Source organism: Burkholderia sp. Bp9015, from assembly GCF_003853505.1.
Taxonomy (GTDB): Bacteria; Pseudomonadota; Gammaproteobacteria; order Burkholderiales; family Burkholderiaceae; genus Burkholderia.
The window spans coordinates 1-212,195 of the sequence record NZ_QTPZ01000009.1 but is presented as its reverse complement, the minus strand read 5'-3'; the positions used below and the strand labels follow the sequence as shown (position 1 = coordinate 212,195).

Here is a 212,195-nt window from a genome sequence, read left to right as displayed (position 1 = left end):
CCGGATACGTTCAAGATGTACGAGGAAGAGGCGTACAAGATGGGCTTCACGCACGCGGCCGTCGGCGCGATGGTGCGGTCGAGCTATCACGCGGATCTGCAGGCGCATGGGGCCGGCGTTGCGTGAGGGGCGAAACCGGTGCGCGTGATAATGCGCGGTTATCGAAAAACATCGTCAACGGCAATTGGACCCGATCAATTTGGCGGCCGACGATGACCGGGATACGAACCGGACTGAGTACCGCACCGGCCCGAAACCGATGAAGGGTGCCCGGACACATGAACGATCGCGGCGCGATGCAGCGATCGTTCGATCATGCTGACGATATGTTGGAGGCGTAAGGAGATGGAAATGGAGATGGAGATGAAACTGAATGTGGAAGACGTGCAGATAGAAGCGTCTCCGCAGAAGAAACTGTCGGGCAGCATGGGGGCCGTCGGTCTGGCGCTTACCGTGCTTGCGTTCTCGGCCCCGTTGACGACCGTGTCGGGTTACATCCCGTTCGCGCTGATGTTCGGCGGAGTCGGCAGCCCCGTGATATTCGTACTGACGACGCTGGTATTGCTGCTGTTTTCCGTCGGCTATGTGACGCTCAACAATATCGTGAAGCGCCCGGGCGACTTCTATGCGTTCATCAGCTATGGCATCGGAAAGTCGACCGGACTCGGCTCCGGCATACTCGCGGCGGTTTCGTACTTCCTGCTCCTCGCCGGCGTCACGTCGTTCTTCGGCGTCTCGTGCTCGGATCTCGTGCACGACATGACCGGCCTGGCGATTCCGTGGTACTGGCCGACGCTCGCGTGCTGGCTGGTGGTCTCGATGCTGGGATATCTTCATGTCGAGCTGTCCGCGAAGGTGCTGACGTGGGTGATGATTCTCGAGATCGTCGTCTGTCTGGTATTTTCATTCGGTGTGCTGTCAAAAGGCGGCGTGCCGGGTGTTTCCGCATCCGCTCCGTTCATGCCGAGCCAACTGGCGAACAGTACCAACGTGCCGTTCTGCATGCTGTTCACCGTGTCGTTCTTCATGGGGTTCGAGGCGACCGCCTTGTTTCGCGACGAGGTGAAGATGCCGGATCGGACGATTCCGCGTGCGACGTATGGTGCCGTCATCTTCATCGGCGTGATCTACACGCTGTGTGCGTATGCGATGATCATGGCTTACGGGCCGCAGGTTCAGTCGATCGCGGCCAAGACGCCCGCGGCGATGTTCCCTGACGCCTTCGCGAAATTCGTGAGCCCTGGCCTGCACCTGATCGTTTCGGTGCTGGTGATGACGTCGGCGTTCGCGGCAAGCCTGTCCACGCAGAACGTGCTTTCGCGCTATATGCACAACCTGGGCACGGACGGCGCGCTGCCCCGCTTCCTCGGAAAGGTGCACGCGAAGCACGAGTCTCCGTATCTTGCCTCGATGACCGTCTCGGTCATGGTGCTGTGCGTGCTGCTGCCTTTCATTCTGATGGGCGCCAAGCCCGATCTGCTTTACGGGCAGCTCTCCGGCGTCGGAACGTCGGGCATCATCATTCTGATGACCATCGTCAACATCTCGTCGCTGGTCTGGTACGTTCGTCGAGGCAGGCAACAGGGCGTGAGTTTCGCCAAGTCGTTTCTGGCACCGGCGATTTCGTCAGTATTCTTCATCGCGCTGGTTTATCTCGTGGCCGCACATTTCGACGTGCTTGCGGGCGGTGACCCCGGGCAGTACGTGTGGATGTTCTACTGCCTGATCGGTGTGCAGGTCGCGGGCATGGCACTTGCCCAATACTTCAAGCACCGGCGCCCCGAAGTCTTCGAATGCCTGGGGCGCAGCCAGAACGGTTGACGATGACGACAAGCCAGGACTCGCCGAGTCCTGGCTTTTTTGCGCTTGCGCCAAGCAAGCGCGGCGTGGCGCCTAGCGCCCTTCGTAATGCGCGGCGACGTTTTGCGCGAGCCCGGCAACGATCGCACTCAGCGGCATGTCGACGCGGCGAACGAAACTGGCGGTGAACGGCATCACCGGCATCTCGTGGCCGGTGTTGATCCGGCGCAGCCGGCCGCTCGCCAGATGCTCGGCCACGACGTGGTGTGGAATCGCCGCGATGCCGATGCCGTCGAGCGTCATCCGGACGATCGACGACAGCGACGAGTTGCCGAAGATTCTCACGTGATGCAGATGCGACCGATCGAACATCTCCTTCAGCTGCATGTACGGACGTGTCGATCTGGAGAACGTGATGATCGGATGCCGCGCAAGATCGCTCAGCGTGAGGTGGGTCGTGTCGCATTCAAAATCCGACGAGACGATCCAGCTGATCGGATAGCTGCACAACGGCAGATTCTCCGCGTTGCTCGCGTTCACGGGGCCCATCAGGAGCGCGACGTCGATCGTGCCGTCGGCGAGCCCCGCGGTCAGGTTCGGCGTGGCGTCGACATTGACCTCGAGCGTGATCTCCGGGTATTCGATGCTGAGCCGCTTGAGCAGCGCGGACAGCCATGTGTGCACGATCGTGTCGGACGCGCCGAGCTGAACCGTCCCGCTCAGGGCCGTCCGGCCAGCGACGGCCTCGACCATTTCGGCGCTCAGCGAAATCATTTGTTCCGCGTAGACGAGCAGCTGCCTGCCCTTGATGGTCAGGAAGCAACCCCGCTTGTCTCGCTCGAACAGGCGTCCCTTCAGTTGCTGTTCGAGTTGCGCGATGCGCGCGGATACAGCGGGCTGTGTCGTGTGCAACCTTTCCGCGGCACGGTGAAATCCCCCCAGCTGGGCGACGGCGTAAAAGGTCTCCAGGTTTCGAAGATCGATCATGTGGCGAACTCCACCCGCATGGGGAAAAGCGATTCGATCGCGCATATCCGAATGTCGATCGACGATCGGGCGAGGCGACGCATATCCCCGGTGCGGGGAAGGTTCGATCGATCATAGCGACGAAGGTCGGGGTGCTCAACATGGAACACCCGATTCCGGGGAAAGCGGCCGCGCTGCGATTTCTTTCTCCACCTTTAGGTGGACGAACCTCATCAGGCGCATCACTAGAATTTCAACAACGCTGAAACGAACAGTGCATTCGTGGCGGTTGAAGCGAGCAGTCGATGATCGATCGCGATCGCACGGTTCGAGTGTCGACGTGAATTCATGATCGGGATGCGGACTGGCGCTCACGCACTGATAAGAATCGGTGATCGCGCGAAATCGCCAATCACAATTGGACCGGACGAAATTGAACGGTGACGATTGAAATGGCATGTCGGCACTGCTGTCGCGATATTCGTGGGGCGAGCCGGATTTGCAACACGGTCGAGTGTGTCTCGTCGAAGCGCACAGCCACGCACACCATTTAAATTAAGGAGATTGGAATGTCCGCCTTGAAGTTTCCCAGTGAGCGGCTCGTGGACGCTTATCGCGCCATGCGAACGATTCGCCGCTTCGAGGAGCGCGTGATGGACGAGATGGCGACCGGCGACATTCCGGGCAATACCCATCTTTGTGCCGGGCAGGAAGCGAGCGCCGTCGGCGTGTGCCTGCACCTGACGGACAAGGACTACATTTCGTCGACCCATCGCGGGCATGGTCACAGCATTGCCAAGGGATGCGATATCGGCGCAATGATGGCCGAGCTGTTCGGGCGTGCGACGGGAACCTGCGGCGGCAAAGGCGGCTCGCAGCACATCGCCGATCTGCGCAAGGGGATGCTGGGCGCGAACGGCATCGTGGCCGGCGGTGCGCCGATCACGTGCGGCGCCGCACTCACGGCGAAGTTGCTCGGCACCGGTGGCGTGGCGGTTGCGTTCGCGGGTGACGGTGCGATGAACGAAGGCGTGATGTCGGAGAGCTTCAACCTCGCGAAGATCTGGATGCTTCCGATCGTCTTCGTGATCGAGGACAACGGCTTCGGCGAAGCGACGGCGAACTCGTTCGTCTCGGCCGGCAGTTTCACGCGGCGCGCGCAGAGCTACGACATTCCCGCTGCGGAAGTCGATGGCACCGACTTGTTCGCGGTCTACGAGGCCGCCGGCCAGGCGATCGATCGTGCCCGCAATGGCGGCGGCCCGAGCCTGCTGCAGATTCACGTGCCGCGCTACTACGGTCACTACAGCGGAGACCCCGACAACTATCGCACGCCGGAAGAAAAGAAGGCCATGCGCCAGGAGCGCGATTGCGTCGCCAATTTCCGCAGGCAGGTGCAGGAAGGATCGCAAGTGGCCAGCGGCGAGCTGGACGCGGTCGATGCGCAGATCGAGACCGAGATCGACGCCGCCGTGAGTGCTGCGCGCGCAGCCCCGTTCCCGCCGCTTTCGGCACTGACCGCCGACGTTTACGTGAAGTATCTGTAAGGACCCACAGCAATGGCAAAGAAATCGTTCCGTCAAGCGCTGAATGACGCGCTGCACTCGGAGATGGCGCGTGATCCGCGCGTGATCATGATGGGTGAGGATTTGACCGGCGGCGCGGGCGCCAACGGCGTCAAGGATGCGTGGGGCGGTGCTTTCGGCGTGACGCGCGGGCTGCTCGACGCCTACGGCCCCGAGCGCATTCGCGATACGCCGATCAGCGAGGCCGCATTCGTCGGCGCGGCCGCCGGGGCGGCCCTCACGGGTTTGCGTCCGATCGCCGAACTGATGTTCGTCGACTTCGCCGGCGTGTGTCTCGACCAGATCATGAATCAGATCGCGAAGTTCCGGTACATGTTCGGCGGCCGTGCCAAGACGCCGCTCGTGATTCGCGCGACGTACGGTGCCGGCACGCGCTCAGCCGCGCAGCACACGCAGGCGTTCTATCCGATCTTCACGCACATTCCCGGCCTCAAGGTCGTGATCCCGTCGAATCCGTACGACGCGAAAGGCCTGCTGCTCCAGGCGATCCGCGACGACGATCCGGTGATCTTCCTCGAAAACAAGATGCTGTACGACACCGTGGGCGAAGTGCCCGACGGCGCATACACGATTCCGTTCGGCGAGGCGCGGGTGGTGCGGGACGGGAAAGACGTGCTGATCGTTGCGCTCGGCCGCATGGTCGGCGTGGCGGAGACGGCCGCTCGCCTCCTCGCGGCAGACGGCGTGTCGGCATGCATCATCGATCCGCGCACGACGTCGCCGCTCGACGAGGACACGCTGCTCGAATACACCGAGGACATCGGACGAGTCGTGATCGTCGATGAGGCGAATCCACGCTGCAGCGTCGCGACGGACATCTCCGCGCTGCTGGCCGACAAGTGCTTCGACTCGCTGAAGGGGCCGATCCGGCTCGTGACGGCGCCGCACACGCCGGTGCCGTATGCACCGAACCTGGAAGACGCGTACGTGCCGTCGCCGGAAGCCGTCGTGAATGCCGTCAAGTCGATTCTGAAGGGGTAATCAATCATGTCGTTCATTGAAGCCGTCACCATCCCCAAGTGGGGGATGACGATGACCGAAGGCACCGTGCTCGAATGGCACGCGAAGGAGGGAGACAAGGTCGAACGCGGCCAGGAACTCCTCGAGGTCGAATCCACGAAGGTCAACAACGTGGTGGAGGCGACCGTGTCCGGGATCCTGCGGCGCATCGTCATCGACGAGGGCGAAATCGCGCCGGTCGGCGCGCTGATCGGCGTCATCGCCGATGAAGCGGCGACCGAGGAGGAAATCGACGCGCTTGTCGCAAGCTACGCGCATCGCCTGAATGCGGACGACGGCGAGGCGGGCGGTGTGGTCGCACCGAAGGCGGTCGCCGTGTCAGGCGGCAGCGTGAACGTGCTGGAGCTCGGCCCCGAAAGCAACGAAACCGTGTTGTTCATTCACGGCTTCGGCGGTGACCTGTCGACCTGGCTGTTCAACCAGGGCACGCTCGCCGAGCAGTTCCGGACGATCGCGGTGGACCTTCCCGGGCACGGCGCGTCGACGCCGATTACCGGTGGCGGCGTGATCAAAAAGATCACTGTGGCGGTCGAGGAAGCGGCGAGCGCGATCACGTCCGGGAAACTGCACCTGGTCGGTCACTCGTTCGGTGGCGCGATCGCCGCGGCCTTCGCGGCCGCCAACCCGTCGCGTGTCGCATCGGTGACGCTCATCGCGCCGATCGGCCTGGGCAAGGAGATCAACCGCTCTTTCGTGACCGAATTCGTTGCCGCGGAGCGCCGCCGTCCGCTTCAGGCCGCGCTGGAGAAGCTGTTTGCCGATCCGTCGAAGATCACGAGCGAAATGGTCGAGGGCACGCTTCAGTTCAAGCGGCTGGAAGGCGTCCAGGAGGCGCTGTCTGCCATCGCCGACACCATCGCCGACGAAAACGGCCAGGTTCAGACGATCGGTGCGACGCTGGCGGGACTCACCTGCCCCGTGATGCTGCTCTGGGGCGAGCGCGACGCCATCATTCCGGTCCCGCAGGCCGACGGTCTGCCGTCCACGGTGCAGCTGCGCGTGATTCCGGATGTCGGCCACATGCCGCAAATGGAGGCAGCGTCGGTCGTGAACGACGCGCTGCTGGAGAACATTCGTCGCGCCCGATAACCGCTCGTGCCGGGCGGCGGGACGCCGATTCGGCGGTGTGGAGCGGTTATCGGCGCAGTGATCTTGAGGAAACAGTCATGTCAGGACGTTTGACAGGCAAGCGGGTACTTCTGACCGGCGGCGTTGCCAATATCGGTCTCGCCATTCTGGAGTCGTTCGTTGCCGAAGGTGCGACCGTGTCGGTCGTCGATATCGATGAGGTCAAGGGCCGCGCGCTCGAATCCCGGTTCGGCGACAAGGTGCGTTTTTTTCGAACCGACATCTCGAGCGAAGACGAGATCAAGGCCGTCATCGAGAAGTCGTCGGAATGGATGCGCGGCATCGACACGGTGTGTCTGAATGCCGGCGTCCAGCTCTCCGGGCGGATCGAGCAGTTCAGCACCGAGAGCTGGGACAAGGTCTTCGGGATCAACGTGCGCGCCAACTTCATTTTCGCGCGCGAGTCGCTCCGTCACCTGAGAGCCGCGAAGAAGTCGTCGATCGTGATGATGTCGTCGCTCGCGGGCAAGCGCGGCGGCACCGGCCTCGCATGCTACTCGGCGTCCAAGGCGGCCATCATCGGTCTGACGACCACGCTTGCAATCGAGCTCGCGCCGGACGGCGTGCGTGTCAATGCCGTGTGTCCCGGCTGGATCGATACGCCGTTCAATCAACCGGTGATCGATTTCATGGGTGGCCGCGACAAGCAGGAGTCGGTGGTTCGGACGGCTATCCCCCTCGGCCGACAGGCGACGCCGGACGAGGTCGCGCCGCTGTTTGTCTACCTCGCATCGGACGAGTCGTCTTACGTCACCGCGCAGGCAATCAATGTCGATGGCGGCGCGTACAACTGACTGCCGGACAGAATCGGGAAGAAACCAATGAGCAAGCAGATCACATATGAAGCCGCACGGCGGGCGATCGAAGCGGGCGTCGCGAAGGCGAACGAACTGGCGCAGCGCTCGTCGTTGTCGATCGTGGATGCGGGCGGCCACCTTGTTGCGTTCACACGCGTGAACGACGCGGCGTTCGGCACGATCGAAATTGCGCACAACAAGGCGTATACCGCTGCAGCACTGCGGTTCCCTACCGATTACTGGATGAAACTCGTCCAGCCCGGAGCCGCGCTCTACGGGCTCGAGCGCGCGGCGTCCCGCCCGCTGGTCGTGTTCGGCGGCGGCCTGCCGGTGAAGCACGGCGACGAGGTCATTGGTGGGGTCGGCGTGTCGGGTGGTCCGGAGGAAGCGGACGTGGCGATTGCGCGTGCGATGGTTGCTGCGCTCGGCGACAACTGAACATCTTCCTGCAAGGGTGCTTTCAATGGAATCGACTGCAGGTACGCGGGCGATGTCGGCCGACCAGGTTCGGCTGCTGATTCGCGACGGCAAGCTGCGTGCGCCGACGACGGGATACGCCGACGGCTTCATGCAGGCAAATCTGGCAATTCTGCCGAAGACGTACGCGGATGATTTTCGCGAGTTTTGCCGAATCAACCCCAAGAGCTGTCCGCTGGTGGGAGTCGGGCAGCCCGGCAACCCGGGGCTGGACGGACTGGGCGCGATCGATATTCGGACCGACGTGCCCCGCTACCGCGTGTACCGGAACGGGGTTCACACCGATACGGTCGACGATCTGGTCGATCTGTGGCGTGACGATCTCGTGACGTTTGCGCTCGGTTGCTCGTTCTCGTTCGAGAGCGCGATTCTGCAGGCGGGAATCGACATTCGCCACATCAGTGCGAACCGGAACGTGCCAATGTACGTGACGAATATCCAGACGACGGCCGCGGGGCCGTTTCGCGGCCCGATGGTCGTGTCGATGCGTGCGTTCAAGCCCGCCGATGCGATCCAGGCGATCGTGCTGTCGGAACGGTTTCCGCTCGCGCACGGCGCACCGGTGCATATCGGCGACCCGACGACCATCGGGATTCGCGACGTCACCCGGCCGGAGTTCGGCGATCCGCCAGTGATCGAGGCCGGTGACATCCTCGGTTTCTGGGCCTGTGGGGTCACGCCGCAGATGGCACTTCAGGCGGCGAAGCCGGATTTTGCGATCACGCATGAACCGGGGTACATGCTCGTCACGGATTTGCCGGCTAACGCGGCGGCCGTGTGAGCCAGGAGTCGTTGCAATGTTCGATGCAGAAATCGCCGCGAAGCTGCTCAATCGCGGCACATCGCAGGCGTCGGACGAATGTGGCAGGCAATACCTTGACGTGTTGCGCGAGGGACAGCTCGATTTTTCTCATCGGATCGAGCGTCTGGACGTAGAGGGCGCCGGTTCCGAGGTTCCTCGCGAAATCGAATGGCTGACATTCGGCGACGGCTCTCGCGCGTTGCGCATTCGTGCCGACGATGCGCAAACGGGCTGGAGCGAATGGGTTTCGATTGTGAAACCCGGCGGCGTCGAATCGATAAATAGTGCGAACAAATATATTGCGGCGCAATGATACGGCGAGACTGTCTCAGCCTGCCCGCAATGGAAATTGACCGATTGGCGGGGAAGCTCGCCGGGAGACACCGATGTCCGAGCATGGCGTCCGACTGGAATGGACGATCGAGCAGCACCACGAGAGGGAAGGGACCTATAGCCGGGACCACCGGGCGATCATCAGCCCGACGGTGACGATCCCTGTATCCGCGGCTCCCGACTATCTCGGGAACGAACGTCTGGCCGATCCGGAGCAGTTGCTCGTCAACGCGCTCGCGAGTTGCCACATGCTGTACTTCCTCGCGCTCTGCGAAGGAAGCGGGTATGCGGTCGCATCGTACTCCGACGATGCAGTCGGGAAAGTCGAGAAAAGCGCGGACGGGTTTCACTGGGTATCCGAAATCGTGCTCAGGCCCCGCGTGACCTTCACGTCCGAAAAGCAGCCGAACCAGGCGCAACTCGAGCGGCTGCATCACCGAGCCCACAAAGGGTGCTTCATCGCCAATTCGATCAAGTCGAAAGTGGAAATCGATCTCGGCTGAGTTTTGACCGGGATCGGTTGCCAGCCGATCAACAAACGTAGTGAGGAAAGTGAGATGAAGAAGGAAGGTCTGGTCGTGGTTGCAACCGTCGTTGCCCGATCCGGCAGCGAAGACGTGCTGCGCGAAGCGTTGAAGGAGCTGGTGCCGTACGCAAGGACGGAGCCGGGGTTCATTCAATACGATCTCCACGAATCCGCCGACACGCCGGGGCAGTTCGTCTTCTACGAAATCTGGGAAGACGAAGCAGCCCTCGAGACCCATTCGAATACCGAGTTCGCAAAGGCGTTCGGCGCACGGGCGGGACAATGGATCGAATCCGTCTCGCTTAGCAAGTTCCGGAAAATCGCGTGAACCGCGCACGAACGCCCGAGCGGCATCGCGTGTTCGTGCACTGAAGAAATCCTGTGGGCAGCGTCATGGTAAGCATTGATTTGAACTGCGATCTCGGTGAGAGCTTCGGCGCCTGGCGGATGGGCGACGATGCGGCGATGCTCGACATCGTGACGAGCGCGAATGTTGCCTGCGGTTTTCATGCCGGCGATCCGGCGGGGATCTATACCGTGCTGCATGAAGCGGCACGGCGCGGTGTCGCCGTCGGCGCGCACGTCGGCTATCGCGATCTGGTGGGCTTCGGACGTCGCAACATGCAGCCATCCCATGCAGAACTGACGGGCGACGTGATCTACCAGATCGGTGCCCTGCAGGGGCTTGCAAAGGCCGCGGGCACGTCGATTCGCTACGTGAAGCCTCACGGCGCGCTGTACAACACGATCGCGCACGATACCTACCAGGCGGCGGCCGTCATCGACGCGATTCTGGCGATCGATCCGACGCTCGTGCTGATGGTGCTCGCCGGCGCACCTGTTGCGGATCAGGCGCGTGAAGCCGGCCTTGCCGTCGTCGGCGAGGCATTTGCCGACCGCGCGTACAACGTGGATGGAAGCCTCGTGAATCGCCGCGCGGAAGGGGCGGTCATTCACGATCCAGACACTGTTGCGCGTCGCATGCTGCGGTTCGTGCAGGAGGGTGTCGTGACCGCGATCGACGGCACGGACATCACGATCGACGCACAGTCGATCTGCATCCACGGAGACAACCCGTCGGCCGTTGCAACTGCTCGCTTGCTGCAAACGCAACTCGCCGCGCGCGGCGTCGCGCTTCGGCCATTTGCCGGGGCGTGCAGGGGAGAGAACCGTGTCTGAGCAGATGCGCATCCTTTCGGCCGGCTCTGCCGGCATGCTGGTCGAGCTCGAGAGTCTCGAAACGACGCTGGCGCTTCTCGACCGGCTGCTCGCGAGCGAAGTGGACGGCGTCGACGAAGTCGTTCCGGGCGCGCGCACCGTGCTGGTTCGCTTCGACCCGGCTGTCATCGATCGTGCGGCGCTGATCGAGCGGCTCGGGCAGCTGGACGTGTCCGTTCGCCGGGAGCGCGGCGGGAGCATGTTCGATATCCCTATTTCCTACGTCGGAGAGGATCTGGGCGAGGTTGCCGAACTGCTGGGATGGTCCGTGGCCGAGCTCGTCCAGCGACATCTGGATGCGGTCCACTCGGTCGCGTTTACCGGATTTGCACCGGGGTTCGCGTATATGACCACCGACGATCCGGGATTCGACGTTCCCCGACGCAAGACGCCTCGAGTGCGCATCCCGGCGGGCTCGGTCGCGATCGCGGGCAAATTCAGCGGGATCTATCCCTCGGATAGCCCCGGAGGGTGGCAGCTTCTCGGCACGACGCAGGTGCCTATGTGGGACGCGACGCGTCCGCGTGCGGCTTTGCTTGCACCCGGCGATCGGGTTCGTTTCCGCGATGCGAGCAAAGGTTCGGCCGTTCCGGTATCGGGGTGGCCGGCGCCGGCGCCGACGCCGGTGCGCCAGGTTTCGGGCACCGGCATTCTGGTGACGCGTGCGGATCGCCCGGTGCTGTATCAGGACCTCGGGCGGCCCCGACAGGCTGACCAGGGTGTCTCCGTGTGCGGTGCCGTCGACAGCGCCGCGCTGCGGCTCGCGAACGCCTGTGTCGGCAATCCGGGCAGTCGCGTCGCGCTCGAAGTGATGTTCGGCGGCCTTTCGCTGGTGCCCGATCGCCCGGTGACCCTCGCAGTGACGGGGGCGCCGTGCCCGATTTCGATTCGCGACGCGAATGGCCGCGTGACGGTGATCCCGCACTCTCGTCCTTTTGCCGTCGATGCGGGCGATGAAGTCACGCTCGATATGCCCGGCCGCGGCATGCGGAGCTACGTCGCACTGCGTGGCGGGTTCGTCGTCGAGCGCACGCTGGGGTCTGCGTCGACCGATACGCTTTCGAGGATCGGCCCGGCGCCGATCGTTCGAGGCGATGTCCTGGTCCCGGCCGACGAGGCCGTTACGTTCGTCGAGCCGGAGCTGCCGGCCGCGCGGACACTTCCGCGCGCAGGCGACGTAGTCGATGTCGACGTCGTCCCGGGGCCGCGCACCGACTGGTTCACCGACGAAGGCGTTGCACGGTTTTTGTCGCAGGAATGGCGCGTCACGCCCGAGTCGAGTCGCGTCGGCATGCGACTGTCGGGCGACCTGGCGCTGGCGCGGCGCGACGACGCGGAGCTACCGTCGGAAGGCACGTTGTTCGGATCGATTCAGGTGCCGCACAGCGGCCAGCCGGTGGTGTTCCTGACCGATCACCCCGTCACCGGCGGGTACCCGGTGATTGCCGTCGTCGCGGCCCATCATCTCGGCATGCTCGGGCAGATTCCGATCGGCGCCCGCATCCGCTTCAACCCGATATCCGCATTCGATCAGCAAGTGAAGGAACTCGTTCGATGAAGAAGCTGCTCATCGCCAATCGCGGCGAAATCGCCATTCGCGTCATTCGCGCCGCGCGCGACTACAACGTGACATCGGTCGCAATCTACTCGGACGCGGACGCCGGTTCGCTGCATGCCGAACTGGCCGACGAAGCGTACGGGCTGGGTGCTGGCCGCCCGGCGGAGACCTATCTCGACATCTCGAAGATTCTGGCGATCGCCCGTCGCGCCGGTGCCGATGCGGTCCACCCGGGCTACGGCTTCCTGTCCGAGCGCGCGGAGTTCGCCCAGGCGGTCATCGATGCCGGACTGATCTGGGTCGGCCCGTCGCCGGAGGTCATCACCGCGCTCGGCGACAAGGTGCAGGCCCGGCGTATCGCATCGAAGGTCGGCGCGCCGCTGGTCAGGGGATCCGACGGGCCGTTGAACAGTGCGTCGGACGCGGTGGCCTTCGCGCGGGAAGTGGGCTTGCCGCTGGCGATCAAGGCCGCGTTCGGGGGCGGCGGGCGCGGCATGAAGATCGTCCGACGTATCGAAGACGTCGCGGAGATGTTCGATTCGGCCGTCCGTGAGGCGACGGAGGCGTTCGGCCGGGGCGACTGCTACGCCGAGCAGTTTCTCGACCGTCCGCGCCATATCGAGGCGCAGATCATGGCCGACCATCACGGCAACACCGTCGTGCTCGGCACGCGCGACTGTTCGCTGCAGCGCCGAAACCAGAAGCTCGTGGAAGAGGCTCCCGCGCCTTTCATCACCGACGAACAGCGCGCGCGCATTCACGACGCCGCGCGCAGGATATGCGCAGAGGCCGGCTATACGGGGGCGGGCACGGTCGAGTTTCTGCTTTCTCAAGACGGTGTCATCTCGTTTCTCGAGGTGAACACGCGGTTGCAGGTTGAGCATCCGGTGACGGAGGAAACCACCGGTGTCGACATCGTGATCGAACAACTGCGCATCGCGGACGGCCTTCCTGTCTCGCTGACGGCGACGCCGGAGCCCCGCGGTCACGCGATCGAATTCCGTATCAACGCGGAGGATCCGGGCCGAGGCTTCCTGCCGACACCAGGCGCGATCACGCGCTTTCGTCCGCCCGCGGGGCCCGGGGTGCGGCTCGACTCCGGTGTCGAATCCGGCTCGCAGATTCCAGGGCTGTACGACTCGCTGATGGCCAAACTGATCATTGCCGGCGATACGCGCCAACAAGCACTCGCGCGCGCCCGTCGCGCGCTCGCCGAATTCGATATCGAAGGCGTGGCGTCGGTGTTGCCTTTCCATCGGGCGGTGCTCGAGGACAAGCGCTTCACCGGCGACGATGGTTTCAAGGTTCATACCAACTGGATCGAAACGGAGTTCGGCGGGGTCGAGCCTTCCGGACGCGTCGCGCCCGTTGACGGAGGCCTGCTGCAGAGCTTCATCGAAATCGACGGAAAGCGTCACACGGTCGGTTTGCCCGCGTCGCTGTTTGCGAACGTCGGTGCCCCACGCGCATTCGATGACACGGTGAAGGCGGAAACGGGTGCCGACATCGTGACCGCACCGGTTCCCGGCACGCTGCAGAAATGGCTGGTGGAAGAAGGGGCGACCGTAGCGGAGGGCGATGCCGTCGCCATCATGGAAGCGATGAAGATGGAGATGCGTGTCGTCGCGCCGAAAGGCGGGCGAATCCGGATCCAGGGGGCAGCCGGACGTCCGGTGGCGGCGGGCGAAAAGATCGCGGTTATCGATTAAGGAGCGAAAGCGACATTGAATCGAGCGTGAACTGTCGAGATGTAAAATATGCATGCCACATCATTCGGAATCCTGAGTGACTGGCGAGAAACCCAATTGATGCCGGAAGCGTCAAGGAATCGGCTGAGTGCGTCACGAGTACGACAGCCTTATTGGAGGAAAACCGTGAAAAAACTGAATGTCGCTCTGGTGGGCACTGGCTTCATGGGCAAGGCCCACTCCATCGCAACTGCCGTGGTGCCGATCCTGTTCGGCTCGCCGGTGGAAATCGAACGCAAGGTCGTGGTCGACATCGACGACGAACTCGCACGCAATGCCGCTGCGCAATACGGGTTCGCCGAGCATGCGACGGACTGGCGCGAAGTCGTGTCGCGCCCGGATATCGACATCGTCGACATCTGTACGCCGAACGACACGCACGCGGCGATCGCGATCGCCGCCGCGAAGGCAGGCAAGCACGTGATGTGCGAGAAGCCGATGGCCATGACGGTAGCCGACGCGGAAGCCATGCATGCGGCCGCGAAGGAAACGGGCGTGGTCACGATGATCTCGTACAACTATCGCCACACGCCGGCGCTGCAGATGGCCAAGCGGTTGATCGACGAAGGGCGTATCGGCGAGATCCTGACGTTCCGCGGCTACTACCTGCAGGACTGGGGCGCGGATCCGAGCACGCCGCTGTCGTGGCGCTTCAACAAGGAGAAGGCAGGCTCGGGCACGCTCGGCGATATCGGCACGCACGTCATCGATGCGGCGCGCCTGCTCGTCGGCGAGTTCGAATCGGTGAACTCGATCGTCAAGACCTTCATCGCCGAGCGGCCGCTGCCGGCGGGCCGTTTCTTCGGCCCGGCAGGTCAGGCATCGTCGGAAAAGGGCAAGGTCGACGTCGACGATATGGCCATGACGATGATCAAGTTCAGCAACGGCGTGTGCGGAACGATCGAAGTGACGCGCAATGCGTGGGGCCACCACAACCAGCTCGGCTTCGAAATCCACGGCACCCGTGGCTCGATTGCGTTCGACTATCAGCGCCTGAACGAACTGCGTGTGGCGTTCGCGGACGATCCGTCGGACGCGTTCGGCTTCCGCACGATCTACTCCGGCCCGCATCAACCGTTCGGCGACAAGCTGTGGCCGGTTGCCGGGATGGGGCAGGGCTACATCGATATCAAGTCGATCGAGTGGTACAACTTCCTGCAGGCCATCGCCGGGAACCAGCCTGCCGCGCCGAACTTCGAGGACGGCGTCCAGATCGAGCGCATCGCGGATGCGATCCTCGTGTCGGGGCAAAGCGGCGTGTGGGAACACATCCAGCAGCCGGCTCGCGGATAACACGGCCGCCGCCTGAAGTCGTGCGAAGGCGGTGAGCTCCTCGGTGAGTGGCGAATCGGTAACGCGGCTCGTCGGTAATGGATCCGGCGAGCGCCTCCTCATCTGCGGCCAACGTCGAAGCATCACCGTCGGGGCGGCGAACTGCGATAGATCCGGATGCGGCCTCCACTACGGCCGCGTTCGAACGATAGCGTGTCAATAGATCGGAGGCAGGGGATGACCTTGGCAATTGGGGTGATCGGTGTCGGCGTAATGGGATCGGAGCACGCGCGCATTCTGCGTGAAGAGACGTCGGGTGCGGAGTTGGTCGCGGTCTGCGATGCCGATGAAGGGCGCGCGCGGACCGTGGCGGGCGGCGCGAGAGTCTATACGGACCCGCGGGAGCTGATTCGCTCCGAGCATGTCGACGCCGTTCTCGTTGCCGCACCGGACACGCTGCACGGCGACCTCGTACTGCAGTGCATCGAGGCCGACAAGCCGGTTCTGTGCGAGAAGCCGCTGGCCGGTACGGCGGCCGAGGCACTCAAGGTCGTCGACGCGGAAATTGCGAAGGGCCGAAGGCTGGTCCAGGTCGGTTATATGCGTCGTTTCGACCAACCGTACATCGAGATGAAGCGTGCTGTCCGGGAGGGCGACATCGGCGCACCGGTTGTCGTGCACAACGTCCACCGAAATCCCATCGCGCCGGACTGGTTCAACGGCCCGATGTCCATCACCAATGCGTTCGTTCATGAAATCGATGCAAGCCGATGGTTGCTCGATTCCGAACCTGTTGGCGCACGTGTCTACAGTGCTGGAAACGGCGATCCGCTGGTCGTCGTGATGGAAATGACCGGCGGCGTAATCGTGTCGTCGGAGGTGTTCATGAATTGCCAGTATGGCTATCACGTGCACGTACAGGTCGTCGGGCGAAACGGAACGATCGAGACTGCTCCGCCCGGATGTGTTGGCAGGAATGCCGGCGGCTACGGCATGACGGCCTATGCAGGTAACTGGATCGACCGATTCAGGTCGGCCTATGTGAAGCAACTCAATGAGTGGGTCCGCTCGATCGGCGCCGGTACGTCAAGCGGTGGCGCGAATGCTTGGGACGGCTATGTCACGACGTCAGTCGCAGAGCAGATCGTCGCTGAGATGGGGCGCGGAACATCAGTGACGTTCGCGGCCGAGCGTTACCGTCCGACGATGTACGCGTAGTCATGCCAATCCACGGAAATGCAGAGGTTTGTGCCACTCAGGAGGAAAAATGATCAGAATCGGAATTCTCGGATGTGGGCGCATTGGTCAAGTTCATGCACTCGGTATCAAGCAGATTCCGTCGGCAACGCTGGTCGCGGTTGCAGACGTCAACGAAAGCGCCGCGGAAGCCTGCGCTGACCGATTTGGGGTTGACGCACGCAATGCATCGGAAATTCTCGAAGGGAAGGACATCGATGCGGTCGTGATTGCGACACCGTCATCGACGCATTTCGATCTCGTTCACGCGGCGGTGGTCGCGCGAAAGGCCATTTTTTGCGAGAAGCCGATCGACCTGTCGTCGGCCCGGGTAAAGGCATGCATGGAGGCCGTCGAGAATGTGGGGGTGCCCTTCATGACGGCGTTCAACCAGCGGTTCGACCCGCACTTCGGCGAGTTGGCGCGCCGCGTACGCGAGGGCGAGATCGGCGACGTCGAGACCGTCACGATCACATCGCGCGATCCGGCACCGCCGCCGCTGTCGTATCTGGAGACGTCCGGTGGCCTCTTTCGCGACATGATGATTCACGATTTCGACCTCGCGCGATTCCTGTTGCGCGAAGATCCGGTGCGTGTGTTCGCCGCCGGATCGGTGCTGGTCGAGCCGTCCATTGCGGAAGTGGGCGACGTGGACACGGCGGCAGTGATCCTGACGACGAAGTCGGGGCGCATCTGCCAGATCTCGAATTCGCGCCGCTCGACCTACGGCTATGACCAGCGAATCGAGGTCCACGGATCGCGCGGCATGCTGCGTGTCAAGAACGTTCACGAGTCTCAGGTGGAGCGTGCCACGGAAGTCGGGTTCGCCATGCCGGTCGCGCAGCCGTTCTTTCTCGAGCGCTTCGGCGCCGCCTATCTCGCCGAAATGCGCTACTTCATCGACACCCTGTCGGCGGGAAAAATGCCGCTGCCGGATGCCGGCGATGGCTTGAAGGCCCAGTTGATCGCCGACGCCGCCACGCTTTCGTGGCAGCGCGGGCAGCCGGTGGACATCGCCGGCTGATCGACATGACCGGCATGAGCAGGCCAGCCGGTCGCCATTTCTCACATATCGGGTGCGCTCATGAAGATCGGTATCGCCGGCCTCGGCAACGTAGCAGAGCTGCACGTGACGGCTCTCGCCGAATTGGATCCGCAGTTGTTTTGCGGCGGCTGGAGCCGGACTTACAGGAAGGCGCAAGAATTCGTCGACAGGTTCGGTGGACGTGCGTACGAAACTGTCGACGAACTGCTGGGCGACAAAGCGGTCGACGCGGTTGTCGTGTGCACGAATACTGCGTCGCACTTCGACATGGCCAGGCGTGCGCTACTGGCAGGCAAGCACGTATTGCTCGAGAAACCGTTGTGCGAGCAGGCGACGCAGATTCGCGAGCTTGCGGAGATTGCACGTTCGCAATCGAGGATCTGCATGCCTTCCCACAATTATGTCTATGCAGAGAGCATGCGGCGACTGCATGCGCATGTTGCTTCCGGGAAACTGGGCAGGATTGTCAATTTCTGGGCGATCTACAACAAGCGACATGACGCTTCGATCGGTGCGCCGGATATGACGATGCGCGAACTGATGGTGCATCACGCGTACTGCATGCTGTACTTCGTCGGCCGCCCGTCGTCGGTGTTCGCGACCGGTTCCAACGTGCACTTCGACGATCCGCATGCCGACGATCAACTGATGATCACCGCGGAATATCCGAACGGCAGGATTGCGAATCTGTGGGGAAGCTTTTCCGCCGACGATCGCAGTCGGGACCCATGGTCCGTCTATTTCAAGATCATCGGCTCCGACGGAAGCGGCGTGATCCCTTGGGATATCACGAAGTTTGGCGACGCGAGACTTCCGTTCTGGGATGACGCGACCTACTGGGACAGCTTTCTTCAGGTCGAAAGCTTCTTCGTGAACGAATGCGTCGCGAAAGGTACGACCCCGTTGTCGACGCTCGACGACGCATATGACGCAGCCGTCGTGCTGGATGCGGCGCGTCGGTCTCTGTGCGAGCGGAGCGCTGTGCCGGTCGTCTACGGTTCCTGAGCAACGCATAGAGGCAAACATGATCAGATACGCTGTTGTAGGTGCTGGATGGATATCGCAAGAGGCGTTCATACCGGCTGTTGCCCAGACAGGAAATTCGGTGATCGGCGCGTTGGTTTCCGGAAATCCTGACGGCGCGCGGAAGCTCGCGAGATTCCACGGCGTCGATACGATCGTCGGGTACGACGACTACGACCGGATGTTGAACAGCGATGTCGTCGACGCGGTCTATATCGCGGTACCCAACCCGCTCCACGCCGACTATGCGATTCGCGCAGCGCGAGCCGGAAAGCACGTATTGGTCGAGAAACCGATGGCGACCAACGTCGCGGATGCCGAGGCGATGATTGGGGCGGCAGCCGAGGCCGGCGTGTTGTTGAGCACCTGTTACCGCTTGCATCACGAGGCAGGGACGATCGCGGCACTGGAAGCGATCCGGGAAGGCCGCATCGGTGATCCGAAGTACTTCAGCGGGATGTTCGGATTTCAGTCCGCGACGGGCAACCACCGGCTGGACGGCAAGAACTGGGGCGGCCCGCTTCAAGACATCGGGATTTACTGCGTCAACGCGGCGCGGCATGTCTTCTCCGACGAACCCGTTGATGCGTCGGCGATCACGACGCGCCGGCCCGGAGATCCCCGCTTCTCGGACATCGACGACGCCATTGCGGTCACGTTGCGCTTCCCTCGCGATCGAATCGCGCAGTTCTATTGCAGTTTTGGCACGGCGTCGATCGATATGTACAGGGTGCTGGGAACCGAAGGGGACCTGACCATGGAACCTGGTTTCAGGTTCGAAACGCCGACCCGAATGGTACTGAACACGAAGGATGCTTCGGAGACGATGCATTTCCGGCACTGCGATCACTTCGGCGGGTTGATTCAGCAGTTTTCCGAATGCATTCAGAAACGCAGCAAGCCTGCGTCGAGTGTCGAAGAGGGCCTGGCTGACCTGAGGGCCTTGTTGGCGATCGAGGCGTCTGCTCGCACGGGAACGGTGGTATCCGTCGAACCGACGCGTTTTAGCCGCCGGAACCTGACGCTCGATGATGTGCGCGCCGTACCGAGAACGGAGAAGCGGCTGCTGCTGTAGGCGTTCAAGTCGGGAGAACTTGCGCGACATACTGCCCGAGGCTCGCTCGGCGAGCCTCGAATTCCTGTCGCGGATGTAGATCCGTGGCGCGAGACTTAGTTGTAGCCGAGGATCGATACCGACCGGAGATCGGGCCGATCGGGAACATTCGCCGCGATGGAAGACATCGGTTCACGCAGAAGGGCGGTGTACGGAGAGACGTTTCGCTGGTCCGTGGCGGATACGTTTCGCTGGTTCGTACGGGTTATCGGGGCAGCGTTGTGAAGGGCGGTGCCGAGAACTTTCCGTGGCGTCATGGGGCGAGGGTCCAGATATATCCGTCGTTTCGAGATTCGCGGTTTGCCGAATGGCTTTCGCACTCTACGTCGTAAAGAAGGAATGCGAATAAATAATAGGATCGGAAATGATCTTGAGCCAACGAGAAATTCCGCACACGGCTGTCAACATTTTCCTGACAAGCAGAGACGAACGTAGCGATGTTCGACGCCAATGCGCTGTCTTCGCCGTGTTGACTCGAGAAGATCGACGGGCGCAGGCAGGTGTTCTGTGGCGTATGACGGGACGGAAACCTGCATCCTCGATGGTGAGGCAATGAATACACGCTTCCTGGAGACGTTCGTGACGCTCGCGCAACAAGGCAGCTTCCGGGCTACGGCGCGTCTTCTTCATACTTCGCCCGCGACGATATCGACACGTATCAAGGCTTTGGAAGACGAGTTGAGGACCGAGCTCGTCGATCGAACGGCGGCGGATTTTCGTCTCACCCTGTCTGGGCAGAGCTTGTTGACGCTGGCGATGAACGTGGTAGACGCGACCCTTGCGCTCAAGAAGGCAGCCGGTCTCGATCTCGCGTTACGCGGACCGATACGTTTCGGCGTGATAGACACGATCGTTCACAGCTGGCTTTCCTTGTATGTGACGCAGTTGAGGGAGCGCATCCCGGGCTTGGTGGTCGAGCTGACCGTAGATTCGAGCCCGGCGCTGAACAAGAAAATCTTGCAGGGCGAGCTCGACATGGCTGTCTGCGCAGAGGTTGTTGATAGCGACAAAGTCACGTCGAGCAGGATTGCAAGCTATCCGGTTCGATGGATTGTCAGCCGGGAGCTGCTTTCCGGTTCGGACGTGGATCCGGTTCGCCTCGCCCTGGCGCGGCCGATACTGACATTCGGAAGGGGCACGACGTCGCACCTGGCGGTGGAAAGCATCGTCCGAACACTGGCCGGTGGAGCCGGCATCCCGGACGAGGCGATACGCATAACCTGTGCCTCTTCGGTCGCTGCGATCGTGCAATTGGTGCGTGATGGATACGGTGTCGGGGCAGTCCCGCACCTGTTCGTGCATGACGAACTGGAGAACGGGCGAATCGCCGAGCTCGCGCTGGAGCCGCGGCCGCCGTCGATCGACGTGTCGTTGTGCATGCCGGTCAATGCATCACCGGCCGTCGTAGCGGCAGCCGACGCGGCCCGGGACGTGTGCGCCACATACTGCCGAGGAAAACCGGAGACGCTGATCCGGGCCGCGTGACCGATCATCCCGATTACGGTCGTTCGGGCAGTGGGGGTGTAACCGATTGACTTTCGGAATATGGTCGCCGGCGGGTATATGACTTCCCTAATATGATCCGGCGGCGCGTTACGGTAGCCTGTCGCATTAGGTATCAGATGTTAGTCCGGTGCGAATTTCATGCTCTCCGCTCGTGAGGCTTGCGGTTTCGGTGCTGGCGCACCTGTCGGGCCGCTGATTTCGGGCGATCAGCGCTCGCGCTCATCCCTACCGGCAAAGAGAATTGGCGATGTTAGTCGAAGTCAGCAAATTCAGAGAATCCCAGGAGTTCGCTCTTCAGACCGTTAACTTTGCACGGTCGATGCTCAATTGTTCGGCAGCCGTGTTCACATGGCTCGATTCGCACGACCAGCTATTGCCGCACACCCAAATGGGATGGCCCGAAGAGACCATCAAGGACTATTACACGGTATTCGCCTCGGCCGATCCGCTGAACGTCTATCGTCTGATCAAACAGCGTGCGACCGTAGTGACCCTCAAAGGGGCAAAGCGCGACGACCAGCACTCCAGTTGGTCGGATTACCAGCGGAAGTACGGGCTCGTGGACGAAGTCGGATTCCTGTTCTGGGCGGGAGATACGCCACTAGCGTGCCTCTCCGTCATCAAGAAGCAAGGCGATAGTCCGTTCTCGACTCCCGAACCTTTCGGGCAGATGTACGACTATATGCAGCACAGCTTCTCGATGCTTGCATCCGTCAAGAAGGTCCAGGCAGACCACGCGCTGAGAAACGAGTATTTCCTGACGGAGCGGGAGCTTGCAGTCGCGTCCCTGATGACCGCCGGCCTGTCCAACAAGGATATCGCCGAGACACTGGGCATCGAGCTTGCCACGGTCAAGTCACATGTCATTCGAATCCTGAGCAAGCTGGGAATCGAGAGCCGAACCCAGCTTGCGGCATTCTCCGCCGACCTGGGCACACCGACAACGAAATAGCCTGAGTGCACCGGGGCGGGGCGTTCGTCCTCGCCGCCGGTTGCATAAATGGAAATTTTTCTCATCCTTTGGATGGACGAACGGCGTCTTGGCCATACATACAATGGTTTCAAGGCCGCCGGACATCATCCAGACGGTCGTAACGCTCGCAATGGTTCACGCCTGTTGCGGTGCCTGACAGCTCACTTCATCGATCACGATCTTCAACCTTGAGGATGGTGTGCGTTACACATGGCTTGAGCGGCGTCCGGCTGTTAATTCGCATAACGAAGTAACTTACGACGCGTGACGGATGTTTGCCGAGTGCCGGTTGATTGTGGACCGTATTCGGTCCAGTTCGCCGAATTGATAGAAATTCGTGATCTGCATGCATCGAGAATCACAATTGGACCTCGTCTAATTGGCGCAAGACGATGCATGCAAGCGAATCCTGTAAACAGAAAGCGCACGATTCGCCGGCTCAGTGAGCAGCGCACGTGCTGGTCAAAGTGAAGTCAAGGAGACGTTTCAGTGAATGATTATTCCGGGCGCGTGGTTGTCGTAACCGGTGCTGGTTCCGGCATGGGGCGAGCAATGGTTCGCGAGTTCGTTTCGAGAGGGGCGAACGTAGCCGCACTCGACATCAATCTCAAGAATGCCGTTGCCACTGTCGAAGCGTTGGCGAATCCGTCGATGGCGTACGCACATCAAGTGGACGTCAGCGACCCGCGTAGCGTCGAGGCCGCTGTCAAGGCGGTGATCGAGCGTTGGGGGCACATCGAGCTTCTGTGCAATAACGCCGGCATACTGGATGGACACGCGACGGCTCACGAGGTGAGCGTCGAAGAGTGGGACCGCGTCATCGCCGTTAACCTCACGGGACCGTTCCTGATGGCCCGAGCGGTCATTCCGCAGATGTTGAAGCAAGGCAAAGGGGCGATCGTGAACACGTCGTCCACCTCGGGCTTCAGTGCTGCGGGCGGCGGGACTGCCTACACGGCGTCCAAACACGGTGTAATCGGTCTGACTCGACAACTCACGTTCGAATACGGAGCGCGTGGCATTCGCGTCAATACGATTTGCCCGGGCGCAACCGCAACCCCGCTGGCGATGTCGGAGCACACGACGGCGAATTCGCCTGATATGGAGGCGGCCCTTCAGAAATTCCCGGCCCGCCGCTGGTGTCAGCCGGAAGAAATTGCCAAGCTCGCCGCGTATCTGGGCGGCGACGATGCCGACTTCGTGCATGGCAGCGAGTACGTGATGGACGGCGGCTGGCTTGCTGCTGCCCGGGATCCCTTCTGAGCGGGCGTTTGGCTACACGCGTGGCGCGGCGCAGGTACCCGCGCCTGCACATGTCGGTGGAACAACAGGAGCTTGTGAATGTTTTCGAATCGTGAATGGCCGGAGACCGGCATCGAAGGTTTCAAGCGAGGCTTTCAGACGGTTGATGGCGTGCGGATGCATTATGTGAGCGGCGGCAAGGCGGACGGCGACGTGCTGGTTCTGATTTGCGGTTTCCCTCAAAGCTGGTATGCATGGCGCAAGGTTTTGCCTCTGCTTGGGCATCGGTACCGTGTTATTGCCCCGGATCTTCCCGGGCAAGGTGACTCGGATCGTCCCGCGGGTACGCTCGACACGGCTAAGGCCGCCAGGCTCCTTCGTGGCCTGGTCGAGAAACTCGGTGTCGATCGACATGCACTTGTCGTACACGACATCGGTGGATGGGTCGGTTATCCCTATGCGGCGATGAATGGCGACAAGGTCACGGCCCTCGCGATCCTCGACACGGGTATCCCGGGCATCAGTCTTCCGGATACGCTGCCGTGGGCTTCCGACGTTGCGTGGCGGACGTGGCACGTCGCATTCCACAACATCCCGGATCTTCCCGAAGCGCTCTTGGCCGGCCGCGAACACATCTATCTCGAGTGGTATTTGCAACGGAAGGCGGCAAACCCGCAGGTGTTCTCCCAAGCGGACTTCGAGGAATACCATCGCGTGTTCCTGACGAATGGCCTGAAAGGCGGTCTCGCTTACTACCGTGCTATCTCGGTGTCTGCGGAGCAGAATCGCGAATTGAGCGCGAAGGGCAAGCTCAAGATGCCAGTTCTTGCGGTCCGTGCAGATCAGGGATCAATGCCCGACCTGGTTCCGCAGCTGCAGCAGGTCGCGGCGGACGTTCGCGGCACGATGGTCTTTTCCGGACACTATATCCCGGAAGAGGCGCCCGAGGCGCTTGCAAAGGAACTCGAGAGTTTCTTCGGCTAGTACGAGCGGACAAGCCGGCGCCGCTTCTGACGATCTGGCCAGCGTCTGGAGAAATCCGGCGCCCAGTTCGAACGGGTATGGAGCGCGCGCCGCATGCTGCCGAGCGATGTCAGTGCGTCGCGGGCGCTGCACTCTGCCCGATGAGAGATTGTCGATCTTGAGATGGAAACGGAAGGCATCGAAGAAATTCGATGGTTCGTTTAATCAGTATTCCTAGTGAAATTAACTTTGGTGATTTTGGGGGGGGAAATGAACAAGAAAATCATTGCAGTCGCCGCACTGAGCATCGTAGCTTACTCGCAAGCAAAGGCTCAAAGTTCCGTAACGCTCTATGGGATCGTCGACACGGGTGTGGGCTATGTACACAACAGCGGCGGGCAGAGTTCGCAAGTGAGGATGTTGCCCAGCAATCTTTCGGCTTCCCTGTGGGGATTGAAGGGAACGGAGGATCTGGGTGGCGGGCTCTCGGCCATCTTTACAGTAGAGAGCGGCTTTGACGGCACGAACGGCGCGCTTGCGACACCGGGAAAGTTGTTCAGCCGACAAGCGTTCGTGGGCATTTCGAGCCAGTACGGCACCCTGACGCTCGGTCGTCAGTACGATCCGCTGACCGATCTCGAACAGCAGTTGACCGCTGATGTCTACAGCGGCTGGTTCGCTACGCCGGGTGACGTCGACAATTACGACTCGAGTGCTCGATTCAACAACGCCGTGAAATGGGTGAGTCCGTCGTGGGGCGGCGTTTCGGCCGAGGTCATGTATGCGCTCGGCGGCGTCGCTGGATCCACGGGGTCGGGGCAGACGTGGAGCGCAGCAGTTGGCTATCAAAGCACGTCGTTCAGCGTCGGCGGCGGCGTTCTCCACATCGACAACGGCAACGCGACGTTGGGCAATCGCGGCACTTCCTCGTCCGACTCGCTGTTTAATTCGCCGGTGAATGCGGCTTATGCGTCAGCCCGGTCGATCAATATCGCCCGGATCGGTGCCAATTACGTTGCGGGCCCGTTCACGGTGGGCGCGGCGTATGGCTATGCCCAGTATTCGGCCGATTCGGCATCGACGTTCACGGGGTCGGAGAAGTATCACAACGGTTCGGTCTTTGCCCAGTATCAGGTGACGCCTGCGTTCCTGCTCATCGCCGGCTACAACTACACGCGCGCACTGGGGGATTCGTCTGCCAAGTACCACCAGGTGAATATCGGGGCCGACTACAGCTTGAGCAAGCGCACCGACGTCTATGCGCTCGCAGGGTATCAGCATGCAAGCGGGCAGAACGGGCAAGGCGCCGCCGAGGCTTCCATCGGGTCGTACGGAATTGCGGCGGGCAAAGGTACTCAGGAAGTTGTAGCCGTCGGCCTGCGGCACAAGTTCTGAAGCAATCTGTATGAGGCGCCGCGGACCGATACGAGGGTGATTCCTTCGTGAGTTCCGCGGCGCCGCGTTGCGCATTTTCCTGACACGAAGGTATTGGGATTTCTGTATGCCGGCATCAACTCACTCCGATGATGATTACGCGTCCAGTCCGGTTCCTGAAGATGCAAGGACCGGTTGGAAGGGCATATTCTTCGCTACGTTAGGTATTGCGACCGCGCTTTTCTTTGCTCAGATTGCGTCGATCATTACTGTGAGGTTTGGCGTAGCAGCAGCGCTGATCGGACTGGCCTACGGATACTGCGTTTCGACATTCGTCGGTGTGCTGCTCGTTCGTCGATCCATCCAGACAGGGTTTGGCATCAATATCTGGGCCAGAACCGTGCTCGGGTATCGTGGAGCGGGATTATTCAGCCTGGTCTACGGAGTGGCCTGCCTCACTTACTTCGTCGCAGAAGCCAGCATCATGGGGGCTTCGCTGCAGGCTCTCTTTCCGCAAGCTCCTCATGCGTTGATATACATCTGCCTTGTCTTCGTCATGTTGCCGCTCGTGTGGTCGGGCATGAAGGTCCTTGCAAGATTCCAGACGATGAGTCTGGTGCTGTTCGTTGTGTTTGTTGTGTGGGCGATAAGAAACGCGCTTGATGTTCCCGTGGCTGGCGCTCCGCTCCCGGAGATTCGGCTTGCGGCAGCCCCCTTCACCAGCCTGCTTGAAGTATTGGGCATCGTTAACGGTCTCGCTTTCATCATTGGTCTCGTGACGGCCGACTATGCACGATTTGTGCGCAAACGAGAGCTCCGAGCAGGGACGGTCTTTGTCGGCGCGTTGTTTCCAGCGTTCTGTTATGGGATCACCGGGATCTTGGGGATCTGGTTCGCCGTCCGGATGCGGGAAAGCAATCCTGGCGTCTATTTCGTTTCGTTGCTGGGTGCGGGGGGGATCATTTTCGCCTGTACGACGCAGCTCAGAATCAATCTCGGGAACATCTACTCGGGCACTGTTGCCTTCGTCAACGCACTCGAGCATCTATTTGGCGTTTCCGTCGGCAGACGAGTCGTCATCGTTGCGTTCTGCGCGGTTGCAGCCACTGTGCTGATTTCAGATGGTACGCACTTGCTCGCGAGTGCCCTGAACTATATCGGTATGTCCATGGCTTGCTTCGTCACGTTGCTTCTCGTCGATCAGTTCTGGGTTGGACGATCTCGAGATGTGCCCGATGTCATGCCTCAAGTGACCAAGAACTGGCGATGGACGGGATTGAGCTCATGCCTGATCGCAACCCTATGTGGAGTGTGCATCGGTAACGCGTCGCTCTTCCCGTCGTTGTACCAGTGGGCGACACCGGTGTCGGTGCTTGTCCAGGTGATCCTCTTTGTTGGTATCGAATCGTACTGCAATCGACGAAGGGAACTGTCGTCACATGCTGCCTCGAGTTAGAGGGACCATGTGAGAAACGACCTGTTCTCTGGAGCGCTAGGCTACCTGACGCCAGCAAAGGTCACTTTCGAGGAAGGTTTGAGAATGCGGAAGCGCTTTACGGACGAGCAGATCATCGGCTTCTTGAGAGAGGCCGAAGCTGGCGAGGCGGTCCAGTATCTGTGCAGGACGTACGGTTTCAGCGATACCTCCTTCTACTCTTGGCGGGCGAAGTTTGGTGGCAACGACGGCGTTGAATCGCAAAGGTTGAAATACCTTGAGGGCGAGAATGATCGACTAAGGAAGCTATTGGCGGAAGCCTTGGCCAAGCAAGGGGCATCGGGTATCGCTAGAGACGATGTGTAGATCGTCCACGTCGCCTGGGTCGTCGTCGTTCCGATGTCGTTGTGATTGGCGTCGAGCGATCCGGTGTTCGACTTGAACAGATCATGATGCTTCACGCTTTGTCGATTGTAACCACCTCTGCGCTTCAACGTCGGGTTGGCGCACAGACCTCAGTAGTGGACTCAACAGGGAACCGAGTCATGCGAAAGATATTCCTGCGATCGCTGCATAGCCGTCATCCGATTGACTCAGCGGAGGTCTCTGCTTGTCAGACGGATTCCGATGCTGGAATCCGTAACATTGAGTCAGACCGAAACAGCTTGGTTACGTACTACAGCCTCGGACAAGTGGTTGCGCACCTGCGTTTCGACGTGCGGAATGGAGAGCAGAGTCCGGCCGAGCGTAGCCGAAAGTAAAAAAAACGGTCCAACTTCAGATCACGGCATGGAAGCGGCCACCGCGAGAGTACGCGGTGGAAACGCCACTGAACATGCCAATTCGGCCCCGATCTCTCGTCTGTACCTTTGACGAAGCTGTCGAAACCGTGGCGTGTCAAGCTGATGGTATTGCGAAAGCTTGCAGGCTCAGCGGGCCGCGTGCGTTCGTATGGTGCCTGGAGCGGGGCGCAAGTCGTTTCGACGGCCTGGTTGAGGGCGGCGTCGGTTCGCCCCGCCTGCAACTGAACTGCAATGGACCGCACGCATCAGACTTCGCTGAGGCGGAACTGCAACGGTCAATCCGCGGTTATCGAGTGCAGAAATGACGCGACTTGTGACCGTGTATTCAATCCGAGCTTTGCCAGAACCCTTCCCACGTGCGTTTTGACCGTCACCAGCTCGATCTGGCATTCGTGGCAAATCTCCTTGTTGGAAAGTCCACTCGCAATCAAGTTGGCGATCGCTAGCTCGCGGGCTGTCAATAGATGGTGCTCGGTGAGTTTCCGATTGAGTCGATGGGTTTTTATTGAATTCAATCCGAGCAGGTTGTACTGGATATAGCTATGCATTTCCTGGAGTACGGATTCATTGTCTAGCGTTTTGTCGTGTCTGCCTTTTAGAACATTGAGAAAAGCGATGGCTCGGTTGTCCTGCCAAAAGACAAAGGCGGCCTCGTCCACGAACCCGTGCCGCGCCATAAACTGTGCGTATGGGATGTGGCAATCTCTAAATCTATTGTCTGCGATCTTTCTTAGAGTAACGACCGAAGATCTGTTTGATAAAAGGAAGTCGGGGGAGATCGGATCGAACTCTCTGAAGTCTCGGTAATAGTCGCGAATCATCACGTCGCCGAGGCCGTGTTCCGTGCACGGTGGGATCTTCTGGGTAGCGTCAAACCAGGTAAAGATTGCGGCAGACGATTCCAGAAGGGTTTGGGAAAACGCAATGGTCCGCTTGGCGAAGTCCTTGCAATCGTCGTTCAGATGATATCGCATGGTTTATCCAAGTGGAATAGACAAAGGATCCTTTTCCGAACCTGTCTGACGGAGGCTGGAACGCTGGCGGCCTACGCGAAAAGGCTGCTAGCGCGATGTTCAACGATTGGACGCAAGAACCGAGCCAAGGCGACTGGCGGGTCACACGCTCCCGTATATGGCGACGGTGGCGACGAATCCGGCCAAGTGCCAGGGTGCCGTAGAGGTAGACGCACGATCTGGAAGCGCGTCATTGCACGTTGGTCGTGCATGGCGCACCACGCGCGATCGGCGCTCCATCTTGAAGCGACGCATAGATACTTTCGGAGGATGTTGGCCAGAAATTCGCTGAATATAGTTCGGCTACCAAGTCAACGGGTTCTGCGGTACGCGCATCACAGTGCGATACCGAGAGAGCCGCGCACAGAAAAGAGGTGGCTCGAATGAAGACAAGCGGTTACAGGGCGATTGCTGAGAAGGGAAATAAACTTACCGGGAATATGGGCGCCTTTGGTCTTGCGCTGAGTGTTCTGGCTTTTTCGGCCCCTCTCACGACCGTATCGGGATATGTGCCGGTCGCGTTGATGTATGGCGGTGCAGCCAGCCCTACCATCTTCATCGCGACGATGGTTCTGCTGATGCTGTTCTCGCTGGGATATCTGACACTCAACCATGCTGCGAAGCGACCAGGCGACTTCTACGCATTCATCACGCATGGATTGGGCAAGAGTGCCGGGCTTGGAGCCGGAATGCTCGCCACGATTACGTACTTCATCATCCTTGCCGGTGTTCCGGCGTATTTTGGCGTTGCGTCCGCTGATCTGCAGCGGACGCTCACGGGATGGGCATTCCCCTGGCACTACTTTACGCTCGCATGCTGGCTTGCCATCGCGATTTTCGGATATCTGCACATCGAAGTATCCGCGAAGTTCCTGACTTGGGTAATGGTCGCCGAAGTCATCGTTTGCATCGCGTTCTGCACAGGAGTTATTGGCAGCAATCCCCCGAGCGACTTGCCGCCGAACGCCATTTTTTCCCCATCCGGATTGTTCAACGCGAACAGCCCGTTTGCCATGCTGTTTGCCGTCTCTTTCTTTATGGGGTTCGAGGCGACAGCATTGTTCCGTGATGAGGTGCGCGACCCGGATAGAACCATTCCGCGAGCAACTTATGGTGCGGTTATCTTCATCGGTCTGTTGTATACGTTCTGCGCATATGCACTGATTCGCGTGTATGGACAAGACGTGATCTCCGTCGCAACGCAATCGCCCGCCACCATGTTTCAGAATGCCTTCGACAAGTTCGTCAGTGCGCGGATGCGCACGCCGGTCGCGATCCTGGTTTTGACCTCGGCGTTTGCGTCCAGCTTGTCCATTCATAACGTGCTGACGCGTTATCTTCACAACCTCGGCATCGACGGCGCATTTCCGCAGTACCTGAGTGCGATCCATCCGAAGCATTTGTCACCGTACCGCTCGTCCGTTACGGTTTCGACGCTGACGCTGCTTGTTCTTCTGCCGTTCATCGTGACCGGGGCCCAACCGGAATTGCTTTACGGTCGACTGTCTGGCGTCGGTACCGCAGGAGGACTGATCCTTATGACCGTCGTGAATGTTTCATGTCTCGTCTGGTATTTCCGCGAGGGGCGGTTCATCGGTGCAGGCGTTTTCAAAGCGTGTGTTGCGCCCGGCATCTCCGCAGTCCTGTTTGTTGCGCTCGTCGTCCTCGTTGGCAAGCACTTCGAGCTTCTCGTTGGCGGCGAACCGGGCCAAAGCACGTGGATGCTCTATAGCCTGTGCGCAGTGCAGATTTTCGGGATGGCATTGGCCGTTTATTTCAGGAAGGCCAAGCCGGAAGTGTTCCGGCGGTTGGGGCGCAATCCTGACGTAGAGCCGCGAGATGGCGGCACGGACGACGAGACCGTTCTCGCCGTCACCCAATGACATATCCATGCTTCGGATGTGAATCTCGATAGCTTCGGCTTCAGCCGCGAAGCAACTCGGCATCCGATTCATCTCGGTTTCAAGAGACCAGTCCAGGTACGTTCATGCGCATCATTAATCCATCCATTGCCGTCGTGGGAAGCGGGCCGTCGGGGTGCTACCTGGCTCAGTCGTTGATAAAGGTTTGGCCGGATTCCGCAGTGTCGGTGTTTGAATCGGAGCCGGTACCATTCGGTCTGTTGCGTTACGGCATCGCGGCCGATCATCAGGGTTCGAAATCCGTGGCGATGCAGTTCGATCGATTGTTTAGACGCGATGGGGTCAATTTTTTCGGGAATGTAACAATCGGAAAAGACCTGTCGTTTGAGCGATTGACAGAGAGTTTCGACATTGTGGCGCTCGCGACGGGTTTGGCAACGGATTCGGTTCTTCCGATTCCACAACACCCGAAAGCAAACGTCGTTGGGGCGGGCGAAATACTGCGGGCGCTGAACGGCTATCCCGAGCCTCGGTTGCCCCATGAAAGAGGGCGATTTTGCTCCTTGGGTGAATCGTTGGCGATCGTCGGGCACGGGAACGTCGCCATAGACGTTGCCCGGTTGCTGGCCAAACGCATCGAGCAATTCGATAACTCCGATATCGACGACGAGCGGCTATCGATGCTTCGCTCGAATCGTCTCGAGCGGATTCACCTCGTCGGAAGATCCAGCGCAGGCGACGCGAAATTTGACCTTGCCATGCTGCGTGAACTCTGTGATCTGGGTCATGTAAAGGTATCTGCTTCGGGTCTTTCGAACGACGATCAGAGCGAAAAGGCACAAGTGCTGCGGAATGCCGCGAGACGCATCGTATCTGCCAAACCGCTGGTGGAAATTGTTTTCCACTTCGAATGTACGCCGGTGCAGGTCGATGCACGGCTGACGAAAAGTGTTTTGCGCGGACACTCGAAAGCGGAAGGTATCGTGAGCTTTCACGTTGACACGATCGTTACTGCCATTGGTTTTACGAACGAGGTCGGCGATATCGGCGCTCGATGCGGGCCGTGGCGTGCGTTTAATGTATTCGATGTCGGTTGGGCGAAGAACGGCGGAAAGGGCGGGGTTGCCGCGAATCGCAGAGACGCACAAGCCGTGGCCGCGCAGATTGTTGCGATGGTGCAAGACGGAGCGCTGCCGATCGGCCGACCTGGACTGGCCGCGCTCGGAGACCAGTTTCCAGCCGATTTCGTGAATTACGCCGGCTGGCTGGAGGTGGACCGGTATGAACGGGATGCGGCGGGGCCGAACAGACTCCGCAAGAAAATTGCAGATCGCAGGCGCCTGCTGGAAGTTGCAAGGCAGGTCGTGAGCGTGGGGTAATCGTCTAAATATGAGCAAAAGAAATGAATGCATCAATTCTGATTCTGTTTGGCACGGAGAGCGGTAACGCAGAGATGGTTGCCGACGATATTGCGATGTGCTTCGCCGAGAAGGATATGCCGAGCGTCGTCAAATCGATGGCGGATCAAGCAGTGGACGAACTAGAGGCGGTCAGATTCGCGATCTTTGTTACTTCTACGTACGGTGAGGGCGATATGCCGGAGACGACCGAGCCGTTCTATCGCGCGCTCGTCGCGAAGCGTCCCGATCTGGCTTCGATGAGATTTGCCGCGTTTGGGCTCGGGGATTCCAGCTACGAGAATTACAACCGTGCAATCGATCTATTGACTGAGATGCTCGCTTCGTGCGGCGCCACGCAAATTGGCGAAACGGGACGACACAATGCATCGAAGGGCATGCCTGCAAACCAGGTGGCGGTGGCATGGTCCCAAGGCATCCTTTCGATTTTGGGCAAATAAGGTGGTTTCGATGAAAAATAAAACGGACGATTTCATGAGCGGTCCTTACCTTCCGTGGGCGGGCCTCGCATTTCGCGACAACCCGTATCCGTGGTATGAGCGATTGCAACGCGAGGCACCGGTGTATCGGATTAGCGAACGTGAGTTCGTCGTCTCGAAGTATTCCGACTATGTGGAGTTTGCCAAGCATCCGGCGATGAGCATGGAGGAGCCGAACTGGGTGAAACCCCATCCGTGGCACGTGTTCAAGGAAAGTGTGCTGTTCTACGATCCGCCACGGCAGACGCTATTGCGGCGGCACTTCAACAAGTGGTTCACGCCGAAGATGGTCGCGGAGTGGGCGAAGCATACAAAGGCGCTTGTGAGCGACGCGCTGGACAATATCGCGCAAGATGGCATTGTCGAGGCGCATCACACTATTTGTGTCGTACCCACGCACGTCACGATGTGCCGCATCTTCGACATACCGGAAGACGACATCGAAGGTGTGATAGAGAACGGATTGCGTATTGTCATGGCTCAGTCTCCGGCTTCAACGAAGGCGCAGCTGGACGATGCGGTAGAGGGCTTCGAGTATCTGTTCGACCGGTGCAACGCGTTTGTTGCCGAGAAGCGCCGAAATCCTGGAAACGGTCTTGCGGACGCGCTAATCGAGGCACAAGCGCGAGGCGAACTATCCGAGGCTGAAGTCGTCCAGGCCATGGTCAATTTTTTCTTCTCCGGTGCACCTAATCCGGCTTACGTGCTCGCGTCGACGTTGGAGCATTTCACGCGCGAGCCTGAACTCTTCGACCTCTACAAAGCCGATCGCGAAAGCCGCCAGGCGATGATCAACGAATTCTTGCGTCTGTATCCGCCAGAGATGTCCTTCACTCGGTACAACAAAGCCGCAGTTACGATCAGAGGCACGGTGATCCCGGAAAATAGCGTCATTCGCTTCATGACTGCGGCGGTCAATCGGGATCCTGATGTGTTCGAGGATCCGAACACATTCGACCATACTCGTTCGATGCGTGAAAGCCAGATGCTGTCGTTCGGCATCGGAACACACAGCTGCGCGGGGCAATTGATCAGCCGTGTCGAGATCGAGGTGATCTTGTCAGCCATAGCGGAACGCTATTCACGCGTGGAGCTCGCCGGCTCTCCCGCGGTTCAGCACGACGATCGCATTCGCAACTATTTGACTTTGCCGTTGCGCTTTTCCTGAAGCGACCGAGGACGGGAAACGGGGGATGCGCGCTGATCGAGGGTATTCCGGATTAGCGCTCAAGGAGCGTCTCGCGAGCAACAACTGCTCGGGGCGCTCCCTTCATTCCGCTATCGGTGACCCGCCCGGTGTCGTCAGGCGCACGCTGTCGACCGTATCGTCCGTTGCTTCCATCATTCCTCATCTGCGCTCCGATAGCATGCCTTCCAATAGCCGCTCGTCCGGAAAGTTTCCCGGCGATGTCCCAACCTCACGACATCAATGGTTCGCCGTATTTGCCGTCGCGGTCAGCGCATTTGCGTTCGTCACTTGCGAATTTCTACCGGTCGGCCTTCTGGCGCACATCGCTCTGGATCTGCATGTCACGTCCGGGACGGCAGGCTTGATGATGACCTTGCCCGGTGTGATGGCTGCCTTGGCCGCGCCGACCTCGGTGGTTGTTGCTGGAAAATGGGATCGCAGGTACATACTTTTGATATTAACCGGATTGCTGACGTGCTCAAGCTTCGTCAGTGCGTACTCGACGAACTTCACGACGATGCTTGCCGGCAGGGCACTGTTGGGGATCGCATTGGGAGGGTTCTGGACGCTCGCGACCGCGGCGGCGGGGCGCATGGTGCAAGCCCGGGATACGGCGCGTGCGATCGCATGCATCCTGGGCGGGGTTGCATCGGCTACTGTCATTGGTGTGCCGCTCGGGACCCTGATCGCTACGCTCGCGTCCTGGCGGGAATCGTTCGTTGCGACCGGTGTCCTCGCAACGGTAGCGCTTTTTGCGCAGGTCGCCTTCGTGCCGAAGCTGACAGCTGAAACCACCGTGGGCGTTCAGGACTTCATTTCGCTGCTGCGCCGGCCGCACGTGCGTCTGAGCCTGATGATGGTGGCGTTCGTATTCGGCGCGCATTTTTCCACCTATACGTACCTGGAACCTCGTCTCGGAGAGGACTTTTCGGTATCGGAGATTTCAAGCCTGCTGATGGTGTTTGGTATTGTCGGCTTCATGTCGAACGTGACGCTTTCGGCGGTGATGGATGGCCACGTGAAAGTCGCCACCGCGATCGCGACGGCTCTGCTGTTCTTCGCATTGTTGCTGATGGTGGTACTGGATCATGCGCGAATCGGCGAGGCCGCAGCATTGTCGCTCTGGGGCGTAGCGTTCGGTGCAATCCCGTTGTGCTTCAGCATCTGGACTCAGCACGATGCCGCTGACTGCCCCGAAGTCGGTTCGGCGCTCTTCATTTGCGTTGTTCAAGTCGCCATCGCGATTGGGTCCGCCGTGGGAGGGCTGATCGTCGATCATATGGGCATACGAGCAGATTATTCTATCGGGTGTATTTCCTCCGTGCTCGGGTTGGTGACCCTATGCACACTGAAGGCCCCATCGTGCGGGCAGCGGGCGTTTTTGCCTGCTACGGGTAGAACCGCAGTCGGCCAATATCCTGGCTCGTCACGCCGAGATAGCCCGCCAGTCTCTGAATAATCGCCATCCAATCCAACGATTCGCCTAACCATTTCCCGCTTCAGATCGCGGTCTGGAGTTGATGGGGTCGTGCGACATGGTGTCCCCACCGCAACCGTGAGGACGTACTTGCCGCGATCGGGGAATACGAACTCGCCGCCATCGTGACCGTTATGAAAGTGCAGCGTTGAAAGACCATCACGGTTCGAAGCGAAGCCTCGCTTCTCGGCCTGCGCCCCCCGGATGCTGATCGCCAGCCCTTTGCAACGTCATTGACGTGCCACGTAGCGACCGCCGCAGCGCGTGGAGTTGCTGCAGCTTCGACGTCGGCATGCGTCTTCATGCTGCAGCGCACTCACGCGTAAACACGGAGTTTTGCGTCTTGCAAAGCCGTGTAGAGTGTGCGCAAAGAATATAAATATGCACAAAAAATTATCTTAGGCATTTCTTGTGCACATTGGCGACTTCGTAAACGATATGGAGGAGACGACGGTGAAAAGGTGGGTCATTACGTCAATTGCCTGCGCGACAGCGGGTCTGGGCCCGGTATCGTGTGCCTATGGGCAAAGCAGCGTGACGCTCTGGGGCTTGCTCGATGCAGGTGTGTCATACATCAGCAATACGTCGGGCCACCCGGCATGGCGGCTCGACGACGGCATCGCGTTGCCCAACCTGCTGGGATTTCGCGGGACCGAGGATCTCGGTGGCGGCACCCGCGCGGTGTTCCAGCTGGTGACGCAGTTCACGCTGCAGGGCAATCTCGTCGCTCAGAAGAGCAACGGGAGCGGTACCGGAACCGGGCTTTTCGCGCGCAATGCATGGGTCGGCCTCGACAACGCGCGCTTCGGCAAGCTCACGCTCGGACGCCAGTACGACTTCATGGTCGACACGCTGTTCGCCGATGTCGGGGCCGATATGGCGATGTATGGCGGCGGATTCTACGGCTTCCGGGATGGTCCGTTTGCGAAGCTCGGCGTTCCTGATTCTCCGCCGAACGAGGCGTTCGACTTCGACCGCATGAACGGCGACACGCCTCTTGGCAACGCGGTCAAGTACACGAGTCCGTTGCTGGGAGGATTCCGGTTCGGCGGAATGTACGCATTCGGCGGCGTGGCCGGGGATTTCCGCCAAAACAGCGCGGAAAGCTTCGGTGCCAGCTACGGTGCCGGCGCGTTTGCATTCGGCGCGGCCTATACCGACGTGCGTTATGCGTCATTGCTCGGCGACAGCATCAGGAACTACGGGCTCGGCGCGAAATATCGCGGCGACAAGCTGCTGCTGACGGCGCTGTTCACTGACACGCGCAATACCCACAACGGCGCGGTTGTCAACGCAGCGGAGGTCGGCGCACTGTATCAGTTCACGCCGGCGTTCTCGACGAGCCTCGCCTACACCTACATGTGGGGGAACGAGGTTGTCGACCGCAATCACGCCCATCAATGGGGGGCCGTTGCGAAGTACCATCTGTCGAAGCGGACGGCCGTCTATCTGCAATCGGTGTATCAGCTGACGAACGGGGGGGCGAATGCGGCGATCAACGGGACGTTCGGCCCGTCGAGCAGTCGCTCGCAGTTCATCGGCCGGATCGGCATGCAAACGATGTTCTGATTGATGCGTGCGACGGCGGCGGGAGTCGTCGTCGCAATGGGGTGCATTCGCAGACGCAGTATCGGGGCACTGCGCGCGACTTACTGCACCGATGCCAATTGCCGTTCCAGTGCGGCGGCAACACGAGTCAACGTTCCTTCTATATGCTTGCGCAGCAATTTCGCTGCCTTGTCTTTTTCCCGTCCGATCGCCGCTTTCATCAGCGCTTCGTGTTCCGCGCCCTTGTGGCGTTCCTCCGTCCGATGGAGTGCCGAGTAGCGCCGATAGCGTTCGGCGCGGTCGAACAGCGATCCGACCATGTTCAGCAGCAGCGGGCTCGGCGTCGCGGACAGCAACGCCATATGATAGGCGCGATGGCGCTCCGACCAGTCGTCGTCGAGGGCCACAGGGCCGGTACCCATCCGTTTTTCGGCGAGGCTCAGCCGATGGAACGCCGTCAGCACGGCAACTTCCCAGTCGTCGTCGCCATGCTCGATGGAATCCATCAGCGCTTCGTGTTCAAGCAGGATGCGCAGGCGCGTGATGTCCTTGAAGTCGTCGATACTGATCGGTGCGACCCAGAAGCCGCGATTCTCGGTCGCCTGCACGATTCCGTCCTGCGCGAGGCGGTTCAGTGCTTCGCGAATCGGTGAACTGCTAAGACCGTAGGTCTTCGACAGACTCTCGACTTTCAGGCGCGTGCCTGGCTCCAGTTCACACCGGATGATCGAGGTTTTCATCCGTGCGAAAGCAACATCGATGAGCGGGGCACCATTGGAGGCAGGTGTCGAATCCATGGCGTGGCATTCCGGATTGTCAATGCGGTAATTTTATGCGCAAAGCTCGCTTCTATGCAAGATTGACTCGAAAGGCTCGTCGAACAAAAAAAGCGCTCGGGCAAAGCACCGAGCGCTGAAGGCTGTTACATGATGCGCGTTCCGGATCAAAGGCTCGTTGCCGGCGCCTCAAGTGCTTGCGAGCCGTTGGTGGCCAGCGCGCCCACGAGCTCGTCGAGCAGCGCAAGCGCCTCATGCGGCTCGCGGCAACCACCGTACACATAGTGATCGGGGCGGGCGAGAACCACACGGCAATCGTGTTGAGCCATCCAGCCGGTCAGCACGCCACTGACGTCCTGATACGTATCCGGCGAGGCATCGGGCGCGAGCGCGTCGGGCCCGATCGAGACGAACCGGATCGCCGGATACTGCAGGCGATCGCATGCCTGCCGAAGTTGCGCGACGGTCGCGACATCAGTACGTGCGTCCACCGCGAGCCGGAAGGTCGCGCCGGTCACGTCGTCGAGCAGGCGCTCGTCGCCGGTGGACGTCCGCACGCGTGGTTGCGGAAACAGCAGCCCGCGTGGCCCGTCGCTCGAAGCGGACAGAAAGCCGTCGCTCAACCCCGGGATCAACGATTGCCGGACCATTCCCCGCGGATTGGCGGCCATCTCCGCATGCAAGCGCTCGTCGCGCGCGCTGGCCGCGACCGGATCGCGTTCACAGATCAGCTTGCCCAGTTCCTTCGTCACGAGTGTCGTGCGCTTGACGTGCGGCAACCGTTCAGCCTGGTAGCTGTCGAGCAGTGCCGTACCGGCCTTGCCGCGCGAAACCATCGCGATCTTCCAGACGAGATTGGACGCATCCCGGATGCCTTGACACATTCCCTGCGCGAGGAACGGCGGCGTCATGTGCGCCGCGTCACCGAGGAAGAATATCCGTCCGGCTTGCCAGCGGCGCAGCACGAGCGCGTGAAACCGGTAGGCGGATGCACGCCAGATTTCGTATTCGTCGTCGGCGAGCCAGCGCGAAATCAGCTTTTTCACGAATTCGGGCCGGCAGGCCTCGTCAGGCGTCTCGTCCGCGTTGATCATGAACTCCCAACGGCGGCAGCGGCCGGGTCCGACGACGAACGTCGAAGGGCGCGCGACCTCGCAATACTGCACGTTGGTTGCCGGCAGGCTCTCGCCGGCACCGTCTTTGAGCATCACATCGACGACGAGCCATGGCTCGTCGAAGTCGAGATCCTCCATGTCCAAGCCGAGCCGCGTACGGATCGGGCTCGTTCCTCCATCGCAGGCCAGCACATGGCCCGCGGTGAACGTGCGTTGCTCGCCCGACGCCAGCGAGATCGTCACGGATGCGGCATCGTCGTGCGATTCGGCCGCGGTCGCTTCCGCACCGAGCTCGACCCTGACCGACGGGTAGCCGGCGAGATTGTCGCGCAGGATTCCTTCGATTTGCGGCTGCATGAACACGTAGTTCGGTGCCCAGCCGAGCTGGTACGGCGGGGCTGCCGCGTCGATGCGGCGGATCACCCGCGTGTCGGTCGTCCGGTATTCGGACGGGCGGTACGGCATCACGTATTGCGCGATCCTGTCTGCGATCCCGAGGTTGGCCAGGATTCGCATGATTTCCTGGTCGAATCCCATTGCCCGTGGCTTGTCGTAGACAGTAGGCGACTTGTCGACGACCAGCGTGCGCAGGCCGGCCTGACCGGCCAGGTTGGCGGCGACTGCACCGACCGGGCCGAGACCGACAATGATCAAATCGAAGTCCACATCTCCTCCATGTTCATATTCGTTCCGCCAGAGCCGACCACGTTCGCCCGGCGGTGCGGGCGGGTCCACCGGACCGTCGCCCGACTGATCTCAGTATGCCTTCGTGTAGGCGGTCTTGACGGTCGTGAAGAATTCGGCGGCGTATCGGCCTTGCTCGCGCGGGCCGTAGCTCGACGACTTCGTGCCACCGAACGGCACGTGATAGTCGACCCCCGCGGTGGGCACGTTGACCATCACCATCCCGCTGCGCATGTGTTGCCTGAAATGCGCCGCATATTTCAGGGACGTCGTACAGATGCCGGCTGACAACCCGAACTCGCTGTCGTTCGCGATCTCCAGCGCCTCGTCGTAGTCCTTCGCCGGAATAGCGCACGCGATCGGGCCGAAGATCTCCTCGCGCGCGATGCGCATCTTCGGCGCCGCGTCGGAGAACAGCGCCGGCGTCAGAAAATGGCCTCGTGTGCTGCGGGAGACGGTCGTACCGCCGCAGATCAGCGTCGCCCCTTCATTCCTGCCGATTTCCACGTACGCCTCATCCAGTCGCAGTTGCTCGCTGTCGACAACGGGCCCGATTTGCGTGTCGACGTCGAGCGCATGCCCGACGCGGAGCTGCTCGAGCGCTTCCGCGACACGGGCGATGAAGCGCGGATAGATGCCTTTCTGCACGATGAAACGGGATGACGCGGTGCAGCGCTGCCCGGTCGAGTAATAGGCGCCCTGTATCGCACAGTCGACGGCGACGTCGAGGTCCGCGTCGTCGAGGACGACGAGCGGATTCTTGCCGCCCATCTCGAGCTGCATCCGCTTGAACTGGCGCGCGCCCTGCAGCAGCAGGTTCCGTCCGGTATCGACGGATCCGGTGAACGAGATCGCGTGGATTTTCGGCGAGGCGACCATCGCGTTGCCGACGACACTTCCGCGCCCCATCACGAGATTGAATGTGCCGGGCGGAATGCCGCTGCGGTGGATGATGTCCGCGAGCGCCCACGCGGATCCCGGGACGAGGTCCGCCGGCTTGAAGACGACGCTGTTGCCGTGCGCCAGTGCCGGCGCGATCTTCCAGGCCGGAATGGCCATCGGGAAGTTCCACGGCGTGATGATGCCGACGACACCGACCGGCTCGCGCGTGATACTGACGTCGACGATCGGCCTGACCGACGACAGGTATTCGCCGCCCGAGCGTACCGCTTCGGCGGCGTGGAACTTGAATATCTGCCCGGCACGCGCGACTTCGGCAATGCCCTCGGCAAGCGTCTTGCCTTCTTCACGCGACAGCAGCGTACCGAGTTCCGTCTGTCGCGAGAGCAATTCGCTGCCGATCGCGTCGAGTGCATTCGCTCTGGCCTGGATGCCGCTGTCCCGCCAGCCGCGTTGAGCGTCGCTAGCGGCGTCGATTGCCTCGTGTGCCTGCTCGACATCCGCGTGCGCATAGTCGCCGATCGCGTCGTCGAGATCGGACGGATTGATGTTGCGGCGTGAAGTGGCGCCGGTGCGCCACGACCCGCCAATCAGATTGCACTTCATGACCAGTGATCTCCCCCATTTTTGCAGGGTGGCGTCCGCCTGCCGTCGAATGCGGCGGACGCTACGGATTGGTATGTCTATTCGTCGAACGCGGTGCGCTGGGCGGCGATGCGTTCGCGCATTGCCGCGATCCATGCGTCGCGCGTCAGGAAGCCCGGGCGGCGCTGGCACATCGCTTCCGTCCGTCTCAGGACTTCAGCGCTCGGGAGATCGAGATCGAGCGGCTCGCGACAAGGCTGCGCGGTGAAGAACGGGCTGTCGACGTAGAGTTCGATCGGATTGCCTTCAGGATCCTTGAAATAGATCGACCACGCGTTGCCGTGATCGACCTGCTCGATAGCGGCGACGCCCGCGCGTTTCGCGCGTTGGTAATACGTGCGCAGATCGTCCAGCGAATCGAGCAGGAAGGAAAGCTGGTTGACCGGGTTGAAGGGGAGGTCGGTGGGCTTTCCATCGAACAACACGAGCTGGTGATGGATTTCCGGATCCTGCGTCATGAAGTACAGATTGTGTCCGGTCGACGCGACACCCTTGTCGCTGATCACGAACCCGAGTGCCTTGCGGTAATAGTCGACCATCCGGTCGAGGTCGCTGCAGAAGATGCCGCAGTGAGTGAACTGAATTTTCGGCAGTGCCGCCATAATCGTCTCCTGATTGTTCGAGTATCGCTCACGCTTCGTCGGCCACCGGGTTCGACAGCGTGCCGATTCCCGGAATCACCACGTCGAAGGTGTCACCGGGCTTCAGGAATACCGGCGGCTGGCGCTTGAAGCCGATCCCGCTCGGGGTGCCGGTCGCGAGGATGTCGCCCGGCTGCCAGTCGAGCGCCTGCGATACGTATGCGATCAGGGCCGGAATGTCGAAGGCGAGGTCGGACAGCTTGCCGATCTGCATCTGTTCGCCATTCAACAGGCCGTGTACCGAGAGTTCGCGGTAGTCCGGAATTTCGTCGGCCGTGACGAGCCACGGGCCGAGCGCGCCGGTGTCGCGGAAATTCTTGCCCATCCCGTACTGGTGCGTATGGAATTGCCAATCACGCACGCTGGCGTCGTTGAAGCACGTATAGCCGGCAACGTGGCTCATCGCGTCTTCCGGTGCGATATGCGAACCGCCGCGGCCGATCACGACCGCGAGTTCGGCCTCGAAATCGAAATTGTCTGAAATGGTCGGACGAATCAGCGGCGCACCGTGCGGCAACAGGGTTTCCGCGTACCGATGGAAGATGACGGGGTACTTGCCGACCGTGCGCCCGGCTTCCGCTGCGTGCGCGACATAGTTGATGCCGACGCAGATGATCTTGTTCGGGCGTGGAATGACCGGCTCGAGCTCGACATCGGCCAACGGGAAATCCGCGGTCGCGGCCGCGGCGACGAGCCGGCGTGCTTCGTCCAGTGCCGCGTCATCCGCGAGCAGTGAAGCGAGATCGGCCAGCGCCGGCATGCGCGACGCGAGATCGACGATCCCTTGTTCCTTGATTGCACCGAAAGCGGCCTTGCCGGCCCGGCGATACGACACGAGTTTCATTGCTCCTCCGTTTGGGCATAAAACATGTTTTTATGCATATTACATCGGAATGGATATAATGCAAGCACGGGAGTACAAACTGGCTCCCGGCGATCCGAACAATTTTCGTGGAGCAGAAAGATGCCGCTGGTCAATGTCAGAAAGATCAAGCTCGATGTGGAGGAGGTCTGGCACGAAGGGGGAGAGCGCGTGCGCGAGCCGCTGCGGGTTGCGGTCGCGACTGCCGTCGTCGCGAATCCGTATGCGGGGCGGTACGAGCCCGACCTGCTGCCGTTCATGCAGGCGCTGCGCGAACTCGGGCATGACCTCTCGTCACGCCTCGTGGCGCTGCTCGGCGGCGCGGAGAACGTCCAGGCGTACGGAAAGGGCGCGATCGTCGGCGAGGATGGCGAACTCGAGCATGGTGCCGTATGGCACGAAGCCGGCGGCTGGGCGATGCGGGAATCGCTGGGCCAGCCGAAAGCAATGGTGCCGTCGGCCAAGACGATCGGCGGCGTTGGTGCGCGCCTGATGGTGCCGCTGGGCCATATTCAGGCGTCTTATGTCCGCAGTCACTATGGCACGTGCGAGGTGACCGTCTGGGATGGCCCGCGCCGCAACGAGATCGCGTTCGCACTCGCGATGGCGACGGGCGGGCGCGTGCATGCGCGACTGGGCGGCCTCGCGGCGTCGGACGTCAAGGGTCTCGACGGCCTGCGATGAAGTTCAGGCGGAATCTGAGTTTTTATGCATAAAAATTGATATCATGCATTTAGCTTGGCTTGAGTCGCAGACAGATGACCGGGCCAGTGAATGTGTGTTGCGAATACACGAAGAGTGACAGACAGGAGACAGACATGACGAAGATGATGCGAGCAGCACGGATGCACGATGTCGGCGCACCGATGGTGGTGGAGGACATCCCGGTGCCGTCGCCGCGGCCGACCGACGTGCTGGTGAGAGTCAAGGCATGCGGGATCGTGCCCAACCTCGGCAACGTGCTGAGCAACTGGCAGAAATGGTTTCCCCACCTGCCGCTGCCCCGACTGCCGGCGATTTTCGGTCTCGACGCGACGGGCGTGATCGAGGAGGTTGGCAGTCAGGTCCATGCGTTCAACGTGGGGGACCGCGTCTATGTGAATCCGGCGCGCTATTGCGGCGGTTGCCGCGCGTGCCGCTCGGGTGATACCACGGCCTGTCCGTACTACACATTCAACGGCTATTTCGGGTTCAGCCAGCGATCGCAGGCCATCTTCGACGACTATCCGTACGGCGGGCTGTGCGAGTTCATGACCGCGCCGCAATACAGCCTGGTCAAGATACCCGACAACCTGAGCCATGAGACCGCGGCGCGGTTCGGCTATCTCGGCACCGCCTATCGTGCGCTGAAGAAGGCGGAAGTCGGGCCGAGCAGCACGATCCTGGTCAACGGCATCAGCGGGACGCTCGGCATCGGGGTTGCACTGTTCGGGCTCGCAATGGGGGCGCGGAAGATTCTCGGCACCGCACGCAACAAGGAATTGCTGCAGCGCGTGAAGGCGATTGCGCCGGATCGCATCGAGGTCCTGGCGCTCGATGACGAGCCGGTCGACGCATGGGCGGCGCGCATCACGCGCGGGGAAGGCGTCGATGCGGTGATCGATGCGCTCGGGCCGGGCGCACCGCATACGACGCTGCAGGAGTCGCTGAAGACGCTGCGACGTGGCGGTCATCTCGTCAATGTCGGCGCGGTCGCCGGCGACGTGCCGGTCAATCTTCACTACATGATGGACAACGACCAGCGCCTGAGCGGCTCCGCGTGGTTCACGGCTGGGCAAGGACAGGAAATGGCGGACATGGTCGAATCCGGCGTCGTCGACCTGTCGGTCTTCGAACACTGCACGTTCAAGCTGGAGGACATCAATGTCGCGCTGGGCGGGATCGAGAATCGCAATGGCGGCTTCAGCAACTACGTGATCTGTCCGTAAAGCACATCGGCGACACTTCCGCGTCACATCGGCGCCGGGGTGTCGTCGGCCGAAAGCGTTTCCTTACAGCGAGGCAACTCATGCACATTCGACGCGTGGTGACCGGCCGTGATCCGCACGGCCGGTCCGTCGTGATTTCCGATGGCCCGACACCCCGAACTGTCCTGTTCGGCACCATTCCCGGACATGCATTCGCACAGGTGTGGACGACCGCGGCATCTCCGTCGATGGCGACGACGGCCGATCCGACGGTCGGAAAAGACACCCTGATTCCGCCGGCCGGCGCGACCAGTCTCCTGGTCGTCACCTTTCCGCCGGATCAGGTCATGGCGGCTCCGCAGTTCGATCCGGCAGCGGCGGCAAACGAATGTGCCGCGCGCATGCCGGATCTCGCGGCGACGTTCGAGCCCGACCATCCAGGCATGCATGCGACCGAAACGGTCGACTATGCGATCGTGCTGTCGGGCGAGATCTGGCTGGAACTCGATGACGGGCAGGCGACGCGGCTCGGGCCGATGGATGTCGTCGTACAGAATGGCACGCGTCATGCATGGCGCAACTACGGGAACAGCCCGGCGACCGTGGCGTTCTTCATGGTCGGTGCGACGCGCACGTGATGCGCGCGCATGGCCTTTCGATGGTCGATCTGGAGGAAAACGGTATGAACGAGCCGCTCGATACCCGCGCGCGCCAGCAGTTATTTACCGACGCACGCAGCCAGAACGCGTGGCTGGACCAGGCGGTGCCCGATGCGGTGCTGCGTGACCTGTACGAACTGACCCGGTGGGGTCCGACGAGCATGAACTGCTCGCCGATGCGCGTCGTGTTCGTGCGGTCGCCGCCGGCGCGCGAAAGGCTGTTGTCGGCGGTTTCTCCGGGGAACGTCGAGAAAGTGCGTACCGCGCCGGTCGTTGCGATCATTGCGCAGGATGTGGCGTTCTACACGCAGCTCGACAAGCTGTTTCCGCATCGGCCGGGCGCAGCGAAGATATTCATCGAGCAACCGGAGCTGGCACGCGACACATGCTTTCGCAACAGCTCGCTGCAGGGTGGCTATTTCATCATGGCGGCGCGCACGCTCGGTCTCGACTGCGGGCCGCTGTCGGGATTCGACGCGGCCAGAGTCGATCAGCTGTTCTTCGAAGGCACGGCACTGCGCGTGAACTTTCTTTGCTGCCTCGGGTATGGCGATTCGGGCGGACTTTTTCCCCGCAGCCCGCGGCTCGATTTCGACGAGGCGTGCGAGATTCTATAGGTAGTCGGCGCGGCGACCGGTTATCCGGCGCCGCGTTTGCTCATGCGATCGACACCATCGCGGTAGTAGCGTGCAGCGCATATCGTGCCGGGCGCGGCGGCGAGGCCGGTCAGTCACCCATGCGCTTCAGTTGACGCGCACACTCGCGAAACGCCGTTTCGATCAGATGCAGTCACGGTGCGGGCCGGTGATGTCGCGCGCCGCGTGATTGAGCCATGTGCGCAATGTTCTCGTTGTATCGTCGCGCTTCGCCGCACAGCCATTCCCGAAACGCCGACAGCGTCGAGCTTTCCGCCTTGGCTTCCGGGTAGATCAGGAAGTACGCATTCCCGGTCGGATGTTCGTAGCGACCGACCTGAACCAGCGTCCCGCGCGATAGTTCGTCCTCGACGAGCAGGCGAGGAATCAATGCGATTCCGATTCCGCTCGACGCCGCTTCGGCCAGCATCGAGAACAGTTCATAACGCGGTCCGGACAGGTCGCCTTCCATTTCGAGTCCTTGCGCCGCGAACCATTCGCGCCATGCGTACGGTCGCGTACTTTGCTGCAGCAACCGATAGCGCCGCCAGTCCGCCCGAGTCGGCTGGATGCGCGACGCGACCAGCTTCGGGCTGGCGACCGCGATCACGCTTTCCTGCATCAGCAAATCGCCGGCCGTACCGGGCCACGGCGCGGGGCCTGCGTGGAGCGACGCGTCGAACCCTGTCGCATCGAACATGAACGGACGCGGCATGGCGGTCAGATTGACGGTGATGTCCGGATGCGTATCGATGAACGCCGGCATGCGCGGCAGCAGCCAACGGGTTGCGAAGGTCGGCACGGCCGCGAGCTCCAGGGTACCGCCTTTGCCGCCCGTCGCCATCATCTCCAGCGCGTCGTATTCGATCTGATCGAGTCTCGATGCCACACGGCGGCTATACGCCGCACCGGCTTCGGTCAGTGTCACGCCGCGTCGGGTGCGCCGAAACAGCTTCACGCCAAGAAATTCCTCGAGCACACCGATCTGACGACAGATCGCACTTTGCGTGACGGCGAGCTCGTCCGCCGCTTTCGTGAAGCTCTGGTGGCGAGCGGCGGACTCGAATGCGGACAAAGCCGTTGTGGAGGGGATCGTGCGGCGCATGATGCGTGTCCAGGTGAGTAATGAAATTAACGAGTGAGATTTTTGCACATGTCGGTGCAAACAAATCGTTTGTTTTGACGATACATGGCGAATAAAGTTGGCGTAACACCTTCACGCGGGCGATCAACAAATGACCAATGCACACAAATCGAATTCGTTTCAATGGGACGACCCGCTGCTGATGGACCAGCAGCTTGGCGAGGAGGAGCGCATGGTGCGCGATTCCGCGCACGCGTACTGTCAGGAGCGGCTGGCGCCGCGCGTTCTGGATGCGTTTCGTCGCGAGCAGACCGATCGGGCGATCTTTCGCGAATTGGGCGAGCTGGGCCTGCTCGGCATCACGATTCCGGACACCTATGGCGGCGCGGGGAGCAACTACGTCAGCTATGGCCTCGTCGCGCGCGAGGTCGAACGTGTGGATTCCGGCTATCGCTCGATGATGAGCGTGCAATCGTCCCTCGTGATGGTGCCGATCCATGCATTCGGCAACGAAGCGACTCGCCAGAAATACTTGCCCAAGCTGGCATCGGGGGAACTGGTCGGCTGCTTCGGCCTGACCGAGCCGAATCACGGTTCCGATCCGGGCGGCATGGCGGCGCGCGCGCGGAAGGTCGACGGCGGCTATCGCCTGACGGGCAGCAAGATGTGGATCACGAACAGCCCGATCGCGGACGTCTTCGTCGTCTGGGCGAAGGACGACGAGGGCGCGATTCGTGGCTTCGTGCTGGAGAAGGGCTGGAAGGGTTTGTCGGCGCCGGCGATTCACGGCAAGGTCGGGCTGCGTGCGTCGATCACCGGCGAGATCGTGATGGACGATGTGTTCTGTCCGGAGGAGAACGCGTTTCCGGACGTCCGCGGCCTTAAGGGGCCGTTCACCTGCCTGAACAGCGCGCGCTACGGTATCGCGTGGGGTGCGCTCGGCGCTGCCGAGGATTGCTGGCATCGCGCTCGGCAGTACGTGCTCGATCGCAAACAGTTCGGCCGGCCGCTTGCCGCGAATCAACTGATCCAGAAGAAGCTTGCCGACATGCAGACCGAGATCGCGCTCGGTCTGCAAGGTTGCCTGAGGCTCGGCCGGATGAAGGACGAAGGCACGGCGGCCGTCGAGATCACGTCGATCATGAAGCGCAACTCATGCGGCAAGGCGCTCGACATTGCGCGGGTCGCGCGGGACATGTTGGGCGGAAACGGGATCAGCGACGAATTCGGCATCGCACGGCACCTCGTGAATCTTGAAGTCGTGAACACGTATGAGGGTACGCACGACATCCATGCGCTGATTCTCGGCCGGGCGATTACCGGCATTGCCGCATTCTGAGCCGCCATGGAAACGATCCCACAGCAAGGCGCATTGGCCGGCCTCCGCGTACTCGATCTGTCGCGGGTGCTGGCCGGACCGTGGGCCGGCCAGCTTCTCGCCGATCTCGGCGCCGATGTCGTCAAGGTCGAGCGGCCGCGGACGGGCGACGACACGCGGGCGTGGGGCCCGCCGTGGCTGCTCGACGCGGACGGGCAGTCGACGGGCGAATCGGCATACTACTTGAGCGCCAATCGCAACAAACGCTCGATCGCGGTCGATCTGAGCCGGCCGGACGGCCAGTCGCTAGTTCGGCAACTCGCGCAGCAGGCCGATATCGTGCTCGAGAATTTCAAGGCCGGTGGCCTTGCGCAGTACGGGCTGGATTACGCGACGCTCAGCGCCGAGAACCCGCGCCTGATCTACTGCTCGATTACCGGGTTCGGGCAGACGGGTCCGTATGCGTCACGTGCTGGCTACGACTTCCTGATACAAGGGATGGGCGGCCTGATGAGCGTGACGGGGCGCGCAGACGGCACGGAAGGTGCCGGTCCGGTGAAGGTCGGCGTCGCGCTGACCGACGTGATGACGGGGCTGTATGCGACGGTTGCCGTGCTGGCCGCCGTTGCCCATCGTGAGCGCACGGGGCGTGGACAACATATCGACCTGGCGCTGCTCGACGTGCAGATCGCCGCGCTCGCGAACCAGGCGGCCAATTACCTGGTCGGTGGCATCGTGCCGCACCGGATGGGGAACGCGCATCCGAACATCGTGCCCTACCAGGATTTTCCGACGGCCGATGGTCATATGATCATCGCGGTCGGCAACGACCGCCAGTTCACCAGCCTGTGTGCGGTGCTCGGTCAGCCGCAATGGGCGAGCGATGCACGTTTCGCGACGAATCCTTTACGCGTACAGCATCGCGACGAACTGGTCGCGCTGATTGGCGCAGTGACCACGTGCCGGTCGACCGACGAGTGGGTCATCGCGATGGAGGAGGCGGGCGTGCCCTGCGGGCCGATCAATGGGCTCGACCGGGTATTTGCGGACGAACAGGTCAAGGCGCGCGGCATTCGTATCGAGATGCCGCATGCATCGGCCGGCAGCGTGCCGCTCGTGGCGAATCCGATCCGAATGTCCGATTCGCCAGTCCAGTATCTCCGCCCGCCGCCGCGGCTCGGCGAACAGACCGACGAGATCCTGGGCGCATGGCTGGGACTGAGTCACGACGAGATCGACGCATTGCACGAGCGAAAAATCATCTGACATCATGATTTCGATATGCGATCCTTCACTGGGCTGGGAGGCAATCTGCGAGGCACGGATGGTTGCCGCTGCTACCGCGAACGCGGACGATGCTTCGGTATGGAGATGGTTTGCGGCGATGCTCGAAGAACGGCGGATCCGCTGGCGCTTCATGTTCAACGCGTGGGTTGTTCATGTCGACCGGAAGGAAGTCGCGATCGAATCGAGCTTCTATGAGGCGATCCGATCCGCCAAGTATGAATCGGAAGAGCTTGGCCTTGGCGCACTTTAGTATGAGTTGGATTGCCGCCGCGCCGAATATGGGTAGGATCGTGGGTAGGAAGCCATTTGCGATCGCGGGAGTCTTACCTGCCGGGCCTATGCAAGGGATGGTTGGAATCGGCTGCCTTCCGCCCGGAGCTTCCGAGGCGTTCCTTGGATGGCCTGCAACTTCCGCAAGTTATTGATTCGTCATGTTTCTTGACGCCGACGTCTCTTCGCGTTTCAGCTATTCACATATGGTTTCTGCGTGAATTCGTGGGTAGAGGAATGGGTAGGGCTGCTCCGGGAGCGCAGCGGCACACTGGATACGCTACAGGACAAGGAAAAGCACGATCTCTCTTCGCGGTTTCGAGTTCCGCGAAGGAAGTCGAAGCAGGGTGTGCTCAAATGGCCGAGCACGCTGATGGTCCTGCCGGATGCGTTGTCGAACGGAAAACTGGAACCGACGCGGACGCTGGCGGCGTCGATCGCACTGGGTTGCTGTCGGTTCTGTATGAGTCCGTGGATCATCTGCGTATTCGACGACGATGCAGGCAATCGCTTCGTCTCGTAGTTGGCCGCAGCATTGGCCAGGCAGACGCCGCATCGGATGCTGACGGGCAGGTTTTCGCCTGCATACGACGCTAGCATCGTACGTCTTGCGGGTCATCCGGACACGTTATCGTTGATCTCGCAGCCGTCGACCGGAGCGGGCTCCGCGCCGCGGCTCTTCGAGGTTCGCGCCGACGCGTTCATCGGCAATTCGGCTTTGCATGAAGAGGTATTCGGCCCAGCAGCCGTCGTCGTGCGGGTTCAGTCGATCGCGCAGGTGGCGGTCGTGCAGGGCACCTGACGGTCACGCTGTGGGGCGCGGCCGCGGACACGCCGGACAATCGCGCGCTGTACGCGCAGCCGAGCGGATCGGTGGGCGAATCCTTTTCGCCGGTGTGCCGATCGGAGTGGTCGTCGCGCACGCTCAGCGTCACGGTGGTCCGTGGCCGACATCGGCCTGCCCGCGGACGACCTCGGTTGGTTATGCGGCGTGAATGCTTCTTGCGGCCGGTCACCCCTGCCTAGGTGATTGGAGCGCTATCTGCCACATCCGTCGCACGTGTCGCTGATTCAGGCGCTCAAGACCTACTTCGAATGGGTCGCTTGCGACTACACGTTCGAGCACGGCTGGCGGTATCGACGCAGCGTGACTCGGCGGAAACGCCGTCCCCACAGAGCTCCAGCCACTCGATTGACAATCGAGCGGGTATTGGGCGGCGCGAGCACACTTGCTTCACGACTGCTTATCTCCTTGTGCAGGGATACTTCCGACTGTCGGTCGTCTGTTGTGTAAGCGCGACACAAGGTGCTAAAAGCTGACGATGTGAGTCGGCGTAGGTTTTGGCGTAAGTCAGTCGATAGAAGTATTGTTAGATAAGGCCGATGCATTACTTCGAAGAGAACGAGTAATCGCGTTCGACGCGTGGGCGCCCGATCGGGCGTCGCGCTCATTCCGTGAACGCCGGACGGGACGATGCGTCCCGCTGCATTCGATTCCCGTCGCCGGTTCTCGCGACTGTCGCCGCTGGTTGCCGGCGCAGCTGACGAGCGCGATTGCTTCGTCCCTCCGCTTCGCCTTCGAGCTCGCTCCTGCGTTACGAGAACGGTGTACGCGGCCCGACGCACCCCATGCCTTCTGCACCTCCCGATCACGGTTGATCCGCCATTGAAGATAGAAACCGAACGTTTGACGTTGCGTCGCTGGCGGCCGGGCGATGCCGGTGCGCTGGTTGCGATGCACGCGGATCCCGATGTGACCGCGTGGCTGGCGCGTGGCCCGATGTCCTTCGATGAGGCGGAGGCCGTCATCGCACGCTTCGAAGCGCATTTCGACGCGCACGGTTTCGGTGTGTGGGCGATCGAGCGCCGTGCGGATGGCGCGCTGATCGGGCTCTGCGGGTTGTCGCGTGAAGTTCGTGACGAGCATCCGATGGCGCCGTGCGTCGAGATCATGTGGCGCCAGGCCCGCACATCGTGGGGGCATGGCCATGTCGCGGAAGCGGCCGCTGCGGTATTGGTCGACGGGTTCGGCCGCGTGGGGCTCGGCGAGATCTTTGCATGGACGGCTGCTGCCAACCAGCGATCGCAGCGTGTTGCGCAGCAACTCGGGATGGCGCGGCAACCGATGCGCGATTTCGAGCATCCTGCGTTGCCGCCGGGGCATGCGCTGCGACCGCATGTGGTGTTTGTCGCGCACGCAACTCCCGTTCGTCCGGATGACTACGTCGGCGCGTAACGCGCCCCGGGCACGCGGCCGTTAATGCCGCCTCGCGTTCTGCAGCACGATGCGGTAGCCGTCGGCGTCCTCGAACGTCTGTCCTGACGCATTCCAATATGGATTGAACGATGTCGCCCGCATGAAGCCGTGCGCGACTGCGCGTGCGTACGCGGCTTCCCATGCCGGGCGGTCGGGAAGATAGAAGACGATCAGGTCTTCGGGGCGGCGACGGGGCGACCGGATGCGCCGGACAGTGCGTGAATTCAAAGTGGTAATCGAGTCCTTCGCGTCCCAGTATCACGCCGGAGAAACCGTCGTGATCGTCGAAGCGCGCGAGCACTGCTGGCTCGAATGCGTCGCGGTACATGTGCTCGGTTCTGGCGAGGTCGGCGACGGGGCGCGCGATGCGCAGGTGGGCGTGCATGACGATGTCGGCTAGGGGGGGCGATTTGTCGATGCCGCCGGGCAGGCGCGGGCGCGCTGCTGGCAGGGGGGGGGGGCTTTGATGTGTCCCTGATAAATTATCGCAGACAAGAAAAAGCCCGCTACTGGAGCGGGCTGAATCCATGTTTGGAGACATGGAGGAGACGGATGTAACTTTAAGGGAAAACCCGAGGGATGGCAAGCCCTAGTTGCAATTGTGCAACGCAGCGCCGCCGGCTTTTCTGACCAGGCTGGTGCTGCACGCCATCCAGCTGTCGCGGGCGTTCCACCGTGTCGTGCCGAACAGCCGCCGCACCGTCGCGTATCCGCGGAGTCGCCGCCGGTCCTACATTGAGCCTGCCCGCGCGTGCGCGGCAAACGCGCCGAACCGCTCCTGCGCAACCGGCACCGCGTACTTGTTGCGCATTTCCGTCTCGATCCACGCGCAGGCCTCGCGCGCGCAGTCGGTCAGCGCATGCCGCGTCGCGTGTCCGTCGATGTCGTAGACGAAGCGCACGCCCACCTCGTCGTCGGCGACTTGCCGTTGCAGCTGATTGAGCTGCAGTTGCGGCCCGTGACGCTGCGACAGCGCGCGCAGCTCGTCGAAGTGATATTCGAGCCAGTCGGCAAAGAATAGCGCGTCGCTATGGCAGCGCAGACGGAACGCCGCACTACGCGACGGACGCTGCGCGCCGCCGCCGGCGGCCTGCGGCTCGCCGTTCGGCGCGATGGTCGCATCGACGGGCGCAAGCGGCTGCCCGGTCTGCCGGTACGGTTTGCGGTCGCGCAGTGCGTGCCACAGCAGTTCGTCGCCGGCGGCACCGGACGGCTGCATCGTCAGGTCGCGCCGGCCCTCGCCGACAGCGGCGACGTCGCGGATCACGAGGCGCAGCGAGCAGAGCGGCTCGTCCGCTACCAGCAGCGTCGCCGTGCGCGGGAGCCCGCACACGAGCGGCGCGGCGCCGGCGGCCCGGAACACGAGCCCGCGGCGATCGAGCCGCACGAGCGGCAGCGGCCGCGCAAACGTCGGGTAGGCGACTGCGACGCGGGCGCCGCCGGCGCCCGTCAACCCGGGCATCATCGCGCGAAAGACCTGAGACTGGTCCACGGTGGTTCTCCTTCGTTACGATGCCGCCCGGCCGGACTACGCGCGTTCCGGCTCAGGCGGCGATGGCTTGCCGGGCAGCCCGTCCCGGCTCGATTCCTAGTGCGGCAAACGTTTGCGGATCGATGTCGATCCAGCACGCGACAACCAGACGACCGTCCACCTGTTTCGGGGGACCTGCCCGGTGCGCGTGCACGCCGATCCGGCGGAACAGCCGCTCCATGCTCGCGAACGTCACGCCGATCAGCTGCCGCGCGCCCCGTTGCGCCGCGCATTCGACGACCGCGGCGAGCATCGGGCGGACGGCCCACTCGGCATTGCCGGGACCGCCTTCGTCGTCGCCGGTCGCCGCGAACCGCGACAGCTCCCAGACGGCAGCCGATTGCGGCAGTGCGACGTCCGCGGCGATCAGGTCGGCGAACAACGACTTCAGCAGATACGGGCGGGTGGTCGGCAACAGGCGCGCACATCCGCACACTTCGCCGCCGGCGTTTCTCGCGAACACGTAGACGGTATCGTCGCGATCGAACTGGTCGCGCTCGAAACATTCGTTCGCCGACGGGAGCGCCCAACCGAGCTGTTCGACGAACACATGGCGCCGATAGCGCCCGAGATCCGCTGCAAGTTCGTGTGGTAACCGCCCTTCATCGTGAACGAAGGTCCGCATGGTGTCCTCGGATCGGTACTTTGGTATGCCCGCATTACATCGCGCGTCCCGAGGAGGCGGTAACTGGTAACTCTTACAGGGTGAGGCCGCGCCGACACCATTCGACCGGTGGTAACGGTTTCTTGATCGGCGGGATTGAAATACCGGCGGCTTTTGCTTATAAAGAGCGCCAGTCTTGCGGAAATGTCAGACGAAAGTGCGGCCGGTTGTCACTGGAGCACGGGACCGGCATGATAGACGTCGTTGCGACCGAGCAATGCCGACGCAACCGCGGCCGGCCAATCGATGTGTGCGAGCCGCGCGGCCAGCACGGCGGCGGTGCGGAACATGCCGAGGTCGGCGCCGGTGGCGTCGACGGCCATGATGTTGCTGCGGACGTCGCCGCCCGCGATCGCGAACGTGCCCGTCGCGCGCTCGAGATACCAGTCCCAGCCGACCGTCAGGTACGCGAGGCCGGCACTGGCCGGGCGGTGCCATTCGGTGTAGCCGGCCAGACGCGCGTCGACGGCGCTGTCGCGCAGCTCCGCGAGCAGCGATGCATCGAGGCCGCTCGCGACATGGTCGAGCGCGAGCGCGGCCAGCGCGCTTTCGGACAGGCGCACGTAGCCGTCCGGAGACGGGCCGCGGACCGGGTGCAACAAAGGTGAAGTCATGCGCGGAATGTATCAGCCCCGAACCGGCGCTGGCACCTGACAGGTATGACAGCGTAACGTTGTCGGAGAATGAATGGAACTGCGCTGGCAGGATGCCTACCAACAATTCAGCGCCGCGGAAGACGAGCAGCAGCTCTTCCAGCGGATCGCCGCTTATTCTAAACGCCTCGGCTTCGAATATTGCTGTTACGGCATTCGCGTGCCGTTGCCCGTGTCGAAGCCGGCCGTCGCGATCTTCGATACCTATCCGGACGGCTGGATGGCCCACTACCAGGCGCAGAACTACATCGAGATCGACTCGACGGTGCGTGACGGCGCGCTCAGCACCAACATGATCGTCTGGCCGGACGTCGACCGGATCGATCCGTGTCCGCTTTGGCGGGACGCGCGCGACCACGGGCTGTCGGTGGGCGTCGCGCAGTCGAGCTGGGCGGCGCGCGGCGCGTTCGGGCTGCTGAGCATCGCGCGTCATGCGGACCGGCTCACGCCGGCCGAGATCAACATGCTGACGCTGCAGACCAACTGGCTCGCGAACCTGTCGCATTCGCTGATGAGCCGCTTCATGGTGCCGAAGCTGTCGCCCGAGGCGAGCGTCACGCTGACCGCGCGCGAGCGCGAGGTGCTGTGCTGGACGGCCGAAGGGAAGACCGCGTGCGAGATCGGCCAGATCCTCAGCATCTCGGAGCGCACGGTCAACTTCCACGTGAACAACATCCTCGAGAAGCTCGCCGCGACCAACAAGGTCCAGGCGGTGGTCAAGGCGATCTCGGCCGGGCTCATCGATACGCCCTGACGCAAAACTGGCGGCGGGGCGGTCGTGCCGAGCCGGCCGCCTTTGCGCTCACTCCATCATCGGCTCCGCTTCCTTCGCGGTCCAGCTCACGCTGGAAATGCTCTTCTCCATGCTCATCCGGCTCGCGATCTGCTCGAGCTTCTGCTGATCCTTCGGATGCAGCTTCAGCGTCGCGGTCACCTTCAGCCGGTCCGGCTGCTCGGGCACGTCCTCGCTCGTCAGGCTCTGGAACGACAGCGGTTTCGCATACATCGCATTCGACAGCAGCGTGCGGATGTGCACTTCGTCGGCGGCGAGGCAGATCACGGTGATCTGGTATTCGCGAACGAGGTCGGCATTCGACACGGGTGTCGCGTTGATCGCCTGGCTGACGCCGCGCAGCACCGTGTTGGTGAGCAGCACGACGCCCGTGCCGGCCAGGGCCGGCACGTAGTGGCCGGACCCGGCCAGCACGCCGACGGCGGCCGAGCACCACAGCGTCGCGGCCGTGTTGATGCCCTGGATCGAACCCTTGTCGCGCATGATCACGCCGCCGCCGAGAAAGCCGACGCCCGACACGACGTAAGCGGCGATCTGCGTGACGCCGGCCACGCCGTTGCCGGTCAGCACGCCGAGCGTGACGAACAGGCAGGCGCCGCTCGCGACGAGCGTGATCGTGCGCAGCCCCGCCGTGCGTTGCCGCATCTGGCGTTCGAGGCCGATCGCGACGCCGCAGGCGAACGCAGTGAAAAGACGGAGTGCGAAATCGAGAGTCATGATGGTCCTGCCGTGCCAAGTGCGCATGCCGGCCCGCGGCGCGGCGGCGCGAAGCCGAACGCGGCACGATGGCCGTCATCGCGCGGTACTGTACCGCGCGGATGCGTCATTCAATGTGAAACGGATGGCGTGCGGGCTCGCGGAACGCGAGCCGCGGCAGGAGAACTGCGTCGGACAGGCGTTCAGGCGGCAAGCGGCGCACGCAACGGAGTGCTGCAACTGTCCACGATGGTTCCTGAAGGAAGAATGGGCGGCATTCTAGTGGGCCGCGCGCGCAGGCGTCAACCCGTCTGGCGGCCGGCCGCGAACGGCCGCGAACGGCCGGTGGTCACTGCGACGGTGACTGCCACGCGCCGATCGTCCCCGTCGCGAGCGCGAGCGCGGCGGCGGCCGACAGCGCGCCGGCGTAGCTGTCGACCTCCGCGTTGCGGGCCGCGAGCAGCTGGCTTTGCGCGATCGTCGCATCGGTGACCGAGCCGACGCCGTTGCGGTACGCGGTCAGCGCCGCGTCGTAGCTCGTCTGCGCGGCATCGACGAGCGCCTTCGCCGCGTCGTGCGACGCGAGGCTCGTCTGCACCGCGTTCTGCGCGGCGACGACCTGGCGGACGGCTTCCTCCTTGGTCCGCGTGAGGCGCGCGGATGCGCTCTGCGCATCGTTGCGCGCCTGCATCAGCACCGCCGAGCGCAGGCCGCCGTCGTACAGCGGAATCGTCACCCCGAGGAACACGCCGCCGCCGTAGTGGCTGCCGTTCAGGTTCACGGTCGGGGCCTGGTCGCCGATCGCGGGCAGCGCGGTGATCGCCGTGCCGCCGCTGGCGTAGGACGTCGACGCTGACAGGAAGATCTTCGGCATGAAAGCGGCTTGAGCGGCCTTGATCTTCGCGCGGTTGGCCTGCTCGAGCGCATAGGCGCCCTGCAGGTCGGGGCGGCGCGCGATCGCGTCCGACACGATCGCGTCGACCGACGACGCGAGCGCAGGCGGCAGCGCTCGCCTGGGCAGCGCGGCGATCGACGGTTTCGACAGCGGCGAGATGCCGAGCGCGGAAACCAGCGCGAGGTAGCCGTCGCTTTCCGTGCCGTTCGCCTGGACCAGCGCGAGGTTCGCCTGTGCGCGATTCTGCGTCGCCTGCGCGAGTTCGACGACGGTGCCGACGCCTTGCCTGAGCCGTGCGCGCGACGCCGCGAGAATCGCGTCCGCGTTCGCCAGGCCCTGCTGCGCGCTGACCGCGCGCGAGCGGGCGGCTTCGTAACGGTAATACGCGACGGTCACGTCGTGGATCACCTGCTGATGCACGGCCGTGAACGCGACGTTCGACGCGACCGACGCCTGTTCGGCCGCCTCGACGCGCGCCGCGCGGCCGCCGAAATCGAACAGCAGCCATTGCAGCGACAGCGCCGAGATCGTGCCGTGCACGGTCGTATTGCTCGACGAGTCGCCGAGGATCGTCGACGTCGAGCCGTGACTCGCCTGGTACGCGCCCATCGCGGTCGCGGACAGGTTCGGCAGGTATGCGGCCTTCGCGATGCCGACCGCGAGCGCCGCGTTGCGCGCGTCGTTCCACGCGATGCGGGTCAGCGGGTTCGTCGATTCGGCGAGATCGATCAGCTCGGGCAGCGTGTACGGATGCGCGGCATCGAGCGCGGCCGGCGGCGACACCGATGCGAGCGCGGGCGAGGCCGGCAGCGTGTAGTCGTGCGGCGCACGCTGCGCGGATGCAAGCGGTGGCGCCGGCACGATGTCGCCGGCGGCCGACGTTTGCGGCTGCCACGGGCGGTCGGGGGCCTGCGGCGCGAGATCGACCGACGACGTGGCGCAACCGGTCAGCGCGATGGCGGTCGCGAGCGCGGCGGCGGCGATCGATGCGGCCGGCGGTTCAGGGACGCGCATGAGGGGCAGGCTCCTTCGGGGTGTCTGGGCGCGCGGCGTCGGCGATGTGCGCGAGCCGCGTGTCGATCAGGTTCAGCAGCGCGTCGCGTGCAGGGTCGGTGGAGGTGGCGGCCGGCGGCGGGGCCGGCTCGGCTGCCGCGCCTGCCGTCGACGACGGCGGCGCCGAAGCGGCGTCGGCGGTCGGGGCGTCGTCGCGCAGTTCGACCACGCGCGCGAGGTGCGCGCCGATCGCCGCATCGCCCGGCGTGCGGTCGGCGAGCAGGAACAGCGGGCCTTCGAGCGCGCCGAGTTCCGCGAGCGCGCGTCGCCGGGTGGCGAGCCACGTGGCGGCCGGCCGCACCCACGACGGTTCGTAGTGGATCAGGCCGAGCTCCTGCGCGATCGCGCCGTGGCGCGCGAACGCTTCGGCGGCGAGCGTGCGGCGTTCGGCCGGCTGCACGACCTGCGCGATACGGCGCCATTGATCGAGCAGCGCCGCGAACGCGACGTCGATCTGCTTGCCGATGCTGACGGGCCAGATGCGCGTGAACACGAGATACACGACGACGTTGCCGAGCAGGATGCCGATCGTGCGATCGCGCGCGAGCGTCAGGTCGAAGCCGGGGCCCGCGCCCTGGATCACGCACAGGAAGAACGCGAACGCGACCTGGAAGCCAGCGTACGCAATGCGCGGCGAACCGAACGCGACCCACGCGGACAGCCACGCGCCGACGAACACGAGCGCCATCAGCTCGCCGATCGACGACAGCGCCGGCACGACGAACACGAGCGCCGCGGTGCCGATCAGCGCGCCGACGATGCAGCCGGCGATCCGCAGCGTGAGCTTCTCGACCGTTTCGGCCGTCGAGCCGAGCGACACCATGTAGCAGGTGATGAAGCAGGTATGGATGCCCGACCAGTCGAGCTGCGAGTACAGCAGGTAGCAGAACATCGCCGCGACGGTCGTCTTCAGCGCGTAGCGGATGTGGTCGGGGTTGGTGCGGGCGTCCGGCAGGAAGAAGCCGCCGCGCGGCGCGGCGGGTGCGTTGGCGTTGGCGGTTGCAGCCGATGCGTCGGGCGGAGCCTCCGTCGGTGCGGCAGATGCGGCCGATGCGGCCGGTGCAGTCGCTGCAGTCGATTCAGCAGGTGTGGCCGGCTCGGCGAACTGCGTGATGGCCGTGTGCAGATCGGTTGCGACGACGCGCGCGAGCGGCGGCAGCGTATCGGCCGGCGGCAGCCCCAGCGTCACGTCGACCGGATAACCGCCTTGCTCGAGGATGCCGGCCATCTCGTCGAGTGTCGCCGCAGCCGGTTGCGCGAACGCGGCGGGCAGCCGCGCGTCCGGTTCGCGGTCGGCGAGCGCGACCGCGACGAGCAGCGCGGTGCTCGACGCGATGGCTTGCCGTATCGCGGGTGCGTCGGCGGCGGGCGTCGACCCTTCGAGCGTCGACAGCTTGAGCCACGTGAGGAGCTGCTTGTCGCCTTCGCGCAGGCTCGCGTCGAAGGCCGTGCGCGCATCCTCGTCGCCGCGCAGCCGCTGCGCGGCGAGCCGCAGCCGTTTCGCGAGCTGCGCGAGCGCGAGCTTGCGCGGCGAAGGCGCGATCAGCAGGTTGACGACGATCGCGACGCCGACCGGAATCGCGACCATCAGCCATGCGTAGAGCAGCGCACGCGTCGCGGCTTCGCCGACCGGCGCGAGGCCGAGCTGGTCGAGCCCGAAGCCGACGATCATCGCGAGGATCGCGCCGACCGGGCGCAGCTTGCTCGCCGACGTGAGGTACAGCAACCCGGCCGACAGCACGGCCATGCACGCGACGCGCAGCACCGAATAGTCGATGCTGAAGATCGCGACGCCGATCACGAGCGCGATCACGAGCGTGATGAGCAGCAGCATCGCGACCGCGAGCACGACGCTCGTCACGCGGTCGGCGCGGTTCAGGAAGAACACGACGTACGCGGAGATCGCGGCTTCCGGCGTGCCGTAGCCGCTCGTCACGAGCACGACGAGCGCGCAGATCAGTGCGACCCGCGCGGCCATCGCGGCGCGCCCCGGAAACGGCGCGAGCAGTCGCAGGACTTCGCGCGGGCCGGGGGCGCGGACCTCAGCGGCAGGCTGAGCCATGCCGGACCTCGACGATCGCGCTCGCGCCGACGCGCACGAGCTTGCCGTCGGGTTCGTCGAGCTTCACACGCACCGGGAAGCGCTGCGCGACATGTACCCAGTTCACCGAGCGCTGCACGATCGGCAGTGCGCGCGGCAGGTTGATGCGGTCGCTGTCCGCGATGCCTGCGCCGATGCCGACGACCTTGCCCGTCAGCGGCCGGCTGCGGTCGATCATCGAATAGACGGTCGCGCAGTCGCCGACCGTGATGCGGTTCAACGACGTTTCGCGGAAATTGCCGACGGCGAACCATTCGCTCGCATCGATCAGCGTGAAGATCGACTGGTTCGGCGCGAGGGTTTCGCCGGCAAGCACGGTCAGGCCCGTCACGAGCCCGTCGTGCGGCGCGCGCACCACCGTGTCGTCGAGCGCGTGCTGCGCGCGGGCGAGTGCGGCTTCGCGTGCATGGAGCGTGGCGATCGCATCGGCGTCGTCGCCGATCGTCTGCGCGGACGCTCGCTGTTGTTCCTGCGCCTGCGCGAGCGACACGGCCGCGTCGCGCTGCCGGACCTTCGCCTGGTCGAACTGCTGTGCGCTGACGTAGCCCTGCGCCGCGAGCGGCGCGAGCCGGTTCACGTCGCGCGTCGCGAGATCGTGATTCTGCGACGCGCGCTTGACCTGCTCGGCGGCGACGGCTGCGTTCGAGCGCTCGCCGATCAGCGACCGGCGGCGCGTGTCGAGCGACGCGCGCGCGAGTTCGAGGTCGGCCTGCGCCTGCGCGACCGTCAGCCGGTACGGCACCGGATCGATCTGATACAGCAGGTCGCCTTTTGCAACGCGCTGGTTCTCGTGCACGGCAAGCTGCACGATGCGGCCGCCGACGGGCGATGCGACGTGCACGACGTCCGCGTCGATCGACGCGTCGTCGGTGGACGGGTAGGCCGTCGTGCGGTGGTACGCGTATGCGAGCGCGGCGATGCCGAGCGCGACGATCGCCAGCGCGATCACGCGGCCTTTCGTGGACGGGCGGGCGGTGCCGGCGGCCTTCATGCGAACGGCCCCGTGCCGGTGAGCCACACGATCACGGCGACCACGAGCCCGATCGCGGTGCAGACGGCGAGCTGGTAGGGCACCGTGGCGGCCCAGCCGGTCGCGACGAACACGCGGTGCGCGACGATCGCGCCGACGATGCCGACGATCGCGCTGACGAGCCAGAGCGGGAAATACGCGCCGAACAGGACGTACGACGGTGCGCCGCGCGACGTGCAGCCCGCGAGCGGCAGGGCGGGCGCGAGGACGGCGGCGACGCGCAGGGGGGCGCGCGGCGTTGTTTTTCTCATGGTGTGACGAGCTCGACGTTGGGGGGGAGCCGGGCGCGGCGCAAGGCGGTTCGTCGCCGCGACGACGATTCCGCGATACGGAGCCGATCATAAATCAGCGCGATGCGGACCGCCAGCGATGCCCGGCGTGCCTGCCGCACGCACGGGGCTGCCCGGTGGGCGCTTCGGTGCGATCGATGGCGGTTCGCGATTCTGCCAGCGCATGCACTGGCAGGGTTGCTGACGGACTGTAAAGGATCGTCAGACGAAACCGGGCCGATGCCGTTTGTCTGCCGATGAAGCGGGAATCGGCGAGCCGAATGCGGAATTGACGCGCAGTCGCGGATGAATCCGCGTTCGGGCCGCGCGGTGCGTCCGCCGTGGCCGTGACCGGTCGTGCCGGCCGGTATCTGTGTACCATCGTGCGAAGAGCGCGACGCGTGAAGAGGCTTGACGGCACGGTCCAGTCCGATGCGCGGCGCGGAAGCGGTACCGCAACGAGGAAGAGTGTTCCATGCGAAGTTTCTTTGTCCGGTTCATTGCGATCGGCGTGGTGTTCCATTTGTATGTCGGGCTGCGGATCATTCCCGACGCCTTCGCGTCGCCGCTCGCGCGCACGATCGCGGCGCTGATGCTGGCGAGCTTCGTCGTGCTGATTCCGGTCGGCATGTTCTCGCGCCGCTTCGACGAAGGCTGGGCCGCGACGCTGGCCGGCTGGGCCGGTTCGATCGCGATGGGCTTCTTTTCGTCGCTGCTGGTGCTGACGTTCCTGCGCGAGCCGGTGCTGCTCGGCGTCGTCGCATGGCGGCATCTGGGGCATGACGGCGCCTGGAGCGGCGCGGCATCCGACACGGCGCTCGGCGTGCTGGCGGGCGCGGTGCTGGTCAGCGCGCTCGGATTCGTCGGCGCGCGCCGCACGGCGGCGGTCAAGCGCGTGTCGATTCCGGTCGACGGGCTGCCGGCCGCGCTCGACGGGCTGACGATCGTGCAACTTTCGGACATTCACGTCGGGCCGACGATCAAGCGCCCGTATATCGAGCGGATCGTGCGCGCGGTCAATGCGCTCGAGGCCGATCTCGTCGTCGTGACGGGCGACGTGGTCGACGGCTCGGTCAAGCGGCTGCGCGAGCACACGGCGCCGCTCGGCCGCATGCAGTCGCGGCACGGCAGCTTCCTCGTGACGGGCAACCACGAGTACTACGCCGGCGCGCACGCATGGATCGACGAGTTCAGGCGGATCGGGTTGACGGTGCTGCTCAACGAACACGTGCTGATCGAACACGACGGCGCGCGCGCGGTGCTCGCCGGCGTCACCGATTTCACGGCGGGCGGGTTCGATCCCGCGCATCGCAGCGATCCCGAGCAGGCGCTGGCGGGCGCGCCGCACGACGTCGCCACGAAGATCCTGCTCGCGCACCAGCCGCGCAGCGCGGAAGCGGCGAGCCGCGCCGGTTTCACCGTGCAGCTGTCCGGCCATACGCACGGCGGGCAGTTCCTGCCGTGGCCGCCGTTCGTGCGCCTGCAGCAGCCCGTGATCGGCGGGCTGAACCGGTTCGGCACGATGTGGCTCTATACCAGCCGCGGCACCGGCTACTGGGGGCCGCCGAACCGCTTCGGCGTGCCGTCCGAGATCACGCTGATCCGGTTGACCCGCGGCCGCTAGCGCGCCGGAATGACAGCGCATGGCGTCGCGCGTCGCCGTTGGCTACCATGCAGACGTGGTTTCCCCGCACCGTTCATTTGCTGCCTGATCGCGACATGTCGACGCCCGATCTTTTCGCCGATTCGCCCGTGCCCGACGTGGACTGGTACCCGGACTGGCTCGCGCCGGCCGACGCCGATCGCGTGCTGGCCGCGCTGATCGACGAGGTCGCGTGGCGGCAGGACACGATCCGCACGCCGCGCGGTCGCATTCCGCTGCCGCGGCTCACCGCGTGGCAGGGCGAGCCCGACGCCGTCTACGTGTATTCGGGGATCCGCAACGTGCCCGCGCCGTGGACGCCGGCCGTGCTCGACCTGAAGCGCGCGGTCGAGGCGACCTGCGGCGCGCGATTCAACAGTGTGCTGCTCAATCGCTATCGCAACGGGCAGGACAGTCTCGGCTGGCATGCCGACAACGAGCCGGAGCTCGGCGACGCGCCGGTGATCGCGTCGGTGAGCCTCGGCGCGATGCGCGTGTTCGACCTGCGTCATCGTGCGACCGGCGTCGTGCACGCGTACCGGCTGACACACGGCAGCCTGCTCGTGATGCGCGGCCGCACGCAGGCCGAATGGCAGCACCGCGTGCCGAAGGCGCCGGCCGTGCAGGGTGAGCGCGTCAACCTGACGTTCCGGCGGGTGGTGTCGGCGGGAAGCGGCCGGTAGCGGCCGGAGATGCCGACCGGCGGACGCCACGGGCCGACGTAGGTGATGGTCCGGCGCACGCGTGCCGGTCGCACCCCGTTTTTCATCCGGGCGAAGCTAGCCGCCGTCGATGCGGCACGTTGCCGCACTCAGGTGTCCGGGGCGGCTTGAACCGGCCTGCGAGGCCCGTCCCATAAGGGTTTCAGGTGGTTTTGATTGACCGCCCGGTTCTGATAGGCAGGTGTAAGCCCTGATGGTGCGTCGCAACATTTATTGACTAGACTGTCGAATGGCTGAAACGCGCCGGACGCCGGCGCATTTTTTCGACATGCCTGACGCGTCGCCGACGTGATGCGCAGTGCAGGAGCATAAAACCCGTGACCGTACTGGACTCATCCCTCGAACCCTCGCTGCACGTCTTCGAACAAGACGGCGGATGGCAATGGGCGCTGACGGTGAAGCGGGCGTCGGGTGTCGGTGTGAAAGTCGTCGCATTCAGCACGGACGGCTTTCGCGGTGAAGCCGACGCATACGCCGCTGGCCAGCTCGCCCGTGCCGAGTACGACGCTGCCGTGACGGCCTGACGTCGCGTCGCGCCGATCCCGCTCGCGGATCGGTGCGGTCGTTTGTTTCCTCGCGTTTCTTCCCCCTTTCGTTTTCTAGTCGCACATCGGCCGTGATCGTGCCGGCCGGTACCGCACGTGAGGCATCCCGATCGCGGATGAGCAGGGCCGGCGGCCCGCCTTGCCTAAGGCGACGTTCCGATGGGCAGTCCTGTCTATCGCTGTTATCCTTTCGATCGCATCAGGCTATATGAGTCCGGCTACGCGATCGGGCGCGCCGGGCCATCGGCCGCCTGCGCCGGATCGTGTTGATCCGGTCCGGTCGAAATTCCATAATCAAGCATTGCGGGTCATTCGTGAACGCTTCCATTCCGTCCATGTGCACAGGATCAATCCAACGATGAGCGGCGCATCGAAACCGCCGGCGAAGCCGGCAAGTGCGCCGCGCGCGACAGCCGGCGACGACGTCGACCACGATGCGTCGAAGCAGGGCGCGGGCGACGACGAACCGTCGGGCGGCGCGTCGTCGTATCTGGTGCCGGGCCTCGAGCGCGGGCTGCGGATCCTCGCCGAATTCTCCGCGCGCGAGCCGGTGCTCGGCGCGCCCGAGCTGTCAAAGCGCATCGGCATTCCGCGCACGACCACCTTCCGCCTGCTGCAGACGCTCGAAGCGCTCGGCTTTCTCGAGCGCGTGAACGGCGACCGCTATTTCCGGCTCGGCGTCGGCGTGCTGCGGCTCGGCTTCGAATACCTGAATTCGCTGGAACTGACCGATCTCGGCACGCCCGTGCTCGAACGATTGCGCGATGCGACCGGCCTGTCGACGCACCTGCTGATCCGCGACCAGCGCGATGTCGTGTTCGTCGCGAAGGCGCAGAGCAACACGTCGATGTTCGGTTCGGTGAAGGTGCACGTCGGCACGCGGCTGCCCGCGCACGCGACCGTGCACGGCCATGTGCTGATGGGCGACCTCACGCGCGACGCGCTGCGCCAGCTGTATCCGGAGAAGCGGCTCGAACAGTTCACCGAGCGCACGCCGGGCACGGTGGACGAGTTGTACGAGCGTGTGCGTCATTACGCGCGGCTCGGCTACGCGGTCAGCGAAGCCGCGTTCGAGAGCGGCATCTCGGCCGTGACGGCACCCGTGCGCGATCATTCGGGCGCAATCGTCGCGGCGATCACCGCGACGGTGCCGCGCTCGGAAATCGGCGAGGCCGGCGAGAAGGAGCGGCTCGTCGAAGCGGTATGCGGCGCGGCGGTCGACCTGTCGCAGCGGCTGAACTACCGGCCGCTCGAAAGCGACCCGACGTTCGCGCACGCGCGCCATCGCGTCGCGATGTTCTGATTCGCGGCATGAGCCGCGTCGCGCGGCTTCGTCAGTAGCCTGTCGCAAGTAGCCAAAAAAAGAGCAGCCCCCGGGCTGCTCTTTTCTTTTCCGCCGTCGGGCGCATCCGCCCGCCGCCGCTCAGAACGAGTGATGGATGCCGGTCAGCACGATCACCTGGTTCGCGGTGCTCGACGCGCCGGCCGTGAAGAACGCGGCCTTCGCGCCGCCCGAACCGTGCTCGTACAGCACGTTCGCATACAGCTGCGTGCGCTTCGACAGCGCATAGATGTCGCCGAGCTCGACCTGCGTCCAGCGGCGGCCGGCCAGCGTCGTGGTCGCCGCGCCGCCCGCGATCGTGTTGAACGCGCTGCTGCGGTAGTTCACGCCCGCGTCGTAGCTCTGGAACGTGTCGGAAAACCCGTTCGACTGCATCTTCACGCGCGTATAGAGGCCGTGCACGAGGAAGTCGCCGATCTGGTAGGACGCGCCCGCGCCGATGTTCTCGACCTTGTTCGCGATGTAGCCGGTCGCGGTGTTCTGCCCCTGGAACGACGTGATACCCGTCTGGCTGATCAGAATCGAGCGGTCGTGCTCGTTCGAGTAGACGGCCGATGCCTTGAACGGCCCGTTCGCGTAGTTCAGCGCGACCCCGACCGACTTGCCGGTCGAGAAGTTCGTCGTGTTGCCGAGCGCCATCGCCGCCGCGGCCGAGAAGCCGGCGAAGCTCGGCGAACGGTACTTGACCGCGTTGTTGTACGGCACGTTGCCGGTCGCGGCGAGCCCGTCGATGTTGCCCGGATGGAACGCATACCAGCTCAGCGCGAGATACGCGGTGCTGAGCGGATCGAGATAGTCGAACGTCAGCGGCGTCTGGCGGCCGAGCGTCAGCGTGCCGTAGCGGTCGGAGCTGAGGCCGACGAAGGCCGCGCGGTTCCAGATCGTGTTCGCGGTCGCGAACTGGCCGTTGTTCGTATAGAAGCCGTTTTCGAGCTGGAAGATCGCCGACAGGCCGCTGCCGAGGTCTTCCTTGCCTTTCAGGCCCCACCGGTCGGGTTGCGTGTTGCCCTGGATCATCGCCCACTTCGCGTGGCCGCCGACGTTGTTCACATAGGCGACGCCGGCATCCAGGCTGCCGTACAGCACCACGCTGCTTTGTGCCCAGGCGCCCGACATCGCGCCCATTCCGATGATTGCTGCTGCTACCGCTTGCTTGACCATTTGATCTCCTGACTCTCCAAACCTGATGAGAAACGTGCCGTGGCGGCGGGCGCGGGGGACGGCCGGCCGTCGCGCGTTCTTCACCACCGGGCGGGCATTTTTAATGTTCCATATAAGGAACAATGTGCCTCTGATGGAATGAAGTATAGAGGTGTCGCGCGCCGGATCAAAAATAAATTTATCGGGCCGGATGCGGGTGGTGACGATCCGCAACACGGGACCGAGCGTCCTGAAAAAGGACTTAAATCCCCGCCACAAAACAAAAAATCACCTTTTTCAAGACGAGTGGCGGCGATCGTCGACCCGGCGGTCGGTGTTTTCCCTAGGACATGCAGCTTTTTGTTTTACTCGTGGGAAGTCACTTCTATAATCACCATCCATAAACTGCTGTTCCGGGTATGGAACAAACCCGGGACGAACCGAGAGTCGATCAGAAGGAAGGGTGTGAGATGTCTGAACAATGGGTTTGTGCCGGGCACGCCGGCGCGCTGTCGGAAGACACGCCGATCGAGTTCAAGCGGACCGACGGCGTCGAAATCGGGATCTACCGCGTCGGCGACGAGGTGTATGCGCTCGAGAACGTGTGCCCGCATGCCTACGCGCTGCTGACGCAGGGGTTCGTCGACGAAGGCACGGTCGAATGTCCGCTGCACGAGGCCGTGTTCGACATCAAGACGGGCGAATGCCTGAAGGGCCCGGGCGGGCGCGCGCTGAAGCAGTACGCGGTGCGCCTGGCAGGCGAGGAAATCCAGATCAAGGTGGAGTAACCGATGAAAGAAGCGACCGTCAACTTCAATCCGTTCCTGAAGCCGTGGGTGGCGCCGCAGCCGAACAACGTCGCCGGCAAGGGGCAGATCGAGATCCCGGGCCAGGTCGAGAACCGCATCTGGCAAAACCGCAAGGCCGAGCCGACGCAGTACGAGAACGATCTGGGCGATGCGCTCGAACGCGTGTTCGAGAGCGGCGCGACCGAGCTGGACGAGGTCGTCGCGGGCCTGAACCGCATCGGCTTCCGCGCGCCGGACGGCACGGCGTGGACGCCCGAGCGCTTCCGCGCCGAAATGGCCTCGCTCGCGGAATGAGCGCACCGACCGCGCCGCACGCCTGAGCGCCGACCCGACAACCGCATCCGGAGCACACTGATGACGTCCCCCGCACAACACGAAACACAACACGACCCGGTCCGCGACTACCTCGACCGCGGCATCAAGAACTACTGGTATCCCGTTGCGCCCAGCTGGCAGGTGTCGAATGCGCCCGTTGGCCTCACGCGCCTGTCCGAGCAGATCGTGCTGTGGCGCGATCACGAAGGCAAAGTCCATGCGCTCGAAGACCGTTGCCCGCACCGCGGCGCGCGCCTGTCGCTCGGATGGAACCTCGGCGGCAGCATCGCGTGCTGGTATCACGGCATCGAAGTCGACGGCGGCGGCACGGTCAACCGCGTGCCGGCCGTATCGAACTGTCCGCTCGAAGGCACGAAGTGCGTGAAGTCGTATCCGGTCGAAGAGAAGGCCGGCGCGATCTTCCTGTGGTTCGGCGACGAAGCGCACGGCGAGCCGGCGCCGCTGAACCTGCCGGAAGAACTGGTCGCCGACGAATACGCGCACTTCCTGTGCGTGTCGAACTGGAAGTGCAATTACCAGTACGCGATCGACAACGTGATGGACCCGATGCACGGCGCGTACCTGCACGCGACGTCGCACTCGATGGCCGAAGGCGACAAGCAGGCCGACATGCGTGTGCGCAAGACGGAAACGGGCCTGATGTTCGAGAAGATCGGCCAGCGCGACGTGAACTTCGACTGGGTCGAGCTCGGCGAAACCGGCTGCCTGTGGATGCGCCTCGCGATTCCGTACAAGCAGAAGTTCGGCCCGGGCGGCAACTTCGGGATCATCGGCTTCGCGACGCCGGTCGACGGCGACAACTGCCAGGTCTACTTCTGGCGTACGCGCAAGGTCAGCGGCTGGCAGCGCGACGTGTGGCGCTTCATGTACCGCAACCGCCTCGAGGGCCTGCACTGGGACGTGCTCGAGCAGGACCGCTACGTTCTCGAAAGCCTCGCGCCGCACGCGCGCGATCACGAATACCTGTACCAGCACGACGTCGGCATCACGCGCGTGCGCCGGATGCTGCGCCAGCGCGCGCAGGAACACCTGTCCGCGCTCGACGCGCATCGCGCGGCGCACGCCGCGGCGGAGCCCGCGAATGGCTGAGTTCGCTCCGGTCGTGTCGCTGCCGGGGCGCCGCGTGCTCGTCACGGGCGGCGCGCGCGGTCTCGGTGCCGCGTTCGTGAAGGCGCTCGTCGAAGCGGGCGCGCAGGTCGCGTTCGGCGACGTGCTCGCCGAAGAGGGCCGCGCGCTGGCCGCGCAGCTCACGCAAGCCGGCCACACCGCGCATTTCTTCACGCTCGACCTGGCCGATCCGGCGAGCGTCACGGCTTTCGTCGCGCAGGGCGCGGCGGCGCTCGGCGGCATCGACGCACTGATCAACAACGCGGCGATCACGAACTCGGGCGGCAAGCTGTCGACGGAGCTCGACGTGTCGACCTGGGATGCCGTGATGAACGTGAACGTGCGCGGCGTCTGGCTCGTGAGCAATGCGGCGCTGCCATACCTCGCGCAATCGGGCCGCGGCGCGATCGTGAACCTCGCATCGGACACCGCGCTGTGGGGCGCGCCGAAGCTGCTCGCGTACGTCGCCAGCAAGGGCGCCGTGATCGCGATGACGCATGCGCAGGCGCGCGAGTTCGGTGCGCACGGCGTGACGGTCAACGCGATCGCGCCGGGGCTCACCGAAGTCGAGGCGACGGCCTACGTGCCGGCGGAACGCCACGCGTTCTACATGCAGGGCCGCGCGCTGACGCGCGCGCAGGTGCCCGAGGACGTGACGGGCCCCGTGCTGTTCCTGCTGTCGGACGGCGCGCGCTTCGTGACGGGTCAATTGCTGCCGGTAAACGGCGGCTTCGTAATGAATTGATTTGAAGTTTTCACTCTGATGAAGGAGAGGACGATGGCGGACGCCGATCTCGAACGCAAGTCGTGGGACCAGCCGGAAGGCGCAAGCTTCAACGACTGGATGGAAGGGCGCGTCGCGCGCTACGCGACGCGGCGCTACGACTGGGACGCACTGAAGTTCCAGGCCGACTACGACCCGAAGTACCGCCGTGCGCAGATGCGCTACGTCGGCACGGGCGGCACGGGCGTCGCGAAGGACGTCAACACGGTGCCGGCCGGCAACTTCACGTTCTCGACGATGGTCATTCCGGCCGGCAACATCGGCCCGAGCCACATCCATATCGACGTGGAAGAAATCTTCTTCGTGCTGCGCGGCAAGATGAAGGTGATCTGCGAGCGCGACGGCGAGACCTGGGAAGCGATCCTCGGCGAGCGCGACCTGATCTCGGTGCCGCCGGGCGTGTACCGCACGGAAATCAACATCGGCGAGGAAGACGCGCTGATGTGCGTGATGCTCGGTTCGCCGAAGCCCATCACGCCGACGTATCCGCCGGATTCGCCGCTCGCGAAGATCAAGCGCTGAGACGGGGCGGAGCAAGCAATGCGTGTCATCGACAAACGTGAACGCGACCGCACCGCGGCGTTCGCCGCGCTGCTCGGGCAGTTTCCCGAACAGCGCTGCGCGGCCGGTGCGGCGGGCACGATCGGTTATCGGGAGGCCGGCGCGCAGCATGCGGGCCGCGCGCTGCCCGTCGTGCTGCTGCACGGGATCGGCTCGGGCGCCGCATCGTGGGTGTGCCAGCTCGACTCGCTCGGCTCGTCGCGCCGCGTGCTCGCTTGGGATGCGCCCGGCTACGGCGTGTCGACACCCGTGCACGGCGCGTCGCCGGCGGCCGCCGATTACGCGGCGTCGCTGAACGCGTGGCTCGAGGCACTCGGCATCGAACGCTGCGTGCTGGTCGGGCATTCGCTCGGCGCGATCGTCGCGGGCGGGTTGGCCCGCGTGATGCCCGCGCGGATCGCCGGCCTGCTGCTGATCTCGCCCGCGGGCGGTTACGGCAGCGCGCCCGCGGAAACGCGCGACACGCGCCGCGATGCACGCCTCGCGATGCTCGACGAACTCGGCCCGGCCGGGCTCGCCGAACAGCGCAGCGGCAACATGCTGTCGGGTTTCGCGAGCGAGGATGCGCGTGCATGGGTGCGCTGGAACATGGCGCGCATCGTTCCGGCCGGCTATGCGCAGGCCACGCATCTGCTCGCGAACGCCGATCTCGCGTCCGATCTCGCCGGCTTTCGCGGCCGCACGGCGGTGGCGGTCGGCGCGAACGACGCGATCACGCCGCCGGCTGCCTGCGAGCGGATCGCCGCTGCCGCGCACGTCGGGCTGCAGGTGATTCCGCAGGCCGGTCATGCGGGCTACGTGGAAGCGCCGGCCGTGTATTCGTCGCTGATCGATACGTTCTGCCGTCAATGCGACCGTCAACAGGGGCTGGAATGAACTACCTCCACGCTCACATTCGTTCGCTTGGGGGCGCGCAGCCCGCCCAATCCCGACATGCATTTCAACGTGCCCCTGGGGCGGCCCGACCGGAGGCATCATGAGCGAACCGTTGCAACAACAGGATGCGGACACCGCGAAGTCCGAGGCCAACTACGTGGTGCCGGGCCTCGAACGCGGTTTGCGGATCCTCGCCGAATTCTCGCCGCGCGAGCCGGTGCTCGGCGCGCCGGAACTGTCCAAGCGCCTCGGTATTCCGCGCACGACGGTGTTCCGTCTGCTGCAGACGCTCGAATCGCTCGGCTTTCTCGAGCGTGCGGACAAGGATCGCAACTACAAGCTCGGCATCGCCGTGCTGCGGCTCGGCTTCGAATACCTGAGCTCGCTCGAGCTGACCGATCTCGGCCTGCCGGTGATCGAGAGCCTGCGCGATGCGACCGGCTTCACGACGCACATCGTGATCCGCGACGGCCGCGACGTGGTGTTCGTCGCGAAGGCGCAGAGCCAGTCGCCGGTGTTCAGCTCGATTCGCGTGAACGTCGGCACGCGGCTGCCCGCGCATGCGACGACCCATGGCCACGTGCTGATGGGCGACCTGTCGCTGAAGGAGTTGCGTGCGCTGTATCCGGAAGGCACGCTGAACCGGATGACGAGCGCGACGCCGGAATCGGTCGACGCGCTCTACGAAGTGATCCGGGAAGATGCGCTGCGCGGCTATGGCGTCAGCAATTCGTCGTTCGAGCGCGGCATCTCGGTGGTCACGGCGCCGGTGCGCAACGACACGCAGAGGATCGTCGCGTGCATCACGGTGACGGTGCCGCGGCCGGAGATCGACGCGGCGCTGATCGCCGACGGCCTGATCGACAAGGTGCAGCGCGCGGCGGCGGAACTGTCGCGGCGGCTCAATTACCGCTCGGATGACGAGCACACGTTTCTCAAGGCTTTAGGACTGCGATGATTCAGATCGATCTGACCGGGCAGGTGGCGGTGGTGACGGGCGGTTCGTCCGGCATCGGCCTCGCGACTGCCGAACGGTTCCTGCAGGCCGGCGCGTCGGTCGCGATTTGCGGCCGCGACGGCGAGCGTCTCGCGCGCGCCGAGGCGATGCTCGGCGAGAAATATCCGGGCGCGCCGCTGCTCGCGGTGCGCTGCAACGTGCTCGACGAAGCCGACGTGGCCGCGTTCGCGCAGGCGGTGTCCGACCGCTTCGGCCGCGCCGACATGCTGGTCAACAACGCGGGCCAGGGCCGCGTGTCGACTTTCGCCGACACGACCGACGACGCATGGCGCGAAGAGCTCGAACTGAAGTACTTCAGCATCATCCGCCCGACGCGCGCGTTCCTGCCGCTGCTGCGCGATGCGGCCGCGCCGACGATCACCTGCGTGAATTCGCTGCTCGCGCTGCAGCCGGAGCCGCACATGGTCGCGACGTCGTCGGCGCGGGCGGGCGTGCTGAGCCTCGTGAAGTCGCTCGCGACCGAACTCGCGCCGCAGCGCATCCGCGTGAACTCGATCCTGATCGGCATCGTGGAGTCGGGGCAGTGGCGCCGCCGGTACGAAGCGCAGGCGTCGGCCGGCGAAAGCTGGGAGGACTGGACGGGCGCGCTCGCCCGCAAGAAGAACATTCCGCTGAACCGCTTCGGCAAGCCCGACGAGGCAGCCTGGGCACTTTTTTATCTCGCAACGCATCTGTCGTCCTACACGACGGGCAGCCATATCGACGTTTCTGGAGGCTTTGCACGCCATGTCTAAAAAAACCACGGTTGGCGAGCTGATTGCCGCCTTTCTCGAGCAGTGCGACGTCAAAACCGCATTCGGTGTCATCTCGATCCACAACATGCCGATCCTCGACGCGATCAACTCGCGCGGCAACATCCGGTATGTCGGCGCGCGCGGCGAAGCGGGCGCGGTGAACATGGCCGACGGGCTGGCCCGCGTGTCGGGCGGCCTCGGTGTCGCGTTCACGAGCACCGGCACGGCGGCGGGCAACGCGGCCGGCGCGATGGTCGAGGCGCTGACGGCCGGCACGGCACTGCTGCACATCACGGGGCAGATCGAGACGCCGTACCTCGACCAGGATCTGGCGTACATCCACGAAGCGCCGGACCAGCTCACGATGCTCGATGCGATCTCGAAGGCCGCGTTCCGCGTGCGCACGGTCGAGACCGTGCTGCCGACGATCCGCGAAGCCGTGCGCATCGCGCAGACGGCGCCGACGGGCCCCGTGTCGGTCGAGATCCCGATCGACATCCAGGCCGCCGAAATCGAATGGCCGGAAGATCTCGCGCCGGCGCACGTCGCGGTGCGCGAGCACGACGACGCACGCGTCGCGAAGCTCGCCGACGCGCTGGCGGCCAAGCGCCGTCCGCTGCTGTGGCTCGGCGGCGGCGCGCGTCATGCGCGTGCGGAAGTCGAACGCCTGGTGAAGCTCGGCTTCGGCGTCGTGACGAGCGTGCAGGGCCGCGGCGTGCTGCCCGAGGATCACCCGGCGACGCTCGGCGCGTTCAACGTGCATTCGGCGGTCGAAGCGTTCTACAAGACCTGCGACGCGCTCGTCGTGGTCGGCTCGCGCCTGCGCGGCAACGAGACGCTGAAGTACAAGCTCGCGTTGCCGCAGCCGCTGTTCCGCGTCGACGCCGACGCGCTCGCCGACAACCGCGGCTATCGCAACGAGCTGTTCGTGCACGGCGATTCGAAGCGCGTGCTGGCCGAGCTGGCCGACCGCCTCGAAGGCCGCCTGTCGGTCGATCCGCAGTTCGCGGCCGATCTCGCGGCGGCGCGCGAAGCGGCCGTCGCGAGCGTGGCGGAAGGCCTCGGGCCGTACAAGCAGCTGGTCGACACGCTGCAGGGCGCGGTCGGCCGCGACTACAACTGGGTGCGCGACGTGACGATCTCGAACAGCACGTGGGGCAACCGCCTGCTGAAGATCTTCGAACCGCGCGCGGGCGTGCATGCGCTCGGCGGCGGCATCGGCCAGGGCATCCAGATGGGCATCGGCGCGGCGCTGGCCGGCTCGGCGGCGAAGACGGTCTGCCTGGTCGGCGACGGCGGCCTGATGGTCAACGTCGGCGAGCTCGTGACGGCCGTGCAGGAAAACGCGAACGTGATGATCGTGCTGATGAACGACCAGTGCTACGGCGTGATCCGCAACATCCAGGACGCGCACTACGGCGGCCGCCGCTGCTTCGTGCAACTGCACCAGCCGGATTTCGCGCAGTTCTGCGCGAGCTTCGGCCTCACGCACTACCGGATCACGTCGCTCGACCAGGCGGAAGCGATCGTGCGCGAAGGGATCGCGAAGGAAGGGCCGGTGATGGTCGAAGTCGACATGCTGTCGGTCGGCTCGTTCGCATCGCAGTTCGCGGGCCCGCCGGTGAAGAAGGAAGAGACGCCGTCGGAGCGCCAGTATGCATAACGGCCAGCGACACGGGCATGCGCCCGTCGACGTCGCGATGATCGGCTTCGGCGCGATCGGTGCCGCCGTGTATCACGCGGTCGAGCACGATGCGTCGTTGCGCGTCGCGCACGTGATCGTGCCCGAGCATCAGCGCGACGCGGTGCAGCGCGAGCTCGGCGGTGCGGTGGAGGTCGTGTCGTCGGTCGACGCGCTGGCTCGCCGCCCCGAGTTCGCGCTCGAATGCGCGGGTCACAGCGCGCTCGTCGATCACGTCGTGCCGTTGCTGAAGGCCGGCACCGACTGCGCGGTCGCATCGATCGGCGCGTTGTCCGACCTCGCGCTGCTCGACGTGCTGTCGCAGGCGGCCGACGAGGGCGGCACGACGGTGACGCTGCTGTCCGGCGCGATCGGCGGGATCGACGCGCTGGCGTCCGCGAAGCAGGGCGGCCTCGACGAAGTACTGTACGTCGGCCGCAAGCCGCCGCTCGGCTGGCTCGGCACGCCTGCCGAGGAGGTGTGCGACTTGCGTGCGATGACCGGGGAAAAGGTGATCTTCGAAGGCAGTGCGCGCGACGCCGCGCGCCTGTATCCGAAGAACGCGAACGTCGCGGCGACGGTCGCGCTCGCGGGCCTCGGCCTCGACGCGACGCACGTGCGCCTGATCGCCGATCCGGCGGTCGAACGCAACGTGCACCGCATCACCGCGCGCGGCGCGTTCGGCGAGATGTCGCTCGAAATGAGCGGCAAGCCGTTGCCCGACAACCCGAAGACGTCCGCGTTGACCGCGTACAGCGCGATCCGCGCGCTGCGCAACCGCGCGGCCCGCTGCGTGATCTGAGCAGGCAGACAACCCGGACAACCAGGCCGACGCGGCCATTCGGGCCATTGAACGGCCGCCGGCGCCACGGCGCGGGCGGCTGCGCAGAGACAGATTTGTGGGACTTGTGACATGACTCCATTCGATACGAGCCTCGTACCCAACGGCGACATCCTGATCGGCGGCGAGTGGCGGCGCGGCCGCGGCGCGCCTTACGCGAGCATCTATCCGGCCGACCAGTCGCTGAACATGGAAGTCTCGACGGCGAACGCGGAAGACGCGGCCGACGCCGTCGTGGCCGCCGACGCCGCGTGGCGGCGCGCCGACTGGGCCGGCCTCAAGCCGCACCAGCGCGCGCTGGTGCTGTACCGGATCGCCGACCTGATCATGCAGCGTCACGAGGCGCTCGCGAACCTGCAGCGCCGCGACAACGGCAAGCCGATCGGCGAGACGCGCGTGCTGGTGGCGAGTGCGGCCAACACGTTCCGCTATTTCGCGGCGTGCCTGGAAACGCTCGACGAAGAACTGACGCCGTCGCGCGGCGACTACCTGACGATGAGCGTGCACGAGCCGATCGGCGTGATCGCGGCGATCACGCCGTGGAATTCGCCGATCGCGTCCGACGCGCAGAAGCTCGCGCCCGCGCTCGCCGGCGGCAACGCGGTGGTGCTCAAGCCGGCCGAGGTGACGCCGCTCGTGTCGCTCGCGCTGGCCCGCATCTGCGAGGAAGCCGGCGTGCCGAAGGGCGTGCTGAGCGTGCTGCCGGGCAAGGGCTCGGTGATCGGCGACGTGCTGGTGCGCCATCCGCTCGTGAAGAAAGTGTCGTTTACCGGCGGCACCGAAGTGGGCCGCGGCATCGCGCGCATCGCGGCGGAAAAGCTGATGCCCGTATCGCTCGAACTCGGCGGCAAGTCGCCGACGATCGTATGCGACGACGCGGATCTCGATCACGCGGTGAACGGCGTGCTGTACGGCATCTTCAGCTCGTCGGGCGAAGCGTGCATCGCGGGTTCGCGGCTGTTCGTGCAGCGCTCGGTATACGACGAGTTCATGAAGCGCCTGGTCGCGGGCGCACGCAAGCTGCGCGTGGGCGACCCGACGCGGCCCGACACGCAGATGGGCCCGCTGATCACCGCGAAGCATCGTGAATCGGTGGAACGCTACGTCGCGCTCGGGCTGGAGGAAGGCGGCCGCCTGCTGTGCGGCGGCGAACGGCCGTCGGGCGACGGGCGCGAGGACGGCTTCTTCTACCAGCCGACGATTCTCGAAGGCTTGCCGAACAGCGCGCGCATCTGCCAGGAGGAAATCTTCGGGCCGGTGCTGGTCGCGATGCCGTTCGACGACGAAGCGTCGCTGATCGCGCAGGCGAACGACAGCGTGTTCGGCCTCGCCGCCGGCATCTGGACGCGCGACTACAAGCGCGCATGGCGCATCGCGCGGGCACTGGAGACGGGCACCGTCTGGATCAACACGTACAAGCTGTTTTCGATCTCCACGCCGTTCTCGGGCTGGAAGGAGAGCGGGATGGGCCGCGAGAAGGGCCGTCTCGGCATCCGCGAGTACATGCAGCAGAAGAGCCTCTACTGGGGCTTGAACGACGCGCCGCTGCCGTGGGCGAACTGAGCGAAGGGGAATGACGCAATGAGCATCTTGGGTATCGAGCAGATCACGTACGGTGTCGACGACCTCGCGACGTGCCGGCGCTTTTTCGCCGACTGGGGCCTGAAGGAAGTCGCGCACGACGACACGCGCGCACGTTTCGAAACGCTGAACGGCTGCACCGTGCTGGTCGTGAAGGCCGACGATCCGTCGCTGCCGCCCGCATTCGAAGCGGGCCCGACGCTGCGCGAAGTCACGTGGGGCGTCGCGACGCAGCAGGAAGTCGACGCACTGCGCACGAAGCTGGCCGGCCAGCCCGGCTATTACGCGCAGGACGATGCGGTCGGCTGCATCGATCCGAACGGGATGGCGATCCGCATCGAGGTGACGCGCAAGCGCGCACTCGACATCACCGGCTCGCCGTCGAACGTGTGGGGCCGGACGGCTCGGGTCGACCAGCCCAGCCCGATCTATGCGCGCGCCGAGCCGGTCGAGGTCGGCCACGTCGTGTTCTTCACGAACTGCCTCGACGCGCAGGAGAAGTTCTATCACGAGCTGCTCGGCTTCGAGACGTCGGACCGCTATCCGGGCCGCGGCGCGTTCATGCGCTGCGCGCCGCACGGCGGCCACCACGACCTGTTCCTGCTCGCGTTGCCCAATGGCAAGCGCGGCCTGAACCACGTCGCGTTCACCGTGCGCGACATCCACGAAGTGTTCGGCGGCGGCATGCACATCGACCGCTGCGGCTGGGAAACGCAGCTCGGCCCGGGGCGTCATCCGGTGTCGTCCGCGTATTTCTGGTACTTCCAGAACCCGGCCGGCGCGCTGATCGAGTACTACGCGGACGAAGACGTGCTGACGCCCGAATGGCAGCCGCGCGAATTCGAACCGGGCCCGACCGTGTTCGCCGAATGGGCCGTCGACGGCGGCCTCGACGGCAACACGCGCCGGCAGAAGAATGCGAAGGCGCCGGAAGGCAAGTTCATGACGGAGCGCAAATCATGAGCGCAACGAACTCGCAGGAACCGGCCGCGCCTCGCACGGTCGTCGTGATCGGCGGCGGCCAGGCCGCCGGCTGGGTGCTGAAGACGCTGCGCGCGGAAGGCTTCGCGGGCCGTCTCGTGATGATCGCCGACGAGCCGCATCTGCCGTACGAGCGTCCGCCGCTGTCGAAGGCCGTGCTGGCCGGCGACGCGGACATCGAGACCGTGCGCGTCGTGCGCCCGGACGAATTCGCCGCGCTGAACGTCGAGGCATGGCAGCCGGAACGCGCGGTGTCGATCGACCGTGCGCGCCGCGTGGTGAAAATCGAAAGCGGCCTCGAAGTCGAATACGACCGCCTCGTGATCGCGACCGGCGGCACGTCGCGCCGCTTGCCTGACTCGATCGTCAGGACCCCGAACCTGCATTACCTGCGTACGCTCGACGAAGCGGCCGCGCTCGGCGAGAAGCTGCGCGCGAGCCGGCGTGTGCTCGTGATCGGCGGCGGCTGGATCGGCCTGGAGGTCGCGGCGACCGCGCGCAAGCTCGGCGTCGAAGCGGTGGTCGTCGAAGGCGCGCCGCGGCTGTGCGGCCGCTCGGTGCCGCAGGTCGTGTCGGACTTCCTGCTCGACCTGCATCGCGCGAACGGTGTCGACGTGCGCCTCGGCGCGGCGCTCGCATCGCTCGACGCGCAGCCGGACGACGCATCGAAGGTGCGCGCGACGCTTGCGGACGGCACGACGATCGACGCCGATTTCGCGGTGGCCGGCATCGGCCTCGCGCTGAACGCGACACTCGCGAGCGACGCGGGCCTCGCAGTCGACGACGGCATCGTGGTCGACGAGTTCGGCGCGACCAGCGATCCGGCGATCTTCGCGTGCGGCGACGTCGCGAACCATCACAACGGCTGGCTGAAGCGGCGCGTGCGGCTCGAATCGTGGGCGAACGCGCAGAACCAGGCGATCGCGGCCGCGAAGGCCGTGCTCGGCGTGCGCGCGCCGTACGCCGAGATTCCGTGGTTCTGGTCCGATCAATACGACGTGAACCTGCAGATCCTCGGCGATCTGCCGGCCGATGCGCAGCTCGTCGTGCGCGGCGATCTCGCCGCGCGACGTGCGACGCTGTTTTTCGTGGGCGACGGACATGTGAGAGGTGTCATCGCCATCAACAACGCGCGCGAGCTCAAGCTCGCACGCAAGTGGATGAACCAGGGCCGGGCAGTGAACACGGAAGCCCTGGCGGACACGACCCAAGCGCTTGCCTGACCGGCGAAACCGGTACAAAGACCCAGGAGACACCTCGCATGAGCACTTTCGACAACGTCGTGGCCGGCAGGGCCACGATGGAAGCTGCCGCCTCCACGCCCGGCGCGATCATCGCGCGGCTCGAGCGGCTTCCGGCCAACGCGATGCAGATCCGCGCGCGCGTGCTGATCGGCACCGCGACGTTCTTCGACGGCTTCGACGTGATCACGATCGCGGCGACGCTGCCGCTGCTGATTCACAAGTGGGGGCTGTCGCCGACGCAGATCGGCATGCTGATCGCGTCCGGCGCGATCGGCCAGCTGATCGGCGCATTCCTGTTTCCCGCGCTCGCGGAGAAGCATGGCCGCGTGAAGGCGATCGCGTGGAGTTCCGCCGTGATCGGCATCACCAGCATCGCGTGCGGCTTCGCGCCGACGTTCGAGGTGTTCGTGCTGCTGCGGATCCTGCAGGGGCTCGGCCTCGGCGGCGAGCTGCCGGTCGCGGCGACGTACATCAACGAAATCACGCGCGCGCACGGCCGCGGCCGCTTCGTGCTGCTGTACGAAATCGTGTTCCCGATCGGCCTGCTGGTATCGATGGCGCTCGGCGCGTGGCTCGTGCCGCGGTTCGGCTGGGAGATCATGTATTTCGTCGGCGGGCTGCCGCTGATTCTCGCGCTGGTGCTCACGCGTCTGGTGCCGGAATCGCCGCGCTGGCTCGCGTCGCGCGGGCGGCTCCCGGAAGCCGGGCGCGCGGTCGGCGTGTTCGAAGCGTCGGTGCGCGGCGAACTGCCGCCGGTCACGCAGGTGGCCGCGTACGACGAGATGGTGCGCCAGCACCCGAAGCGCCGGATGAGCGACCTGTTCAGCGCCGCGTATCGCAAGCGCACGCTCGCGGTGGCGACGCTGTGGGCGACCTGCGGGTTCATCCAGTACGGGCTGTCCACGTGGCTGCCGACGATCTACAAGAACTTCTATCACGCGCCGCTGCAGCTCGCGCTGAATCTCGCGGTGATCGGCTCGGTGATGGGCGTGCTCGGTTCGCTCGCGTCCGCGCTGCTGGTCGACAAGCTCGGCCGCAAGCCGGTGATCGTGTGGTCGTTCGTGCTGTGCGCGCTGTCGCTGGCGTTCGCGGGCATCTACCACGCGTCGTCGGTGTACGTCGTCGCGACCTTTTGCTCGCTGTCGCTGGGGCTGATGGCATCGGGCTTCATCACCGCGTACGTCTATACGCCGGAACAGTATCCGACGAGCATCCGCGCGTCGGGCTGCGGGCTCGGCAGCGCGTGGCTGAAGATCGCGTCGTTCGCGGCGCCGATGATCGTTCCGCACGCGATCATCGGCGGCAATCTCGCGCCGGCGTTCTACCTGATCGGCATCGTGCCGCTGATCGCCGCCGTGACCGTTCATTTCGTCGGGATCGAGACGAAGGGGAAGGTGCTCGAAGCGCTCGAGGCATAAGCGCGGCGCGTGGCAAAGGCGATGTGGAAGGCCCGGACGATGTGTCCGGGCTTTTTTCGTTTCGGGCAGCGGATCGTGCGTGCCGGACAGCGTGTTCTAATTCATGCTTGCGTTTTTTCCCCGGCCGCTGCGATGCCCTTGTTCGAACCCGTCACGCTGCATACGTCCCGACTCGTCCTGCGTCCGCTTCGCGACACGGACGCTCACGCGTTCTTCGACCTCTGGTCCGATGCGCAAGCGATGCGCTATTCGTCGTTCGCGCCGCTCACGGATTGGCGGCAGGCCGCCGAGCGCGTCGCGCGCAACCTCGCGACGACCGCCAGCGGCCAGGATCTCGTCTGCGTGCTCGAAGCCCGGGACACCGGCGACGTGCTCGGCGAATGCGTGCTGTTTCATGCGCACGAGCAATGCCGGCGTGCGGAAATCGGCTTCAGCCTGCGGCGCCGCTACTGGCGCGGCGGCTATATGCTCGAGGCCGCGTCGGCGGTCATCGACCACGCGTTCGGCACGCTGCGCCTGAACCGCATCGAGGCCGACATCGATCCGCGCAACGTCGCATCCGCCGCGCTGCTCGAACGGCTCGGGTTCGTCAGGGAAGGCGTGTTGCGCGAACGCTGGATCGTCGGCGACGAGGTGTCGGACAGCGCGCTGTACGGGTTGCTCGCGCGCGATCGTCGCGCGTGATGCGGGTGATGCGGCGTGTCCGGTGCGAACGAATGACGCATCGGCATCGTTCCCGTAGTCGCGACGCAGGCGCGGCGGCCGATCCGGTCGGCGGCTTGCCGGATTGCCGTGTCGAACGTACGCTTTGCCTACCCCCGACTCCATCAGCAGGTTACCGCCCATGCAAGCCCATCCTCTGCGTCTTTCCCCCGGCGACGATCTGCGCGCGTCGATCGAGCAGGCGTTGCGTCGACTCGACGCGCATGCAGCATTCGTGATCCAGGGCATCGGCAGCCTGAACGTCGCGCAGCTGCGCTATGCCGGCGTCGCTGCGCCGACCGAGCTGCGCGGCGATCTCGAGATCCTGACGCTTGCCGGCTCGGTCTCGCCGGACGGCGCGCACCTGCACATGGCGGTGTCCGACGCGCACGGCCGCGTCTCGGGCGGCCACGTCGCGAGCGGCTGCGTGGTGCGCACGACCGCCGAGATCCTGCTCGTATCGTTGCCCGCGCATCGTTTTTCCCGCGAGCACGATGCGCTCACCGGGTTCAACGAGCTGGTGGTTCGTCCGGCGAAAGACTGAGATCGCGCGGGCCGAGTCGTTCACGATCGTGCGTCCATCGCAACGACGCACGACCGGCGGCGACGTCAACGGACCGTCTTGCCGACCACATGGCGCCGGCAATGTTCGAGATACGCCTCTTCGTGCGCGGCCATCAGTTCGATGATGCTTCGCCACAGCCATGACGGCGCGTCGGCCGTCTTCGGGTGCTGGCGCCGCAACTCGCCGCACCACGCGCGTTGCGTCGCGTGGTCCATCTGCGCGGCATGCGCGTTGCCGATCACCAGCGCCAGATAGCGCGCGACTTTGACCGCATCGGCCTCCGACATCCGTTCCGCGTCCAGTTTCAGATCCTGCGGCATCAATTCGCGTATGACGACGGGGCATCCGTCGAGGCGTGCCGCGCACATCCGGCTGCCCAGCATCGGCGATACGTGCCGCGCGCCTTCGAGCACCCGTTGCGCGGGATCGCGCGGCATGCGCACGCCGGGATCCTTCGGGGCCTTCGCCGCCGCGGCCTCCTTGATGTCGATCAGATACGGCGGATGGCCGTCGGAACACGCGTCGTCGATATCGAGCATGACCGCGAAGCGGCGCCGTCCGAGCGAGCTGCATCCCTTTACCCAGAAGGCGGCGTCGAGCACCTTCATCCTCGCGTCGCGGTGTGGCGCGCGGCTGAGCGCCGCGCCGATCGACGAATCCGGGGTGGATTCGAACAGCGCGTGGATGGCGCTCCCCTCGCGCTCGGACAACGGCCAGAAGCGTTTGCCGAGCGGAATGCGCGGCGTGACGTTCTGGATCGTCTGCCGGTCGAGCTTGCGCCACGATCGGTGCAGCGCCGCCTTCATCGCGATCTTGATCGCGGCTGGGCGTTGCAGGTGACTGGTCTCGGCGCGGTGCCGGCTGTCGAACGCCTGCTCGTATCCGGCGATGAGCGCTTCGACCATCCGCCACGTGATGATCCCGGGCAGATCGGAGCTGCGCGCCGCGGTCGCGAGCGAGAAGCCGAGACGCAGCAGGTCGTGTACGGGATTGCCGATCACGCTCTGGTCGAGATCGCGGATCTGCACGGCAACCTCGCCCGTCTTCGCCGCGACGGGCCCCAGATTGCCGAGATGGCAGTCGCCGCCGATCCACACCGCGGGGCCGTCGGGCAGGGTGCCGGAGCGATGGTCCGCGAGCCATGCGTAGAAGCGCTCGGCGCTGCCGCGCGTATACGTGTGTATCGAGCGCGCCATCTTGAGGCTGCGCAGGCGCGCGAGAATCTGCGCGCGCTGGTCGCTGGACGGCAGCCGTGCCGATCCCGATGCTTTCTTCGCCACGATGCGTTCTCCTTCTGTTCCGCGGCATGCGTCGCCGGTGCGTGTGCCGGCTCGCGTGACGCCGGTGTATCCGGCGCCGCGCCGGCCGGCGCGGCTTCACCTGCTCAACCCGGCACGAACACGCCCAACGCCGCGACCGCCATCGCGAACGTCGCGAGCCAGCCGCCCCAGGCCAGCAGGCCGGTGATCGCGAACTTGCCCATGATGCGCGTGCTGTGGGCCATCAGCATCATCACGACCATGATCGGCACGGCGGTCACGCCGTTGATGACCGCACTCCAGTAGAGCGCGCGGATCGGGTCGAAATGCATGAACGTGATCGCGACGCCGCCGATGATCGCCAGTGCGATGACCGCATAGAACTCGCGCGCGACGCCGAATTGCAGCGCGAGGCTGCTGCGCCAGCGGAAAGTGCCCGCGGCCGCATAGGCGGCTGATCCCGCGAGGACAGGCAGCGCCAGCAGGCCGGTGCCGATGATTCCGAGCGCGAACAGCACGTACGCGAAGTGGCCGCCGATCGGCTCGAGCGCCCGCGCGGCATCCGCCGACGTCTTCACGTCGATGTGGTGCAGGTTCAGCGTGGCCGCGGCCGTCAGCGTGATGAAGAACGCGATGACGTTCGACACGCCCATCCCGACCCACGTATCGAAGTTGATCCGGCGCAGCTGCGCGGGGGCCTGGTGAGGCGCGTGCCGCAACGACTGCTGGTTCGGCACCGCGCGCAGTTCCTCGACTTCCTGCGATGCCTGCCAGAAGAACAGGTACGGGCTGATCGTGGTGCCGAGCACGGCGATGACCGTGGTCAGGTAGGCGGCGGAGTACTGGACGCGCGGCAACACGAGCGCACGGCCGACCTCGCCCCACGGGACGGGCACGATGAGCGCCACGGCGACGTAGGCGAGCAGGACCAGCGCGGTCCATTTGAGCAGGCGCGCGTAGCGGTCGTACGGCACGAGGATCTGCAGCAGGGCCGATGCGCCGCCGAGGCACACGACGTAGAGTTCTTGCGGGCCGTGCAGCAGCAGCTTGACCGCTGCGCCCATCGCCGACAGGTCGGCCGCGATGTTGATCACGTTCGCGACGATCAGCAGCACGACGGTGACGTAGAGCAGCCACGGCGGATAGTGCGTGCGCATGTTCGACGCGAGGCCCTTGCCCGTCACGCGGCCGATGCGCGCGCTGACCAGCTGGATCGCCGTCATCAGCGGATACGTCAGCAGGAGCGCCCACAGCAATTCGAAGCCGAACTGCGCGCCCGCCTGCGAGTACGTGCCGATGCCGGACGGATCGTCGTCCGCGGCACCGGTGACGAGGCCCGGCCCGAGGCGGCGGAGCCACGTTGCGGCACGCGGACGCTGCTCCGCGGAATCGAGGGGCTCGTTGTCGTTCATGATCGCGACTCGTGGGGAGGGGGCAATCGAGTCGCAATTGGCATGCCCAGGAGGAAGGGGCGGCTGGGGCGGGCGGGTTACGGGATGCGGCAGCCAGACGCGGTGCAACCGAACGCAACTTGACGCGATGGAAAACCGGCTCGGCTAACGGGCGGGAAGCGGCGGTACGAAAGGGAGCGCACGACGTGCTCGCGTGCTCGTGACGGGGGGAACCCGGTAGGAGAAGCGATGGACGGTGCCGAGCGATTCGCGCAAGTCGCTATCGCTGCGACGTGCGTGACGTGTCGCGGCGAACGCTCATCGGTCGCCGCGATCGTCGGATGGTTGGCGTATTCGTACTGCCGCTACCGGCGAGCCAATGCCGCCGGTGGCAAGCGAAAGAACCTCGGAAGGCGCCACGGATCACAGTTGGCGCCCAGGCGCCGCGACACGCATGCGACCGGCGCGGCGCCCGGTCGGCCTCAACGGGCGGCCACCGCGACGTCCTGATTACCGCGCCCGGACACGAGGCAGCTCGACATGAACGCTTCGCTCTGGCTGTCGGCCGCCGCGCTGCCGAAGCCCTTGCCGAGCGCGGCGTATTTCACCTGCTCGGCGCCCTGCGAGCAGGCGGTCGGGCTGGCATCGCGGCCTTGCGCGTGCAGCAGTGCGCGATCGCCGATCAGATAGACCAGCAGCGCGAAAAAAGCGATGTGTACGACTCGTCTCATGGTTCGTCTCCTCGTCGCTCAAGCGTAACGCGGAGACGTTTCTCGAAGCACTTGGGGCTTCCCCCGGTAAACGTCTGCAGAAATGACGATGAGCCCGGCTGATCGCGTCCCGTTTTTACCGTGCGGACGACGAAAAGGCACGTTGGCCGCCCGCACCGCCGCGCGATTGACGCGAGCTTGACGAATGTCAGACGGCGGGCAGGGCGAGACGGTCGTGCCGGCGGTCAGAGCGATAGCATGAATGCATGTTTCAACGGAACGCGATGCGCGGCAGGCGATGGGCGCTGCGGCTCCGAATGCAGCGGGTACGTATTGAACACCGCTATCGAATTAGTGAGGAATCCAAATGCTTAACGTATCGTCCGTCCTGATCAGTCTCGCGCCGATGTGGGCGATTCTGCTGGTTGCATCGTCAGCCGCGACCTATCTCGTGTTCTGGCGCAAGGTCATCAAGTAAGAAGCGGCAAGCGCCGCATCGCGTGCCGCTCATCTGACCGCCGTCACCGGCACGTTCGAAATCCGCACGAGGCGGCCCATCATGCTGCGACCGAACATCGACAGCATCTGATGAAACGGATCGTGCCGCGGCGCGACGACGACGATTTCGTCGCAGCCCGTCTCGGCCGCAACGGCCGCGATCGTGTCGGCCACCGGCCCGACCTTCTTCACGACGCTGTATCGGACGCCGGCTTCCCGCAGCACCCGCTCGGCCGTCGCCAGATCGTCGCACGCGAACTGGTCCTCGATCGAGCGCAGTCGCGACAGCGAGTGAAATGCCTCGAGCCGCGTCGCTTCGAGCGGCGGCTGGACGTTGATCAGCACGATTTCCGACGCGCAGCGTTCGCGATACAGGAAGGTCGCATGGCGGACCGCCTGCAGCGAACGCGGCGAATGACCGACCGGAACCAGCAGTTTGAGCATGGGAGATGCTCCGGAATCGAGATGTTTGCAGCGTAGCGCGGCGCCGGATCGCCCGACCTAAAGAGATCGGGCGGCCGCGTAAAAATGTCGTCAACGTCCGCCGCGCCTATTAGAAATATAAGAAATTTAAGTTTATGCGCATAAACGTTTTCACTGACCGGCCGGGCGGTGGCCCGGGGCGGGCCGTCGAGTGGCGCACCACGCCGATTTAGTCGGATCCTCAATGAATCGCGGCGGAAAATATCGGAGGTCAGCGATCCGGCGTCGCGTAGAGTAGTGCATCGCCGCGGCGCGGCCTTCTCCCGGGCTGTCCAGGCCGTTCGGGACGGACCGCCGCCACGCTGCGGCCCGCCATCCCATTCCGATTCCAGGAGACCTCGCATGCCGCATGGCGCCCCGCAGCTTCTCGCACCCGCTTCCATCACAGTCGACCCGATCGTGCGCCTGTCGGCCGGCGAACTCGCGTCGGCGATCCGCGGCAAGGCGGTCTCGTGCGTCGAGACGATGCGTGCGTATCTCGATCACATCGAGCGCGTGAACGGCGCGGTGAACGCGTTGATTTCGCTGCGCGATCGCGCCACGCTGCTCGCCGAAGCGGCGCAGAAGGACGCGGCACTCGCCCGCGGCGAGTACCACGGCTGGCTGCACGGAATGCCGCAGGCGCCGAAGGATCTCGCGATGACGAAAGGGCTGCGCACGACCTACGGCTCGCCGATCTTCCGCGATCACGTGCCGCAGGCCGATTCGGTCGGCGTCGGCCGGATGCGCGCGGCGGGCGCGATCTTCATCGGCAAGACCAACACGCCGGAGTTCGGCCTCGGCTCGCATACGTTCAACGAAATCCACGGCGCGACGCGCAATCCGTACGACCTGACGAAGAGCGCGGGCGGCAGCAGCGGCGGCACGGCGGCGGCGCTGGCCGCGCGCATGCTGCCGGTCGCGGACGGCAGCGACTTCGGCGGCTCGCTGCGCAATCCGGCCGCGTTCTGCAACATCTACGGCTTGCGTCCGTCGCAGGGCCGCGTGCCGCGCTGGCCGGGCGTCGACGTGTTCATGCAGCAGCTCGGCATCGAAGGGCCGATGGGCCGCACGGTCAGCGACGTCGCGCAGCTGCTCGCGATCCAGGCCGGCTACGACCCGAACGATCCGCTGTCGCTCGCGGAAGATCCGGCCGTGTTCGCGAAGCCGCTCGACACGGACCTGCGCGGCAAGCGCATCGCGTGGGTCGGCGACTGGAACGGCTATCTCGCGACCGAGCCGGGCGTGCTCGCGCAGTGCGAACAGGGCCTCGCGACGCTGCGCGAGATCGGCTGCGAGGTCGATGCCGCGCTGCCGGCGTTCGCACCGGAGCGCATCTGGCGGCTGTGGCTCGCGCATCGGCACCTGCTGTCCGGCGGCGGGCTGCTCGCGCACTATCGCGACCCGGCACGGCGTGCGCTGCTGAAGCCCGAGGCGATCTACGAGGTCGAAGGGCTGCTCGCGATGCAGGGGGCCGAGGTGTTCGACGCGAGCGTCGAGCGCACCGCGTGGCACCAGGCCGTGCTGGGCTTCTTCGATCGCTACGACTTCATCGCCGCGCCGACCGCGCAGGTGTTCCCGTTCGACGTCGAGCAGCGCTGGCCGAAGGAAATCGCGGGCCGCGCGATGGATACCTACCACCGCTGGATGGAAACGGTCGTGCCGTGGACGCTGGCCGGCTGCCCGGTGATCAGCGTGCCGGTGGGCTTCAACGATGCGGGGTTGCCGATGGGGATGCAGCTGATCGGCCGACCGCGCGCGGATCTCGCCGTGCTGCAGCTCGCGCGCGGCTACGAGCAGGCGGCCGACTGGGTCGGCCGGCGGCTGCCGGGCTGGATGGCTGCGTAATGCGACGGCCGGCGGGCCGGTGACACACGCCGAACGCAAGTGACGAACCGGGCGGCCGCGTGCCGCCCGGTTCGTTTCCACACCTCGAAACGCGCTGGCTAATCCTGCCATTCGTGCGCCGGGCATCACGCTGTCGCACAACAGCGCCGGCCGACACCGGCGCAGCGCCGGCGCATACCGGGCGTCGCCGGGATTGCCGCGATGCAGGAACGAATCGCGGCGCCAGCCCTATATCGCGCGGCAAATCCGGATGAATCCGCGCGCCGGGCGACGGTCGTGCCGGGCGATTTCGTATCGATGTGTTTCAGTCGTTGCGGCGGCGCGCGGCGCGCTTCGACAATATCGGCCTCAAACATATTCGGGCACGAGGGAAACACATGAAGCACATTCGCGCGACGGGCAAGCACCTGGCATCGGCGGGCATCGCCTTCGGCATCATGCTCGGCGTGAACGGCACCGCCCATGCACAACTCGACCTCCAGTCGATCGGCACGGCGCTGCTCGGCGGCGGGCAACAGCAGGCCGCACCCGCGCAGGGCGGCGTCGCGCAGTTGATGCAGGCGTACGTCGGCGCGAACCAGCAGGTGCTGGTCGGGCAGTCGTCGCTCGCGTCGGCGATGGGGCTCACCGGCGCGGCCGGTCAGGCGCAGCAGGCCGCCGGCCTGCTCGGCGGCGGCAATGCGCTGACGCCGGCCGCGCTGTCGCAGATGGGCGGCGCGCAGCAGTCGGTGTCGCAGGCGCTCGGCCAGGCGTTCGCGAGCGGCGGGGCGTCGCACGGCCCGATCGACAAGCAGGCGTTCAGCAACGGTCTGGCATCGCTCGGCCAGGGTCTGACGCAGTACTCGCAGCTGCAGTCGGGGCTCGGTAATCTCGGTTCGACCAGCGCGGCATCGCTGCTGCAGTCGGGCCTGAATCCGCAGAACATGCAGGCCGCGTCGTATATCGCGCAAAGCGCGCCGGGCCAGTTGCAGTCGCTCGCGTCGACGCTCAGCCAGGCCGTGCAGTTCGCGACGAGCCAGGGCATTGCGGTGCCGTCGGTCGCGTCGTCCGCGCTGAAGCTGCTGCCGTAACGCGGCCGCACCCGCTGCGGCGCCGGCCGCGCGCGCGGCGATCCGGGATGGCCCCGCGCAACATGGGGATATCGCTCGATGCTATCGTGGCGTGTTCCCCGTTTCCGGTGCCGGTTCATGACTGACTCGTTCGACCTCTCGCGCTACTTCGCCCGCATCGGCTACGACGGCCCGGCCGAGCCGACGCTCGACGTGCTGCGACGGCTGCACCTGCTGCAGCCGCAGGCCATTCCGTTCGAAAACCTCAATCCGCTGACCGGCGCGCGCGTCGCGCTCGACCTGCCCGCGATCGTCGACAAGGTGGTCGGGCGCCGCCGTGGCGGCTACTGCTTCGAACTCAACAAGCTCTTCTACACCGCGCTCACGACGATCGGCTTTCGCGTGACGCCGCTGATCGCGCGCGTGCGCTGGATGCGGCCGCCCGAGCTCGTCACCGCGCAGACCCACATGCTGCTGCGCATCGATCTCGACGGCGCGGCGTGGCTCGCCGACATCGGCTTCGGCAGCGCGACGCTCACCGCGCCGCTGCGCTTCGTGCCGGGCGAGCGGCAGCTGACGCCGCATGGGGCGTTTCGCGTCGTCGACGCGCCGGTCGACGGCGAACTCGACATGCAGTTCCAGATCCCCGACGGCTGGCAGACGACCTACCGGTTTTCGCTGAAGCCGGCCGAGTGGATCGACTACGACGCCGCGAACTGGTTCACGTCGACCTATCCCGAGTCGATCTTCGTCAACGACCTGATCGCCTGCCGCGTGCTGCCGGACGGCCGGGCGGCGCTGTTCAACACCGTGCTGACGCTGCGCGACGCGGCGGGCGCGGGGCGCACCGTCACGTTCGACGACGCGGCCGCGTGGGGCGCGTGCCTGCGCGACACGATCGGCATTGATACGACCGGCTTCGACCTCGACGCGTTGTTCGCGCGGGTGGCGGCGCGGGCGAACACGATGTAATGCGTCGCGGGCCGCGACATGAGCGTACGCAATCCCGACGGCCGTGCGTGGCGCCTGCGGGCGCCGCACCAGCCGCGCGCATGAGGACGAGACGATGACCGACCTTCATCCGGACGCCCCTGACAGCACCGCCGCGCGCGTCGCGCTGTGGCGCGCGCTGCACGTCGAGCTCGATGCGCCGCCGCACGTGCTCGTGGACGAAATCGGACTGCGCCTGCTCGCGCCGGCGCCCGGCTGGCAGCAGCGCGGCGACATGGATCCGCAATTCACGCGGCCGTTTCGCGCGTCCATCGTCGCGCGGGCGCGCTTCATCGAGGATCTCGTCGTCGAGCAGGCCGCGCGGGGCGTGAGCCAGTACGTGATCCTCGGCGCGGGCCTCGACAGCTTCGCGCAGCGCCGGCCCGAGATGGCGTCGCGCCTGACCGTCTTCGAGGTCGATCCGCCCGCGCCGCAGGCGTGGAAGCGCCGCCGGCTGACCGAGCTCGGCTTCGGCGTGCCGGACTGGCTGCGGTTCGTGCCGGTCGATTTCGAAGCGAAGCAGTCGTGGCGCGACGCGCTCGTGCGCGCGGGCTTCGATGCAGGCAAGCCGGCGGTCGTCGTGTCCACCGGCGTCAGCATGTACCTGACGCGCGACGCGAACGCGGCGGCGCTGCGCGAAGTCGCGTCGCTCGCGCCGGGCTCGACGTTCGCGATGACGTTCCTGCTGCCGCTCGAGCATGCCGATCCGGACGTGCGCCCGGGGCTCGAAATGGCCGCGAAGGGCGCGCGCGCGAGCGGCACGCCGTTCATCAGCTTCTTCATGCCGGCGGAGATCCGCGCGCTCGCGACCGGGGCCGGCTTCGCGCGGGCCGAGCATGTGTCGGCCGCGGAACTCACGCGCCGCTACTTCGCCGATCGCAGCGACGGCCTGCGCCCGCCGGACAACGCGGAAGAGCTGCTGGTCGCGACGGTGTGACGTCGCGACCTTCCATCACGCGCGTTCGAGCACGGCCATCTCGCGCACGATCACGAGCAGCACCGCGAGGCTCGCGCCGCCCGAGGCGCGCAGGTCGGCGAGCAGGTGCTCGTAGCGTTGCAGCGCGGCTTCGCGGCGTTCGCGCCACGCGTGGACGATCGTCTCGGGCGCCGTCGAGTCGGCCGATTCCGCGAGCGCGCTGGTGGCGAGCGTGCGCTTGAGCCGCGCGACTTCCGCGAGCGCGGCCGCGCGCGCCAGCATGTCCCAGTGCGTCGGGGTCGGCAGCGAGGCCGCGCGTTCGCCGATCCACCCGTAGTTCAACAGCGTGCCGAGCGAGAAGTAGACGCCCGCGACCAGCTCGAGGCTGCGATCGCAGGTCGCGGCCACTTCGGCGATGTCGAGCAGCGCGGCCGAGATGTCGCCGCTCGCGACGCGTACCGCGAGCGCGCTCTCGACGCCGGCTTCGACCAGCGCGCGCTGCCGCTCGGACAGCGCCTCCAGATCGGCGGTTGGCAGCAACGACGGCAATTGCGGCGCGATGCGCTGCACCGCGTCGCGGCACCGCGCGATCAGGCCGGCGACGCCGCCGTCGGCCACCGTGCCCGACTGCAACTGCCGCAGGAACCACAGCGCCGCGCGTTCCAGCAGCCGCGCGACGTCGACGAACATGCGCGCCTGCACGTCGTCGGCGACGCGGTTGTCGAGCGCGTCGATGTCGCGCCACACCGCATCGAGATCGAACACGTCGCGCGCCATGATGCAGGCGCGCACGATGTCGCCCGGCTTCGCGTCGGTTTCCTCCATCAGCCGGTGCACGAACGCGCAGCCGACCCGGTTGACGAGCGCGTTGGTCAGGTGCGTCGCGAGAATCTCGCGGCGCAGCGGGTGGCGCTGCATCGGTTCGCTGAAGCGCTGTTGCAGCGGCTTCGGGAAATAGTCGACGAGCATCGCGGCGACGAGCGGATCCTCGGGCACGTCGGATTCGAGCAGCGCGTCGTACAGCCACATCTTGCTGTACGCGAGCAGCACCGCGCGCTCCGGCGACGTGAGGCCCTGTTTCGCGGCCTGCCGTTCGGCGATCTCGTCGTCGGTCGGCAGGAATTCGATCACGCGGTTCAGGCGGCCCGCGCGTTCGAGCCAGCGCATCAGGCGCGCCTCGGCGTCGAGCAGCTCGACGCCGTAGCGGCCCGCGATCGACAGCGCCTGCGTCTGGTAGTAGTTGTCGCGCAGCACGAGCAGCCCGACTTCGTCGGTCATTTCCGCGAGCAGCGCGTTGCGCTGCTTCTCGGTCATCTCGCCGTCGCCGACGACGAGCCCGAGCAGGATCTTGATGTTGACTTCGTGATCCGAACAATCGACGCCGGCCGAGTTGTCGATCGCGTCGGTGTTGATGCGCCCGCCGCGCTGCGCGAACTCGATGCGGCCGAACTGCGTGCAGCCGAGGTTGCCGCCTTCGCCGACGACCTTGCAGCGCAGGTCCGCGCCGTTCACGCGTACCGCGTCGTTCGCGCGATCGCCGACCTGCTGGTGGGTTTCGCGCGCGGCCTTCACGTAGGTGCCGATGCCGCCGTTGTACAGCAGGTCGACCGGCGCCTGCAGGATCGCGCGGATCAGCTCGGTCGGCGGCAGCGCCTGCGCGTCGATGCCGAGCGCGGCCTGCACGGCCGGCGACAGCGGGATCGTCTTCGCGGTGCGCGGGTAGACGCCGCCGCCCGCCGAGATCACCGACGTGTCGTAGTCGGCCCAGCTCGAGCGTTCGAGCGCGAACATCCGCTGGCGCTCCGCGAAGCTCGTCGCCGGGTCGGGGTTCGGGTCGAGGAACACGTGGCGATGATCGAACGCCGCGACGAGCCGGATATGCGGCGACAGCAGCATCCCGTTGCCGAACACGTCGCCCGACATGTCGCCGACGCCGACCACGGTGAAGTCGGTCGTCTGCGTATCGATGCCCATCTCGCGGAAGTGCCGCTTCACCGATTCCCACGCGCCGCGCGCGGTGATCGCCATCTTCTTGTGGTCGTAGCCGACCGAGCCGCCGGACGCGAACGCGTCGTCGAGCCAGAAACCGTATTCGTGCGAGATCGCGTTCGCGTAGTCGGAGAAGGTGGCCGTGCCCTTGTCGGCCGCGACGACGAGATACGGATCGTCGGGGTCGTGGCGCACCACGTCGGGCGGCGGCACGATCGCGTTGCCGGCGAGATTGTCGGTCAGGTCGAGCAGGCCGCGCAGGAAGGTCTGGTAGCACGCGATGCCTTCGCGCATCCACGCTTCGCGATCGCTCGGCGGCGGCGGGTTCTTCACGACGAAGCCGCCTTTCGAGCCGACCGGCACGATCACGACGTTCTTCACCATCTGCGCCTTCATCAGCCCGAGCACCTCGGTGCGGAAATCCTCGCGACGGTCGGACCAGCGCAGCCCGCCGCGCGCGACGCGCCCGCCGCGCAGGTGCACGCCCTCGACGCGCGGCGAGTACACCCAGATCTCGAACATCGGCTTCGGCTCGGGCAGGCCGGGCACCTTCGCCGGATTGAACTTGAACGACAGGTACGGCTTCGATTCGCCGTTCGCGTCGTGCAGGAAATAGTTGGTGCGCTCGGTCGCGTTGATCACGCCGAGAAACTGGCGCAGGATCCGGTCCTCGTCGAGGTTCGGCACCTGGTCGAGCGCCGTCTCGATCGCCTTCAGCAGGCGTTCGGCCTGCACGTCGCGCGTGCCGCCCGTGGCCGGGTCGAAGCGCACCAGGAACAGCTCGACGAGCTGCCTTGCGATCGCCGGGTTGCCGGTCAGCGCGCGCTCGATATAGGCGTCGCTGAACGTCGAGCCGACCTGTCGCAGGTATTTCGCATACGCGCGCAGGATCGTGACTTCGCGCGCGCTCAGGTGCGCGCGCAGCACGAGGCGGTTGAAGTCGTCGTTCTCGATCCGGCCGCTCCAGATCCGGTCGAACGCATCCTCGAACAGGCCTTTCACACGCTCGATGTCGAACTCGGTATCGTCGGCGAGTTCGAGGCCGAAGTCGTGCACCCAGGCGGGCGCGGCATCCTGCGTCTGGATCCGGTACGGCCGCTCCTCGTCGACGCGCACGCCGAGATGCTCGAGCATCGGCAGGCTGCGCGACAGCGCGATCGGGTCGCCCGCGCGATACACCTTGAAGCGGAACGCGCGCGCGTCGGCCTCGATCGGGCGGTACAGGTTCATCGCCAGCTGGCCCGACGCCTTCACGCGCTCGATCAGCTCGATGTCGCGCACGGCCGTGCGCGCCGGATAGTCGTCGCGATAGCCGGCCGGGAACGAGTCCGCATAGTGCTGCAGCAGGCGGTTGCCTTGTTCTTCGCCGAACGCGTCGAGCAGCGCGTCGGCGAGATCGTCCTGCCAGCGGCGTGCCACCTGCACGAGCCGCGTTTCGAGTTCGCGCGTGTCGACGTCGGGCATCGTGCCCGGTTCCGCATGGACGACGAAATGAATCCGCGCGATCGCCGATTCCGACAGCAGCGGCGTGAACTCGACGTTCACGCCGTTGTACGCATCGACGAGCAGCTTCGCGATGCGGCGGCGCAGGTCGGTGTTGTACTTGTCGCGCGGCACGAACGCGAGGCACGACACGAAGCGGTCGAAGCGGTCGCGCCGTACGAACAGGCGCGTGCGCTGGTGTTCCTGCAGGCGCAGGATGCCCAACGCGATGTCGTAGAGCTGGTCTTCGTCGGCCTGGAACAGTTCGTCGCGCGGATAGGTTTCGAGCACCGTCACCAGCGACTTGCCGAGATGCCCCTTCGGCAGGAAGCCCGCGCGCCGCACGATGTTCGCGCATTTGCGGCGCACGATCGGTATCTCGGTGTACGAACCGAAATAGGACGTCGACGTGTAGAGTCCGATGAAGCGCCGTTCGCCGGTCACCTTGCCGTCGGCGCCGACGAGTTTCACGCCGACGTAGTCGAGATAGCCGGGCCGGTGCACGGTCGCGCGCGAGTTCGCTTTCGTCAGGAAGATCGGCCAGGGGCCGGTGATGATCTCGGCGGCGGCCGGCGGCAGCGGCGTCACGTCCGGCGCACCGGGCGCGCGCAGCGATTCGCGCAGCAGGCCGCAGCCGGAGCCTTCGACGCCGCGCAGGCCGAAACCCGTGCCGTCCGACACGAGCGCGTAGTCGCGCTGGCCGAGGAAGGTGAAGTGGTCGGCGACCATCCATTCGAGGAACGCGCGCGCCTCGATGTCTTCCGCGGTGGATTCGCGGGCCTTCATGTCCTTGATCGTCGCGCGCGCGATGTCGACGATCTTCGGCCAGTCCTCCACCGATGCGCGCACGTCGCCGAGTACGCGCGCGATGTCGTTGCGCAGCGTGTTGAGCAGCGCGGCGTCGCCGCAGCGGTCGACTTCGAAGTGGATGAACGACGCGAGCTGCGACTGGCCGTCGCCGGCCGTCGCGCCGCCGGCGTCGACGCGCTCGATCGCGCCGTCGCCGCCGCGCCAGATGCGGAACACCGGGTGCAGCGCCGAGTGCAGCGCGAGCCCGAGGCGGTTGACGGCCATCGTCACCGAGTCGACGAGGAACGGCATGTCGTCGTTGACGATCTCGATCACCGTGTGGTCGGAGTGCCAGCCGTGCTGTTCGAGGATCGGGTTGTACACGCGCAGCCGCTCGCTGCCGGGCACGAATTTCTGGGCGGTCTGCCAGTGCGCCATCGCGGCGCCGTAGAGGTCGGCGATGCCGCGATTCTGCAGATCATCGGCGTCGACGAAATCGTAGTAATGACGCAGGAACGGTTCGACGATCCGGAACGTGGCTTCGGGCAGGCGTCCGCGCGCGAATTCGACGACATCGGAGAGCAGGTGTGCGACGACTTCTTCGTTCTTCGCTTCCATGGCGGTCTCCTGGTCGGGTGGCCATTGGCTGCTGCGTCTGTGCCGCATTATATGCGCCGATTGCGTGACAACGCGATGTGCGGGCGCACAACGCGGCGCAGGGAACGAAGGCCGCGTGCGACGCCGGTGGCCGGCGTCGCACGGGCGGGTCAGGCGAGGTCCGGCGGCTTCAGGTCGGGGTGCCGCGCGTAGAGCGGATTCATGAAATCGAGCAGCATCGTGGTCAGCAGTTGCGACACGAATTCGCGGTAGGCGACGAATTCCGAATCCGGACACGACGCCTTGACGGTCAGCAGGGAGCGATCCAGATCGGCTCCCATTTGCAAGATCATGTCGCTAAGGGCACTTGCGATTTGCTTGTCAGAGATCACTTTTTTGCCTTTTTGGCATCCCGCCAACGCGTTACAACTGTTGACGCAGAGATGACAAACTGGCGCCAAGTGGCATGCGTCCAAGGGCCGGACGCACACCAATCCCGGGGCGCGTCAGCGTTCGTCGCTCCACAGCTTGCCGCCCGTCGCCCAGTTCCCCTTCTTCACGTCGGCGAGGATGATGTCGACCGAGCCCGGGTCGCAGCCGAGCGTCTCGCACGTGACGCGCGTGATCGCTTCGACGAATGCGCGCTTCTGCTCGACCGTGCGGCCTTCGAACAACTGGATATTGAAAGTCGGCATGACTGGATGCTCCGATGGTTGGGGGTAGGGAAGTCGGGACGCGAGCGGCGTCAGTCGCGATACGACTGATCGATCCGGTCGAGGCGGCGCAGCAGCGCCGGCCATTCCAGTTCGCCCTCGATCGCGCCGCCGTCGCGCAACTGCGCGGCGGTGCGCTCGGCGACGGCCGGCTCGGGCAGCACGAGCGGCCCGCCGCCTGCCTGCGCGCGCACCTGGATGTCGCAGGCCTTGATCAGCGTATCCATCAGCACATATGCCTCGGCGACGGTCCGGCCGACCGTCAGCGTGCCATGGTTGCGCAGCAGCATCGCGGATTTCGCGCCGAGGCTGGCGGTCAGCCGCGTGCCTTCGGCCGGCGAGAACGCGAGCGCCTCGTAGTCGTGGTACGCGAGGTCGCCGTGAAACCGCAGCGCGTGCTGCGACGCGGGCAGCAGCCCGTCGCGCTGGATCGACACGGCGATGCCGGCCGTATTGTGCAGGTGCATCACGCAGACGGCGTCCGGCCGCGCGGCGTGCACGGCCGCGTGCAGTGCAAAACCGGTCACGTTGACTGCGTATTCGCTCTCGCCGATCCGGTTGCCGGCCAGGTCGATCTTCACGAGATTCGATGCGCGAACCTCGTCGAACGCGAGGCCGAACGGGTTGATCAGGAAGTGCCCGGGTTCGCCGGGCACGGTCGCGGAAAGATGCGTGTAGATCAGGTCGTCCCAGCCGTTCAGCGCGACGAGGCGATAGGCGGCGGCGAGATCGACGCGCAACCGGCGCTCGGCGTCCGAGATCGGGCCGCCGGGCTTCACGGTGTCAGGACGGTGTGCGAACGACGACATCGGGTTCTCCGAGGGTGAAGCGGCGCGCGACGATCACCGTGATCCACGCGGCGATCGCGAACGGGGCCGTGAACGCGGGGAGGCCCGCGCGCGTCGCGAGCCACTGGATCAGCGCGGCGAGCGCGGCGGCCGCGAACGCCGCGCGCGGCCCGCGCGGCATCAGCGCGAGTGCGGCGAGCGCGCCGTTGAAGCCGAGCAGGCCGTCGGCGAACGACGCGCCGTTCGCGCCGGCCGCGATCAGCAGCACGGTCGACACGATCGTGCCGCCGAGCGCGAACGCAGCCGCGCGGCGCGACGCGACGGCGAGGCCGGCGACGATCAGCGCGCCGGCCCACGGGCCTTGCGCAAAGGTGGTTTGCGCGACGCCCGACAGCAGCGCGTCGGCGATGGAAGGCAGCGTCAGCGGCGCACCGGCTGTCGCGTCGCCCGCATGCTGCGGCGCGACAAACGGCAGCCACAGCGCGGTGACGGCGAGGCACGGGCTCGAATACGGGCACTGGCGCCAGCGGGCGAGCGGCACACGCATCGCGCGTTGCACGAGCGCCGCGCCGATCGCTGCCAGCGGTACCAGCGCGACGGCGGCGAGCGAGGCAGGCGCGAACAGCACGGCGATCAGCGCGGCGAGCGCACCGTTGAAGCCGTGCAGCCCCTGTTCGACGTCGCGGCGCTCGGCACCCGTCAGCACCGCCGTCATGCTGGCGGCGGCCGAGCCGACCAGCGCCGCGGACGCGAGCCGCAGGTCGGTCAGTGCCAGCGCGGCGAGCAGCAGCGCGCCGGTGACGGCATGCGCCTGCAGCACGATCTGCCCGATGCCGCGCAGCAGGATGCGCAGGTCGATCGACGGCGAGGCGGGGCGGGCGGTAGGCATGGCGGCGGTGGAACAGGACGAGCCGCGAGCATAGGACACAATGCCGTGCACCGGAATAGGGAATTCTGGATAGTCAGGATTTGTGGCGCATGCCCTGAGTTGGGGCGGGGCGCGAGTTTCGGCGTCTTGTCTGCCCGGGGCAATGGCGCTTTCGCGGGATTGCGGGGCCGGGAAGCGAAATTTTGGCCGCAGCCGGATTTTTCGTGCGTATGCTGACGCGTCGGCGTTTTCGGGGAGGAACGAATGCGTGAACTGCGCTGGGCGTCGCTCGAGGGCGACGGAATCGAACACCTGACGTTCGACCGGGGGGACGCCGGCATCGTCGTCGAAAGTGCCGTGGTCGGCCAGCGGTACGGCCGCGCGTACGGGCTTGCGTACCGGGTCGAGTGCGATCCGCAATGGCGGGTCAGGTATGCGGTGCTCAAGGTGATGGGCGGCGGCACGCTGGAACTGCATGGCGACGGGGCCGGGCACTGGCGCGACGGTTCAGGCAGCGCGCTGCCGGAGCTGGATGGCTGCGTCGACATCGACATCGCGGCGACGCCGTTCACGAACGCGCTGCCGATCGGCCGCCTCGGGCTCGCACACGGCGAGCGGCGAGCGATCGACGTCGCATACATCTCGACGCCGGACCTGAAGGTGACGCCGGTCAAGCAGGCATACGCGTGCATCGAGCCGGGCCGGCGCTACCGCTACGAAGGCATCTTCCGGAATTTCACGGCCGAGATGGACGTCGACGCCGACGGGCTCGTGATCGACTACGAAACGCTGTTCAAGCGCCTGCCGCCGTTGCGCTGAACCGCCGCTCGCGGTGCCGCGGGTGCTGCCGCGACCGCCGGTCGTTCATGCGTCGAGGCAAACCGGTCGATCCGCGCCGCGATCAGGTCGGGATTGTGCACCACGACCCAGTGCCCGCCGTCGATTTCCTCGCGCACGTGCTCGCCGAGCCAGCGCTCGAGATCGACCGACATTTCGGGCGTCACGTAGCGGTCGTGCACCGGCACGAGGATCTGCACCGGCGCCTGCGCATACCGCTCGCGCGGCTTTCTCGCCCGCGCGAGGAAATTCGCGCGGTAGAGCTGCAACCCGTTCAGCGCGTTCTTCAATTGCGCGGGATCGCGCTCGGGCCGCACGCGTTCGGTCAACTGCAGCCAGCGCGGCCACAGTGCGGCGCCGCCGAGGCGCCACACCAGCGACGGCACGACCGGCAGGTGGAAGAACGCGATGTACCACGATTTCAGGCTCTGCCTGAGCCGCATCTTCGCGCGGAACACGTGGTCGAGGCACGGGCCGGAGATCGACGTGTACGACGCGATCCGGCCGCGCAACGCAGGGTCGGTCACGGCCTCCCAGCACTGGATCGACCCCCAGTCGTGACCGACCAGATGGAACGGCCGCGCGCCGCAGGTCGCGTCGGCGACGGCCTTCAGGTCGTCGGCGAGCCGCGCCAGCGTGTAGTCCGCGCGGCGGCGCGGCGCATCGGATGCGCCGGCGCCGCGCACGTCGTACGCGATCACGCGGTAGCGCTTCGCGAGCCGCGCGCGGACCGGCGCCCACACGGCCGACGAATCGGGATAGCCGTGCACGAGGATCAGCGGCGGCGCGCGGCGCGGGCCGCTGACGTGGACGGCGAGTTTCACGTCGCCGGAGCGGACGGTCAGCATCTCGTGCGTGCGCGCCATGACGTCATGCCTGCGGAACCGGATGCAGCGGCACGCGGCGCGGGGCGGCCTGGGCCGCATGGCGCGCGTTGGTCGCGTCGATGTTCGCGAGCAGCGTGTCGAGCCCTTGCAGGTACTGATGGTTGTCGTGGTCCCACGGATGGAAGCCCGGACGGAAGTAGTCGAGCCATTCGCGCGTGATGCTCGGGAACACGCCGGTCCGCGGGCTGTACAGATACTTCACGAGCCGCCACATGCCGCCGAACCTGCCGTGTTCGCGACGGTGCGCGCGCATCAGCCGCACGTGGAAGTCGAACACGATCGTCCAGAACATCAGGGTCGTGAGCAGCATCGTGCTGGTGCGCAGCAGGTAGCTGCCGAGGCCCGGCTTCATCACGGCGTTCCATACGTCGTACGACACCGCCTTGTGCTCGGTTTCCTCCATCGCGTGCCACATCCACATCTGCTGATAGCCTTCGACCGACCCGTCGATCCGGTGCTCGTGGCCCGACAGCAGCTGGTTCGCGAGGATCGCCGTGTAGTGCTCGAGCGCGATCGTGATCGCGAGCTGCATCGAGTGCGGCAGCGTCTTCTTGAAGAAGCCGAGGATCGTCCAGAGCCGCTTGTCGAGCTTGTGCGCGGGCAGGCCGGACGACTGCAGCAGGTCGTTGTACTCGATGTGCTCGCGCGTGTGCATCGCTTCCTGGCCGATGAAGCCGAGCACCTGCTTCTTCAGCTCCGGATCCTCGATGCGGTCGCGGTAGTGGCGCACCGAATCCATGAAAAAGCGCTCGCCGGCCGGGAACAGCAGCGACAGCGCGTTCATGAAGTGCGTGACCGGCACGCCCTGGACGTGCCAGTCCTTCGCGCGTTCGGGCGGCAGCGCGAAACGGATGTCGCGCCGCACCGGCATCATGTTCGGGGTCGTCATGATTGTTCTCCTCCCTGATTGCCTGCGTTGTTGTAGGTGGCGTGAAGCGGCGCGGCGGCCGGCGTGCCGTAGCGGGCGGCCGCGCGGCGGGCCTTCGCGGCCTCGCGGCGCGTCGTGAGCACGACGAGCGCCTGGTACGCGGCCGGCAGGATGCGCGCCATCCAGTCCGCGGCCTTCGCGTCGCGGCCGATCAGCACACGCCGCTTGTTGCGGCGCACGCCGGCGAGGATCGTGCGCGCGGCGTCGTCGGCGGTCGTGATGAAGAACTTCTCGAAGCTGTCCTTGCCTTGCTGCTCGCTCTCGACGATGAAGCCGACCATGTTCTTCGCGACGCGGCTCGACTGCGCGATGTTGGTGCGGATGCCGCCCGGATGCACGCAGGTGGCCGACACGCCGCACTTCATCATGTCCAGTTCCTGGCGCAGCGATTCGGTGAAGCCGCGCACCGCGAACTTGGTCGCGTTGTAGCCGCTCATGCCCGGCTGCGCGAAGATCCCGAAGATGCTGGACGTGTTGATCACGTGACCGTCGCCGCTCGCCTTCAGGTGCGGCAGGAACGCCTTCGTGCCATGCACGACGCCCCAGAAGTTGATGTTCACGATCCACTCGAGATCGCCGTATTCCATCCCTTCGATCGTGCTCGACAGCGCGACGCCCGCGTTGTTGAAGATCAGGTTGACCTTGCCGTGTTCCTGCGCGGTATCGTCCGCCCACGCGAACATCGCGTCGCGGTCGCCGACGTCGAGCACGCGCGTCGACACGCGCACGTTCGGCGCGATCGCGCGGACGATCCGCTCGGTTTCGGCGAGGCCGACGCCGTTCTTGTCGGCGAGCGACACGTGGCAGCCGGCCTGTGCGAGCTGGACCGCGAGCGAGCGGCCCATGCCCGAGCCGGCGCCCGTGATCGCGGCGACCTTGTTGGCGAAATCTCTCATGTCGTTGGCTCCTTGTCTGGCTCAGGCCGCTTCGGCGGACGTGGAAGCGGAAGCGGCGGACGCGGCGGGCGCGGCGACGGGCCGCCCGCTCGTGTCGTGGTGCGGCGCGCGATACGCGTGGTAATCGGCGATCGAGAAGTGCGCGGTCGCCTGGCGGAAGCGCCAGGTGAAGCCTGGCCACAGCGTCGTGTTCTTGCCGGTGCGCGGGTCGAGGTACCAGCTCTTGCAGCCGCCCGTCGACCAGATCGCCTTTTGGAGCCGGCCCTGCAGGTCGGTGTTGAACTGCGCCTCGACGAGCGGGCGCACCTCGATCGCATCCGCGCGTTCGCGCTGCATCGCGTTCAGCGCGCCGAGGATGTATTCGATCTGCGACTCGATCATGAACACCATCGAGTTGTGGCCGAGGCCGGTGTTCGGGCCGACGATCATGAAGAAGTTCGGGTAGCCCGGCAGCGTCGTGCCGAGATACGCGTGCGCGCCGTCGCGCCACGCATCGACGATGTCGAGGCCGCCGCGGCCGATGATCGCGCCGCGCGGAAACGGATCGGCGACCTGGAAGCCCGTGCCGTAGATCAGGCAGTCGACTTCATGACGCTTGCCGTCGGTCGTCACGACCGCGTCGGCTTCGATGCGCTCGATGCCGGTCGTGATCACGTCGACGTTCTTGCGCGACAGCGCCGGGTAGTAGTCGTTCGAGATCAGCACGCGCTTGCAGCCGAGCGTGTAGTCGGGCGTGACCGCACGGCGCAGTTCCGGATCGGGAACCTGCTTGCGGATATGGCGCAGCGCGAGCTTCTGCACGTTCTTCATCAGCGACGGATGGATCGCGAAGCCGAGCACGCGCGATTCGAGCATCCAGTAGATGCCGCTGCGCACCGCCTTCTGCGTGAACGGCAGCGTGCGGAACAGCCACTTCTCGAAGCCGCTCAGTTTGCGGTCGGGCTTCGGCATGATCCACGGCGGCGTGCGCTGGAACAGCGCGAGTGTCTTCGCGCGCGGCGCGATCTGCGGCACGAACTGGATCGCGCTCGCGCCGGTGCCGATCACCGCCACGCGCTTGCCTTCGAGAGGGTAGTCGTGATCCCACTGCTGCGAATGGAACGCGCGGCCCTTGAAGGTCTCGACGCCGGGAATCGCCGGCAGCGCGGCGCGCGACAGCCCGCCCATCCCCGACACCAGCACGCGCGCCGACAGCCGCTTGCCGTTCGCGAACGTGAGGCGCCAGCGTCGTGCGGCCTCGTCGTATTCGGCGCGCTGCAGCTCATGGTTCAGGCGCAGGTGCGGGCCGACGCCGAAGCGCTGCACGCAGTCTTCCAGGTACGCGCGGATCTCCGGCTGGGGCGCGAACATGCGCGTCCAGCGCGGGTTCGGCGCGAACGAGAACGAATAGACGTGCGATTGCACGTCGCAGGCACACCCGGGGTAATGATTGTCGCGCCACGTGCCGCCGACCGACGCGGCCTTCTCGAGCACGACGAAGTCGGTCACGCCGGTCTGCCGCAGGCGAATGGCCATCCCGAGACCGGCGAAGCCGGTGCCGATGATGGCGATGTCGGTGGTTTCGTCCGGGCCGTCGTGGCCGGGCGGGCCGAAAGGCAACGTGCGAGCATTCATCCGGGTGTCTCCGATTTGGCTCATTTTTTAATGTTACATTGGTTGATGTAACGATAGTGGGTGAACCCGGAAACCGCAAGAGGCTAGAAGCGGCGCTCTAAGGGCCGGAAGCCGCGCGGGAAAAGGCTGAGCGGGGTTTGGAACGGTCTGCTTTCCGCATTGCGGAATGTGCGGAAACGGCCGCCGGCAGGGCTGGAGAGGCGGGAGACGAAGGCCGCCGACACGCGGCGACCTGTTTGAAACGCTATCAGGGACGGATCGGGCGGGCGGCCGTCTCATGGAAAACCCCGGCGACGATCGTGATCTGCGCGAGCGCGTAGAGGCCCCAGATCAGGTAGTCGATGCCGGGAAAGCCGCCGAGGAAGCGTCCGACGCCGATCAGCGTGTCGGAGCCGACGAAGATCAGGCTGCCGACGGCGACCAGCGGGCCGCGCGTGCGGGCCGCGAGCGCGAAGCTCGCCATCGCGCACAGCACGAGCATGTAGACGGCGACGGGTACGAGTAGTTCGCCCAGATGCGGAAGGAACGCTGCATAGAACGCCGGCGCGGCGATCCACAGCCCGATCAGTGCGAGGAAGCGCCAGCCGTGCGGCCGCGCGCGCCAGCGCACGAAGATCGCGCAGTAGCACAGGTGCGTGAGCAGGAACGCACCGAGGCCGAGGACGAACGACAGCGGCCACTCGGGCAGCGCGAGCAGCACGTCGCCGAGCACGGCCGTGACGAGCGCCGCGCACAGCCACGCGCGTTCGCGCGGTGCCGCGCAGGCGCTGCCGGCCGCGAGCAGCAGGATGCCCATCGCGGCTTTCGCGGCGGCCTGGCCGGGATAGGGCGCGGCGGCGAGCGACAGCCCGTACAGCAGCGCGGCGGCGATGGCGAGCGGCCAGAGCCGGCGATAGGGGGCGGGAAGCGTGGCGATCAAGGCGGGTGTCTCCGGGGGTGTCGTCGTCTGCGGTGGACGGCGCGCCGGCGGGGGCGCGGCTGCGGCCATTATCCGGAAGAAAGGGCGGGCGAGAACCGGCGAATCCTTCTAGGCGCGGCATGGCGACGGGGGGCGGCGGTGCGGCGGTCCGGCGGCATGGGATCGGGCGATGCGGCGCCGGTGCGCCTGCCGCCGCGCTGATCGTTTCGATGCGTTTGCCCCGGTCGAACCGGGGCAACACGGCGGTTTCGGCTTGCTATCATCGCCGCGTATCGACGTTGTCCCGCCCGGCCGCGCTACAGGGTTCGCAGGCCGGCGCGACGGCCGCGCCCGGCGAGGGCATGCCGCCGCGTTTTCATTGAATCCGTGCCGAGTCCCGCCAGCGCACCCGATGCAGTGGCAGGGGCCGGTCCTCCTGACCAACAGGTTCGACATGACCGAACTGCTCCACGGCGACGGCGCGATCCGTCGCACGACGCCATACGGCTCCTCGATCGAAAACACCTATGCGGGCGTGCTGTCGTTCATGCGTCGCAACTATTCGCGCGCGCTCGACGGCGTCGACGTCGCGATTTCCGGCGTGCCGCTCGACCTCGCGACGACCTATCGCTCGGGCGCGCGGCTCGGGCCGGCCGCGATCCGCGCGGCGAGCGTGCAGCTCGCGGAGCTCAAGCCGTATCCGTGGGGCTTCGATCCGTTCGAGGATCTCGCGACCGTCGATTACGGCGATTGCTGGTTCGATGCGCACAACCCGTTGTCGATCAAGCCGGCGATCGTCGAACATGCGCGCACGATCCTGCGCTCGGGCGCGAAGATGCTGACGCTCGGCGGCGATCACTACATCACGTATCCGCTGCTGGTCGCGCACGCGGAGCGCTACGGCAAGCCGCTGTCGCTGATCCACTTCGATGCGCACTGCGATACGTGGGCCGACGACGAGCCGGACAGCCTCAATCACGGCACGATGTTCTACAAGGCGGTGAAGGAAGGGCTGATCGATCCGGCGACGTCGGTGCAGGTCGGCATCCGTACGTGGAACGACGATTTCCTCGGGATCGAGCGGCTCGATGCCGCGTGGGTGCATGAGCATGGTCCGCGCGCGGCGGTGGAGCGGATTGTCGACATCGTCGGCGCGCGGCCCGCGTACCTGACGTTCGATATCGACTGTCTCGATCCGGCGTTCGCGCCCGGCACGGGGACGCCGGTCGCGGGCGGGTTGTCGTCCGCACAGGCGCTCGCGATCGTGCGTGCGCTCGGGGCGGTGAATCTGGTCGGCGCGGATGTCGTCGAGGTTGCGCCTGCTTACGATCACGCGGACATCACCGCGATCGCCGCTGCGCATGTTGCGTGCGATTTGCTGTGTCTGTGGCGGCAGAAGAAGGTGGCGGGGCTTTGAAGTCGGGTGGGGCTGGCGGACACGGCCATAGCTTCCCGGCCCATTGCCGACCTTCAACGCCCCAACGTCAAGCCGAAAAGAGGACGTTCAACCCGACGCATAAAGCCCCATGCGGCCCGGCAACACCGCTTGCCGCTCAGGGATCGTTGACCGTTTCGGGCTCTGCCGGGATCAGGATTTCGAGCAGCTCGCAATCATCCGACCAGCCTATTACGGTATGGCGGATGCCCGGTGGCTGAATCCAGCACGACCCGGCCACCAGCCGCTGCGGTCCAATGCCTTCAAAGTCGGTCTGAAACCAGCCCTTCAGGCAGTAAACCAGCTGAAACTGCACGTCGTGGTGGTGTCGCACGCTCAATTCCGGACGGAACGGCGCAATCATGCGGACTACGTGCGCTCTGACAAGGCCGCTGGTTGCCGCCGCAACGCCCAAGTCCCGGTAAGTGGAGTAGCCGCGCAGGCCGCCAGTCTTGAAGTCGTCCTCCGCGTAATGGCTGATGACGAAACGCTGCGGCGCGTCGGGAAGAAAATGTTCCATGCACCCCTCCGAAGGAATGGGTCAGTGGAAAATGAAATACCGAACTGATCCGGAAAGCAATCGGTAGCGGCACGCACGCGGGGACGTCGACGTAATTGTCCGAGCAGAACCAAAACAGGCCGACGGGCAGGGTACCCGTCGGCCTGTTCGAAACGAGTGCGAACCGTGCGTTACTTCGCCGCGAGCGCGCTTGCCACGCCCTTGTCGGTCCACGCGTTATCGGCGACGTTCAGCTTCTGCGGAATCAGCTTCGCCGCATGGAACGCATCGGCCACGCCCTGCTGAACCGCGACGATCTTCTCATCGACCGGCACCGCGCCGAACGGCACACGCTTGATCCACGTTTCCACGAGCGGCTGCGGCAGGCCGACCTTCGGCGCGATCAGCGCGGCCGTCTCGGCCGGATGCCCGTTGACCCACAGGCCCGTCTCGCGCAATTGCTTCAGGATCGTGCCGACCACGTCGGCATGTTGCTCCGCGAAGCCACGCGTTGCCTCGTAGAAGTTGTTCGCGGGCGTGAGGCCCGTGTAGTCGGACAGCGTGCGGATCTTCAGCGAATTCTGCGCGGCCGCGTAATACGGATCCCACACGGCCCACGCGTCGACGTTGCCGCTCTCGAACGCGGCGCGCGCGTCGGCGGGCGGCAGGTACACCGGGTGAATTTCGTCGTAGCGTACGCCGGCCTTTTTCAGCGCTTCGAGCAACAGGTAGTTCGCGCTCGAACCCTTCTGCAGCGCGACCTTCTTGCCGCGCAGGTCGGCGAGCGAGCGGACCGGCGAATCGGCCTTCACGAACACGGCCTCGTTGTGCGGCGACGGCGGTTCCGCGGCGACGTACACGAAGCGCACGCCGGCCGCCTGCGCGAACACAGGCGGCGGCGCGCCCGTGTAGCCGAAGTCGATGCTGTTCGCGTTCAGCGCCTCGAGCAGTTGCGGGCCGGCCGGGAATTCGAACCACTGGACGGTGTAGCCGAGCGGCTTGAGCCGCGTCTCGAGCGAGCCCTGCGTCTTGACGACCGACAGCAGGCCGGCCTTCTGGTAGCCGATGCGCACGACCTTGTCGGCGCTGCCTTGCGCGAACGCCGATGTGGCGGCGACGGCGACGAGCGCCGTCGCGGCGGTGCGGGTGATCCAGCGGGTGAAACGAATCATCGAACGGACTCCATGCGAAACGTCTTCGGGGAGCGGCGTGTGCCGCTCGGTTGGAAGAATCGTCGCATGGGCGGTCGGGCCCGCAAACCAAGCAATGCCGATATGAATATGACGGCGGCGGTCCTATGCTTTGTCGCCGTCGCCTTGCGAGCCGGACGCATCGGACCTATCCGACGTGCCGGCCTGGCGTGCCGCTTCGTCACTGAGTTTCCTGTCGAGGATCGTCGCGACGCGGCCGCCCAGATACGCACTGGCGGCGTTCTCGAGCGCGCGGTTCGTCTCGCCCTCGACGAACACGGCCGCGAGCGGGCGCAGGCGCCAGATCGCATCGACGAGCGCGGGCACGTCGGTGACGGGCGGCAGCGTGCCTTCGTCATAGCGGTCGAGCCGCTTCACGACGAGATCGACGAGCAGCCGCGCGATCGCGTCGAAGTGCGGCCGCGCGAGGCTGATCACGTCGAGCAGCTCGCGCGGCGGGATGCCTTCCTTCGTCATCGCGGCTGCCGCCTCGAGCAGCGCGGGGCTTTTCGCGACGAACGACAGGCCGCGCCGTTCGAGCAGGCCGAGTTCGGTCACGCGCGACAGTTGCGACGCCGTCTGCGGGCCGAACATCTGCGCGAGTTGCGCGAGCGAATAGGTTTTCGGCAGTTCGTGCGACCAGCGGCCGCCGATCGCGTTTTCCAGGCCGAGGATCGAGCGCAGGTCGTGACCCTCGTCGATCGCCATGATCAGGTCCTGGATGTTCGACAGCGTGTAGCCGCGCGCGAGCAGGTGGTTGATCAGCTTCAGGCGCGCGACGTGCGTGTCGTCGTAGATGCCCACGCGCCCGCGCTTCTCGGGCGGCGCGAGCAGCCCGCGATCCTGGTACGCGCGGACGTTGCGCACGGTCGTGTCGGACACGCGAGCGAGTTCATCGACCGTGTACTCGTTGCGGGAATCCGGCGCGGCCTCGTCTGGCATGGTTGGAGTCTGTTTTGACATGCGGCCATTCTAGCGCGACGCGACAGGCTCGGGCGCGGCGGGGAGCGTGCGTGCGCCGTCGCCGAGCGCGCGCTGCATCAGCGCGGTGTCGATCCAGCGGCCGTGCTTGAAACCGACCGCCTTCAGCACGCCGGCCGGCTCGAAACCGAACGCGCGGTGCAGCGACGTCGACCCGCCGGTGCCGCCGTCGGCGATCACCGCGATCATCTGCCGCCACGGGCCGGTTTCGCAGCGCGCGATCAGTGCCGCGAGCAGCGCGCGGCCGATGCCGCGGCCGCGCTGCGTGTCGTCGATGTAGATCGAATCCTCGATCGTGTGGCGGTACGCGCTGCGCGTGCGATACGGCGTTGCGTACGCGTAGCCGGCGATGTGGCCGTCGCATTCCGCGACGAGATAGGGCAGCCCGTGACGCAGCACTGCGTCGCGGCGCGCGCGCAGTTCGTCGACGTCGGGCGGCGCCTCCTCGAACGACGCGACGCTGTGGCGCACGTGGTGCGCGTAGATCGCGTGAATGGCGTCGAGATCGGCATCGGTCGCGTCGCGGACGACGCAGGCGGCGGGTGTGGCGGACATGGCAACGGGCGGAGGCATGGGCAAACCCTTACTATGCGGGCGATTGCCCGGCGCGTAAAGCGACGGCCGGGCGACGGCCGGACGTCGCGCGTCGTCGCATTCAGTTCGGCAGCCGCTTCCTCTGCGTATCGCGCGGCAACTCGTTGAAGCGGGCGAAGTAATAGCCCGAAAAGCGGCCGAGGTGGCCGAAACCGAACGTCAGCGCCGTATCGGTAATGCTGGCCATCGGGTCGGTCAGCAGTTGCACTCGGGCGGCGTCGAGCCGGATGTTGCGCAGCAGTTCCATCGGGGTTGCGCCGTGGTAGCGGCGGCACAGCACGTTCAGCGTCCGGAAGCTGACGCCGGCCGCCCTGGCGAGATCCTCGAGCGAAATGGGCGCGCAGAGTCGCGCATGGATGAATTCGAGGAGCGCGTCCATTTGCCGGATGCCGCCCGGGGATCCGGATGTCACCGGTGGGTTGCACGCTTCCGGTGACGCGAGGGCATTCCCGGTTGCCGACGGCGGCGGGCAATGTACGAGCAGGAATAACGCGAGGCTGCGTTCGAAGTGGTCGCGCCACTCGGCCCGAATGCCGCCGTCGCCGGCCAGCGCGAGGACGTTGAGCAGCGACTGTGCGATCAGGTCCCATTGCGAGGCCAGTGCAGGCGGCAACAGAAATCCCGGCGCGAGGGCGGGCGGTCCGTCGTCGGGCGGGTGGCCGGAAACCGCCCGCAGCAGCGCATCGGGGACCTTGACGATCAGTTGCCGGGTGCCGGGCCGCCAGCGCAGGCGCACGCGCGTCCTGGGCGCGAGCACGGCGGTCCGTCCTTCGAGCACGTCCATCACATGTCCGTCGCAGTCGATTTCGGCGCCGCCGGCGAGCGACGTGTGGACGAGCGAAAAGCCGTCGAACGGGCGCGGCACGACCTCGACTTCGGCGCCGTACTGCAGCGCGTAGACGCTCAGACGATTCAGTCGCCCCTTGAAAAGCGCAGCGTCGGGCACGCCGTGCTTCCAGCGCAGCACATGCTCGGCCAGTTCCGCCGAAACCTGCTCGTGCGCATCCGTGCGCGATCCGGATCGGAACAGGCAATTCCGGTACAGCGCGGACAGCACGTCCGCATTCGGCGTGAGGGGCATGGGGCGTCTCCTGTGCGGCATTTCCGTGCAGTGCATCCGGCTGGGCCGCGGATGCGCGTCGTGCCGCATCGGTTTTTCTTGCGTGCGCGAAATCTCCTGAATGGATGATATTGATCTTCGTCAGGCTTGTCTAAGGTATCGCACGGGGTTGCAAGAATCGGACAGTCCTGTCCCCGCTCAGGAAAAATCCGGATAGCGCCCGGCGTGAGAAAAAAACGGATTGAATTCGTGCGCGGCCTGCAAATTCCGGATAGTGGGAATCATTGTGGCTTCCTACACTGCGTCGACGTTCGACCGGAAGCCGGTGCATCTCGTAAATAAATTCGGATAACTACTAAATATGCGGGCCGGCCGATCGTACTGATTCGAAGCCTCCCCACTGGAAAAGGAAGGAACTCCATGCGTCAAATCAATCTGCAGGCGCTCTCGGACGATGCGCGGCTGGGCCCGCTGCACGGTGTCGTGCTGTTCTGGTGCGCGCTGATCATCGTGTTCGACGGCTACGATCTCGCGGTGGCCGGCATCGCGCTGCCGGCGATCATGAAGAACATGGGCGTCAGCCCCGCGCATGCCGGCTTCATGGTGAGTTCGGCGCTGTTCGGCATGATGTTCGGCAACATCGTGTTCGGGACCGTCGCCGAGCGGATCGGGCGCCGGCGGGCCATCGCGGCCTGCCTGACGCTGTTCAGCGTCTTTACCGCGGCGGCCGGGCTGGCGCCGACGCCCGCGTTGTTCGGCGCCGCCCGCTTTCTGGCGGGGATCGGCATCGGCGGCGTGATGCCGAACGTGATCGCCCACATGACCGAGTACGCGCCGCGCCGCATGCGCAGCACGCTGGTGACGCTGATGTTCAGTGGCTATTCGGTGGGCGGCATGCTGGCGGCCGTGATGGGCAAGGGGATGATCGAGGCGTACGGATGGCGGTCGGTGTTCGTCGCCGCGGGCGCGCCGGTGCTGCTTGTCCCGCTGCTCATGAAATGGATGCCGGAATCGATGTCGTTCCTGATCAGGCGCGGCAGGACGGGCGAGCTCGCGCGCATCGCGTGCCGGCTCGATCCCGCTTACCGGCCCCGACCGGACGACTGCCATGTCTTGCCGCGGGAGGAACAGGCGGGCAACGCGCCGGTGCGCCGGCTGTTCGACGACGGTCGCGGGTTCAGCACGGTCATGTTCTGGATTGCCTGCTTCATGTGCCTGTTCATGGTGTACGCGCTCAGTTCGTGGCTGACCCGGCTGATGGCCGGGGCGGGCTACAGCCTCGGTTCCGCGTTGACGTTCGTGCTGGTGCTGAACGCCGGCGCGATGGTCGGCGCGATCGGCGGCGGCTGGCTGGCCGATCGCTTTCCGATCAAGACGGTGCTCGTTTCGATGTATCTGCTCGCGGCGATCTCGATCACGCTGCTCGGCTACAGGATGCCGACTGCGCTGCTGTTCGTGCTGGTCGGGCTGGCCGGCGCGTCGACCATCGGCACGCAGATCGTCAACTGCGCGTATGCGGGGCAGTTCTACCCGGTCGCGATCCGCTCGACCGGCATCGGCTGGACGCTGGGCATCGGCCGCGGCGGGGCGATCCTGGCGCCGATCGTCATCGGCGTGCTGGTCGGCATCGATCTGCCGCTGGAGCGCAACTTCATGGCGATCGGGCTGCCCGCGCTGGCGGCGGCGCTCGCGGTCGGCCTGATCGATCATCGACGCTCGGCTTCGCATCGAGATCAGGCGGGCAGCCCCGGCGAACGGCAGCAGGCATATGTCAAGCAATCCTGAGCAGTGCGCCGGCGCAAATGCGGCACGACGGGGCGCTGCGTCGTGTGGCGCATGGAAAGCCCCGGTCATGCGGACCGGTTCCGCTGAGAGGCGGACGGTTGCGAAGCGGCGAGCGCTTGCATGGGCGCTGATGGCGGCATCCGGCATCGCGCATGCGCAAGGCGGCACGACGTTGTACGGCATTGTCGATACTGGCGTTTCCTATTACAACCGAGCGGCGAAGGGCGGATCGACGGTGGACATGCCGCACCTGACGGGCGCAATGCCGTCGCGGTGGGGCGTGAAGGGCGTCGAGGAGATCGGCGGCGGATACCGGGTGTTCTTCGTGCTGGAAAGCGGCTTCCAGCCCGGCACGGGCCGGCTCGGTGGCGGCGGGCGATTGTTCGGCCGGCAGGCGAACGTCGGGCTGGGCGGCGCCTATGGAACGCTCACGCTCGGCAGGCAGATGAACATGACGGCCCATGCGCTCGCCAACGCCGACGTGATCGGGCCGTCGATCCATTCCCCGAGCAACTTCGACGCGTATCTGCCGAATGCTCGAAGCGACAATGCGATCGGCTACCTGGGCAAGTTCGGCCGATTCACGATCGGCGGCACCTACAGCTTCGGGCGCGACGCCGCCGGGCCGGCCGGCCCCTCCGCCACCGGCTGCGCGGGGCAGGTGCCCGGCAATCCGCTCGCGTGCCGGCAATATACGGCGCTGGTCGCATACGACACGCCGCGTTTCGGTTTCGCCGCGTCCGGCGATGTCAAGCGCGGCGGACCGGGCGCGGCGGCGCCGCTCGGCAGCAGCGCCCATACGAGCACGCACACCGTCGTCGACGGCTACGCGTTGGTGGGGCGAGCGAAGCTCGGCGCGGGGTGGATACGAAACAACGTCGCGGCCTCGGCCCATGTGCAGACCGATATCCTGTTCGCCGGCGTGACCTACGCGCGGACGCCGGCGGTATCGTTCGACGCGCAAGGCACGCGCTACCTGCAACGCGGGTCGGCGCGCAATACCGGCGCGAGCGCGACCCTGCTGGTCGGGCGTGCCAGTTACCTGCTGTCGAAGCGCACGCGCGTCTATACGTCGGTCGGCTACATGCTGAACGGCCCGACGGCGGCCAAGGCCGTCGCCGCCGGCGGGACGGTCGACGCGGGGCGTGACCAGTTGGGAATCATGGCCGGGTTGCAGCAGAAGTTCTGACGGGGCCGGGGCGTCAGAGCCGCCCCTCGGCCGCATGCACCGCGTCGGCGATTGCATCCGCGACGCGTTGCACGCGCGGCGACCGGCGCACGTCAGGATGAACGACGAGCCAGATTTCGCGCTCGATGTCGCAGCGTGGTGCGGCAGTGAGTTCGACGAGCGCCGCGGGGGCGGCTGCGTCGGTTGCCGCGGCGGCACGGGCGGGTTGGTGGGCGTTGGCGCGGGCACCGGCCGCGGCGCGGGGACCGCCGGTTTCGGATTCGCCGGGCGACCGGGACGCTGCCGGCAGGGCGTCGAGTGCTGGATCGTCGACGAGAAAGCGCGGCAGCAGCGCGATTCCCGCACCGGCCACGCACGCACGATGCAGCGCGGCCAGGTCGTTGGCGACGAACGCGAAGCGGCGCCCGGCCGCGAAGCGCTCGAGCCATTGCTGCTGCGGCATTTGCGCGAGCGCGTCGTCGTAACCGAGGAATGCCCAGGTGTCGGGCGGCGTGGCGGCCCAGTCGGGCGACGCGCACAGCGCGAAGCGCATCGTGCCGAGCCGGCGCGCGGCCAGCCCCGGCTCGTTCGGTCGTGACAAGCGCACGGCGAGGTCGGCTTCGCGCGCATACAGGTTGGCCGCGTGCATTTCGCCCATCAGGTCGATCCGCAGCGCGGGCCACGCGCGCTGCGCGCGGGCGAGCCGCGGCGCGAGGAAGTGGCTCGCGAACACCGGCGACGCGGACACGCGCACCAGCCCCTCGAGCGCCGCCGCCCCCTGCGCGGCGCGCGCGAACGCATGTACGTCGGTTTCGACGCGCGCCGCATGTTCGGCGAGATGCAGCCCTTCGTCGGTCGGCGGCCAGCCGCGCGGCAGCCGGTCGAACAGCCGGATGCCGAGCGCGGACTCCAGCGCGTCGATGCGCCGGGCAACCGTCGAATGCTGGACCTGCAGCGCCCGCGCCGCGGCCGACAGGCTGCCGCCGCGCATCACCGCGAGGAAATAGCGGAGGTCGTCCCAGCTCATCGGCGGCGCGGACACTGCCGTTGGTTCGGTCGAATTTTGCACGGTAGATGGGCGCATAACGGGAATTCCGTTCGATTATGCACGATGGGATGATCGTGTCACTTCATTCGATTGCGAGGAACGTCATGACCCAAACTGCCACCGCCACCCGGATCGGGATCGACCGCTACGGCGACGCCGGCGTGCTGCGCCGCGTCGATGCGCCCGTCGCGCCGCCCGGCGCCGGCGAGGTGCGGATTCGCCAGACCGCCGTCGGCGTGAATTTCGTCGACATTTATTTCAGGACCGGCGCGCACCCGTTGCCGGCATTGCCGGACGCGCTCGGCGTGGAGGCGGCCGGCGTGGTCGAGGCGGTCGGGCCCGGCGTGACGGCGCTCGTCCCGGGCCAGCGCGTTGCCTATGCGGGACTGCCGACCGGCAGCTATGCGAGCCTGCGCACGCTGCCTGCCGAGCGCGTGGTGCCCGTGCCCGACGGCGTGAGCGACGACGCGGCCGCGGCCGGGCTGCTGAAAGGCATTACTGTTTACATGCTGCTGCACCGCGTGCGGCAGGTCGGCGCCGGCGAGACCGTGCTCGTGCATGCGGCGGCCGGCGGCGTCGGCTTGCTGGCGACGCAGTGGGCGCGCGCGCTCGGCGCACGGGTGATCGGCACGGTCGGCTCGGCCGCGAAGGCGGCGCTGGTGCGCGCACACGGGGCGGAAGCGGTGGTCGATTATCGCGAGGCGGATTTCGTCGCGGCGGCCCGCGCGTTCGGCGGCGGCGCGGGTGTCGACTATGCGATCGACGGGATCGGCGGCGACGTGCTGACGCGTACGCTCGGCGCGGTCCGGCCGTTCGGGATGGTCGCGAGCATCGGGCAGGTCGCCGCGATCGGCGCGCGGCAGACGATCGATCTCGACGAACTCGGGCCGGCCCGCTCGATCGCGCTGGCGCGGCCGAGCGTGCTGGGTTTCATCGCGCGTGACGTGGCGGGGTATCGGGAAGCGGCGCGCGCGACGCTCGAGCGGCTCGCGGGCGGGATGCACGTGGAGATCGGCGCGCGGCTGCCGCTCGAACAGGCGGCCGACGCGCATCGCTTGCTGGAGTCGCGGCAGACGACGGGCGGGGTGGTGCTGGTGCCGTGACGGCGGGCGGGGCGGCACGGCGATCGCAAATCGGGAGAACGGTCGCCTCGTGGCTTCGATCGGCCGGCGATCGCTGCCGCCGGCCTGCGAATCAGTTGTGCTTGCGCAGCGGCGCGCTCTCGACGAACCAGGCGAGCACGAACGCGATCGCGATCACGCCGGCCGCCGCGAGATACACCACATGCAGCGACCCGGCGAACGCATGCAGGTAAGCATCGCGCACCGCATCCGGCAACTGGTGCACGGCCGCCGGGCCGAGCGCGGGCGGCAGCTCGGTGCCGGCCGGCAGCGCCTGCACGATCCGCGACTGCAGCCCGTGCGAGAACAGTGCGCCGAACGCGGCGACGCCGAGCGAACCGCCGATCGAGCGGAACAGCGTCGCGCCCGACGTCGCGACCCCCATGTGCCGGAATTCGACCGTGTTCTGCACCGCGAGCGTCAGCACCGGCATCACCATGCCGAGCCCGATCCCGAGCAGCGCCATGTATGCGTACATCGTGTGCAGCGGTGTGTCGAGCGACAGCGTCGACAGCAGCGCCATCGCGACACCGCCGATCAGCGTGCCCGCGATCGGAAACGGCCGATACGTGCCGAGCCGCGAGATCAGCCGACCGCTGACCACCGACATCGCGAGCATCCCGCCCATCATCGGCAGCAGCTGCATCCCGGCCTGCGACGGCGTCGAGCCTTTCACGACCTGCAGATAGAGCGGAATGAACGTGACCGACCCGAACAGCGCGATGCCGACGACGAAGCCGATCAGGCTCATCAGCACGAAGGTGCGCTGGCGGAACAGTTCGAGCGGCATGATCGGCTCGGCCGCGAGCCGCTCCTCGTAGATGAAGCCGCCGACCGCGACCACGCCGAGCACCAGCGTCATCCATAGTTGCGGCGACGACCACGGCAGCAGCGAACCGCCTTCGCTCGTGAACAGGATCACGCAGGTGAGGGCCGTTGCGAGGAACGCCGCGCCCATGTAGTCGATCCGGTGCTTCACGTGCGCGGTATGCGGCCGGAACGCGATGCCGATCACCGCGAGCGCGACGCAACCGAGCGGCAGGTTGATCGTGAAGATCCAGCGCCACGACAGGTGTTCGACCAGGAAGCCGCCGAGCAGCGGCCCGACGATCGTCGCGAGGCCGTACACGCCGCCGAACATCCCCTGATAGCGCGCGCGGCGGTCGGGCGGCACGAGGTCGCCGATCGCGGCCATCGTGACGACCATCAGCCCGCCGCCGCCGAGCCCCTGCAGCGCGCGCAGCACGATCAGTTGCGTCATGTCCTGCGCGATGCCGCACAGCGCGGAGCCGGCGAGAAACAGCACGATCGCGGCCTGCAGCACGATCTTGCGGCCGTACAGGTCGCCGAGCTTGCCGTACAGCGGCAGCACGACCGTCGACGACAGCAGGTACGCGGTGACGACCCATGACAGCTGGTCGAGGCCGCCGAGCTCGCCGACGATGGTCGGCAGCGCGGTCGACACGATCGTCTGGTCGAGCGCGGACAGCAGCATGACGAGCAACAGCGCGGCGACGATCAGCCCGGTCGGCGCGTCGCGGCGGGCCGCGTCGGCGGCCGGCGGGGCAAGGAGGGTATCGGTTCTCATCGAGATATCTGCCATGGCAGGGAATTGAGCGAAATATAGAGATAATTTATTGCCTGGTCAATTTCTGCCGGGCCTCGATTTGTTGCATCGGTAACAGGAGATTGCCGGCCGGGAAAAATTGATCGCGATCAGCCCGACGGCGGACCGGACTCAAGTTTTTTGCAGGCAAACCGTAATCCAGAGTGCCGCGGACCGATTGCCGCGGCACCCTTTATCGCTCCCGTCCCGTCATGAACCTGAACGCCCTGTTTTCCCGTTTCTCGATCCGTACGCGGATTTTTTCCACGCTCGGGCTCGTCGCCGTGCTGCTCGTCGTGTCGGGCCTGATCGGCCTGACCGGCATGCAGCGCTCGAACCGCGCGCTCGACGAAGCCTATACGCGCGAGCTGGCCGCGAAGACCGCGCTGTCCGCCGCGAGCCTGAACCTGACGATCGTGCGCACCACGCTCGACCGCGCGATGCTGCATCCGGAGGCGCCGGACGTGCCCGAGCTCGTCAACAAGGCCGAGGGCTATCTCGCGAAGGCCGACGCCGCGTGGCGCACCTACGCGACGATGCCGCACGACGGCGACGAAGGCCCGCTCGCGACCCGGCTCGACGCCGCGCGCCAGGCGCTGATCGGACAGGCGTTGAAGCCGATGATCGATGCGATCCGCGCGGGACGCCGCGACGACGCCGACCGCCTGCTGATGACGGTCGCGCCGCCGCTGTCGGTCGCGCTCACGCAGGCGACCGACGCGCTCGACGCGTACCAGGCCGCGCGCGGCAAGGACGTCTACGACACCGCGCAGACCTATTACGGCTGGATGCGCGCGGGCGCGATCGCCGGCATCGCGTTCGGTCTCGCCGCGTGTCTCGGCTGCGCGGTCGGCCTGCATTTCGCGATCACGCAACCGGTGAACCGCCTGCTGTCGCATTTCCGCCGCCTGTCGGACGGCGACCTGACGTCGGAAGTGCGCTGGTCGTCGCGTGACGAGATGGCCGAGCTGGTCAAGGGTGTGACGGGCATGCAGCGCAGCCTTGCCGATACGGTGCGCCAGGTCAGCCAGGGTTCCGAAGCGATCTCGACCGCGACGCACCAGATCGCGGCCGGCAACACCGACCTGTCGCAGCGTACCGAGGAGCAGGCGTCCGCGCTGCAGGAGACGGCCGCGAGCATGGAACAGCTGACGGCGACCGTGAAGCAGAACGCCGATCACGCGGTCGAGGCGCAGGCGTGCGCGGACAACGCGAGCGAGATCGCGACGCGCGGCGCGACGGTCGTCGGCGAGGTGATCGGCACGATGAACGAGATCGACCAGAGTTCGCAGAAGGTGGCCGACATCATCGGCACGATCGAGGGCATCGCGTTCCAGACCAACATCCTCGCGCTGAATGCGGCGGTCGAAGCCGCGCGCGCGGGCGAGCAGGGCCGCGGCTTCGCGGTGGTCGCGGGCGAGGTGCGCACGCTCGCGCAGCGCTCGGCGTCGGCCGCGAAGGAGATCCGCACGCTGATCGGCGAGTCGGTCGAGCGCGTCGCGACGGGGTCGCGGCTGGTCGGCGTGGCCGGCGCGACGATGCAGGACATCCAGCAGGCGATCGGCCGCGTGACGGGCATCATGACCGAGATCGCGGCCGCGTCGAACGAGCAGCGCGACGGGATCGAGCAGGTGAACCGCGCGGTGTCGCAGATGGATCAGGTGTCGCAGCAGAACGCGGCGCTGGTCGAGCAGGCGGCGGCGGCTGCGGCGTCGCTCGAGGAGCAGGCCGATGGGCTGCGGCGGGCGGTGGGGGCGTTTCGGGTGGCGTGATCGTTAGCGGGGCGGGCAACACACCGGGGCGGCATCGTGGCTGTTCAGGCGTGGCGCCCGCGACGCGCTTCGCGATGAGGCTCAGTCCAGGTTGTCCCGAATGATCCGGTCGAGAACACTGGCGTCGTCCGCAGGGCTTTCAGAGCCGATCAATTTACATCCTTCCACGAGCTCATCTTGGAATACGTTCGCTTCGACACGCTCAAAACAAAGGCAATCTGGCGCGAAGCCAATCCCACTTGGTGGGCGGAATTTTCAGATATTTGTTGTGGTTTGACTCATCGGTCAAGTCGATGTAGCGGACCACATTGCCCTCATAGCTTAAGGGTTGGTGAAAGCTTTTCCCGTGATACCAGTTGACGGAGAAGTATCTCTTCGCCACGAGCTCGCCCTTGTCGTTGAAAACCTTCAGTTCTATTTTGTCATTCGTCCCGTTCTGATCATTTCCGCCAGTGCCGCACATCATGAATCGATAGTAGACTCCATTCATGTGTCTTATGCCGCCGTCTAATGTTTCCGGGTGATCGTAAAAGTCGCATCGTCCATAGGCAGGGCGGTTGAGGTGAATGGCCAGGCCGGTGGCGATATAAAAGATAACAACTAAGCCAATGTATCTGATGGTTCTAGTCTGCATATCTCACCAAGATTGAGATCGATCGGCTTATTCAGCTTTAGATAGACGGGTTTTGAATATATCATGAAGTCCTTGCCTCGTTGATGCTTTTCTCTCCAGCGATTATAGTCCGCGTTGTAGACTGGAAAGTAAACGTCGGATTTTTTGAATTTTCCAAGCAAGCCTTTTCGCGTGTCTACGGGTTTGTTGATGCTTTTCGCCCAAATATCGAGGTCGGTTTCCCGCTTTGGCGAACTGGAGTCGGCGAGCATTGAGCCCGGCGCAATGACCACTCCGAACTTGTTCCAATGCCCCAAATACTGCTTTCCGTTGAATGAATAGTTGTCTTTCACGTAGGCATAGATGTGCGTGATTTTTCCGGTGGCATTGATGCAGTAGAGGTTTCCTGATTTCTCGTATTTGAAGTATCTTTCACTTGAAATCTCAACATTTCCTATGGCGATGTAGATGTTGAAATTGGCCAGTGCTCCCGTGAGATCCGTTGGGGAGAGATTTTCCAGGGTATCCCAATTTATTATTGGTAGCAGCTGAAATTGCCAATCGTTGTGAAATTTTGGCAAATCGCGGATGAATCGTGAGGTGTTGAAATTGAATGTTGAATTTCTTTCGAGAAATAGTTTTTTAACGAAAGGCTTGGCGATGTTGGTTGCTGTTTCTACGGATCGCCTGCTATAAATGCCGTTCGCGAGGAGGTATTCGAATTTCCTCCGGATGCTGCCAAATTTCAACGTCCAATCGAGTGTGATGCTGTCGTCGTTCAATGGCTGGGGTGACGTTGGCTCGTCGTTGTACGTATGCGCAGAACCAGCGAACCAGATTCGCGCAAGCTTGGCTGAGACTTTCCAGCCCAGATTGTCCATCGCAATCGGCACGTCCTGGAGGTCGAAGGCCGGTGGGTTGTCGCAAACTTCCGATTCCCGTTGCTTCGGCGGTTCCTGCGTGATCGTCTGAGCGGCTTTCGGCTGAGGCCGAGATTGAGGCGCGGCACTTTGTTTCGGCAGTTTCGAGGCTTGAGAAATTGTCTCGGGAGGCGGTGGCTTTTGCCCCGGTGCAGGCCTGTCGATGGACACGCTTCTCTGCGTATCGAGAGGAATGCATCCCCGATGGCCCTTGTATTCCTTCAGTTCTGGTCCGAACCAGCCTTTTTGCGGCTTGTAGTACGGCACCTTTTTTACATCGGTCATGGAATATTCCGTTTGCAACGAATGGCCTGGCATCGTACTGACAGGCTGCAAACGGATAAATCGCCAGGTGCTGCCGGAACCGGGCGAAAGACGGCTGGATAAGCGCGCCGGGCAGAACGAAATGTGCCCGATTGTCAATGAACATCACGACGGAGAGCATCCTCGTGCCGAGAGAGTCGTTCCGCCGCGTCATCCACCCGCAAGCTGCGCCGCCGAGCGAGCCGACGCGACGAGCAGCAGCTTCATCGTCGCGCGCGTCGCGCCGACGAACAGCTTGCGGGCCGCACGCGCATCGAGCGTGTCGAAGTCGATCTCGGTGAGGATCACGCACGGCGCGGACTGGCCCTTGAAGCGGTAGATCGAATCGAGCAGCACGTCGCCTTCGCGATATTCAGGGTTGCCGAACAGGTCGTACTTGCCGGTGAAGCGCTTGACCCGGTGCGGGCCGAGCTGGTCGAGCCGCGCGAGCACCGAGCTTTCGCGGCCGCGATACGACAGCACCGCGATGTCCTGCTTGCGGAAGCCGAGCGACAGCGCGTGCGTGATCGCGCGCTTGGTCGCGTCGATGCACGCTTCGGCGAGTGCGTCGCCCGACGCGCCGTCTTCCCCGTATGACGACACCGACGGATCGGAACCGTCGAACGGGCTGCCCGAGCGCAGTTCGGCCGCGAGCGGCTCGACGCGGCCGACGACGTCGCGCACGAATTCGAGCAGGTCGCGCGGGCTGCGGTAGTTCGTCAGCGCCTTCAGCGTGACCCAGCCGGGCAGCGCGACGGGCTCGCGCAGATAGAGGTTCTGCAGCGGGTCTTCCAGCCACCACCACGCGGCGTCCGGCGCCAGCAGGCGCTCCAGTGCCGCCGCCCACGGCGCGTGGAAGTCCTGTCCTTCGTCGACGATCAGCACATCGAAGCGCCAGCGTTCCGGAATCGGCGCTTGCGCGAAGCGCGCCTCGAGCCGCTCGAACGCGCCGGGCGTGTCGAAGTCGGGCGTATAGCCGCCGTCGCGGGCGACCCAGTCGCACAGCTGATGGTAGTTCGCGATCTTCGCGCCGGGCGGCGCGATGCGCGCGATGTAGTCGGCGAGCGGCCGGTTGAAACACACGTAGAGCACGCGCTTGCCGGCCGCGACCGCGTCGCGCATCGCCTGCACCGCGAGCTGCGTCTTGCCCGAACCCGCGGTGCCCGTCACGCGCAAGCGGAACGGCGTGAACTCGAGCTGGCGCGCCCACTCGGCAAGCCCGCCCGACAGCCGCGTGACGAGCGTGCCGGCTTGCCCGACGAGCGCGCTCGTGTCGGGCGTGAGCGCCAGTTCGTCCGCGAGGAAGTGATGCAGCTTCGCTGCGTTCGGCAGCGGCTCGTCGTGCTCGGGCAGGATCTGCAGGATCACCTGCGCGAGCTGCGCCTTGCGCGACGCATCGACGATGCGGTCGGCCGCGACGCCGGCGATCGCCGTCTCGCGGATCGCGTAGTCGGGGCAGTACAGCAGCGCCTCGACGCCATAGACGCCCGCGCCGAGCCCAGCGGTCAGCCGCCGGTGCAGCGTCTCCTGCGTGCGCGCGAGCTGGATCGGGACGTTGCGCTCCTTCTGCAGGTAGACCTTCACGAGCCCCTTCGGCGTTTCGCGCAGGAAGCCGGCCTTCTGCTCGATCAGCAGCACGCGGCCGGCCGGGCTCACGACGACGAACGCCGCTTCGCCGAACACCGAGAAACCCTGGTCGGCACGCGTCCAGTGCACGCCGTGATAGACGGTGTAGTTGTCCGGCAGCGCGTGTTCGAGGGCGGCAAGCGTCTCGCGCTCGCGTTCGGCCGCGCCGGTGGCGGCGAGGCTTTTCCAGTCGTCGGGAATGAGGCGGGCCATGAAGTCGGGCGGCGGATGCCGGTCGTGAACGGGGTCCGGCTATTGTACTGAGGAACCTGTTCACGACCGCCGCGCCGCCGGGGCGCCGGCCATGCGAAAGAGGTAGACGGCGTGCGGGAATTACCCGCGTGCGAGCCGCTTCGCGAGGTCGGCGCTGAGGATCGCCATGCGCGCGGGTTTTTCGTAGCAGACGACGTCGAATGCGCGGATCACTTCGCTGATGTCCGCTTCGCTCGCGCGGCCGGTGAGCAGGTCGCCCGTCAGCACGAAGATCGGCGCGCCCGGATTGTCGGACGTGCGCACCGCCTTGATCGCGGTGGCGGCCGTGCTGTCGTCGAACAGCCATTCGGTGACGACCGCGTCGAACGCCTGGCCCTGCAGCGCGTCGACGAACGGTGCGAGGCCGTCGAACGCGGCCGTCGAGAATCCCTGCCGCTCGAGATAGCGGCACAACTCGGTCGCGCTGACGCGATCGGGATCGATCACCGCGACGACGAGCTTGTCGCTCTCCGCGCGGCGCGGATAGATCTCGATCTTGTGCACGTCGTACGCGTTCTGATACAGCACGCCCGTATGGCGCAGCACGCGCCAGCGGCCGTTCTGTTCGTACGCGACGAACTCGGGGCGCGCGCCGGCTTCGAGCGGCGCGCCGATCCAGGCGGTGCACGGAATTTCGGCGACGCCGGCGTACAGGACGGCCTCCTGCGAATAGGCGCCGACCATGCCGGGGTCGAGCGTCTGCGCGCCGAACAGTTGAGCGGCGGGCTCGCCGTAGGCTTCGGCGACTTTCTTGATTTGCGCGAGCGTCCAGGGGCTGCTGCCGCGCAGCTTGCGGTGACCCTGCGAAAAGCTCAGGTCGAGGATGCGGCACAGCTCGGTGGTTTGCTGGCGCTTGCCGATGCCGTTGCGGGTCATCAGCTCGCGCACGCGCTCGGCAACCGCGAGGGAATCCGTGGTGATTGCTTCAGTGGTCATGCTACGGGAACGGATCGTGACGTTCAGAACGACGCCTTGCGGCAGTCTCGGCGGACAGTCTTTACGACGTCCAGGGGCGAGCCGACCGGCCACGCGCGGAAAAGATAACTTTACCGCAAAACGAGTGTCATTCCATGTCGCAATCGGTGCCTTTCTGTGAAAGGTGTGTCACGACGTTACGCTAGATCCACAGGCGTGCGTCAGGCACCACTGGCCCGTTCGCAACCTTCGGACGCGGATCGCGAGACGCCGGGACACGATTCCTCGCCGAGCGGCACGTAATCGCACCGCACTGCCGACGAAATGCACCAGAGCAGGGCGTGTCGGCGACCCGAAGCGCGGCATCGTGCCGCTGCGTCGGCGACAAATTTTTACATGGCGTCCGAGTCGTGCCAGCTGGCCCCGGATCTTACACGCGGATGGTTCGACGGCTTACTCTAATGAAACCGATGGGGATGCTCTGGTCGGGCACGCGCATGAACGCGGCGGAACCCCATGCTACGATTCGCCCGTCTCAAAATAGTGTTGAAGCGATGCAGAAGAAATTTGTGATGCGCGGGTACGAAATGAACTGCGAACCGCGCGTGACGGAGGACGGCAAATATGCCGCCCAGGTCGAGGTCACGAAGCTGGGTTTCAGCCGCGAGGCCGCTTTCCGCAAGCTGGGCGAATTCGATACCGAAGCGGACGCCGTCGCCTACGCGAAAGCATTCTCCGAAGCCTGGTTGAGCCGCTACGCGTAGCGCGTCGTTTGCCCGGGCACGACGGGCGCCGGCTCGACCGGCCGGTGCATGCACTGTGAGCCATTAGGGCGCCGAACGGGCGCCCCCCATTCAAAGCGAAAATCACGAGTAACGCCCGGAGGCGCGGCGGGGTCGCGCGCACCTTCTCGCCTTTGCCGCGTGGCGCCGTTGCCGCATGGCGACGCGCCCGGATCGTCGCGCCCGGCAGAAAGGTTCGCGGAAGGCGATGGACAGCCGGCCCGCGATTGATTCCTGATGGTTTCGAATATCCGGGGAAGCGAGTAGATTCATCGCCCGGGTTGTGAGGTATCGTTCGATGCTCGATTGAAGGCAACGCAATTGGAGGCAGCGAATGGCCACTTTGTGCATGCAGATCGTCGTTCTCGGTAAAACTGTCCAGCTCATGTTGTCGTCGGAGCACCGTACTGCCAGGATTTACATCGTCGACGCCGACGCGGGCAGCCATCCGCCCCGAACGATGAGCATCGAACAGTACGTCGACGCCGGCATGACGGACGACGAGATCGCACGGCATGTGCTCGAAGTCGTCACGATGTCGATCGAACAGCTCGCGCGGCTTCAGCCGTACAACCGCACGGTGCGCGCGCAAACGCGTCGGTTGAGCTATCCACACTGATCACCCCGATACCGGTTGCACCGGGATCGTCCCGGCGCGAACCGCGCCTTTCGATCTTCGATAACGTCCATGTGGCGCGATGACCTCGCGGTCATCGCGCCTTCGGCATTGATCAATGAAGCATGGCCTGCCCGACGCATTGCACGGGAAAGTATCGTCATGTCGTCATGATCAGGAAAACGAACGACATCGAAGAACCCTCGAAAAACGACCACCGAATTCGAATCGCCTTACGCCGGCATATACGTGAACGGCTCTCCGTCTTCCCGCTCGACGGACAGCAGCCGCTTGAGTTGATCGAGCGCGAACAACTGCTTGCCTTCCGCGGCCGCTTCGGCGATCGCGGCATCGACGAGTTTTCGCGCGCGCGCGAGGATCACGGATCGCTGACGCGCGATCTCGAGCACCATGCGTTGCTCGATGTTCTGCCGGCTCGATTGCCTGTCGCTCAGATGGCGCCAGCGATCGCGAAGCTCGGCCCAGGTGATGCGCTGGAATTCCGGAATCGTGCAGGGAAGCGTGCCGGTTTCCGCGGGTTCGGGCTGCGCGCGCAATGCACATCGCAGCACTTCACGCGCGCGCCATTCATCGGAAAACGGTGCATACACGTCGCGCGAGCGGCCGATCGGATTCGCGCGCTCGATTTCCTTTTCGAGCAGGTAGGTCAGCCGTCTCAGTGCGGAACCGTGCGCGAGCATGGCCGGATCGAGCACGCGGATCCCGCGCGATGCATCCGCGACGTGCGCTTTCAGTTCCCACAGCGTCAGACGAAGGTGCTGCACCTCGAGGATCAGGCGCTGGACGTCGGCGTAGGTGCACTTCGTCCACCATTCGGTGAGGTCGTTCAGCTTCGGGGGATCGAATGGGGGGAGGATCATGTTACTGCTGAAGAAATACTGTATGGATATACAGTTTATCGCGCGGTAACATAGCGCCGTCAAGGCGAAAAAACAGGGACGGTCGACGGGCAACCGTCACCGATGGCGGGGCCGCGGCCGCGCACCGGATCGTTCATCGACTTTCCCCCACGTTCGCCCTCCCGATCCTCAATCCGGGCGCCTGTCCGGCGCATGCCATCGCGAACGCCGATGAGTGTGCCGGCGTATCGACGCCAACAGAGAACAATGACGACCACCTATCCGCTGCACGACGCATTGACGCACGCCGACACGGCGTTTCCGGCCGAAGCCGACATCGTGATCGCCGGCGCCGGCATCATGGGCTGCGCGGCCGCCTACTACCTCGGCCTGCGCGGCCTGAAGGCCGTCGTGCTCGACAAGTCGCGCATTGCCGGCCAGCAATCGACGCGCGCATGGGGCTTCGTGCGGCAGCAGGGCCGCGAGTCCGCCGAAGTGCCGCTGATGATGGCCGGCATGCGGATCTGGGAAGGGCTCGAGCAGGCGCTCGGCTTCGACCTCGAATGGCGGCAGGGCGGTTGCCTCTATATCGCCGACAACGACGACGACTGGGCGTCGTTCCAGGCGTGGCTCGCCGTTGCGCGCGAACACGGGCTCGACACGCGCACGCTGACGCGCGCGGAAATCGACGAACGCGTGACCGGGCTGTCGACGCAGGCGCGCACGCTCGGCGGGCTGTATACGGCGACCGACGGGCAGGCCGAACCGCGCCGCGTGGCCGCCGCGTTCGCGGCGCGCGCGACGCAAGCCGGCGCGCGTTTCTTCGAAGGCTGCGGCGTGACGGCGATCGAGACGGCCGGCGGCGCGGTCGTCGGCGTCGTGACCGAGCGCGGCACGATCCGCACGCGGCGCGTGATCTGCGCGGCCGGCGCGACCAGCTTCCGGCTGCTCGACGGCGTCGGCATCCGGCTGCCGCAGCAGGCCGTGCGCGGCACCTGCATGCGCACCAACGTGTTGCCCGACGTGTCCGCGTCGACGATCTGGGGGCACGGCCTCGGCATCCGGCAACGCAGCAACGGCGCGATCAATCTCGCCGACGACATGCAGGTCGACGTCGACCTGACGCTCGGCCATCTGCGCGGCCTGAGCCTGTTCTGGCCGGAATTCTGGTCGCAGCGCGAGAAGTTCCGGCTGCATTTGAATGGCGCCGCGTGGCGCGATGCCTGCGCGCGCATCGGCGGCGGAGGCGGGCCGATCGAGCCGCGCGATCCGCAGCCGCAGCCGAATCGCGCGCATGCGCCGCGCGCGCTCGCGAAGCTGAAGGCGATCTTCCCCGCGCTGAAGGACGCGCAGATCGTCGAGGCCTGGGCCGGCCTGATCGACGTGCTGCCCGACGGGATTCCGGTGATCGACGCGCCCGGCACGCCGTCCGGGCTCGCGATCGCGACCGGCTTCTGCGGGCACGGCTTCGCGATGGGGCCGATCGTCGGGCGGCTGCTGGCCGAATGGGTCGATACGGGCGCGCCGTCGCTCGACCTGGCGGCGTTCCGCGCCGGGCGTTTCGCCGACGGGACGATGGTGCGGCCGCGCAGCATGCTGTAGCGGACGGGCCCGCGTGTTCCCGTCGTAGAATCGAGCCCGCAATCTTCAGGAGATTCCCCGTTGGCAACGCCCTCCGACAAGCGCCGCTCGTTGCGCTCACGCCTGCGTCGTGCCCGCGATCCGTGGCAGGCGCCGCGTGCGCGCACGCTGTTCACGCGTCCCGCGACGTCGCCGCGGCGCACGCTGCTGTTCCGTCTCGGCGCGGTCGTGGTGCTGTGCATGCTCGCGTTTCTCGTGCTGTATCTCGATCGCGACGGCCTGCGCGATTCGACCAAGAGCACGCCGATGAATGTCGCCGATCTCGTGTACTTCACGATGGTCACGGTCGCGACGGTCGGCTACGGCGACATCGTGCCGGTCACCGCGCGCGCGCGTCTGATCGATGCATTCTTCATCGTGCCGATCCGCATCGGCATCTGGTTCATCTTCCTGGGCACGGCGTATCAGTTCGTGATCCAGCGCGTCATCGAGGAATTCCGCATGAAACGCCTGCAGAAGCAACTGTCCGATCACATCGTCGTGTGCGGCTACGGCCTGTCGGGGTCGATCGCCGTGCGCGAGCTGCTCGAAAGCGGTGTCGATCCGTCGACGGTCATCGTGATCGACGCGCAGCAGCAGGCGCTCGAGGCAGCGACGTCGCTCGGCGTGACGGGGCTGCTCGGCGATCCCGCGCACGAGGATCTGCTGCAGCAGGCGCAAGTGCGCTCGGCGAAGGCCGTGATCATCTCGGTGACCGACGACCCGACCGCGATCCTGCTGACGCTGTCGGTGCGCAGCATCGCGCCCGAGACGAAGATCGTCGTGCGGATCCAGGAGAACCTGTATCAGCGGCAGCTGCGGCAGGCGGGCGCGGACGTGATCGTGTCGTCGACGAAGATCGGCGCGCTGCTGCTCGCGGATGCGGTGCATAGCCGCTACATCGTGCCGTTCGTGAACGACATGCTGTCGACGCGCGGGCGCGCGACGCTGCTGGAGCGCGAGGCATTGCCGCACGAAATCGGCTGCATGACGAACGTCGTGCCGGGCGCGATCGTCGTCGGGCTCGATCGCTGCGGGAAGATCCATTCGTTCTACGAGGATCCGCCGTGCCGGATCGAGGCGGGGGATACGCTGGTCGTGATTCAGTCGGCGCGAATTCCGGATCCGGATGTGTGAGGGACGGTTGTGCAGCATCCCGGCATCGTGCGCCATGCCGCGCGGTGACCGGGGCAACCCCGCTTGATATGTCCCCGCGCGTTATTTAGTATGAGGTAATCGCGTCGTGCGCCGCGCACGAGCGTGATCATCGAGGAGACACATGCAATTCAGGTCGACGGCGCCCTATACCATCGTCGTGATCGGTATCGTGATTGCGTGCGCGCTCATGGGTCTGTGCGTGTTGCAGCTGTTCCAGAGCCGTAACGACGCGCTCGCGCGGGCGAGCGAAACCTCCCGCAATCTCGGCCTGATCGCCGAGCGCGACATCGAACGCAATTTCGAACTCTACGACCTGTCGCTGCAGGCTGTCATCGCGGGGCTTCAACGTCACGACGTGATGACCGCGCCCGCGAGCTTGCGGCGCGCCGTGCTGTTCGATCACGCCATGACGGCAGAGTTTCTCGGCTCGATGCTGGTGCTCGACGCCAGCGGCAACATCGTCCTCGATTCCGCCGGCGACGAGCCGCGTCACGGCAATTTCGCCGATCGCAAGTATTTCACCATCCACCGCGACAATCCGGACGCAGGGCTCTACGTCAGCGATCCGTTCATATCGCGCCTGCGAAGAGGCTCGCCCAGCATCGGGCTCTCGCGGCGGATCTCGAACCCGGACGGCTCGTTTGCCGGCGTCGTGCTCATTGCGGTCAACCTCGAGTATTTCCACCAACTGTTCGCCGGCCTGTCGCTTGGACAGCACGGCTCGATCTCGCTGATCGGCAACGACGGCGTGATGGTGATGCGCCAGCCGTACGACGTGCATACCATCGGGCGCAACATCAGCAAAGCCGCGACCTTCCGGCGATTCCAGACCGCGCCGGAGGGCTCGTTCTCTGAAACGTCGTCGATCGACGGCGTGCGCCGTCTCTATTACTTCAAACATCTACCCAAGCTCCCGCTGATCATCATGGTCGCGGAAGCGGAGCAGGATATCTATGCGGCCTGGCGGCACCGCGCCGTGACGATCGGCGCGCTGGTGGCGACGTTCGGCGCCGCGTTCATCGGGGTGTCCTTCATGCTCGGCACGCAACTCCGGCGCCGGATGCGCGCCGAGTCGGAACTCGTGCTGCTCGCCCGCACCGACGGTCTCACCGGCCTGAACAATCGCCGCAGCTTCGCGGAAGTGCTGGACCGCGAATGGCGCCGCGCGCGGCGCGCGCGATCGGTGTTCTCGTTGCTGTTCGTCGATGTCGACCGCTTCAAGGCCTACAACGATACCTACGGCCACCAGGCGGGAGACGATGCGCTGGCTGCGGTTGCGCGCTGCATCGGCGACAACATTCGCCGGCCGGCCGACACCGCAGCCCGCTATGGCGGAGAGGAATTCGTCGTGCTGCTCCCCGATACCGCCGAGACGGGTGCCGCCCAGATTGCCGAGCGGATTCGCGCGGCGATCGACGAGCTGCCGCTCGAACACGCCGGCAGCGAACACGGGCACGTCACGGCCAGTATCGGCCTGGCGAGCTGGACGCCCGAGCACGATGCCGAGGCCGAGGCCGTGATCAAGGCTGCCGACGAAGCGTTGTACTACGCGAAGGCGACCGGCCGGAACAAGGTCGTCGCGTTTCAGCCGCCGGCATGACGCGTGGCGCGACGTGCAGGCGCGTGGCCGCGCTCGAATTGCCTCGAGCCCGCCGCGGTCGCGATTGCACCTGCGCGTGCCTGCCAGGCGTACGCGGCCGCGAAACTTTATGACGTACACCGAATAATTTATCGGTTTATATCGGTTGGGAATGCCGGATCGCGGGAACAGAATCGTCGCTTCCGGAACCCGAATGCCTGTGTGTCGACGCTCCAGCATCCACTTTTCATGTGATGGCGAGCGTGCATGCACGTGTCGGGTTCCTGTCTCCATGTGGACATCGCCGGCCATGCGGCGAACAAGGGAATGCGATGAGTTCGATCGATCTGAACGCAGTCACGCCGGTTTCCGCGCCCATCCGCTCCGCGAGCGATGTCGCGCGCCTGATCAATACGACGGACAGTTCCGTCAGCCACGCGCGGATGATCGTGCTGCTCGCGCTCGGCGGCGTGTTTCTCGACGCGTACGACCTGACGACACTGTCGTACGGCATCGACGACGTCGCGCGCGAATTCGGCCTGACGCCCGCGCTGACGGGGCTGGTCGGCTCGGCGATCATGATCGGCACGATCTTCGGCAGCCTGATCGGCGGATGGCTGACCGACAGGATCGGCCGTTATCAGGTATTCATGGCCGACATGCTGTTCTTCGTCGTCGCGGCGATCGCGGCCGGGCTCGCACCGAACGTCTGGGTGCTGATTGCCGCGCGCTTCGTGATGGGGCTCGGGGTCGGCATCGACCTGCCCGTCGCGATGGCGTTTCTCGCGGAATTCTCGAAGTTCAACGGCCGCGGCAACAAGGCGTCGCGGCTCGCTGCATGGTGCCCGATGTGGTACGTGGCGTCGTCGGTGTGCTTCCTGCTGATCTTCGGCATGTATTTCCTGCTGCCGGCCGAGCATGCGGGCTGGCTGTGGCGCGCGTCGCTGATCTTCGGCGCGGTGCCGGCGCTCGTCATCATCCTGGTCCGGAATCGCTTCATGAACGAATCGCCGTTGTGGGCCGCGAACCAGGGCGACCTGGCCAATGCCGCGCGCATCCTGCGCGAGTCGTACGGCATTCACGCCCATGAAGCGGACGACGCGCCGCGCGAGCCTAGCCCGCCGCCCGTGCGGATTCGCGTGCTGTTCCAGCGTCCGTATCTCGGCCGAACGATCGTCGCCAGCGTGATGAACCTGTGCATTCCGTTCGAATACACGGCGATCGCGTTCTTCCTGCCGTCGATCCTGTCGCAGTTTCTCGGCGCGGGCGTGTTCGAGACGATCGCGGCGTCGCTTGCGCTGAACGTGCTGTTCGCGTTGACGGGCGGCTTGCTGGGCATGCGTCTCGCGTATCGATATCCGTCGCGTCACGTCGCGATCGCGGGCTTCGCGCTGCAGTTCGTCGCACTCGTCGCGCTCGCGCTGGCGGGGCATCCGCACGGCGCGCTCGCGATCGGCCTCGTGCTGCTGATGCTCGGCACATGGCTGTTCGCCGAAGGTTTCGGGCCGGGTGCGCAGATGATGATCTATCCGACGCTGTCGTATCCGGCGGCGATCCGCGGCACCGGTGTCGGCTTCGGGCGCTCGCTGTGCGGGATCGGCCAGGCGCTCGCGCTGTTCGTGCTGCCGATCCTGCAGGCCCGTCTCGGCACGGACATGTTCTGGGTCGTCGCGGTCAGCGCGGCCACGCCGATCGTGTTCCTGCTGATCGTGCGTCATGAACCGACGGCGCGCGATATCGACGCCGAGGCGGCCGCGTGAATGCAGCGCTTGCCGGAACCCGCAAACAAGTTCGCCGCGATGCCGGCCTTCGCGCTACATTGGCGTCATTCGCCTTCAGCCGAAGGCCGACCCGGAGTCGAACCATGCAACGCCAGACCGGCAACCTGTTCAGCCTCGAAGGTGCGCGCGGCGACGACGAGCGCGTCGACGTGCTCGTCGCGGGATCGCGCCTGAACGTCGAGCGGATCGTGTCGATGGGGCACACGAGTCCCGATGGATTCTGGTACGACGATTCGCGTGCCGAATGGGTCGTGCTGCTGTCAGGCGCCGCGGTGCTCGAGTTCGAAGCGGACGCGACGCTGCACGACATGCGCCCCGGCGATTACGTGCTGATCGAACCGCATTGCCGGCATCGTGTCGCGTGGACGCATCTTGAAGAACGGTCGGTCTGGCTCGCGATCTATCACGATCGATGAAACGTGCGGCGACTTATCGACCTGGCCGCCGCCGGCTGAAGCGCTGCTCGACGACGTTGGTTCCCCATTGCGCGCCCTCCGATTCGCTGGTCAGCGCAAAACCGAACGATTCATATAGGTGGCGTGCCGAATCCAGCCCCTTGAACGTCCACAGGTAGGTCTCGTCGAACTGCTGCTCATCGACGAAATGCATGGCGCGCGTCATCAGTTCCCGTCCGATCCCGAAGCCACGCAATCCATCGTCGACGATGAACCACCGCAAATGTGCGATTCCCGTGGCTTTATTCCCGTCTATCGCGACCGAGGCGAGCGCGCGGCCGTGTTCGGCATGGAGCCACAGAGCCTTGCCTTCGGCCGGCAGGGTGCCGGCAAATTCCGCGAGTTCGGTCGCCACCTTTTTCTCGAAGAAAGCGCCGAACCCCCAGTGTTCCGAATAGAACCGCGCGTGAAGGCTTGCTATGTCGCCGATACAGCCGGGCTGGTAGCCGTCGACGATCTGCGTGGTGTCCGCTTTAGGCGTGCGCGCGTCGGTGGCATTGTCTTGCGCGAGCGCATCGCTATAAAGCGCGAGGGCGCGGACGAGGGTTTGCTGGTCCGCCGGAACCATCCGGCGTAACGCATTCGACACCTGACGTGTCGCAAACTGGTCGATCTTCTTGCGCAGTTTCTGCCCGTCGGCAGTCAGGTACAGCTGCGTCGCACGCGCATCGTCGGGCGAGATGCGGCGCGTCACGAAGCCGGCCATTTCGAGCCGCGAAAGCTGCCTGCTCGTGTTCGATTTATCCAGACGCAGAATGCTGCCCAGATCCTTCGCGCTGATGCCGGGCGCCATGCCTATCTCGAGAACGGCGTGAACGGCAGACGGCGCCAGATCGCTGTCGGCCAATGTCGCCCGCATGAAACCCAGTTCGCGAACCAGTTTGCGCGAGAAGTCCCGAAGCTCGAGGATCGTCGCTTCGCGCGTCTTCGACGGAATATCGATGAGGTCCATGGCGAGCCCGGGAAAGTTGCGTGTCGCAAGTAATATTAGTTGCGACACGCAACTTGTCAAGGACGAGCGGCGCCGGGCAGCCGGGCGACGTGCCCGGCATCGCGGCCCGGCGCGGCAGAAACGGCGCGGCGCCGGGCTTTATCCCCGTCCGACGAACGGCATCGTCGTCGCCATGATCGTCATGTTCAGGATATTCGTGTCCAGCGGAAGAGTCGCCATCTGAACGACCGCATTCGCGACATGCGTGACGTCCATCCGCGCCTCGGGCGCCATGCGGCCGTCGGCCTGCAGCACGCCTTCCGTCATGCGATCCGTCAGCGACGTGGCCGCGTTGCCGATGTCGATCTGACTGCACGCGATGTTGTATGCACGGCCGTCGAGCGCGAGCGACTTGGTGATGCCGGCCACCGCATGCTTGGTGGCCGTGTACGCGATCGTGTTCGGGCGCGGCGTATAGGCGGAGATCGAGCCGTTGTTGATGATCCGGCCACCCTGGGGCGTTTGCGCCTTCATCAGGCGCCACGCGGCCCGCGCGCACAGAAAGACGCCCGTCAGGTTCGTCGCGACGACGTCGTTCCACACGTCGAACTCGTGCTCGTCGAGCGGCACGGCCGGCGCATTGCGCCCGGCATTGTTGAAGAGGACGTCCAGCCGCCCGAACCGCTGCGCGATCTGCGCGAATGCGTGTTCGACCGACGCTTCGTCGGTGACGTCGGCCGGAAACGCGTGTGCGTCGCCACCGTCGGCGACGATCGCCTCTTTCGTTTCACGCAGCGAGGCTTCCTTGCGTCCGAGCAGCGCGACGGCAAATCCGGCGTTCGCGAGCGCGATTGCCGCGGCACGACCGATGCCGGATCCGGCGCCCGTGACGGCGGCGAACTTCTTCGAGGCAGACATGGCTTGATTTCCTGCGGGTTGGATGAGGAAAGCGGCGGCGGGCGCGCGATGGACTCGCCGCGCCGGTCGAAGCGACATCCTACCGCGCACGCCGGATTTCGCGACGCGAGCGGCTATGCCTTGCGCGTCGGCGCGGCCTTGCGTCCACGCGTTCCGGCTTCCGCGAACAGGCTGACCACGACGTCCCTGAGCCACCGGTTGCCCTCATCCTGATTCACGCGCGCATGCCACAGCATGTGGATCGGCGCGCCCGGCAGCGTGACCGGCAACGCGCGCCAGCCGAGCGAAAACGGCGCGGCGAGCTGCAGCGCCAGGTGTTCCGGCACGGTCGCGATCAGGTCGGTGCGCTGCAGGATATAGCCGACGCTCATGAAATGCGGCACCGTCAGCCGCACGCGGCGCTTCACGCGGCGGCGCTTCAGCCATTCGTCCACCTGGCCGTGACCGGTGCCGGCCGACACCACGACGAGATGCTCGGCCGCTCGCCATGCGTCGACGGTCAGCGGCGCGTCCTCGAGAGGATGCCCGCGCCGGAACAGGCACACGTATCGCTGATCGAACAGTCGGCGCTGATAGAACCCGCCCTGCAACTGCGGCAGCAGGCCGATCGCGAGATCGACGCGGCCGTCGGCCATCTCGTCGGCGAGATTGACGCTCGTGTTGCGCACCGTATTGAGCGCGATGCCCGGTGCCGTGCGCGACAGGTGTTCGAGCAGCGCGGGCAGGAACACGACTTCGCCGATATCGGTCATCCCGATCGTCATCGTGCGCGATGCGCGCAGCGGATCGAAACCGGTCTCGGGGTTGAGCGCGGCATGCAGCGTCGACAGCGCGTGCGCAACCGGTTCGGCCAGGCGCAGCGCGAACGGTGTCGGCACCACGCCGCCCGGCCCGCGCACGAACAGCGGATCGCCGAGCCGGCGGCGCAGCTTCGCGAGCGCGTTGCTGACGCCCGGCTGGCTCATGTTCATCTGCTCGGCGACGGTCGACACTCGCCGCTCCTGCATCAGTCGCTGAAACAGCAGCAACAGATTGAGGTCGATCTCGCTCAGTTCCATGGTTCCGGGTTGTCTCCGATCATTCCATTTGGTGATGAAGCAGATTCCCTGCATTTTATTGTGGGATAAGGGGGCGCTGCTGAAAATACCGATACGGCGCTCGCATTCGACAGGCGCGCCGCGCGGGGCGCGCGCACCGCGGCCTCGACCACTCACCATCTGAATATCGGAGACACGTTCATCATGCAGACGAATCTGAGGATCGCGATCGTCGGGGCCGGCATCGGCGGCTTGACGCTGGCGCTTGCATTGCGCGAGCTGGGCATCGACGCGCAACTGTACGAGCAGACCGACGTGCTGCGCGAGGTGGGGGCAGCCGTCGCGCTGTCGGCCAACGCGACGCGCTTCTACGAACGGATGGGATTACGGCCGGCTTTCGACGCGGTGTGCGCGGAGATTCCCGGCCTCGTCTATCGCGACGGGCGCAGCGGCACGGTGATCGGCCATCATCGCGGTGAACCCGACTATCGCCGGCAGTTCGGCGGCGCGTACTGGGGCGTGCATCGCGCGGACCTGCAGGCGATCCTGTCGAAGGCGGTCGGTGTCGGGCAGATTCATCTCGGCCATCGGCTCGTCGATCTCGCGCAGCATCCGGATCGCGTCACGCTGAGCTTCGCCAATGGCGCACGCGTCGACGCCGATCTCGTGATCGGCGCGGACGGCGCGCGTTCGATCACGCGGCGCTGGATGCTCGGCTACGACGACGTGCTGTATTCGGGGTGCTCGGGCTTTCGCGGCGTGGTGCCGGCCGAGCGGATGGACCTGTTGCCCGATCCCGAGACCATTCAGTTCTGGGTCGGGCCGCACGGCCATCTGCTGCACTATCCGATCGGCGACAACGGCGACCAGAACTTCCTGCTGGTCGAGCGTCATCCGTCGCCGTGGCCGTCGCGCGACTGGGTCATGCCGGCGCAAGAGGGCGAGCAGTTGCGCCTGTTCAAGGACTGGCATCCGGCGGTGGTGCAGATGATCACCGCGGTGCCGATCAGCCAGCGCTGGGGGCTGTTCCACCGGCCGCCGCTCGGCCGCTGGAGCCGCGGGCGCGTGACGCTGATCGGCGACGCCGCGCATGCGCTGGTGCCGCATCACGGGCAGGGCGCGAACCAGTCGATCGAGGACGCGATGGTGCTGGCCGCGCAGCTGGCGAAGGCCGGGCGCGGCAACTGGCGCGAGGCGCAGGAAGCGTACGAGCGGCTGCGGCGCGGCCGCACGCGCAAGGTGCAGTACGCGTCGATCTCCGCGGCCGACGTGCTGCATCTGCCCGACGGGCCGGCCGCGCAGGCGCGCAATGCGCGTCTCGGCGAGCGCGACAGCGTGCTGCATCACCTGGACTGGATTCACGATTTCGACGCGCTCGCCGATGAACCGAACGAGCGGCAGGGCGGGACGTGGCTGTGAGCGGCAGGGCGCGGTGCGATCGGCGGCAGCGCGACCGGTGATCGGCGCGGCAGTTGCGCGGTCGTTCGTCGGGGCGGCTGGCCGCCCTCGTGCAGGCTGGCCAGCCCGGCTGGCCGTCACGCGTAGTCGGCCACCTGTTGCGCGTCGCGCTTGACCTGTTCGATGTCGCGAAACCTCGCGGCCGGATGGGCGTCCGGCAGCCGCGCCGACGCACCGAACAGCTTCTCGCGCAGCGTGCCCGGCGCATATTCGGTCGGATAGACGCCGCGCCGCTGCAACTCCGGCACGAGGTAGCGCACGATGTCCTCGAAGGTTTCGTGCGCAACGGCATACGCGAGGTTGAAGCCGTCGACGTCGGTCGCGGCGACCCATTCCTGCAGGATGTCCGCGACGGTCTGCGCGGAGCCGACGAACACGGGCCCCATCCCGCCGATGCCGCCCCACGCGGCCAGTTCCTCGATCGTCCACGCGGTATCGCCGCCGGCCAGATGCTCGACGGCCGACACGATCGCGTTCGTCTCGACGCGCCGGACGGGATCGGTCGGCGCGTACTGGCCGAAATCGATGCCGGTCCAGCCGGACATGAACACGAGCGAGCCGTCGTACGACACATAGCGGCGGTACTCGTCGAACTTGGCCTGCGCCTTCTCGTCGGTCTCGTCGACGATCACCGTGACGAGGTTGTAGATCAGCACGTCGTGCGGGTCGCGGCCCGCGGCGGCGGCCTGCGCGCGCACGTCGGCGACATAGCGCGCGAGTTGCGGGCGGGTCGGCGCGGCGACGAACACGCATTCGGCGTGCTGCGCGGCGAACGCCTTGCCGGGGCCGGACGCGCCGGCCTGGAACAGCACCGGCGTGCGCTGCGGCGACGGCTCGCACAGATGATAGCCGGGCACGTCGAAGAAGCGCCCCTTGTGACCGATCTCGTGCACCTTCTCCGGATGCGTGAATACGCGGCCGTCGCGATCGCGCACGACCGCGCCGTCTTCCCAGCTGCCTTCGAACAGCTTGTACAGCACCTCGACGTATTCGGCCGCGACCGCATAGCGGTCGTCATGGGTGCGCAGTCCGTTGTCGCCGACGTTCTTCGCGCCGCTTTCCAGATACGACGTGACGATATTCCACGCGAGCCGGCCCTTCGTGTGATGGTCGGCGGTCGACAGCCGGCGCGCGAACGTGTACGGATGCTCGAACGTCGTCGACGCGGTGATGCCGATACCGAGATGCTCGGTCGCCATTGCGATCGGCGCGGCGAGCTGCAGCGGATCGTTGACGGGGATCTGCGCGGCCTGGTGCAGCGCGTGGTAGTTGCTGCCCTGGTAGACGTCGTAGTAGCCGATCACGTCCGCGATGAAGATCGCGTCGAAGATCCCGCGTTCGAGCACGCGGGCGAGATCGGTCCAGTAGTCGAGATCCTTGTACTGCCACGAACGATCGCGCGGATGCGCCCACAGGCCGGGTGACTGATGGCCGACGCAATTCATTTCGAACGCGTTGAAGCGGATGGTCTTGCTCATCGCGCCGCTCCCGTTTCCGTGCCGGCTTGCGCACCTGCACCGTTGCCGACGCGCCAGACGAACGGTGGCGTGCGTCCGTTGATGACCCAGTCGCCGACGATCCGCGCCTTGTAGACGAGCGGATTGTGCGATGACACCGTGCGCGCGTTGCGCCAGTGACGGTCGAGCGCGGTCGTGCTGCGCGTCGCGGATGCGCCGAGCGCGTCGAACAGGCGCGTCGCCGCGCGCAGCACGAGTTCCGACACGACGAGCTGGCTCTGCGCGGATTCGATTTCGGCGGCGACGTTGGCGGCATGTTCGGCTTCGTCGTCGCCGCCGAAGCGTGCGACGTACGCCTGCTGCAGCGGTTGCGCGGCGCGCAGCGTGAGCGCATCGGCCGCATAGGCCCACGACGCGATTTCGCCGATCACCTGCTGGAGCTGCGCATCGTCGCCGGCGCGCGCGGCGTTGCCGTGGCTGTACACGCGCGTGCGGCCGCGCACGAGCTCGCCCGCGTCGCGCACGATCGCATGGCCGATGCCAGCCAGCGTGGCGACGTGGAACAGCTGGTAGAACGCGGTCTGGTATTTGAAGCGGCGTGCGAAATCGATCACGTGGTCGGCGTCGACCGCCGCATTCTCGAAGCGCGTCGTGCCGCTGCCGGTCGTTTTCTGGCCGAAGCCGTCCCAGTCGTCTTCGAGTATCACGCCGGGCTGCCCGGTGGCGATTGCGACGATCACGTCGCTGCCATCCTCTTCGCGCTGCGCGAACACGTCGATCCAGTCCGCGAACAGGCTGCCGGTGCTGTAGAACTTCCGGCCGTTCAACACGAGCCGGCCGTTCTGCTCCGATACCTTGGTGATCGTCTGGCCGAGCGGAACGTCGCCGGCCTCCGACCACGCATTGCCGACGAGCTGGCCGGTCGCGAAACGATCGAACCACGTCGTGCGCTGCGGCCCGGGCGGCGCGTTCAGCCAGTCCTCGACGAACGCGAAGTGGCCGCGCAACGCTTGCGGCAGATTGGAGTCGGCGGCGGCGAGTTCGGTCAGCAGCCGGAACAGCTGCGGCAGCGACGCGCCGGCGCCGCCGTCACGCACCGGCAGCCGTATCGCGCCGAAGCCGGCGGCCTTGAGCCAGCCGATCGCTTCGTACGGCAGTTCGCGGCGGCGTTCGCGCTCGGCGGTGCCGGCGGCAATCCGGTCGAAGATCGGCCGGAACCGGCTCGCGAGCGCGTCGTAGTCGGTGCCGGTGGACAATTCGGTATCTGCGTGCGACGAAGTCATGCGGGGTTCCTCGTAGGGCGGGGCCGTTTGCACCGGGAGCCCAGTATAGGAAGCACGACGCGCACGTTCCAATAACGGATTCGCAGATCGTTATCGTCGCTGCGCATTATGCGAACGGCACCGTGAAACGTCGACGCCAGGGCGTCGATCGCGACGCCGAAGCGCGGAAGCGGATGCGGTGCCGTGCGATGTCGTTTGTTATCCGAAGGAATATCGTTACGAGAATCGCTCGGTTTGCCGGCCTGCGGCGCGCTGCTAGATTGAGTGCTTTCGTGATTCGACAGGAGAGCCCGATGTCAGATACGAGCGCGACGATTCAGGACCGGCCGGCCGACGCAAGACCGCAGGTGGCCCGCGTGATCGCCGACGACGCGCAGGCGATCGCGGTTGCGCAGGCACTCGCGCAACGGCTGGCCGAAGGGGCGGCCGAGCGGGACCGCGAGCGCCGGCTGCCGCGCGACGAGATCGAATGGTTCTCGCAGTCGGGGCTGTGGGCGATCACGGTGCCGAAGGCCTACGGCGGCGCGGGCGTCTCGAACGTGACGCTCACCGAGGTGATCAAGATCGTCGCGGCGGCCGATGCGTCGCTCGGGCAGTTGCCGCAGAACCACTTCGGGCTGGTCGACGTGATCGCGCTGGCCGGCACCGATGCGCAGAAGCGCCATTTCTTCGCGGAGATCCTGAGCGGCAAGCGCTTCGGCAACGGCTTCTCGGAGAAGGGCACGAAGCACGTGCTCGACCTGAAGACGCGCGTGCGGCGCGACGGCGACGACTATGTCGTCGACGGCACGAAGTTCTATTCGACCGGCGCACTGTTCGCGCATTACGTGCCGGTGCTCGGCCTCGACGATACGCAGCAGGCATGGCTCGCCTACATTCCGCAGCCGACGCCGGGGCTGACCGTGATCGATGACTGGTCGGGCTTCGGGCAGCGCACGACCGCGAGCGGCACGGTGGTGCTGGACAGCGTGCGCGTGCCGGCTTCGCATGTGTTGCACGCGCAGCGCGTGTCGGACGAGCCGACGCTCAACGGCCCGCTGTCGCAGATCATTCAGGCGGCGATCGATGCCGGCATCGCGAAGGCCGCGATCGCCGATACGGAGGCGTTCGTGCGCACGCGCACGCGGCCGTGGGTCGACAGCGGCGTCGAGCGGGCGGCCGACGATCCGTTGATCGTCCGCGAGATCGGCCGTCTGCACATCCAGCTGCATGCGGCGGAAGCGCTGCTCGAACGTGCGGCGCGCACGCTCGACGAGATCGGCGCGCGCGGCACGGTGACCGACGACGATGTCGCGCGTGCATCGGTCGCGGTCGGCGAGGCGAAGGTGTTGACGACCGAGATCGCGCTGCTAGCGGGCGAGAAGCTGTTCGAGCTGGCGGGCACGCAGTCGACGCTCGCCGAACACAATCTCGACCGGCACTGGCGCAATGCGCGCACGCACACGCTGCATGATCCGGTGCGGTGGAAGTATCACCTCGTCGGCAACTACTACCTGAACGGCGTTCGGCCGGCGCGTCACGCGTGGAATTGAATCGGCCGCGAGGCAGCGCGACAGCGCGGCGCGCGCCTTGCGCCGGTGACGCCGGCGCAGAGTAGGAAGCGGCGTCAGGTGATCGTTGTGCGGTTGCCTGACGCGTCGGCCGGCTCCATTACGTCACGCATTACTTCACGCATTCCAGCGCGTACTTCAACCCCGACCCGAGCACCCCGCGCCACACGTCCCACGTGTGCCCGCCATCGACGATGCGCAGTTCGGCCGGGTTCTGCGCGCGGCGCAGCTGCGTGTACAGCACGCTCGATTCGGCCTGGATCGTCAGGTCGTCGTCGCCGGCCGCGATGAACATCGGCACGCGCCAGTTGCGCGCGAAATAGCCGCGCATCAGGGCCGGGTAGTTCAGCTCGTGCCACACGCGCGGGTCGAACTGCCGGTCGCCGAACACGCCGACATAGCGCGCGGCGGAATTGAGCGGCGGCTCGTTCGCGTAGATCGCCGGGCTCAACAGCATCGCGCCGCAGAACAGGCCCGGTTCGAGCAGCGAGAAACGCAGCGCGCCGAAGCCGCCCATCGACACGCCGCCGATCGCGCGGCCCGCGCGCTGGTTCGACACCGCGAAGTGCGCTTCGACTTCCGGCAGCAGGTCGTTCAGGAACGCGCTCTGCATCTTCTCCTTGCGGTCGACGTACCAGTCGGTGCCGCCTTGCGGCATCACGATCACGACGGGCGGGATCTCGCGGCGTTCGATCAGCGTGTCGGCCGTGGCCTGCAGCCGGCCCTGCGTGATCCAGTCGTTTGCATTGCCGGCATTGCCGTGCAGCAGGTACAGCACCGGGTAGCGCGCGCCTTCCGGGTTATAGCCGGGCGGCAGGTAGACCGTGTACGACCAGTCGCGCTTGAGCGACGCCGACCGGAACGCGCGCAGCACGACGCTGCTGCCCGGATTCACCGGCGGTTCCTGGGCGGCCGGCGCCACCGTTGCGGGCGGGACGATCGTGGGCGCGGACGTCGCCGGCGCGGCCGCGGGCCCGCCCGGCGTGGCGTGGGCAGTGGCGATGGAGCCGGCGATCAGGGCGACGGCGAACGGAAGGGCGAGTCGGCGCATGGCGAAGCGTTTCAGGAGAGGCGCCCGCTATCGTAGCAGCGGCGCGTGACGGCGCGGCACGTCATCGCCGCGTACGGAACGGGAACGACAGCCGCGACACCAGCGGCGCATAAAGCTTCGCGACGAGATACAGCAGGCCCATCGCGACGACGTCGGCGGCCAGGCCGAGCGGCACGTCGAGATAGCCTTCGGTCGCCTGGTAGAGCAGCGAGTCGACCGCGAGCGAGATGCCGGTGCCGGCGACGAAGCACAGCAGCCCCTGGCGGCCGATCGTGCCGATCCACGGCATCGCGTGCGCGACCTTCTTCATCCACCCGAGGTGCACGAGCTTGGCCGCGAGCCACGCGATCGCGAGGAAGTTCGCGAGCCGCAGCGCGCCGAGGTTCTGCTTGATCGACGGATCGGTCGGGAACGGCTCGACGCGCAGCCGGTAGTACGCGCCGGCCGCGACGATCGCGAGCGACACGGCCGTCAGCAGCCAGCCCTGGGGTTTCGGCGCGAGCGTCTGGTAGACGGGCTGGCAGCGCGCGATCACGCCGAGCACGAACAGGAACTGCCACGCGAACGGGTTGAAGTCCCACGGCGCGCCTTCGACGGTCGGCAAGAAGCGCGCGACGTGCGGCGCCGCGTACCAGAGCGAGCCGCTGAACGCGAGCATCAGCCACGGCTGGGTGCGCGCGAGCGGCAGCGCGAGCGGGACGAGCAGCGCGAAGAACGCATACATCGGCAGCACCGACGCGAGATACGGCTGGCGGCGGAACAGCAGGATGTCGCGCAGCGCGGCGAGCGGCTTGTGGAGCAGGCCGTCGAGATCGTTGGTCGGCATGTTCGGGCCGTCGATCGAGAACGCGTTCAGCACGGCGGTGATCAGCAGCATCAGGCCGGCCGTCACGAGGAATGCGCGGTAGATCTCGAACGCACGGCGGATGAAACGCTGGCGCGCGGCGGCCTCGTCGTGGCGCTCGGCGAGCGAGTTGTACGCGATGGCGGTCGCGAAACCGCCGAGGAACACGAACACCTCGGCCGCATCGCACAGCGCGTACGCATGCAGCGTCACGCGCGACAGGATGCTGCCGCCGATGTGATCGACGACGATCACCAGCAGCACGAGGCCGCGGAAGAAATCGAGTTCGGCGTAGCGGCCGGCCCGGGCGGCGGCGGTCATCGGGCCGCCTCCCGGCGCGCGCCGCGTGCGCGGCCGGCACCTGCCGCGCATGAATCGGGGTGAAGCATGAATTCGTGAAGAAATGACGAACGGATGCGCATTGTGCCACCGATACGGTGCCGTCCGGGTTTACGCGGATAGCGGGCCGGCCGGCCGCTGCCGATAAGCGTGCTCATGGCATCGGAAAAACAGGGCAGTTGGACGAGCGCAACGCTTTGCTGGCCGCGCCCACGCCCCGATGGACGGGCGGTTTGCGACGTGACACCATTTTGTCCTCGCGGCCGCACACCGCGCAGTCCGCCCTGCGGGCCACCTCTATAAAACAGACCAAACAATCGCCGGGCGAATGGCCTGCCCGGCACCCGGCTCCGGAGATCCGTCATGAAGAAGCACGTCATTTTTGCCGCCGCGCTGGCTGCTTTCGCCGCGCCGGCCTTCGCGCAGGACAGCGTGACGCTGTACGGCCTGATCGACGAGGGCTTCAACTACACGAACAACGTGAGCGTGAACGGGGTCGGAAAAACGAATTACCAGCTCGCGAGCGGCTATGCGCAGGGCAGCCGCTGGGGCCTGAAGGGCAGCGAGGACCTCGGCGGCGGGCTGAAGGCGATCTTCACGCTGGAAAACGGCTTCGACGTGAACAACGGCCGGTTCAACCAGGGCGGCCGGATGTTCGGCCGCCAGGCGTTCGTCGGGCTGAGCGCGTCGCGCTTCGGCACGCTGACCTTCGGCCGCCAGTACGATGCGGTCGTCGACTATCTCGCGCCGCTCACCGCGAACGGCAACTGGGGCGGCACGCTGTTCTCGCACCCGTTCGACAACGACAACACGGACAACTCCTTCCGCGTCAACAACACGGTCAAGTACGCGAGTCCCGACTGGAACGGGCTGTCGTTCGGCGGCACCTACAGCTTCAGCAACAGCACGGGCTTCTCGACCAACCGCCAGTACAGCATCGGCGCGCAGTATTCGCTGGCCGGGCTGCAGGTCGCGGCCGCGTATCTGCAGGCGAACAGCCCGGGCGTCGGCAATGCGGGCGCGATCGCGGCCGACGACGCGAACTTCGTCGCCGACCGCCTGCGGATCTTCGGCGGCGGCATCAACTATACGTTCGGTCCGGCGACGGTCGGCTTCGTCTATACGAAGACCGACGTGAAGAACCCGGTGTCGACCGTCTACCTGCCGGCGTCGACATTCGACGGCCTCGGGCTCACGGCGACCAGGTTCCAGAACTTCGAGATCAACGGCAAGTACCAGCTCACGCCCGATTTCTATCTCGGCGCGCAGTACGTGTATACCGACGGCAAGTTCGACGCCGCGGCCGGTTCGTTCAAGCCGAAATATCACACCGTCGGGCTGATGGCCGACTACAGCCTGTCCAAGCGCACCGACGTCTACCTGCAGGGCGCATGGCAGAAGGTCGCCGGCGACAAGACGGGCACCGCGGCCGACGGCGGCTACGTGGTCGGGACGGACGGTCCGTCGTCGTCGGCGAACCAGTTCGCGGTGCGCGCCGCGATCCGCCACAAGTTCTGATGCGCTTGACCGGTCGGCGCCCGGGGTGGGTTGCCCTGGCGCCGGCCGTCGTCATTGCGCCCGGTGCGCGTCGTCGAGCGTGTGCGCGAGCCAGTCGACGAAGATCCGCACGCGCGGCGCCAGATGCCGGCCGTTCGGAAACACGACCGACACCGGCAGCGGCGCCGCATGCCATTCCGGCAGCACCTCGACCAGCGAGCCGTCTTCCAGCAGCGGCGCGAGCCCGTCGCGCGGCGCCTGGATCAGCCCGAGGCCCGCGAGGCAGCACGCGAGATACGCGTGCGAGCTGTTCACCGCGACCACGCTGCGCATCTTCACGGTCTGCAGCGCGCCGGAATCCATGTCCGCATATTCCCAGTCCAGCTCGCGGCCCGTGCGGCTCGAGAAATAGCCGACCGCGACGTGGTCGGGCAGATCGTCCGGCGAGCGCGGCATGCCGTATCGCGCAAGATACGCGGGCGACGCGCAGTTGATCTGCGCCATCTCGCCGACGCGCCGCGCGACCAGCGACGTGTCGGACAGCACGCCGACCCGCACCGCGCAGTCGATCCCGTCGGCGACGAGATCGACGAAGCGGTCGGTCGTGCTCAGCACGACGCGCAGGTCGGGATAGCGTGCGTGGAAATCCGGCAGCGCCGGAATCACCTTGTCCAGTGCAAAGCGCTCGGGGAGGTCGACGCGGATCAGGCCGCGCGGCGACGCACCGGCTTCGTCGAACAGCGTCTCGGCGTCGTCCAGGTCGGCCAGCAGCCGCGTGCAGCGCTCGTAGTAGGTCGCGCCTTCCGCGGTCAGCGCGACGCGCCGCGTCGTCCGCTGCAACAGGCGCACCTTCAGGTGCTTCTCCAGGTACTGGACGGCATTGCTGACGGTCGGGCGCGGCAATTGCAACTGCTCGGCGGCTTTCGTGAAGCTGCCGAGGTGGGCGACGCGCGCAAAGATGCGCATTGCATGCAGATGGTCCATGCGGGGCGGAAACGTGACGGATCGGGAGGCTCCATTGTTAATCAGCGTCGAATGATTTGGTTGGGCGTTTCGCGTTTATCGCGCGCCGCATTACGCCCAGAATCCCGTTCATTCACTCACCACCGCGAGGAAACGGACATGGACAAGCGTCAACTGGGCCGCACGGGCCCGCAGGTATCGGCGATCGGGCTCGGCTGCATGGGGATGTCGGATCTCTACGGGCCCGCGGATCGCGACGAAAGCATCGCGACGCTGCACGCGGCGCTCGACAACGGGATCACGCTGCTCGATACCGGCGACTTCTACGGGATGGGTGACAACGAGATGCTGATCCGAGACGCGCTGCGCGGCCGCACGCGCGACCAGGTGCTGATCAGCGTGAAGTTCGGCGCGCTGCGCGATCCGGCCGGCGCGTTCGTCGGCTACGACGCGCGGCCGCAGGCGATCCGTAATTTCGTCGCGTATTCGCTGAAGCGGCTCGGCACCGACCACATCGACATCTACCGGCCGGCGCGCGTCGATCCGGCGGTGCCGATCGAAGAGACGGTCGGGGCGATCGCCGATCTCGTGAAGGCCGGCTACGTGCGCCACATCGGCCTGTCGGAGGTCGGGGCCGACACGATCCGCCGCGCGGCGGCCGTCGCGCCGATCGCCGACCTGCAGATCGAATACTCGCTGCTGTCGCGCGGGATCGAGACGGACATCCTGCCGGTGTGCCGCGAACTCGGGATCGGCGTGACGGCCTACGGCGTGCTGTCGCGCGGGCTGCTCGGCGGCGGCTGGAGCGCGGCGCGGCAGGGCGAGTGCGATTTCCGCGCGGCCAGCCCGCGGTTCCAGGGCGAGAACCTCGCGCACAACCTCGCGCTGGTCGACGCGCTGCGCGCGATCGCCGACGAGAAGGGCAGCAACCCGGCGCAGATCGCGATCGCATGGGCGCTGTCGCGCGGCGACGACATCGTGCCGCTGATCGGCGCACGCAAGCGCACGCAACTCCAGGACGCGCTTCAGGCATCTAAATTGCAACTAACGGTCGATGATCTCGCCCGCATCGAAGCGGCGGTTCCCGCCGGGGCGGCTGCCGGCGAGCGTTATCCGGCCGCGCAGATGGCGCACCTCGACAGCGAGCAGGGACGGGGGCCGGCGCACGGTGCCTGAACGGCGCGCATGGCGGTGCGACGGGGCGACGGGGCAACGGGGCGATGAGGCGATGAGGCGATGAGGCGATGAGGCGATGAGGCGATGAGGCGATGAGGCGATGGGTGGCGGGGTAGCGGGGTGACAGGCCCCGCCGGGCGGGCCCGAGCCAGCCTCAGGCAAAGCCAGATGGCCGACGGCGTGACGGTGGTTCACCATCGGCGCCGTATTCAACCGGACCGAACCCCCGCCATGCAAACGCATACGCTCACGATCATCGTGCTGGTCTTTCTGCTCGCCGGCGCGGTCAAGGGCATGATCGGCCTCGGGCTGCCGACGATCGCGATGGGGCTGCTGACGCTCGCGATGTCGCCGTCAGCCGCCGCGAGCCTGCTGCTCGTGCCGTCGTTCATCACCAACGTGTGGCAGTTGTGGCTCGGCCCGTCGTTCGGGCCATTGCTGCGGCGTTTGTGGCCGCTGCTCGCCGGGCTGACGCTCGGCACGCTGACGGGCGGGCTGCCCGCGCTCGCGGCCGGCAGCGCGTGGACCCGTGCGGCACTCGGCATCGTGCTGGTCGCATACGGCGGCTGGGGGCTCGCCGCCGCGCGGCTGCCCGCGCCGGGCCGTCACGAAAAGTGGCTGTCGGCCGCGGTTGGCTACCTGACGGGCGTCGTGACGGCCGCGACCGGCGTGTTCGTCGTGCCGGCCGTGCCGTACCTGCAGGCGCTGCGCCTGTCGAAGGACGACCTGATCCAGGCGCTCGGGTTGTCGTTTACCGCGTCGACGATCACGCTCGGCCTGCAGTTGCGCGTGACGGGCGCGCTGCAGACGGTCGATCTCGGCGTATCGGCGCTGGCACTCGTGCCGGCGCTCGCGGGGATGATCGGCGGGCAGTACGCGCGACGCGTGATGAGCGAGAAGGCGTTCAAGCGCTGCTTCTTCGTCGGGATGATCGCGCTCGGCGCCTATATGGCCGTGTCGGGGCTGCGGTAAGCAGTGACGGCCGGCAGCGTCACAGCTGCGCCTCGATCGCGGCCTTGTCGATCACCGACCAGACCTGCCGGATCCTTCCGTCGTGAAATTCGTAGAAGACGTTTTCGGCGAACGTGACGCACTTGCCGTCGACGGCGAGCCCCATGAAGGTCCCTTTCGGCGCACAGGCGAAGCGCAGCCGGCATGCGATGCGCGGCGGTTCGCACACGAGCAGCCGGACCTCGAAATGGAGATCCGGAATGTCGCGGAAATCCTGCTCCAGCATCGCCCGATAGCCGGCCAGGCCGAGCGGCCGGTCGTTGTGGATCACGTTGTCGGCGACGTACCGGCCGAGCGCCGGCCAGTCCTGCCGGTTCAGGCAGTCGATGTAGGCGCGATAGTGCATCGCGAGTTCGGGTCCGGTCATGGCTGCGATGTCTCCTCGGGTATCGCCACGCTGTTGCGGCGCGCGCGACGTTCAGCGTGGCGGCATGTCGCCCGACAGATACGACACGAACGCCTGCGTGTATTTCGGCAACGCATCGAACGAGCGCGCGCAGAGCGTCAGCTTGCGGTGGCTCCACGCATCGGACAGCTCGACGAGCCGCACGTCCATCGTCTGCATCGCGCGTTCGGCCGCATGGCGCGACACGATGCCGATCCCCACGCCGCTTGCGATCACGCGGCAGATCGCATCGAAACTCTTCAGTTGCACACGGTAGCGGATACGCTTGCCGAGCGCACGCGCCTGGTCCGCCAGATGGACCTGCAGCGCGCTGCCGTCGGTCAGCCCGATGAAGTCCGCGTCGGCGATCTCGTCGAACGCGACCTTGTCGCGCGCGGCGAGCAGATGACCGGCCGGCACGACCGCGATCAGCCAGTCCTCTCTGAACGGCTTCTGTTCGAGCCCGCCGAGTCCGACCGAATCGGCGACGATGCCGACCTCGGCCGTCCTGTTGCGGATCGCATGCACGATTTCCTGGCTCGAGCGCTCCTCGACGCTGATCGACAGTTTCGGGTGAAGCGGCAGATACGCGGCGAGCGCGTCGGGCAGGTATTCGCTCAGCGACGCCGTGTTGCACAGCAGCCGGATATGCCCGCGCAGCCCCTGGCCGTATTGCTGCAGCTCGCCGCGCATGTGGTCGATCTGCTGCAGCACCGTGCGCGCGTGGTGCTCGAGCGCGCGGCCGGCGTCGGTTACCTGCGCGCCCGACTTGGTCCGGTGCAGCAGCGGCACGCCGAGCTCGTCCTCCATCCCGCGGATCCGCTCGCTGGCGGCCTGCAGCGTGATGTGGGTGCGCTCGGCGCCGCCCGTGATCGTGCCGGCCTCGCAGATGTTCAGGAAGAGCCGCAGGTCGGTCAGGTCGAAGCGCATGATCGGTGGGGGCGCGTAAGGATGGGTATGGCCGATAAGTTAGCAGGAACCGCCGCACCGGTCTCAGGCTGGGCCTGAGGCCCCGTTCGCCGGTTCCGCATTTTCGGGGCGGGATCGATGCCGGATCATGGCCGCATATCAACCGGGGGAGACTGTCATGCGGGTCGATTCGTCGTGGGGCGTGTCGTTCAAGATCGCGCTGCACGTGCTGTTCCTCTGCATCGGCATCGCGTGGGCCTGCGCGGAGCTGGTCGACTGGCTGCGTTGAGCGGGCGGGCGGTGCGGGCCGCATTGGCTCGCCGGCGCGCTCACGCGCGCAATGAAAGCCGTTCGAAATAATCGGCGCATCGCGAAATTTCTTCCGAATCGCCCGTCCAATACCGTCAAGTTTTTCCGAATCCGACCGTATTCCCGGTAACAAGTGTTTGCCGGCACCCGGTTCGTGATCGTTTGTCATCATTGTTTGCATCCGGTTACACGTCGCCCGTTCCGTTTTTGAGATGCTTGAAAGATTGTCAAACCGGAGTCGATCGTCCATGAAACAGCGCGAGATTTGCCGCAAGTCGGCGTGGCTGTCCGGCCTGGCCGCGGTGCTCGTCATGGCCGGTTGCGCCAGTACGCCGTCCGTCCCGCCGAGCGATACGCTGGCGGGCTCGACGTCGGGCCAGCCCGCCGCCGCGCCGGCGGCGCCGCCGGCGCCCATTCTCGTCGCGCAGAAGTACGTGGTGAAACGCGGCGACACGCTGTCGGGCATCGCGTCCGCCAACGACTGCAGCGTCGCCGACCTGCGGACCTGGAACAAGCTCGACGGGCGCGGCAGGCTGCGCATGGGGCAGGTGCTGCGCATCGTCCGGCAGCAGCCGCTGCAGGCGCCGGGCGCGTCGGCCAGCGCGCAGGCGGCCGCACCGGCCGCCGCGAGCAATGCGGCGGGCGCCGCGCAGGCGAGCGCATCGACGGCGAGCGACCGGCAGGTCGTGAAGGAGACCCGGCGCCATGCGGGCGCGGTGGCGCTCAGATGGCCCGCGCAGGGCAAGATCGTCGACGCATTCAAGCCGGGGCAGAACCGCGGCATCCAGATCGCCGGCCGGCCGGGCGACCCGGTTCGTGCGGCCGCCGACGGCCGCGTGATGTACGCGGGCACCGGCCTGAACGATTACGGCACCTTGATCATCGTCCAGCACAACGCCGATTTCCTCACGGCCTATGCGCACAACCGCAAGCTGCTCGTGAAGACCGGCGACATCGTGCGCCAGGGCGACGAGATCGCCGAGATGGGCGACCTCGACAACTCGCGTGTCGCGCTGCTGTTCGAGGTGCGGCGTGACGGCAAGCCCGTCAATCCGATGCCGTACCTGCCTTCGTCGCAAGGCTGACGCGAGCGGCGCGCGCTGCTACGCTAGGGTCTGTTCATGTGAGTCCCGCCGCATGCGGGGCCGACGGACGTCTTCGGGGATGCGCGGCGAATGCCGTCGCGAGCCGGCCGTCGGCGTGAACACGCGCGCATCGCCGCTGCGCGCGTGCGTTGCTCCGTGCCACCGTTTCCGACCGAACAGCCTTCATCCATGGAACACTCTCCGACACGCCGCTCGCTGTTGCTCGCCGCCGTCGCCGCGCCGTTCGTCGCCGCCTGCTCGTCGGCACCCGTCGCCGACCAGGGGCGCGCCCACGTCGCCCAGGCCGAACTCGCCGCGCTCGAAAAAGCGTCGAACGGCCGGCTCGGCGTCGCCGCACTCGATACGTCGAACGGCACGCGCATCGCGCATCACGCGCGCGAGCGCTTCCCGCTGTGCGGCACCTATGCGGTCGTCGCCGCCGCCGCGATACTCGCGCGCGGTTCGCTCGACGCATCGCTGCTGCCGCGCCGCATCCTGTATCGCCGCTACGAGGTCGTGGCCGGGTCGCCGGTGACGGAAAGCCATGTGGATACGGGGATGACGATCGCGCAGCTCTGCACCGCGCTGCTGCAGTCGGGCGACAAGGGCGCGGGGAACCTGTTGATGGGCGTGCTCGGCGGTCCGCAGGCCGTCACGTCGTTCGCGCATGAAAGCGGCGACACCGCGTTCCGGCTCGACCGCTGGGAACCCGAACTGAACCAGGCCGCGCCCGGCGACGAGCGCGATACGTCGACGCCGGTCGCGATGGTCGACATGCTGCAGCGGCTGCTGCTCGGCGACACGCTGCGCGAGCCGCAGCGTGCGCAGCTCACCGAATGGATGACCGGCGGCGCGACCGGAATCGCGGCCGGCGTGCCGCCCGGCTGGCGCAGTGCCGGCAAAACCGGCACCGGCGGCTACGGCACGACGACCGACGTCGCGGTGCTGTGGCCGCCATCGCGCGCGCCGATCGTGCTGGCCGTGTCGTTCACGCAGCCGCGTGCCGACGCGGCGGCACGCGCGGACGTCGTCGCGTCGGCGGCGCGTATCGCGGCGGGTGCGCTCGTTCCCACCGCCTGAGCGCGGCGGCACGCGCGGACGTCGTCGCGTCGGCGTCACGCATCGCGGCGGGCGCGCTAGTTCCTACGACCTGAGCGCCCGGCGCACCTCGCGTAAAGCCCGCGTTTGGCTTATCGTGTCGATCAGCGCGCGCCGATGTCGACGCGCGGTCCTGCCGCGCCGTCGTCCGGCGCGGTCGATCCGCGATCCGCGGTCCGTTTACCCGCCTTACCCGCTTCGTCATGCGCCGACTTCCGCCCCTGCACGCGCTGCAGATCTTCTCGACCGTGGCTCGCCACCGCAGCTTCACGCGCGCGGCCGAGCAGCTGTGCCTCACGCAGGGCGCGGTGAGCCGGCAGATCCTGACACTCGAAGCGCACTACGGCTTTCCGTTGTTCAAGCGGCACGCGAAGGGCCTCACGCTGACGGCGGAGGGCGAGCAATTGCTGCCGGTCGTCAACGAGAGCTTCGCGCGGATCGAGGACATCTCGATGAAGCTCACGCGGCAGCGCACCGATCTCGCGCTGAAGGTGCCGACCTGCGTGATGCGCTGGATGCTGCCGCGCATCATGCGCTTCCAGGGCGAGCATCCCGATCTCCACGTGCAGATCACGACCGCGTGGCAGCACGTCGTCGATTTCTCGGCCGAGCCGTTCGATGCGGCGGTCGTCTATGGCACGTCGCCGGGCGCGGGCGTGTTCGCGCTGCCGCTGTTCGACGAGCGGCTGACGCCGGTGTGCGCACCCGAGCTGCGGTACGCGACGCCGCTCGATGCGGTTGGCGATCTCGCGCGCCATACGCTGCTGCATCCGACGCGCGACCATCGCGACTGGCGCGCGTGGCTCGATTACGCGGGTGAGCGTGCCGTCGACGCGGAGCGCGGGCCGACCTTCGACACGCTCGATCTCGCGACGAACGCGGCGATGCAGGGCTTCGGCGTCGCGATCGGCGACGTGACGCTCGTCGACGACGACGTCAGCGCGCGCCGGCTCGAACGGCCGTTCGACATCGTGCTCGAGACCGGCGCCCGCTATTTCTTCGTCTATCCCGAGAGCATCGGCAGCCAGCAGAAGATTCGCGCGTTCAGCGACTGGATCGCCAGCCATCGCGACTGACGCGCCACGCGACGCCGGCGGCGCGTGTTGCTTACTGATAGGTGACGACGGCGATCATCGGCGCATGCGCGTTGCCCGGGCGGTCCGGTAAAACGATTGCGCGCGACGCCTGCGTAAAGGTCGTGGTCTTGATCGTGCGCAGGCTGGCCGCGTCGACGAACGCGACCTGTCCGGTCGCCGGACGCGGGCAGTCGGTGCGCACGTGGGCATGCGCGATATCGGCGGTGTCGAGCGCGAACGAGCACGGCGGCTCGACGATCATGCCGGTGAAGTGGATGATGCCGGACGCGCCGGCGGCAAATGACGAGGACGAGGCCAGAAGCGCGGCAGCCAGGGCAAACGAGGCGGCAAACAGGCGATGCTTCATGACAGGCTCCAGAGAGGAAGCGCGTCGCAGCGGGGCCGCTCGAATGGCAGTCCGTCAACGCTGCGGTGCTGTATGCGTAAACGGCAAATCCATCGGACCTCTTGAATGAAAAGACGGAAATAACGGCAATAAGCAAATGACGCCGTATTCCTTCAATCAATTTATCTCAAATTTGTGCGGCCGCAAGTCAGGGTATTGCCGGTGGCGTACGCTTGCGGAAGGGGCGTCAATGGATGCGGCATTTGCCGGTAAATCGTTGAGGATTCAACGATTCGAGGCGGGCGCGAATTGAGGTGTGCAAAAAGAAAAACGGCCGCTCGTGTGAACGAGCGGCCGTTGTGCACCGACGCGGGCGATGCGGCGGTCAGCCCGCGCGCTTGCGCACCGCGCCGACGATCACGAGCAGCACGATCGCGCCGATGATCGACGCGATCCAGCCCGCGCCCTGGCCCGGCGCATACCAGCCGGCAGCGCGGCCGATGTAGCCCGCGACGAGCGAGCCGACGATGCCGAGCACGATGGTCATCAGGATACCCATCTTGTCGTCGCCGGGCTTGAGCGCACGGGCGAGGAGGCCGACGATGAGCCCGACCACCAGGGTTTCGATGAATTGCAGCATGAACGCCTCCCTATAGCTGTTGAGCTGTTGACGAAAGGACATGGACCCGCGCGGCGCGCGAGGGTTCCATTCGGCGGCGCGTCGGCGCACTGGCGCACCGACGCACGGGGTGCCGAGTATCGCACGCCCGCGCGTCGCGCACATGTCAGGCGACCGGATCGAGCCGGCGGTACCCTTCTGTCGCGCGCAGCAGCGTGCGCGTGTAGTCGCGTGCCACCTGCCCGGCGCGCACGTCCTCGATCCGCAGCTGTTCGACGATCTCGCCATGCTGCATCACCGCGACGCGCTGGCACAGGAAGCCGATCACCGCGAGGTTGTGGCTGACGAGGATCATCGTCAGGTTGCGTTCGCGATGCAGGCGGCGCAGCAGGTTCAGGATCTCCGCCTGCACCGACACGTCGAGCGCGGAGGTCGGCTCGTCGAGCAGCAGCACGCGCGGCTCGACGATCAGCGCACGCGCGATCGCGACACGCTGGCGCTGGCCGCCCGACAGCTGGTGCGGATAGCGGAAGCGGAACGCCGGGCCGAGCCCGACTTCGGACAGCGCGCGGGCGATGCGCGCGTCGGCGTCGTCGATCCCGTGGATCGACAGCGGCTCGCGCAGCGTCTGGTCGACCGTGAAGCGCGGATGCAGCGACGCGTACGGATCCTGGAACACCATCTGCACGTGGCGGCGGAATGCGCGGTCGGGCGTGCCGCCGACGGGCCGGCCGTCGATCGACAGGCTGCCGCCCGCGAGCGGCACGAGGCCGGTCAGCGCACGCAGCAGTGTCGACTTGCCGGAGCCCGATTCGCCGACGAGCCCGAACACTTCGCCGTCGCGCACCGCGAAGCTCGCATCGCGCACGGCGTCGACATGGCCCGTGCGGGTCGGAAAACGGATCGAGGCGTGATCGACGTCGATCATGGTGCGGACTCCTGTTGTGCCGTCGCAGCGCTTGCAGGCGAAACCGTATCGAGCCACGCCGGATCGCGCCGCAGCACCGGCAGTTCGTCGGGCGGGTTCGCGAGCGGCGGGTTCGCCGCGAGCAGCCCGCGTGTGTAGGGATGCGTGGCATTGCGCAGGTCGCGCGCGGCGCAGGTTTCGACGACGCGGCCCGCATACATCACCGCGACGCGATCGCAGAACGACATCACGAGCGGCAGGTCGTGGCTGATGAACATCAGGCCGGTGCCGTGCCGCGCGATCATCGCGTCGAGCACCGCGAGCACCTGCATCGATACCGCGACGTCGAGCGCGGAGGTCGGTTCGTCGGCGATCAACAGGCGCGGGCCGGTCGACACCATCATCGCGATCATCACGCGCTGGCCCATGCCGCCCGACAGCTCGTGCGGATACGCATCGGCGACGCGCGCCGGATCGCGGATCTGCACGGCCGCGAGCGCATCGACGATCCGTTCGCGCAGCGCGCGGCCGCGCAGCCCCGGCTCATGCAGCCGGAATGCTTCGCCCATCTGCTTCGCGACGGTCATCACCGGGTTCAGCGAATACTTCGGATCCTGCAGGATCATCCCCATCTGGCTGCCGCACAGGCGCCGGCGTTCGCTCGCCGATATCGCGAGCAGATCGTGGCCCGCGAAGCGCATCGTGCGGGCCGACCAGCGCGCGGCTTCCGGCAGCAGGCCGAGCAGCGCGCGGCCCGTCAGCGATTTGCCGGAGCCCGATTCGCCGACGATGCCGAGCCGTTCGCCGGGCGCGAGCGTCAGCGACAGGTCGCGCACCGCGTCGGACACGACGCCGTCGTGTCCGCGAAACCCGATCTTCAGGCCGTCGATCTCGCAGAGCGGCGCGGCGGCGTTGACGGAATTCAGTGACATGTCACGCTCCATGACGCGGATCGAAGACGTCGCGCAGCCCGTCGCCGAGCAGGTTGAACGCGAGGCTGACGAGCAGGATCGCCGCGCCGGGCAGCGTCGCGACCCACCACGCGTCGAGCAGCACGTTGCGGCCGGACGCGACCATGAAGCCCCATTCGGGGCTCGGCGGCTGCGCGCCGAGGCCGAGGAAGCCGAGGCCCGCGACGGTCAGGATGATGCCGGCCATGTCGAGCGTCGCGCGCACGATCACCGACGACATGCACAGCGGCACGATGTAGCGCAGCAGGATCCGCGGGCCCGATGCGCCCTGCAGGCGCGCCGCGTGGATGTAGTCGGCCTGCGCGATGCGGATCGTCTCCGCGCGCGCGAGCCGCGCATAGGCGGGCCACGCGGTGATCGAGATCGCGACGACCGCGTTGATCACGCCGGGCCCGAGCGCGGCCGCGAACGCGAGCGCGAGCACGATCTTCGGGAACGCGAGGGCGATGTCGGTAATGCGCATCAGCACGCTGTCGACGAAACCGCCGCAATAGCCGGCCGTCGTGCCGATCGCGAGGCCGATCGGCACGACGATCACGACCACGAGCAGCGCGATGCCGAGCGTGAGGCGCGAGCCGTCGATCAGCCGCGAGAGGATGTCGCGGCCGAGCTGGTCGGTGCCGAGCCAGTGCGACGGCGAGCCGGGCGGCAGCAGGCGGTCGGACAGCACCTGGCGCAGCGGATCGTGCGGCATGATCAGCGGGCCGACGATCGCGACGACGATCAGCGCGACCAGGATCGCGAGCCCGAACAGGTTGAGCGGATTGGCGGCGAAGCGGCGCCAGCGGCGATACGCAAGGCCGAACGCGGCCTGCGCGCGCGACGCGGGCGCATCGGAAAGCAGCCACGCGCGCAGCGTGAGACGCTCGGCATTCATGATCGGGACACCTTCGGCATGGACGGGAAAGGAAGCAGGGCGGCAGCAGTCATGTCGCGGCAGCCCTCAGCGCGCACGCGGATCGAACACGCGGTACAGCGCGTCGGTCAGCAGGTTGACGGTGATGAACATCGCGCCGATCACGAGCGTCGCGCCGAGCACCGCGTTCATGTCGGCGTTCAGCAGCGCACCCGTCAGGTACGAGCCGAGCCCCGGCCACGCGAACACGATCTCGGTCAGCACCGAGCCTTCGAGCAGGTTGCTGTACGTGAGCGCGATCACGGTCAGGAGCGGCACCGCGATGTTCCCGAACGCGTGCCGCCAGATCACGCGGCGCTCGGACAAGCCTTTCGCGCGCGCGGTGACGATGTATTCCTGGCTCAGCTGGTCGAGCATGAACGAGCGCGTCATCCGGCTCAGGTACGCGACCGAGTAGTAGCCGAGGATCGCGGCCGGCAGCGCGATGTGCGACACCGCGTTGCGGAACACGTCCCACTCGCCCGCGAGCGCCGCGTCGATCAGCAGGCTGCCCGTGCGCGGGTCGACCATCCCGTCGTACACGGGATCGAGCCGGCCGGGGCCGCCGACCCAGTGCAGCCGCGCATAGAACAGCAGCAGCCCCATCAGCCCGAGCCAGAACACCGGCACCGAATTGCCGATCAGGCCGACGAAGCGCGCGACGTGGTCGATCGGCCGGTTGTGCTTCACCGCGGCCGCGACGCCGAGCGGCACGCCGATCGCGATGCCGATCAGCGTCGCGATCGTCGCGAGTTCGAGCGTGGCGGGGAACACGCGCCTGATGTCGTCGAGCACCGGGTTCGACGTCAGCAGCGACATGCCGAGATCGCCGTGCAGCACGTCGCGCGCGTAGATCATGAACTGCGTGACGAGCGGCTTGTCGAGGCCCAGCGCGAGGCGCTCGGCCGCGTACGCCTCGGCCGACGCGCGATCGCCGAGGATCGCGAGCACGGGATCGATCGGCACCTTGCGGCCGATCACGAACGTCAGCGCGAGCAGCCCCGCGAACGTGACGGCGAGCGTGAGCGCCCAGCGCAGCACGCGCAGCGCCCAGCGTACGGCCGGGCGGCGCGCGGGCAGCGTGCGCAGTGCTTCGAGGGAGGAGACGGGAGTCGACATGCGGCGAATCTTATTGCTTCTTCAGGTTACGGTACGACACGAGATCGTTGATCGGTCCGACTTCGAGCCCGCTCACGCCGGGCCGCGTCGCGACCTGCGCGATTTTCTCGAACATGATCACGAACGGCGAGCGCGCGAGCAGGTCCTTCTGCATCGCCTGATACCGTTGCGCGCGTTGCGCGGCGGTCGGCTCGGCGAGCGCGGCGTCGGTCTCCTTCGTCAGTTGCGGAATGTCCCAGCTGTTGCGCCAGGCCAGCATTTTATAGCTCGACTTGTCGGAGTTGTCGGGGTTCCATGCGAAACCCTGCGCGTTGCTGTGCGGGTCGATGTAGTCGGCCGACCATTCGCCGATATAGATGTCGTGCTGGCGCGCACGGTATTTCGCGAGCGTCTGCTTGTTGTCGCCGGGAATCAGCTGCACCTTGACGCCCGCCTGCGCGAAGTTCGCCTGCACGGCCTGCGCGATCTCCGTATACGGATAGTCGTTGCGCACGTCCATCGTCACCGAGAAGCCGTTCGGCACGCCGGCCTTCGCAAGCAGCGCCTTCGCCTTCGCGACGTCGAGCTTGTACGGGTTCGCCTTCAGCGTGCCGAGGAAGCCTTCGGGCAGGAAGGTCTGGTGCACCTTGTAAGTCGTCTTCACGACGTTGGTCTGGATGCCGGAATAATCGATCAGCCACTTCAGCGCTTCCTGCACGTCGGGCTTCGCGAGCGTCGGGTTCTTCGTGTTCAGGCCGAGATAGAGCAGCGTCGCCTGCGGCGAGGCCATCACCTTCGCCTTGCCGGATTTCACGACCGACGCGAGATCGTCGGGGCTCAGGTCGCGCGCCGCGTCGACGTCGCCGTTTTCCAGCAGCAGGCGCTGGCTCGCCGCTTCGGGCACGTGGCGCAGCACGATGCGCTTCATCGCGAGCGGCAGCCGGTAGCCGTCGAAGCGCTGCAGCACGATGCTGTCGCCGGCCGCCCACTTGACCAGCTTGTACGCGCCGGAGCCGGCCTCGTTGGTCTTCAGCCATGCGTTGCCGAAGTCGTCGCCCTGCTGGTGCGACAGCAGCAGCTTCCTGTCGAGCACCGACGCGGGCCACGAGCCGAGCACGTTCAGCACGAAGGTCGGCGCGTATTTGTGGTCGGTCGTGATCGACACCGTCTGGTCGTCGAGTTTCTTCACGTTCGCGACGACGTTCGCCTTCGTGAGGCCGATGCCGGTCAGCACGGCGGCCGGGCCCTTGTCGAGCAGCACCGCGCGCTGGATCGACCAGGCGACGTCGTCGGCCGTCAGCGGGTTGCCCGAGTGGAACTTGAGGCCCGGGCGCAGCTTGAACGTATAGGTCAGCCCGTCGGGGCTCACCGTCCACGACTGCGCGACGTCGCCGTTGAATTTCGACGGATCGCGCAGGTCGACGCGCACCAGCCGGTCGTACGTGTTAGCGACGTATTCCTCCGGCACCAGCTCGTAGATCTCGCCGGGATCGAGTGTCGTGAATTCGTCGAGCAGCGTGGCCATCACGAACATGTCCTTCGGCGTTTCCGCGCGTGCGGCGGCAAGCGGAACGGCGGCGAGCACGGACGCGGCGGCCAGCGCCGCGACGAGCCGGGAGGTCAGGGGCTTCATGTGCGTTTCTCCATGTGTCGTTGAAGTCGTTGAACGTGAACGGTGAAGGGAACGTGCAGTGTCGTTACATCAGGCGCCACGGGCCGCTCGCGGCGTTGTCGATCTGCGGCAACGCATGCGAACCGGGCAGCTCGTAGTGCCACCACTCGCTGTCGATATGCGCGAAGCCGGCCGCGTGCATCACGCCGAGCAGCAGCAGCCGGTTGCGTTGCACGGCTTCGGGCAGCCCCGCGTGGAAGTGGCCCGACGCGGCCACCATCTCGTCGAAGCCGGTGCCCATGTCGACCGCCTCGCCGTTCGCGTCGACGAGTGTCAGGTCGAGCGCGGTGCCGCGGCTGTGGTTCGAGCCGCGGCCGAGATCGGCGACGAAGTTCGGGTCGGGCAGGAAATCCCACAGCACCTGCTGCGCCTGCGGCGGCCGGTACGCATCGTAGACGCGCAGCGTGAAGCCGGCCTGCGCGGCGACGTCGACCGCGCGGCGCAGCGCGGCTTCGGCAGGCTCGAGCAGCAGGCAATGCGCGCGGCGGTAGATCGCCTTGCCGGTCAGGTTGCGCTCGGTCGCGTAGACGAGATCGATCTCGACGCGATGCGTGGCGGGCGTGATTTCGACGAGGCGGGGAGGGTTCATCGGCGGTCGGGGCGCTCAGGATTCGAATTGGTCGAACGTGCGCTGCAGTTCGCGGTTGCGCGCGACGCGCCGGTCGATCGCGGGGCCGAGGCGGTCGACCACGGCGGTGATCAGCAGGTTGAACAGGCAGGTGAGCGGCGCGAGCGAATCCCAGAACTGGCCGACGTCGGTCTTCACCTGCAGCAGGTCGGCCGGCCATTCACGCGCCCATGGGCAATAGAGATCGGTGACCAGCGCGAACGGCTGGCCGCGCTCGGCGGCCGCCTGGCAATAGCGGCGCGCGCTGCGCGAATAGGCACGCGTATCGGTGACGATGCAGTACGGCCGCTCGAATTCGGAGTTCAGCGAATCGACGTACGAGCCCGACTGGCCGTCGGAATAGAACACGCGAGGGCGCAGGTATTCGAGATAGCTGCTGAACGCATTGCTGATGCCGCGGGTCGACTGGATGCCGAGGATGAACACGGCGTCGGCATGCGCGATCCGGTCCGCGACCTGCGCGAACACGGGTTCTTCCGCGAGCCGGTAGACGTGGCGGATCGCGTCGAGTTCGCGATCGAGCGACGATGCCAGCGTGCCGTCGCTGCGGGTGCCGTCGCCGTCGCTCACGTGTGTGCCGGCGGCGCGGCGATATTCGTCGAGGCGATCGGTGATCATCCACGGGCGATCGCTGCCGCCGCGCAGTTCGCGTTTCAGATCGTCGAGGTTCCGGTAGCCGATGCTGCGCAGGAAGCGCCCGACCGAGATGCCGCTGGTGCCGGCCTGCTGCGCGATCTGGTCGGCGGTTTCGAGCCCGAGACGGTCGAGATTCGCGAGCATGTAGCTCGCGATGCGCTTCGCGGTCGGCGTCAGCTCGGCAAAGCGGGATTCGACGGTATGGGCGAACGCGCAGGTCATCGGTCTGTTAGATGTTTGTCATCGGATGATTCGGTGTCATCCATCTAACAAAACCAAAATCATTCGCGCCAGCGGATAAAAACTATGGTTTGGCGGAGGGTGATAGGGTCGGGTACGCGTCCCCGACGGCAATGTCGCGATGCGTAATCACGCAGATTATTTCTGACAGAGATATTTTACGCTTATGTCTGTCAGCAATAATTTGCGTTTATGTCTGTCAGAGATATACTGCATTTATTGCCTACTGGACCCGAGCCGTGGATTTCATCGTCAATACGCCCGCGCAACTGGGCGAAATCCTGTCGTCCGCGCGTCAGGCCAAGGGGCTGACGCAAGCCGAGGCGGCGGCGCGCATCGGCGTCGGCCAGTCGCGCCTGTCGTCGCTCGAGACCACGCGCACCGCCAGCCTGTCGCTCAGCCAATTGCTCGAACTGACCGCGCTGTACGGTCTCGAGCTCAGCGTCCGCACAAAGGACGGGCGCGACGCTGCCGACATCGACTGGTAAGCGATGGGGCGCAACTCGCACACCCGCGCGCTGTCGATCTGGGCCAACGGCCAGCGGGTCGGGACATGGCGGATCCCGGCGCGCGGCGACATGGAGTTGCGGTACGACGCCGGCTGGAAGCAGTCCGCCGCGGGCCGCCCATTGTCGCTGTCGCTGCCGTTCGGCGTCGGCGATACGCCGTTGCGCGGCGAGCGTGTGAACCACTACTTCGACAATCTGCTGCCGGACAGCGACGCCATTCGTCGCCGGCTGGCATCCCGGTTCGGCACGGCGACGATCGAGCCGTTCGATCTGCTCGCCGCGCTCGGCCGCGACTGCGTCGGCGCGGTGCAACTGCTCGGCGAGGACGAAGTACCGGCCGGCCATGACCGCATCGACGGTACGCCGTTGTCGGACGACGAGGTCGCGCGCGTGCTCGATCAGGCGAGCGGGGTGGCAGGTGGCGCACACGACGACGACTTCCGCCTGTCGCTCGCCGGCGCGCAGGAAAAGACCGCGCTGCTGTTTCACGAAGGGCGATGGATGCGCCCGCATGGCGCGACACCGACGACGCATATCCTCAAGCTGCCGCTCGGTCTGGTCGGCAACAAGCGTGCGGATCTCACCGCTTCCGTCGAAAACGAGTGGTTGTGTCTCGCGATCCTGCGCGCGTACGGCCTGCCGACGGCCGATGCCGAAATCGTGCGTTTCGGCGAGCACAAGGTGCTGTCGGTCGCGCGTTTCGATCGTGCGCTGCATCGTGAAGGTGGATGGCTGTTGCGCTTGCCGCAGGAGGATTTCTGCCAGGCGCTCGGCGTGCCGCCGCATCTGAAATACGAATCGCAGGGCGGCCCCGGCGTGCCGGATCTGGCCGCCATCCTGCGCCGGTCGGAAACGGCGCAGGCTGACCTCGACACGCTGTTTGCCGCACTGATCGTGTTCTGGATGCTTGCCGCACCGGACGGGCATGCGAAGAACTTCAGCCTGCGCCTGCTGCCGGGCGGTCGGTTCCGGTTGACGCCGCTCTACGACGTGATGTCGATCTGGCCGGTCGAGGGCGACGGCGCGAACCAGTGGTCGTGGCACAAGGCCAAACTCGCGATGGCCGTGCACGGCAAGCGCAAGCACTACGCGATGCGCGACATCACACGCAGTCACTTCAGTGCGATGGCCGAGCATTGTCTGCTCGGCGATATCGCGACGCCGATCATCGAACGGCTGGTCGCCGCGACGCCGCACGTGATCGAGTCGGTCGGCGCGACGCTGCCGGCCGGGTTTCCGGCGCGGATCGCCGAACGCATTCTGGGCGGATTGCGGTTCGCCGCCGAACGTCTCGCCGAAACACCGCGCGCCTGACGTCGGGCGGCGAACCGCCTACGCGTCGTCCACTGCCTACTGCTGCATGTCCGGCGCCTCGCGCAGCCGCCAGATCGCGTTGCACTGCTGGCCGCCGAGGCTCGTCGAGCGCAGCGTGATGACGGTGCCGGCCGAGATCCGATACCAGAAATGGGTCATCAGATCAGGGCCCTTGTGCTGCGCCTGCCCATCGATCAGCACCTCGCATCGCAGCGGCGACGGCGAGCCGGACGGGTGCGTGATGTACACGTTCAGCCGCGCGATGTCGCGGGTCGCGGTCAACACGATCTCGTGGTTCCCGCTGCCGACGAGCATCGTGCCGCCCGGTTCGTCGAGCGCCTGCAGGTACGCGCCCGCGCTGCCCTCGATCGCGGCGGAGTTGACGGTCAGCCCGGCCGAACGCACGTATTCGGTCGCGGCGATGCGGGCGGCGGCCGTGTCGGACAGTGCCGGCGTGCCGTCCGACAGCGCGAACGGCATGCCGTCGCGCAATGCGGCGTCGACATGGTTCGCGTAGTAGCGCCAGCGATCGAAGAAACGGATGTCGCCGGTCATGTGCAGCGCGCGGATCGGTTCGCCCTGATAGCGCAACGTCGTGGTGCCGTTGCTCGGATCGAACGATTCGTGAATGCCGTTCTTGCTGACGAAGTTCTGGACCGGGTCGAGCAGCGCGGTTTCGCCGCGCGCGCCCCACAGGTGCAGGAACGTCGTGTCGATTCCGAAGCATTCCTGAAAGTCGGTGCCGATGCGGGCGACGCAGTCGCGCAGATGCGCCGCGAAACGCGCCCACGCGGTGGCCGTGCCGGCGACCAGTCCGGCCTGCAGCGCACCGCCGTGACGCGCCTGCACGTCGTCGACGACGAGACGCCAGTGCGCGTCGCGCCGCTCGCCGATCAGCGGCGTGACGACGAACGTGCAGAACAGCGGGTCGGGGCATGCGTACAGGCGGTCGTCGGCGATCCGGGAGAACAGGTCGAACGAGGACGCGCAGAACCAGATGTCCGCGTCGTACAGCGCGAGTTTCGTGATGTGCGGATTGCGCGCGCAATAGTCGGCGGCCTCGATGAAGCGGCCGACCGGCAGCGCATGCGCGCTCGACGCTTCGATCACGTCGACCGACTGGCTTTCCAGGATGCGCCGCTTGCGTTCGGACAGTCCGTAGCCGATGACGGCCACCTGCCCGTCGTAGCCTGTCTGCCGCAGCGACAGCAGGAACGGCACGAGCATCTCGTACCACGCGCGGTTGTTGTCGTTGATCGCCACGCAGACCGCGTGTCCGTTCGCATGCATGGTGCCTCCCGTTGCGCGTGCGCGGCTCAATAGCCGACGTGACGCTCGCACACGACCGCGCCGCAGCCGCGGCTGTCGTGATACGTGATGTGAAACTGCTTGTTGTCCCACAGCCACTGGAATACGGCCTGGTAGACGCCCGACGTGTTCATGTCGTGCAGCACGATCTTCTTGCGCGCGAGTGGGCCAAACCGGTTCAGTTCGGCGAGCGTCTGCTCGTACGTGTGCGTGGTGTCGATGAACAGCAGGTCGCACGCGAGCGGGTCCATTGCAAGGTCATCGGCAATCCTGAATTCGAAGTCGATCGCCAGTTCCTGCGCCGCGTGCTTCAGCTCGTCCTGGATGTGGAAATACTGATCGGTGATGTCGACCGACACGAGCCGCTTCGGCTGCGCGAGCATGAAGGCCGTCGTGGTCAGTCCGGTGAACACGCCCAGCTCGAGGATGCTGTCGCATCCGGCGGCCGTGCGGGTATAGAAGTCGAAGCGCGACGGGCTGTCGCCGAGCCAGCCGATCGGTTCGATCTTGTACTGGAGGAATTCCAGCCGCAGGTCTTGTAATGAGCGCATTGTGTAGTCCCCGAGCGAAGCGTATTGGATGACGGATGCGCCCGCGCGCCGGCGTTGCCGGTCGCGCGGGCAGCCGGCCTTATTTCGCCAGCGTCCGGTACGACACGAGGTCGTTGATCGGGCCGATCTCCGGCCCGGTCGTGCCGGGGCGCGTCGCGACCTGCACGACCTTCTCGAACATGATGATGAACGGCGAGTTCGCGAGCACGGCCTTCTGCAGCGCCTCGTAACGCTGCGCGCGCTTCGCGGGCGACGGCTCGACCAGCGCGGCCTCGGTGTCCTTCGTCAGCTGCGGGATGTCCCAGCTGTTGCGCCACGCGAGCATCTTCGTCTTCGACTGGTCGGAATTGTCCGGATTCCAGGCGAAGCCGCGCGCATTGCTGTTCGGGTCCATGTAGTCGGGCGACCATTCGCCGATGAAGATGTCGTGCTGGCGCGCGCGGTACTTGCCGATCGCCTGCTTCGCATCGCCCGGGATCAGCTTCACGCGGATGCCGCCCTGCGCGAAGTTGGCCTGCAGCGCCTGCGCGATCTCGAGGTACGGATAATCGTTCGGCATGTCCATCGTCACGTCGAAGCCGTTCGCCAGGCCGGCCTTAGCGAGCAGCGCCTTCGCCTTCGCGACGTTCAGCTTGTACGGGTTCGCATTCAGCGTGCCGAGGAAGCCTTCCGGCAGGAAGGTCTCGTGGACCTTGTAGGTCGTGCTGACGATGTTGCGCTGGATGCCGTCGTAGTCGACCAGCCACTTCATCGCCTGCTGGACCTCGGGCTTCGCGAGATTCGGGTTCTTCGTGTTCAGGCTCAGGTACAGCAGCGCGGACACCGGCCACGACGCGACCTTGATCTTGCCGGCCTTGGTCAGCGCGGCGAGGCTGTCGGGGCTCAGGTTGCGCGCGGCGTCGACGTCGCCGTTTTCCAGCAGCAGCCGCTGCGCGGATGCCTCGGGCACGTGGCGCAGCACGACGCGTTTCATCGGGTACGGCGCGCGGTACTTGTCGAAACGCTGCAACACGATGCTTTCGTTCGGCGTCCACTTGGCGAGCTGGTACGGGCCCGAGCCCGCGTCGTTGGTCTTCAGCCAGCCGCTGCCGAAATCATTGCCCTGCTGGTGCGACATCAGCAGCTTCTTGTCGAGCACCGACGCCGGGCACGCGCTCAGCACGTTGAGCACGAAGCTCGGCGCGTACTTGCGGTCGGTTTCGAGCACGAAGGTCTGCGGGTCGACCGCGCGCACCTTCTGCATCACGTTCGTTTTCGTGAGGCCGAGATCGGCGAGCACGCCGGCCGGGCCCTTGTCGAGCAGGACGGTGCGCTGCAGCGACCATGCGACGTCGTCGGCGGTGACCGGGTTGCCGGAGTGGAACGCGAGGCCGGGGCGCAGCTTGAACGTATAGGTGAGCCCGTCGGCGCCGACCGTCCAGGATTGCGCGATCTGCCCGTCGAAGCGCGTCGGGTCCTTCAGGTCGACCCGCACGAGCCGTTCGTAGGTGTTCGCGACGTACTCGGACGGCACGAGCTCGTAGATCTCGCTCGGATCGAGGGTCGTGAATTCGCCGAGCTGGGTGGCGACGACGAAAATGCCGGGCGGCGTCGCGGCCTGCGCCGGCAGCGCCGGAACAAGCGCGACGAGCGCGGCGCTGACGAACAGCCGGGACAGCAGGTGCTTCATGCGGGCTCCGTGGAAAGGGAATCGTGGTGCGATTCTCTCATCGACGGCCGCCCGGATGAAAAAATTCGACGGGCGCGCGGAACGGCGCCCGGGGGAAGCGGCTTGCGTGCCGGGCGCGGTGCCCGGCAGCGGCGGCGGTCAGATCACGCAGCGCGCGATCGCGAAGCGCATCGCTTCCTCGGCCGGCTCGCTGCCCGAGCCGCGCACGACCTTGACGACCGAACCGTGGCCCGACGGCGTGAGCGTGACGAAGTACGAGCGCGAGCCGACGGTGATGTCGGTCACGCCGTTGTGCTGCGATTGCTCGGTACCGGACAGGCGGCTGTCGAGGCAGTTGGCGATCGCGTGGGCCGGACGCGCCGACGACACGTAGATCATCGGCGCCGGGCCGGACGCGGCCGAGTCGGACGAGGGCGCGGAACCGCAGGCGGCGAGCAGGGCGGCGGGAATGAGCAGCAGGAATCGTTTCATGATCGGAATCGTCGTGTGTCTCGTGTCGAGGCTGGGGCGCGGGGTACGCGAAACGCGAAGCTTCGCGACGAAACCGCCGCAATCGTGCCGTTTTTGACGGTCGATACGGGCGGCGGCTGACGTCGGAGTATACCCGCGGCACTTGACACGAACGGCCGGCTGAAACGATTCGATACAACAACAAGCGCCCGCTGTCGCGCGGCGGCAGCGGGCGTTTCAAGCGATGGCGAATCGACGTTTGCCGGCGTTATTGGCCGATCTTGTGGCTGACCGCATTTTCCTGCTGGTTCAGCACGTGCTTTTCGCTCTGCGTAATGTGGCCGCGATCCTGCGCGGCCATGTCCCGCTCTTCCCGGCGGATCCTGCGGTCGTCACGGTGCAGGCGCGCGGCCCGGGCGTGCGACATCTCGCCTTCCTTCACTTCGTGACGGATCCGGCGATTCTGGTTGGCGAGACGCTGGTTGACCTCCTCGCGGCGCGGATGCGCCTGCTGCCACGGCGTTTCGGCGAACGCGGTGCCGGTCAGCACCGACATCAGGGTGGCGGCGATCGCGAGATGGCGGGTAAGGGCTCGCATGACGTTTTCTCCTGTCGTTGCGCGTCACGAAACGTGCGCGCTTGTCGAAAAAACGCTGTGCGGGCCCCGGCTGTTGACGTTTCCGGCTGTATCGCTTGCAAGTGTTTATTACAGCGCGTCGGCCGTATCGGCCCGTCAGGTGAGCCGATACGCCGGGCCGGGCGTCACCTCCGCCGGCAGCGGCTCGCGGTTCAGTTCGAGCAGCGTGCGCTCGATCGTGCGCGTCATCGCATCGAGCGCGAGGTGGTTCGGCCCGTCGCCGAACGGCTCCGCGATCGCATGCGCGATCGCGTCGAGCGCGATCAGCGTATAGGCGACGAACACGGTGACGAACGGCGTCGCCGCGCCGATCGAATCGACGAGACCGAACGGCAGCAGCACGCAGTACGCATAGATGGTCCGGTGCAGCAGCACGTCGTACGAGAACGGGATCGGGGTCGACGCGATGCGCTCGCAGCCGCTCACCATCGACACCAGATCGTCGAGGCGCGCGTCGAGCATCCACAGCCGCGTATCGGCGAGACGGCCCGCATCGGCGCGCGCGGCGAAGGCTTCGCGCAGTTCATGAACGATCGCGATCGGCGCAAACCGGGCGGCGACGATGTGTGCATAGGTCGCGTCGTCGAGCAGCGTGCGCAGGTCCGGCGCCGGAGCGGTGCCGCGCAGCTGATGCTTCAGCGCATAGACGAACGCGACGACCTTGCGCACGAACGCCTGCCGTGAGGCATCGTCGCCGTCGACCGCGCCGTAGCAGAGCGCCTGGGACACCAGCGTGCGCGTGGCGGTCAGCACGCCACCCCACAGCTGCCGGCCCTCGCGATAGCGTTCGTAGCTCGCGTTGTTGCGAAACCCCGCGAAGATCGCGAGCGTGAGACCGATCAGCGTGAACGGCGTCGGGTTCAGCGGCACCTTCTCGCCGAGCACGCGGCCGCCACCCCACACCGCGACGAGGCTGATCGCGAGCGTCAGCACGAGCTGCGGCAGGATGGTCGGCAGCACCGACCCGTTCCAGACGAGCAGCATCCGCAGCCAGTGCTCGCGCGGCCGGACGATCATCGCGGCGCTCCGTCAGGCGGCAGCCGACGCCGGCGCGGCCGCGCGGTGCAGCAGCACCGGCACCGACTTCGACGTCGGCGTGTTGCACACGTCGCCGACGCTGTCGAGCGGCACCAGCGGGTTCGTTTCCGGGTAATACGCGCCGATGCAGCCGCGCGGGATGTCGTATTCGACGAGCAGGAAGCCGTCCGCGCGCCGCTCGATGCCGTCGTGCCACACGGTTTCCATGTCGACCCGGTCGCCGGCCTTCAGGCCGAGCATCGCGAGGTCGTCGCGGTTGACGAACACCACGCGGCGCTGGCCGTACACGCCGCGATAGCGGTCGTCGAGCCCGTAGACGGTCGTGTTGTACTGGTCGTGCGAGCGCGTCGTCATCAGCGTCATCAGGCGCTCGCCGTGCAGTGCGCGGGCGCGCTGGATCGGCGTGTCGGTCGGCAGCGCATGCGCGATGAAGTTCGCCTTGCCCGTCGGCGTCAGCCATTCGCGATCGCGCGACGCGACGCGCAGGTGGAAGCCGCCCGGCCGCGCGATACGCGTGTTGTAGTCGTAGAAGCCGTCGAGCGTCGCCTCGATCGCGTCGCGGATCTTCGCGTAGTCGTCCTTGTACGCGAGCCAGTCGATCTTGCCGCTGCCGAACAGCGCGTGGCCCATGTGCGCGACGATCGCCGGTTCCGACATCAGGTTCGCGGACGCCGGCTTGTTCATCCCGTACGACACGTGGACCATGCTCATCGAATCCTCGACCGTCACGCCCTGCGCGACGTTGTCCTGCAGGTCGATCTCGGTGCGGCCGAGCGTCGGCAGGATCAGCGCGTCGCGGCCGTGGATCAGGTGGCTGCGGTTCAGCTTCGTCGTGATGTGCACGGAGAGATCGCAGCGGCGCATGCCTGCCCACGTGCGCGGCGTGTCGGGCGTCGCCATCGCGAAGTTGCCGCCGAGGCCGATCAGCACCTTCACGTGGCCTTCGAGCATCCCTTCGATGGTTTCGACGACGTCGTAGCCGTGGTGACGCGGCGGCTCGAAGTCGAACACGTGGCCGAGCCGGTCGAGGAACGCCTGCGACGGCTTTTCCTCGATCCCGACCGTGCGGTTGCCCTGCACGTTCGAGTGGCCGCGCACCGGGCACAGGCCCGCGCCGGGGCGGCCGATGTTGCCGCGCATCAGCATCAGGTTCGTCAGCATCTGCACGGTCGCGACCGAATGCTTGTGCTGCGTGATGCCCATGCCCCACGTCGCGATCACGCGCTCGCTGCGCGCGTAGCGCTGCGCAAGGCCGTCGATCTGCTCGTACGGCACGCCGCTTTCGGCCGTCAGCGCGGACCAGCTTTCATTGCGCAGATCGTCGGCGAACGCGTCGAAGCCGGCCGTGTGCTCGTCGATGAACGCGGTGTCGAGCACGCGCGGCGCGCCGGCGGCGCGCGCGGCATCGTCGAGCTCCAGCACGCGCTTCGCCATCCCCTTGATCAGCGCGAAATCGCCGCCGATCGTCGGCTGGATGAAGGTCGATGCGATCTTCGTGCCCGACATCGTCAGCATCTCGAGTGGGCTTTGCGGATCGGCGAAACGCTCGAGCCCGCGTTCCTTCAGCGGGTTGATCGACACGATCGTCGCGCCGCGCTTCGCGCATTCGCGCAGCTCGCCCATCATCCGCGGATGGTTGGTCGCCGGGTTCTGGCCGAAGATCAGCAGCATGTCCGCGTGCTCGAAATCGTCGAGCGTGACGGTGCCCTTGCCGACGCCGACCGACGCCGGCAGTCCGCGGCTCGTCGCCTCGTGGCACATGTTCGAGCAGTCGGGGAAGTTGTTCGTACCGTACAGCCGCACCAGCAACTGGTACAGGAACGCCGCCTCGTTGCTCGCGCGGCCGGACGTGTAGAACGCGGCCTGGTTCGGGTCCGGCAGCGCGCGCAGGTGGCGCGCGATCAGCTCGAACGCTTCGTCCCACGCGATCGGCACGTAGCGGTCGGTCTGCGCGTCGTACACCATCGGGTCGGTCAGGCGGCCGTGTTGTTCGAGCTCGAAATCCGACTGTTCGAGCAGCTCGGTGACCGTATGCGCGGCGAAGAATTCGGGCGTCACGCGCTTGCTCGTCGCTTCGGCGGCCACGGCCTTCACGCCGTTTTCGCAGAATTCGAACGTCGATGCGTGCTGGCGGTCCGGCCACGCGCAACCCGGGCAGTCGAAGCCGTCGGGCTGGTTCTGGCGCAGCAGCGTGCGGTAGTTGCCGCCGGTGACCTTTTCCTTGATCAGGTTGATCGTGACGGCTTTCAGCGCGCCCCAGCCGGCAGCCGGGTGGGTGTACGGTTCGATGCGCGCGGCGGCGGATTTCTTTTTCATGATGCAGGGTGTCAGGGGCGATGCACGCAGAGTACGCGCGGCGCTCCGGCCGCTGTGTGTACACCTTTCATCTTCAAAAAAGAGTACAGTTTCGGCCATCCGGGCAGTGCGGACCGCAACTGTGTTGTTGAAGGGAAGTTGAAAGGGAGGCGCGTGAAGCGTTATGAACAACTGGCCGACGATCTGCAGGCGCAGATCGAGCGCGGCGTGTACCGGCCCGGCGAGCGGATTCCGTCGGTGCGCCAGGCGAGCCGGCAGCAGCAGCTCAGCGTCACGACCGTGCTGCGCGCGTACCTCGTGCTGGAGAGCCGCGGCCTGATCGAGAGCCGGCCGCAGTCGGGCTACTTCGTGCGGGCGCGCGCCACGGCGCCGGCCGAGGCAGAGCTGCACATGTCGGCGCCGGCGGCCGAGCCGTCGGCGGTGGACGTGAGCCGGCTCGTGCTGTCGACGTTGCGCACGATCTCGCGCGACGACGCGGTGCCGCTCGGCTCGCCGTATCCCGATGCGTCGCAGTTCCCGGTGCAGCGTCTCGCACGCTACGCGCAGACGATCGGGCGGCGCCGCACGCGCTGGGGCGTGATCGACGACCTGCCGCCCGGCAACCCGGAGCTGATCCGCCAGATCGCGCGGCGCTACGCGGAGCGCGGAATTCCGGTCGAGCCGGGCGAGATCGTGATGACGATCGGCGCGACCGAGGCGATCAACCTGTGCCTGCAGGCGGTCGCGAAACCGGGCGACACGATCGCGGTGGAGTCGCCGACGTTCTACGCGATGCTGCACGCGATCGAGCGGATGGGCATGCGCGCGCTGGAGGTGGCGACCCATCCGGGCGACGGCATCGATCTCGACGCGCTCGAACGGATCCTCGCGCGCGAGCGCATCGCCGCGTGCATGGTGATGCCGAATTTCCAGAATCCGCTCGGCTTCCAGATGCCCGATGCACGCAAGCGCGCGCTCGTCGAGCTGCTCGCGAAGCACGGCGTGCCCGCGATCGAGAACGACGTCTATCACGAGCTGCATTTCGGCGACACGACGCCGAGCGCGCTGAAGTCGTACGACCGCGACGGGCTCGTGCTGCATTGCGCATCGTTCACGAAGAGCCTGTCGCCGCGCTACCGGATCGGCTGGGCGATGCCCGGCCGCTACCGCGACCAGGTCGAGAAACTGAAATTCCTGAACACGCTCGCGACGCCCGCGATCGAGCAGCTCGCGATTGCCGAATACCTGAAGCACGACGGCTACGATTTTCATCTGCGGCGGATGCGCAAGCAGTATGCGCAGCAGGCGAGCCTGATGAGCGCGATGGTGCGGCGCTTCTTCCCGGAAGGCACGCGGTTGTCGCAGCCGCAGGGCGGGTACGTGCTGTGGGTCGAGCTGCCGCGGCAGGTCGATGCGATGAAGCTGTATGCGCTCGCGCTCGCGCAAGGGATCACGATCGGGCCCGGCCACATGTTCTCGGCAACCGCCGATTATCGGCACTTCATCCGGCTCAACTACAGCTATCCGTGGTCGCGGCAGATCGAGGAGGCGCTGAAGGTGGTGGGGCGGCTCGCGTCCGAGTGCGCGGGGCGGTGAGCGGCGCGGCGCCCGCCGCGACACCGCGTTCCTGGCGGCGACCCGTTGCCGGCCGCGCAGGCAAGCGTCACCGCGCGGACGGCGCGGGCAGTCCGGCTTGCGCCGTGTCGACCATCCGGCGCATGTCGAAGCCCGACGGATGCTGGTACACACGCAGCCCGAACTCCGGCAGCACCGCGATCAGGTGATCGAACAGGTCGGACTGGATCGCCTCGTAATCGACCCAGGTCGTCGTGTCGGTGAAGCAGTACAGTTCGAGCGGAATGCCTTCGGCCGTCAGCGGCAGCTGGCGCGCCATGCACGTCATGTCGCGGCGAATGTGCGGATGGCCCTTCAGGTAGTTCGCGACGTACGCGCGGAAGGTGCCGAGATTCGTCAGCTGGCGGCGGTTCGCCGGGCATTCGCCGGCCGCGCCGAGCGTGCCGTTCCATTGCGCGATCGCGTCGACCTTGTCTGCCAGGTAGTCCTTCAGCAGCGTCAGGCGTTCGAGCCGTTCGATCTCGTCGTTGCCGAGAAAGCGCACGCTCGTCGCGTCGATGAACAGCGCGCGCTTGATGCGGCGCCCGCCGGCCTCGGTCATCCCGCGCCAGTTCTGGTAGCTCTCGGTGATCAGCTTCCAGGTCGGCACCGTGATGATCGTGTGATCGAAGTTCGCGACCTTGACCGTGTTCAGCGTGATGTCGATGACGGTGCCGTCCGCGCCGGCCGACGGCATCGTGATCCAGTCGCCGATCCGCAGCATGTCGTTCGACGACAGCTGCACGCCGGCGACGAGGCCGAGCAGCGTGTCCTTGAAGATCAGCATCAGCACCGCCGACATCGCGCCGATGCCCGACAGCAGCAGGCCGATCTGCTTGCCGGTCGCGTCGCCGATCACGACGAGCGCGGCCGTGATGAACATCACGAGCTTGACGAGCTGCATCGCGCCTTTCAGCGACAGGCGCGGCTGGTCGCGCCGGCTCGTGCGATGCGAGTGTTCGAGCGCGGACAGCGTCGCGCTGATCGTCATCGACACCAGGAACACGATCAGCGCGAACAGCACCTTGTCGGCAGCCTGCGCGGCCACGGCGGGAATGCCGGGCACCGCGCCGAGCCCGAGCTTGATCACGACGAACGGCACGATGCGGTTCAGCCACTTGAATGCGCCGAACTCGAACAGCGCGTCGTCGATGCGGGTGGCCGACAGCCGCGCGAGGCGCGCGACTACGCGAAACAGCAGGAAATGGACGGCGGCGGCGATCGCGCCGGCGGCGGCGAGCAGGATGAGGATGCCGACGAGCGGCGCAAACCAGGATTCGTTCAGGGTCATAAGGGTGGACAGGGGCCTTCTCGTGCGTTGAATCTGTACCGCGACGCGGCGCGCGCCCGGTGAAGGGCACATGAAAGGGACCGTGATTGTGCCATCGGGTTCCGGCCTGATGCCGCGAATGCATGACGCAGGGCTCCTCAACATTCTCGCCGTTGCGCGGATTTTCCTCGAGTCCTTGAGTCCTTGAGTCAGTGTGTTCACGCCGCGCAACATACTGTGCACTTGCCACGCATCGCCCGCTCGGGGCACGATGCGCGAACGGCTTCGCGAACCCCGCTTCCACGTCGTTCCGGTCAACCACGCATTTCACGCATGCAAGATTCCAACGAAAGCCAGCCGTCACGCGTGCGGCTGCTGAAGGGCATTCTGCCGGTTCGGCGCGCGTCGGCCATCCGCGACGTGTTCGCGGGCATCTCGCTCGCGTCGATGGATATCCCGCAGGTGCTCGGCTATGCGCGCATCGCCGGCATGCCGGCCGTGACGGGCCTCTATACCGTGTTCCTGCCGCTGATCGCGTTCGCGTGCTTCGGCGCGTCGCGCCATCTGGTGGTCGCCGCCGACTCCGCGACCGCGACCATTTTCGCGAGCCGCCTGTCGTCGATGGCGCCGGCGGGCAGCGCCGAGTACGTCGCGCTGGCCGGCATGGTCGCGCTGCTGACCGCCGCGATGCTGCTGCTCGCGCGCATCTTCAAGCTCGGCTTTCTCGCCGATTTCCTGTCGCGCACGGTGCTGGTCGGCTTCCTGGCCGGCGTCGGCGTGCAGGTGTCGATCGCGATGCTCGGCGACATGCTCGGCTTGTCCGTGCCGTATCCGGCATCGCGCAGCGTCGCCCAGCTCGACTACGTCGTCACGCATGCGATCCACGCGCATCGGCCGACGCTCGCGCTCGCGGCGCTCGTCGTCGTCGCGATTCTCGCGTGCAAGCGCTTTGTGCCGCGCGTGCCGATGCCGATGATCGCGGTGGCGGGCAGCATCGCCGCGAGCGACTGCTTCGGCTTCGCCGCGCAAGGCATCGCCGTGCTCGGGCCCGTCGCGGGCGGCTTGCCGCCGCTGCGCTGGCCGTCCGTCACGTGGCAGCAGTTCCTCGATCTCGTGCCGGTCGCCGCGTCGTGCTTCGTGATGATCATCGCACAGAGCGCGGCGGCGGCCCGCGTGTTCGCGCAGCAGTACGGCGAGGACGTCGACACCAACGCCGACATCCTCGGGCTCGCGGCCGCGAACGCGGCGGCGGCGGTGGGCGGCGCGTTCGTCGTCAACGGCAGCCCGACGCAGACCGCGATGGCCGACGGCGCGGGCGTGCGCAGCCAGATCGGGCATCTGGCGTTCGCCGCGGTCGTCGCGGCGGTGCTGCTGTTCCTGAGTGCGTATCTGCAGTACCTGCCGCATGCGGTGCTGGCCGGCATCGTGTTCACGATCGCGCTCGGGCTGATCAACGTGCGCAGCCTCGCGGCGATCCGCAGGGAAAGCCCTGGCGAATTCACGCTCGCGCTCGTCACCGCCGCGGCCGTCGTGACGGTCGGTGTCGAGCACGGGATCCTGCTGGCCGTCGCGCTGTCGCTGATGCGGCACGTGCGGCACAGCTATCAGCCGCACACGATGGTGCTCGAAGCCGCCGACGGCAACGGGCGGTGGCTGCCGGTGCCGGCCCGGCCGGGCGCGATGACGGCGCCGGGGCTGATCGTCTACCGGTTCGGCTCCGACCTGTTCTTCGCGAACGACCATCGGTTCGCCGCCGAAGTGACCGAACTCGTCGACGCGTCGCCGGTACCGCTGCGCTGGTTCATCGTCGACGCGGGCGCGATCACCGATCTCGATTACTCCGCCGCGCGGACGATCACCGATCTCGTCAAGGCGTTGCACGCGCGCCGGATCGGCGTGCTGTTCGGGCGCGTGAACCGCTACCTGCACGCCGATATGGAGCGCCACCGGATCACGGAGATCGTCGGCGCGTCGTGCATTTTCCCGACACTGCACCAGGCGCTGGAAGCGGCGGGCGTGACGCCGGCGCAGCAGGAGCCGGGGGTCACGTAGCGGAAATTGGAAGGCGGAAGGCGAGAGGTGGAAAGCGGAAAGCGGAAAGCGGAAAGCGGAAAGCGGAAAGCGGAAAGCTGGGGGAACGCGGGAGGCGGGAGGCGGAACGCGGGAAGCTTCACCGCTAAGCGGCTGCGCGCACGCGCGCGAAGCCGTTGCGCAAATGGCGGGCCAGTTCCGCCGCGGCCGGCGCGTGCTGGCCGCGCGGCAGATGCAGGTTGATCGCGAAGTTCGGCAGGGCGGGCAGGCCGCTGTCGGCCGGCAGAATGTCGAGATCGGCCGGCACGGTGGACGCGAGCCAGACGGTCACCGCGAGATCGGAGCGCACGGTCGCGGCCGTCGCGTCGATGCTGCCGTTCTCGAACACGGTGCGCCACGCGCGATCGCAGGCCCGTAGCGCGTCGAGCACGGTCGGGCGGAACGCGCAGGTCTGGTCGACCATCGACACGGGCAGCGGCGTCTGCAGATGGGCGCTACCGCCTTTCGCGCCGACCCAGACCAGACGGTCGACGGCGATGCATTCGCCGCGCGACGGCCCGACCGGCGCCTCGATCAGCGCGACATCGATCTCGCCTTGCCTCAGCGCCTTGCGCAGTGCGGGCGACGCCGCGCACACGAGCGACAGCGCGACTTGCGGATGCGCGTGCGCATAGCCTTTCAGGATCGGCGCGAGACAGCTGCCGACGAGATCCTGCGGCGCGCCGATGCGCACAGCGCCTTCCATCGCACCGGCCGTCAGCTCGGTCAGCAGTGCGTCGTGCGCGGCGAGCAGCCGGCGCGCCTGCGCGAGCAGACGCTCGCCGTCCGCCGTGAGCAGCAGGTTGCGATGCTCGCGCACGAACAGCGGGCCGGACAGCGTTTCGAGCCGCGCGACCTGCTGGCTGACCGCGCCTTGCGTCAGGTGCAGCGCGCGGCTCGCCGCCGTCATGCTGCCGTGATCGGCGACCGTGACGAAGGCGCGAAGCAGGGCGATGTCGAGGTTGCGTGTCATGGTTCGCATTATGAATGCTAATGACTGGCATAAAAATCTTTCGCTGTCGTAATGCACGGAGCGCGGGTAAAACGGAGCTTCGACGACCCGAACCGGGAGCCCGTGTGCCGCTTCAAGACTATTTGCCGCTGCTGTTGTTCGTGATCGTGTCCACGGTGACACCGGGTGGCGCGACGACCCTCGCAACCGCATCGGGCGCGCATTTCGGCTATCGGCGTTCGCTGCCGATGATGACGGGCATCGCGGCCGGCCTGGCATCGATGGCCGCCGCGGCGGCGGCCGGGCTCGGCAGCGTGTTGCTGGCCCTGCCCGCGCTGCAGCTCGGGATGAAGGTGCTCGGCTCGCTGTATCTGCTGTGGCTGGCCACGCGCATCGCGCGCGGCGGCAAGCCCGGTGTCGACGCGGCCGCGCAGCGGCCGCAAGGATTCGTCAGCGGCGTATGGATGCTGTGGCACAACCCGAAGGGCTGGGCGATGACGCTCGGCGCGGCCGCGTCGTTCGCCGCGCTCGCGTCCGGCCCCGTGCGGCTCGGCGCGTTGCTCGGGCTGGCGTTCGGCGTGGCGGCGATGGCGTCGCTGTCGCTCTGGTGTTGTGCCGGGCTGCTGTTCGCGCGCGTGCTCCGCACGGAGCGGCAGTGGCGCTGCGTGAATGCGGGCTTGGGGATCCTGCTCGCGGCTTCGATCGTGCCGATGTGGCTGTAGCAGCGGCGCTGCGCGCACGGCGCAGCCCCGACACTCAGCGCGAACCGTCCCGCGCGGCCCCCGCGGGCCGTCCGCCCGCGCCGCTCGACCATCGCGGCAGCCGCAGTGTCGTCGCGAAGCTCGCCGCATGCAGTGCGCAAAGCAGGCCGAACGTCCACGCGTAGGCGGCCCCGTGCGTGCCGCCCGTCGACGCGGATTCGGCCTGCAGCCGCCACGCGAGAAACAGCGTGCACATCGTCGTGAACGTCGGGCCACCGAGGCGCTGGACGATATTGAGCGACGTCGTCGCCATCGGCAGGTTGTGCCGCTCGACCGACGCATACGCGGCGGAAATCGACGGCGCGCCGATCGCGCTCTGGCCCATCCCGCGCAGAATCAGCGCGGGCACCAGCACGGCGGGATCGTAGCCGGCCAGCGCGAGATACACGAACGGCAGCGTCGCGGCGAGCGCGAGCAGCGCGCCGGCGGCGGCCAGCCGGCGCACGCCGAACCGGCTGGTCAGCGCGCCCATCGACGGATAGGTGACGAGCATGCCGAGCCCGAGCGGCGCCAGCAGCCAGCCCATCTCGCCGGGCGAGCGGCCGCACGCCTCGATCAGGAACACCGGAATCAGCATCTGGCCCGCGTAGATCGCGCCGTTCGACAGAAACTGCGTGGCCGCCGCCGCGCCGAACACGCGCGAGCGAAACAGTGCGAGGTCGATCAGCGCCCGCTCGCCTTTGCGCAGCTGGACGCGCAGGAACGCGGCGAGCAGCAGCACCGAGCCCGCGATCGCGGCGATGCCGGGTACCGCGTCGATGCGCTCCGCGCCATACAGGAACAGAACGAGCGCCGGCGACAGCAGCGCGAGGCCGACCCAGTCGAGTTCGCGCTGCTGCGTTTCCTCGCGGTCGCCGGGCAGGAACCACACGGCCAGTGCCAGCGCCAGCGCGCCGACCGGCAGGTTCACGAGAAACAGCCAGCGCCACGACGCGTACTGCAGGATCGTACCGGCGACGACCGGCCCCAGGATCGGTGCGATCAGCACGGGTACCGCCGCATAGCCGATCACGCGCGCCATCTGCTGGCCGGCCACGCGCGCGATCATCATCTGCGCCATCGGCGCGAGCAGCCCGCCGCTGACGCCTTGCAGCACGCGGAACGCGATCAGCGACGGCGCGGACCACGCGAGCCCGCACAGCGCCGACGTCAGCGTGAACGCTGAGAAACACCACAGGTACAGCGCCTTCGCGCCGATGCGATCGACCAGCCAGCCGTTCAGCGGCAACACCAGCGTGAGCGCGAGCAGGTAGCCGCTCGTCACCCACTGGATCGTCGACAGGCTCGCGTGCAGGTCGGTCGCGAGGCTCGACAGCGAGACGTTGACGATCGTCGCGTCGAGTTGCGACAGCAGCGAGCCGAGCGTCGCGACCGCGCTGACTTTCCAGATCGACGGACCGAGCCGTTCGGCCGCACGGCCCGGCGCCGGCCGCGCGCGTGGGTCGTTCACGCGCCGCGGCGGTCGAGCAGCGCGACGATCTCGTGCGTCGAGCCCGTCTCGCCGAGACGCGGGAACAGCCGTTCGACGCTGTTCGTGTGCGCGTCCGCGTTGAGGTCGGTCATCGCATCGACCGCGAGCGTCACGTTATAGCCGAGTTCGTGCGCCTGTCGGGCCGTCGATTCGACGCCGATGCTCGTCGCGATGCCGGCCAGCACGATCTGCGTGACGCCGGCCGCCTTCAGGTACGCGTCGAGATCGGTGCCGGTGAATGCGCCCCAGGTCTTCTTCGTCACGGCGTGGTCGCCCGGCTGGCGGTTCAGTTCGGGCAGGAGCTCGGCCCAGTCGGCCGGGAACGGATCCTTGCGCGGCGGCAGTTGTGTCCGGCCCGGTGCGCCGCCGGCGACGTTGACAAGCACGACCGGCAGGCCGCGGCTGCGGAAGGCGTCGAGCAGTTCGCGCGTGCGCTCGATCACCGGTGCGACCGGGTGGGCGGTGGGCAGCGCGACGATGCCCTTTTGCAGGTCGATGACGACGAGTGCCGTATGCGTGTCGAGACGGGTTGTGCTCATGATGCGGATGCTCCGTGCATGGGGAGAAGGGGCACGTGCCGTACGAATGCCGCGCGGCACGCACGCAGGATCACTGCTCGCCGATGCGCCGGATCAGCGGAATCGCGGCGGCGAGTGTGCGGATGTCTTCGGCGTCGAGCTTCTCGATCGCGGCGCCAAGCCACTTGTGCTTCGCGGTGTTGCGCTTGCGCCGTGCCGCCAGGCCGGCCGCGGTCAGCAGGAACAGGATCTGGCGGCCGTCGGTCGGATGCGGCTCGCGTTCGACGAGCCCGTCTTCCTCGAGACCCGCGAGAATCGCCTTCATCGACTGCGGCTTCATCGCCTCGGCGCGCGCGAGGTCGGCGGTCGTCATGGGGCCCTGTCGTTCGAGCCGCGCGAGCGCACTCGTCTGCGACATGCCGAGCCCTTCGGATTCGATCTCGGCGCGCAGCCGTCGAATCAGCTGGCCGACCGCGAGGGTCAAGTCGGCGGCGACGGTGTCGGCGGAAATGCGGGGTGTGCGTGGCGGAGTCATGCGGCGGATCATAGAACACGACAGTTAAACTTGCAAGTTTAACTGTCTAGTTTGGCGGGCGTTCGCGATGCACGGCGCATGACGTACGACGCACCGCGCACCGACGCACGATGCGCCGGCGAGGCCGGGAGAGGAACAGCGGGCGGCGGCTCGGCAACCGCCGATTGTCGGACTGTGGGCAGTGTGCGGCCGGACGCTACGCGCGGCGCGGCAACGGAACCGGCACGACGTCGTTGTACTTCGGCGACGCATTTTCGTGCAGCAGGTCGCCGAGATATTGCGCGAGTTCGTCCGCGGCGAGCGCGGACGGAACATGCAGGTTGGCCGGTCGCCGCTTGCCTTCGGTGCCGAGATCGAACACCGCCCAGCGGCCGTTCGTCCGCACGACGGCGAGCAGGCGTCCGAACGCGTTGAAACGGTACTCGTCCTGCATGGCATCGCTCCTTCGTGGATGAATGTGCCGGCCGCGCGCGTCGCGTTTACCGGATCGAGCAGGTCAGCCAGCGATGGATCTTCAGCGCATCGCTCGACACGCCGGCGCGCGTCGGTGCGCCGAGCAGCACGACCGTTTCGCGGCGGCCCTTCACGCGCATGCGCATCACGACGCCGTGCCCAGATTCGTTGATGAAGCCGGTTTTCTGCAGTCGGATCGGCAGGCGACCGTTACGCACGAGCGGATCGGAGTTCACGTACAGCAGCTCGCCGTCGCCGGCCTGCACGGTGGTCGACGTGTCCGTCGAGAAATAGCGGATCAGCGGATCCTGCGCGGCCGCGCCGACGAGCCGCGCGAGATCCTCGGCGGTCGACACGTTGTGCGGCGACAGGCCGGTCGGTTCGCGGAAATGCGTATCGCGCATCCCGAGCCGGCGCGCCTCGCGGTTCATCGCCTTAACGAACGCGGCACGGCCGCCCGGATAGTCGCGGCTCAGCGCGGCGGCCGCGCGATTTTCCGACGACATCAGCGCGATATGGAACATCTGGCGGCGCGACAGTTCGGCGCCGATCGGCAGCCGCGAACCGGTGAACTTGATCGTGTCGCGATCGCGAGAGGTGACGCGCAGCACGCCGTTCATCGGCCGGTCCGCGTCGCGTGCGACGACGGCGGTCATCAGCTTCGAGATCGACGCGATCGGCCGCACCGTGCGTGCGTTGCGGGCGAGCAGTGGTGTGCCGGAGTCGACGTCGAGCACGTAGGCCGCGCGCGAATGTAGCGAGCTCACCGCTCGCGGGCTGTAGCCGCAGCTCGCGAGCAGGCGCGGCTGCGCGGCGGGGCGCGGGCGAACCGCGTTCGTGCGTTTCGCGCGCCGGTGCTGCGGTGCGGGCGCCGCGTGACGCTTGACTGCATGATGCGTCACGCGCGGGCGGCGGTGCTTGACGGCCTTGTGCTTGCGGTGGGCGGGTTGTTTCTTGACGACTTTCGCATGCGCATGGGGCGTCGCCGTGCGATGCGGCTGCGCACGCTGCGCCGACGCGTTCGTTGCGAACGCAAGTGTCAGGAACGAGAGGGCGATGAGCAGGGTGGTCCGGGCACGAGGCAGGCGCGCGATGAGTCCGGTCAAGCGAGAGTCTCCTTTTCACGCGCGTTGCGGCGGCGCGAAATGCGTGGGCGGTCAGCGGGTGCGGGAAATTATAAGGTCGATTGTGTGGCGATGACGATGGATGTGCGCGCAATCGTGTGCGATCCGGGCGGAATGTCGAGGCTTTTGTGAAGCGCCGAACGCGTGCGGCGGGCAAAAGGCGCCCGCTGCGTCGAATCAGCGCGGCCAGTTCCGCCGCGACACGACCGCGAAGCTGATCGCGATCGAACCGGTGACGACACGCGGTGGCGTGTCGTCCAGCGCATCGCCGAAGCGGAAGCGGCGGCCGCGTCCGTCGGAGCGTGCGGTACGACGCTCGGGCATCGGCGTGTCGGGCTCGACACCGCCCGTGTCGGCGACGACCGTATCGCACGACATATCGGTCAGGCACTCGGCTAGATGATCAACAGGCATGACAGTGAATTCCGCGAAGGGCATGCCCGTATTGAACGCCACGCGGTTCGATCAGTAAAATGAATGTTTCGATCGCTACGATTCCTTAAAAGAATGGAATTGAAACTGCTCCGAACCTTCCTGACGGTCACCGAACTCAGCCATTTCAGCCGCGCGGCCGACACGCTGCACATGAGCCAGCCGGCGCTTAGCAAGCAGATCGGCGCGCTCGAGGCGAGCCTCGGCGGCAAGCTGTTCGAACGTGGCAGGCATGGCGCGGAGCTGACGCCGTTCGGTGAACGCTTCCTGCCCGACGCGCAGGCGCTCGTGCGCGATGCCGACGAAATCCTCGCGCGTGCACGGGAGGCGACCAGCGGGCAGCGCGGCCATCTGCGGCTCGGCATCTGCCTGTCCGTGCTGACGCTCGTGCCGAAACTCGTCGCGGAATTCCGGCGCCGCAATCCGGGTGTCGCGGTCACGTTGAGCGACCTGTCGTCGTCCGAGCAAACCCGCCGGATGCGCGCGGGCAAGCTCGACGCGGGGTTCCTGCGTTTGCCGTCGGATGAAGGGTTGTCGTCGTTCAAGGTGATCGACGAGGCGCTCGCGCTCGCGGTGCCGCCGTACCTCGGCTTCAAGCGCGTGCCGGCCGATCTCGACGTGCTCAACGAGATCGGCTTCATCGCGCTGCAGCGCGCACGCGGCCCCGGGCTCGCCGCGCAGATCGACCGGTGGTGCGTCGGGCGGCACTTCGTGCCGCAGGTCACGCAGCAGGCGGAGGACGTGCAATCGGTGCTCACGTCGGTCGCGGCCGGGGTCGGCGTCGCGTTCATTCCGTCGCACGCGCAGTACCTGCTGCGCGACGCGACCGTGTTGCCGCTCGCCGGCAGGGACGCGAAATGGCGCGTCGGGCTCGCGTGGCTGTCCGGCCGCGACGATCCCGTGACCACGCGTTTCGTGTCGTTCATGCGCGCCTCGATCAAGGGCGCGTGACCGGGCGTATAGTGTCCGCGATCGCCTTCCGCCCGAATGCCGGCCCGGCGCCGGCTCACGAACCCGACCCGATGACTTCAGAACCCGACGACTCCCCGCTCGATCCCGCACTCGTTGCGACGCTCGCGACGCTGCATGAAGCCGCGACCGATCCGTCCGGCAAAACGTGGTCGCTGCCGAAGATCGCGAAGCGCACGCAATTGCCGATGAGCACGCTGCGCCGCGTGCTGACGCAACTCGACGCCGCCGGCCTGAGCGCGACGACGCTGAACGACGACGGCACCGGCAGCGCCGCCTTGACCGAAGAGGGGCGCGCCGTGTGCGCGCAACTGTTCGGTGGGAACGACCGCAGATGAAAAAACGGGTCGCCCGAAGGCGACCCGTCATATTGCGGTTCGACATGCAACATCACCACCGCGCCGTCACCCCACCCATGACGGAATGACGGTAGGTCTGGTCGTTCAGCCCATGCCGGTAGCCGACGTCGAGATCGAGCCAGGGCTTCGGCGAGTAGATCGCGCCCGCGATCACGAACGCCGGATTCGCGCCGGCCGTGCTCTCGGTGTTGCGCGACAGGCCGATGTCGGCCACGAGCTGCACCTTGTCGGTCGCCTTGTAAAGCGCCGCGGCCGACACGGCCCAGACCGAGCGCAGGTCGCCCTGGCGGTTCGGCTGGTACGCGAGGCCCGCATTCGCGAGCAGCGAGAAGCGCGCGACGTCGGCTTGCGCGAGCAGCGTGGCGCCGGTGCCGACGCGGCCTGTGCCGAGCCCGCGATCGTCGTTGCCGGTCGGCATCGTCACCTGCGGTTTCAGCGCAAGCGACAGCGGCCCGCGTTCGACGAAGCGCCACTTCATGCCGATCTCGACATCGCCGATGCCTGCGCCGTGGTCGTCGGTGCGCGTTTGCAGATGCGTGTAAGGCGCGTTCACGTAGAGATCGACGTGCTCGCCGAACCCACGCGTGAGTGTCGCGTTCCACAATTGATGGCGGCCGTTTTCGTCCTGCTTCGAGGTTTGCTCGCCGTTGAACTCGAACTGCCAGTTCGCGTTGCCCTGCGTACCCGTGTCGTCGCTGACGAGCGGATGGGCTGCGTACGCGTACAACGGCGCGAGCAGGGCGCTCGCGGCCGCGAGAGAAAGCATTCTTTTCATGAAGTCACCGTTGTCGTGTCGTGGGCGGCCGGCCCGCGCGGGCCGGCACGCCGTCGTTTCGGAGGCGATCAGAACCACTGCTTGTAGCGACGCACATAGATCGTCTTGACGATCTGCGCGAGCAGGATGTAGCCGACCATCGTCGCCGCGAGCCACAGCCAGTAGGTGCCCGGCAGGTGCATGAAGCCGAGCGAATCCGCGAACGGCGAGAACGGCAGCCAGCAGCCGATCGCGATCGCGGTGAACGTCGACAGCAGCACCGGCAGCGCGGCCGTGCTCTGCAGGAACGGGATCTTCTGCGTGCGCAGCAGGTGCACGACGAGCGTCTGCGACACGAGGCTCTCGATGAACCAGCCCGAGTTCATCACGATCTGGCCGCCCGAACCGCCGTGCAGGTGATACATCGCGCCCGCGCCGAACACGGTCCACATCAGCACGTAGGTCGTGATGTCGAACACCGACGACGTCGGCCCGACCCACAGCATGAAGCGGCCGATGTTGCCGGCTTCCCACTTGCGCGGCTTCTTCAGGAACTCGGGATCCATCTTGTCCCACGGCAGCAGCATCTGCGACGTGTCGTAGATCAGGTTCAACACGAGCAGCTGGGTCGCGAGCATCGGCTCCCACGGCAGGAACGCGCTGGCGACGAGCACCGAGAACACGTTGCCGAAGTTCGAGCTGGCGGTCATGTTCAGGTACTTCAGTATGTTGCCGAACGTCTCGCGGCCCTTGATCACGCCTTCCTCGAGCACCATCAGGCTCTTCTCGAGCAGGATGATGTCGGCGGTTTCCTTCGCGATGTCGGCGCCGCTGTCGACCGAGATGCCGACGTCGGCGTCGCGCAGCGCCGGTGCGTCGTTGATGCCGTCGCCGAGGAAGCCGACCGTGTGGCCGTTCGCCTGCAGCGCCTTCACGATGCGCGCTTTCTGCAGCGGCGTGAGCTTCGCGAACACCGTCGTGCGTTCGACGACCTCGGCGAGCGTCGCGTCGTCGAGCGCCTCGATTTCGGCGCCGAGCATCGGCTTGCCCGGTTCGAGGCCGACCTGGCGGCAGACCTTCATCGTGACGGTCGGGTTGTCGCCCGTCAGCACCTTCACCGACACGCCGTTCTCGCGCAGCGCGGCAAGCGCCGGCGCGGCCGATTCCTTCGGCGGATCGAGGAAGGTCAGGAAGCCGCGCACGACGAGATCGCGCTCGTCGGCGGTGCGGTATTGTTCGAGTTCGTCGCCGCGCGGGATCGTGCGCGTCGCGAGCACCAGCACGCGGAAGCCGTCCTCGTTGTACGCGTTCGCCTGTTCGAGCAGCCGGTTGCGTGCGACGAAATCGAGCGGACGTACGCCGTCCTCGTCCTGCACGTGGGTCGACACCGCGAGCATTTCCTCGACCGCGCCCTTGCAGATCAGCTGGTGCGTGCCGTGCGTGTCCTCGACCACGACCGACAGGCGGCGCCGCACGAAGTCGAATGGCAGCTCGTCGATCTTCTTGTAGCCGTGCGGCTTCACGCGCTCGCCGATCTCGTCGGCGCGCGCGACCACCGCGATGTCGATCAGGTTCTTCTGGCCGCTCTGATGAAAGCTGTTCAGCCAGCCGAGCCGCAGGATGTCCTCGTTCTTGTGGCCGGACAGGTCGAGATGGTGCTCGAGGATGATCTTGTCCTGCGTGAGCGTGCCGGTCTTGTCGGTGCACAGCACGTCCATCGCGCCGAAGTTCTGCACCGAGTTCAGCCTCTTCACGACGACCTTGCGACGCGCCATCGCGATCGCGCCGCGCGCGAGGTTCGCGCTCACGATCATCGGCAGCATCTCGGGCGTGAGGCCGACGGCCACCGCGAGCGCGAACGTAAGCGCGCTCAGCCAGTCGCCCTTGGTCAGGCCGTTGATCATGAACACGATCGGCACCATCACGAACATGAACCTGATCAGCAGCCAGCTCACGCTCGCGACGCCGCGGTCGAAGCTGGTCTCGATGCGCTTGTGGCTCACGACGTTGCGTGCGAGCGAACCGAAGTAGGTGTCTTCGCCGGTCGCGACGACCACGGCCGTCGCGGTGCCGCTCACCACATTGGTGCCCATGAAGCACACGTTCTCGAGATCGAGCAGCGACTTCGACGCATCGTTCGCGGCGGCGGACGAGCCCGTCGCGCCTGCGCCGGCCGACTTGCCGGCGACCGCGCCGAGCGTGTCGTATTTCTCGACCGGCAGCGCTTCGCCGGTCAGCACGGCCTGGCTGATGAACAGGTCGCGCGACGCGAGCAGGCGCACGTCGGCGGGGATCATGTCGCCGGCCGACAGGTGCACGATGTCGCCGACCACCACTTCACGCATCGGCACCTCGCGGCGAGCGGGCTCGGACACGTCGGTCAACGCGCGCTGCACGGTCGCCGTCGTGCGGACCATCGCCTTGAGCTTTTCGGCCGCGCGCAGCGACCGGAATTCCTGCACGAAGCGCAGCAGCGCGCTGATCGTGACCATCGTCAGCAGGATCGTCATCCCGACGAAGTCGCGATCGCCGGGCGCCGCGAAGTAGACGTCGGTGCAGAAGCTGATCGTGGCCAGCACCAGCAGCACGTAGACGAACGGATTGTGGAACGCGTGCAGCAGCTGGCGCGTCCAGAGCGGCGGCTTGTCGTGCGCGATCTCGTTCGGACCATTGTGCTGCAGGCGATCGGCGGCCTGGTCGTAGGTGAGGCCGCGCGTGCTGGTGCGCAGCGACTTGAAGGTTTCTTCGAGCGGGCGGGCCGCTTCCTGCGCGGCGCGCATGTTGCGCGGTTCGTTCTGCTGACCGGGGCCGGCGTTGATGAAGCCGCGCTGTTTCTTTTGCGATGTTTGCGAAGTGTTGTGTCGTGTCATGAGTCGCTCCTTGCGCACGAGGCGGCGGGCGGGGAGCGACCGTGACGTCAGCGACGCACGAGCGCTCCCCGCCGCATCGCGTCAGGCGCGATCGGCTGTGGATCGGTGAAGGGGGGAACGCTCGCCGGCGCGCGGAGTGCGGCCGAAGGATCGATGCGCGGCGTCGCACCGGCGAGCGGTAATCGACTACTGTCGTCCGAGTTCATCTGCACTCCTGTCGGTTGCGAGTAGGCGGCACGGGCGATCGGAAGCCGCGCACGCACGAGGGCGCGCGGCCGGACGGCACGCGAACGGAACACGCACGCAGCTTGCGCTGCGCGCAGCACGAACGTACGCACGCTGCAACGCAGGGTTGCGCAGCGCGGACATTCGGCGATATCGAAAAAATTCGGCGGGGGATTCTGGCCGGTCAGGCCGGAAGGACGCCGCATCCTGCTTCCCGGGATGCGGCAGAAGACGAGGCTCTGCGCGGTTTCCTCAGGCAGCAGTCAAGTTGGTCGAGGACCAACTACAACTCGCATCGGTGTTCACAGAACACTCCATGTAATTCAGACGGGGGCGATGGTAAAGGCTCGTTGTGCGAAGCGTCAACCCTTTTGTCGGAAGATGCTTGCGAAATGTTATCGGCGCGATGCCGGACAGTCGGGACGCCGGACGGCAGAAAACGCACGAGTCGCGCGCGGGCCATATCGGCCCGCGCGCGGCTGCATGCGTCGAGAACGGGCCGCTTACTGCGTGGCTGACGCGACCGCGGTTCCTGCATCGAGAATGCCCGAGCCTGCCGGCAACGCGGTGCATGGCGTACTGGCCGCCAGCTTCGCCGTGTGCGTACCGCTTTTCAGCTTCTGCTGGATCTGCGTGGGCGTGAGGTTGCCGTTCACCGCGAGCATCAGCGCGGCGACGCCCGTCACCTGCGGCGTCGCGAGGCTCGTGCCGCTCGCCAGGCCGTAGGTGTCGCCATCCGGAGTCGTCGTGCCGCTGTTGGCCGTCGACAGGATGTTGACGCCCGGTGCGCTGAGCGTGATGTTGGTGCCGAAGTTGCTGAACGAGGCGCGGCGGCCGGCTGCATCGTTGGCGCCGACGCTGATCACGCCGCTGCAGTTCGCGGGCTGGTCGAGCCCGGTCGACAGACCGTCGTTGCCGGCGGCGACGACGACGGTTACGCCCTTCGCGTTCACGTCGTCGATCGCCTGCTGGAACGTCTTGCTGCAGGCGCCGACGCCGCCGAGGCTGAGGTTGATGATTTTCGCCGGCGTCGGGTTGTTCGGCACCCCGGTGACGGGAATGCCGGCCGCCCAGCGCATTGCGTCGGCGATGTCGCTCGTCACGCCGCCGCATTTGCCGAGCACGCGAACCGGCAGAATCTTGCCGAGCCACGATACGCCGGCGATGCCGATGCCGTTGTTGGCGGTCGCGCCGATCACGCCCATCACGCGCGTGCCGTGCCAGCTGCTGGTGTTCGGTTCGCTTTCGCAGTGGTAGTACGGGCCGCTCGCGTTGTCGAGTTCCTGCTGCGTGACCCAGTCGCCCGGGTCGCTCGCGTCGGGGCCGCGCGACAGGCCGTTGTTGCTGGTGTTGACGCTGGTGATGAAGCTGTAGCCGGGCAGCAGGTTGCCGACGAGGTCGGGGTGCGGCCGATAGCCGGTGTCGAGCACGGCCGTCACGACGGTCGGCGAGCCTTTGGTCTGGTTCCACGCAGGCGGCAGATCGGCGCCGGCGGTCGGGTCGGACAGATACCACTGCTGGCCGTAGCTCGGGTCGCTCGGCGTGTCGCGGACCTTCATCGGATGATCCGGTTCAGCGTAGTCGACGTCGGCGTCGGCGCCGAAGGCCTCCGCGAGCGCCGCCGCGTCGGCGGCCGCGACGCGCTGGCCAAGCGACAGCACGGCCGCGCCGTTCGAGGCCGTCCGCTCGACCTGCACGTTCAGCGGCGTCGGCGCGGCCGCATACGCACGCGCGGCGCCGGTTGCCGTCGGCGCCGTCCAGCGTGTCATCGAACGCTGGATCACCGCGTCGAGCCGCGTGCCGTCGTCGATGGCCGCTCTTGCGTTCGTGGCCGTCAGCGTCTTCAGCCTGACGATCAGGTGATCGACCGGCGGCTCGTCGGGCGTGGTCTGGGCGGCCATTTGCGTGGCGGCCTGCTGCGACGTACACGCGTTGCTGCCGGAATTGGTGGGCGGGGTCGTCGGAGCGGGCGCGGGGGCCGGGGTCGGGGCCGGTGCCGTGTTGGTCGGCGACGGGTTGCTGCCGTCGCCGCCGCCTCCGCCGCAGCCGGCGATCGGGAGCAGGGCGGCGGCGGACAGCATGCCGGCGAGCATGCGCGCATGGGCCGAACGGGCCAGCGCGAAATTGAAACGTTTGGCTTTCATGTTGAAAGTCGATCCTCGGAGATAACCGTCGTGCCGGCGGTGGTGCCTGGTCTGGCCTAAGCCGGACCTTGATTTTTGTCGGGCGCGCGCGGGGTTCCTGCGACACGCCATGCATTGGGTAACGGCTGATGAGGCGGCTTCTTGAATATGTTTTGTGTGAAAAAGATGCGACGCGCAAACGATTGCGTTGCTGGGTTGCAGCATGAACGCGCGTTTGGAACGGGTGATCTGTTCATGAGGTGCAAGATTGCAGGCGGTCGACCCGGCGAAACATGCGGCGCGGGCGCTTTTGCGCGGCACGGAAACGATTGCGCGTGGTGTGGCCTTGACGAAGGGCGCTTGACGCTTTCCCCGATGCGGTGCGAATTTTTCGGGCGTAGGATCGCGATTCGATCAAGGTTTCGTCAGGAGAAAAGCATGGATCACCGCTTCCGTTGGCTGGCTGTCGCGTTGTCCTGCGCGCTGGCGGGCGCCGCGCACGCGCAGGCGCTCACCGGCACGCTGAAGAAGATCAAGGACACGGGCGTCGTGTCGCTCGGTATCCGCGAATCGTCGGTGCCGTTCTCGTATTCGGACAACCAGCAGAAGAACATCGGTTACTCGCGCGACATCGCGGCGCGCATCATCGATGCGCTCAAGGCGGAGTTGAAGACGCCGAACCTGACGGTGAAGGAAATCCCGATCACGTCGCAGAACCGGATTCCGCTGCTGCAGAACGGCACGATCGACTTCGAGTGCGGCTCGACGACGAACACGCTGGAGCGCCAGAAGCAGGCTGCGTTCTCGAACAGCATCTTTTTGTACGGGATCCGTTTCAGCACGCGCAAGGATTCGGGCGTGAAGGACTTCCCGGACCTGGCCGGCAAGACGGTCGCGACGACGGCCGGCACCTCCGACGAGCGGCTGCTGCGCAAGCTCAACGAAGAGAAAGGGATGAACATGACGATCATCAGCGCGAAGGACCATGCCGAAGCGTTCATGAACGTCACGACCGGGCGCGCGGTCGCGTTCGTGATGGACGAGCCGCTGCTGTACGGCGAGATCGCGAAGGACCGCAATCCGGGCGCGTACACGGTGGCGGGCACGCCGCTCGTCCACGAGAACTACGCGTGCATGATGCGCAAGGACGATCCGGCGTTCAAGCACGTGGTCGACGGCGTGATCGCGAAGCTGCAGACCTCGGGCGCGGCCGAGAAGCTCTACGACCAGTGGTTCATGCAGCCGATTCCGCCGAAGGGTGTGAGCCTCAACTATCCGCTGTCGCCGGAGATGAAGCAGCTGTTCAGGAATCCGACGGATCAGGCACAGTACTGATCGAAACGTCGCAGTGGCGTGCGGGCCGACACGTTGCGTGCTCGGCCTGCACGATCGAATCCCCCGGCCTTCGGGGCGGCGTCGCGGCGCGCATCCCCGCAGCCGCAAGCGCGAGCCGGGCCCGTCGCGCCCGATGCTGAACCCCGTGTCCTGATCCTCCATCGCGTGCGTCGCGTTTATGGCGCCGCACCTCGACGGCCCGCCGTCCGCGCGTCGTCCCGCCCGGTCTTTTCTCCCTTTGCCTGAACACGTGCCCCGCACCGAAGCGGGGTTGGCGGATGCGCGCCCGACGCACGTCCGGCGACGCTGTTTGCCGCGTAAACCCGAATACAGATTTCAATTTGAACTGGTCAGAATCGGCCGAAATTGTTCAACAATTTTCGGCGAAAAATCCCGGGGAGCCGCGTGTGGCGGCGCCTGGGAGGCGTTGCGACGTTTCAGCGCGAGAGCCGAACAACCCAGGAGCTTCGCCATGTCTGCTCGTTTCCCGGTTCGACATTTCCTCCGCGGCGCGCTCGTGCCGCTGGCCTTCGCATGCTCGCTCGCGTCGGCGGCGCCGCTGCAGACGGTGCGGCCCGGCACGCTGCTGGTGGGCTCCGACCTCACGTATCCGCCATACGCGTACCTGGACGCCGGCAAGCCTGCGGGTTTCGATGCCGAGTTCTCGCGGCTGCTGGCACGTCACCTGAAACTGGAGCCGGTATTTCTCGATACGCGCTTCCCGGACTTGATTCTCGGGATGAAGGCGCGCCGCTTCGACGTCGTCGCATCCGCGCTGTACGTGACGCCCGATCGCGTGAAGCAGGTCGATTTCGTGCCGTACCTGAAGACGGGCGCGTCGCTGCTCGTCGCGAAGGGCGGCGCGTTCCTGCCGAAGACGCCGCAGGACCTGTGCGGCAAGCGGGTCGGCTCGATCAAGGGCGCGTCGTGGACGCCGAAGCTGCGTGCGGTGTCGCAGGACACGTGCAAGGCGGCCGGGCGCGCCGAGATCGCGATCCTCGAGTTCCCGACGTCACCGGAAGCGACGTCCGCGCTGCTGTCGAAGGCGGTCGATGTCCAGATCGAGGACGCGGCCGTCGCGCAGGAGATTCCGAAGCAGACGAACGGGCGCGTCGACATCAGTTCGACCACGCTGCTGTATCCGATCGTGATCGGCCTGGGCGTGACGAAGGGCGATAGCGGATTGCAGAGTGCGCTCGAGGGTGCGTTGAACGATGCGCGGCGCAGCGGCGAATACGGCAGCCTGGTGAAGAAGTACGGGTTGCAGGAGCCGACACCCTCCGACGTCGCCAACGCGCTCGGCGCGCCGAAGTAAGCGCGCGGCCAGTACGACCTGACCACCGCGCGCCGCGCGGCCGCATCACCATCCGCGGTTGAGGAGTCTTCGATGCAGTTCGATTGGCACTATGCGTTTCAGCTCTTGCGGGACCAGGATTTCTGGCGCGCCTGCGTCGTGGTCGTCGAACTCAGCGTCGCCGCCTGGCTGCTCGGCGTGTTGCTCGGCTTTCCGGTGGCGCTCGCGAGACAGTCGCACCAGCCGTTGCTGAAGCGGGCGGCGGCGCTCTACATCTGGTTCTTCCGCAGCCTGCCGCTGCTCGTGCTGCTGGTCTTCATCTACAACCTGCCGCAGGTCTTTCCGGCGACGAGCGCGGTGCTGTCCGATCCGTTCATGGCCGGCCTGATCGCGATGGTGCTGAGCGAGACCGCCTATTTCGCGGAAATCCATCGCGGCGGGATCCTGTCGGTGCCGCGCGGGCAGCTCGAGGCGGGCCGCGCGCTGGGTATCCGCTTCACCGGCATCCAGCGGATGATCGTGATGCCGCAGGCGATCCGCATTGCGCTGCCGGCGCTGGCGAACGAGTTCATCACGATCGTGAAGCTCACGTCGCTGGTGTCGGTGATTTCGCTGGCCGAGATCCTGCTCGTCGGCCAGCGGCTGTACACGCAGAATTTCCTGGTGTTCGAAACGATGCTGGCCGTGGCGTTCTACTACGTGCTGATCGTGACCGTGTTCAGCCGGCTGCTCGGTTATCTCGAGCGGTACCTCGACGTCAGCCGCCGTACGCCGGCCCAGGCCGGCCACGTCGATCTTGCGCTGCCGCCGTCGGCGCCGGCCGTCGCGCCGAGGCCGCGGGCGAACGCCGAATTCGCGCTGCGCCTGAAAGGCGTGCAGCAGCGCTACGGCCGCCATGAAGTGCTGAAGGACATTCATCTCGACGTCGTGCCCGGGCAGGTCGTGTCGATCATCGGGCCGTCCGGCTCCGGCAAGACGTCGCTGATTCGTACCGTCAACGGCCTCGCGCCGGTGAACGGGGGCGAGATCGACCTGTACGGAGAGCCGTTCATCCGCGCGTCGGGTCCGCATCCGCCGCGCGTGTCGCACGAGCGCATCCTCGACATCGGCATGGTGTTCCAGAGCTTCAACCTGTTCCCGCATCGCACCGCGCTGCAGAACGTGATGATGGCGCCGTGCTATCACCGGCAGGCCGATGCGGCGGCGATCCGGCTGCAGGCGCTGTCGCTGTTGTCGAAGGTCGGGATGCTCGAACATGCGAACAAGTATCCGCATCAGCTGTCGGGCGGCCAGCAGCAGCGCGTCGCCATTGCGCGCGCGCTCGCGACGCGGCCGTCGATCATGCTGTTCGACGAGCCGACGTCGGCCCTCGATCCGGAGCTCGTCGGCGAAGTGCTGAAGGTCGTCGAGACGCTGGCGAAAGAAGGGATGACGATGATCATCGTGACCCACGAGATGAATTTCGCGTTCAAGGTGTCCGACCGGATCGTGTTCATGGAGAACGGGCGCATCCTGTACGACGTGCCGCCGGACCGGATTCGCGGCAGCGCGGACGCGCGCGTGAAGGATTTTCTGAAGCACGTTCACTTCGCATGACGAATGACCGGATGGGAGCGGGAATGGATCCGACGGATTTCCGGCTGGGCAACGTGAACGAGCACGCGTGTGCGGAACGGGTGCGTACGTGTCTTGCGCATGCCGACGCGCATCCCGGCGACATCGAAGCCGCGTGGCTCGCGCGGCGCGACGACGCGGCGGTCGCCGATGCACGTGCATGGGATGCGGCGCGGCGCGCCGGCGCGATCGATGCGCCGCTGGCCGGCGCCGTGCTGACGGTGAAGGCCTGCTTCGATTGCACCGGCTGGGTCACGCATGCCGGTTCGCGCGTGCTGGCCGACGAGCCGCCGGCGCGAATCGACGCGGCGCCGGTGTCGGCACTGCGTCGGGCCGGCGCGGTACTGGTCGCGCAGACGGCGATGACCGAGTTCGCGTACGGCGCGCTCGGCGTGAACCGTGCGTATGGGACGCCGACGACGCCGCTCGATGCGCGGCGCGAGCGGGTGGCCGGCGGATCGAGTTCGGGCGCGGCGGTGTCGGTGGCGCTCGGTGCGGCCGACCTGTCGCTGGGTTCCGATACGAGCGGGTCGGCACGCATTCCGGCCGCATTCTGCGGCGTGACGGGATTCAAGCCGTCGCGCGGGCGCTATGCGAGCGACGGCATGCGGTTTCTGTCGACGAGCTTCGACGTGCCGGGCCTGCTGGCCGCGACGGTCGGGCTGTGCCGGCAGGCGGACGTTGCGCTGCACGGCCGCGAAGCGCGGCGGCGGCGACCGGCGGCGATCCGCGACCTGCAGTTCATCGTGCCCGAGGCGTTCGTCGCGGATGACGTCGACCCGGTCGTCGGACGCGCATTCGACGCGTGGCTGTCCCGACTGTCCGCGCACGGCGCACGGATCCGGCGCAAGCGGCTCGATTGCGTGGCCGAGGCCGGCGCGGTCGCCCGCGCGGGCGGCATCATCGCGGCAGAGGCGTTCATGCTTCATCGTGCGCGGCTGGCCGCGGCGGCGGACCGCTACGATCAGCTGGTCGGCCCGCGCATCGCTGCAGGCGAGCAGGTGCGGGCGCACGACTACGCCGCGGCGCTGCGGCGCCTGGCTGCACTGGCCGCCGCGTACCACGCCGAACTCGGCGACGCGGATGCGGTGCTGACGCCGACGGTGCCGATGCTGCCGCCGCGCGTGGCCGATCTGGCCGACGAAGCCGCATACCTCGCACAGAACGCGCGTGCGTTCCGGCTGACCGAATTCGCGAACCGGCTCGACCTGCCGAGCATCAGCGTGCCCGGCGACCTGCGCAACCGTCAGCCCGTCGGCTTGCTGATCACCGGGCATCGCGGCGAGGACGCGCGGCTGCTCGATGTCGCGGCAGCGGTGGAGAGCGCGCTGACCGCCGAATCCGCATGACGCATTTTCCGGCGGCAAGGATCGCCTTGCCATTTTTCATCTCAACTATTCAGAGGTACTTATGATCGTCGTGAGATCGACCGATATCGCCAATACCGAGCGCCATGCGCGCGGCCCGGGCTGGGACAGCAAGCGCATGATCGTCAGGCAGGACGGCGTCGGCTATTCCGTTCATGAGACGCGCGTGCACGAAGGCGCCGAACTGCATCTGCACTACAAGAACCACTTCGAGACCAACTACTGCGTGGCCGGAGAGGGGGAGGTCGTCGACACGGCGACCGGCAACGTGCACCGGATCACGCCCGGAACGATCTACGCGCTGAACCTGAACGATCCGCATGTCCTGCGCGCTACGCGTGGCGACCTGCATCTCGTGTGCGTGTTCAATCCGCCGCTGACGGGACTCGAGACGCATCGGGAAGACGGCAGTTACGCGCTGCCGACGGAGCAGGCCTGACTGCGCGAGCGGTCGGGCCGTTGCGTGCCTTTTCGTGCTGCCGTTGCTTGCCACGTCTTGAGGCAAGCAACGGCGGCGCGGCGTGCAGGGTCAGGCCGCCTCGCGATGGCTGCGCTTGATTGCCGCGACGAGCATCCGCTCGGAATCGTCGAGATAGCGCGCGAGCGCGGTGACGGCTTCGCTGCGGCGGTTCTGCGTGAGGAGGTCGTAGATCTGGTATTCGCGCTGGATCCAGTCGGGCGTTTGCACGCGTTTCTCGTCGGGATCCGCGGCGAAGACGAGCCGCAGCTGTGCGGAGATGGTCCGGAAGAACTCGTCGAGCAGCGCCGACTTCTGCAGCGCGACGATGTGCTGGTGAAAGCGCAGGCTGTGCGTGCCGACGGCCTGCCAGTTTTCCTTGTCGAGTTCGCGCTCGGCCGCGCGAATGGCGGCCTGCATCTTTTCGAGCAGCGCCGGCTGCGCGAGTTCGGCCGTGTTCAGCGCATGCAGCTCGAGCGTGCGGCGCGCGACGTAAAGATCGCGCACGTCCTGGCGATTCAGCGTGCGCACGACGACACCCTTGTGGCGCACGAACGTGACGAGCCCTTCGCGGCCGAGCTGATGCAGGACTTCGCGAAGCGAGTTGCGCGACGTGTCGTATTCGGCCGCGAGGTCCATCTCGATCAGCGCGGTGCCGGGCGGCAGCTTGCCGCTGATGATGTGTTCCCGCAGTTGATGGCTGATCCGGTCGGCGACCGACTGTCCTCTCGCTTTTTCGCTTGCCATTCCGTTCGTTCGCTCCTCTCCTGGTCGTGCGCCGCCGGTGTGGCCGGCCGGCGGCGTTTCGCCATTCTACGGGCTCCGGACCGCGTTACGCCGTCTTGTCGTGCTGCCAGTCGGCCTGCGGCGGCTGCATCCCGTGCTGGCCACGGTAGGGCGCGACGCTCGGCTGCGACCAGCCTTCGAGCAGGCTCGGGTCGAGCCGGAATACCTCGACGCCGAGCGGCCGGCACACGTCGATCGGGTCGCGTGCGTCGGGGCCCCACATCGGCACCGAAAGGTCGCCGCCCGGACACGTGGACATCGCGCACAGCACGTCGATTTCCGCGAAGAACTCGAGGTAATCGCCCGGCTGCGCGGGACAGGCCTTCATGAAGTACTTGTCGTCGTCGTTCAGGCCGGTGCACTGGAACACGTTGAGCACGTCGTGCACGTCGAATTCGGTCAGCCCGTACGGCGCGACCGCCCGCACGAGGTTCGAATGACAGTGGAAATGAAAATCCTCGCCGGTCAGCAGCTTGTTCACGTACGGGTCGCAGCGCGTGCCGAGCAGGTCGTGCACGCGGCCGCCGTCGCCGTCGACGCCATAGCCGGCGAGCGTGTCGTCGGTGATCGTGACCATCGGCCGCAGGTACGGCAGCGTCGACCAGAGCCGGTCGAACGTCGTCACGTGCGCGGCTTGCAGCTGACGTGTGCGCGACGCCCACATGCGCTCGCGCGGATTGTGCAGGTTCCAGATGTTGAAGTCGGCGACTTGCGGGCCTTCGAGCGTGACGATCCGGAACACGTGACCCGCCGGCACCGTCCACGCGAAGCCGCTGCGGATCGGCACGACGTGCGACGCGATCCGTTCGCGCGCGTCCTGGCGCTGGGCGATCGTGGAATAAAAGGCTTTGTCGACGTTCAGGACGGAACCCTTGGTGACCTGGTAGGCGGCGGGATAGTTCGACATGACGCGGTGCTCTCGGGGAAATTTTCAGATTCGGAGATCCGGCTGGAATCCGTTGTGGTGGCCGGTCAGGCGTCAATTTTAATGCTGTATTGTTCAACAATTTATTGGCGCTGCGAGGAGTATAGGGGGAACGCCGGGAGGTGTGTCAATCGGTGGAAAGTACGGAGGGGCGCGGCGAGCCGCGGATGCGCGCAGGCAGGCGAGTGGCGCCGCAAACAAAAAACGAAATATGGATCAAAACCGTGGCCGTGCCGGCCGCCGGACCGGCTCGCCATGATCGGCAAGCGGGGCGTGTAACGCGTTTCGAAACCTGACGCAATCCGCATTCAACCGCGCCCACGCCAGGGGATTCCTGTCGCGTTGCGCAACAACAGGCACAATATGCGCTTCGCCGCGCACCGTTGTTCGACTTCGAGCAGCACGGCGCGTGTTGCCGCCGTCCGAATCCTTCCCGGTTGTCATGAACGCCTTGCTCACTCCCGCGCGCGAATCGAACTCGCCGCGCTTCCTGCTGTTCCTGATTTGCCTGTTCGCCTCCGCCGGCCAGCTCGCGATCGACATCTACGTGCCTGCGCTGCCCGACATGGCGCGTTCGTTCGCGACCACGCCGCAGGCGATTCAGTCGAGCGTCTCCGGCTACATGGCCGCTTATGCGCTCGGCCAGCTGATCTTCGGTCCGGTTGCCGATGCATACGGGCGCAAGCGCGTGCTCGCGTTCGGGCTGGTCATCTACACGATCGGCTGCCTGCTGTCGCTCGGCGCGCCGAACCTGGAGACGTTCGTGCTGGCGCGCTGTCTGCAGGGCTTCGGGATCGCGACCACGAACCTGCTCGCGAAGGCGATCATCACCGACTCGTTCTCGGGCCAGGCGCTGATGCATGCGTTTACCTATATGTCGATCGCGTGGGGGCTCGCGCCGATCATCGCGCCGGTGATCGGCGCGCACCTGCAGGAATGGTTCGGCTGGCGCGCGTGCCTCGTGTTCCTGCTGGTGTATTCGCTGGTGATGTGGGCGCTGCTGTGGCGCTATCGCGAGACCTTGCCGAAGCCGGTCCATCTCGAGCCGCGCACGCTGATGGCGAACGCGGGCAAGGTGCTCGCGAGCCCGGTGTTCCAGAGCTGCTTTCTCGCGCAGGGGCTGTGCTACAGCATCCTGCTGGTGTTCAACATCGTCGGGCCGTTCATGGTGCAGACCACGCTGCACAAGCCGCCGACCTTCTTCGGCTATCTCGCGCTCGGGATCGGGCTGATGTATTTCCTCGGCGGGCTGTCGAACCGGATTCACGGGCGCGGGCTGCCGAGCGCCGAGCAGCGGTTGCGTATCGGCGCACGCGTGATGGCGGGCGCGGCGGTCGCGATGCTGGTGCTGGCGCTGACCGTCGGGCTGCGCGTATGGACGCTCGCGACGCCGGTGCTCGTGATGGGCTTCTGCGCGGGCGCGATGTATCCGACGCTGATGGCGAAGGGCAATTCGCTGTTTCCCCATATCGCGGGGCTGACGAGCGCGATCCTCGGGTGCGCGCTGCTGCTCGTGTCGTCCGCGATGATGGGGCTGGCCGGTTTCGTATCGATTCACGTGCTGACGCCGCTCGCGGTGTTCTTCGTCGCGCTGTCGTTCATCGTCGTGTGGATGGTGACGAAGCTGCTGCGCTACCTCACGCAGCAGCAGGCGGCGAGCGTGGCTTGCGGGAGCGGGGAAGCCGCGTAAGCCGCGTCGACGCGGGCAGCGGCACGCCCGCCGCTCACAGCGGGTGTGCCGCGCCCGCCTGCGCCAGCAGCGAAACCGCAACCGGATCCGGCATCCCGTTCGAATCGATCGCGCCGGCCTTGGCCAGCGCGGCGAGGTCGCTGTCGACGCCCGGTTGGCCGACCACGAACGGTGTCGTCAGGAAGGCCGGCGCCGACAGCGTGACCGCATAGCGCTGCTGCAGATTCGTCACGACCGCGGATTGCGCGGCCTGCACCGTGTTCGGGCTGCCCATCACCTGCTGGAAGTGCGCATTCCCCTGGAAATTGCCGATCAGCCCGGCCGTGTTCGTGCCGAGCTGCGCGGCGAGATAGACGAGCATCAGCTCGGTCTCGGGCGTCGTGTTGAAGGTGCCGCCCGCGTAGGCGAGCGAATGCAGGCTCGTGCCGCTCGACGCGACGGTGATCACGCACGGCAGCACGGCGTTGACCGCCACGCGGTAGTTGCCGCCGCCGTCGGTCAGCGTCGTCGCCGAGCCTTGCGCGCAGCTGACCGTCACCGATGCGCTCGCGAGCGCGGAGCCCGTGGCGGCCGTGCCGGACAGCGCGACGGTTTGCGTGTTGGCGTTGTTGAAGCAGACGTCGACGCCGAAGCAGGCGTCGCCGTTGCAGCCGGCAAGCGTCGCGAGGGCCGCGGCGCACAGCGTGCCCAGCGCGGGGCGGAGGAAGCGCGGATGGCGAAGGTTCATGGTCGCGGGCGGATCGGAAGAGTGAGCGCGGCAGGGCAACCGGCGCGCGCCGACGCTTCGGCGCGCTGTTCGTATTCTAGGTCTCCGATCGCGGGGTTGCTGGCCCGTTTGTTCGCCGCGGCCTGCGGCGTGCGGCATGGCCGGCGCCGGTTACGGCTTGCGCGCGGCCGGTTTCGCGAACGCGCCGCGCACCTCGAAGCCGATCGCATCCGCCACGTTGCCGCGCGCGTCGACGAGTTCGAGCCGGTGCCGCCCGGGCCACGGCATCCACGCGATGCGGTCGGCGTGGCCGATTACCTTGTCGTCGAGCCGCCACGCGAACCGTGCGGCATGCCCGGAAGATCGCTCGAACCAGATCCGCTGATTCTTCGGCGGAATGTCCGGATCGATCGCGAAGATCGTGCCGTCGGTCGGCGCACCGATCGTCAGCGGCGCGCGCGCGCCGTCCTTGCCCGGCGTGACGGGCGCCGCGAGCCGGATCGTGTCGAGCGCGGTGCCCGTGACGAACCACTCGTTGCGCGACGGCTCGACGTCGCGCTCGAACGTGATGCGGCGTGCTTCGACGCCGGCCGGCGGACGCGGCGCGCGGCTCGGCAGGTCGCGGTGCAGGTAGCCGACGACGGCCGACCACACCGGCGACGCGCCCGTGACGCCCGACACGTCCCACATCGGCGAGCCGTCCGCATTGCCGACCCACACGCCGACCGTATAGCGCGACGTGAAGCCGACCGTCCAGTTGTCGCGCATGTCCTTGCTCGTGCCGGTCTTCACCGCCGAGAAGAAGCGCGTCGCGAGCGGATTGTCGAAGCCGAACGTGCGCACGCGCGCGTTGTTGTCGGCGAGGATGTCGGTGACGACGAAGCTGGCCGCTTCGCTGAACACGCGCGTGCCGTTGTCCGCACGCCCCGGTGCCGATGCGCCGGCCGCGGGCGACGGCGCAGGCAGGTCGACGACCTTGCGCGCGACGCCGCCGTTCGCGAGCGCGCGATACGCATTGGTCAGCGACAGCAGCGTGACGTCCGCGCTGCCGAGCGCGAGGCTGAAGCCGTAGTAGTCGCCTTCCTGCGCGAGCGGCAGGCCGAGCGCGGTCAGCGTGCGCGCGAAGCGATGCGGCGTGACGAGCACGAGCGTGCGCACGGCCGGCACGTTCAGCGAGCCGCCGAGCGCGCTGCGCACGCTCACCCAGCCCTTGAAATCCTTGTCGTAGTTCTGCGGAATGTAGAGGCCGCCGCCGGCCGCGAGGTTGATCGGCGCGTCGTCGAGCAGCGACGCGGCCGTCAGCCGCTTCTCGTCGATCGCCTGCGCATAGAGGAACGGCTTGAGCGTCGAGCCGGCCTGGCGCGGCGCGAGCACGGCGTCGACGTCGCGTGCGCTCGACAACGCGCCCGACGAACCGACCCACGCGCGAATCTCGCCGGTCGCGTTGTCGATCACGACGACCGCGCCGTCCTGCACGTTGCGCCGGTGCGCGGGCGCGTTGAGCTCGGTCAGCGCGCGCGTGAGCGTGTCGCGCGCGAAGCGCTGCAGCGGCGCATCGAGCGTCGTGCGCACCTGCGCGCCGGCCGCGGGCCTGACCTCGGCCGCGATGCGGCGCGCGAAGTGCGGGGCGAGGGCGGCGCCGTCCGCCGTCAGGTCGTTACGCACGGCATTGGCCGGGCGCGCGATCACGAGCTGCACGTAGCCGTCGAGCGACGCGCAGGCCTGCTCCGCGTGCATGTCGCGCAGGATCCGGCACGCACGCTCGGCGACCTTCGCGCTCGCCGCGTTGGGCGCGCGCACCAGCGCTGCCGCGATCGCGGCTTCACGCGCGTCGAGGCCGGACGGCGCCTTGCCGAACAGCACCTGCGACAGCGCGGCGAGCCCGACCGTCTCGCCGCGGAACGGCACGAGATTCAGGTAGGCCTCGAGGATCTGGTCCTTGCGCCAGCCGCGTTCGAGCAGTAGCGCGTTCATCGCCTGCGTGGCCTTCTGCGGCAGCGAGCGCTGGCCCGAGCGGCGCGGTTCGTCATTGAGGAGCCCGGCGAGCTGCATCGTCACGGTCGACGCGCCGCGCGTGCGCTGGTTCCACAGGTTGCCCCATGCCGCACCGGCGATCCCGCGCCAGTCGACGCCGCTGTGTTCGTAGAAGCGCTTGTCCTCGGACACGACGATCGCCTCGCGGAACGCGGGCGACACGTCGGCGAGCGACACCCAGTCGCCGCGCCGTTCGGCGAGGTCGACGCGCGTGCGCTGCAGCGGCGTGCCGTCACGCGCGAGCAGCACCCAATCGGAACTGCGCCAGTTGCGGCGCACGTCGTCGTAGCCGGGCAGCGCGTGCGCGACGAGCGGCGCGGCCAGCACGACGGCGACGAAAACGCGGCCGGCGAAGCGCGGCGGCCGCGGCGATCCATGATCGATCATCGCGTATCCGTTACTTGCCCGCGTCGGCCGGCTTCACGGTCATCGGCGGGTTCGGCCACAGGCCGTACACGGATGGCGCGTACAACGCTTCCACGCGCGTCGGCGGCAACCCGAAGGTGCCGACGTTGTTCAGCCGCACCGTGTACTCGACCGAGAGCTTGCCCTTCGGCAGATAGTCGTAATACGCGCGGTAGCCGTCGAAATCGCGTTCGATGAACGCCGGCCATGCGCCGTCCGGGGATTTCTCGCCCTGCGTCGCGGCTTCCGAATCGCGGCCGAGGCCCGAGCCGAGGATCGTCGCACCGGACGGGATCGGATCGTTGACGACGACCCACGTCATGTCGCTCTGCGCGTCGATGTCGAGATGCACGCGCACGACGTCGCCGCGCGTCAGCACGCCCTTGACGGCGGGCGACACGGGCGTGACGGTCTTCGTGATCCGGTAGCCGGCCGCGAACGGCGCGCGCAGCGGCACGGCCGCGAGGCTTTCGACGGTCGCCCACGGGTGGCCCGTGCCGTCCTGCGTGACGGACAGCGTGGCCGGTGCCTGGGCCGCACGCGGCCACGGCATCAGCACGCTGCGCGCGGCGGCGGCGCGGGTCGCGGGAGTGGCCGAGGCGGGGCTGTCGGCGGGCGCGGTCGAGGGTGCCTGCGACCACGAAATCGCGCGCTCGTTGCCGCCGAGCGCGACCTTCGTCGTGCCGGCCACCGGCGTGCTCTCGTAGGTGCGCGAGAAGCGCTCGATCGCGAGCTGGCCGAGTGCGTTCGACGTCGTCGTCTGCCATGCGCCCTGGCGTTGCAGCGCCAGCAGGCCGGTCGCCACGCGCGGCATCTCGTCCTTCCACGCCGAGTCGCCCGCGAATTCCAGCGCGAGACGCGCGGCGTTGGTCTCGTTGCTCGTCATCAGCCACCACAGGTCGTCGTCGCGCGCGGTCGAGAACACGAGCTGCGTGCCCTGGTACGTGAGGCGCGCCCGCAGGATCTGCTCGACCTGCGCGCGTTTCGCGTCGCGCTGCGGGATGTCCTTCACGCGCGTGAGGATCGCGTGATAGTCGATTACCGCCGACGTCGGCCACTGGTTCGGCGCGATTTCGATCGAACCGAGCATGCGGCCTTGGGCGGCACCGTAACGCGACAGCGCCTCGATCGCGGCGAGCTTGCGCAGGTCGCGATCCTGGCGCGGAGCCCACGCGTTGCGCTCGATGCGGCCGTCGACGAAACGCGCGAGCCCGGCTTCGAGCTGCGTGCGCAGGTCTTCCGGCAGCGCGAAGCGCGGGTCGAGGCGGCCGGCCTCGTCGGCGACCACGAGCAGATACGACGACAGCGTCGGGCTGCCGTAGTGCGCATCGTCGGAGGACGGCGGGAAGTAGTTCGCGAGTCCGTCGCTGTCGAGGTAGACGGGCATGCGCGCCACCAGCGCCTGCCATTGCGCGGCGTCGTGCAGGCCGATCGCGCGCGACGTCTGCTGTTCGAGGCAGCGGTACGGATAGCGCTCGAACCAGCGCCGCACGCCGGGCAGGCCGTCGGCGAGCTTCGACTGCAGCGACACGGCGATGCCGCCGCGCGGCGCGCCCTGCGCGTTGTTGACGGCGCCGGCCGGGGCGGACACGGGCAGCGTCAGCGTGCCGTCGACCTGGGTGAGCGTGGCCTGCTGCACGGTGACCGGCAGCGCGGGCACGACCTTCTGCGCGACGGCCAGCGCGTCGGACGCGCGCTTGCCGCCTTGCTCGGCCGCCTCGATGCGCCAGTTCAGCGCGCCGGCCGCGTCGAGCGCCTGCTCGGGCACGGTGATCGTCCACGCGACCTCGGCCGCCGCATTGGCCCCGAGCGACACGGTTTGCGGCGCGACGTCGAGGCCCGTCACGCGCGGGGTCACGACGACCTGCATCGCGCGGTCGGTCGTGTTGCGCAGCGTGACCTGCGCGCGGAACGCATCGCCTTCGCGCACGAGCGGCGGCAGGCCTGAGATCAGCTGCAGGTCCTGCGTGCTGCGGATCGACGTGCTGCCGGTGCCGAAGCGGTCCGCGCCGACCGCCGCGATCGCGACGATCCGGAAGCGCGTGAGCGCGTCGTTCAGCGGCACTTCGACGGTCGCGCTGCCGTTCGCGTCGAGCGTCACGCGCGGATTCCACAACAGCAGCGTGTCGAACAGCTCGCGCGTCGGCGCGCTGCCGCCGCCGCCGCCGGCCGGCACCGCCTTGCGGCCGAAGTGGCGGCGGCCGACGATTTCCATCTGCGCGGTGGCCGTCTCGACGCCGTACGCGCGTCGCTGCAGCATCGCGTCGAGCAGGTCCCAGCTGTTGTTCGGCATCAGCTCGAGCAGCGCCTCGTCGACGGCCGCGACCGCGATCTGCGTGCCGGCCGGAGCGGGCTGCCCGTTCGGCAGCGTGACCTTCACGTGCGCCTGCGCCTTGCCGCGCACCGTGTAGCGCGTCGCGTCGGTCGTCACGGTCACGCCGAGACGATGCACGCCGGTGCCGACCTTGATCTCGCCGAGGCCATAGCGGAACGCGGGCTTCGACAGGTCGACGAACGCGGTCGGCGCTTCATGGTAGCGGCCTTCGCGCCAGAACGCGCGGGCCCATTCGACCGGCGCCTTCCAGCCCCACGTGAAGAACGAGTACCACGGCACTTCGCGAATCCGGCCGCGCAATGCGAGCACCGACACGTAGACGTTCGGCCCCCACGATTCGCCGACCTTCAGGTCGACGGTCGGGTTCTTGCCGTTCAGCTCGACGACGTGCGTTTCCATCACGCCGCCGCGTTCGACCGCGACGAGCGCGCTCGCGTAGCGGAACGGCATGCGCACCTGGAAGCGGGCCGTTTCGCCCGGCTCGTAGGACGTCTTCTCCGGGATCACGTCGATCCGGTCGGTGTTGTCGCCGCCGAACCAGAGTTGGTCCTCGCGCGTGACCCAGACGGACGTCGACGCATTCGACGTGCGGCCGTCGCCATCCTTCGCGACCGCGATCAACTGGACGTTGCCGGCCTGTTCGAGCGTCGCGTCGCAGGCCATGCGGCCCTTGTCGTCGGTCTTGCCCGAGCACAGCACGCCGAGGTCGCGCGTGTCGCTCTTGTTGTCGTACGCATAGAAGCCGCCGACCATGCGCTTGCGCGAGGACGTCGTGATGTGCGCGACGCCCTTGATTTCGATCGACACCGATGCACGCGGCTTGCCCTGCAGGTCGACCGCGAGCGCCTGCACCGGCACGCGCTGGCCGACCGACACCCAGCGGCCGGCCTTGATGCCGGCCACCACCGCGGCCGGCCACAGGATCGTGTCGCCGCGGATCGTCTGCACTTCGCCGTTCGGGTCCGCGAACGTCGCCTCCAGCGCGATGCGCTTCGGCGCGTCGACGTCGGGCAGGCCCTTGAGCGTGACGGAACCCGCGCCGTTGCGGTCGAGCGTGAGCGGCAGCTTGTCCGCGATCAGCTTCGTCGCGTCGGGATCGTTGTTCGCGGCCGATGCGCTGTCGCCGTCCTGCGCATCGTCGTCGGCGTTGCCGTCGCTGCGCTCAGGACGATAGGGCGTGAAGCTGAAGTCCTCGAAGCGGTCCGCGAACGGTGGCGACGCCCACTTCATCAGCGCCGACACCTGCACGGGCAGGTTCGATGCGCCGCCGCCCGACACGTAGTCGATCTGCACCGCGAGCGGCGCTTCCTTGACCGCGACGAGCGGGCTCTTCTGCGCGTCGCGCGCGCCGATCGTCCCCTTGAGCACCGGCAGGCGGAACGCCTCGACGCGGAAGCTGCCGCCGTAGTAGCTGGCGGTCGGCGCATCGTCCGGGCCGCCTTCGAGCGACACGCTGTATTCGCCGAGCTTCGCCGCGGGCGGCAGCGTGAACTGCGTGTCCGCGCTATGGTCGGCCGACCACGTGAGCGGCAGCTTGTAGGTCTGGTCGGAGCCGAGATGGCGGATCGTCACGCGTGTCGGGTAGTGCGCCGGGAACGCGAGGCTCTGCAGCGTCTCGGTGCGCAGGAAGTGCTTCATCGACACGGTTTCGCCGGCCCGCAGCAGCGTGCGGTCGAACACGGTATGCGCGCGCACGGTCGGCGCGCTGTCGGTGTCGGTCGGCACGTTGAAGCGCCACGATTCGATCCCGCGGTTCCAGTTCGAGCTGACGAACGCCATGTCGCGGCCCGTCTTCGGATCGTCGACGCGTGCCGACACGAAGTAGTCGTCGAAGCGTTCCGACTGGCTGCATGCGTGTTTCGGCTCGAACGGGCCGTCGATCTTCAGCAGGCCTTGCGCATCGGTCTTGCCCGACGCGATTTCGTCGCCATTGCAGTCCGACACGCGGATCTGCGCGTTCGGCACGGGCTTGCCCTTGTCGAGCGTCGTGACCCACACGAGGTTGTTCTCGCGGCCCTGTTTCAGGTGCACGCCGAGATTCGTGACGAGCACGGTCGTGCGCACGTACATGCTCGACGGCTTCGCGAGCAGCGAGCGGCCGAGCGCGGGCGACGCGAGTTCGAGCACGTAGAAGCCGGGCTTGTCGATCGGCACGCCGACGACCTCGAACGGACGCAGCGCCTTCGGGTCGGCCTTCGGCAGCGTCAGCGCGTGCGCACCCGGTTCGCCGGCGAGCAGCGACAGCGAGCGCACGTCGATGCGGCGGTTCTGCGGCGCGGGCATCTTCTCGCCGGCCTCGAGCGGCACGTAGACGGGGTGCTGGCCCTTGCGCCGCAGCAGGCCCGGGACGCGTTCGTCGATCGTGCCGGCCGTCATCGACCAGTTGTCGAAGCGCTCGACGGTGCGCATCCATTGACGGATCGCGGTGTCGTCGTCGACCTTCAGGTTCGAGAATTGCGCGCTGCTCGTGTTGAGGCCCGCGATGCGCAGGTCGGCTTCGACGTTGCGCAGCGTGACGGGCACGAGTGCCGGCGTATCGGGTTCGGCGAAGCGCTCGACGATCCCGAACGTGCCCGACGAGAATTTCGCGAGCGGCGGCATCGGCGCGGTGCGCGTCGCGAGCGGGAACAGGTCGGCGTTCGAGAGCGTGCGGTCGGTCGCGTCGCGCAGGCCGGACGGCAGTTCGATCGTCAGGTTCGCCTGCGCGGGCAGCGGCGGGTTGAACGTGACGGTCGTCACTTCGTCGCTGTGGTCGTCGGCCGCGAAGGTCGGCGAAAGCGAACCGTCAGGACCGCGCAGCCGGATCGCCTCGGCGTTCTTGCGCGAGATCGGTGCATTGAACGACAGCGTCAGCGGACGCAGCGGCGTGCAGGGCGCCTTCGCGTTCTCGCGCTCGCACGAGAAGCTCGCGGCGAACGGCGCACGCACCGTGAAGTCGAAGCGGCGCTCGGTGTCGTTCGCGATGCCGCTCGGGCTCGCGACGCCCTTGCCGTAGACGAGCTGCATCTTCGCGCTCGCGGGCAGCGCCTGCGCGCACGACAGCGTCAGCACGCGCGCGGCGTCCTTCTTCAGCCCGAAGTGATCGAGCAGCGCGTTGCGCGCATCGTCGTCGGCGGCCGTGACGGGGATGCGGTTGCCGATGCCGGCCGCTTCGCACCAGATGTTCGCGAGCGCGGAGCGTGGCTCGGCCGGGCCGTTCAGCTTCAGCACGAAGACCTGGCGCTCCTCGATCTCGCGCGAGCCGGGGCGCACCGTCACCGGGAACGGGCCGCCGGTTTGAAACGTGAAGCGGCGCGGGCCGCTGACCGCATTGCCGGCGACCGAACGCAGCGCGTCGTTGAGCGCGACCGAGCAGCGCACACCCGGCGGCAGGTCGTTCTCGAAATCGTAGACCCACGTCTTGTCGTCGAGCCAGTGACCCTGGCCGCGTGCGGCGGTGGAATCGTTGCAGGTCATGCGCGCGGGACTCGGCGCGGATGCCGAACCGAACGCGACCATCGGTTCGTCGAACTTGACGACGCTCTGCCGGACTTCGGTGACCGTGCCTTGCGGCGACACGCTCACGGTGCGTGCCGCGCCCGCATGCAGCGACACTGCGGCGGCGCCGCCGAGCGCCGCGACGGCGCCGATGCGCCAGAGCAGCCGTGTGGTGTGATGGGTTGAATGTGTGTTGTTGTGCTTGTCGTGCTGCTTCATCGCTCGATGCCCTCGGAGGGAAGCTTTCTGTTTGATTGCACGCGATTCTAACCGACGGGCATGCGAGCGGATGACGGGAAGCGGCGTGTCGCCGGGTTGCGACACGCCGGCATCCCGATACGGAATTGTCGCGTCGACGACACAAAGATGCCGCGAAATGTCGATTGTCTCGGATTGCGGAACATTAAATGGACTATAAAAGCATTGTCCAATCCGAATTGAGCGCGTACATTTCAGGGCCGCGCGAAAGTTTGAGAAATATCAAGCGTGGTTTTCCCGAATCCGGTGTTCGAGAGAAGGAAACATGCACAACGACAACACTCCCCACTCGCGTCGCGATCGCGACGCAGCCGCATCCGGCATCACGCGGCGTCAATGGCTGCAGGGCGCACTGGCGCTGACGGCGGCGGGCCTCACCGGCTCGCTGGCGTTGCGGGCCCTGGCCGATAATCCCGGCACCGCGCCGCTCGATACGTTCATGACGCTCTCCGAAGCACTGACAGGCAAGAAAGGGCTGAGCCGCGTGCTCGGCGAACGCTTCCTGCAGGCCTTGCAGAAGGGCTCGTTCAAGACCGCCGACGGTCTGTCGCAACTCGCCGGCGCACTCGCGTCCGGTTCGTTGACTCCCGATCAGCAAACGTCCGCGCTGTCGATTCTCGAAGCCTGGTATCTCGGCATCGTCGACAACGTCGTAATTACCTACGAAGAAGCATTAATGTTCAGCGTCGTGTCCGATACGCTCGTGATTCCTTCGTATTGCCCGAATAAACCCGGCTTCTGGGCCGAAAAACCGATCGAGAGGCAAGGCTGATGGCCGATACCGATACGCAAAAGGCCGACGTCGTGGTCGTCGGGTCCGGTGTCGCGGGCGCGATCGTCGCGCACCAGCTCGCGATGGCCGGCAAGTCGGTGATCCTGCTCGAGGCAGGCCCGCGCATGCCGCGCTGGGAAATCGTCGAACGCTTCCGCAACCAGCCCGACAAGACCGACTTCATGGCGCCGTACCCGTCGAGCCCGTGGGCGCCGCATCCGGAATACGGCCCGCCGAACGACTACCTGGTCCTGAAGGGCGAGCACAAGTTCAACTCGCAGTACATCCGCGCGGTGGGCGGCACGACGTGGCACTGGGCCGCGTCGGCGTGGCGCTTCATCCCGAACGACTTCAAGATGAAGACCGTGTACGGTGTCGGCCGCGACTGGCCGATCCAGTACGACGATCTCGAGCATTGGTACCAGCGCGCCGAGGAAGAGCTCGGCGTGTGGGGCCCCGGCCCCGAGGAAGACCTGTATTCGCCGCGCAAGCAGCCGTACCCGATGCCGCCGCTGCCGTTGTCGTTCAACGAGCAGACGATCAAGAGCGCGCTCAACGGCCATGACCCGAAGTTCCACGTCGTGACCGAGCCGGTCGCGCGCAACAGCCGTCCGTACGACGGCCGGCCGACTTGTTGCGGGAACAACAACTGCATGCCGATCTGCCCGATCGGCGCGATGTACAACGGCATCGTGCACGTCGAGAAGGCCGAGCAGGCCGGCGCGAAGCTGATCGACAGCGCGGTCGTGTACAAGCTCGAGACGGGCCCGGACAAGCGCATCGTCGCCGCGATCTACAAGGACAAGACGGGCGCCGACCATCGCGTCGAGGGCAAGTACTTCGTGGTGGCCGCGAACGGCATCGAGACGCCGAAGATCCTGCTGATGTCGGCGAACCGCGACTTCCCGAACGGCGTCGCGAACAGCTCCGACATGGTCGGGCGCAACCTGATGGACCACCCGGGCACGGGCGTGTCGTTCTACGCGAGCGAGAAGCTGTGGCCGGGCCGCGGCCCGCAGGAAATGACGTCGCTGATCGGTTTCCGCGACGGCCCGTTCCGCGCGACCGAAGCCGCGAAGAAGATCCATCTGTCGAACATGTCGCGCATCAACCAGGAAACGCAGAAGATCTTCAAGGCCGGCAAGCTGATGAAGGCCGACGAGCTCGACGCGCAGATCCGCGACCGCTCCGCGCGCTACGTGCAGTTCGACTGCTTCCACGAAATCCTGCCGCAGCCCGAGAACCGCATCGTGCCGAGCAAGACGGCCACCGACGCGGTCGGCATTCCGCGCCCGGAAATCACGTATGCGATCGACGACTACGTGAAGCGCGGCGCCGTGCATACGCGCGAGGTCTATGCGACCGCGGCGAAGGTGCTGGGCGGTACGGACGTCGTGTTCAACGACGAGTTCGCGCCGAACAATCACATCACGGGCGCGACGATCATGGGCGCGGATGCGCGCGACTCGGTCGTCGACAAGGACTGCCGCACGTTCGACCATCCGAACCTGTTCATCTCGAGCAGCTCGACGATGCCGACCGTCGGTACGGTGAACGTGACGCTGACGATCGCGGCGCTGGCGCTGCGGATGTCCGACACGCTGAAGAAGGAAGTCTGACCGTGCGGAAATCTACTCTCACCTTCCTCCTCGCCGGCTGCCTCGCGCTGCCGGGCCTCGTGCGCGCGGCCGATGCGGCCGACCCCGCGCAGGTCAAGCGCGGCGAATATCTCGCGGTCGCGGGCGACTGCATGGCCTGCCACACCGCGAAGGGCGGCAAGCCGTTCGCCGGCGGCCTGGGGATGCCGGTGCCGAAGCTCGGCAAGATCTACACGAGCAACATCACGCCCGACCCGGATACCGGCATCGGCAACTGGACGTTCGACGACTTCGAGCGCGCGGTGCGCCACGGCGTGTCGAAGAACGGCGACAACCTGTATCCGGCGATGCCGTACGTGTCGTACGCGAAGATCAGCGACGACGACGTGCAGGCGTTGTACGCGTACTTCATGCACGGCGTCGAACCGGTCAAGCAGGCGCCGCCGAAGAACGAGATCCCCGCGCTGCTGAGCATGCGCTGGCCGCTGAAGATCTGGAACTGGCTGTTCCTGAAGGACGGCGCATACCAGCCGAAGCCGGCGCAGAGCGCCGAGTGGAACCGCGGTGCGTACCTGGTGCAGGGCCTCGCGCACTGCAGCACGTGCCACACGCCGCGCGGCGTCGCGATGCAGGAGAAGTCGCTCGACGAAACCGGCGGCAGCTTCCTGTCGGGCTCGGTGCTGGCGGGCTGGGACGGCTACAACATCACGTCCGACCCGAACGCGGGGATCGGCGGCTGGACGCAGCAGCAGCTCGTCCAGTACCTGCGTACCGGCAGCGTGCCGGGAGTCGCGCAGGCGGCCGGTCCGATGGCCGAGGCGGTCGAGCACAGCTTCTCGAAGATGACCGACGCCGACATCGGCGCGATCGCGACGTACATCCGTACGGTGCCGGCCGTCGCCAACGGCGACGCGAAGCAGTCGCGCTCGTCGTGGGGCAAGCCGGCGGAAGACGGCCTGAAGCTGCGCGGCGTCGCACTGGCGTCGTCGGGCATCGATCCGGCGCGGCTGTATCTCGGCAACTGCGCGACGTGCCACCAGATGCAGGGCAAGGGCACGCCGGACGGCTATTACCCGTCGCTGTTCCACAACTCGACGGTGGGTGCGACGAATCCGGCGAACCTGGTGCAGGTGATCCTGAACGGCGTGCAGCGCAAGGCCGGCAGCGAGGACGTCGGGATGCCCGCGTTCCGCAACGAGCTGTCGGATGCGCAGATCGCCGCGCTGACGAACTACCTGACCGGCCAGTTCGGCAACCCGGCCGCGAAGGTGACCGAGCAGGACGTCGCGAAGGCGCGTTGAGGCCGGGTACGATGCAGTAAAGGCAGGGCAACTCTGACAAGAAGAGGAGGCACAGCACATCGGGCGGGCCCCGATGCCGGTTGTTGCAGAGCGGGGTGGGTGGCTTTGGCGGCCGCCCGCCCTGGTTCGTTGGCAATCCGGTGCGCGCGGTTCGCGTACCGCTTTCGTTGATCACACCATGACACCGAATCAACCGTTTCTCGCGTCCCAGCGCGATGTGCTGCTGCTGTTGTCCCGGATCCTGCTCGTGATCCTGTTCGTGATGTTCGGCTGGAAGAAGATCGTCGACTTCTCCGGCACGATCGCGTTCATGGGAAGCGAGGGCGCGCCGGCGCCGATCATTTCGGCGGCGATCGCCGTCGTGATGGAGCTGTTCGCCGGCATCGCGCTCCTCGTCGGTTTCCAGACGCGGCCGCTCGCGCTGCTGCTTGCGCTGTATACGATCGGCACCGGCTTCATCGGCCACCACTACTGGACGATGACGGGCGGCGAGCAGATCGACAACATGATTCATTTCTACAAGAACATCGCGATCTCGGGCGGCCTGCTCGCGCTTTGCGCGGCGGGCCCCGGGCGTTTTTCGATCGATCGCGGGTAAATGGCAACGCCGGCGCGCGCATGGGGCGTGTGCCGGACGGTCGAGACTTCGAGGGGGGGCATCATTTTGCGACTCAAACATTTCGCATCGCTGATCGTGGCCGCCGCACCGGCGGCCGCGTTCGCGCAGACGAGCGTGACGCTGTACGGC

General features: G+C 66.3%; 191 protein-coding genes and 3 pseudogenes. 106 read left to right on the top strand and 88 right to left on the bottom strand.

What is annotated here, in order from left to right; all coding sequences use genetic code 11:
• Together DIE12_RS12880 and DIE12_RS12875 are read left to right on the top strand one after the other, a co-directional pair.
• A pseudogene (locus tag DIE12_RS12880) lies at positions 1–126 on the top strand (lipoyl synthase); the annotation flags it as partial.
• A 225-nt stretch (positions 127–351) separates the two neighbouring features.
• Positions 352–1,821, top strand: a complete 1,470-nt coding sequence (locus tag DIE12_RS12875; RefSeq protein WP_185641244.1) for an APC family permease — start codon at positions 352–354, stop codon at positions 1,819–1,821.
• Positions 1,822–1,893: 72 nt separating this feature from the next.
• On the opposite strand, the gene DIE12_RS12870 is transcribed toward DIE12_RS12875, so the two are convergent.
• On the bottom strand, positions 1,894–2,787 hold the full coding sequence (locus DIE12_RS12870; protein WP_124551289.1) for a LysR family transcriptional regulator: 894 nt from the start codon (positions 2,785–2,787) through the stop codon (positions 1,894–1,896).
• Between the two features lie 548 nt (positions 2,788–3,335).
• Between DIE12_RS12870 and DIE12_RS12865 the strand changes: the two genes are divergently transcribed.
• From DIE12_RS12865 to DIE12_RS12750, 24 genes and pseudogenes are all read left to right on the top strand, one after another.
• Positions 3,336–4,313 carry a thiamine pyrophosphate-dependent dehydrogenase E1 component subunit alpha gene (locus DIE12_RS12865; protein WP_050011217.1) on the top strand — a complete coding sequence of 326 codons (978 nt, stop codon included), beginning with the start codon at positions 3,336–3,338 and terminating at the stop codon, positions 4,311–4,313.
• A 12-nt stretch (positions 4,314–4,325) separates the two neighbouring features.
• The gene (locus tag DIE12_RS12860) at positions 4,326–5,333 is read left to right on the top strand and encodes an alpha-ketoacid dehydrogenase subunit beta (protein ID WP_048985726.1); all 1,008 of its coding nucleotides are present in this window, start codon (positions 4,326–4,328) and stop codon (positions 5,331–5,333) included.
• 6 nt (positions 5,334–5,339) lie between these two features.
• A complete protein-coding gene (locus DIE12_RS12855; RefSeq protein WP_089489197.1) occupies positions 5,340–6,461 on the top strand; it encodes an acetoin dehydrogenase dihydrolipoyllysine-residue acetyltransferase subunit in 1,122 nt (373 codons plus the stop codon).
• 35 nt (positions 6,462–6,496) lie between these two features.
• Complete coding sequence (locus tag DIE12_RS12850; RefSeq protein ID WP_260429025.1) at positions 6,497–7,294, top strand: SDR family NAD(P)-dependent oxidoreductase; 798 nt, start codon at positions 6,497–6,499, stop codon at positions 7,292–7,294.
• A 27-nt stretch (positions 7,295–7,321) separates the two neighbouring features.
• The gene (locus tag DIE12_RS12845) at positions 7,322–7,735 is read left to right on the top strand and encodes a heme-binding protein (protein WP_124551288.1); all 414 of its coding nucleotides are present in this window, start codon (positions 7,322–7,324) and stop codon (positions 7,733–7,735) included.
• Positions 7,716–8,555, top strand: coding sequence for a putative hydro-lyase (locus tag DIE12_RS12840; protein ID WP_409364551.1), 840 nt, complete (start codon positions 7,716–7,718; stop codon positions 8,553–8,555). The genes DIE12_RS12845 and DIE12_RS12840 overlap by 20 nt, the downstream gene beginning before the upstream one ends.
• A gap of 16 nt (positions 8,556–8,571) precedes the next feature.
• On the top strand, positions 8,572–8,889 hold the full coding sequence (locus DIE12_RS12835) for a hypothetical protein (RefSeq protein ID WP_124551287.1): 318 nt from the start codon (positions 8,572–8,574) through the stop codon (positions 8,887–8,889).
• A gap of 73 nt (positions 8,890–8,962) precedes the next feature.
• The gene (locus DIE12_RS12830; protein WP_124551286.1) at positions 8,963–9,412 is read left to right on the top strand and encodes an OsmC family protein; all 450 of its coding nucleotides are present in this window, start codon (positions 8,963–8,965) and stop codon (positions 9,410–9,412) included.
• Between the two features lie 54 nt (positions 9,413–9,466).
• Positions 9,467–9,763, top strand: coding sequence for a putative quinol monooxygenase (locus DIE12_RS12825; protein WP_048985720.1), 297 nt, complete (start codon positions 9,467–9,469; stop codon positions 9,761–9,763).
• A gap of 65 nt (positions 9,764–9,828) precedes the next feature.
• A complete protein-coding gene (locus tag DIE12_RS12820) occupies positions 9,829–10,614 on the top strand; it encodes a LamB/YcsF family protein (RefSeq protein ID WP_060067754.1) in 786 nt (261 codons plus the stop codon).
• Complete coding sequence (locus tag DIE12_RS12815; RefSeq protein WP_124551285.1) at positions 10,607–12,211, top strand: urea amidolyase family protein; 1,605 nt, start codon at positions 10,607–10,609, stop codon at positions 12,209–12,211. Before DIE12_RS12820 ends, DIE12_RS12815 begins: the two co-directional genes overlap by 8 nt.
• Positions 12,208–13,920, top strand: a complete 1,713-nt coding sequence (locus DIE12_RS12810; RefSeq protein WP_124551284.1) for a biotin carboxylase N-terminal domain-containing protein — start codon at positions 12,208–12,210, stop codon at positions 13,918–13,920. The genes DIE12_RS12815 and DIE12_RS12810 overlap by 4 nt, the downstream gene beginning before the upstream one ends.
• 165 nt (positions 13,921–14,085) lie before the next feature.
• Entirely contained in the window at positions 14,086–15,252 is a 1,167-nt protein-coding gene (locus tag DIE12_RS12805; protein ID WP_048985716.1) for a Gfo/Idh/MocA family protein, read from the top strand.
• Between the two features lie 216 nt (positions 15,253–15,468).
• Positions 15,469–16,449, top strand: a complete 981-nt coding sequence (locus tag DIE12_RS12800) for a Gfo/Idh/MocA family protein (RefSeq protein WP_124551283.1) — start codon at positions 15,469–15,471, stop codon at positions 16,447–16,449.
• Between the two features lie 49 nt (positions 16,450–16,498).
• Positions 16,499–17,491: an inositol 2-dehydrogenase gene (gene iolG, locus DIE12_RS12795; RefSeq protein WP_124551282.1), complete on the top strand. Its 993-nt coding sequence runs from the start codon at positions 16,499–16,501 to the stop codon at positions 17,489–17,491.
• A 60-nt stretch (positions 17,492–17,551) separates the two neighbouring features.
• Complete coding sequence (locus DIE12_RS12790; protein ID WP_124551281.1) at positions 17,552–18,517, top strand: Gfo/Idh/MocA family protein; 966 nt, start codon at positions 17,552–17,554, stop codon at positions 18,515–18,517.
• The gene (locus DIE12_RS12785) at positions 18,438–19,610 is read left to right on the top strand and encodes a Gfo/Idh/MocA family oxidoreductase (RefSeq protein WP_311768011.1); all 1,173 of its coding nucleotides are present in this window, start codon (positions 18,438–18,440) and stop codon (positions 19,608–19,610) included. The genes DIE12_RS12790 and DIE12_RS12785 overlap by 80 nt, the downstream gene beginning before the upstream one ends.
• A gap of 591 nt (positions 19,611–20,201) precedes the next feature.
• Positions 20,202–21,134, top strand: coding sequence for a LysR family transcriptional regulator (locus DIE12_RS12780; RefSeq protein ID WP_124551279.1), 933 nt, complete (start codon positions 20,202–20,204; stop codon positions 21,132–21,134).
• A gap of 268 nt (positions 21,135–21,402) precedes the next feature.
• The gene (locus tag DIE12_RS12775) at positions 21,403–22,107 is read left to right on the top strand and encodes a response regulator transcription factor (protein WP_124551278.1); all 705 of its coding nucleotides are present in this window, start codon (positions 21,403–21,405) and stop codon (positions 22,105–22,107) included.
• Positions 22,108–22,617: 510 nt separating this feature from the next.
• Complete coding sequence (locus DIE12_RS12770) at positions 22,618–23,391, top strand: SDR family NAD(P)-dependent oxidoreductase (protein WP_124551277.1); 774 nt, start codon at positions 22,618–22,620, stop codon at positions 23,389–23,391.
• Between the two features lie 78 nt (positions 23,392–23,469).
• Positions 23,470–24,354 (top strand): alpha/beta fold hydrolase, encoded by an 885-nt coding sequence (locus DIE12_RS12765; protein ID WP_124551276.1) that lies wholly within the window; start codon positions 23,470–23,472, stop codon positions 24,352–24,354.
• A gap of 249 nt (positions 24,355–24,603) precedes the next feature.
• On the top strand, positions 24,604–25,728 hold the full coding sequence (locus DIE12_RS12760; protein ID WP_062885823.1) for a porin: 1,125 nt from the start codon (positions 24,604–24,606) through the stop codon (positions 25,726–25,728).
• Between the two features lie 106 nt (positions 25,729–25,834).
• A complete protein-coding gene (locus DIE12_RS12755; RefSeq protein WP_124551275.1) occupies positions 25,835–27,163 on the top strand; it encodes a cytosine permease in 1,329 nt (442 codons plus the stop codon).
• A gap of 84 nt (positions 27,164–27,247) precedes the next feature.
• Positions 27,248–27,466 (top strand): annotated as a pseudogene (locus tag DIE12_RS12750) (transposase); the annotation flags it as partial.
• A 754-nt stretch (positions 27,467–28,220) separates the two neighbouring features.
• On the opposite strand, the gene DIE12_RS12745 reads toward DIE12_RS12750, so the two are convergent.
• On the bottom strand, positions 28,221–28,919 hold the full coding sequence (locus DIE12_RS12745; RefSeq protein WP_124551273.1) for a response regulator transcription factor: 699 nt from the start codon (positions 28,917–28,919) through the stop codon (positions 28,221–28,223).
• 422 nt (positions 28,920–29,341) lie between these two features.
• Here DIE12_RS12745 and DIE12_RS12740 point away from each other — a divergent pair, with 422 nt between their 5' ends.
• The 6 genes from DIE12_RS12740 (at position 29,342) to DIE12_RS12715 (ending at position 36,952) form a co-directional block, all read left to right on the top strand.
• On the top strand, positions 29,342–30,841 hold the full coding sequence (locus tag DIE12_RS12740) for an APC family permease (protein ID WP_124551272.1): 1,500 nt from the start codon (positions 29,342–29,344) through the stop codon (positions 30,839–30,841).
• Positions 30,842–30,945: 104 nt separating this feature from the next.
• On the top strand, positions 30,946–32,199 hold the full coding sequence (locus DIE12_RS12735; protein WP_124551271.1) for an oxidoreductase: 1,254 nt from the start codon (positions 30,946–30,948) through the stop codon (positions 32,197–32,199).
• A gap of 23 nt (positions 32,200–32,222) precedes the next feature.
• Positions 32,223–32,678, top strand: coding sequence for a flavodoxin domain-containing protein (locus tag DIE12_RS12730; protein WP_124551270.1), 456 nt, complete (start codon positions 32,223–32,225; stop codon positions 32,676–32,678).
• A 10-nt stretch (positions 32,679–32,688) separates the two neighbouring features.
• Positions 32,689–33,885: a cytochrome P450 gene (locus DIE12_RS12725; RefSeq protein ID WP_185641243.1), complete on the top strand. Its 1,197-nt coding sequence runs from the start codon at positions 32,689–32,691 to the stop codon at positions 33,883–33,885.
• A 25-nt stretch (positions 33,886–33,910) separates the two neighbouring features.
• Positions 33,911–35,365, top strand: a complete 1,455-nt coding sequence (locus DIE12_RS12720) for an MFS transporter (protein WP_124551268.1) — start codon at positions 33,911–33,913, stop codon at positions 35,363–35,365.
• A 429-nt stretch (positions 35,366–35,794) separates the two neighbouring features.
• The gene (locus DIE12_RS12715; protein WP_260429023.1) at positions 35,795–36,952 is read left to right on the top strand and encodes a porin; all 1,158 of its coding nucleotides are present in this window, start codon (positions 35,795–35,797) and stop codon (positions 36,950–36,952) included.
• 80 nt (positions 36,953–37,032) lie between these two features.
• On the opposite strand, the gene DIE12_RS12710 is transcribed toward DIE12_RS12715, so the two are convergent.
• The 5 genes from DIE12_RS12710 to DIE12_RS12690 all read right to left on the bottom strand — a co-directional run bounded on the left by DIE12_RS12710 (position 37,033) and on the right by DIE12_RS12690 (position 42,536).
• Positions 37,033–37,728: a GntR family transcriptional regulator gene (locus DIE12_RS12710; protein ID WP_060067727.1), complete on the bottom strand. Its 696-nt coding sequence runs from the start codon at positions 37,726–37,728 to the stop codon at positions 37,033–37,035.
• Positions 37,729–37,874: 146 nt separating this feature from the next.
• Positions 37,875–39,488 carry a bifunctional 3-(3-hydroxy-phenyl)propionate/3-hydroxycinnamic acid hydroxylase gene (locus DIE12_RS12705; protein WP_124551267.1) on the bottom strand — a complete coding sequence of 538 codons (1,614 nt, stop codon included), beginning with the start codon at positions 39,486–39,488 and terminating at the stop codon, positions 37,875–37,877.
• 90 nt (positions 39,489–39,578) lie between these two features.
• Positions 39,579–41,012 (bottom strand): aldehyde dehydrogenase family protein, encoded by a 1,434-nt coding sequence (locus tag DIE12_RS12700; RefSeq protein WP_124551266.1) that lies wholly within the window; start codon positions 41,010–41,012, stop codon positions 39,579–39,581.
• Between the two features lie 77 nt (positions 41,013–41,089).
• On the bottom strand, positions 41,090–41,653 hold the full coding sequence (locus DIE12_RS12695; protein ID WP_089489211.1) for a VOC family protein: 564 nt from the start codon (positions 41,651–41,653) through the stop codon (positions 41,090–41,092).
• A gap of 28 nt (positions 41,654–41,681) precedes the next feature.
• The gene (locus DIE12_RS12690; protein ID WP_124551265.1) at positions 41,682–42,536 is read right to left on the bottom strand and encodes a fumarylacetoacetate hydrolase family protein; all 855 of its coding nucleotides are present in this window, start codon (positions 42,534–42,536) and stop codon (positions 41,682–41,684) included.
• 120 nt (positions 42,537–42,656) lie between these two features.
• Between DIE12_RS12690 and DIE12_RS12685 the strand changes: the two genes are divergently transcribed.
• From DIE12_RS12685 to DIE12_RS12670, 4 genes are all read left to right on the top strand, one after another.
• Positions 42,657–43,238: an amino acid synthesis family protein gene (locus tag DIE12_RS12685; RefSeq protein WP_124551264.1), complete on the top strand. Its 582-nt coding sequence runs from the start codon at positions 42,657–42,659 to the stop codon at positions 43,236–43,238.
• 134 nt (positions 43,239–43,372) lie between these two features.
• Positions 43,373–44,482 (top strand): alcohol dehydrogenase catalytic domain-containing protein, encoded by a 1,110-nt coding sequence (locus tag DIE12_RS12680; RefSeq protein ID WP_124551263.1) that lies wholly within the window; start codon positions 43,373–43,375, stop codon positions 44,480–44,482.
• A gap of 326 nt (positions 44,483–44,808) precedes the next feature.
• Positions 44,809–45,099: a cupin domain-containing protein gene (locus DIE12_RS38620; RefSeq protein WP_260429022.1), complete on the top strand. Its 291-nt coding sequence runs from the start codon at positions 44,809–44,811 to the stop codon at positions 45,097–45,099.
• Between the two features lie 44 nt (positions 45,100–45,143).
• Positions 45,144–45,737, top strand: coding sequence for a malonic semialdehyde reductase (locus tag DIE12_RS12670; RefSeq protein WP_124494236.1), 594 nt, complete (start codon positions 45,144–45,146; stop codon positions 45,735–45,737).
• 172 nt (positions 45,738–45,909) lie between these two features.
• Here DIE12_RS12670 and DIE12_RS12665 read toward each other — a convergent pair whose 3' ends face one another.
• A complete protein-coding gene (locus DIE12_RS12665) occupies positions 45,910–46,860 on the bottom strand; it encodes a LysR substrate-binding domain-containing protein (RefSeq protein WP_124494157.1) in 951 nt (316 codons plus the stop codon).
• Positions 46,861–46,990: 130 nt separating this feature from the next.
• Here DIE12_RS12665 and DIE12_RS12660 point away from each other — a divergent pair, with 130 nt between their 5' ends.
• The 6 genes from DIE12_RS12660 (at position 46,991) to DIE12_RS12635 (ending at position 51,950) form a co-directional block, all read left to right on the top strand.
• Positions 46,991–48,178, top strand: a complete 1,188-nt coding sequence (locus DIE12_RS12660) for an acyl-CoA dehydrogenase (protein ID WP_124494156.1) — start codon at positions 46,991–46,993, stop codon at positions 48,176–48,178.
• Positions 48,179–48,184: 6 nt separating this feature from the next.
• Positions 48,185–49,423, top strand: coding sequence for a CaiB/BaiF CoA-transferase family protein (locus DIE12_RS12655; protein WP_124551261.1), 1,239 nt, complete (start codon positions 48,185–48,187; stop codon positions 49,421–49,423).
• Positions 49,424–49,481: 58 nt separating this feature from the next.
• A complete protein-coding gene (locus DIE12_RS12650) occupies positions 49,482–49,694 on the top strand; it encodes a hypothetical protein (protein ID WP_234745145.1) in 213 nt (70 codons plus the stop codon).
• A 237-nt stretch (positions 49,695–49,931) separates the two neighbouring features.
• Positions 49,932–50,237, top strand: a complete 306-nt coding sequence (locus DIE12_RS12645) for a hypothetical protein (protein ID WP_124551260.1) — start codon at positions 49,932–49,934, stop codon at positions 50,235–50,237.
• Positions 50,238–50,348: 111 nt separating this feature from the next.
• Positions 50,349–50,516 carry a hypothetical protein gene (locus DIE12_RS38065; protein ID WP_185641242.1) on the top strand — a complete coding sequence of 56 codons (168 nt, stop codon included), beginning with the start codon at positions 50,349–50,351 and terminating at the stop codon, positions 50,514–50,516.
• Positions 50,517–51,320: 804 nt separating this feature from the next.
• Positions 51,321–51,950, top strand: a complete 630-nt coding sequence (locus DIE12_RS12635; protein WP_260427876.1) for a GNAT family N-acetyltransferase — start codon at positions 51,321–51,323, stop codon at positions 51,948–51,950.
• A 21-nt stretch (positions 51,951–51,971) separates the two neighbouring features.
• Here DIE12_RS12635 and DIE12_RS38940 read toward each other — a convergent pair.
• Positions 51,972–52,299 (bottom strand): annotated as a pseudogene (locus tag DIE12_RS38940) (VOC family protein).
• On the opposite strand from DIE12_RS38940, the gene DIE12_RS38615 reads away from it, so the two are divergent.
• Positions 52,249–52,371, top strand: coding sequence for a hypothetical protein (locus DIE12_RS38615; RefSeq protein WP_260427875.1), 123 nt, complete (start codon positions 52,249–52,251; stop codon positions 52,369–52,371). The pseudogene DIE12_RS38940 and the gene DIE12_RS38615 sit on opposite strands and share 51 nt — an antisense overlap.
• 330 nt (positions 52,372–52,701) lie before the next feature.
• On the opposite strand, the gene DIE12_RS12625 is transcribed toward DIE12_RS38615, so the two are convergent.
• The 3 genes from DIE12_RS12625 to DIE12_RS12615 form a co-directional block, all read right to left on the bottom strand.
• Positions 52,702–53,463: a hypothetical protein gene (locus DIE12_RS12625; RefSeq protein WP_185500294.1), complete on the bottom strand. Its 762-nt coding sequence runs from the start codon at positions 53,461–53,463 to the stop codon at positions 52,702–52,704.
• 52 nt (positions 53,464–53,515) lie between these two features.
• The gene (locus DIE12_RS12620) at positions 53,516–54,127 is read right to left on the bottom strand and encodes an acyl-homoserine-lactone synthase (protein WP_124488193.1); all 612 of its coding nucleotides are present in this window, start codon (positions 54,125–54,127) and stop codon (positions 53,516–53,518) included.
• Between the two features lie 209 nt (positions 54,128–54,336).
• Positions 54,337–54,780 carry a DUF4902 domain-containing protein gene (locus tag DIE12_RS12615; protein WP_044843158.1) on the bottom strand — a complete coding sequence of 148 codons (444 nt, stop codon included), beginning with the start codon at positions 54,778–54,780 and terminating at the stop codon, positions 54,337–54,339.
• Positions 54,781–54,853: 73 nt separating this feature from the next.
• Between DIE12_RS12615 and DIE12_RS12610 the strand changes: the two genes are divergently transcribed.
• Positions 54,854–55,573, top strand: a complete 720-nt coding sequence (locus tag DIE12_RS12610) for an autoinducer binding domain-containing protein (RefSeq protein ID WP_124488191.1) — start codon at positions 54,854–54,856, stop codon at positions 55,571–55,573.
• A gap of 48 nt (positions 55,574–55,621) precedes the next feature.
• Here the strand turns inward: DIE12_RS12610 and DIE12_RS12605 are convergent, their stop codons facing one another.
• From DIE12_RS12605 to DIE12_RS12580, 5 genes are all read right to left on the bottom strand, one after another.
• A complete protein-coding gene (locus tag DIE12_RS12605) occupies positions 55,622–56,329 on the bottom strand; it encodes an MgtC/SapB family protein (RefSeq protein ID WP_044843160.1) in 708 nt (235 codons plus the stop codon).
• 328 nt (positions 56,330–56,657) lie between these two features.
• Positions 56,658–58,217 carry a TolC family protein gene (locus tag DIE12_RS12595; protein ID WP_124520799.1) on the bottom strand — a complete coding sequence of 520 codons (1,560 nt, stop codon included), beginning with the start codon at positions 58,215–58,217 and terminating at the stop codon, positions 56,658–56,660.
• A complete protein-coding gene (locus tag DIE12_RS12590) occupies positions 58,204–60,318 on the bottom strand; it encodes an FUSC family protein (protein WP_124520797.1) in 2,115 nt (704 codons plus the stop codon). Before DIE12_RS12590 ends, DIE12_RS12595 begins: the two co-directional genes overlap by 14 nt.
• Positions 60,299–61,348, bottom strand: coding sequence for a multidrug transporter subunit MdtN (mdtN, locus tag DIE12_RS12585; protein ID WP_124488187.1), 1,050 nt, complete (start codon positions 61,346–61,348; stop codon positions 60,299–60,301). The genes DIE12_RS12590 and mdtN overlap by 20 nt, the downstream gene beginning before the upstream one ends.
• Entirely contained in the window at positions 61,345–61,638 is a 294-nt protein-coding gene (locus tag DIE12_RS12580) for a hypothetical protein (RefSeq protein ID WP_124488186.1), read from the bottom strand. Before DIE12_RS12580 ends, mdtN begins: the two co-directional genes overlap by 4 nt.
• Positions 61,639–62,131: 493 nt before the next feature.
• Between DIE12_RS12580 and DIE12_RS12575 the strand changes: the two genes are divergently transcribed.
• The 4 genes from DIE12_RS12575 to DIE12_RS12560 all read left to right on the top strand — a co-directional run bounded on the left by DIE12_RS12575 (position 62,132) and on the right by DIE12_RS12560 (position 65,868).
• Positions 62,132–63,280, top strand: a complete 1,149-nt coding sequence (locus DIE12_RS12575) for a metallophosphoesterase (protein ID WP_124520795.1) — start codon at positions 62,132–62,134, stop codon at positions 63,278–63,280.
• A gap of 95 nt (positions 63,281–63,375) precedes the next feature.
• A complete protein-coding gene (locus DIE12_RS12570) occupies positions 63,376–63,981 on the top strand; it encodes an alpha-ketoglutarate-dependent dioxygenase AlkB (protein WP_044843167.1) in 606 nt (201 codons plus the stop codon).
• A 356-nt stretch (positions 63,982–64,337) separates the two neighbouring features.
• Entirely contained in the window at positions 64,338–64,544 is a 207-nt protein-coding gene (locus DIE12_RS12565) for a hypothetical protein (RefSeq protein ID WP_044843168.1), read from the top strand.
• A 379-nt stretch (positions 64,545–64,923) separates the two neighbouring features.
• Positions 64,924–65,868: an IclR family transcriptional regulator gene (locus tag DIE12_RS12560; RefSeq protein ID WP_124488184.1), complete on the top strand. Its 945-nt coding sequence runs from the start codon at positions 64,924–64,926 to the stop codon at positions 65,866–65,868.
• Positions 65,869–65,988: 120 nt separating this feature from the next.
• Here the strand turns inward: DIE12_RS12560 and DIE12_RS12555 are convergent, their stop codons facing one another.
• Entirely contained in the window at positions 65,989–67,068 is a 1,080-nt protein-coding gene (locus tag DIE12_RS12555; protein WP_124520793.1) for a porin, read from the bottom strand.
• A 449-nt stretch (positions 67,069–67,517) separates the two neighbouring features.
• On the opposite strand from DIE12_RS12555, the gene DIE12_RS12550 reads away from it, so the two are divergent.
• The 16 genes from DIE12_RS12550 (at position 67,518) to DIE12_RS12475 (ending at position 82,264) form a co-directional block, all read left to right on the top strand.
• A complete protein-coding gene (locus DIE12_RS12550) occupies positions 67,518–67,835 on the top strand; it encodes a non-heme iron oxygenase ferredoxin subunit (protein ID WP_006758060.1) in 318 nt (105 codons plus the stop codon).
• Positions 67,836–67,838: 3 nt separating this feature from the next.
• The gene (locus DIE12_RS12545; RefSeq protein WP_044843171.1) at positions 67,839–68,150 is read left to right on the top strand and encodes a recombinase-like helix-turn-helix domain-containing protein; all 312 of its coding nucleotides are present in this window, start codon (positions 67,839–67,841) and stop codon (positions 68,148–68,150) included.
• A gap of 60 nt (positions 68,151–68,210) precedes the next feature.
• On the top strand, positions 68,211–69,281 hold the full coding sequence (locus tag DIE12_RS12540) for an aromatic ring-hydroxylating dioxygenase subunit alpha (protein WP_124488182.1): 1,071 nt from the start codon (positions 68,211–68,213) through the stop codon (positions 69,279–69,281).
• Positions 69,274–70,044, top strand: a complete 771-nt coding sequence (locus DIE12_RS12535) for an SDR family oxidoreductase (protein ID WP_124520791.1) — start codon at positions 69,274–69,276, stop codon at positions 70,042–70,044. The genes DIE12_RS12540 and DIE12_RS12535 overlap by 8 nt, the downstream gene beginning before the upstream one ends.
• Before the next feature lie 33 nt (positions 70,045–70,077).
• Complete coding sequence (locus tag DIE12_RS12530) at positions 70,078–70,605, top strand: cupin domain-containing protein (protein WP_034180369.1); 528 nt, start codon at positions 70,078–70,080, stop codon at positions 70,603–70,605.
• An 18-nt stretch (positions 70,606–70,623) separates the two neighbouring features.
• Positions 70,624–71,520: an alpha/beta fold hydrolase gene (locus DIE12_RS12525; RefSeq protein WP_124520789.1), complete on the top strand. Its 897-nt coding sequence runs from the start codon at positions 70,624–70,626 to the stop codon at positions 71,518–71,520.
• Positions 71,521–71,620: 100 nt separating this feature from the next.
• Entirely contained in the window at positions 71,621–72,478 is an 858-nt protein-coding gene (locus DIE12_RS12520) for an IclR family transcriptional regulator (RefSeq protein ID WP_124520787.1), read from the top strand.
• Complete coding sequence (locus tag DIE12_RS12515) at positions 72,475–73,272, top strand: SDR family oxidoreductase (protein ID WP_124520785.1); 798 nt, start codon at positions 72,475–72,477, stop codon at positions 73,270–73,272. Before DIE12_RS12520 ends, DIE12_RS12515 begins: the two co-directional genes overlap by 4 nt.
• Positions 73,265–74,935 carry a thiamine pyrophosphate-binding protein gene (locus tag DIE12_RS12510; RefSeq protein ID WP_124488177.1) on the top strand — a complete coding sequence of 557 codons (1,671 nt, stop codon included), beginning with the start codon at positions 73,265–73,267 and terminating at the stop codon, positions 74,933–74,935. Before DIE12_RS12515 ends, DIE12_RS12510 begins: the two co-directional genes overlap by 8 nt.
• The gene (locus DIE12_RS12505) at positions 74,928–75,755 is read left to right on the top strand and encodes an aspartate dehydrogenase (protein ID WP_124520783.1); all 828 of its coding nucleotides are present in this window, start codon (positions 74,928–74,930) and stop codon (positions 75,753–75,755) included. Before DIE12_RS12510 ends, DIE12_RS12505 begins: the two co-directional genes overlap by 8 nt.
• A gap of 111 nt (positions 75,756–75,866) precedes the next feature.
• Entirely contained in the window at positions 75,867–77,357 is a 1,491-nt protein-coding gene (locus DIE12_RS12500; protein WP_124488176.1) for an aldehyde dehydrogenase, read from the top strand.
• Positions 77,358–77,375: 18 nt separating this feature from the next.
• The gene (locus tag DIE12_RS12495; RefSeq protein ID WP_124520782.1) at positions 77,376–78,338 is read left to right on the top strand and encodes a VOC family protein; all 963 of its coding nucleotides are present in this window, start codon (positions 77,376–77,378) and stop codon (positions 78,336–78,338) included.
• Positions 78,335–79,579, top strand: a complete 1,245-nt coding sequence (locus tag DIE12_RS12490; protein WP_044843181.1) for an NAD(P)/FAD-dependent oxidoreductase — start codon at positions 78,335–78,337, stop codon at positions 79,577–79,579. Before DIE12_RS12495 ends, DIE12_RS12490 begins: the two co-directional genes overlap by 4 nt.
• Positions 79,580–79,617: 38 nt before the next feature.
• Entirely contained in the window at positions 79,618–81,018 is a 1,401-nt protein-coding gene (locus DIE12_RS12485; protein WP_044843182.1) for an MFS transporter, read from the top strand.
• Positions 81,019–81,150: 132 nt separating this feature from the next.
• Entirely contained in the window at positions 81,151–81,702 is a 552-nt protein-coding gene (locus DIE12_RS12480) for a GNAT family N-acetyltransferase (protein WP_124520780.1), read from the top strand.
• 160 nt (positions 81,703–81,862) lie between these two features.
• Positions 81,863–82,264, top strand: coding sequence for a PPC domain-containing DNA-binding protein (locus DIE12_RS12475; protein WP_124520778.1), 402 nt, complete (start codon positions 81,863–81,865; stop codon positions 82,262–82,264).
• Positions 82,265–82,329: 65 nt separating this feature from the next.
• Here the strand turns inward: DIE12_RS12475 and DIE12_RS12470 are convergent, their stop codons facing one another.
• The 4 genes from DIE12_RS12470 to DIE12_RS12455 all read right to left on the bottom strand — a co-directional run bounded on the left by DIE12_RS12470 (position 82,330) and on the right by DIE12_RS12455 (position 86,587).
• The gene (locus DIE12_RS12470) at positions 82,330–83,565 is read right to left on the bottom strand and encodes a DUF2252 family protein (RefSeq protein WP_124520776.1); all 1,236 of its coding nucleotides are present in this window, start codon (positions 83,563–83,565) and stop codon (positions 82,330–82,332) included.
• A gap of 104 nt (positions 83,566–83,669) precedes the next feature.
• Positions 83,670–84,956, bottom strand: coding sequence for an Nramp family divalent metal transporter (locus DIE12_RS12465; protein WP_124520774.1), 1,287 nt, complete (start codon positions 84,954–84,956; stop codon positions 83,670–83,672).
• 461 nt (positions 84,957–85,417) lie between these two features.
• Complete coding sequence (locus tag DIE12_RS12460; RefSeq protein WP_124520772.1) at positions 85,418–85,666, bottom strand: adhesin; 249 nt, start codon at positions 85,664–85,666, stop codon at positions 85,418–85,420.
• 486 nt (positions 85,667–86,152) lie between these two features.
• The gene (locus DIE12_RS12455; protein WP_044843188.1) at positions 86,153–86,587 is read right to left on the bottom strand and encodes a universal stress protein; all 435 of its coding nucleotides are present in this window, start codon (positions 86,585–86,587) and stop codon (positions 86,153–86,155) included.
• A 381-nt stretch (positions 86,588–86,968) separates the two neighbouring features.
• Here DIE12_RS12455 and DIE12_RS12450 point away from each other — a divergent pair, with 381 nt between their 5' ends.
• From DIE12_RS12450 to DIE12_RS12435, 4 genes are all read left to right on the top strand, one after another.
• On the top strand, positions 86,969–88,453 hold the full coding sequence (locus DIE12_RS12450) for an amidase (protein ID WP_124520770.1): 1,485 nt from the start codon (positions 86,969–86,971) through the stop codon (positions 88,451–88,453).
• 377 nt (positions 88,454–88,830) lie between these two features.
• A complete protein-coding gene (locus DIE12_RS12445; RefSeq protein WP_124488168.1) occupies positions 88,831–89,523 on the top strand; it encodes a hypothetical protein in 693 nt (230 codons plus the stop codon).
• Between the two features lie 117 nt (positions 89,524–89,640).
• The gene (locus tag DIE12_RS12440) at positions 89,641–90,474 is read left to right on the top strand and encodes an arylamine N-acetyltransferase (protein WP_124520768.1); all 834 of its coding nucleotides are present in this window, start codon (positions 89,641–89,643) and stop codon (positions 90,472–90,474) included.
• Between the two features lie 94 nt (positions 90,475–90,568).
• A complete protein-coding gene (locus DIE12_RS12435) occupies positions 90,569–91,429 on the top strand; it encodes a class I SAM-dependent methyltransferase (RefSeq protein WP_124520767.1) in 861 nt (286 codons plus the stop codon).
• Positions 91,430–91,444: 15 nt separating this feature from the next.
• Here DIE12_RS12435 and DIE12_RS12430 read toward each other — a convergent pair whose 3' ends face one another.
• The 5 genes from DIE12_RS12430 to DIE12_RS12410 all read right to left on the bottom strand — a co-directional run bounded on the left by DIE12_RS12430 (position 91,445) and on the right by DIE12_RS12410 (position 98,655).
• Entirely contained in the window at positions 91,445–96,286 is a 4,842-nt protein-coding gene (locus DIE12_RS12430; RefSeq protein WP_044843192.1) for an NAD-glutamate dehydrogenase, read from the bottom strand.
• A gap of 149 nt (positions 96,287–96,435) precedes the next feature.
• Positions 96,436–96,657 (bottom strand): hypothetical protein, encoded by a 222-nt coding sequence (locus DIE12_RS12425; protein WP_124520765.1) that lies wholly within the window; start codon positions 96,655–96,657, stop codon positions 96,436–96,438.
• Positions 96,658–96,771: 114 nt separating this feature from the next.
• Positions 96,772–96,960, bottom strand: a complete 189-nt coding sequence (locus DIE12_RS12420; protein WP_124520763.1) for a 4-oxalocrotonate tautomerase — start codon at positions 96,958–96,960, stop codon at positions 96,772–96,774.
• A 50-nt stretch (positions 96,961–97,010) separates the two neighbouring features.
• Positions 97,011–97,787: a class II aldolase/adducin family protein gene (locus tag DIE12_RS12415; protein ID WP_124520761.1), complete on the bottom strand. Its 777-nt coding sequence runs from the start codon at positions 97,785–97,787 to the stop codon at positions 97,011–97,013.
• Positions 97,762–98,655: an urea transporter gene (locus tag DIE12_RS12410; RefSeq protein ID WP_124520759.1), complete on the bottom strand. Its 894-nt coding sequence runs from the start codon at positions 98,653–98,655 to the stop codon at positions 97,762–97,764. The genes DIE12_RS12415 and DIE12_RS12410 overlap by 26 nt, the downstream gene beginning before the upstream one ends.
• 243 nt (positions 98,656–98,898) lie before the next feature.
• Between DIE12_RS12410 and DIE12_RS12405 the strand changes: the two genes are divergently transcribed.
• Positions 98,899–99,453: a putative glycolipid-binding domain-containing protein gene (locus DIE12_RS12405; protein WP_124520757.1), complete on the top strand. Its 555-nt coding sequence runs from the start codon at positions 98,899–98,901 to the stop codon at positions 99,451–99,453.
• Here DIE12_RS12405 and DIE12_RS12400 read toward each other — a convergent pair.
• The 5 genes from DIE12_RS12400 to DIE12_RS12380 all read right to left on the bottom strand — a co-directional run bounded on the left by DIE12_RS12400 (position 99,414) and on the right by DIE12_RS12380 (position 104,715).
• Entirely contained in the window at positions 99,414–100,337 is a 924-nt protein-coding gene (locus DIE12_RS12400; RefSeq protein WP_124520755.1) for an alpha/beta fold hydrolase, read from the bottom strand. The two genes, DIE12_RS12405 and DIE12_RS12400, sit on opposite strands and share 40 nt — an antisense overlap.
• Positions 100,338–100,341: 4 nt before the next feature.
• Complete coding sequence (locus DIE12_RS12395; RefSeq protein ID WP_124520753.1) at positions 100,342–101,247, bottom strand: metal-dependent hydrolase; 906 nt, start codon at positions 101,245–101,247, stop codon at positions 100,342–100,344.
• The gene (locus tag DIE12_RS12390; RefSeq protein WP_124520751.1) at positions 101,244–102,182 is read right to left on the bottom strand and encodes an SDR family oxidoreductase; all 939 of its coding nucleotides are present in this window, start codon (positions 102,180–102,182) and stop codon (positions 101,244–101,246) included. The genes DIE12_RS12395 and DIE12_RS12390 overlap by 4 nt, the downstream gene beginning before the upstream one ends.
• A gap of 21 nt (positions 102,183–102,203) precedes the next feature.
• Positions 102,204–103,796 carry an NAD(P)/FAD-dependent oxidoreductase gene (locus DIE12_RS12385; protein ID WP_124520749.1) on the bottom strand — a complete coding sequence of 531 codons (1,593 nt, stop codon included), beginning with the start codon at positions 103,794–103,796 and terminating at the stop codon, positions 102,204–102,206.
• Positions 103,797–104,043: 247 nt separating this feature from the next.
• Complete coding sequence (locus DIE12_RS12380) at positions 104,044–104,715, bottom strand: lysoplasmalogenase (protein ID WP_124520747.1); 672 nt, start codon at positions 104,713–104,715, stop codon at positions 104,044–104,046.
• A gap of 433 nt (positions 104,716–105,148) precedes the next feature.
• Between DIE12_RS12380 and speB the strand changes: the two genes are divergently transcribed.
• Positions 105,149–106,111 carry an agmatinase gene (gene speB / locus DIE12_RS12375; RefSeq protein WP_124520745.1) on the top strand — a complete coding sequence of 321 codons (963 nt, stop codon included), beginning with the start codon at positions 105,149–105,151 and terminating at the stop codon, positions 106,109–106,111.
• A gap of 136 nt (positions 106,112–106,247) precedes the next feature.
• Here the strand turns inward: speB and DIE12_RS12370 are convergent, their stop codons facing one another.
• The 5 genes from DIE12_RS12370 to DIE12_RS12350 form a co-directional block, all read right to left on the bottom strand.
• Positions 106,248–106,649 (bottom strand): cupin domain-containing protein, encoded by a 402-nt coding sequence (locus DIE12_RS12370; RefSeq protein WP_124520743.1) that lies wholly within the window; start codon positions 106,647–106,649, stop codon positions 106,248–106,250.
• 170 nt (positions 106,650–106,819) lie between these two features.
• Positions 106,820–107,800: a sulfonate ABC transporter substrate-binding protein gene (locus DIE12_RS12365; protein ID WP_124520741.1), complete on the bottom strand. Its 981-nt coding sequence runs from the start codon at positions 107,798–107,800 to the stop codon at positions 106,820–106,822.
• Positions 107,801–107,923: 123 nt separating this feature from the next.
• Positions 107,924–108,781 (bottom strand): MerR family transcriptional regulator, encoded by an 858-nt coding sequence (locus DIE12_RS12360; RefSeq protein WP_124520739.1) that lies wholly within the window; start codon positions 108,779–108,781, stop codon positions 107,924–107,926.
• Positions 108,782–108,790: 9 nt separating this feature from the next.
• Entirely contained in the window at positions 108,791–109,354 is a 564-nt protein-coding gene (locus DIE12_RS12355; RefSeq protein ID WP_124520737.1) for a GNAT family N-acetyltransferase, read from the bottom strand.
• Positions 109,355–109,454: 100 nt separating this feature from the next.
• Positions 109,455–110,474, bottom strand: coding sequence for an AraC family transcriptional regulator (locus DIE12_RS12350; RefSeq protein ID WP_124520963.1), 1,020 nt, complete (start codon positions 110,472–110,474; stop codon positions 109,455–109,457).
• Positions 110,475–110,873: 399 nt separating this feature from the next.
• Here DIE12_RS12350 and DIE12_RS12345 point away from each other — a divergent pair, with 399 nt between their 5' ends.
• Together DIE12_RS12345 and DIE12_RS12340 are read left to right on the top strand one after the other, a co-directional pair.
• Entirely contained in the window at positions 110,874–112,238 is a 1,365-nt protein-coding gene (locus tag DIE12_RS12345; RefSeq protein WP_124520735.1) for an MFS transporter, read from the top strand.
• Positions 112,239–112,368: 130 nt separating this feature from the next.
• Complete coding sequence (locus tag DIE12_RS12340; protein ID WP_260439257.1) at positions 112,369–113,427, top strand: porin; 1,059 nt, start codon at positions 112,369–112,371, stop codon at positions 113,425–113,427.
• A gap of 13 nt (positions 113,428–113,440) precedes the next feature.
• On the opposite strand, the gene DIE12_RS12335 is transcribed toward DIE12_RS12340, so the two are convergent.
• The gene (locus tag DIE12_RS12335) at positions 113,441–114,433 is read right to left on the bottom strand and encodes a LysR family transcriptional regulator (protein WP_124520731.1); all 993 of its coding nucleotides are present in this window, start codon (positions 114,431–114,433) and stop codon (positions 113,441–113,443) included.
• Between the two features lie 125 nt (positions 114,434–114,558).
• On the opposite strand from DIE12_RS12335, the gene DIE12_RS12330 reads away from it, so the two are divergent.
• Positions 114,559–115,557, top strand: a complete 999-nt coding sequence (locus DIE12_RS12330) for a quinone oxidoreductase (protein ID WP_124520729.1) — start codon at positions 114,559–114,561, stop codon at positions 115,555–115,557.
• 91 nt (positions 115,558–115,648) lie between these two features.
• Here DIE12_RS12330 and DIE12_RS12325 read toward each other — a convergent pair whose 3' ends face one another.
• Positions 115,649–117,163: an MDR family MFS transporter gene (locus DIE12_RS12325; protein WP_124488142.1), complete on the bottom strand. Its 1,515-nt coding sequence runs from the start codon at positions 117,161–117,163 to the stop codon at positions 115,649–115,651.
• Positions 117,164–117,393: 230 nt separating this feature from the next.
• On the opposite strand from DIE12_RS12325, the gene DIE12_RS12320 reads away from it, so the two are divergent.
• Entirely contained in the window at positions 117,394–118,953 is a 1,560-nt protein-coding gene (locus tag DIE12_RS12320) for a methyl-accepting chemotaxis protein (protein ID WP_124520727.1), read from the top strand.
• Between the two features lie 202 nt (positions 118,954–119,155).
• On the opposite strand, the gene DIE12_RS38610 is transcribed toward DIE12_RS12320, so the two are convergent.
• The 4 genes from DIE12_RS38610 to DIE12_RS12300 form a co-directional block, all read right to left on the bottom strand.
• A complete protein-coding gene (locus DIE12_RS38610) occupies positions 119,156–119,587 on the bottom strand; it encodes a hypothetical protein (protein ID WP_260426896.1) in 432 nt (143 codons plus the stop codon).
• Positions 119,554–120,771 (bottom strand): DUF6402 family protein, encoded by a 1,218-nt coding sequence (locus DIE12_RS12310; RefSeq protein ID WP_185500293.1) that lies wholly within the window; start codon positions 120,769–120,771, stop codon positions 119,554–119,556. The genes DIE12_RS38610 and DIE12_RS12310 overlap by 34 nt, the downstream gene beginning before the upstream one ends.
• 189 nt (positions 120,772–120,960) lie before the next feature.
• Positions 120,961–122,628: an ATP-dependent helicase gene (locus DIE12_RS12305; protein WP_124520725.1), complete on the bottom strand. Its 1,668-nt coding sequence runs from the start codon at positions 122,626–122,628 to the stop codon at positions 120,961–120,963.
• Positions 122,629–122,748: 120 nt separating this feature from the next.
• Positions 122,749–123,603, bottom strand: a complete 855-nt coding sequence (locus DIE12_RS12300; protein WP_044843213.1) for a helix-turn-helix domain-containing protein — start codon at positions 123,601–123,603, stop codon at positions 122,749–122,751.
• A 533-nt stretch (positions 123,604–124,136) separates the two neighbouring features.
• On the opposite strand from DIE12_RS12300, the gene DIE12_RS12295 reads away from it, so the two are divergent.
• Entirely contained in the window at positions 124,137–124,346 is a 210-nt protein-coding gene (locus tag DIE12_RS12295) for a hypothetical protein (RefSeq protein WP_044843214.1), read from the top strand.
• A gap of 352 nt (positions 124,347–124,698) precedes the next feature.
• Positions 124,699–124,983, top strand: coding sequence for a hypothetical protein (locus DIE12_RS12290; RefSeq protein WP_124520723.1), 285 nt, complete (start codon positions 124,699–124,701; stop codon positions 124,981–124,983).
• Positions 124,984–125,213: 230 nt separating this feature from the next.
• On the opposite strand, the gene DIE12_RS12285 is transcribed toward DIE12_RS12290, so the two are convergent.
• Positions 125,214–125,861, bottom strand: coding sequence for a hypothetical protein (locus tag DIE12_RS12285; RefSeq protein ID WP_124520957.1), 648 nt, complete (start codon positions 125,859–125,861; stop codon positions 125,214–125,216).
• Positions 125,862–126,107: 246 nt separating this feature from the next.
• Between DIE12_RS12285 and DIE12_RS12280 the strand changes: the two genes are divergently transcribed.
• The 5 genes from DIE12_RS12280 (at position 126,108) to DIE12_RS12260 (ending at position 132,394) form a co-directional block, all read left to right on the top strand.
• Positions 126,108–127,442 (top strand): FAD-binding oxidoreductase, encoded by a 1,335-nt coding sequence (locus DIE12_RS12280; protein ID WP_124520721.1) that lies wholly within the window; start codon positions 126,108–126,110, stop codon positions 127,440–127,442.
• Positions 127,443–127,502: 60 nt separating this feature from the next.
• Positions 127,503–128,597: a TrkA family potassium uptake protein gene (locus DIE12_RS12275; RefSeq protein ID WP_044843218.1), complete on the top strand. Its 1,095-nt coding sequence runs from the start codon at positions 127,503–127,505 to the stop codon at positions 128,595–128,597.
• A 142-nt stretch (positions 128,598–128,739) separates the two neighbouring features.
• Positions 128,740–130,218 (top strand): sensor domain-containing diguanylate cyclase, encoded by a 1,479-nt coding sequence (locus DIE12_RS12270; RefSeq protein ID WP_124488138.1) that lies wholly within the window; start codon positions 128,740–128,742, stop codon positions 130,216–130,218.
• 311 nt (positions 130,219–130,529) lie between these two features.
• Positions 130,530–131,957 carry an MFS transporter gene (locus DIE12_RS12265; RefSeq protein WP_124520719.1) on the top strand — a complete coding sequence of 476 codons (1,428 nt, stop codon included), beginning with the start codon at positions 130,530–130,532 and terminating at the stop codon, positions 131,955–131,957.
• 104 nt (positions 131,958–132,061) lie between these two features.
• Positions 132,062–132,394 (top strand): cupin domain-containing protein, encoded by a 333-nt coding sequence (locus tag DIE12_RS12260; RefSeq protein WP_124520717.1) that lies wholly within the window; start codon positions 132,062–132,064, stop codon positions 132,392–132,394.
• A gap of 13 nt (positions 132,395–132,407) precedes the next feature.
• Here the strand turns inward: DIE12_RS12260 and DIE12_RS12255 are convergent, their stop codons facing one another.
• The 3 genes from DIE12_RS12255 to DIE12_RS12245 form a co-directional block, all read right to left on the bottom strand.
• Positions 132,408–133,385 (bottom strand): helix-turn-helix domain-containing GNAT family N-acetyltransferase, encoded by a 978-nt coding sequence (locus DIE12_RS12255; RefSeq protein WP_124520715.1) that lies wholly within the window; start codon positions 133,383–133,385, stop codon positions 132,408–132,410.
• A 138-nt stretch (positions 133,386–133,523) separates the two neighbouring features.
• The gene (locus tag DIE12_RS12250) at positions 133,524–134,282 is read right to left on the bottom strand and encodes an SDR family oxidoreductase (RefSeq protein ID WP_124520955.1); all 759 of its coding nucleotides are present in this window, start codon (positions 134,280–134,282) and stop codon (positions 133,524–133,526) included.
• A gap of 113 nt (positions 134,283–134,395) precedes the next feature.
• Positions 134,396–135,340, bottom strand: a complete 945-nt coding sequence (locus tag DIE12_RS12245) for a LysR family transcriptional regulator (protein WP_124488134.1) — start codon at positions 135,338–135,340, stop codon at positions 134,396–134,398.
• A gap of 183 nt (positions 135,341–135,523) precedes the next feature.
• Here DIE12_RS12245 and DIE12_RS12240 point away from each other — a divergent pair, with 183 nt between their 5' ends.
• Entirely contained in the window at positions 135,524–136,738 is a 1,215-nt protein-coding gene (locus DIE12_RS12240) for an FAD-dependent monooxygenase (RefSeq protein ID WP_124520713.1), read from the top strand.
• A gap of 116 nt (positions 136,739–136,854) precedes the next feature.
• On the opposite strand, the gene DIE12_RS12235 is transcribed toward DIE12_RS12240, so the two are convergent.
• Complete coding sequence (locus DIE12_RS12235) at positions 136,855–138,255, bottom strand: LLM class flavin-dependent oxidoreductase (protein ID WP_124520711.1); 1,401 nt, start codon at positions 138,253–138,255, stop codon at positions 136,855–136,857.
• Positions 138,252–139,517 carry an acyl-CoA dehydrogenase family protein gene (locus tag DIE12_RS12230; RefSeq protein ID WP_124520709.1) on the bottom strand — a complete coding sequence of 422 codons (1,266 nt, stop codon included), beginning with the start codon at positions 139,515–139,517 and terminating at the stop codon, positions 138,252–138,254. Before DIE12_RS12230 ends, DIE12_RS12235 begins: the two co-directional genes overlap by 4 nt.
• A 293-nt stretch (positions 139,518–139,810) precedes the next feature.
• Between DIE12_RS12230 and DIE12_RS12225 the strand changes: the two genes are divergently transcribed.
• Positions 139,811–141,049, top strand: coding sequence for an SfnB family sulfur acquisition oxidoreductase (locus DIE12_RS12225; protein WP_124520707.1), 1,239 nt, complete (start codon positions 139,811–139,813; stop codon positions 141,047–141,049).
• A 130-nt stretch (positions 141,050–141,179) separates the two neighbouring features.
• Here the strand turns inward: DIE12_RS12225 and DIE12_RS12220 are convergent, their stop codons facing one another.
• Together DIE12_RS12220 and DIE12_RS12215 are read right to left on the bottom strand one after the other, a co-directional pair.
• Positions 141,180–142,118 carry an esterase family protein gene (locus DIE12_RS12220; protein WP_124520705.1) on the bottom strand — a complete coding sequence of 313 codons (939 nt, stop codon included), beginning with the start codon at positions 142,116–142,118 and terminating at the stop codon, positions 141,180–141,182.
• A 61-nt stretch (positions 142,119–142,179) separates the two neighbouring features.
• Positions 142,180–143,283, bottom strand: coding sequence for an OpgC domain-containing protein (locus tag DIE12_RS12215; protein ID WP_044843341.1), 1,104 nt, complete (start codon positions 143,281–143,283; stop codon positions 142,180–142,182).
• Positions 143,284–143,664: 381 nt separating this feature from the next.
• On the opposite strand from DIE12_RS12215, the gene DIE12_RS12205 reads away from it, so the two are divergent.
• Positions 143,665–144,819: a porin gene (locus DIE12_RS12205; protein ID WP_044843230.1), complete on the top strand. Its 1,155-nt coding sequence runs from the start codon at positions 143,665–143,667 to the stop codon at positions 144,817–144,819.
• 51 nt (positions 144,820–144,870) lie between these two features.
• On the opposite strand, the gene DIE12_RS12200 is transcribed toward DIE12_RS12205, so the two are convergent.
• A complete protein-coding gene (locus DIE12_RS12200; RefSeq protein WP_124488127.1) occupies positions 144,871–145,782 on the bottom strand; it encodes a LysR family transcriptional regulator in 912 nt (303 codons plus the stop codon).
• Positions 145,783–145,920: 138 nt separating this feature from the next.
• Between DIE12_RS12200 and DIE12_RS12195 the strand changes: the two genes are divergently transcribed.
• Both DIE12_RS12195 and DIE12_RS12190 read left to right on the top strand, forming a co-directional pair.
• Positions 145,921–146,937: an aldo/keto reductase gene (locus tag DIE12_RS12195; RefSeq protein ID WP_124520703.1), complete on the top strand. Its 1,017-nt coding sequence runs from the start codon at positions 145,921–145,923 to the stop codon at positions 146,935–146,937.
• Positions 146,938–147,168: 231 nt separating this feature from the next.
• Complete coding sequence (locus tag DIE12_RS12190; RefSeq protein WP_124488125.1) at positions 147,169–147,909, top strand: sulfite exporter TauE/SafE family protein; 741 nt, start codon at positions 147,169–147,171, stop codon at positions 147,907–147,909.
• Positions 147,910–147,928: 19 nt separating this feature from the next.
• On the opposite strand, the gene DIE12_RS12185 is transcribed toward DIE12_RS12190, so the two are convergent.
• Positions 147,929–148,315 (bottom strand): ester cyclase, encoded by a 387-nt coding sequence (locus DIE12_RS12185; protein ID WP_124551259.1) that lies wholly within the window; start codon positions 148,313–148,315, stop codon positions 147,929–147,931.
• 51 nt (positions 148,316–148,366) lie between these two features.
• Positions 148,367–149,263 carry a LysR substrate-binding domain-containing protein gene (locus DIE12_RS12180; protein ID WP_124520701.1) on the bottom strand — a complete coding sequence of 299 codons (897 nt, stop codon included), beginning with the start codon at positions 149,261–149,263 and terminating at the stop codon, positions 148,367–148,369.
• Positions 149,264–149,799: 536 nt separating this feature from the next.
• On the opposite strand from DIE12_RS12180, the gene DIE12_RS12175 reads away from it, so the two are divergent.
• From DIE12_RS12175 to DIE12_RS12165, 3 genes are all read left to right on the top strand, one after another.
• Positions 149,800–150,636, top strand: coding sequence for a peptidoglycan DD-metalloendopeptidase family protein (locus DIE12_RS12175; RefSeq protein ID WP_124488123.1), 837 nt, complete (start codon positions 149,800–149,802; stop codon positions 150,634–150,636).
• A gap of 189 nt (positions 150,637–150,825) precedes the next feature.
• Positions 150,826–151,716: a class A beta-lactamase gene (gene bla, locus DIE12_RS12170; RefSeq protein WP_124488122.1), complete on the top strand. Its 891-nt coding sequence runs from the start codon at positions 150,826–150,828 to the stop codon at positions 151,714–151,716.
• Positions 151,717–151,937: 221 nt separating this feature from the next.
• The gene (locus DIE12_RS12165) at positions 151,938–152,810 is read left to right on the top strand and encodes a LysR substrate-binding domain-containing protein (protein WP_124520700.1); all 873 of its coding nucleotides are present in this window, start codon (positions 151,938–151,940) and stop codon (positions 152,808–152,810) included.
• 31 nt (positions 152,811–152,841) lie between these two features.
• Here DIE12_RS12165 and DIE12_RS12160 read toward each other — a convergent pair whose 3' ends face one another.
• The 9 genes from DIE12_RS12160 to sapR all read right to left on the bottom strand — a co-directional run bounded on the left by DIE12_RS12160 (position 152,842) and on the right by sapR (position 160,804).
• On the bottom strand, positions 152,842–153,177 hold the full coding sequence (locus DIE12_RS12160) for a type 1 fimbrial protein (RefSeq protein ID WP_124520698.1): 336 nt from the start codon (positions 153,175–153,177) through the stop codon (positions 152,842–152,844).
• Positions 153,178–153,541: 364 nt separating this feature from the next.
• Positions 153,542–153,796: a GlsB/YeaQ/YmgE family stress response membrane protein gene (locus DIE12_RS12155; RefSeq protein ID WP_124488210.1), complete on the bottom strand. Its 255-nt coding sequence runs from the start codon at positions 153,794–153,796 to the stop codon at positions 153,542–153,544.
• A gap of 145 nt (positions 153,797–153,941) precedes the next feature.
• Positions 153,942–154,703 carry an ABC transporter ATP-binding protein gene (locus DIE12_RS12150; RefSeq protein WP_124520696.1) on the bottom strand — a complete coding sequence of 254 codons (762 nt, stop codon included), beginning with the start codon at positions 154,701–154,703 and terminating at the stop codon, positions 153,942–153,944.
• Complete coding sequence (locus DIE12_RS12145) at positions 154,700–155,614, bottom strand: ABC transporter ATP-binding protein (RefSeq protein ID WP_124520694.1); 915 nt, start codon at positions 155,612–155,614, stop codon at positions 154,700–154,702. The genes DIE12_RS12150 and DIE12_RS12145 overlap by 4 nt, the downstream gene beginning before the upstream one ends.
• A gap of 1 nt (position 155,615) precedes the next feature.
• Positions 155,616–156,530 (bottom strand): nickel transporter permease, encoded by a 915-nt coding sequence (gene nikC, locus DIE12_RS12140; protein WP_124492228.1) that lies wholly within the window; start codon positions 156,528–156,530, stop codon positions 155,616–155,618.
• 66 nt (positions 156,531–156,596) lie between these two features.
• Entirely contained in the window at positions 156,597–157,667 is a 1,071-nt protein-coding gene (locus tag DIE12_RS12135; protein ID WP_124489613.1) for an ABC transporter permease, read from the bottom strand.
• Positions 157,668–157,677: 10 nt separating this feature from the next.
• On the bottom strand, positions 157,678–159,279 hold the full coding sequence (locus tag DIE12_RS12130; RefSeq protein ID WP_124520692.1) for an ABC transporter substrate-binding protein: 1,602 nt from the start codon (positions 159,277–159,279) through the stop codon (positions 157,678–157,680).
• A gap of 64 nt (positions 159,280–159,343) precedes the next feature.
• The gene (gene ddpX / locus DIE12_RS12125) at positions 159,344–159,907 is read right to left on the bottom strand and encodes a D-alanyl-D-alanine dipeptidase (RefSeq protein WP_124489615.1); all 564 of its coding nucleotides are present in this window, start codon (positions 159,905–159,907) and stop codon (positions 159,344–159,346) included.
• Between the two features lie 15 nt (positions 159,908–159,922).
• Positions 159,923–160,804, bottom strand: a complete 882-nt coding sequence (gene sapR / locus DIE12_RS12120; protein ID WP_044843248.1) for a sap1 transcriptional regulator SapR — start codon at positions 160,802–160,804, stop codon at positions 159,923–159,925.
• Positions 160,805–161,061: 257 nt separating this feature from the next.
• Between sapR and DIE12_RS12115 the strand changes: the two genes are divergently transcribed.
• Together DIE12_RS12115 and DIE12_RS12110 are read left to right on the top strand one after the other, a co-directional pair.
• On the top strand, positions 161,062–161,310 hold the full coding sequence (locus tag DIE12_RS12115) for a helix-turn-helix transcriptional regulator (RefSeq protein WP_044843249.1): 249 nt from the start codon (positions 161,062–161,064) through the stop codon (positions 161,308–161,310).
• A 3-nt stretch (positions 161,311–161,313) separates the two neighbouring features.
• Positions 161,314–162,645: a type II toxin-antitoxin system HipA family toxin gene (locus tag DIE12_RS12110; protein WP_124520690.1), complete on the top strand. Its 1,332-nt coding sequence runs from the start codon at positions 161,314–161,316 to the stop codon at positions 162,643–162,645.
• 36 nt (positions 162,646–162,681) lie between these two features.
• Here the strand turns inward: DIE12_RS12110 and DIE12_RS12105 are convergent, their stop codons facing one another.
• The 7 genes from DIE12_RS12105 to DIE12_RS12075 form a co-directional block, all read right to left on the bottom strand.
• On the bottom strand, positions 162,682–163,935 hold the full coding sequence (locus DIE12_RS12105; protein ID WP_124520688.1) for a hypothetical protein: 1,254 nt from the start codon (positions 163,933–163,935) through the stop codon (positions 162,682–162,684).
• A 26-nt stretch (positions 163,936–163,961) separates the two neighbouring features.
• Positions 163,962–164,504: a class I SAM-dependent methyltransferase gene (locus DIE12_RS12100; RefSeq protein ID WP_124520686.1), complete on the bottom strand. Its 543-nt coding sequence runs from the start codon at positions 164,502–164,504 to the stop codon at positions 163,962–163,964.
• Between the two features lie 79 nt (positions 164,505–164,583).
• Entirely contained in the window at positions 164,584–166,173 is a 1,590-nt protein-coding gene (locus tag DIE12_RS12095; RefSeq protein ID WP_124520684.1) for an ABC transporter substrate-binding protein, read from the bottom strand.
• Positions 166,174–166,311: 138 nt separating this feature from the next.
• A complete protein-coding gene (locus DIE12_RS12090; RefSeq protein WP_124520953.1) occupies positions 166,312–166,644 on the bottom strand; it encodes a sugar ABC transporter ATPase in 333 nt (110 codons plus the stop codon).
• A 247-nt stretch (positions 166,645–166,891) separates the two neighbouring features.
• Positions 166,892–167,221 carry a hypothetical protein gene (locus tag DIE12_RS12085; protein WP_044843255.1) on the bottom strand — a complete coding sequence of 110 codons (330 nt, stop codon included), beginning with the start codon at positions 167,219–167,221 and terminating at the stop codon, positions 166,892–166,894.
• Positions 167,222–167,356: 135 nt separating this feature from the next.
• The gene (locus DIE12_RS12080; protein ID WP_124520682.1) at positions 167,357–168,277 is read right to left on the bottom strand and encodes a bestrophin family protein; all 921 of its coding nucleotides are present in this window, start codon (positions 168,275–168,277) and stop codon (positions 167,357–167,359) included.
• Between the two features lie 12 nt (positions 168,278–168,289).
• The gene (locus tag DIE12_RS12075; RefSeq protein WP_124520680.1) at positions 168,290–170,614 is read right to left on the bottom strand and encodes an FdhF/YdeP family oxidoreductase; all 2,325 of its coding nucleotides are present in this window, start codon (positions 170,612–170,614) and stop codon (positions 168,290–168,292) included.
• Between the two features lie 153 nt (positions 170,615–170,767).
• On the opposite strand from DIE12_RS12075, the gene DIE12_RS12065 reads away from it, so the two are divergent.
• Entirely contained in the window at positions 170,768–172,189 is a 1,422-nt protein-coding gene (locus DIE12_RS12065; RefSeq protein ID WP_124489623.1) for a PLP-dependent aminotransferase family protein, read from the top strand.
• 67 nt (positions 172,190–172,256) lie between these two features.
• Here the strand turns inward: DIE12_RS12065 and DIE12_RS12060 are convergent, their stop codons facing one another.
• Positions 172,257–173,498, bottom strand: a complete 1,242-nt coding sequence (locus DIE12_RS12060; protein ID WP_044843259.1) for a mechanosensitive ion channel family protein — start codon at positions 173,496–173,498, stop codon at positions 172,257–172,259.
• Between the two features lie 312 nt (positions 173,499–173,810).
• Here DIE12_RS12060 and DIE12_RS12055 point away from each other — a divergent pair, with 312 nt between their 5' ends.
• On the top strand, positions 173,811–175,529 hold the full coding sequence (locus DIE12_RS12055; RefSeq protein WP_124520678.1) for a SulP family inorganic anion transporter: 1,719 nt from the start codon (positions 173,811–173,813) through the stop codon (positions 175,527–175,529).
• 124 nt (positions 175,530–175,653) lie between these two features.
• Here the strand turns inward: DIE12_RS12055 and DIE12_RS12050 are convergent, their stop codons facing one another.
• On the bottom strand, positions 175,654–176,529 hold the full coding sequence (locus DIE12_RS12050) for a LysR substrate-binding domain-containing protein (RefSeq protein ID WP_044843261.1): 876 nt from the start codon (positions 176,527–176,529) through the stop codon (positions 175,654–175,656).
• 95 nt (positions 176,530–176,624) lie between these two features.
• Here DIE12_RS12050 and DIE12_RS12045 point away from each other — a divergent pair, with 95 nt between their 5' ends.
• Positions 176,625–177,221 (top strand): LysE family translocator, encoded by a 597-nt coding sequence (locus DIE12_RS12045; RefSeq protein ID WP_124520676.1) that lies wholly within the window; start codon positions 176,625–176,627, stop codon positions 177,219–177,221.
• A gap of 34 nt (positions 177,222–177,255) precedes the next feature.
• Here DIE12_RS12045 and DIE12_RS12040 read toward each other — a convergent pair whose 3' ends face one another.
• The 6 genes from DIE12_RS12040 to DIE12_RS12015 all read right to left on the bottom strand — a co-directional run bounded on the left by DIE12_RS12040 (position 177,256) and on the right by DIE12_RS12015 (position 181,775).
• Positions 177,256–178,710, bottom strand: a complete 1,455-nt coding sequence (locus tag DIE12_RS12040) for a DHA2 family efflux MFS transporter permease subunit (RefSeq protein ID WP_124520674.1) — start codon at positions 178,708–178,710, stop codon at positions 177,256–177,258.
• Positions 178,707–179,270 carry a cysteine hydrolase gene (locus DIE12_RS12035; protein ID WP_124520672.1) on the bottom strand — a complete coding sequence of 188 codons (564 nt, stop codon included), beginning with the start codon at positions 179,268–179,270 and terminating at the stop codon, positions 178,707–178,709. Before DIE12_RS12035 ends, DIE12_RS12040 begins: the two co-directional genes overlap by 4 nt.
• A gap of 70 nt (positions 179,271–179,340) precedes the next feature.
• Complete coding sequence (locus tag DIE12_RS12030; protein WP_124489628.1) at positions 179,341–179,796, bottom strand: MarR family winged helix-turn-helix transcriptional regulator; 456 nt, start codon at positions 179,794–179,796, stop codon at positions 179,341–179,343.
• 184 nt (positions 179,797–179,980) lie between these two features.
• Positions 179,981–180,217, bottom strand: coding sequence for a hypothetical protein (locus tag DIE12_RS12025; RefSeq protein ID WP_044843266.1), 237 nt, complete (start codon positions 180,215–180,217; stop codon positions 179,981–179,983).
• Positions 180,218–180,263: 46 nt separating this feature from the next.
• Positions 180,264–181,343: a serine hydrolase gene (locus DIE12_RS12020; protein WP_124520670.1), complete on the bottom strand. Its 1,080-nt coding sequence runs from the start codon at positions 181,341–181,343 to the stop codon at positions 180,264–180,266.
• A gap of 195 nt (positions 181,344–181,538) precedes the next feature.
• On the bottom strand, positions 181,539–181,775 hold the full coding sequence (locus DIE12_RS12015; protein ID WP_185500292.1) for a hypothetical protein: 237 nt from the start codon (positions 181,773–181,775) through the stop codon (positions 181,539–181,541).
• Positions 181,776–181,868: 93 nt separating this feature from the next.
• On the opposite strand from DIE12_RS12015, the gene DIE12_RS12010 reads away from it, so the two are divergent.
• Positions 181,869–182,744, top strand: a complete 876-nt coding sequence (locus DIE12_RS12010; RefSeq protein WP_124520666.1) for a LysR family transcriptional regulator — start codon at positions 181,869–181,871, stop codon at positions 182,742–182,744.
• 71 nt (positions 182,745–182,815) lie between these two features.
• Positions 182,816–183,100, top strand: a complete 285-nt coding sequence (locus tag DIE12_RS12005) for a transcriptional regulator (protein WP_124520664.1) — start codon at positions 182,816–182,818, stop codon at positions 183,098–183,100.
• Positions 183,101–183,152: 52 nt separating this feature from the next.
• On the opposite strand, the gene DIE12_RS12000 is transcribed toward DIE12_RS12005, so the two are convergent.
• The 4 genes from DIE12_RS12000 to DIE12_RS11985 form a co-directional block, all read right to left on the bottom strand.
• Positions 183,153–183,896 (bottom strand): transporter, encoded by a 744-nt coding sequence (locus DIE12_RS12000; protein ID WP_124489633.1) that lies wholly within the window; start codon positions 183,894–183,896, stop codon positions 183,153–183,155.
• A gap of 68 nt (positions 183,897–183,964) precedes the next feature.
• Positions 183,965–186,745, bottom strand: coding sequence for a magnesium-translocating P-type ATPase (gene mgtA / locus DIE12_RS11995; protein WP_124520662.1), 2,781 nt, complete (start codon positions 186,743–186,745; stop codon positions 183,965–183,967).
• Between the two features lie 47 nt (positions 186,746–186,792).
• Complete coding sequence (locus tag DIE12_RS11990) at positions 186,793–187,176, bottom strand: hypothetical protein (protein ID WP_185500301.1); 384 nt, start codon at positions 187,174–187,176, stop codon at positions 186,793–186,795.
• 297 nt (positions 187,177–187,473) lie between these two features.
• A complete protein-coding gene (locus tag DIE12_RS11985) occupies positions 187,474–189,114 on the bottom strand; it encodes a S8 family peptidase (protein WP_124523950.1) in 1,641 nt (546 codons plus the stop codon).
• Between the two features lie 417 nt (positions 189,115–189,531).
• On the opposite strand from DIE12_RS11985, the gene DIE12_RS11980 reads away from it, so the two are divergent.
• Entirely contained in the window at positions 189,532–190,428 is an 897-nt protein-coding gene (locus tag DIE12_RS11980; protein ID WP_124523952.1) for a glutamate/aspartate ABC transporter substrate-binding protein, read from the top strand.
• 336 nt (positions 190,429–190,764) lie between these two features.
• Here DIE12_RS11980 and DIE12_RS38060 read toward each other — a convergent pair whose 3' ends face one another.
• Entirely contained in the window at positions 190,765–190,902 is a 138-nt protein-coding gene (locus tag DIE12_RS38060) for a hypothetical protein (RefSeq protein WP_185500441.1), read from the bottom strand.
• On the opposite strand from DIE12_RS38060, the gene DIE12_RS11975 reads away from it, so the two are divergent.
• From DIE12_RS11975 to DIE12_RS11960, 4 genes are all read left to right on the top strand, one after another.
• Positions 190,901–191,743 (top strand): ABC transporter substrate-binding protein, encoded by an 843-nt coding sequence (locus DIE12_RS11975; RefSeq protein ID WP_124523954.1) that lies wholly within the window; start codon positions 190,901–190,903, stop codon positions 191,741–191,743. The genes DIE12_RS38060 and DIE12_RS11975 overlap by 2 nt on opposite strands.
• A gap of 72 nt (positions 191,744–191,815) precedes the next feature.
• On the top strand, positions 191,816–193,318 hold the full coding sequence (locus tag DIE12_RS11970) for an amino acid ABC transporter permease/ATP-binding protein (protein WP_124523956.1): 1,503 nt from the start codon (positions 191,816–191,818) through the stop codon (positions 193,316–193,318).
• Between the two features lie 23 nt (positions 193,319–193,341).
• Positions 193,342–194,685, top strand: a complete 1,344-nt coding sequence (locus tag DIE12_RS11965; protein WP_124523958.1) for an amidase family protein — start codon at positions 193,342–193,344, stop codon at positions 194,683–194,685.
• 61 nt (positions 194,686–194,746) lie between these two features.
• Positions 194,747–195,142, top strand: coding sequence for an ectoine synthase (locus DIE12_RS11960; RefSeq protein WP_124523960.1), 396 nt, complete (start codon positions 194,747–194,749; stop codon positions 195,140–195,142).
• Between the two features lie 90 nt (positions 195,143–195,232).
• Here DIE12_RS11960 and DIE12_RS11955 read toward each other — a convergent pair whose 3' ends face one another.
• A complete protein-coding gene (locus tag DIE12_RS11955; RefSeq protein ID WP_124523962.1) occupies positions 195,233–195,907 on the bottom strand; it encodes a GntR family transcriptional regulator in 675 nt (224 codons plus the stop codon).
• Positions 195,908–195,992: 85 nt separating this feature from the next.
• Entirely contained in the window at positions 195,993–196,853 is an 861-nt protein-coding gene (locus DIE12_RS11950) for a DUF1989 domain-containing protein (protein WP_124523963.1), read from the bottom strand.
• 460 nt (positions 196,854–197,313) lie between these two features.
• Between DIE12_RS11950 and DIE12_RS11945 the strand changes: the two genes are divergently transcribed.
• Positions 197,314–198,561, top strand: a complete 1,248-nt coding sequence (locus DIE12_RS11945; RefSeq protein ID WP_124523965.1) for a multidrug effflux MFS transporter — start codon at positions 197,314–197,316, stop codon at positions 198,559–198,561.
• A gap of 34 nt (positions 198,562–198,595) precedes the next feature.
• On the opposite strand, the gene DIE12_RS11940 is transcribed toward DIE12_RS11945, so the two are convergent.
• From DIE12_RS11940 to DIE12_RS11930, 3 genes are all read right to left on the bottom strand, one after another.
• Positions 198,596–199,288 carry a hypothetical protein gene (locus DIE12_RS11940; RefSeq protein ID WP_124523966.1) on the bottom strand — a complete coding sequence of 231 codons (693 nt, stop codon included), beginning with the start codon at positions 199,286–199,288 and terminating at the stop codon, positions 198,596–198,598.
• 150 nt (positions 199,289–199,438) lie between these two features.
• A complete protein-coding gene (pbpC, locus tag DIE12_RS11935) occupies positions 199,439–201,688 on the bottom strand; it encodes a penicillin-binding protein 1C (protein WP_124523968.1) in 2,250 nt (749 codons plus the stop codon).
• 10 nt (positions 201,689–201,698) lie between these two features.
• Positions 201,699–207,737: an alpha-2-macroglobulin gene (locus DIE12_RS11930; RefSeq protein ID WP_124523970.1), complete on the bottom strand. Its 6,039-nt coding sequence runs from the start codon at positions 207,735–207,737 to the stop codon at positions 201,699–201,701.
• A gap of 304 nt (positions 207,738–208,041) precedes the next feature.
• On the opposite strand from DIE12_RS11930, the gene DIE12_RS11920 reads away from it, so the two are divergent.
• From DIE12_RS11920 to DIE12_RS11905, 4 genes are all read left to right on the top strand, one after another.
• Positions 208,042–208,548, top strand: coding sequence for a sugar dehydrogenase complex small subunit (locus DIE12_RS11920; protein ID WP_044843286.1), 507 nt, complete (start codon positions 208,042–208,044; stop codon positions 208,546–208,548).
• Positions 208,548–210,167, top strand: a complete 1,620-nt coding sequence (locus tag DIE12_RS11915) for a GMC family oxidoreductase (RefSeq protein ID WP_124484599.1) — start codon at positions 208,548–208,550, stop codon at positions 210,165–210,167. The genes DIE12_RS11920 and DIE12_RS11915 overlap by 1 nt, the downstream gene beginning before the upstream one ends.
• 2 nt (positions 210,168–210,169) lie before the next feature.
• Positions 210,170–211,447, top strand: a complete 1,278-nt coding sequence (locus tag DIE12_RS11910; RefSeq protein WP_124523972.1) for a cytochrome c — start codon at positions 210,170–210,172, stop codon at positions 211,445–211,447.
• Between the two features lie 178 nt (positions 211,448–211,625).
• Positions 211,626–212,045, top strand: a complete 420-nt coding sequence (locus DIE12_RS11905) for a DoxX family protein (RefSeq protein ID WP_124484601.1) — start codon at positions 211,626–211,628, stop codon at positions 212,043–212,045.
• Positions 212,046–212,195 lie beyond the last annotated feature (150 nt).

Excerpts from the sequence above, each read along its gene's own strand:
- DIE12_RS12875 (WP_185641244.1), top strand. The coding sequence starts at position 352 with ATGGAGATGGAGATGAAACTGAATGTGGAAGACGTGCAGATAGAAGCG.
- DIE12_RS12870 (WP_124551289.1), bottom strand. The coding sequence starts at position 2,787 with ATGATCGATCTTCGAAACCTGGAGACCTTTTACGCCGTCGCCCAGCTG.
- DIE12_RS12865 (WP_050011217.1), top strand. The coding sequence starts at position 3,336 with ATGTCCGCCTTGAAGTTTCCCAGTGAGCGGCTCGTGGACGCTTATCGC.
- DIE12_RS12860 (WP_048985726.1), top strand. The coding sequence starts at position 4,326 with ATGGCAAAGAAATCGTTCCGTCAAGCGCTGAATGACGCGCTGCACTCG.
- DIE12_RS12855 (WP_089489197.1), top strand. The coding sequence starts at position 5,340 with ATGTCGTTCATTGAAGCCGTCACCATCCCCAAGTGGGGGATGACGATG.
- DIE12_RS12845 (WP_124551288.1), top strand. The coding sequence starts at position 7,322 with ATGAGCAAGCAGATCACATATGAAGCCGCACGGCGGGCGATCGAAGCG.
- DIE12_RS12835 (WP_124551287.1), top strand. The coding sequence starts at position 8,572 with ATGTTCGATGCAGAAATCGCCGCGAAGCTGCTCAATCGCGGCACATCG.
- DIE12_RS12830 (WP_124551286.1), top strand. The coding sequence starts at position 8,963 with ATGTCCGAGCATGGCGTCCGACTGGAATGGACGATCGAGCAGCACCAC.
- DIE12_RS12825 (WP_048985720.1), top strand. The coding sequence starts at position 9,467 with ATGAAGAAGGAAGGTCTGGTCGTGGTTGCAACCGTCGTTGCCCGATCC.
- DIE12_RS12820 (WP_060067754.1), top strand. The coding sequence starts at position 9,829 with ATGGTAAGCATTGATTTGAACTGCGATCTCGGTGAGAGCTTCGGCGCC.
- DIE12_RS12810 (WP_124551284.1), top strand. The coding sequence starts at position 12,208 with ATGAAGAAGCTGCTCATCGCCAATCGCGGCGAAATCGCCATTCGCGTC.
- DIE12_RS12800 (WP_124551283.1), top strand. The coding sequence starts at position 15,469 with ATGACCTTGGCAATTGGGGTGATCGGTGTCGGCGTAATGGGATCGGAG.
- iolG (WP_124551282.1), top strand. The coding sequence starts at position 16,499 with ATGATCAGAATCGGAATTCTCGGATGTGGGCGCATTGGTCAAGTTCAT.
- DIE12_RS12790 (WP_124551281.1), top strand. The coding sequence starts at position 17,552 with ATGAAGATCGGTATCGCCGGCCTCGGCAACGTAGCAGAGCTGCACGTG.
- DIE12_RS12785 (WP_311768011.1), top strand. The coding sequence starts at position 18,438 with ATGACGCAGCCGTCGTGCTGGATGCGGCGCGTCGGTCTCTGTGCGAGC.
- DIE12_RS12780 (WP_124551279.1), top strand. The coding sequence starts at position 20,202 with ATGAATACACGCTTCCTGGAGACGTTCGTGACGCTCGCGCAACAAGGC.
- DIE12_RS12775 (WP_124551278.1), top strand. The coding sequence starts at position 21,403 with ATGTTAGTCGAAGTCAGCAAATTCAGAGAATCCCAGGAGTTCGCTCTT.
- DIE12_RS12765 (WP_124551276.1), top strand. The coding sequence starts at position 23,470 with ATGTTTTCGAATCGTGAATGGCCGGAGACCGGCATCGAAGGTTTCAAG.
- DIE12_RS12760 (WP_062885823.1), top strand. The coding sequence starts at position 24,604 with ATGAACAAGAAAATCATTGCAGTCGCCGCACTGAGCATCGTAGCTTAC.
- DIE12_RS12755 (WP_124551275.1), top strand. The coding sequence starts at position 25,835 with ATGCCGGCATCAACTCACTCCGATGATGATTACGCGTCCAGTCCGGTT.
- DIE12_RS12745 (WP_124551273.1), bottom strand. The coding sequence starts at position 28,919 with ATGCGATATCATCTGAACGACGATTGCAAGGACTTCGCCAAGCGGACC.
- DIE12_RS12740 (WP_124551272.1), top strand. The coding sequence starts at position 29,342 with ATGAAGACAAGCGGTTACAGGGCGATTGCTGAGAAGGGAAATAAACTT.
- DIE12_RS12735 (WP_124551271.1), top strand. The coding sequence starts at position 30,946 with ATGCGCATCATTAATCCATCCATTGCCGTCGTGGGAAGCGGGCCGTCG.
- DIE12_RS12730 (WP_124551270.1), top strand. The coding sequence starts at position 32,223 with ATGAATGCATCAATTCTGATTCTGTTTGGCACGGAGAGCGGTAACGCA.
- DIE12_RS12725 (WP_185641243.1), top strand. The coding sequence starts at position 32,689 with ATGAAAAATAAAACGGACGATTTCATGAGCGGTCCTTACCTTCCGTGG.
- DIE12_RS12720 (WP_124551268.1), top strand. The coding sequence starts at position 33,911 with ATGCGCGCTGATCGAGGGTATTCCGGATTAGCGCTCAAGGAGCGTCTC.
- DIE12_RS12710 (WP_060067727.1), bottom strand. The coding sequence starts at position 37,728 with ATGGATTCGACACCTGCCTCCAATGGTGCCCCGCTCATCGATGTTGCT.
- DIE12_RS12700 (WP_124551266.1), bottom strand. The coding sequence starts at position 41,012 with ATGAAGTGCAATCTGATTGGCGGGTCGTGGCGCACCGGCGCCACTTCA.
- DIE12_RS12695 (WP_089489211.1), bottom strand. The coding sequence starts at position 41,653 with ATGGCGGCACTGCCGAAAATTCAGTTCACTCACTGCGGCATCTTCTGC.
- DIE12_RS12690 (WP_124551265.1), bottom strand. The coding sequence starts at position 42,536 with ATGAAACTCGTGTCGTATCGCCGGGCCGGCAAGGCCGCTTTCGGTGCA.
- DIE12_RS12685 (WP_124551264.1), top strand. The coding sequence starts at position 42,657 with ATGCCGCTGGTCAATGTCAGAAAGATCAAGCTCGATGTGGAGGAGGTC.
- DIE12_RS12680 (WP_124551263.1), top strand. The coding sequence starts at position 43,373 with ATGACGAAGATGATGCGAGCAGCACGGATGCACGATGTCGGCGCACCG.
- DIE12_RS38620 (WP_260429022.1), top strand. The coding sequence starts at position 44,809 with ATGGCGGCTCCGCAGTTCGATCCGGCAGCGGCGGCAAACGAATGTGCC.
- DIE12_RS12670 (WP_124494236.1), top strand. The coding sequence starts at position 45,144 with ATGAACGAGCCGCTCGATACCCGCGCGCGCCAGCAGTTATTTACCGAC.
- DIE12_RS12665 (WP_124494157.1), bottom strand. The coding sequence starts at position 46,860 with ATGCGCCGCACGATCCCCTCCACAACGGCTTTGTCCGCATTCGAGTCC.
- DIE12_RS12660 (WP_124494156.1), top strand. The coding sequence starts at position 46,991 with ATGACCAATGCACACAAATCGAATTCGTTTCAATGGGACGACCCGCTG.
- DIE12_RS12655 (WP_124551261.1), top strand. The coding sequence starts at position 48,185 with ATGGAAACGATCCCACAGCAAGGCGCATTGGCCGGCCTCCGCGTACTC.
- DIE12_RS12650 (WP_234745145.1), top strand. The coding sequence starts at position 49,482 with ATGGTTGCCGCTGCTACCGCGAACGCGGACGATGCTTCGGTATGGAGA.
- DIE12_RS12620 (WP_124488193.1), bottom strand. The coding sequence starts at position 54,127 with ATGCGGACCTTCGTTCACGATGAAGGGCGGTTACCACACGAACTTGCA.
- DIE12_RS12615 (WP_044843158.1), bottom strand. The coding sequence starts at position 54,780 with ATGACTTCACCTTTGTTGCACCCGGTCCGCGGCCCGTCTCCGGACGGC.
- DIE12_RS12610 (WP_124488191.1), top strand. The coding sequence starts at position 54,854 with ATGGAACTGCGCTGGCAGGATGCCTACCAACAATTCAGCGCCGCGGAA.
- DIE12_RS12605 (WP_044843160.1), bottom strand. The coding sequence starts at position 56,329 with ATGACTCTCGATTTCGCACTCCGTCTTTTCACTGCGTTCGCCTGCGGC.
- DIE12_RS12595 (WP_124520799.1), bottom strand. The coding sequence starts at position 58,217 with ATGCGCGTCCCTGAACCGCCGGCCGCATCGATCGCCGCCGCCGCGCTC.
- DIE12_RS12590 (WP_124520797.1), bottom strand. The coding sequence starts at position 60,318 with ATGGCTCAGCCTGCCGCTGAGGTCCGCGCCCCCGGCCCGCGCGAAGTC.
- mdtN (WP_124488187.1), bottom strand. The coding sequence starts at position 61,348 with ATGAAGGCCGCCGGCACCGCCCGCCCGTCCACGAAAGGCCGCGTGATC.
- DIE12_RS12580 (WP_124488186.1), bottom strand. The coding sequence starts at position 61,638 with ATGAGAAAAACAACGCCGCGCGCCCCCCTGCGCGTCGCCGCCGTCCTC.
- DIE12_RS12575 (WP_124520795.1), top strand. The coding sequence starts at position 62,132 with ATGCGAAGTTTCTTTGTCCGGTTCATTGCGATCGGCGTGGTGTTCCAT.
- DIE12_RS12570 (WP_044843167.1), top strand. The coding sequence starts at position 63,376 with ATGTCGACGCCCGATCTTTTCGCCGATTCGCCCGTGCCCGACGTGGAC.
- DIE12_RS12560 (WP_124488184.1), top strand. The coding sequence starts at position 64,924 with ATGAGCGGCGCATCGAAACCGCCGGCGAAGCCGGCAAGTGCGCCGCGC.
- DIE12_RS12555 (WP_124520793.1), bottom strand. The coding sequence starts at position 67,068 with ATGGTCAAGCAAGCGGTAGCAGCAGCAATCATCGGAATGGGCGCGATG.
- DIE12_RS12550 (WP_006758060.1), top strand. The coding sequence starts at position 67,518 with ATGTCTGAACAATGGGTTTGTGCCGGGCACGCCGGCGCGCTGTCGGAA.
- DIE12_RS12545 (WP_044843171.1), top strand. The coding sequence starts at position 67,839 with ATGAAAGAAGCGACCGTCAACTTCAATCCGTTCCTGAAGCCGTGGGTG.
- DIE12_RS12540 (WP_124488182.1), top strand. The coding sequence starts at position 68,211 with ATGACGTCCCCCGCACAACACGAAACACAACACGACCCGGTCCGCGAC.
- DIE12_RS12535 (WP_124520791.1), top strand. The coding sequence starts at position 69,274 with ATGGCTGAGTTCGCTCCGGTCGTGTCGCTGCCGGGGCGCCGCGTGCTC.
- DIE12_RS12530 (WP_034180369.1), top strand. The coding sequence starts at position 70,078 with ATGGCGGACGCCGATCTCGAACGCAAGTCGTGGGACCAGCCGGAAGGC.
- DIE12_RS12525 (WP_124520789.1), top strand. The coding sequence starts at position 70,624 with ATGCGTGTCATCGACAAACGTGAACGCGACCGCACCGCGGCGTTCGCC.
- DIE12_RS12520 (WP_124520787.1), top strand. The coding sequence starts at position 71,621 with ATGAGCGAACCGTTGCAACAACAGGATGCGGACACCGCGAAGTCCGAG.
- DIE12_RS12515 (WP_124520785.1), top strand. The coding sequence starts at position 72,475 with ATGATTCAGATCGATCTGACCGGGCAGGTGGCGGTGGTGACGGGCGGT.
- DIE12_RS12510 (WP_124488177.1), top strand. The coding sequence starts at position 73,265 with ATGTCTAAAAAAACCACGGTTGGCGAGCTGATTGCCGCCTTTCTCGAG.
- DIE12_RS12505 (WP_124520783.1), top strand. The coding sequence starts at position 74,928 with ATGCATAACGGCCAGCGACACGGGCATGCGCCCGTCGACGTCGCGATG.
- DIE12_RS12500 (WP_124488176.1), top strand. The coding sequence starts at position 75,867 with ATGACTCCATTCGATACGAGCCTCGTACCCAACGGCGACATCCTGATC.
- DIE12_RS12495 (WP_124520782.1), top strand. The coding sequence starts at position 77,376 with ATGAGCATCTTGGGTATCGAGCAGATCACGTACGGTGTCGACGACCTC.
- DIE12_RS12490 (WP_044843181.1), top strand. The coding sequence starts at position 78,335 with ATGAGCGCAACGAACTCGCAGGAACCGGCCGCGCCTCGCACGGTCGTC.
- DIE12_RS12485 (WP_044843182.1), top strand. The coding sequence starts at position 79,618 with ATGAGCACTTTCGACAACGTCGTGGCCGGCAGGGCCACGATGGAAGCT.
- DIE12_RS12480 (WP_124520780.1), top strand. The coding sequence starts at position 81,151 with ATGCCCTTGTTCGAACCCGTCACGCTGCATACGTCCCGACTCGTCCTG.
- DIE12_RS12475 (WP_124520778.1), top strand. The coding sequence starts at position 81,863 with ATGCAAGCCCATCCTCTGCGTCTTTCCCCCGGCGACGATCTGCGCGCG.
- DIE12_RS12465 (WP_124520774.1), bottom strand. The coding sequence starts at position 84,956 with ATGAACGACAACGAGCCCCTCGATTCCGCGGAGCAGCGTCCGCGTGCC.
- DIE12_RS12460 (WP_124520772.1), bottom strand. The coding sequence starts at position 85,666 with ATGAGACGAGTCGTACACATCGCTTTTTTCGCGCTGCTGGTCTATCTG.
- DIE12_RS12455 (WP_044843188.1), bottom strand. The coding sequence starts at position 86,587 with ATGCTCAAACTGCTGGTTCCGGTCGGTCATTCGCCGCGTTCGCTGCAG.
- DIE12_RS12450 (WP_124520770.1), top strand. The coding sequence starts at position 86,969 with ATGCCGCATGGCGCCCCGCAGCTTCTCGCACCCGCTTCCATCACAGTC.
- DIE12_RS12445 (WP_124488168.1), top strand. The coding sequence starts at position 88,831 with ATGAAGCACATTCGCGCGACGGGCAAGCACCTGGCATCGGCGGGCATC.
- DIE12_RS12440 (WP_124520768.1), top strand. The coding sequence starts at position 89,641 with ATGACTGACTCGTTCGACCTCTCGCGCTACTTCGCCCGCATCGGCTAC.
- DIE12_RS12435 (WP_124520767.1), top strand. The coding sequence starts at position 90,569 with ATGACCGACCTTCATCCGGACGCCCCTGACAGCACCGCCGCGCGCGTC.
- DIE12_RS12430 (WP_044843192.1), bottom strand. The coding sequence starts at position 96,286 with ATGGAAGCGAAGAACGAAGAAGTCGTCGCACACCTGCTCTCCGATGTC.
- DIE12_RS12420 (WP_124520763.1), bottom strand. The coding sequence starts at position 96,960 with ATGCCGACTTTCAATATCCAGTTGTTCGAAGGCCGCACGGTCGAGCAG.
- DIE12_RS12415 (WP_124520761.1), bottom strand. The coding sequence starts at position 97,787 with ATGTCGTCGTTCGCACACCGTCCTGACACCGTGAAGCCCGGCGGCCCG.
- DIE12_RS12410 (WP_124520759.1), bottom strand. The coding sequence starts at position 98,655 with ATGCCTACCGCCCGCCCCGCCTCGCCGTCGATCGACCTGCGCATCCTG.
- DIE12_RS12405 (WP_124520757.1), top strand. The coding sequence starts at position 98,899 with ATGCGTGAACTGCGCTGGGCGTCGCTCGAGGGCGACGGAATCGAACAC.
- DIE12_RS12400 (WP_124520755.1), bottom strand. The coding sequence starts at position 100,337 with ATGGCGCGCACGCACGAGATGCTGACCGTCCGCTCCGGCGACGTGAAA.
- DIE12_RS12395 (WP_124520753.1), bottom strand. The coding sequence starts at position 101,247 with ATGACGACCCCGAACATGATGCCGGTGCGGCGCGACATCCGTTTCGCG.
- DIE12_RS12390 (WP_124520751.1), bottom strand. The coding sequence starts at position 102,182 with ATGAGAGATTTCGCCAACAAGGTCGCCGCGATCACGGGCGCCGGCTCG.
- DIE12_RS12385 (WP_124520749.1), bottom strand. The coding sequence starts at position 103,796 with ATGAATGCTCGCACGTTGCCTTTCGGCCCGCCCGGCCACGACGGCCCG.
- speB (WP_124520745.1), top strand. The coding sequence starts at position 105,149 with ATGACCGAACTGCTCCACGGCGACGGCGCGATCCGTCGCACGACGCCA.
- DIE12_RS12370 (WP_124520743.1), bottom strand. The coding sequence starts at position 106,649 with ATGGAACATTTTCTTCCCGACGCGCCGCAGCGTTTCGTCATCAGCCAT.
- DIE12_RS12365 (WP_124520741.1), bottom strand. The coding sequence starts at position 107,800 with ATGATTCGTTTCACCCGCTGGATCACCCGCACCGCCGCGACGGCGCTC.
- DIE12_RS12360 (WP_124520739.1), bottom strand. The coding sequence starts at position 108,781 with ATGTCAAAACAGACTCCAACCATGCCAGACGAGGCCGCGCCGGATTCC.
- DIE12_RS12355 (WP_124520737.1), bottom strand. The coding sequence starts at position 109,354 with ATGTCCGCCACACCCGCCGCCTGCGTCGTCCGCGACGCGACCGATGCC.
- DIE12_RS12350 (WP_124520963.1), bottom strand. The coding sequence starts at position 110,474 with ATGCCCCTCACGCCGAATGCGGACGTGCTGTCCGCGCTGTACCGGAAT.
- DIE12_RS12345 (WP_124520735.1), top strand. The coding sequence starts at position 110,874 with ATGCGTCAAATCAATCTGCAGGCGCTCTCGGACGATGCGCGGCTGGGC.
- DIE12_RS12340 (WP_260439257.1), top strand. The coding sequence starts at position 112,369 with ATGGCGGCATCCGGCATCGCGCATGCGCAAGGCGGCACGACGTTGTAC.
- DIE12_RS12335 (WP_124520731.1), bottom strand. The coding sequence starts at position 114,433 with ATGAGCTGGGACGACCTCCGCTATTTCCTCGCGGTGATGCGCGGCGGC.
- DIE12_RS12330 (WP_124520729.1), top strand. The coding sequence starts at position 114,559 with ATGACCCAAACTGCCACCGCCACCCGGATCGGGATCGACCGCTACGGC.
- DIE12_RS12325 (WP_124488142.1), bottom strand. The coding sequence starts at position 117,163 with ATGAGAACCGATACCCTCCTTGCCCCGCCGGCCGCCGACGCGGCCCGC.
- DIE12_RS12320 (WP_124520727.1), top strand. The coding sequence starts at position 117,394 with ATGAACCTGAACGCCCTGTTTTCCCGTTTCTCGATCCGTACGCGGATT.
- DIE12_RS38610 (WP_260426896.1), bottom strand. The coding sequence starts at position 119,587 with ATGCAGACTAGAACCATCAGATACATTGGCTTAGTTGTTATCTTTTAT.
- DIE12_RS12310 (WP_185500293.1), bottom strand. The coding sequence starts at position 120,771 with ATGACCGATGTAAAAAAGGTGCCGTACTACAAGCCGCAAAAAGGCTGG.
- DIE12_RS12305 (WP_124520725.1), bottom strand. The coding sequence starts at position 122,628 with ATGGCCCGCCTCATTCCCGACGACTGGAAAAGCCTCGCCGCCACCGGC.
- DIE12_RS12300 (WP_044843213.1), bottom strand. The coding sequence starts at position 123,603 with ATGACCACTGAAGCAATCACCACGGATTCCCTCGCGGTTGCCGAGCGC.
- DIE12_RS12295 (WP_044843214.1), top strand. The coding sequence starts at position 124,137 with ATGCAGAAGAAATTTGTGATGCGCGGGTACGAAATGAACTGCGAACCG.
- DIE12_RS12290 (WP_124520723.1), top strand. The coding sequence starts at position 124,699 with ATGGCCACTTTGTGCATGCAGATCGTCGTTCTCGGTAAAACTGTCCAG.
- DIE12_RS12285 (WP_124520957.1), bottom strand. The coding sequence starts at position 125,861 with ATGATCCTCCCCCCATTCGATCCCCCGAAGCTGAACGACCTCACCGAA.
- DIE12_RS12280 (WP_124520721.1), top strand. The coding sequence starts at position 126,108 with ATGACGACCACCTATCCGCTGCACGACGCATTGACGCACGCCGACACG.
- DIE12_RS12270 (WP_124488138.1), top strand. The coding sequence starts at position 128,740 with ATGCAATTCAGGTCGACGGCGCCCTATACCATCGTCGTGATCGGTATC.
- DIE12_RS12265 (WP_124520719.1), top strand. The coding sequence starts at position 130,530 with ATGAGTTCGATCGATCTGAACGCAGTCACGCCGGTTTCCGCGCCCATC.
- DIE12_RS12260 (WP_124520717.1), top strand. The coding sequence starts at position 132,062 with ATGCAACGCCAGACCGGCAACCTGTTCAGCCTCGAAGGTGCGCGCGGC.
- DIE12_RS12255 (WP_124520715.1), bottom strand. The coding sequence starts at position 133,385 with ATGGACCTCATCGATATTCCGTCGAAGACGCGCGAAGCGACGATCCTC.
- DIE12_RS12250 (WP_124520955.1), bottom strand. The coding sequence starts at position 134,282 with ATGTCTGCCTCGAAGAAGTTCGCCGCCGTCACGGGCGCCGGATCCGGC.
- DIE12_RS12245 (WP_124488134.1), bottom strand. The coding sequence starts at position 135,340 with ATGGAACTGAGCGAGATCGACCTCAATCTGTTGCTGCTGTTTCAGCGA.
- DIE12_RS12240 (WP_124520713.1), top strand. The coding sequence starts at position 135,524 with ATGCAGACGAATCTGAGGATCGCGATCGTCGGGGCCGGCATCGGCGGC.
- DIE12_RS12235 (WP_124520711.1), bottom strand. The coding sequence starts at position 138,255 with ATGAGCAAGACCATCCGCTTCAACGCGTTCGAAATGAATTGCGTCGGC.
- DIE12_RS12230 (WP_124520709.1), bottom strand. The coding sequence starts at position 139,517 with ATGACTTCGTCGCACGCAGATACCGAATTGTCCACCGGCACCGACTAC.
- DIE12_RS12225 (WP_124520707.1), top strand. The coding sequence starts at position 139,811 with ATGTCAGATACGAGCGCGACGATTCAGGACCGGCCGGCCGACGCAAGA.
- DIE12_RS12220 (WP_124520705.1), bottom strand. The coding sequence starts at position 142,118 with ATGCGCCGACTCGCCCTTCCGTTCGCCGTCGCCCTGATCGCCGGCTCC.
- DIE12_RS12215 (WP_044843341.1), bottom strand. The coding sequence starts at position 143,283 with ATGACCGCCGCCGCCCGGGCCGGCCGCTACGCCGAACTCGATTTCTTC.
- DIE12_RS12205 (WP_044843230.1), top strand. The coding sequence starts at position 143,665 with ATGAAGAAGCACGTCATTTTTGCCGCCGCGCTGGCTGCTTTCGCCGCG.
- DIE12_RS12200 (WP_124488127.1), bottom strand. The coding sequence starts at position 145,782 with ATGGACCATCTGCATGCAATGCGCATCTTTGCGCGCGTCGCCCACCTC.
- DIE12_RS12195 (WP_124520703.1), top strand. The coding sequence starts at position 145,921 with ATGGACAAGCGTCAACTGGGCCGCACGGGCCCGCAGGTATCGGCGATC.
- DIE12_RS12190 (WP_124488125.1), top strand. The coding sequence starts at position 147,169 with ATGCAAACGCATACGCTCACGATCATCGTGCTGGTCTTTCTGCTCGCC.
- DIE12_RS12185 (WP_124551259.1), bottom strand. The coding sequence starts at position 148,315 with ATGACCGGACCCGAACTCGCGATGCACTATCGCGCCTACATCGACTGC.
- DIE12_RS12180 (WP_124520701.1), bottom strand. The coding sequence starts at position 149,263 with ATGCGCTTCGACCTGACCGACCTGCGGCTCTTCCTGAACATCTGCGAG.
- DIE12_RS12175 (WP_124488123.1), top strand. The coding sequence starts at position 149,800 with ATGAAACAGCGCGAGATTTGCCGCAAGTCGGCGTGGCTGTCCGGCCTG.
- bla (WP_124488122.1), top strand. The coding sequence starts at position 150,826 with ATGGAACACTCTCCGACACGCCGCTCGCTGTTGCTCGCCGCCGTCGCC.
- DIE12_RS12165 (WP_124520700.1), top strand. The coding sequence starts at position 151,938 with ATGCGCCGACTTCCGCCCCTGCACGCGCTGCAGATCTTCTCGACCGTG.
- DIE12_RS12160 (WP_124520698.1), bottom strand. The coding sequence starts at position 153,177 with ATGAAGCATCGCCTGTTTGCCGCCTCGTTTGCCCTGGCTGCCGCGCTT.
- DIE12_RS12155 (WP_124488210.1), bottom strand. The coding sequence starts at position 153,796 with ATGCTGCAATTCATCGAAACCCTGGTGGTCGGGCTCATCGTCGGCCTC.
- DIE12_RS12150 (WP_124520696.1), bottom strand. The coding sequence starts at position 154,703 with ATGATCGACGTCGATCACGCCTCGATCCGTTTTCCGACCCGCACGGGC.
- DIE12_RS12145 (WP_124520694.1), bottom strand. The coding sequence starts at position 155,614 with ATGTCACTGAATTCCGTCAACGCCGCCGCGCCGCTCTGCGAGATCGAC.
- nikC (WP_124492228.1), bottom strand. The coding sequence starts at position 156,530 with ATGAATGCCGAGCGTCTCACGCTGCGCGCGTGGCTGCTTTCCGATGCG.
- DIE12_RS12135 (WP_124489613.1), bottom strand. The coding sequence starts at position 157,667 with ATGTCGACTCCCGTCTCCTCCCTCGAAGCACTGCGCACGCTGCCCGCG.
- DIE12_RS12130 (WP_124520692.1), bottom strand. The coding sequence starts at position 159,279 with ATGAAGCCCCTGACCTCCCGGCTCGTCGCGGCGCTGGCCGCCGCGTCC.
- ddpX (WP_124489615.1), bottom strand. The coding sequence starts at position 159,907 with ATGAACCCTCCCCGCCTCGTCGAAATCACGCCCGCCACGCATCGCGTC.
- sapR (WP_044843248.1), bottom strand. The coding sequence starts at position 160,804 with ATGACCTGCGCGTTCGCCCATACCGTCGAATCCCGCTTTGCCGAGCTG.
- DIE12_RS12110 (WP_124520690.1), top strand. The coding sequence starts at position 161,314 with ATGGGGCGCAACTCGCACACCCGCGCGCTGTCGATCTGGGCCAACGGC.
- DIE12_RS12105 (WP_124520688.1), bottom strand. The coding sequence starts at position 163,935 with ATGCATGCGAACGGACACGCGGTCTGCGTGGCGATCAACGACAACAAC.
- DIE12_RS12100 (WP_124520686.1), bottom strand. The coding sequence starts at position 164,504 with ATGCGCTCATTACAAGACCTGCGGCTGGAATTCCTCCAGTACAAGATC.
- DIE12_RS12095 (WP_124520684.1), bottom strand. The coding sequence starts at position 166,173 with ATGAAGCACCTGCTGTCCCGGCTGTTCGTCAGCGCCGCGCTCGTCGCG.
- DIE12_RS12090 (WP_124520953.1), bottom strand. The coding sequence starts at position 166,644 with ATGAAACGATTCCTGCTGCTCATTCCCGCCGCCCTGCTCGCCGCCTGC.
- DIE12_RS12085 (WP_044843255.1), bottom strand. The coding sequence starts at position 167,221 with ATGCGAGCCCTTACCCGCCATCTCGCGATCGCCGCCACCCTGATGTCG.
- DIE12_RS12080 (WP_124520682.1), bottom strand. The coding sequence starts at position 168,277 with ATGATCGTCCGGCCGCGCGAGCACTGGCTGCGGATGCTGCTCGTCTGG.
- DIE12_RS12075 (WP_124520680.1), bottom strand. The coding sequence starts at position 170,614 with ATGAAAAAGAAATCCGCCGCCGCGCGCATCGAACCGTACACCCACCCG.
- DIE12_RS12060 (WP_044843259.1), bottom strand. The coding sequence starts at position 173,498 with ATGACCCTGAACGAATCCTGGTTTGCGCCGCTCGTCGGCATCCTCATC.
- DIE12_RS12055 (WP_124520678.1), top strand. The coding sequence starts at position 173,811 with ATGCAAGATTCCAACGAAAGCCAGCCGTCACGCGTGCGGCTGCTGAAG.
- DIE12_RS12050 (WP_044843261.1), bottom strand. The coding sequence starts at position 176,529 with ATGCGAACCATGACACGCAACCTCGACATCGCCCTGCTTCGCGCCTTC.
- DIE12_RS12035 (WP_124520672.1), bottom strand. The coding sequence starts at position 179,270 with ATGAGCACAACCCGTCTCGACACGCATACGGCACTCGTCGTCATCGAC.
- DIE12_RS12030 (WP_124489628.1), bottom strand. The coding sequence starts at position 179,796 with ATGATCCGCCGCATGACTCCGCCACGCACACCCCGCATTTCCGCCGAC.
- DIE12_RS12025 (WP_044843266.1), bottom strand. The coding sequence starts at position 180,217 with ATGCAGGACGAGTACCGTTTCAACGCGTTCGGACGCCTGCTCGCCGTC.
- DIE12_RS12015 (WP_185500292.1), bottom strand. The coding sequence starts at position 181,775 with ATGCCTGTTGATCATCTAGCCGAGTGCCTGACCGATATGTCGTGCGAT.
- DIE12_RS12010 (WP_124520666.1), top strand. The coding sequence starts at position 181,869 with ATGGAATTGAAACTGCTCCGAACCTTCCTGACGGTCACCGAACTCAGC.
- DIE12_RS12005 (WP_124520664.1), top strand. The coding sequence starts at position 182,816 with ATGACTTCAGAACCCGACGACTCCCCGCTCGATCCCGCACTCGTTGCG.
- DIE12_RS12000 (WP_124489633.1), bottom strand. The coding sequence starts at position 183,896 with ATGAAAAGAATGCTTTCTCTCGCGGCCGCGAGCGCCCTGCTCGCGCCG.
- mgtA (WP_124520662.1), bottom strand. The coding sequence starts at position 186,745 with ATGACACGACACAACACTTCGCAAACATCGCAAAAGAAACAGCGCGGC.
- DIE12_RS11990 (WP_185500301.1), bottom strand. The coding sequence starts at position 187,176 with ATGCGGCGTCCTTCCGGCCTGACCGGCCAGAATCCCCCGCCGAATTTT.
- DIE12_RS11985 (WP_124523950.1), bottom strand. The coding sequence starts at position 189,114 with ATGAAAGCCAAACGTTTCAATTTCGCGCTGGCCCGTTCGGCCCATGCG.
- DIE12_RS11980 (WP_124523952.1), top strand. The coding sequence starts at position 189,532 with ATGGATCACCGCTTCCGTTGGCTGGCTGTCGCGTTGTCCTGCGCGCTG.
- DIE12_RS11975 (WP_124523954.1), top strand. The coding sequence starts at position 190,901 with ATGTCTGCTCGTTTCCCGGTTCGACATTTCCTCCGCGGCGCGCTCGTG.
- DIE12_RS38060 (WP_185500441.1), bottom strand. The coding sequence starts at position 190,902 with ATGGCGAAGCTCCTGGGTTGTTCGGCTCTCGCGCTGAAACGTCGCAAC.
- DIE12_RS11970 (WP_124523956.1), top strand. The coding sequence starts at position 191,816 with ATGCAGTTCGATTGGCACTATGCGTTTCAGCTCTTGCGGGACCAGGAT.
- DIE12_RS11965 (WP_124523958.1), top strand. The coding sequence starts at position 193,342 with ATGGATCCGACGGATTTCCGGCTGGGCAACGTGAACGAGCACGCGTGT.
- DIE12_RS11960 (WP_124523960.1), top strand. The coding sequence starts at position 194,747 with ATGATCGTCGTGAGATCGACCGATATCGCCAATACCGAGCGCCATGCG.
- DIE12_RS11955 (WP_124523962.1), bottom strand. The coding sequence starts at position 195,907 with ATGGCAAGCGAAAAAGCGAGAGGACAGTCGGTCGCCGACCGGATCAGC.
- DIE12_RS11950 (WP_124523963.1), bottom strand. The coding sequence starts at position 196,853 with ATGTCGAACTATCCCGCCGCCTACCAGGTCACCAAGGGTTCCGTCCTG.
- DIE12_RS11945 (WP_124523965.1), top strand. The coding sequence starts at position 197,314 with ATGAACGCCTTGCTCACTCCCGCGCGCGAATCGAACTCGCCGCGCTTC.
- DIE12_RS11940 (WP_124523966.1), bottom strand. The coding sequence starts at position 199,288 with ATGAACCTTCGCCATCCGCGCTTCCTCCGCCCCGCGCTGGGCACGCTG.
- pbpC (WP_124523968.1), bottom strand. The coding sequence starts at position 201,688 with ATGATCGATCATGGATCGCCGCGGCCGCCGCGCTTCGCCGGCCGCGTT.
- DIE12_RS11930 (WP_124523970.1), bottom strand. The coding sequence starts at position 207,737 with ATGAAGCAGCACGACAAGCACAACAACACACATTCAACCCATCACACC.
- DIE12_RS11920 (WP_044843286.1), top strand. The coding sequence starts at position 208,042 with ATGCACAACGACAACACTCCCCACTCGCGTCGCGATCGCGACGCAGCC.
- DIE12_RS11915 (WP_124484599.1), top strand. The coding sequence starts at position 208,548 with ATGGCCGATACCGATACGCAAAAGGCCGACGTCGTGGTCGTCGGGTCC.
- DIE12_RS11905 (WP_124484601.1), top strand. The coding sequence starts at position 211,626 with ATGACACCGAATCAACCGTTTCTCGCGTCCCAGCGCGATGTGCTGCTG.